231 protein-coding genes, 1 tRNA gene and 4 pseudogenes (2 of these 236 only partly in view) are annotated in these 230,686 nt (G+C 45.4%); 112 read left to right on the forward strand and 124 right to left on the reverse strand.

All coding sequences use genetic code 11. The features are described 5' to 3' along the window. Positions 1–163: the 3' end of a sensor histidine kinase gene (locus ACYZ97_RS10625; RefSeq protein ID WP_473298733.1), read on the forward strand. 1,205 nt of this gene lie to the left of the window's left edge; only the last 163 of its 1,368 coding nucleotides appear in the window; its start codon lies beyond the left edge, outside the window; the stop codon is at positions 161–163. Positions 164–211: 48 nt separating this feature from the next. Next, complete coding sequence (locus ACYZ97_RS10630) at positions 212–838, forward strand: TetR/AcrR family transcriptional regulator (protein WP_473298735.1); 627 nt, start codon at positions 212–214, stop codon at positions 836–838. Between the two features lie 28 nt (positions 839–866). On the opposite strand, the gene hpt is transcribed toward ACYZ97_RS10630, so the two are convergent. Further along, entirely contained in the window at positions 867–1,403 is a 537-nt protein-coding gene (gene hpt, locus ACYZ97_RS10635) for a hypoxanthine phosphoribosyltransferase (RefSeq protein ID WP_473298737.1), read from the reverse strand. 199 nt (positions 1,404–1,602) lie between these two features. Between hpt and ftsE the strand changes: the two genes are divergently transcribed. From ftsE to ACYZ97_RS10655, 4 genes are all read left to right on the forward strand, one after another. After that, positions 1,603–2,262, forward strand: a complete 660-nt coding sequence (gene ftsE / locus ACYZ97_RS10640) for a cell division ATP-binding protein FtsE (protein WP_473298738.1) — start codon at positions 1,603–1,605, stop codon at positions 2,260–2,262. Continuing rightward, positions 2,255–3,226, forward strand: coding sequence for a cell division protein FtsX (locus ACYZ97_RS10645; protein ID WP_473298740.1), 972 nt, complete (start codon positions 2,255–2,257; stop codon positions 3,224–3,226). The genes ftsE and ACYZ97_RS10645 overlap by 8 nt, the downstream gene beginning before the upstream one ends. Next, positions 3,223–3,900, forward strand: a complete 678-nt coding sequence (locus ACYZ97_RS10650) for a YdcF family protein (protein ID WP_473298742.1) — start codon at positions 3,223–3,225, stop codon at positions 3,898–3,900. The genes ACYZ97_RS10645 and ACYZ97_RS10650 overlap by 4 nt, the downstream gene beginning before the upstream one ends. 105 nt (positions 3,901–4,005) lie before the next feature. Further along, a complete protein-coding gene (locus ACYZ97_RS10655; RefSeq protein ID WP_473298744.1) occupies positions 4,006–5,445 on the forward strand; it encodes an NAD-dependent succinate-semialdehyde dehydrogenase in 1,440 nt (479 codons plus the stop codon). Between the two features lie 156 nt (positions 5,446–5,601). Here the strand turns inward: ACYZ97_RS10655 and ybaK are convergent, their stop codons facing one another. From ybaK to ACYZ97_RS10705, 10 genes and pseudogenes are all read right to left on the reverse strand, one after another. Then, the gene (gene ybaK / locus ACYZ97_RS10660) at positions 5,602–6,075 is read right to left on the reverse strand and encodes a Cys-tRNA(Pro) deacylase (protein WP_473298746.1); all 474 of its coding nucleotides are present in this window, start codon (positions 6,073–6,075) and stop codon (positions 5,602–5,604) included. A gap of 23 nt (positions 6,076–6,098) precedes the next feature. Then, positions 6,099–8,081 (reverse strand): MacB family efflux pump subunit, encoded by a 1,983-nt coding sequence (locus ACYZ97_RS10665; protein WP_473298748.1) that lies wholly within the window; start codon positions 8,079–8,081, stop codon positions 6,099–6,101. Continuing rightward, the gene (locus ACYZ97_RS10670; protein WP_473298750.1) at positions 8,082–9,284 is read right to left on the reverse strand and encodes an efflux RND transporter periplasmic adaptor subunit; all 1,203 of its coding nucleotides are present in this window, start codon (positions 9,282–9,284) and stop codon (positions 8,082–8,084) included. Positions 9,285–9,288: 4 nt separating this feature from the next. Further along, positions 9,289–10,752, reverse strand: a complete 1,464-nt coding sequence (locus tag ACYZ97_RS10675) for an efflux transporter outer membrane subunit (protein WP_473298751.1) — start codon at positions 10,750–10,752, stop codon at positions 9,289–9,291. Between the two features lie 123 nt (positions 10,753–10,875). Beyond that, positions 10,876–11,676, reverse strand: coding sequence for an exodeoxyribonuclease III (locus tag ACYZ97_RS10680; RefSeq protein ID WP_473298753.1), 801 nt, complete (start codon positions 11,674–11,676; stop codon positions 10,876–10,878). 114 nt (positions 11,677–11,790) lie between these two features. Then, on the reverse strand, positions 11,791–12,378 hold the full coding sequence (locus ACYZ97_RS10685) for a LolA family protein (RefSeq protein ID WP_473300690.1): 588 nt from the start codon (positions 12,376–12,378) through the stop codon (positions 11,791–11,793). 150 nt (positions 12,379–12,528) lie between these two features. Further along, positions 12,529–14,904, reverse strand: coding sequence for an FtsK/SpoIIIE family DNA translocase (locus ACYZ97_RS10690; protein WP_473300691.1), 2,376 nt, complete (start codon positions 14,902–14,904; stop codon positions 12,529–12,531). 207 nt (positions 14,905–15,111) lie between these two features. Then, a complete protein-coding gene (locus ACYZ97_RS10695; protein WP_473300692.1) occupies positions 15,112–16,287 on the reverse strand; it encodes an ammonium transporter in 1,176 nt (391 codons plus the stop codon). A gap of 321 nt (positions 16,288–16,608) precedes the next feature. Further along, a pseudogene (locus tag ACYZ97_RS10700) lies at positions 16,609–16,953 on the reverse strand (P-II family nitrogen regulator). A 57-nt stretch (positions 16,954–17,010) separates the two neighbouring features. Beyond that, complete coding sequence (locus ACYZ97_RS10705; RefSeq protein WP_473298755.1) at positions 17,011–17,874, reverse strand: acyl-CoA thioesterase; 864 nt, start codon at positions 17,872–17,874, stop codon at positions 17,011–17,013. Between the two features lie 106 nt (positions 17,875–17,980). Here ACYZ97_RS10705 and ACYZ97_RS10710 point away from each other — a divergent pair, with 106 nt between their 5' ends. Next, positions 17,981–19,222: a ubiquinone biosynthesis hydroxylase gene (locus tag ACYZ97_RS10710; RefSeq protein WP_473300693.1), complete on the forward strand. Its 1,242-nt coding sequence runs from the start codon at positions 17,981–17,983 to the stop codon at positions 19,220–19,222. Positions 19,223–19,372: 150 nt separating this feature from the next. Here ACYZ97_RS10710 and ACYZ97_RS10715 read toward each other — a convergent pair whose 3' ends face one another. From ACYZ97_RS10715 to rimM, 11 genes are all read right to left on the reverse strand, one after another. Continuing rightward, entirely contained in the window at positions 19,373–19,510 is a 138-nt protein-coding gene (locus ACYZ97_RS10715) for a hypothetical protein (protein WP_473298757.1), read from the reverse strand. Between the two features lie 24 nt (positions 19,511–19,534). Further along, positions 19,535–20,461 carry a DUF3829 domain-containing protein gene (locus ACYZ97_RS10720; RefSeq protein WP_473298759.1) on the reverse strand — a complete coding sequence of 309 codons (927 nt, stop codon included), beginning with the start codon at positions 20,459–20,461 and terminating at the stop codon, positions 19,535–19,537. Positions 20,462–20,522: 61 nt separating this feature from the next. Continuing rightward, entirely contained in the window at positions 20,523–21,302 is a 780-nt protein-coding gene (locus tag ACYZ97_RS10725; RefSeq protein ID WP_473298761.1) for a succinate dehydrogenase iron-sulfur subunit, read from the reverse strand. Between the two features lie 14 nt (positions 21,303–21,316). Then, on the reverse strand, positions 21,317–23,161 hold the full coding sequence (gene sdhA / locus ACYZ97_RS10730) for a succinate dehydrogenase flavoprotein subunit (RefSeq protein ID WP_473298763.1): 1,845 nt from the start codon (positions 23,159–23,161) through the stop codon (positions 21,317–21,319). 3 nt (positions 23,162–23,164) lie between these two features. Continuing rightward, positions 23,165–23,551, reverse strand: a complete 387-nt coding sequence (gene sdhD / locus ACYZ97_RS10735) for a succinate dehydrogenase, hydrophobic membrane anchor protein (protein WP_473298765.1) — start codon at positions 23,549–23,551, stop codon at positions 23,165–23,167. Between the two features lie 10 nt (positions 23,552–23,561). Continuing rightward, entirely contained in the window at positions 23,562–23,963 is a 402-nt protein-coding gene (gene sdhC / locus ACYZ97_RS10740; protein ID WP_473298767.1) for a succinate dehydrogenase, cytochrome b556 subunit, read from the reverse strand. A gap of 396 nt (positions 23,964–24,359) precedes the next feature. Next, the gene (locus tag ACYZ97_RS10745) at positions 24,360–24,827 is read right to left on the reverse strand and encodes a GNAT family N-acetyltransferase (RefSeq protein ID WP_473298769.1); all 468 of its coding nucleotides are present in this window, start codon (positions 24,825–24,827) and stop codon (positions 24,360–24,362) included. Between the two features lie 146 nt (positions 24,828–24,973). Beyond that, the gene (gene leuC / locus ACYZ97_RS10750; RefSeq protein WP_473298771.1) at positions 24,974–26,383 is read right to left on the reverse strand and encodes a 3-isopropylmalate dehydratase large subunit; all 1,410 of its coding nucleotides are present in this window, start codon (positions 26,381–26,383) and stop codon (positions 24,974–24,976) included. A gap of 239 nt (positions 26,384–26,622) precedes the next feature. Further along, positions 26,623–27,075 (reverse strand): 50S ribosomal protein L19, encoded by a 453-nt coding sequence (rplS, locus tag ACYZ97_RS10755; protein ID WP_473298773.1) that lies wholly within the window; start codon positions 27,073–27,075, stop codon positions 26,623–26,625. A gap of 193 nt (positions 27,076–27,268) precedes the next feature. Next, complete coding sequence (gene trmD, locus ACYZ97_RS10760) at positions 27,269–27,976, reverse strand: tRNA (guanosine(37)-N1)-methyltransferase TrmD (protein WP_473298775.1); 708 nt, start codon at positions 27,974–27,976, stop codon at positions 27,269–27,271. Beyond that, positions 27,973–28,533, reverse strand: a complete 561-nt coding sequence (gene rimM / locus ACYZ97_RS10765) for a ribosome maturation factor RimM (protein ID WP_473298777.1) — start codon at positions 28,531–28,533, stop codon at positions 27,973–27,975. Before rimM ends, trmD begins: the two co-directional genes overlap by 4 nt. 143 nt (positions 28,534–28,676) lie before the next feature. Between rimM and ACYZ97_RS10770 the strand changes: the two genes are divergently transcribed. The 3 genes from ACYZ97_RS10770 to ACYZ97_RS10780 all read left to right on the forward strand — a co-directional run bounded on the left by ACYZ97_RS10770 (position 28,677) and on the right by ACYZ97_RS10780 (position 31,341). Beyond that, on the forward strand, positions 28,677–29,441 hold the full coding sequence (locus ACYZ97_RS10770) for a SapC family protein (protein WP_473298779.1): 765 nt from the start codon (positions 28,677–28,679) through the stop codon (positions 29,439–29,441). Positions 29,442–29,453: 12 nt separating this feature from the next. Beyond that, entirely contained in the window at positions 29,454–30,419 is a 966-nt protein-coding gene (locus tag ACYZ97_RS10775) for a tyrosine recombinase XerC (protein ID WP_473298780.1), read from the forward strand. A 61-nt stretch (positions 30,420–30,480) separates the two neighbouring features. After that, positions 30,481–31,341, forward strand: coding sequence for an arginase family protein (locus ACYZ97_RS10780; protein ID WP_473298782.1), 861 nt, complete (start codon positions 30,481–30,483; stop codon positions 31,339–31,341). Between the two features lie 16 nt (positions 31,342–31,357). On the opposite strand, the gene ACYZ97_RS10785 is transcribed toward ACYZ97_RS10780, so the two are convergent. After that, positions 31,358–31,639 carry a BolA family protein gene (locus ACYZ97_RS10785; RefSeq protein WP_473298784.1) on the reverse strand — a complete coding sequence of 94 codons (282 nt, stop codon included), beginning with the start codon at positions 31,637–31,639 and terminating at the stop codon, positions 31,358–31,360. Positions 31,640–31,812: 173 nt separating this feature from the next. On the opposite strand from ACYZ97_RS10785, the gene ACYZ97_RS10790 reads away from it, so the two are divergent. From ACYZ97_RS10790 to ACYZ97_RS10805, 4 genes are all read left to right on the forward strand, one after another. Continuing rightward, the gene (locus ACYZ97_RS10790; protein ID WP_473298785.1) at positions 31,813–32,427 is read left to right on the forward strand and encodes a J domain-containing protein; all 615 of its coding nucleotides are present in this window, start codon (positions 31,813–31,815) and stop codon (positions 32,425–32,427) included. 184 nt (positions 32,428–32,611) lie between these two features. Continuing rightward, the gene (gene cobS / locus ACYZ97_RS10795; RefSeq protein ID WP_473298787.1) at positions 32,612–33,586 is read left to right on the forward strand and encodes a cobaltochelatase subunit CobS; all 975 of its coding nucleotides are present in this window, start codon (positions 32,612–32,614) and stop codon (positions 33,584–33,586) included. 28 nt (positions 33,587–33,614) lie between these two features. Further along, positions 33,615–35,480 (forward strand): cobaltochelatase subunit CobT, encoded by a 1,866-nt coding sequence (gene cobT / locus ACYZ97_RS10800; protein ID WP_473298789.1) that lies wholly within the window; start codon positions 33,615–33,617, stop codon positions 35,478–35,480. Positions 35,481–35,557: 77 nt separating this feature from the next. After that, positions 35,558–36,022, forward strand: a complete 465-nt coding sequence (locus ACYZ97_RS10805) for a hypothetical protein (RefSeq protein WP_473298791.1) — start codon at positions 35,558–35,560, stop codon at positions 36,020–36,022. Between the two features lie 15 nt (positions 36,023–36,037). Here ACYZ97_RS10805 and ACYZ97_RS10810 read toward each other — a convergent pair whose 3' ends face one another. Further along, complete coding sequence (locus ACYZ97_RS10810; RefSeq protein WP_473298793.1) at positions 36,038–36,685, reverse strand: queuosine precursor transporter; 648 nt, start codon at positions 36,683–36,685, stop codon at positions 36,038–36,040. Between the two features lie 78 nt (positions 36,686–36,763). Beyond that, on the reverse strand, positions 36,764–37,060 hold the full coding sequence (gene rpmB / locus ACYZ97_RS10815) for a 50S ribosomal protein L28 (RefSeq protein WP_473298795.1): 297 nt from the start codon (positions 37,058–37,060) through the stop codon (positions 36,764–36,766). Between the two features lie 249 nt (positions 37,061–37,309). Between rpmB and ACYZ97_RS10820 the strand changes: the two genes are divergently transcribed. Further along, entirely contained in the window at positions 37,310–38,092 is a 783-nt protein-coding gene (locus ACYZ97_RS10820; protein ID WP_473298796.1) for an SURF1 family protein, read from the forward strand. A 322-nt stretch (positions 38,093–38,414) separates the two neighbouring features. Next, complete coding sequence (locus tag ACYZ97_RS10825) at positions 38,415–39,851, forward strand: GntP family permease (RefSeq protein ID WP_473298798.1); 1,437 nt, start codon at positions 38,415–38,417, stop codon at positions 39,849–39,851. Between the two features lie 43 nt (positions 39,852–39,894). Here the strand turns inward: ACYZ97_RS10825 and cysQ are convergent, their stop codons facing one another. From cysQ to ACYZ97_RS10850, 5 genes are all read right to left on the reverse strand, one after another. Next, on the reverse strand, positions 39,895–40,686 hold the full coding sequence (cysQ, locus tag ACYZ97_RS10830; protein WP_473298799.1) for a 3'(2'),5'-bisphosphate nucleotidase CysQ: 792 nt from the start codon (positions 40,684–40,686) through the stop codon (positions 39,895–39,897). Between the two features lie 143 nt (positions 40,687–40,829). Beyond that, positions 40,830–40,973, reverse strand: a complete 144-nt coding sequence (locus tag ACYZ97_RS10835; protein ID WP_473298801.1) for a DUF1127 domain-containing protein — start codon at positions 40,971–40,973, stop codon at positions 40,830–40,832. Positions 40,974–41,479: 506 nt separating this feature from the next. After that, positions 41,480–41,704: a sulfurtransferase TusA family protein gene (locus ACYZ97_RS10840; RefSeq protein ID WP_473298803.1), complete on the reverse strand. Its 225-nt coding sequence runs from the start codon at positions 41,702–41,704 to the stop codon at positions 41,480–41,482. Then, a complete protein-coding gene (locus ACYZ97_RS10845) occupies positions 41,697–42,836 on the reverse strand; it encodes a L,D-transpeptidase family protein (RefSeq protein WP_473298804.1) in 1,140 nt (379 codons plus the stop codon). The genes ACYZ97_RS10840 and ACYZ97_RS10845 overlap by 8 nt, the downstream gene beginning before the upstream one ends. A gap of 174 nt (positions 42,837–43,010) precedes the next feature. Then, entirely contained in the window at positions 43,011–43,925 is a 915-nt protein-coding gene (locus ACYZ97_RS10850) for a LysR family transcriptional regulator (protein WP_473298806.1), read from the reverse strand. A gap of 107 nt (positions 43,926–44,032) precedes the next feature. On the opposite strand from ACYZ97_RS10850, the gene ACYZ97_RS10855 reads away from it, so the two are divergent. Both ACYZ97_RS10855 and ACYZ97_RS10860 read left to right on the forward strand, forming a co-directional pair. Continuing rightward, positions 44,033–45,340 (forward strand): MFS transporter, encoded by a 1,308-nt coding sequence (locus ACYZ97_RS10855; RefSeq protein ID WP_473298807.1) that lies wholly within the window; start codon positions 44,033–44,035, stop codon positions 45,338–45,340. A 58-nt stretch (positions 45,341–45,398) separates the two neighbouring features. Next, the gene (locus ACYZ97_RS10860; RefSeq protein ID WP_473298808.1) at positions 45,399–46,472 is read left to right on the forward strand and encodes a tartrate dehydrogenase; all 1,074 of its coding nucleotides are present in this window, start codon (positions 45,399–45,401) and stop codon (positions 46,470–46,472) included. Between the two features lie 227 nt (positions 46,473–46,699). Here ACYZ97_RS10860 and ACYZ97_RS10865 read toward each other — a convergent pair. The 4 genes and pseudogenes from ACYZ97_RS10865 to ACYZ97_RS10880 all read right to left on the reverse strand — a co-directional run. After that, positions 46,700–47,314: pseudogene (locus ACYZ97_RS10865) on the reverse strand (L,D-transpeptidase family protein); the annotation flags it as partial. 226 nt (positions 47,315–47,540) lie between these two features. Further along, complete coding sequence (locus ACYZ97_RS10870) at positions 47,541–48,497, reverse strand: acetyl-CoA carboxylase carboxyltransferase subunit alpha (protein ID WP_473298810.1); 957 nt, start codon at positions 48,495–48,497, stop codon at positions 47,541–47,543. Between the two features lie 89 nt (positions 48,498–48,586). Next, positions 48,587–49,474: a site-specific tyrosine recombinase XerD gene (locus ACYZ97_RS10875; protein WP_473300694.1), complete on the reverse strand. Its 888-nt coding sequence runs from the start codon at positions 49,472–49,474 to the stop codon at positions 48,587–48,589. A gap of 26 nt (positions 49,475–49,500) precedes the next feature. After that, entirely contained in the window at positions 49,501–49,728 is a 228-nt protein-coding gene (locus ACYZ97_RS10880; RefSeq protein ID WP_473298812.1) for a hypothetical protein, read from the reverse strand. A gap of 105 nt (positions 49,729–49,833) precedes the next feature. On the opposite strand from ACYZ97_RS10880, the gene ACYZ97_RS10885 reads away from it, so the two are divergent. The 5 genes from ACYZ97_RS10885 (at position 49,834) to ACYZ97_RS10905 (ending at position 53,093) form a co-directional block, all read left to right on the forward strand. Next, positions 49,834–50,475, forward strand: a complete 642-nt coding sequence (locus ACYZ97_RS10885; RefSeq protein WP_473298814.1) for a shikimate kinase — start codon at positions 49,834–49,836, stop codon at positions 50,473–50,475. After that, the gene (gene aroB / locus ACYZ97_RS10890) at positions 50,472–51,584 is read left to right on the forward strand and encodes a 3-dehydroquinate synthase (RefSeq protein ID WP_473298816.1); all 1,113 of its coding nucleotides are present in this window, start codon (positions 50,472–50,474) and stop codon (positions 51,582–51,584) included. Before ACYZ97_RS10885 ends, aroB begins: the two co-directional genes overlap by 4 nt. Before the next feature lie 110 nt (positions 51,585–51,694). Further along, positions 51,695–51,937: a hypothetical protein gene (locus ACYZ97_RS10895; RefSeq protein WP_473298818.1), complete on the forward strand. Its 243-nt coding sequence runs from the start codon at positions 51,695–51,697 to the stop codon at positions 51,935–51,937. 146 nt (positions 51,938–52,083) lie between these two features. Further along, a tRNA-Arg gene (locus ACYZ97_RS10900) sits at positions 52,084–52,160 on the forward strand. A 30-nt stretch (positions 52,161–52,190) separates the two neighbouring features. Continuing rightward, on the forward strand, positions 52,191–53,093 hold the full coding sequence (locus tag ACYZ97_RS10905; RefSeq protein WP_473298819.1) for an ROK family protein: 903 nt from the start codon (positions 52,191–52,193) through the stop codon (positions 53,091–53,093). Between the two features lie 9 nt (positions 53,094–53,102). Here ACYZ97_RS10905 and mnhG read toward each other — a convergent pair whose 3' ends face one another. The 7 genes from mnhG to ACYZ97_RS10940 all read right to left on the reverse strand — a co-directional run bounded on the left by mnhG (position 53,103) and on the right by ACYZ97_RS10940 (position 59,800). After that, positions 53,103–53,528, reverse strand: a complete 426-nt coding sequence (gene mnhG, locus ACYZ97_RS10910; RefSeq protein ID WP_473298820.1) for a monovalent cation/H(+) antiporter subunit G — start codon at positions 53,526–53,528, stop codon at positions 53,103–53,105. Then, positions 53,525–53,806, reverse strand: coding sequence for a K+/H+ antiporter subunit F (locus tag ACYZ97_RS10915; RefSeq protein ID WP_473298822.1), 282 nt, complete (start codon positions 53,804–53,806; stop codon positions 53,525–53,527). Before ACYZ97_RS10915 ends, mnhG begins: the two co-directional genes overlap by 4 nt. After that, complete coding sequence (locus ACYZ97_RS10920) at positions 53,803–54,288, reverse strand: Na+/H+ antiporter subunit E (protein WP_473298824.1); 486 nt, start codon at positions 54,286–54,288, stop codon at positions 53,803–53,805. Before ACYZ97_RS10920 ends, ACYZ97_RS10915 begins: the two co-directional genes overlap by 4 nt. Beyond that, positions 54,285–55,928, reverse strand: coding sequence for a monovalent cation/H+ antiporter subunit D (locus tag ACYZ97_RS10925; protein ID WP_473300695.1), 1,644 nt, complete (start codon positions 55,926–55,928; stop codon positions 54,285–54,287). The genes ACYZ97_RS10920 and ACYZ97_RS10925 overlap by 4 nt, the downstream gene beginning before the upstream one ends. A gap of 2 nt (positions 55,929–55,930) precedes the next feature. Further along, a complete protein-coding gene (locus ACYZ97_RS10930) occupies positions 55,931–56,272 on the reverse strand; it encodes a Na+/H+ antiporter subunit C (RefSeq protein WP_473298826.1) in 342 nt (113 codons plus the stop codon). Then, positions 56,272–59,187, reverse strand: a complete 2,916-nt coding sequence (locus ACYZ97_RS10935; RefSeq protein WP_473298828.1) for a monovalent cation/H+ antiporter subunit A — start codon at positions 59,185–59,187, stop codon at positions 56,272–56,274. The genes ACYZ97_RS10930 and ACYZ97_RS10935 overlap by 1 nt, the downstream gene beginning before the upstream one ends. A 160-nt stretch (positions 59,188–59,347) precedes the next feature. Next, positions 59,348–59,800 (reverse strand): BA14K family protein, encoded by a 453-nt coding sequence (locus ACYZ97_RS10940; RefSeq protein ID WP_473298829.1) that lies wholly within the window; start codon positions 59,798–59,800, stop codon positions 59,348–59,350. 235 nt (positions 59,801–60,035) lie between these two features. Here ACYZ97_RS10940 and nspC point away from each other — a divergent pair, with 235 nt between their 5' ends. The 3 genes from nspC (at position 60,036) to ACYZ97_RS10955 (ending at position 62,859) form a co-directional block, all read left to right on the forward strand. Then, positions 60,036–61,133, forward strand: a complete 1,098-nt coding sequence (nspC, locus tag ACYZ97_RS10945; RefSeq protein ID WP_473298830.1) for a carboxynorspermidine decarboxylase — start codon at positions 60,036–60,038, stop codon at positions 61,131–61,133. Between the two features lie 58 nt (positions 61,134–61,191). Beyond that, positions 61,192–62,430 (forward strand): saccharopine dehydrogenase family protein, encoded by a 1,239-nt coding sequence (locus ACYZ97_RS10950; protein ID WP_473298832.1) that lies wholly within the window; start codon positions 61,192–61,194, stop codon positions 62,428–62,430. A 345-nt stretch (positions 62,431–62,775) separates the two neighbouring features. Continuing rightward, positions 62,776–62,859: a hypothetical protein gene (locus ACYZ97_RS10955; protein WP_473300696.1), complete on the forward strand. Its 84-nt coding sequence runs from the start codon at positions 62,776–62,778 to the stop codon at positions 62,857–62,859. 15 nt (positions 62,860–62,874) lie between these two features. Here the strand turns inward: ACYZ97_RS10955 and ACYZ97_RS10960 are convergent, their stop codons facing one another. The 11 genes from ACYZ97_RS10960 to ACYZ97_RS11010 all read right to left on the reverse strand — a co-directional run bounded on the left by ACYZ97_RS10960 (position 62,875) and on the right by ACYZ97_RS11010 (position 75,559). Continuing rightward, positions 62,875–63,156, reverse strand: coding sequence for a hypothetical protein (locus ACYZ97_RS10960; protein ID WP_473298834.1), 282 nt, complete (start codon positions 63,154–63,156; stop codon positions 62,875–62,877). A gap of 162 nt (positions 63,157–63,318) precedes the next feature. Further along, a complete protein-coding gene (lpdA, locus tag ACYZ97_RS10965) occupies positions 63,319–64,722 on the reverse strand; it encodes a dihydrolipoyl dehydrogenase (protein WP_473298836.1) in 1,404 nt (467 codons plus the stop codon). Positions 64,723–64,789: 67 nt separating this feature from the next. After that, on the reverse strand, positions 64,790–65,425 hold the full coding sequence (locus ACYZ97_RS10970; RefSeq protein WP_473298838.1) for a LysE family transporter: 636 nt from the start codon (positions 65,423–65,425) through the stop codon (positions 64,790–64,792). Positions 65,426–65,434: 9 nt separating this feature from the next. Further along, a complete protein-coding gene (locus tag ACYZ97_RS10975) occupies positions 65,435–65,830 on the reverse strand; it encodes an MAPEG family protein (RefSeq protein ID WP_473298840.1) in 396 nt (131 codons plus the stop codon). Between the two features lie 15 nt (positions 65,831–65,845). Beyond that, entirely contained in the window at positions 65,846–67,054 is a 1,209-nt protein-coding gene (gene odhB, locus ACYZ97_RS10980; RefSeq protein WP_473298842.1) for a 2-oxoglutarate dehydrogenase complex dihydrolipoyllysine-residue succinyltransferase, read from the reverse strand. 107 nt (positions 67,055–67,161) lie between these two features. Beyond that, positions 67,162–70,149, reverse strand: coding sequence for a 2-oxoglutarate dehydrogenase E1 component (locus tag ACYZ97_RS10985; protein WP_473298844.1), 2,988 nt, complete (start codon positions 70,147–70,149; stop codon positions 67,162–67,164). A 136-nt stretch (positions 70,150–70,285) separates the two neighbouring features. Next, positions 70,286–71,188: a succinate--CoA ligase subunit alpha gene (gene sucD, locus ACYZ97_RS10990; protein WP_473298846.1), complete on the reverse strand. Its 903-nt coding sequence runs from the start codon at positions 71,186–71,188 to the stop codon at positions 70,286–70,288. Between the two features lie 2 nt (positions 71,189–71,190). Next, positions 71,191–72,387 (reverse strand): ADP-forming succinate--CoA ligase subunit beta, encoded by a 1,197-nt coding sequence (gene sucC, locus ACYZ97_RS10995; RefSeq protein ID WP_473298848.1) that lies wholly within the window; start codon positions 72,385–72,387, stop codon positions 71,191–71,193. Positions 72,388–72,474: 87 nt separating this feature from the next. Beyond that, the gene (gene mdh, locus ACYZ97_RS11000) at positions 72,475–73,437 is read right to left on the reverse strand and encodes a malate dehydrogenase (protein WP_473298850.1); all 963 of its coding nucleotides are present in this window, start codon (positions 73,435–73,437) and stop codon (positions 72,475–72,477) included. Positions 73,438–73,750: 313 nt separating this feature from the next. Further along, complete coding sequence (gene zapE, locus ACYZ97_RS11005; protein ID WP_473298852.1) at positions 73,751–74,911, reverse strand: cell division protein ZapE; 1,161 nt, start codon at positions 74,909–74,911, stop codon at positions 73,751–73,753. Between the two features lie 117 nt (positions 74,912–75,028). Beyond that, positions 75,029–75,559, reverse strand: coding sequence for an AprI/Inh family metalloprotease inhibitor (locus ACYZ97_RS11010; RefSeq protein WP_473298854.1), 531 nt, complete (start codon positions 75,557–75,559; stop codon positions 75,029–75,031). 221 nt (positions 75,560–75,780) lie between these two features. Here ACYZ97_RS11010 and dapF point away from each other — a divergent pair, with 221 nt between their 5' ends. From dapF to ACYZ97_RS11040, 6 genes are all read left to right on the forward strand, one after another. Further along, complete coding sequence (gene dapF, locus ACYZ97_RS11015; protein WP_473298856.1) at positions 75,781–76,635, forward strand: diaminopimelate epimerase; 855 nt, start codon at positions 75,781–75,783, stop codon at positions 76,633–76,635. Then, positions 76,635–77,918: a tRNA (N(6)-L-threonylcarbamoyladenosine(37)-C(2))-methylthiotransferase MtaB gene (mtaB, locus tag ACYZ97_RS11020; RefSeq protein WP_473298858.1), complete on the forward strand. Its 1,284-nt coding sequence runs from the start codon at positions 76,635–76,637 to the stop codon at positions 77,916–77,918. The genes dapF and mtaB overlap by 1 nt, the downstream gene beginning before the upstream one ends. Positions 77,919–77,931: 13 nt before the next feature. After that, a complete protein-coding gene (gene ftsY / locus ACYZ97_RS11025; RefSeq protein ID WP_473298860.1) occupies positions 77,932–79,380 on the forward strand; it encodes a signal recognition particle-docking protein FtsY in 1,449 nt (482 codons plus the stop codon). Then, positions 79,377–80,042: a septation protein A gene (locus ACYZ97_RS11030; protein WP_473298862.1), complete on the forward strand. Its 666-nt coding sequence runs from the start codon at positions 79,377–79,379 to the stop codon at positions 80,040–80,042. Before ftsY ends, ACYZ97_RS11030 begins: the two co-directional genes overlap by 4 nt. A gap of 153 nt (positions 80,043–80,195) precedes the next feature. Then, positions 80,196–80,960, forward strand: a complete 765-nt coding sequence (gloB, locus tag ACYZ97_RS11035) for a hydroxyacylglutathione hydrolase (RefSeq protein WP_473298863.1) — start codon at positions 80,196–80,198, stop codon at positions 80,958–80,960. A 3-nt stretch (positions 80,961–80,963) separates the two neighbouring features. Further along, on the forward strand, positions 80,964–81,416 hold the full coding sequence (locus ACYZ97_RS11040; RefSeq protein WP_473298864.1) for a hypothetical protein: 453 nt from the start codon (positions 80,964–80,966) through the stop codon (positions 81,414–81,416). A 5-nt stretch (positions 81,417–81,421) separates the two neighbouring features. Here ACYZ97_RS11040 and ACYZ97_RS11045 read toward each other — a convergent pair whose 3' ends face one another. The 8 genes from ACYZ97_RS11045 to hemE all read right to left on the reverse strand — a co-directional run bounded on the left by ACYZ97_RS11045 (position 81,422) and on the right by hemE (position 90,105). Beyond that, positions 81,422–82,300, reverse strand: a complete 879-nt coding sequence (locus ACYZ97_RS11045) for a ParB/RepB/Spo0J family partition protein (RefSeq protein WP_473298865.1) — start codon at positions 82,298–82,300, stop codon at positions 81,422–81,424. Between the two features lie 30 nt (positions 82,301–82,330). Next, entirely contained in the window at positions 82,331–83,125 is a 795-nt protein-coding gene (locus ACYZ97_RS11050) for a ParA family protein (protein WP_473298867.1), read from the reverse strand. Positions 83,126–83,155: 30 nt separating this feature from the next. Next, on the reverse strand, positions 83,156–83,788 hold the full coding sequence (gene rsmG / locus ACYZ97_RS11055; protein ID WP_473298869.1) for a 16S rRNA (guanine(527)-N(7))-methyltransferase RsmG: 633 nt from the start codon (positions 83,786–83,788) through the stop codon (positions 83,156–83,158). 11 nt (positions 83,789–83,799) lie between these two features. Then, on the reverse strand, positions 83,800–85,671 hold the full coding sequence (mnmG, locus tag ACYZ97_RS11060; RefSeq protein WP_473298870.1) for a tRNA uridine-5-carboxymethylaminomethyl(34) synthesis enzyme MnmG: 1,872 nt from the start codon (positions 85,669–85,671) through the stop codon (positions 83,800–83,802). A gap of 99 nt (positions 85,672–85,770) precedes the next feature. Next, on the reverse strand, positions 85,771–87,078 hold the full coding sequence (gene mnmE / locus ACYZ97_RS11065) for a tRNA uridine-5-carboxymethylaminomethyl(34) synthesis GTPase MnmE (RefSeq protein ID WP_473298871.1): 1,308 nt from the start codon (positions 87,076–87,078) through the stop codon (positions 85,771–85,773). A 69-nt stretch (positions 87,079–87,147) separates the two neighbouring features. Next, complete coding sequence (rho, locus tag ACYZ97_RS11070) at positions 87,148–88,413, reverse strand: transcription termination factor Rho (protein ID WP_473298873.1); 1,266 nt, start codon at positions 88,411–88,413, stop codon at positions 87,148–87,150. 118 nt (positions 88,414–88,531) lie between these two features. Then, a complete protein-coding gene (gene hemJ / locus ACYZ97_RS11075; protein ID WP_473298875.1) occupies positions 88,532–89,056 on the reverse strand; it encodes a protoporphyrinogen oxidase HemJ in 525 nt (174 codons plus the stop codon). Positions 89,057–89,070: 14 nt separating this feature from the next. After that, positions 89,071–90,105, reverse strand: a complete 1,035-nt coding sequence (gene hemE / locus ACYZ97_RS11080; RefSeq protein ID WP_473298877.1) for a uroporphyrinogen decarboxylase — start codon at positions 90,103–90,105, stop codon at positions 89,071–89,073. Between the two features lie 539 nt (positions 90,106–90,644). On the opposite strand from hemE, the gene ACYZ97_RS11085 reads away from it, so the two are divergent. The 5 genes from ACYZ97_RS11085 to polA all read left to right on the forward strand — a co-directional run bounded on the left by ACYZ97_RS11085 (position 90,645) and on the right by polA (position 96,603). Then, on the forward strand, positions 90,645–91,238 hold the full coding sequence (locus tag ACYZ97_RS11085; RefSeq protein ID WP_473298878.1) for a Maf family nucleotide pyrophosphatase: 594 nt from the start codon (positions 90,645–90,647) through the stop codon (positions 91,236–91,238). After that, on the forward strand, positions 91,231–92,091 hold the full coding sequence (locus ACYZ97_RS11090) for a shikimate dehydrogenase (RefSeq protein WP_473298879.1): 861 nt from the start codon (positions 91,231–91,233) through the stop codon (positions 92,089–92,091). The genes ACYZ97_RS11085 and ACYZ97_RS11090 overlap by 8 nt, the downstream gene beginning before the upstream one ends. Then, complete coding sequence (gene coaE / locus ACYZ97_RS11095; RefSeq protein WP_473298881.1) at positions 92,088–92,681, forward strand: dephospho-CoA kinase; 594 nt, start codon at positions 92,088–92,090, stop codon at positions 92,679–92,681. The genes ACYZ97_RS11090 and coaE overlap by 4 nt, the downstream gene beginning before the upstream one ends. Then, positions 92,682–93,383, forward strand: coding sequence for a DNA polymerase III subunit epsilon (gene dnaQ, locus ACYZ97_RS11100; RefSeq protein ID WP_473298882.1), 702 nt, complete (start codon positions 92,682–92,684; stop codon positions 93,381–93,383). 286 nt (positions 93,384–93,669) lie between these two features. Then, positions 93,670–96,603, forward strand: a complete 2,934-nt coding sequence (gene polA / locus ACYZ97_RS11105; RefSeq protein ID WP_473298884.1) for a DNA polymerase I — start codon at positions 93,670–93,672, stop codon at positions 96,601–96,603. Between the two features lie 3 nt (positions 96,604–96,606). Here the strand turns inward: polA and ACYZ97_RS11110 are convergent, their stop codons facing one another. Beyond that, on the reverse strand, positions 96,607–97,170 hold the full coding sequence (locus ACYZ97_RS11110) for an HdeD family acid-resistance protein (protein WP_473298885.1): 564 nt from the start codon (positions 97,168–97,170) through the stop codon (positions 96,607–96,609). A 190-nt stretch (positions 97,171–97,360) separates the two neighbouring features. Between ACYZ97_RS11110 and cls the strand changes: the two genes are divergently transcribed. Continuing rightward, positions 97,361–98,818, forward strand: a complete 1,458-nt coding sequence (cls, locus tag ACYZ97_RS11115) for a cardiolipin synthase (RefSeq protein ID WP_473298886.1) — start codon at positions 97,361–97,363, stop codon at positions 98,816–98,818. On the opposite strand, the gene ACYZ97_RS11120 is transcribed toward cls, so the two are convergent. Then, complete coding sequence (locus ACYZ97_RS11120) at positions 98,766–99,650, reverse strand: endonuclease/exonuclease/phosphatase family protein (RefSeq protein ID WP_473300697.1); 885 nt, start codon at positions 99,648–99,650, stop codon at positions 98,766–98,768. The two genes, cls and ACYZ97_RS11120, sit on opposite strands and share 53 nt — an antisense overlap. Before the next feature lie 260 nt (positions 99,651–99,910). Between ACYZ97_RS11120 and ACYZ97_RS11125 the strand changes: the two genes are divergently transcribed. Continuing rightward, the gene (locus tag ACYZ97_RS11125; RefSeq protein WP_473300698.1) at positions 99,911–100,267 is read left to right on the forward strand and encodes a DUF2794 domain-containing protein; all 357 of its coding nucleotides are present in this window, start codon (positions 99,911–99,913) and stop codon (positions 100,265–100,267) included. Positions 100,268–100,356: 89 nt separating this feature from the next. On the opposite strand, the gene ACYZ97_RS11130 is transcribed toward ACYZ97_RS11125, so the two are convergent. The 3 genes from ACYZ97_RS11130 to ACYZ97_RS11140 all read right to left on the reverse strand — a co-directional run bounded on the left by ACYZ97_RS11130 (position 100,357) and on the right by ACYZ97_RS11140 (position 104,493). Next, complete coding sequence (locus ACYZ97_RS11130; RefSeq protein ID WP_473298887.1) at positions 100,357–101,112, reverse strand: Bax inhibitor-1/YccA family protein; 756 nt, start codon at positions 101,110–101,112, stop codon at positions 100,357–100,359. 154 nt (positions 101,113–101,266) lie between these two features. Beyond that, positions 101,267–103,810, reverse strand: a complete 2,544-nt coding sequence (locus ACYZ97_RS11135) for an ABC transporter permease (RefSeq protein ID WP_473298889.1) — start codon at positions 103,808–103,810, stop codon at positions 101,267–101,269. Then, positions 103,810–104,493 carry an ABC transporter ATP-binding protein gene (locus ACYZ97_RS11140; protein ID WP_473298890.1) on the reverse strand — a complete coding sequence of 228 codons (684 nt, stop codon included), beginning with the start codon at positions 104,491–104,493 and terminating at the stop codon, positions 103,810–103,812. The genes ACYZ97_RS11135 and ACYZ97_RS11140 overlap by 1 nt, the downstream gene beginning before the upstream one ends. A 73-nt stretch (positions 104,494–104,566) precedes the next feature. Here ACYZ97_RS11140 and ACYZ97_RS11145 point away from each other — a divergent pair, with 73 nt between their 5' ends. Beyond that, positions 104,567–105,250, forward strand: a complete 684-nt coding sequence (locus tag ACYZ97_RS11145) for an arylesterase (protein WP_473298892.1) — start codon at positions 104,567–104,569, stop codon at positions 105,248–105,250. On the opposite strand, the gene ACYZ97_RS11150 is transcribed toward ACYZ97_RS11145, so the two are convergent. Then, the gene (locus tag ACYZ97_RS11150; protein ID WP_473298894.1) at positions 105,251–105,844 is read right to left on the reverse strand and encodes a hypothetical protein; all 594 of its coding nucleotides are present in this window, start codon (positions 105,842–105,844) and stop codon (positions 105,251–105,253) included. Between the two features lie 132 nt (positions 105,845–105,976). On the opposite strand from ACYZ97_RS11150, the gene ACYZ97_RS11155 reads away from it, so the two are divergent. Together ACYZ97_RS11155 and ACYZ97_RS11160 are read left to right on the forward strand one after the other, a co-directional pair. Continuing rightward, a complete protein-coding gene (locus ACYZ97_RS11155; RefSeq protein ID WP_473298895.1) occupies positions 105,977–106,753 on the forward strand; it encodes a transporter substrate-binding domain-containing protein in 777 nt (258 codons plus the stop codon). 62 nt (positions 106,754–106,815) lie between these two features. Next, positions 106,816–107,445: a LysE family translocator gene (locus ACYZ97_RS11160; protein WP_473298896.1), complete on the forward strand. Its 630-nt coding sequence runs from the start codon at positions 106,816–106,818 to the stop codon at positions 107,443–107,445. A 32-nt stretch (positions 107,446–107,477) separates the two neighbouring features. On the opposite strand, the gene ACYZ97_RS11165 is transcribed toward ACYZ97_RS11160, so the two are convergent. The 9 genes from ACYZ97_RS11165 to ACYZ97_RS11205 form a co-directional block, all read right to left on the reverse strand. Further along, positions 107,478–110,921 carry an acyl-[ACP]--phospholipid O-acyltransferase gene (locus tag ACYZ97_RS11165; protein WP_473298897.1) on the reverse strand — a complete coding sequence of 1,148 codons (3,444 nt, stop codon included), beginning with the start codon at positions 110,919–110,921 and terminating at the stop codon, positions 107,478–107,480. Between the two features lie 495 nt (positions 110,922–111,416). Next, a complete protein-coding gene (locus ACYZ97_RS11170; RefSeq protein ID WP_473298898.1) occupies positions 111,417–112,115 on the reverse strand; it encodes a hypothetical protein in 699 nt (232 codons plus the stop codon). 199 nt (positions 112,116–112,314) lie between these two features. Next, positions 112,315–113,400: a M48 family metallopeptidase gene (locus tag ACYZ97_RS11175; protein WP_473298899.1), complete on the reverse strand. Its 1,086-nt coding sequence runs from the start codon at positions 113,398–113,400 to the stop codon at positions 112,315–112,317. Continuing rightward, positions 113,390–114,418 (reverse strand): YjgN family protein, encoded by a 1,029-nt coding sequence (locus ACYZ97_RS11180; RefSeq protein WP_473298900.1) that lies wholly within the window; start codon positions 114,416–114,418, stop codon positions 113,390–113,392. The genes ACYZ97_RS11175 and ACYZ97_RS11180 overlap by 11 nt, the downstream gene beginning before the upstream one ends. 85 nt (positions 114,419–114,503) lie before the next feature. Continuing rightward, the gene (gene lspA, locus ACYZ97_RS11185) at positions 114,504–115,004 is read right to left on the reverse strand and encodes a signal peptidase II (protein ID WP_473298901.1); all 501 of its coding nucleotides are present in this window, start codon (positions 115,002–115,004) and stop codon (positions 114,504–114,506) included. 2 nt (positions 115,005–115,006) lie between these two features. Next, a complete protein-coding gene (locus ACYZ97_RS11190) occupies positions 115,007–115,849 on the reverse strand; it encodes a TrmH family RNA methyltransferase (RefSeq protein ID WP_473298903.1) in 843 nt (280 codons plus the stop codon). Positions 115,850–115,852: 3 nt separating this feature from the next. After that, the gene (locus ACYZ97_RS11195) at positions 115,853–116,884 is read right to left on the reverse strand and encodes an RsmD family RNA methyltransferase (RefSeq protein ID WP_473298905.1); all 1,032 of its coding nucleotides are present in this window, start codon (positions 116,882–116,884) and stop codon (positions 115,853–115,855) included. 210 nt (positions 116,885–117,094) lie between these two features. Continuing rightward, positions 117,095–117,397, reverse strand: coding sequence for a lipopolysaccharide assembly protein LapA domain-containing protein (locus ACYZ97_RS11200; RefSeq protein ID WP_473298906.1), 303 nt, complete (start codon positions 117,395–117,397; stop codon positions 117,095–117,097). After that, on the reverse strand, positions 117,394–117,681 hold the full coding sequence (locus ACYZ97_RS11205) for an integration host factor subunit beta (protein WP_473298907.1): 288 nt from the start codon (positions 117,679–117,681) through the stop codon (positions 117,394–117,396). The genes ACYZ97_RS11200 and ACYZ97_RS11205 overlap by 4 nt, the downstream gene beginning before the upstream one ends. 235 nt (positions 117,682–117,916) lie before the next feature. On the opposite strand from ACYZ97_RS11205, the gene lptC reads away from it, so the two are divergent. The 3 genes and pseudogenes from lptC to lptB all read left to right on the forward strand — a co-directional run. Then, complete coding sequence (gene lptC, locus ACYZ97_RS11210; protein ID WP_473298908.1) at positions 117,917–118,606, forward strand: LPS export ABC transporter periplasmic protein LptC; 690 nt, start codon at positions 117,917–117,919, stop codon at positions 118,604–118,606. A 44-nt stretch (positions 118,607–118,650) separates the two neighbouring features. After that, the gene (locus ACYZ97_RS11215; protein WP_473298909.1) at positions 118,651–119,274 is read left to right on the forward strand and encodes an LptA/OstA family protein; all 624 of its coding nucleotides are present in this window, start codon (positions 118,651–118,653) and stop codon (positions 119,272–119,274) included. Between the two features lie 71 nt (positions 119,275–119,345). Continuing rightward, positions 119,346–120,077: pseudogene (gene lptB / locus ACYZ97_RS11220) on the forward strand (LPS export ABC transporter ATP-binding protein); the annotation flags it as partial. Here lptB and ACYZ97_RS11225 read toward each other — a convergent pair. Continuing rightward, entirely contained in the window at positions 120,062–120,700 is a 639-nt protein-coding gene (locus tag ACYZ97_RS11225) for a flavin reductase family protein (RefSeq protein WP_473298910.1), read from the reverse strand. The pseudogene lptB and the gene ACYZ97_RS11225 sit on opposite strands and share 16 nt — an antisense overlap. A gap of 195 nt (positions 120,701–120,895) precedes the next feature. Here ACYZ97_RS11225 and rpoN point away from each other — a divergent pair, with 195 nt between their 5' ends. The 4 genes from rpoN (at position 120,896) to ACYZ97_RS11245 (ending at position 124,330) form a co-directional block, all read left to right on the forward strand. After that, positions 120,896–122,368, forward strand: a complete 1,473-nt coding sequence (rpoN, locus tag ACYZ97_RS11230; protein ID WP_473298912.1) for an RNA polymerase factor sigma-54 — start codon at positions 120,896–120,898, stop codon at positions 122,366–122,368. A 167-nt stretch (positions 122,369–122,535) separates the two neighbouring features. Then, positions 122,536–123,123, forward strand: a complete 588-nt coding sequence (hpf, locus tag ACYZ97_RS11235) for a ribosome hibernation-promoting factor, HPF/YfiA family (protein WP_473298913.1) — start codon at positions 122,536–122,538, stop codon at positions 123,121–123,123. Positions 123,124–123,270: 147 nt separating this feature from the next. Then, a complete protein-coding gene (ptsN, locus tag ACYZ97_RS11240; RefSeq protein WP_473298914.1) occupies positions 123,271–123,735 on the forward strand; it encodes a PTS IIA-like nitrogen regulatory protein PtsN in 465 nt (154 codons plus the stop codon). Positions 123,736–123,829: 94 nt separating this feature from the next. After that, positions 123,830–124,330, forward strand: coding sequence for a hypothetical protein (locus ACYZ97_RS11245; RefSeq protein WP_473298915.1), 501 nt, complete (start codon positions 123,830–123,832; stop codon positions 124,328–124,330). Here the strand turns inward: ACYZ97_RS11245 and ACYZ97_RS11250 are convergent. Next, entirely contained in the window at positions 124,323–125,015 is a 693-nt protein-coding gene (locus ACYZ97_RS11250) for a fumarylacetoacetate hydrolase family protein (RefSeq protein ID WP_473298917.1), read from the reverse strand. The two genes, ACYZ97_RS11245 and ACYZ97_RS11250, sit on opposite strands and share 8 nt — an antisense overlap. Positions 125,016–125,197: 182 nt before the next feature. Here ACYZ97_RS11250 and ACYZ97_RS11255 point away from each other — a divergent pair, with 182 nt between their 5' ends. Further along, the gene (locus ACYZ97_RS11255; protein ID WP_473298919.1) at positions 125,198–125,743 is read left to right on the forward strand and encodes a hypothetical protein; all 546 of its coding nucleotides are present in this window, start codon (positions 125,198–125,200) and stop codon (positions 125,741–125,743) included. Positions 125,744–125,793: 50 nt separating this feature from the next. Here the strand turns inward: ACYZ97_RS11255 and ACYZ97_RS11260 are convergent, their stop codons facing one another. After that, positions 125,794–127,011, reverse strand: a complete 1,218-nt coding sequence (locus ACYZ97_RS11260) for an argininosuccinate synthase (RefSeq protein ID WP_473298921.1) — start codon at positions 127,009–127,011, stop codon at positions 125,794–125,796. A gap of 148 nt (positions 127,012–127,159) precedes the next feature. Here ACYZ97_RS11260 and ACYZ97_RS11265 point away from each other — a divergent pair, with 148 nt between their 5' ends. After that, positions 127,160–127,798: a LysE family translocator gene (locus ACYZ97_RS11265; protein WP_473298923.1), complete on the forward strand. Its 639-nt coding sequence runs from the start codon at positions 127,160–127,162 to the stop codon at positions 127,796–127,798. A gap of 43 nt (positions 127,799–127,841) precedes the next feature. Here ACYZ97_RS11265 and ACYZ97_RS11270 read toward each other — a convergent pair whose 3' ends face one another. From ACYZ97_RS11270 to ACYZ97_RS11290, 5 genes are all read right to left on the reverse strand, one after another. After that, positions 127,842–128,162, reverse strand: coding sequence for a DUF4282 domain-containing protein (locus tag ACYZ97_RS11270; protein ID WP_473298925.1), 321 nt, complete (start codon positions 128,160–128,162; stop codon positions 127,842–127,844). A gap of 157 nt (positions 128,163–128,319) precedes the next feature. Next, a complete protein-coding gene (locus ACYZ97_RS11275; protein WP_473298927.1) occupies positions 128,320–128,748 on the reverse strand; it encodes a hypothetical protein in 429 nt (142 codons plus the stop codon). 35 nt (positions 128,749–128,783) lie between these two features. After that, positions 128,784–130,016, reverse strand: a complete 1,233-nt coding sequence (rlmN, locus tag ACYZ97_RS11280; protein ID WP_473298928.1) for a dual-specificity RNA methyltransferase RlmN — start codon at positions 130,014–130,016, stop codon at positions 128,784–128,786. 152 nt (positions 130,017–130,168) lie between these two features. After that, a complete protein-coding gene (locus ACYZ97_RS11285; protein WP_473298930.1) occupies positions 130,169–130,669 on the reverse strand; it encodes an invasion associated locus B family protein in 501 nt (166 codons plus the stop codon). Between the two features lie 146 nt (positions 130,670–130,815). Then, positions 130,816–131,202 (reverse strand): YkvA family protein, encoded by a 387-nt coding sequence (locus tag ACYZ97_RS11290; RefSeq protein WP_473298932.1) that lies wholly within the window; start codon positions 131,200–131,202, stop codon positions 130,816–130,818. Between the two features lie 190 nt (positions 131,203–131,392). On the opposite strand from ACYZ97_RS11290, the gene ACYZ97_RS11295 reads away from it, so the two are divergent. Continuing rightward, positions 131,393–132,826 carry a DUF2931 family protein gene (locus ACYZ97_RS11295; RefSeq protein ID WP_473298934.1) on the forward strand — a complete coding sequence of 478 codons (1,434 nt, stop codon included), beginning with the start codon at positions 131,393–131,395 and terminating at the stop codon, positions 132,824–132,826. A 122-nt stretch (positions 132,827–132,948) separates the two neighbouring features. Then, positions 132,949–134,208 (forward strand): serine hydrolase, encoded by a 1,260-nt coding sequence (locus ACYZ97_RS11300; protein WP_473298936.1) that lies wholly within the window; start codon positions 132,949–132,951, stop codon positions 134,206–134,208. Here the strand turns inward: ACYZ97_RS11300 and ACYZ97_RS11305 are convergent. Then, entirely contained in the window at positions 134,201–134,716 is a 516-nt protein-coding gene (locus tag ACYZ97_RS11305; protein WP_473298938.1) for a hypothetical protein, read from the reverse strand. The genes ACYZ97_RS11300 and ACYZ97_RS11305 overlap by 8 nt on opposite strands. Positions 134,717–134,809: 93 nt before the next feature. Between ACYZ97_RS11305 and tenA the strand changes: the two genes are divergently transcribed. Next, on the forward strand, positions 134,810–135,484 hold the full coding sequence (gene tenA / locus ACYZ97_RS11310; protein ID WP_473298940.1) for a thiaminase II: 675 nt from the start codon (positions 134,810–134,812) through the stop codon (positions 135,482–135,484). 136 nt (positions 135,485–135,620) lie between these two features. Here the strand turns inward: tenA and ACYZ97_RS11315 are convergent, their stop codons facing one another. The 3 genes from ACYZ97_RS11315 to ACYZ97_RS11325 are packed head-to-tail and all read right to left on the reverse strand — an operon-like array spanning position 135,621 to position 138,337. Further along, complete coding sequence (locus tag ACYZ97_RS11315) at positions 135,621–136,373, reverse strand: M48 family metallopeptidase (RefSeq protein ID WP_473298942.1); 753 nt, start codon at positions 136,371–136,373, stop codon at positions 135,621–135,623. Between the two features lie 44 nt (positions 136,374–136,417). Then, on the reverse strand, positions 136,418–137,560 hold the full coding sequence (locus ACYZ97_RS11320; protein WP_473298944.1) for a benzoate/H(+) symporter BenE family transporter: 1,143 nt from the start codon (positions 137,558–137,560) through the stop codon (positions 136,418–136,420). Next, positions 137,561–138,337, reverse strand: coding sequence for an alpha/beta hydrolase (locus ACYZ97_RS11325; protein ID WP_473298946.1), 777 nt, complete (start codon positions 138,335–138,337; stop codon positions 137,561–137,563). Between the two features lie 256 nt (positions 138,338–138,593). Between ACYZ97_RS11325 and infC the strand changes: the two genes are divergently transcribed. The 4 genes from infC to ACYZ97_RS11345 all read left to right on the forward strand — a co-directional run bounded on the left by infC (position 138,594) and on the right by ACYZ97_RS11345 (position 141,207). After that, a complete protein-coding gene (infC, locus tag ACYZ97_RS11330; RefSeq protein WP_473300699.1) occupies positions 138,594–139,130 on the forward strand; it encodes a translation initiation factor IF-3 in 537 nt (178 codons plus the stop codon). Positions 139,131–139,247: 117 nt separating this feature from the next. After that, positions 139,248–139,454 (forward strand): DUF3885 domain-containing protein, encoded by a 207-nt coding sequence (locus tag ACYZ97_RS11335; protein ID WP_473298948.1) that lies wholly within the window; start codon positions 139,248–139,250, stop codon positions 139,452–139,454. 185 nt (positions 139,455–139,639) lie between these two features. Further along, positions 139,640–140,146 carry a hypothetical protein gene (locus tag ACYZ97_RS11340; RefSeq protein ID WP_473298950.1) on the forward strand — a complete coding sequence of 169 codons (507 nt, stop codon included), beginning with the start codon at positions 139,640–139,642 and terminating at the stop codon, positions 140,144–140,146. Positions 140,147–140,235: 89 nt separating this feature from the next. After that, entirely contained in the window at positions 140,236–141,207 is a 972-nt protein-coding gene (locus tag ACYZ97_RS11345) for a hypothetical protein (RefSeq protein ID WP_473298952.1), read from the forward strand. Between the two features lie 169 nt (positions 141,208–141,376). On the opposite strand, the gene ACYZ97_RS11350 is transcribed toward ACYZ97_RS11345, so the two are convergent. The 3 genes from ACYZ97_RS11350 to lepA are packed head-to-tail and all read right to left on the reverse strand — an operon-like array spanning position 141,377 to position 143,782. After that, complete coding sequence (locus ACYZ97_RS11350; protein ID WP_473298954.1) at positions 141,377–141,550, reverse strand: hypothetical protein; 174 nt, start codon at positions 141,548–141,550, stop codon at positions 141,377–141,379. A 4-nt stretch (positions 141,551–141,554) separates the two neighbouring features. Next, positions 141,555–141,977, reverse strand: coding sequence for a lysozyme inhibitor LprI family protein (locus tag ACYZ97_RS11355; RefSeq protein WP_473298956.1), 423 nt, complete (start codon positions 141,975–141,977; stop codon positions 141,555–141,557). Further along, the gene (gene lepA / locus ACYZ97_RS11360) at positions 141,977–143,782 is read right to left on the reverse strand and encodes a translation elongation factor 4 (RefSeq protein ID WP_473298958.1); all 1,806 of its coding nucleotides are present in this window, start codon (positions 143,780–143,782) and stop codon (positions 141,977–141,979) included. Before lepA ends, ACYZ97_RS11355 begins: the two co-directional genes overlap by 1 nt. Before the next feature lie 126 nt (positions 143,783–143,908). Here lepA and ACYZ97_RS11365 point away from each other — a divergent pair, with 126 nt between their 5' ends. The 3 genes from ACYZ97_RS11365 (at position 143,909) to ACYZ97_RS11375 (ending at position 146,908) form a co-directional block, all read left to right on the forward strand. After that, positions 143,909–144,520, forward strand: a complete 612-nt coding sequence (locus ACYZ97_RS11365; RefSeq protein WP_473298960.1) for a GntR family transcriptional regulator — start codon at positions 143,909–143,911, stop codon at positions 144,518–144,520. A gap of 214 nt (positions 144,521–144,734) precedes the next feature. Continuing rightward, positions 144,735–145,697 (forward strand): biotin synthase BioB, encoded by a 963-nt coding sequence (bioB, locus tag ACYZ97_RS11370; protein WP_473298962.1) that lies wholly within the window; start codon positions 144,735–144,737, stop codon positions 145,695–145,697. Next, positions 145,694–146,908: a porin gene (locus ACYZ97_RS11375; RefSeq protein ID WP_473298963.1), complete on the forward strand. Its 1,215-nt coding sequence runs from the start codon at positions 145,694–145,696 to the stop codon at positions 146,906–146,908. Before bioB ends, ACYZ97_RS11375 begins: the two co-directional genes overlap by 4 nt. Before the next feature lie 9 nt (positions 146,909–146,917). Here ACYZ97_RS11375 and ACYZ97_RS11380 read toward each other — a convergent pair whose 3' ends face one another. Beyond that, positions 146,918–147,556 (reverse strand): hypothetical protein, encoded by a 639-nt coding sequence (locus tag ACYZ97_RS11380; protein ID WP_473298965.1) that lies wholly within the window; start codon positions 147,554–147,556, stop codon positions 146,918–146,920. Between the two features lie 69 nt (positions 147,557–147,625). On the opposite strand from ACYZ97_RS11380, the gene ACYZ97_RS11385 reads away from it, so the two are divergent. The 3 genes from ACYZ97_RS11385 (at position 147,626) to ACYZ97_RS11395 (ending at position 149,646) form a co-directional block, all read left to right on the forward strand. Next, the gene (locus ACYZ97_RS11385) at positions 147,626–148,015 is read left to right on the forward strand and encodes a hypothetical protein (RefSeq protein WP_473298967.1); all 390 of its coding nucleotides are present in this window, start codon (positions 147,626–147,628) and stop codon (positions 148,013–148,015) included. Between the two features lie 97 nt (positions 148,016–148,112). After that, positions 148,113–149,123: a complex I NDUFA9 subunit family protein gene (locus ACYZ97_RS11390; protein WP_473298969.1), complete on the forward strand. Its 1,011-nt coding sequence runs from the start codon at positions 148,113–148,115 to the stop codon at positions 149,121–149,123. A 241-nt stretch (positions 149,124–149,364) separates the two neighbouring features. Further along, positions 149,365–149,646 (forward strand): hypothetical protein, encoded by a 282-nt coding sequence (locus tag ACYZ97_RS11395; protein WP_473298970.1) that lies wholly within the window; start codon positions 149,365–149,367, stop codon positions 149,644–149,646. Between the two features lie 234 nt (positions 149,647–149,880). On the opposite strand, the gene ACYZ97_RS11400 is transcribed toward ACYZ97_RS11395, so the two are convergent. From ACYZ97_RS11400 to ACYZ97_RS11435, 8 genes and pseudogenes are all read right to left on the reverse strand, one after another. Then, on the reverse strand, positions 149,881–150,777 hold the full coding sequence (locus ACYZ97_RS11400) for a hypothetical protein (protein ID WP_473298972.1): 897 nt from the start codon (positions 150,775–150,777) through the stop codon (positions 149,881–149,883). A 53-nt stretch (positions 150,778–150,830) separates the two neighbouring features. Then, positions 150,831–153,245 (reverse strand): phenylalanine--tRNA ligase subunit beta, encoded by a 2,415-nt coding sequence (pheT, locus tag ACYZ97_RS11405; RefSeq protein WP_473298974.1) that lies wholly within the window; start codon positions 153,243–153,245, stop codon positions 150,831–150,833. 26 nt (positions 153,246–153,271) lie between these two features. Beyond that, complete coding sequence (gene pheS, locus ACYZ97_RS11410) at positions 153,272–154,357, reverse strand: phenylalanine--tRNA ligase subunit alpha (protein WP_473298975.1); 1,086 nt, start codon at positions 154,355–154,357, stop codon at positions 153,272–153,274. Beyond that, positions 154,354–155,181, reverse strand: coding sequence for a BUD32 family EKC/KEOPS complex subunit (locus tag ACYZ97_RS11415; RefSeq protein ID WP_473298976.1), 828 nt, complete (start codon positions 155,179–155,181; stop codon positions 154,354–154,356). Before ACYZ97_RS11415 ends, pheS begins: the two co-directional genes overlap by 4 nt. Before the next feature lie 85 nt (positions 155,182–155,266). Beyond that, the gene (rplT, locus tag ACYZ97_RS11420; protein WP_473298977.1) at positions 155,267–155,668 is read right to left on the reverse strand and encodes a 50S ribosomal protein L20; all 402 of its coding nucleotides are present in this window, start codon (positions 155,666–155,668) and stop codon (positions 155,267–155,269) included. 27 nt (positions 155,669–155,695) lie between these two features. Further along, the gene (rpmI, locus tag ACYZ97_RS11425) at positions 155,696–155,902 is read right to left on the reverse strand and encodes a 50S ribosomal protein L35 (RefSeq protein ID WP_473298979.1); all 207 of its coding nucleotides are present in this window, start codon (positions 155,900–155,902) and stop codon (positions 155,696–155,698) included. A gap of 162 nt (positions 155,903–156,064) precedes the next feature. Next, positions 156,065–156,862 (reverse strand): bifunctional transcriptional activator/DNA repair enzyme AdaA, encoded by a 798-nt coding sequence (locus ACYZ97_RS11430; protein WP_473300700.1) that lies wholly within the window; start codon positions 156,860–156,862, stop codon positions 156,065–156,067. 96 nt (positions 156,863–156,958) lie between these two features. Next, positions 156,959–157,117 (reverse strand): annotated as a pseudogene (locus tag ACYZ97_RS11435) (Ada metal-binding domain-containing protein); the annotation flags it as partial. Between the two features lie 80 nt (positions 157,118–157,197). On the opposite strand from ACYZ97_RS11435, the gene ACYZ97_RS11440 reads away from it, so the two are divergent. Beyond that, a complete protein-coding gene (locus tag ACYZ97_RS11440; protein WP_473298981.1) occupies positions 157,198–157,635 on the forward strand; it encodes a VOC family protein in 438 nt (145 codons plus the stop codon). A gap of 155 nt (positions 157,636–157,790) precedes the next feature. On the opposite strand, the gene nth is transcribed toward ACYZ97_RS11440, so the two are convergent. Next, entirely contained in the window at positions 157,791–158,516 is a 726-nt protein-coding gene (nth, locus tag ACYZ97_RS11445; RefSeq protein ID WP_473298983.1) for an endonuclease III, read from the reverse strand. Positions 158,517–158,631: 115 nt separating this feature from the next. Between nth and ACYZ97_RS11450 the strand changes: the two genes are divergently transcribed. The 9 genes from ACYZ97_RS11450 (at position 158,632) to ACYZ97_RS11490 (ending at position 164,782) form a co-directional block, all read left to right on the forward strand. Beyond that, positions 158,632–159,057: an Hsp20 family protein gene (locus ACYZ97_RS11450; protein ID WP_473298985.1), complete on the forward strand. Its 426-nt coding sequence runs from the start codon at positions 158,632–158,634 to the stop codon at positions 159,055–159,057. Positions 159,058–159,094: 37 nt separating this feature from the next. After that, complete coding sequence (locus tag ACYZ97_RS11455) at positions 159,095–159,346, forward strand: BQ00720 family protein (RefSeq protein ID WP_473298986.1); 252 nt, start codon at positions 159,095–159,097, stop codon at positions 159,344–159,346. A 124-nt stretch (positions 159,347–159,470) separates the two neighbouring features. Next, positions 159,471–159,974, forward strand: coding sequence for a hypothetical protein (locus tag ACYZ97_RS11460; RefSeq protein ID WP_473298988.1), 504 nt, complete (start codon positions 159,471–159,473; stop codon positions 159,972–159,974). Between the two features lie 119 nt (positions 159,975–160,093). Continuing rightward, positions 160,094–160,582 (forward strand): hypothetical protein, encoded by a 489-nt coding sequence (locus ACYZ97_RS11465; protein ID WP_473298990.1) that lies wholly within the window; start codon positions 160,094–160,096, stop codon positions 160,580–160,582. Between the two features lie 70 nt (positions 160,583–160,652). After that, positions 160,653–161,159, forward strand: coding sequence for a hypothetical protein (locus ACYZ97_RS11470; protein WP_473298991.1), 507 nt, complete (start codon positions 160,653–160,655; stop codon positions 161,157–161,159). Positions 161,160–161,165: 6 nt separating this feature from the next. Further along, entirely contained in the window at positions 161,166–161,618 is a 453-nt protein-coding gene (locus ACYZ97_RS11475) for a hypothetical protein (protein WP_473298993.1), read from the forward strand. 7 nt (positions 161,619–161,625) lie between these two features. Next, entirely contained in the window at positions 161,626–163,008 is a 1,383-nt protein-coding gene (locus tag ACYZ97_RS11480) for a hypothetical protein (RefSeq protein ID WP_473298994.1), read from the forward strand. A gap of 78 nt (positions 163,009–163,086) precedes the next feature. Next, a complete protein-coding gene (locus tag ACYZ97_RS11485; protein ID WP_473298995.1) occupies positions 163,087–164,301 on the forward strand; it encodes a hypothetical protein in 1,215 nt (404 codons plus the stop codon). Between the two features lie 160 nt (positions 164,302–164,461). Next, positions 164,462–164,782: a YdcA family protein gene (locus ACYZ97_RS11490; protein WP_473298997.1), complete on the forward strand. Its 321-nt coding sequence runs from the start codon at positions 164,462–164,464 to the stop codon at positions 164,780–164,782. 52 nt (positions 164,783–164,834) lie between these two features. Here ACYZ97_RS11490 and ACYZ97_RS11495 read toward each other — a convergent pair whose 3' ends face one another. Further along, on the reverse strand, positions 164,835–165,335 hold the full coding sequence (locus ACYZ97_RS11495) for a hypothetical protein (protein ID WP_473298998.1): 501 nt from the start codon (positions 165,333–165,335) through the stop codon (positions 164,835–164,837). 131 nt (positions 165,336–165,466) lie between these two features. Next, positions 165,467–166,387 carry a DMT family transporter gene (locus ACYZ97_RS11500; protein WP_473298999.1) on the reverse strand — a complete coding sequence of 307 codons (921 nt, stop codon included), beginning with the start codon at positions 166,385–166,387 and terminating at the stop codon, positions 165,467–165,469. A gap of 161 nt (positions 166,388–166,548) precedes the next feature. Here ACYZ97_RS11500 and ACYZ97_RS11505 point away from each other — a divergent pair, with 161 nt between their 5' ends. Beyond that, positions 166,549–167,166, forward strand: coding sequence for a hypothetical protein (locus ACYZ97_RS11505; protein ID WP_473299001.1), 618 nt, complete (start codon positions 166,549–166,551; stop codon positions 167,164–167,166). A gap of 48 nt (positions 167,167–167,214) precedes the next feature. On the opposite strand, the gene ACYZ97_RS11510 is transcribed toward ACYZ97_RS11505, so the two are convergent. Then, entirely contained in the window at positions 167,215–167,802 is a 588-nt protein-coding gene (locus ACYZ97_RS11510; protein WP_473299002.1) for a transglycosylase SLT domain-containing protein, read from the reverse strand. A 214-nt stretch (positions 167,803–168,016) separates the two neighbouring features. Between ACYZ97_RS11510 and ACYZ97_RS11515 the strand changes: the two genes are divergently transcribed. After that, positions 168,017–170,161 (forward strand): autotransporter domain-containing protein, encoded by a 2,145-nt coding sequence (locus tag ACYZ97_RS11515; RefSeq protein ID WP_473299003.1) that lies wholly within the window; start codon positions 168,017–168,019, stop codon positions 170,159–170,161. 96 nt (positions 170,162–170,257) lie between these two features. Here ACYZ97_RS11515 and ACYZ97_RS11520 read toward each other — a convergent pair whose 3' ends face one another. Next, positions 170,258–171,463, reverse strand: coding sequence for a DNA recombination protein RmuC (locus ACYZ97_RS11520; protein WP_473299004.1), 1,206 nt, complete (start codon positions 171,461–171,463; stop codon positions 170,258–170,260). A 115-nt stretch (positions 171,464–171,578) separates the two neighbouring features. Between ACYZ97_RS11520 and def the strand changes: the two genes are divergently transcribed. Genes def through truA form a run of 3 tightly spaced genes read left to right on the forward strand, consistent with a single transcriptional unit; the run spans position 171,579 to position 173,780 of the window. After that, on the forward strand, positions 171,579–172,106 hold the full coding sequence (gene def / locus ACYZ97_RS11525) for a peptide deformylase (protein WP_473299005.1): 528 nt from the start codon (positions 171,579–171,581) through the stop codon (positions 172,104–172,106). Continuing rightward, the gene (gene fmt / locus ACYZ97_RS11530) at positions 172,106–173,035 is read left to right on the forward strand and encodes a methionyl-tRNA formyltransferase (protein ID WP_473299007.1); all 930 of its coding nucleotides are present in this window, start codon (positions 172,106–172,108) and stop codon (positions 173,033–173,035) included. The genes def and fmt overlap by 1 nt, the downstream gene beginning before the upstream one ends. Before the next feature lies 1 nt (position 173,036). After that, positions 173,037–173,780, forward strand: coding sequence for a tRNA pseudouridine(38-40) synthase TruA (truA, locus tag ACYZ97_RS11535; protein WP_473300701.1), 744 nt, complete (start codon positions 173,037–173,039; stop codon positions 173,778–173,780). Between the two features lie 3 nt (positions 173,781–173,783). Here the strand turns inward: truA and ACYZ97_RS11540 are convergent, their stop codons facing one another. Beyond that, entirely contained in the window at positions 173,784–174,371 is a 588-nt protein-coding gene (locus ACYZ97_RS11540) for a pyridoxamine 5'-phosphate oxidase family protein (RefSeq protein WP_473299008.1), read from the reverse strand. Positions 174,372–174,454: 83 nt separating this feature from the next. On the opposite strand from ACYZ97_RS11540, the gene ACYZ97_RS11545 reads away from it, so the two are divergent. Beyond that, positions 174,455–175,183, forward strand: a complete 729-nt coding sequence (locus ACYZ97_RS11545) for a TetR/AcrR family transcriptional regulator (RefSeq protein WP_473299010.1) — start codon at positions 174,455–174,457, stop codon at positions 175,181–175,183. Here the strand turns inward: ACYZ97_RS11545 and ACYZ97_RS11550 are convergent, their stop codons facing one another. Further along, positions 175,184–175,735 (reverse strand): hypothetical protein, encoded by a 552-nt coding sequence (locus ACYZ97_RS11550; RefSeq protein WP_473299011.1) that lies wholly within the window; start codon positions 175,733–175,735, stop codon positions 175,184–175,186. A gap of 174 nt (positions 175,736–175,909) precedes the next feature. Continuing rightward, positions 175,910–177,094: a phosphate regulon sensor histidine kinase PhoR gene (phoR, locus tag ACYZ97_RS11555; RefSeq protein ID WP_473299013.1), complete on the reverse strand. Its 1,185-nt coding sequence runs from the start codon at positions 177,092–177,094 to the stop codon at positions 175,910–175,912. Positions 177,095–177,233: 139 nt separating this feature from the next. On the opposite strand from phoR, the gene ppk2 reads away from it, so the two are divergent. From ppk2 to ACYZ97_RS11570, 3 genes are all read left to right on the forward strand, one after another. Beyond that, complete coding sequence (gene ppk2, locus ACYZ97_RS11560; protein ID WP_473299015.1) at positions 177,234–178,160, forward strand: polyphosphate kinase 2; 927 nt, start codon at positions 177,234–177,236, stop codon at positions 178,158–178,160. Between the two features lie 90 nt (positions 178,161–178,250). Next, complete coding sequence (locus tag ACYZ97_RS11565; protein ID WP_473299017.1) at positions 178,251–179,069, forward strand: transporter substrate-binding domain-containing protein; 819 nt, start codon at positions 178,251–178,253, stop codon at positions 179,067–179,069. Positions 179,070–179,139: 70 nt separating this feature from the next. Beyond that, entirely contained in the window at positions 179,140–179,724 is a 585-nt protein-coding gene (locus ACYZ97_RS11570) for a hypothetical protein (RefSeq protein WP_473299019.1), read from the forward strand. On the opposite strand, the gene ACYZ97_RS11575 is transcribed toward ACYZ97_RS11570, so the two are convergent. After that, positions 179,721–180,131, reverse strand: coding sequence for a tellurite resistance TerB family protein (locus ACYZ97_RS11575; RefSeq protein WP_473299021.1), 411 nt, complete (start codon positions 180,129–180,131; stop codon positions 179,721–179,723). The genes ACYZ97_RS11570 and ACYZ97_RS11575 overlap by 4 nt on opposite strands. A gap of 108 nt (positions 180,132–180,239) precedes the next feature. On the opposite strand from ACYZ97_RS11575, the gene ACYZ97_RS11580 reads away from it, so the two are divergent. The 4 genes from ACYZ97_RS11580 to ACYZ97_RS11595 all read left to right on the forward strand — a co-directional run bounded on the left by ACYZ97_RS11580 (position 180,240) and on the right by ACYZ97_RS11595 (position 185,177). Next, entirely contained in the window at positions 180,240–181,901 is a 1,662-nt protein-coding gene (locus ACYZ97_RS11580; protein ID WP_473299023.1) for a lysine--tRNA ligase, read from the forward strand. A 3-nt stretch (positions 181,902–181,904) separates the two neighbouring features. Continuing rightward, on the forward strand, positions 181,905–183,482 hold the full coding sequence (locus ACYZ97_RS11585; protein WP_473299024.1) for a peptide chain release factor 3: 1,578 nt from the start codon (positions 181,905–181,907) through the stop codon (positions 183,480–183,482). Between the two features lie 111 nt (positions 183,483–183,593). Next, a complete protein-coding gene (locus ACYZ97_RS11590; RefSeq protein WP_473299026.1) occupies positions 183,594–184,568 on the forward strand; it encodes a hypothetical protein in 975 nt (324 codons plus the stop codon). A gap of 114 nt (positions 184,569–184,682) precedes the next feature. Then, positions 184,683–185,177, forward strand: a complete 495-nt coding sequence (locus ACYZ97_RS11595; protein ID WP_473299027.1) for a GNAT family N-acetyltransferase — start codon at positions 184,683–184,685, stop codon at positions 185,175–185,177. 1 nt (position 185,178) lies between these two features. Here the strand turns inward: ACYZ97_RS11595 and ACYZ97_RS11600 are convergent, their stop codons facing one another. Beyond that, complete coding sequence (locus ACYZ97_RS11600; RefSeq protein WP_473299029.1) at positions 185,179–186,096, reverse strand: LysR family transcriptional regulator; 918 nt, start codon at positions 186,094–186,096, stop codon at positions 185,179–185,181. Between the two features lie 85 nt (positions 186,097–186,181). Between ACYZ97_RS11600 and ACYZ97_RS11605 the strand changes: the two genes are divergently transcribed. The 3 genes from ACYZ97_RS11605 (at position 186,182) to ACYZ97_RS11615 (ending at position 188,073) form a co-directional block, all read left to right on the forward strand. Continuing rightward, complete coding sequence (locus ACYZ97_RS11605) at positions 186,182–186,958, forward strand: NAD(P)H-dependent oxidoreductase (protein ID WP_473299030.1); 777 nt, start codon at positions 186,182–186,184, stop codon at positions 186,956–186,958. Between the two features lie 163 nt (positions 186,959–187,121). Then, the gene (gene thpR, locus ACYZ97_RS11610) at positions 187,122–187,676 is read left to right on the forward strand and encodes an RNA 2',3'-cyclic phosphodiesterase (protein WP_473299032.1); all 555 of its coding nucleotides are present in this window, start codon (positions 187,122–187,124) and stop codon (positions 187,674–187,676) included. A 61-nt stretch (positions 187,677–187,737) separates the two neighbouring features. Next, positions 187,738–188,073, forward strand: a complete 336-nt coding sequence (locus tag ACYZ97_RS11615) for a hypothetical protein (protein WP_473299034.1) — start codon at positions 187,738–187,740, stop codon at positions 188,071–188,073. Positions 188,074–188,134: 61 nt separating this feature from the next. Here ACYZ97_RS11615 and grpE read toward each other — a convergent pair whose 3' ends face one another. Then, positions 188,135–188,794, reverse strand: a complete 660-nt coding sequence (gene grpE, locus ACYZ97_RS11620; protein WP_473299036.1) for a nucleotide exchange factor GrpE — start codon at positions 188,792–188,794, stop codon at positions 188,135–188,137. Positions 188,795–189,044: 250 nt separating this feature from the next. Further along, entirely contained in the window at positions 189,045–190,106 is a 1,062-nt protein-coding gene (gene hrcA / locus ACYZ97_RS11625; RefSeq protein ID WP_473299037.1) for a heat-inducible transcriptional repressor HrcA, read from the reverse strand. Positions 190,107–190,225: 119 nt separating this feature from the next. On the opposite strand from hrcA, the gene rph reads away from it, so the two are divergent. The 6 genes from rph to ACYZ97_RS11655 all read left to right on the forward strand — a co-directional run bounded on the left by rph (position 190,226) and on the right by ACYZ97_RS11655 (position 195,478). Then, a complete protein-coding gene (rph, locus tag ACYZ97_RS11630; RefSeq protein ID WP_473299038.1) occupies positions 190,226–190,945 on the forward strand; it encodes a ribonuclease PH in 720 nt (239 codons plus the stop codon). Next, positions 190,942–191,589: an RdgB/HAM1 family non-canonical purine NTP pyrophosphatase gene (rdgB, locus tag ACYZ97_RS11635; protein ID WP_473299040.1), complete on the forward strand. Its 648-nt coding sequence runs from the start codon at positions 190,942–190,944 to the stop codon at positions 191,587–191,589. Before rph ends, rdgB begins: the two co-directional genes overlap by 4 nt. 4 nt (positions 191,590–191,593) lie before the next feature. Continuing rightward, positions 191,594–192,751, forward strand: a complete 1,158-nt coding sequence (gene hemW, locus ACYZ97_RS11640) for a radical SAM family heme chaperone HemW (RefSeq protein WP_473299042.1) — start codon at positions 191,594–191,596, stop codon at positions 192,749–192,751. 65 nt (positions 192,752–192,816) lie between these two features. Next, positions 192,817–193,722: an acetylglutamate kinase gene (gene argB, locus ACYZ97_RS11645; RefSeq protein WP_473299043.1), complete on the forward strand. Its 906-nt coding sequence runs from the start codon at positions 192,817–192,819 to the stop codon at positions 193,720–193,722. Between the two features lie 194 nt (positions 193,723–193,916). After that, the gene (locus ACYZ97_RS11650; RefSeq protein WP_473299045.1) at positions 193,917–194,564 is read left to right on the forward strand and encodes a pyrimidine 5'-nucleotidase; all 648 of its coding nucleotides are present in this window, start codon (positions 193,917–193,919) and stop codon (positions 194,562–194,564) included. 11 nt (positions 194,565–194,575) lie between these two features. Further along, positions 194,576–195,478 (forward strand): DMT family transporter, encoded by a 903-nt coding sequence (locus ACYZ97_RS11655; RefSeq protein WP_473299047.1) that lies wholly within the window; start codon positions 194,576–194,578, stop codon positions 195,476–195,478. Here ACYZ97_RS11655 and ACYZ97_RS11660 read toward each other — a convergent pair. Further along, complete coding sequence (locus tag ACYZ97_RS11660; RefSeq protein ID WP_473299049.1) at positions 195,456–196,295, reverse strand: LOG family protein; 840 nt, start codon at positions 196,293–196,295, stop codon at positions 195,456–195,458. The two genes, ACYZ97_RS11655 and ACYZ97_RS11660, sit on opposite strands and share 23 nt — an antisense overlap. Before the next feature lie 103 nt (positions 196,296–196,398). Between ACYZ97_RS11660 and dapD the strand changes: the two genes are divergently transcribed. Beyond that, positions 196,399–197,247, forward strand: a complete 849-nt coding sequence (gene dapD, locus ACYZ97_RS11665) for a 2,3,4,5-tetrahydropyridine-2,6-dicarboxylate N-succinyltransferase (RefSeq protein WP_473299051.1) — start codon at positions 196,399–196,401, stop codon at positions 197,245–197,247. A gap of 5 nt (positions 197,248–197,252) precedes the next feature. Beyond that, the gene (locus ACYZ97_RS11670) at positions 197,253–197,687 is read left to right on the forward strand and encodes a hypothetical protein (protein WP_473299052.1); all 435 of its coding nucleotides are present in this window, start codon (positions 197,253–197,255) and stop codon (positions 197,685–197,687) included. Here ACYZ97_RS11670 and ACYZ97_RS11675 read toward each other — a convergent pair. After that, positions 197,681–201,595 carry a translocation/assembly module TamB domain-containing protein gene (locus tag ACYZ97_RS11675; RefSeq protein ID WP_473299054.1) on the reverse strand — a complete coding sequence of 1,305 codons (3,915 nt, stop codon included), beginning with the start codon at positions 201,593–201,595 and terminating at the stop codon, positions 197,681–197,683. The genes ACYZ97_RS11670 and ACYZ97_RS11675 overlap by 7 nt on opposite strands. Beyond that, positions 201,596–203,554, reverse strand: coding sequence for an autotransporter assembly complex protein TamA (locus ACYZ97_RS11680; RefSeq protein WP_473299056.1), 1,959 nt, complete (start codon positions 203,552–203,554; stop codon positions 201,596–201,598). Positions 203,555–203,832: 278 nt separating this feature from the next. On the opposite strand from ACYZ97_RS11680, the gene ACYZ97_RS11685 reads away from it, so the two are divergent. Next, positions 203,833–205,368 carry a YifB family Mg chelatase-like AAA ATPase gene (locus tag ACYZ97_RS11685; RefSeq protein WP_473299057.1) on the forward strand — a complete coding sequence of 512 codons (1,536 nt, stop codon included), beginning with the start codon at positions 203,833–203,835 and terminating at the stop codon, positions 205,366–205,368. Here ACYZ97_RS11685 and ACYZ97_RS11690 read toward each other — a convergent pair. Continuing rightward, complete coding sequence (locus ACYZ97_RS11690; protein ID WP_473299059.1) at positions 205,365–206,354, reverse strand: aldo/keto reductase; 990 nt, start codon at positions 206,352–206,354, stop codon at positions 205,365–205,367. The genes ACYZ97_RS11685 and ACYZ97_RS11690 overlap by 4 nt on opposite strands. A gap of 250 nt (positions 206,355–206,604) precedes the next feature. On the opposite strand from ACYZ97_RS11690, the gene dnaK reads away from it, so the two are divergent. The 3 genes from dnaK to pmtA all read left to right on the forward strand — a co-directional run bounded on the left by dnaK (position 206,605) and on the right by pmtA (position 210,448). Further along, positions 206,605–208,512: a molecular chaperone DnaK gene (gene dnaK / locus ACYZ97_RS11695; protein WP_473299061.1), complete on the forward strand. Its 1,908-nt coding sequence runs from the start codon at positions 206,605–206,607 to the stop codon at positions 208,510–208,512. Positions 208,513–208,622: 110 nt separating this feature from the next. After that, on the forward strand, positions 208,623–209,771 hold the full coding sequence (dnaJ, locus tag ACYZ97_RS11700; RefSeq protein WP_473299063.1) for a molecular chaperone DnaJ: 1,149 nt from the start codon (positions 208,623–208,625) through the stop codon (positions 209,769–209,771). 77 nt (positions 209,772–209,848) lie between these two features. Further along, complete coding sequence (pmtA, locus tag ACYZ97_RS11705; protein ID WP_473299065.1) at positions 209,849–210,448, forward strand: phospholipid N-methyltransferase PmtA; 600 nt, start codon at positions 209,849–209,851, stop codon at positions 210,446–210,448. Positions 210,449–210,512: 64 nt separating this feature from the next. Here the strand turns inward: pmtA and dapE are convergent, their stop codons facing one another. Then, entirely contained in the window at positions 210,513–211,694 is a 1,182-nt protein-coding gene (dapE, locus tag ACYZ97_RS11710) for a succinyl-diaminopimelate desuccinylase (protein WP_473299067.1), read from the reverse strand. A gap of 104 nt (positions 211,695–211,798) precedes the next feature. Between dapE and ACYZ97_RS11715 the strand changes: the two genes are divergently transcribed. Both ACYZ97_RS11715 and ACYZ97_RS11720 read left to right on the forward strand, forming a co-directional pair. Then, positions 211,799–212,956 (forward strand): M20 aminoacylase family protein, encoded by a 1,158-nt coding sequence (locus tag ACYZ97_RS11715; protein ID WP_473299068.1) that lies wholly within the window; start codon positions 211,799–211,801, stop codon positions 212,954–212,956. Positions 212,957–213,047: 91 nt separating this feature from the next. After that, positions 213,048–213,785 carry a L,D-transpeptidase gene (locus ACYZ97_RS11720; RefSeq protein ID WP_473299070.1) on the forward strand — a complete coding sequence of 246 codons (738 nt, stop codon included), beginning with the start codon at positions 213,048–213,050 and terminating at the stop codon, positions 213,783–213,785. Between the two features lie 262 nt (positions 213,786–214,047). Here ACYZ97_RS11720 and ACYZ97_RS11725 read toward each other — a convergent pair whose 3' ends face one another. Further along, positions 214,048–214,440 carry a DUF930 domain-containing protein gene (locus ACYZ97_RS11725; RefSeq protein ID WP_473299072.1) on the reverse strand — a complete coding sequence of 131 codons (393 nt, stop codon included), beginning with the start codon at positions 214,438–214,440 and terminating at the stop codon, positions 214,048–214,050. A gap of 119 nt (positions 214,441–214,559) precedes the next feature. On the opposite strand from ACYZ97_RS11725, the gene ACYZ97_RS11730 reads away from it, so the two are divergent. Further along, on the forward strand, positions 214,560–214,796 hold the full coding sequence (locus ACYZ97_RS11730) for an Lrp/AsnC ligand binding domain-containing protein (RefSeq protein ID WP_473299074.1): 237 nt from the start codon (positions 214,560–214,562) through the stop codon (positions 214,794–214,796). Between the two features lie 20 nt (positions 214,797–214,816). Here ACYZ97_RS11730 and ACYZ97_RS11735 read toward each other — a convergent pair whose 3' ends face one another. The 4 genes from ACYZ97_RS11735 to ACYZ97_RS11750 all read right to left on the reverse strand — a co-directional run bounded on the left by ACYZ97_RS11735 (position 214,817) and on the right by ACYZ97_RS11750 (position 218,126). Continuing rightward, positions 214,817–215,428, reverse strand: coding sequence for an alpha-ketoglutarate-dependent dioxygenase AlkB (locus ACYZ97_RS11735; RefSeq protein ID WP_473299076.1), 612 nt, complete (start codon positions 215,426–215,428; stop codon positions 214,817–214,819). 64 nt (positions 215,429–215,492) lie between these two features. Further along, positions 215,493–215,954, reverse strand: coding sequence for a peptidoglycan-binding protein LysM (gene lysM / locus ACYZ97_RS11740; protein WP_473299078.1), 462 nt, complete (start codon positions 215,952–215,954; stop codon positions 215,493–215,495). A 62-nt stretch (positions 215,955–216,016) separates the two neighbouring features. After that, positions 216,017–216,448: an alternative ribosome rescue aminoacyl-tRNA hydrolase ArfB gene (gene arfB / locus ACYZ97_RS11745; protein ID WP_473299080.1), complete on the reverse strand. Its 432-nt coding sequence runs from the start codon at positions 216,446–216,448 to the stop codon at positions 216,017–216,019. A gap of 82 nt (positions 216,449–216,530) precedes the next feature. Continuing rightward, a complete protein-coding gene (locus ACYZ97_RS11750) occupies positions 216,531–218,126 on the reverse strand; it encodes a phosphoenolpyruvate carboxykinase (protein ID WP_473299082.1) in 1,596 nt (531 codons plus the stop codon). Positions 218,127–218,454: 328 nt separating this feature from the next. Here ACYZ97_RS11750 and ACYZ97_RS11755 point away from each other — a divergent pair, with 328 nt between their 5' ends. The 5 genes from ACYZ97_RS11755 (at position 218,455) to ACYZ97_RS11775 (ending at position 222,494) form a co-directional block, all read left to right on the forward strand. Then, positions 218,455–219,180: a response regulator transcription factor gene (locus ACYZ97_RS11755; RefSeq protein ID WP_473299084.1), complete on the forward strand. Its 726-nt coding sequence runs from the start codon at positions 218,455–218,457 to the stop codon at positions 219,178–219,180. Between the two features lie 168 nt (positions 219,181–219,348). After that, entirely contained in the window at positions 219,349–221,052 is a 1,704-nt protein-coding gene (locus ACYZ97_RS11760; protein ID WP_473300702.1) for a stimulus-sensing domain-containing protein, read from the forward strand. A 16-nt stretch (positions 221,053–221,068) separates the two neighbouring features. After that, a complete protein-coding gene (locus tag ACYZ97_RS11765; protein WP_473299085.1) occupies positions 221,069–221,521 on the forward strand; it encodes an HPr kinase/phosphorylase in 453 nt (150 codons plus the stop codon). 260 nt (positions 221,522–221,781) lie between these two features. After that, positions 221,782–222,192 (forward strand): PTS sugar transporter subunit IIA, encoded by a 411-nt coding sequence (locus ACYZ97_RS11770; protein ID WP_473299087.1) that lies wholly within the window; start codon positions 221,782–221,784, stop codon positions 222,190–222,192. Then, a complete protein-coding gene (locus ACYZ97_RS11775) occupies positions 222,192–222,494 on the forward strand; it encodes an HPr family phosphocarrier protein (RefSeq protein ID WP_473299089.1) in 303 nt (100 codons plus the stop codon). Before ACYZ97_RS11770 ends, ACYZ97_RS11775 begins: the two co-directional genes overlap by 1 nt. A 145-nt stretch (positions 222,495–222,639) precedes the next feature. Here ACYZ97_RS11775 and ACYZ97_RS11780 read toward each other — a convergent pair whose 3' ends face one another. Both ACYZ97_RS11780 and ACYZ97_RS11785 read right to left on the reverse strand, forming a co-directional pair. Beyond that, positions 222,640–223,653 carry a zinc-binding alcohol dehydrogenase family protein gene (locus ACYZ97_RS11780; RefSeq protein ID WP_473299090.1) on the reverse strand — a complete coding sequence of 338 codons (1,014 nt, stop codon included), beginning with the start codon at positions 223,651–223,653 and terminating at the stop codon, positions 222,640–222,642. 103 nt (positions 223,654–223,756) lie between these two features. Beyond that, the gene (locus ACYZ97_RS11785; protein ID WP_473299092.1) at positions 223,757–225,694 is read right to left on the reverse strand and encodes an ABC transporter ATP-binding protein; all 1,938 of its coding nucleotides are present in this window, start codon (positions 225,692–225,694) and stop codon (positions 223,757–223,759) included. A 278-nt stretch (positions 225,695–225,972) separates the two neighbouring features. On the opposite strand from ACYZ97_RS11785, the gene ahcY reads away from it, so the two are divergent. Further along, a complete protein-coding gene (gene ahcY, locus ACYZ97_RS11790) occupies positions 225,973–227,370 on the forward strand; it encodes an adenosylhomocysteinase (protein ID WP_473299094.1) in 1,398 nt (465 codons plus the stop codon). 28 nt (positions 227,371–227,398) lie between these two features. On the opposite strand, the gene ACYZ97_RS11795 is transcribed toward ahcY, so the two are convergent. After that, the gene (locus ACYZ97_RS11795) at positions 227,399–229,114 is read right to left on the reverse strand and encodes a lysozyme inhibitor LprI family protein (RefSeq protein ID WP_473299096.1); all 1,716 of its coding nucleotides are present in this window, start codon (positions 229,112–229,114) and stop codon (positions 227,399–227,401) included. A gap of 150 nt (positions 229,115–229,264) precedes the next feature. Here ACYZ97_RS11795 and ACYZ97_RS11800 point away from each other — a divergent pair, with 150 nt between their 5' ends. Beyond that, positions 229,265–230,686, forward strand: partial view of a PAS domain-containing sensor histidine kinase gene (locus ACYZ97_RS11800; RefSeq protein WP_473299098.1) — the 5' portion only. Its footprint extends 1,092 nt past the window's final position; the window shows 1,422 of its 2,514 coding nt (coding positions 1–1,422); its start codon is at positions 229,265–229,267; its stop codon lies off the right edge, out of view.

Here is a 230,686-nt window from a genome sequence, read left to right on the forward strand (position 1 = left end):
GGGCGGCCCGAAAGTTGAAAAACCACGGCGAAATGGCTTCGGTTCAAAACTAATAGAACGCCTTTTACCAGCCAGCTTTAGAGGTACAAGCCAACTTGACTATAACCCAACAGGCCTTTGTTATCGTCTGGTTGCCCCGATCCATAATGATGTCTTTCCATGAGAACAATATGCTTGCCGGCAAACGCTCCTAGTGATATGAACGTTGTTCATGAATGATTTATCCTTGACCAAAATTGAATCCAAACGTTTGCTACAACGTCAAAAGCTTGTTCTGCTTGCACAACAAGCCATTGCCGAAAATGGACTCCAGAATCTGAAAGCACGCGATCTTGCAAGTGCACTCGGTGTCTCAATTGGCAGCATATATAATCTCGTCAGCGATCTTGATGAAATCATTCTACTGGTAGCCTCTCATACGCTTGAGCGCCTTGAAGCCGCCATCATTAATAGCCTCAAAGGGCAGGATAAAAGCGCACCGCAAGACCGGCTTGTTCTGGTTGCCCAAACCTATCATCACTTTGCGCGTACAAACTACCATTTATGGGATAGTCTTTTTGATCCACGCTTCAACAATAAAGAAAATCTGCCACAATGGGTTACATCAGACCGGATGAGACCATTCAAATTTGTCGAGACACCTTTGGCAGAATTGATGGTCTCGGCCGACCATAACGACATTGCCCTTTTTGCACAGACTGTCTTTTCAGCCGTTCATGGCCTGATCCGCCTTGGTCTTGACAGTCGCGATGTCGGCGTCCGTGAAGATCAACTTGACGGGCAGATTGAAAAACTTATTCGACTAATTGTCATAGGTCTGCAAAACGACAATTTATAAAGTTTTGAGACTCAAAACCTCACCAATACTATTCCTTGATCACACCGACAAAAGGAAGCTGTCGAAAAGCGTGGGCAGCATCCATGCCATAGCCGACAACAAATTGATCCGGACATTTGAACCCGACAAAATCAGCTTCAATATCGGCTTGACGTTTCATCGGCTTATCCAACAATGCCGCGATAAAAATACGCTGTGCTCCGCGTTTGGCAATGAGATCACGGACAAATTTCAAGGTTTTTCCAGATTCCAGAATGTCATCAATCAACAGAACGTCCCGTCCTGAAATATCACTATCGACATCATGCAATAATTTGATATCGCCACTTGTCGTACCGGTACCATAGCTTGACACTGTAATGAACTCGACTGTCGAAACAACACCGGCCTCATGTAAAGCGCGGATCAGATCTGCTGCAAAAATAAAGGAACCCTTGAGAATAGGCAAAACCAGGAGATTATTAGGTTTAGCTTGCGCCACAGCTTGCGCAATGGCTTTATTGCGCTCGGCAATTTCTTCGGTTGAAAAAAGTACTTCAATATTTTTTCCATCAATCACCGGCATAACAACAATCCTGTTCTAATGAAGCAATACGCCGACAAATCAGCGAAATAATTGGCATTTTAACGTGGTTTTAATCATATTCATTAATAATTGGAAGAATGTGATAACGTTTTTTTAATGCCGGAACAACATTTTCAGTCATGAAAAAAACATGACGTTCCGACATAATAAAAAAATAGACATAACAGGTCAGAAACGCGTGATTCGATTTGAAAATGTAGGCTTGCGTTATGGCATGGGGCCGGAAGTGCTCCGTGACGTCAGTTTTTACATTCCGCCGGGCTCTTTTCAATTTCTGACAGGCCCATCGGGTGCCGGGAAAACGTCGCTATTACGATTGATGTTTTTGGCTATGCGCCCGACCCGCGGCCTCATCAATGTTTTTGAACAGGATACAGCCTTGCTGCGCGCGCATGATATGCCCGCATTGCGCCAGCGCATCGGTATTGTTTTTCAGGATTTCCGCCTATTGGACCACTTAACCACCTATGAGAATGTTTCCCTTCCTTTAAGAGTACGAGGCCGCGAAGAAGCAACTTACCGTCATGAAGTACAGGAACTTTTACACTGGGTAGGCCTAGGTGAACGAATGGATGTCCCGCCCCCAGTGCTGTCAGGCGGTGAAAAACAGCGTGCGGCCATTGCGCGTGCATTGATCGACCAACCAGAAATATTACTTGCCGACGAACCGACTGGCAATGTCGATCCGACACTGGCGCAGCGCCTTCTACGCCTATTTGTCGAATTGAACCGGCTCGGAACAGCTGTTGTCATTGCAACCCATGATATTGGCCTGATGGAACAAGTCGATGCAAGGCGTATGATTCTCAATAAAGGAAGGCTGCATATTTATGACTGACCTTCCCAAATCACGCAGCAAACGCCGACTGACAGCCAATCGCACCGATACACAAAACCCGATTGTACCGGCTGGCGATGTAACCGGCAAAGCGCTGACGATTGTTATTGCCATTATGACATTTCTAGCCTGTCTGGCGTTGGGCTCTGTCAATCTTGTACAAGAACAGGCAAAAAACTGGGAAAGCCAAATCTCACGTGAGGCTACTATTCAAATCCGGCCACAAGATGGTCTCGTTATGGATACGACACTCAAACAGGCAGCCGATCTGGTCAAGACATTTCCCGGCGTAAAGAACGCCGAAATCATTGATAAAGATGCGACATACCGCCTATTGGAACCATGGCTCGGCAGTGGTCTTGAATTGGATGATCTCCCCATACCACGCCTTGTTATCGTAACACTTGACGAACAACAAATGCCTGACTTTTCTACAATTTCTGCCGCTATTGCCAAGCAGATACCGGGAGCAAGTTTTGACGACCATCGCAACTGGGTTGACCGTCTTGTCACCATGGCACGCGCCAGTGTCCTCACAGGTCTTACCATATTTTTTCTGGTCTTAAGCGCTCTGACATTGACCGTCGTCTTTGCAACCCGCGGGGCACTGGCCGGTAATGCCCATATTGTCGAGGTTCTTCATTTCATCGGCGCACAATCCCGTTTCATTGCCCGCCAGTTCGATATCCATTTTTTTAAAACCGGTCTTAAAGGTGCATCGATTGGAGGACTTGCCGCCATCATCATATTTTTTATTTTTTCAATATGGTCATCGCGCAATATGGCAACGCCAGAAGCTGATCAGGCTGCTGCTCTTTTCGGCAATTTTTCTATCAACATGACAACCTACATCGAAATTGTTATTCTAACCGTCTGCGTTGGTATGCTAACCATGCTCACCAGCCGCCTGACCATTATCAGAATGCTACGCGATATTGATCGCCACCAGAGTGACCTATTTTGACTTCGCCACTTGAAAAACCACGCAATGATGCCGATGAGACACGCAAGCGTCGTTTGCGTACAATCCGCCGCTTGCGTTGGCGGCAACGTTTTTTCAAACATCTACCTCCGGTAACTTTGATATTATTAGTCATCATCGTTATTTTTGGCACAGGTTTTGTCTGGTTCAGCGAAAAAATCAATGCTTTCACGCCATCTGAAAAACCACAACCTGCCGATGCCATCGTTGTTCTGACAGGAGCCCAATCACGACTGGGTGTCGGTCTTGAACTTCTTGAAAACGGTATTGGCCGACGACTACTGGTCAGCGGTGTCAATCCTGCAACCAATGTACAGACCCTGATCCGCATTACAGGTGCTGACCCGACATTGTTTGCCTGCTGTGTTGACCTTGGCTATGAAGCAGATAGCACAATTGGCAATGCTGCCGAAGCAGCCCGATGGATCAACGAACACAATTATCACAAAGTCTACATTGTAACCAATGATTACCATATGTTGCGCAGTATGCGTGAATTTAAAAAAGTCATGCCCGATGTGACATTCCTGCCTTATGCGGTCAAGGCACCGACTAAACATGAAAACGGGTGGCTTTCAGGCATAAATGAATTGCGCCTGCTGCTGGATGAATATATCAAATTCATCGGTGCGGAAATACGCCGCTTTTTCATCTGAATAAATCTGCCTCTCACCCATTTCACACAGACGTGGGTTGAATGACAGTTGGATATGCCTATCATAAATTCAATGATCAAGGGATTTTTAAGTGAGGAAAGATTTATGACCAACTATCAATATCGCAATACCAAACTGCTAATCGAGAACCAATGGCGTGATGGTAAAAACGAGCCGATTGCCGTCATTGATCCGGCAACAGAGGAAATCATCAGCCATGTTGCCCACGCCAATTACGATGACATGGAAGAAATCGCCCAGTCTATCGCCCGTGGTTTTAAAATATGGAAAGAAGTCGTTCCCTTTGAGCGGATGAAAATCATGCGCAAAGCTGCCAACCTGTTACGGGAGCGGGCCGACGAAATTGCCTGGATCATGACACGTGAACAAGGGAAACCATTGGCGCAGGCGAAAACCGAAACAATAGGAGCCGCCGATACGATTGACTGGTTTGCCGAAGAAACCCGACGTGCCTATGGGTTAGTCATTCCATCGCGTAGCAGCAATGTAAGCCAGCAGGTCATTCGCCGTCCCGTTGGCCCTGTCGCTGCCTTTACACCTTGGAATTTCCCGATCAACCAGATCGTACGCAAATTGTCGGCAGCACTGGCCGCCGGTTGTTCGATTGTTATCAAAGCACCCGAAGAAACGCCTGCTTCTCCTGCAGCCATGATCCAGTGTTTCATCGATGCTGGCGTACCGGCCGGTGTCATTGCACTGATCTTCGGTAAACCGGCTGAAATTTCAGAATTTTTCATCCCCCATCCAGTCATTGAGAAAATTTCTTTCACCGGCTCGACCGCCGTTGGCAAACATCTGGCAGCACTGGCCGGCCAACATATGAAAAAATCCACGATGGAGTTAGGAGGCCACGCACCGGTACTTGTTTTTGACGATGCCGATATCGATCAAGCGGTAAACGTTGCAGCCGCAGCCAAGTTTCGTAATGCCGGTCAAGTCTGCGTAGCGCCAACGCGCTTTATCATTCATGACAAGGTCTATGACGAATATCTTGAAAAACTTGTTAAAGCCGCCAAAGCACTTAAAGTCGGCAATGGCCTTGACGCCACAACCGAAATGGGTCCGCTTGCCAATGAACGACGCATCCCTGCCATGGAGCGGATGATCTCCGAAGCCATATCCAAAGGTGCAAAATTAGAGACCGGCGGCAAGCGTATTGGCAATAAGGGCTATTTCTTCGAGCCGACTATTCTCACCAATGTGCCGACAAATGCCGAGATGATGAACGAAGAGCCCTTCGGCCCTGTTGCAATCGTCAACCGCTATAAAAACGATGATGACATGATCACAGAAGCCAATCGCTTACGTTATGGCTTAGCATCCTATGCCTTTACCAAGTCGGCAGCACGCGCCCATCGCCTGGCACAAGAAGTCGAAGCCGGTATGACCACCATCAACCATAATGGGCTTGCGCTTCAAGAAGTACCTTTTGGCGGCATCAAAGATTCAGGTTATGGCACCGAAGGCGGCCCCTATGCCATCGATCCCTATATGGATATTAAATTCGTAACGCTGGCCGTATAAAAGAAACGATCAAACTGGTTGATCCCAGCTTCATACAATCTGAAGCTGGGAATGATCACCGAAGATTTCCCGATCAATCGACATCATAGACAACCGTCAAAAAACTTTTAAAATCTTCTAACCGCGCAGGATTGTTATCACCATATCATAGCGCTTTCATCGTGAAAAATCGGCAATCAATGCCTTGAGGCTGTCAACCGCCTGTTGAGGCGCAAGATAGACCTGCAAACCGCGACCACCGCCATTGATATAGATATGATCAAAGAGCAAGGCACTTTCTTCAAATACTGTCGGGCATTGACGACGTTGACCAAATGGAGAAATTCCGCCAACCTTATAGCCGGTCAATTTTTCAGCTTCCTCGACCTTCATCATTTCGGCATGTTTGCCTTGAAATGCGGAAGCCAGTTTTTTCATATTGGCTTCTTGATCAGAAGGCAGGACCGCCACATGCGGCTTGCCATCCACCTTCACCATGAGTGTCTTGAACACTTGTGCCGGATCGGCACCAATTGCCTCTGCTGCTTGTATGCCAACACGATCGGCGTCCGGATCATATTGATAGGTTCTCAATTCAAAAGAAATATTATTCTTGATCAAAAAAACCGTTGCCGGTGTAGTCTTCGACATAACAATATCCTTGTCCTCCTCCCTCAATCCCTTGCCAATGCTGCAACCGGATCCAGTTTAGACGCATTGCGTGCCGGTAAAAAGCCAAATCCGATACCAATCAAGGTCGAGAATAGAAAAGCAATCAGAATAGACCCTGTCGAATACACCAACTTGAACGGTGCGCCGATAATCACAAAAAACCAACCAACCGAAAGACCAAACAGGATACCCAAAATTCCGCCAAGCAGACAAACCAGAACAGCCTCGATCAGAAACTGTTGCAATATATCACTCTGGCGCGCACCAACCGCCATTCTAACCCCAATTTCATTGATACGCTCCGACACTGTTACCAGCATGATATTCATCACGCCGATACCACCAACCATCAACGAGATCAACGCAATGGACGCAACCAACAATGTCAGAACATTGGTACTGGCGGTAACTTGCTCACGAAATTCTTCTGAATTGCGGATAAAGAAATCTTCAGAACCGTGGCGTGTTATCAAAAACTGTTTAACTGCCTTTTCTGCCAAACGAGAATCAACATTATCGGCAATCTTGAGTGTAATTGACCGCAATTGAGTATTGCCGAGAAAACGTGTTTGCACCGTTGTATAGGGCAGATAGAGCTGTAATGTATCCGCAGATGACGGGCCAAATTGCTGCAATTCAACAACGCCGACAATTCTTGCCGCCACTTTGCCGACCAGAACAACCTTACCGATAGGACTGTCAGTCGCATTGGGAAAAAGTGTTGTTACTGCCTGTTTTTCTACGACCAGGTCAAGTGCTCGTTGACGCACACTTCGCGCATCAAATAATTGCCCCTCAACCAGTTTAGCACCCTGCGCTTCAAAAAACTGGTCACTGACACCGGAAACAGATGCATTGGATTCAAGCGACCCATAACGCACCGTGCTGTTTGTAGATACTGTCGGCGTCACAGCGGCAGCATAAGGTTGCTGGCTTAATGCAACCGCATCGGAATCAACCAGTGTTGTCACTTTGCCCGAACGCATATCGGCAAAACTTTTGCCAGCATAAATATTGAGTGTATTAGTGCCAAGCGAGTTGATATTTTCCAATATCTGCTTTTGTGTCCCGTTACCCAGCGCCACCATAGAAACAACAGCCGCAATACCAATAATAACACCCAACATGGTCAAAAATGTACGCATCCGATGGGCATTCATTGACAAAATCGCCATACGGAAAGCTTCAACAAAGCGATCGATCACCGCACGCAACAATCCCACAGAAGCACCCAGTTGTGCATCGGCTGCACCCAAATCACTTTTACCTGTTTCTTTTTCACGCGGCTTATTGGCACGATCGCCAATAATCTCGCCATCGCTAATTTCAATAATACGTTCAGCACGCTCCGCCACACTCATATCATGGGTCACGATGATAATAGTGCGCCCTTCAGCATGGAGTTCTTCCAAAATCCGCAGCACTTCTTCACCGCTATGGCGATCAAGTGCACCGGTTGGCTCATCAGCCAGAATAACCTCGCCATCATTCATCAAGGCACGAGCAATAGAAACGCGTTGTTGCTGGCCACCCGATAATTGTCCCGGACGATGGTGGATACGTTCGCCCATCCCCAAACGGGTCAATAATTCACCGGCACGGCGCTTACGTTCTTCAGGCATCTGGCCGGAATAAATCGCTGGAATTTCAACATTTCCCAACGCCGTCAGTTCACCCAGCAAATGATAACGCTGGAAAATAAAACCAAAATGTTCACGACGCAGCTCGGACAATTGATCGGCGTCAAGTTTGGATGTTTCCTTGCCCGACACCCGATAGCTACCCGCTGTCGGCCGATCAAGGCAGCCTAGAATATTCATCAATGTCGATTTGCCTGAACCGGACGCACCGACAATCGCCACCATCTCTCCACGCTTGATATCAAGATCGATATGCTTCAAGACACTGACAAAGGTTTCGCCGGCAGGGAAATCACGCCGCACACCTTTCAACGCAATAACAATATCATCCCTTTTTGCCATCACTTAAAAAGGCCCCATACGGCGTTTCGAGCCTGAACCGGATGCCGATAACCCGTCACTTGATCCGGTAATCACCGTTTCATTTTCAAGAAGACCCTGTTTAACTTCGGCCATCACCTTGTTATCAAGGCCGATCTCGACATCACGGGCAACGGGCTTTCCATTTTCTAAAACATAGACAACCGCTTTTTTGCCTTGAACTTTTGAAAGTGCGCTCACCGGCACCAATAAGGCATCTTTGGCATGTCCGAGAATGATATGGACCTCTGCTGTCATATATGTTTTCAATGCATTGTCAGCATTATCAATATTGAATGTACCATTATAATAAATAGCCTGTGACGATGATGTGGATGTTGCACTGGCACTGGAATTGAAACTGATATCATTACGGATGGATTCAGGGGCCGGTTCAATCGTTTCAAGCTTGCCAACATAACGCCGGTCGGGATTACCGATCACATTGAAATAAAGTTCCTGTCCTTTATGGACATTGACAATATCGGCCTCCGAAATTTCAGCCCGCACCGTCATGACAGAAAGATCACCGAGAATGACAATCGTCGGTGCCGACTGCACGGCATTGACGTTCTGCCCTTCCTGTACGACTGTTGCCAAAACTGTACCATCCGAAGGCGCTGTCACACGCGTATAACCAAGATTGACCTGGGCTGTCTCGACATCGACCTCGGCCTGAATAATTTGTGCTTTCAACTGCTCGATCTGTGCAGTGACAACTTTCACCTGTGCATCCGCACTATCATAATCAGCTTTTGATACCGCATTGGATTTGATCATGGTTTGGCTGCGCACCAAATTCTGCTTTGCCAATATCTGCTGCGCCTGCAACTCATCAAGCCGGGCGCGATAATTAGCCAAAGCCGCCTGTTTGCTTTTTAAATCATTCTGCTGTGTTGTCGGATCAATTTCAGCCAGAAGATCACCCTGTTTAACAATCGAACCGGGCTGCACATGCATGGCAATAATACGGCCTGTTGCCCGTGCACCCACTGCCACCAACCGATGGGGTTTAACAATACCGGTCGCTAATACATTGACTTCCAGATCACCACGTTTAACCGGTGTCGTCATATAATTTGTCGCATTACCGGACGAGAATGCTCCACCCAGCCAGAAAAGCAGGCCCAATAAAACAACAAAGCCGACAAGAGAAATCAAAATATTTTTACGGACGAATGCGACCATCTTTCTATTCCTGCCTGACTGTTTTCAGATGGGGTCCGGTATAACCATCGACCACTTCCGCTTTACTTGTATCCACCACACCATCCCAGCCACCGCCTAGCGCCTTCATCAAGGCAATATAGTCATTGGTAATGGCAACACGGCTATCAATAGCCGACTGTTCAGCTGAATAATGGGAGCGCTCGGCATTGAGCAGCTCCAGGAAAGATGTATTACCACTCGTATAAAGCCTGCGTGAAAGCTCGAGCGCTTTGGCATAACTTGCAGCCGATTGTACCAGTTTACTCTGGCGCTGACGTTCCTTGCGTAAAGCAACAAGCGCATTTTCAACATCTTCCAATGCTGTCAACACACTGGCACGATAGGCAATAAAAGACTGGTCACGCTGGGCACGGGCCACAGCAACCGCCGCTTCACGCTGACCACCATTAAACAGCGGTATACTGATTCCCGGACCAAATGACCAATTGATATTGGATTCCCGTGCCAATTGACCAGCCTGTGAAGCTGCTCCGGCAATAGTACCTGTAAGGCTGACAGACGGGTAACGGGCCGCTTCACGCACACCGATCTGGGCTGTTGACTGCGCAAAACGACGCTCGGCAACACGTACATCGGGACGTGTCAACAAAATATCAGCAGGAATACCTGCCGGTATCGGCCATTGTGGTCGTGGAATCGGTGCTGTCTTTTTCATCACATCATTAAGTGCTGTAGGCGTACGACCTGTCAGAACCGATAAACGGTGTAACGTCGTTGCCAACTGGCTCTCCATCTGGGGAATGGAGGCTTCTGTACTGGCAGCCTGTCCCTCAGCGTTGGAAACGTCCAGTTGCGACACAGCGCCGGCAACAAATTTATCACGCGTCAACTGCGCTGTTTGGCGTTGAGCGGCAGCCGTCCGTCGGGTCAGTGCCAATTTTTGCTGCAAGCCACGCGCTTCGACATAATTGGATGCCACATCACCGATCAACGTGACAGTTGTTGCACGCAAATCTTCCCCTGCAGCATCAAGACCGTATTTGGCACCTTCAATAGCCCGCTGATTGGCACCAAACAGATCAATCTCCCAACGGGAATCAAAGCCGCCACGATACTGGCTTGTTTCCGGCCCGCCTCCTGAACGATTGCGGCTGCCTGAACCCGATGCATCAAGGCTCGGCAACAAAGTTCCCGTTTCCTGCCATAAAGAAGCGCGTGCCTCGCGCACTTTGGCCTTGGCGGTTGCGACATCATTATTGCCACGCATAGCCTCATCAACCAAACTATTGAGCAATGGATCATGAAGCTGACGCCACCAACCGGCAATCTCGGCGGGCTTTGGTGGTGTTTCTTTGGATGTCTGCCCCCATAAAGCCGGCGTAGAAACAGCCGGTTTTTTATAGTCCGGTCCGACAACACAGCCAGAAAGCAGAACAGGCAGACCAAAAGCGAAAAACCGCAGATATGACATTGCGTATTTTTCCATAAATTTGACGCCTCTTCACTCGGTTGACGATTGTCTATGACATAGAGCAGAGATGAAAGCTCGTGAAATTTTGTTCATAAATGAAAAGACATGAATACAGTATGAACCGGCAAAAAATCTATTTTATGAAAAATCCGCTTTTACCGGCACATGATCAGATGGCTTTTCCCAACCACGCGCTTCACTCAAAATCGCAATATCCTTCAAAGACGGCGCAATATTTTTTGACGACCAAATATGATCAAGACGGCGGCCGCGATTGGATATTTCCCAATCCTTAGCGCGATAGCTCCACCATGTATAGATTTTTTCCGGCTCCGGCATGAACTGACGCATCAGGTCAACCCAACCACCTTGTTGACGCAAGGCTTCAAGGCCCTGTGTCTCAACAGGTGTATGAGAAACAATTTTTAAGAGCTGCTTATGTGACCAGACATCATGTTCAAGTGGTGCAATATTAAGATCACCGACAAGAATAGAAGCATGCTTGTCATCATACTCGGCGCGCACATCTTCCATTTCCTTTAAAAAATCAAGCTTATGGCGGAATTTCGGATTGATATCAGGATCCGGTTCATCACCACCGGCAGGTACATAAAAATTATGGATACGGATATTTTTGCCCAACGCATCGACAACTGCAGAGACATGACGACAATCCGCTTTATCGCAAAATCTGATTTTATCAACACCATGAAGAGGCAGACGCGAAAGGATTGCCACACCATGATAGCCCTTCTGGCCGCTAATCGCCATATATTCATAACCCGCTGCCTTGAAAGCCTTGACTGGAAACTGGTCATCGGGACATTTGGTTTCTTGCAAACACAAAACATCCGGTTTTGCCATTTCCAAATATTTTAAAACAATTGGAAGGCGTAAACGAACTGAGTTGATATTCCATGTAGCAACAGAAAAAGACATTCTATAGGCTTTCAAATTGATAAGATCTGTCTGTTCTAACGCCAGCCTTCACAAAACAAAAGTCAGATCAGTCAGCTATTTCTGTTCTTCCCGAAGAAATAGGCCCAAAATTATTCACTGTCGTCTTTTCATGGCAATACGCTGATAGGGAATTGTAAACATACCATCAGCAAATTTAACACCGGTGCGTACATTCATGATCTGGACAGTCGTCTCCAGATTTTGTTTATCAACAACAGTCCATTGGCGCAGTTCATAGGTCTTATCATCAAAAATCATACGAATATTACCCGACCCCAATGTTTTATCCGCAATAATCAAAGTTACAGCACCCGGATCTTTTGTAACCGCCAACAACCGGCCGCCCGATAAATCAATCCTGTCATCCAGCAACATTTTCATCGGCGTTTGTGAAAGCTGATAAAGATCCCATGTATCAAGCTTGCGATTGTTGATAGCAATGGATTTGCCATCGGTAATGACGCGGATAGGACTTGGATTTTTATACTGGAACCGGATTTTACCCGGACGCTCGAGATAGAAGGTCCCTTCCGTCATGTCTCCTTTGGGTGAAAACTGGATAAAATCACCAGTCATTGTCTTGATCGAAGCAAAATGGTTAGCAATTCTTTGGGCATCAGCATCAACGATCTGGGCAGTCGCAGATGTCGTCATCATCAAGATGGAAATAGGGCAAGACATCACAAGCGCCAGCACACCGATTTTCAAATATTTCAACATTCGCCTATGCTTCTTTCATCATTCTAAAATCTATTGCTTCTTATCAGCCCATTAGGGCGCTACTATGTCATTCCTATTTTATCTAAGAGTGCTTGGCAGCTTGACAAGATATCAAAAGACACTTTCATCTTCAGGAACCAGAATTTCACGCTTACCTGCATGATTGGCCGGACTGATCAGACCTTCTTCTTCCATGCGTTCGACAATGGAAGCAGCACGGTTATAGCCGATACCAAGGCGACGCTGGATATAAGATGTCGAAACCTTGCGATCACGCAATACCACAGCAACGGCCTGATCATAAGGATCTTCCGAAGCTTCCATGGCAGCGTTATCAAGTCCTTCCTCTACCTCATCCTCTTCCTGCGTAATCGCTTCCAAATAATCAGGCGTGCCTTGTGCCTTCAAATGGGCGACAATATCCTCAACCTCGTCATCTCCGACAAAAGGCCCATGAACACGCTGGATACGACCGCCGCCCATCATGAACAGCATATCGCCCTGGCCTAAGAGCTGCTCCGCGCCCTGTTCGCCTAAAATTGTGCGGCTGTCGATTTTCGATGTCACAGAGAAAGAGATACGGGTCGGGAAATTAGCTTTAATCGTACCGGTAATCACATCAACCGATGGGCGCTGTGTCGCCATAACAACATGGATACCGGCAGCACGTGCCATTTGTGCCAAACGCTGAACCGCACCTTCAATATCCTTGCCGGCAACCATCATCAAATCGGCCATCTCATCAATAATGACAACAATATAAGGCAACGGCTCAAGATTGAAACTTTCAGTCTCAAAAATCGGTTCGCCGGTTTCACGATCAAAGCCGGTCTGCACAGTACGCGATAGATTTTCACCCTTGGCAAAAGCTTCTTTGACGCGACTGTTGAAACCATCAATGTTACGCACACCGATCTTGGCCATTTTACGATAGCGCTCTTCCATCTCGCGTACCGCCCATTTAAGCGCAACAACCGCTTTTTTAGGATCGGTCACAACCGGCGTCAAAAGATGTGGAATACCATCATAAACCGAAAGCTCGAGCATCTTCGGATCAACCATAATAAGACGACATTCCTGTGGTGTCATTTTATAAAGCAATGACAAGATCATTGTGTTAATCGCCACAGATTTACCCGAACCGGTCGTACCGGCAACCAGCAGATGCGGCATTTTTGCAAGGTCGGCAATCACCGGCTCGCCACCAATGGTCTTTCCCAAAGCAAGACCAAGCTTGGCCTTGGACTGGTTAAATTCACCGGCTTCCATAATTTCACGCAAATAAACCGTCTGGCGTGTAGGATTCGGCAATTCAATGCCGATAGCATTACGACCGGGAATAACGGCAACACGTGCCGATAAAGCACTCATCGAACGGGCAATATCATCGGCAAGGCCGATAATACGTGATGATTTGATCCCAGGAGCCGGCTCAAATTCATAAAGCGTAACTACGGGACCGGGTCGGACCTGTATCACTTCACCCTTTACGCCAAAATCATCCAGTACCGACCGCAAAAGATCGGCATTTTGTGCTAATACATCGTCTGAAAGTGCAGGGTCCCGTTCCATCACTTGTGGCGGCGTCAGATAATCAAGCAACGGAAGCTGGAAACCACCACGCGTATCAACCGCCGGACGACGACGGCGACGTTGCACCGGCTTATCTGCAACAGATATTTCCTCTTCATCCAATTCCGGCAGATGATTAACCGCATTCAAGCTCGCAAAACCCGGTTCAATGCGCAAATGAGCGCCATGATCAGGCATGATCAAATCATCCGACAAGGATTCTTTGGTTTTACGTATACCAAAAAGACGACGGATAAAGGCACCGGCGCTCAACACAAGATGCATGGTATAACCGCTGAAAGTAACAAAGAAGCCAGCACTTTCAACATCGTCATCGTCATCATCGATAATGGGAGTTTTCTGCTTGGAAGCACGTTTGGCAGGTTTCTGTTTTGTCCGCAAAGCACCTCCGGCCACAGCCAGAGACCATAAAGACAAAGGAGCCAAAACCAAGGCGGTTAGCGGAACACAAACCCATGTAGGCAAAGCAGATGTCAAAAAAGCGGCAAAACCCAACACCTTGTCGCCAATAACCCCACCCAGACCAATCGGCATCGGCCAATGTGCAAAAGGTGGAATCAACGCAATCAACCCGCTGAACATGACAACCGAGAAACACCAAAATAAAAGACGCATCATCAAACGCGAAATATTTTTATGGGCCATCAATAAAACAGCCCAGAAAAATGGCGGCAATAATGCAGCCAGACCGGCAAGGCCAAAAAACTGCATTGATAAATCAGCATAAACCGCACCGGGATAACCCAAAAGATTGGTGACCGGATTACCATTGGCATAAGAAAAAGAGGGATCAGCGACATTCCACGTGGCAAGCGCAATAGCGGCGGCAGCGACAAGCAATAAAAGACCGATACCGCAAAATGCACCAATCTGGCGGCTGAAAATAGCCAACAGACGCGGGCTTGAACCCGTGCCAGAAGATGAGAAATCATAAGACGGCGATGTTTGGCTCATGAATAGGTCGCTTTATGGATCGCATGAAAACAATTACTTTATTGTTTTCTAACAAAAGAGTCTTAACACCCCATTAACCATCAAGAAGTTGCTATGAAAAAGCCCGCATAAAGCGGGCTTTTTATATTTATAGCCGATACATCCAGTTTAATGGACAGTCTCGCCATGCAACGAGATATCCAACCCTTCAATTTCCTGCAATTTTGTCGGACGTAATCCAATAACCGCCTTGATCACATAAAGGATAATCGCTGTGACAACTGCCGAATAGATAATGGCTGCAATCAGACCATAAGCCTGATTCAATACAGAAACCTTGGCAAAAAGTTCATCATTATCAACCACAGCTGCCGTCGCAAAAGCACCGGTCAGCAATGCTCCGACAAGACCACCGACACCATGCACACCAAAGGCATCAAGTGAATCATCATAACCAAGCCACCGCTTGAAGAACACAGCACTGACATAACAGACAGGCCCCGCAATAATGCCGATAATCAAAGCTCCCATCGGCTCAACAAAGCCAGCAGCTGGCGTGATTGCAACAAGACCTGCGACAGCACCTGAAATAATACCGAGAACACTTGGCTTCTTCGAGACACCCCACTCCGCAACCATCCAGCCAAGCGCGGCGGCAGCGGTCGCTATCTGCGTATTGAGCATTGCCAAAGAGGCCCATTCATTCGCCGCACCAGCAGAACCAGCATTAAAGCCGAACCAGCCAATCCACAACAAGGCAGCACCAATAATGGATAATGTCAGATTATGGGGGGCCATATTGACTGTGCCATAACCCTCACGCTTACCAAGAATAAATACACAAACCAAGCCGGCAACACCAGCATTGACATGAATAACCGTGCCACCAGCAAAATCGAGTACGCCATGACCATCTGTTCCTAAAAATCCGCCACCCCAGACCCAATGACAAATCGGCGCATAAACAAGAAGAGACCAGAGCCCCATGAACCATAGCATCGCCGAAAATTTCATCCGTTCAGCAAATGCACCGGTAATCAGCGCTGGCGTGATAACTGCAAAAGCCATCTGGAAAGTAATCCAAAGATAGGTTGGATAAGTTCCATTCAAATCTCTGAAATCGATACCCTTTAAGAAAAAATGATCGAAATTGCCATAATAGGGATTATCGCCGCCAAAAGCCAAGGAATAGCCTACCGCATACCATAGAACACTGATCAGACAGCAAATAGCAAAAGACTGCATCATCGTTGTCAGCACATTTTTCTTGCGTACCATACCACCATAAAACAGAGCCAATCCCGGAATGGTCATCAACAGGACAAAAGCTGTCGATACCAGCATCCAAGCCGTATCCCCGCTATCAAGTACAGGGGCTGTTTCGGTCACAATCTGGGTTTCTTGCGCAAAAGCAGGTGTTACGCCAATCAAAGCGACAGCGCCCAAAATCATGGTTTGTATCGAAGGAAAAATAATTTTACTCTTAAACATTTAGACCTCTCCGTTGAAAAGGATGACGCCATGCGTCCTATCTCTTCAATTGAAAACAAGTTTCATGCCAACCCATCGAATGGCGGCTTTTTTCGCCTTTCAAAATAAATAAGCCAGCTATATTCTTATTTTTGCCTAAAATTTAATCAATTTGCACATATGAGCTTATTTTAATCAAAAGCGAGCTGCATCCATTTCACCGGTGCGTATGCGAATGGCTTTCTCGACCGGCATAACAAAAGTCTTGTCATCGCCAATCTGGCCTGTACGGGCGGCTTCTGCCATAATTTCAACGGTTTTATCGGCCTGCTCAGTTGCAACAACAACTTCGATCCTGATTTTGGGCAAAAAGCTCACGGCATATTCGGCACCCCGATAAATTTCCGTATGCCCTTTTTAACGGCCAAATCCTTTGGTTTCCGTAATCGTCGGCCCCTCAATACCCAAAGATGTGAGTGCTTCACGCACTTCATCCAACTTGAACGGCTTAATAACAGCCTTTCGGCATAAGCTTACCAACAAGCTTCATGCCAACTACACCAACAACAGTTAGAAGAGAAAGTACGAGAACCAGAACTAGTCCCCGATAATACGCATCAGCCCTTCTTGCGCAACAGAAGCAACCAAAGTGCCGTCACGCGTATAGATGAACCCACGGCTAAATCCCCTTGCACCGCTGGTACTGGGGCTTTCCAGTTCATAAAGAAGCCAATCATCCAATTTAAACGGACGATGGAACCACATAGCGTGATCAAGGCTTGCAGGTTGCACTTCGGGAGAAAAAACCGACTTACCATGCACAAAAAGTGATGTGTCCAATAATGTCATATCTGAAAGATAGGCCAGTATCGCTGCATTCAACACACGATTTTCAACAATGCTGCCATCAAGTCTGAACCAGCTTTTTTGATAAGGCTGTTTATTTTTACGCTGCAGATAGTTTTCCAGATCAACCGGCCTGATTAGAAAAGGACGGTGCAAATTCCAATAATGGCGCACCATTTCCGGTGCCTGATCCAGTGCATGATGTTCCGTATAGGCAATTTCTTCCGGTGGCGGCGTATCAGCCGGAAAGGGGCGCTCATAATCCAATCCATCCTCATCCACCTGAAAAGACGCGGAAAGTGTAAAAATAGGTTTATCCAGCTGGCTTGCAACCACGCGACGGGTCGAGAAACTGCGTCCATCACGCAAACGCTCAACCTCATAAATAATCGGATAATCAGGATTACCAGGCCGCATAAAATAAGCATGCAGCGAATGGACATAACGTCCTTCAACTGTTCTTTGCGCCGCAGTCAAGGCCTGTGCAATGACATGCCCACCAAAAACACGCTGCCATAGCGAATTCCCGCTTTGACCTTCATAGCGATTCTGGTCTATCATCTGCAGATCAAGGATAGAAAGAAGCTGCTCGACGGGTGTGGTTTTGGTATCCATGGTGGAACCTGTCTTTTAAAATTTCTTTATATTGTCAGGTGAACCAAGAAGCCGTAACAATGTCAAGAATGATCACGCTAAAGTGCGGAGATTTGAAAGGAAAATGATGGCTAAGTCCGTTCAGTTGAAAATATATGAATATGATCTTGTCATTGCCGGCGGTGCCTATGTCGGCCTGACTTTAGCTGTTGCTGTCAAACAAGCTGCACCCCAACTTGATATTCTTGTGATAGATGCCGCGCCAGAAAATGCATGGCGCCATGACCCACGCGCTTCAGCTATTGCCGCTGCCGCTATCCGCATGCTTGATCACCTCGACTGCTGGCAACCCGTTGTCGGTGATGCGCAGCCGATCAATGATATGATAATCACCGATTCACGCACCAGCGATCCTGTCCGTCCGGTTTTTTTAACCTTTGACGGCAAAGTGGGCGATGGTGAGCCCTTTGCCTATATGGTGGAAAATAAACATCTCAATGCTGCTTTGCGTAACAAGGCAGAAAAGCTGGGCATTACGATTATCGCAGCACGTAAGGTGACAGACTTCAATACATCCGATGAGAAAGTCGACATCACATTAGATGACGGGACACATTATAATGCCCGCCTATTGGTTGCCGCAGATGGTGTACGTTCAAGCCTGCGTGAGCGTGCTGGAATCAAGACACTCTATTGGCCTTATGGCCAGATGGGCATTGTGTGCACAGTTGAACACGAACGCCCCCATAATGGACGAGCCGAAGAACATTTCTTACCTTCCGGCCCTTTTGCCATTTTGCCTTTGAAAGGTAATCGTTCATCACTCGTATGGAATGAATTCGAACAAGATGCCAAACGGTTGATGGCTGCAGACGATATAGTCTTCGAAGCCGAGCTAGAAAGCCGCTTCGGTCATCATCTGGGCGCCTTGAAAGTAGTCGGCGATAAACGCGCTTTTCCTTTCGGACTCACGCTGGCACGCCAATTCGTCAAACCGCGTTTTGCACTGGCTGGTGATGCGGCTCATGGCATTCATCCGATTTCAGGACAGGGCCTCAATCTCGGATTCCGTGATGCGGCTGCCCTTGCACAAATTATTGTCGAAACAGAGCGCCTCGGCCTTGATATCGGCTCACTCGCCACCTTGGAAAAATATGAAAGCTGGCGTCGTTTCGAAACAGTACGCATGGGCGCAACCACGGATATATTGAACCGGATGTTCTCCAACGACATTGCCCCCTTACGTCTATTGCGCGATGTGGGATTGGGTCTTGTCGACCGTATGCCAAAACTCAAAAGCTATCTGATTGAAGAAGCCGCCGGCCTGACAAAAGGATCGCCCCGCCTATTACACGGCGAGGCCATCTAATTATTTCACCAATCAACCCGTGTTATTTTAACACCAAATATACCCGATGAAGTTGTCGTTACATTGCGTGTAAATGAGCACGATATCTTAATCACCAGATGCCAGACCTTTTATATGCTCGCAATATATTTATCTTAGAAAACACAGGGATCACGTTGGACAAAATAGGTCACGATCAGAAAAAAGAAGATAAAGATAGACAAGAGGAATGAATGCTAACGGAACAAGCTTGAAGTACCCAACATATTCATAGATCGACCAATGGCTATCACACCGTAAAATATTCATGTACATTTTCCGTTTGGTTTGCGCTCAGCAACCGTCACCATTCATAGCATTGATCGTCGCATTCATTTTGCCAACCAACGCTTTATAATAGCTGGCAGTCAAACGATCATTGACAGAACCATCAGAATTTATTGCATCACCCTTGCGGAAAACCGATAGAACTACACGCGCATCGGCAATATAACTATTAGCCTGACGTGGCACCATACAGAATTTAGGTAGATCTTTTTTGCTCCAATTGGCAGTCAATTCAGCCATTTTATTGATTTTTTCTTCAAAGACCGTCTGCAAATCTTTATCCTGCGGTTTAGCCATCAGGCTTTTAAAATCCTGAATACTTTCACGGCCATAATAAAGCAGACCGCTAATATAATAAGAGGTTGTATCAGACCTTGCATTCTCGAATTGTTGTTTGATTTCACGGGCTTCTTTTTCTTGCAGATAATCAGTAAAAGCAATGAGGGTCTTACCCAACTGTTCCATTTCCTCGCTATATTTCTGCTTCAATTCTCGCGCTTTTTTACCCTGATCAGCCAAATAACCCTTGCTCTCAATATAGCTTTTCAATTCTTTCGCTGTTGGTTCGGCTTGGCTTAATGCGCTAATAATCGCATCAACCTTATCTTCAAGCTCTAGTGCAGAACCCTGCTCATCTTTTGCTTCCTTAAAAAAACGAAGACCATCAATAACATTGTCTGGCGTTGAAAGAGAAACTGTGCTTGGCGGATTATTGCGGCCGATTTTTTCTAAATCATCAAGATCATTCGCAATCTCTGCAACGATACGTGCTGTCCCGCGATTATAGGCTGAGACATATGCATTATATTTTTCAATATTAGCCTGCTCCTCGAGCTGTTGCGGCGAAGGCTGATTTTTATTCGAGTCATCATTACAACCAACGAGCACAAAAAGACTAACAAGACTTGATAGGATAAAAACCAGTTTTTGCATGGAACCTCCAATAAAAAATGCCGGAACATGTCCGGCATTTTGTATTAATCAATAACTGACATTAAACGTGCCGTTCAACCATCAACTTCTTGATCTCGGCAATGGCCTTGGCCGGATTCAAGCCTTTAGGACAAGTCTGCGCACAATTCATAATGGTATGGCAACGATACAGGCGGAAAGGATCTTCCAGATTATCAAGACGCTCACCCTTGGCTTCATCACGTGAATCAGCAATCCAACGATAGGCCTGAAGCAAAACAGCGGGACCAAGATAACGGTCGCCATTCCACCAATAACTCGGGCAAGATGTCTGGCAGCAGGCACAGAGGATACATTCATAAAGACCATCAAGCTTCAAACGGTCATCATGACTTTGCAACCATTCCTTCTGCGGTTCCGGCGAAACTGTCTGCAACCATGGCTCGATAGAACGATGCTGGGCGTAAAAACGATTAAGATCGGGCACCAGATCCTTGACCACCGGCATAGATGGCAAAGGATAAACCTTAATAGGATGCTTGACCTCATCCATACCCTTGATACAGGCCAATGTATTGGAACCGTCAATATTCATGGCACAAGAGCCGCAAATACCTTCACGACAAGAACGACGAATCGTCAAAGTCGGATCAATATGATTCTTGATATAGAGAAGGCCGTCAAGAATCATCGGGCCGCATTCATCCCGATCGACAAAATAGGTATCAAGACGCGGGTTTTCACCATCATCTGGCGACCAACGATAAATATGAAACTCTGTCAGGCGAGTTGCGCCTTGCGGCTTCGGCCATGTCTTGCCGGGTTTAACCTGCGAGTTTCTGGGAAGGGACATTTGAACCATTTGAAAGTCTCCCCTTAGTAAACGCGCTTCTTAGGCGCAATTTTTTTAGGATCAATGCCGCCGTCTTCCAATTTTGTCAGCGGATCAACATGGACACCACGATAGCTTAATTTCACTTTACCGTCGCCAGAAAGATGGGAAAGCGTATGCTTGCGCCAATTCTTGTCATCACGATCAGGATAATCCTCACGTGCATGCGCACCACGGCTTTCCTTGCGTGCTTCTGCCGAATAAACGGTAGTGATCGCATTGGCCATCAAGTTTTCAAGTTCCAGCGTTTCCATCAGATCCGAATTCCAGATCAAGGAGCGATCTGATACTTTGATATCCGGTAATTCTTTCCAAATTTCAGAAATACGCTTGCAACCTTGCTGCAACGATTCTTCCGTTCTGAAAACAGCCGCATCTTCTTGCATGGCACGTTGCATTTTTTCACGTAATACTGCCGTTGGCGTCTGCCCTTCGGCATAACGTATACGATCAAAACGATCCATGATCTTATCGACCGCCGCCTCATTGATTTCAGGAATAGGTGCCTTACGATCAATCACTTCGCCGGCACGAATTGCTGCTGCACGACCAAAAACAACTAGATCGATCAATGAATTGGAGCCTAGACGATTAGCGCCATGAACAGACGCACAGCCGGCTTCACCCACGGCCATCAGACCGGGCTGGACACGATCAGGGTCCTTAGCCGTCGGATTCAAGACCTCACCCCAATAATTAGTCGGAATACCGCCCATATTATAATGGACTGTAGGCAGAACCGGAATCGGGTCCTTGGTAACATCAACACCGGCAAAAATACGTGCCGATTCAGAAATACCTGGCAACCGCTCATGCAGAATAGCAGGATCGATATGGCTCAAAACAAGATGGATATGATCTTTTTTAGGACCAACACCACGACCTTCACGAATTTCGATCGTCATACAGCGCGACACAACATCACGTGACGCCAAATCCTTGAAGGATGGCGCATAACGCTCCATGAAACGTTCGCCTTCCGAATTGATCAAATAACCGCCTTCACCACGCGCACCTTCTGTAATCAGACAGCCCGAACCATAAATACCGGTCGGGTGAAACTGAACAAATTCCATATCCTGCAACGGAAGACCAGCACGTGCAACCATGCCGCCACCATCACCGGTGCAGGTATGGGCCGAAGTTGCCGAGAAATAGGAACGACCATAACCGCCGGTTGCCAAAACAACCATCTTGGCTGAAAAGCGATGAATTGTACCATCATCAAGATTCCACGCGACAACACCGGTACACACACCGTCCGTCATGATAAGATCAAGCGCATAATATTCGATGAAAAACTGCGCATTATGCTTCAGGCTTTGACCATAAAGCGTATGCAGAATAGCGTGACCTGTGCGGTCAGCTGCCGCACAAGTACGCTGCACAGGCGGGCCTTCGCCATATTCTGTAGTATGACCGCCAAAGGGGCGCTGATAAATTTTACCTTCTTCAGTACGCGAAAAAGGTACACCATAATGTTCAAGCTCATAAACAGCCTGTGGTGCCTGACGCACCATAAACTCTTGTGCATCTGTATCACCCAGCCAATCGGAACCCTTGACCGTATCATAAAGATGCCATTGCCAGCTATCAGGCCCCATATTGCATAATGAAGCAGCAATCCCGCCCTGAGCGGCCACTGTGTGGGAACGGGTTGGAAAAACCTTAGTGATACAGGCGGTTTTCAAACCCTGTTCAGCCATACCGAGGGTTGCACGCAAACCGGAACCACCAGCACCAATCACCACAACATCGAATTTATGATCGATAAAGCGATAGGGCTGTTTACCGGCAGATGCAGACTTTGTTTTTGTTGCTGTGGCCATCAGTCAGCCTCCCAATGCAATTTTAATCAGGGCAAAAAGCAGAGCACCGCCCATAAGATAACAAAAGAAAATATTAAGCGTGACCATGAAAACACGCAGCCCCTCATTAGGGATATAATCTTCGATTATGACCTGCATGCCCAATTTCATGTGATAAATACCGGAAATGATCATCAGCGCAAAAACAAGCGCAATAACCGGATTAGCCAAGGCCGCATGAACTGTTGCATAATCCTTGCCGACAAATCCGACAATCAACACAATAAAAAAGATGAAAAGCGGAATATTGGCAAAAGCCGTTACACGCTGCATCCAGAAATGATGGGTTCCACTCTTGGCCGAACCAAGACCGCGTACTTTAGCTAAAGGCGGTCTGAAATCTTTTTTCATGGCACCCTCCTTAACGGACCATATAGCCGACGATCCAAATAAGAAGCGCCACTAAAATAGAAATAAATACAGTCGCCCATGCCGTTTTCGTTGCCACATGCTTTTCAAGTAGACATGTTTTAGTATCCCAGAAAAGATGGCGCACACCGCCAACCAAATGGTGAACGAGACCGAGCGTATAAAGAAAAAGAATGCAACGACCAATAAATGATCCATAAATAGTATTAACAGTATTGAATGCCTCTTCACCACATGCAGCAGCGACCAACCACACCAATAAAAAAACAGTGCCGAAATAAAGCGCGCCACCGGAAATACGGTGAGCAATCGACATCGCCATGGTGATCGGCCAGCGATAAATCTGGACATGGGGGGAAAGCGGACGCGATGACGTTGTTGTCTGATCTTTCATGAACGTTCCTGACCTATCTATATCGCAGGGCCTATTCCATCCCCACAAAACCCCCGATTTCATCTTGCATAAGACAAACCGGTTCAACGAAAAGGCATTGGAATGATATCCTCCCCAATGCGGTTTTGCCGAAAGTTTGAGACCGCGGATTCAAGGTCACACGCAAAAACAAACGGGTGCCAAACAATTCTTCAACTGCAAGGCTCGTTATTGTTCTAATGCGGATTTTAATCCACGTCAAAGCCACAGACACATTTTGAGCGATCAAATCTCAATGATTTGATCGTTTTTTTTATAATTTTAAAGTTTAATCGATTGAATTAAATATGATTAAAAAAATCAAGATTTTACACTGCATATTGAAACGCATAAAATAGGCGAATCGCAAAGACAAGATTATTCAAAACGGATTACAAAACTTGTCCAATCGGCCTTACCTGCAATCTGCTCATAAAGCTTTTTACCATCTTCCGGCAAACGCGGCGCATTGAGGACCAACTTTGTCCAACCACGTTCTTCAGCCTTATCCGACAACACATCAATCATCGCCTTAGCAATACCCTTACCCTGATAAGCATGATGAACGTGAATATGATCAACCTGACCGGCACGCAAACCCGATACAGGTTCAGGCAGATCATAAAAAATAACAAAACCGACCAACTCATTATCAAGATGAGCGCCAATCACTTCAGCCGTTCGATCCTGCAACAATTGTTCAGCATAAAATTCATCGGGCCGGCGTGGCGCACCACGCTTCAAAGCCTGTGCATAAGTTGCCAGCAAAGGAGCCAAAACACGAGCATCTTTCAAACGCAGAAGGCTGATTTCAATTGCAGGTTCTGTGCTTTGTGTCGAAGCCATAATACGGGTCTCCCTTTTAAAATTACCACTTTAACAGTGATGAAACCAAAAACAACGCAAAACGCCTGTTTTTCTTTTTTCTATTTAAAGCGGCAAAGTAGCCGCGTAAAGAATTCAATTGGCACTGCGACCTTACAACACAATATTTATTGCCAATCACGCACATCAACAAAATGCCCAGCAATCGCAGCTGCTGCCGCCATTGCTGGTGATACCAGATGCGTACGCCCCTTATACCCCTGACGTCCCTCAAAATTACGATTGGACGTTGACGCACAACGTTCACCCGGTTCCAGCCTATCCTCATTCATTGCAAGACACATCGAACAACCCGGTTCCCGCCAGTCAAAACCAGCTTCAATAAAGACTTTATCAAGTCCTTCAGCTTCAGCCTGTTCCTTGACAAGGCCGGATCCCGGTACAACCATAGCTGAAACATGGGAGGCAACCTTCTTGCCTTTGGCAATCGCAGCTGCCGCACGCATATCTTCGATACGGCTATTGGTACAAGAACCAATAAAAACACGATCGACCTTAATATCGATAATCTTGGTTCCTGCTGTCAAACCCATATATTCCAACGCACGTTTTTTCGAAGCGCGTTTGGTTTCATCTTCAATTTTTTCCGGATCCGGTACAGCACCAGTAATAGCAACAACGTCCTCCGGCGATGAACCCCATGTCACCGTCGGAGCCAAACTCGATGCATCAATCTTGATAATCTTGTCAAAATGAGCACCCTCATCGCTTTTCAATGTTTTCCAATATTGGATTGCCTGTTCCAACAGTGCACCTTTAGGCGCACGCGGACGGCTTTTAATATAATCGAATGTCACTTCATCCGGCGCAATCAATCCGGCACGCGCACCACCTTCAATCGTCATATTGCAAATCGTCATACGACCTTCCATGGAGAGGGAACGGATTGCTTCACCGGCAAATTCAATAACATGACCTGTTCCGCCTGCCGTACCAATCTCGCCGATAATCGCCAAGACCAGATCCTTCGCGGTGACACCTTCGCCCAACTTGCCATCAACCTGCACCAGCATATTCTTAGACTTCTTCTGGATCAAAGTCTGTGTCGCCAAAACATGCTCGACTTCGGATGTCCCGATACCATGCGCCAAAGCACCAAAAGCACCGTGAGTTGACGTATGACTATCTCCGCAAACAATTGTCATGCCGGGAAGCGTAAAGCCCTGTTCCGGCCCTATAACATGGACAATACCCTGACGTTTGTCATTCTCGTTAAAATATTCGACCCCGAATTCCTTGGTATTGACGGCAAGCGCCTCAACCTGGATACGGCTTTCCTCGTTCGTGATTCCTTTATGACGCTCAGGCGAAGTCGAAATATTATGATCGACCACAGCCAACGTTCTTTCAGGATGACGTACTTTACGATGTGCCATACGCAAGCCTTCAAAAGCCTGTGGGCTTGTCACTTCATGTACAAGATGACGATCAATATAGAGAAGACAGGTGCCATCTTCCTGACGATCGACAATATGGTCATCAAAAATCTTGTCATAGAGTGTACGCGCGGCGCTCATCCCAGTTTCCTCAAATATTTTATGATATCTAATACATATTGCGTTTTATAAGATTCACACAACCTGTATTAAAGTTTGGTTTATTGCGCATATAACTCCAAAAACCACTTCTGGCTTTCGATATACGCCACAGTCATGTTTTAGAACGATTTTAAAAGACTGCAAACAATTTTTTCGGCAAATAAAAAAGGCGGCACACAGGTTTACCTGGGCCGCCCTTAATATCAATCAAGAAATTTCTATTCTTCTTTAGCTTCAGGAACCGGTGCGGCAACAGTCTCGGCAGTTACAGTCTCGGCCTTGCCAGTTGTCGGAACAGCAACTTTTTTACGGTTGTCTTTTTTCTCCGAAATACGGGCAGCCTTACCAGTAAGACCACGAAGATAATAAAGCTTGGCGCGACGAACCTTACCGCGACGCACAACTTCAACACCTTCAACCAATGGCGAATAGATCGGGAATACACGTTCAACACCTTCACCGTAAGAAATCTTACGGACAGTGAAGGTTTCATTCAAACCACCACCGGAACGGGCAATGCAAACACCTTCATAAGCCTGTACACGGGTACGCGTTCCTTCAGTCACACGTACCGATACACGAACTGTATCACCGGGCTGGAAATCCGGCAATGTACGCTTAGCTTCAATTTTTGCCATCTGTTCAGCATTAAGCTGCGCAATAATATTCATTTTATCAATCCTTCATGTTCTTCTCGAACAGTCAGAGCGCTCTACACTTGCAAGGTCAAATCTCTTGTTCGACCCGCTATGCCCGTAAGCAGGAGCGTATTCACAGTCCATTGGTTTTCCGGATACAGAAGTCTTCCTTCTGAAAACGTTGTCCGCCAATACACGATCATGTTTATTGAATCAAGCTTTAGCTTCAAGACTCTTTTGATTTATTAGCATTTTTACAATACTGCGCCCATAAATCAGGACGTCTTTCACGCGTCAATTGCTCAGCCTGCGCCTTGCGCCATGCTTCAATGGCCTGATGATTGCCCGATGTCAGCACTTCCGGAATCGGTATATCTTCAAAGACTGCCGGTCTTGTATAATGGGGGTATTCCAAAAGACCGGCCTCAAAACTTTCATTCTCACCCGAAAGCGCATTACCCATCACACCGGGCAATAATCGCACAATCGCATCAAGTATCACGAGAGCCGCTATTTCACCGCCTGACAAAATATAATCGCCAATCGAGATTTCAATGAGATTACGGGTTTGAATGACACGCTCATCAACACCTTCAAAGCGCCCGCAAATCAAGCTTACACCTTGACCTGCCGCAAGTGTACGCGCCATCTCTTGATCAAAAGGACGCCCCCGTGGACTCATCAAAAACCGCGGGCAACCGTCATCGACCGCATCAATGGCAGCAGCCAGCACATCCGGCTTCATCACCATACCTGCACCGCCCCCTGCCGGCGTATCATCGACGTTATGGTGACGGTCATGAGCAAAATCACGAATTTGAACAGTCTCAAGTGACCAAATATTTTTCTCTAGCGCCCTCCCAGCCATGGACTGGCCCAAAGAGCCCGGGAACATTTCAGGATAAAGCGTCAAAACACGGGCATGAAAACTCATATCATACCGCTTTCTTCTTGATCCTTACCGGTTTCATCATCCAGATCAACCAATCCTGCTGCTGTTTTATCCATTGTCATGAAACCTGCCTGCACATCAATATGCGGAACAGCGGCCTTTGTAAAAGGAATGAATACAGGCTTTTTACCCTTGATTTTAATCTCCAATAAATCACCCGCGCCAAAATTAAAAAAACCCGAAACAACAGCAAAATCGGCACCGGCTTCATCACGCACAATAAGACCTATCAAATCAGTTTGATAAAACTCTTCTTCCTCAAGATCATCCGGCAACTGGTCACGCTCTATAAAAAGCGGCAACCCATTCAACAATTCAGCATCGTTTCGCGTTGTAATATTCTTAAAGCGAACAACCAGCATATCTTTTTGTGGACGTATATTTTCAATCTGGAACACGCGGCTCCTGTCATCATAAAGCGCACCATATTGTCCCAAAGACATTGGATCATCAGTAAAGGATTTAACCCTGACCTCACCCTTGATTCCGTGCGCTGCACCAATAACCGCCATCTGAACCGGATTTTTCAACTTGCCCATAATTTGCCATCTGCCTCTGCCAATATCTCGCTTGTAAAATAAAAACCTGCCAAGAGAAACAAGATAAATCCAATTTTAATAAGCTGCTGCCATAAACAATAACAATAGTTCAAAACAACAAACATTAAGATGGAGATCCGGTCATGCCCAAAACAATGTTGATTTATGACGAGATTGTTCCGCTATCACGCGAAGAACATAAAGATCTAAAGTATGCACCAGCCACAGATATGCTCTTTGCTGCAGATACACATTTCTGTCCGCTTGCTGGAACCGAAATGCCATCTGCGTCCCAATATTATCCGATTTTATTCATGGGTGATCAAAAAGCTGCCGAAACGGGAACTTTGAATGTTGTTGCCATTCTCGGTCTGACCAATCATAAAAACGATTTTATTGACGATAAAGGAAAATGGCTAGAGAATATCTATATTCCAGCCTTTATCCGCTGTTACCCATTTATATCCGGGCCCGGATCTGATGGACACAAATATACGCTTTTTGTTGATAAAAAATCAGCAACCTTAACGACAAAAAAAGGCATACCGCTTTTTAATGAGGACGGTAGCAACAGCAAAGCGTTAAATGACCATATCCAATTCAATGCTTCTTTCTCGGATGAACTTGAATTTACAAAAGAATTCATGTGGCTGCTGACAAAATACAATTTGCTTACACTGCAAAGCTTTACGATTAATCATCCTTCGGGCGAGAAAAAAACCCTATACGATTTCTGGACTATTGACGAAAATAAATTTGGGCTTCTGGAAGGCAATGCACTGGCAGAATTTCATGAAAAGGGGTTTCTTGCCTGGATATTCGCGCAGTTAAATTCATTAAATTTACTGCCATCACTCTTTAACCTGCATCTGGAAAAACATGGGCGTCCCGATTCAACTATAAATTAATAAGACGGTTTTATGAATCACTCCATGCATGACGATGAAACCAACCATTTGCTGCTTCCCGCAAGCGCCGATATCATAGAAGCACGCCGTCTATGGCTTCAATCACTTGGTGCTGTACGGCGATTGTCAATGTTGACTGTAGACGCCTATGAACGTGACACAAGACAGTTCTTCACTTTTCTGGCAGAGCATCTTGGTCATGCACCTACCCTCAAAAATTTGTCGGCCCTAAAGGTTGGAGATTTACGCGCCTATCTCGCTTTTCGCCGCAATCAGGGACTGGAAGCACGCTCGTTAGGGCGTGCATTGGCCGGTTTACGTTCCTTCTTTAATTATTTAAGCAGGCAGGGACTTGCCGATATTGCCGCTGCCAAAGTCATCCGTACACCACGCCAGCCCAAATCATTACCAAAACCATTAAGCATTGATCATGCCCGCCAACTTGTCGACTATAAAACACAAATTCATGATGAACCTTGGATTGCAGCCCGTGATGCTGCCATATTGACATTACTATATGGCTGTGGCCTGCGTATATCAGAAGCACTGGCGCTGACACCCAAAAGTTTTTCCGACAGCAACAAAAATGCGCTCCATGTTACCGGTAAAGGCAATAAAACCCGTCTGGTGCCACTTATTCCCGTCGTTCATGAAGCGGTTGAAAACTATCTTTCACTTTGCCCTTTTGTACTTTCACCCGAACAGCCGATGTTTCGTGGAGTACGAGGCGCGCCGGTTCAGCCCGCGATCATCCAACGTGCTGTTCGGCAATTACGCGGCAGTCTAGGATTACCAGAAAGTGTAACACCTCATGCATTGCGTCATTCCTTCGCCACCCATCTTCTTTCCCGCGGTGGTGATCTGCGTACCATCCAGGAACTGTTGGGACATGCCAGCCTTTCAACCACCCAGATTTATACCGGCGTTGACAGTGAACGGTTGATGGAAATCTATCAAAAAGCGCATCCACGCGCCTGAATAAATATCTTGCAATCCACACCATTGGCCCTGATATATTTTGATTATCAAGGAGCTGTTCATGAGTAAAACCATCCGCATCGTTTTTCCGCAATGGCAGGGCGGCAATAACCCGCTTTATCGGTTGGGGTCCGAACTTTTGAACTGGCTGGCACCAAAAAACGATGGGCCGACCATCCATATTCCGGTACCGGAAGCGGATACACCATTGCAAGTCGAGAATGGCATAACGGGTCGCCATCAGATTGTTGAACAATTACAAGCCACCTATCAGGCGATTGAAGATCAACAGCCCGACCGGATTGTGGTGTTTGGCGGTGACTGTCTGGTTGATCTGGCGCCTTTTTCCTATCTCGCACATAAATACGGTGATGATTTCGGCATTCTCTGGATCGATGCCCATCCCGATGTCATGACGCCGCAACAATATGCCAATTCACATGCCCATGTGCTGGGTGCCTTGATGGGGTATGGCGATACTGATCTGACACGTGATATCAAACGGCCTGTCCCTCATAACAAGGTGATGATTGCCGGTATCCATAGCCCCAATGATTATGAAGCCGGTTTTTTAGCACGACATCATATCCGTACATTGTCGCCAGAAGCCTTGCGTACCGACCCCGCACCGGTCCTCGACTGGATCAAAGAACAAAAAATCAAACATCTGGCCATTCATTTTGATCTCGATGTGCTTGATCACCATAAATTCCGCGCTTTGCTAATGGCTGAACCCGATATTAACCCGCATCAATATGACGGCATCGCTGAAGGGCGATTAACCATGCAAGAGGTAATCGACCTGCTGGCCCAAGTCGACAAAGCAACCGATATTGTCGGCCTTGGGATTGCCGAACACCTGCCATGGGATGCGTTGAACTTGCAGAATATGCTGAGAAAAATACCCTTGCTCAACGATTGAGGGAAAACAGGAAAAATCAGCGGCCCTTGGCCTCGATCGCCAACGCATGGACCGACCCGCTTAATTCATGGTGCAAAACATGATTGATCGCACGGTGAATATCAACACGTTTCATGCCGTCAAAATCGGCCGATGTAATCTTAACGCGAAAATGCGTTTCACCCAAACCATCAAAGGATTGTCCATCATCATGATGATGACCGGCATGTAAATGGCTCTCATTGATTACCTGTAATTCGACAGGTGAAAAAGCGGCCTGAAGTTTTTTTTCAATACTTTCTTGAACAGAACTAGACATTTAACCCTTTTCATCCCATATGAAACCGTAGATTAAACGAACTTTAAGACGTATAATCTGGATTACAACTGTGGAAAGAAAATCCTTCCCTGTCAATTCGGTATTGTCGATTCGATTAATTATTTAAATGTCAATTCTTGTAAAAACCTTTTGTTTTGCGTAAAGCGAGAGCCATGGCTACCTCATCCAAATATTTCGACTCAATCCGCATCAGCGCCAATAAAAAGAAAACGGCAGCGCCGCAGACCCGCGAATGTCAGTGGGAAGGCTGTGAAAAACCCGGCACCCATAAAGCTCCTGCCGGACGTGACAATGAAGGCCAATATTTGTTCTTCTGTATCGACCACGTCCGCGAATATAATAAAAATTTCAATTATTTTTCCGGTCTCAATAATGAGCAGATCGCAAAATTCCAAAAAGATGCCATCACCGGTCATCGCCCGACATGGTCAGCAGGCGTCAATGCAACCGCTAAGGCATCAAACCATTTTTCAACCATGCGTTCAGGCTCGGCCGCCTATCAAAACCGTGTACGAGATCCCTTCAATCTGTTTAATGAACGACGCGCGGCAGCACCGAAACAACGCAAACTGAAAACGCTTGAATCAAAAGCCTTTGTCACACTAGGGCTGGAGATTACTGCAACGTCCGATGATATCAAGGCAAAATACAAGGCATTGGTTAAAATGCACCATCCTGATGCCAATGGCGGCGACCGTTCATCCGAAGAACGCCTTCGTGAAGTGCTGCAAGCCTATAATCTGCTTAAATCAGCTGGTTTTTGCTAATATTTTTCAAAAGCTGACAAATAGTTGATGAAAAGCCATTGAAATTTATAGCCAACAGATTGATAAAAGGCACAACGTTCTTTCATCCACATGAATGATGCTATTTGCTTGCAACCATTCTGGCGGGCAGAATAAACACCAAGACCAATTGACAGCGTAAAAATATTTGCGCCTTGGAGGCATAATGAAACAAGATCATCTGGGCATCGAAAATATACCGGACATAACTGTCTCAGCCCGTGAAGTTTTCGGCATCGATACCGATATGCAGGTGCCGGCCTTTTCAAAAAACGATCCTTATGTGCCGGAACTTGATCCCGACTATCTTTTCGACCGTCAGACAACTTTGGCCATTCTTGCCGGTTTTGCCTATAACCGCCGCGTTATGGTATCTGGATACCACGGCACCGGTAAATCGACCCATATCGAACAGGTTGCCGCCCGCCTCAACTGGCCATGCGTACGCGTCAATCTCGACAGCCATGTCAGCCGTATCGATCTTGTCGGTAAAGATGCTATTGTCGTGAAAGACGGCATGCAAATTACCGAATTCAAGGATGGCATTCTACCATGGGCCTATCAGAATAATGTTGCACTGGTTTTTGACGAATATGATGCAGGCCGCCCCGATGTCATGTTTGTTATCCAACGTGTGCTGGAATCATCAGGCCGTTTAACGCTTCTTGATCAGAGCCGTGTAATCGCGCCCCATCCGGCTTTCCGTCTGTTTGCAACCGCCAATACCATTGGTCTAGGCGACACAACCGGTCTTTACCATGGCACCCAACAGATCAATCAGGCCCAAATGGACCGCTGGTCGATCGTGACAACACTCAACTATCTGCCTCATGATAATGAAGTTGACATCATTCTTGCCAAAGTCAAAAAACTAGACAAGGACACGGCCTCGAAAATGGTACGCGTTGCCGATATGACCCGTCAGGCCTTCATCAATGGTGATCTTTCCACCGTAATGAGTCCGCGTACGGTTATTACATGGGGCGAAAACGCACAGATTTTCAAAGATATCGGTTTTGCTTTCCGTCTGACCTTCCTCAATAAATGTGATGAATTGGAACGCCCGACAGTGGCCGAATTCTATCAGCGCGCTTTTGGTGAAGAACTACCGGAATCCGTTATCAATACGGTTTTTGCCTGAGTCGAATACAAAGGTGTGAGAACAAATAATGACCGCCGAGGCCGGAGATAACAGCCGAGAAAGATCACAAGGGCCGATTGATTCCGAGCCTTTCAAGCGGGCTGTCTCTATTTGTATGCGCGCCGTATCGGGTGTCCACGACCTTGAAGTCTCTTTTGGTAACGACCGACCCTCCATTGTCGGTGATCATGCCCGCCTACCTGATCTGCCGCGTCGTCCGACATCCCATGATGTTGCCATTACACGCGGTCTGGGTGATTCCATGTCATTGCGCCGGGCATGGCATGATGCACGTGTCCATGCCCGCTTGGCACCCCAAGGACCGGATGCCCGTGCCATTTATGATGCTGTAGAACAGGCCCGCGTCGAAGCGATTGGAACGCTCTCTATGGATGGCATGGCGCAAAATCTTGATGTCATGCTGGCCGATAAATATTCACGCGCCAATTATGGTGCCATTACTTCTCAAGAAGAAGCGCCTTTACAAGAGGCTTTGGCCCTCATGGTGCGTGAGAAGATAACCGGTCGCAAGCCACCCGAACAGGCAGGACAGGTTGTCGAGCTCTGGCGCCAATGGATCGAAGAAAAAGCCGGCAAGACACTTGATGAACTCGCTAAAAATCTTGATGATCAGGATGCTTTTGCCCGACTGGTGCGCCAAATGTTGTCATCCATGCAAATGGCCGATGATCTGAATGATAACAGTATCGAACAGGATGCACCGACAGAAGACGAGCAAATCGACCCCGACGAAGAAAACGATAACCAGCCGGAAGAGCAAGAAGGTTCCGATAGTTCCGATAGCGAAGCATCCGAAGAGGCAGGAGATGATGTCGAGGACGGCGATATGGAAGCCGCAGACAGCGCCGATGATCAAGGCGAAGAAGGCGAAGAAATTGAATCGGAACAACAACCCGGCGAGACCCACCTGCCACCGCAGCCTTTCTCTGACCTTGAACATCTAGGCGACTATAAAGTCTTTACCCGCGAATTCGATGAGACCGTAGAGGCCGGCGAACTGTGCGATGATACGGAACTCGAAAAATTGCGTAGTTTCCTTGATAAACAATTGGCCAATCTGCAAGGAGTGGTCGGACGTCTTGCCAACCGTCTGCAACGTCGGTTAATGGCACAACAAAACCGCTCATGGGACTTTGACCTCGAAGAAGGCTATCTTGATACTGCACGCCTGCCACGTATCGTTATTGATCCGACCCAGCCACTTTCTTTCAAAATGGAACGCGATACAGATTTTCGCGATACAGTTGTCACCCTTGTTATTGATAATTCCGGTTCCATGCGCGGACGCCCGATTACGGTTGCAGCAACGTGTGTCGATATTCTAGCACGCACATTGGAGCGCTGTGGTGTCAAGGTCGAGATATTAGGTTTTACCACCAAAGCATGGAAAGGCGGCCAATCACGTGAAGCGTGGCTCAACCGTGGCAAACCGGCTACGCCCGGTCGCCTTAACGATTTACGCCATATCATCTATAAAGCCGCCGATACACCATGGCGCCGTGCCCGTAAAAATCTTGGCCTGATGATGCGTGAAGGTCTGTTGAAAGAAAATATTGATGGCGAGGCACTGGTCTGGGCACACCAGCGTCTGCTTGGACGACGCGAACACCGGCGCATACTGATGATGATATCCGATGGAGCGCCGGTCGATGATTCAACGCTATCGGTCAATCCCGGCAATTATCTGGAAAAGCATTTACGTGCCGTCATCGAAGAGATCGAAACACGTTCACCCATTGAGCTTATTGCCATCGGCATCGGCCATGATGTTACCCGCTACTATCGTCGTGCTGTCACAATTGTAGACGCCGAAGAATTAGCCGGAGCCCTGACCGAACAGCTCGCAAGCCTTTTTGACGAAAAGAAAAAATAAGACCACGCATCCGGCTCTTTTTCCAATCACAGCAAACTATCTGTGTTTTATTATCCTTAACTCGAAAGCTTTTTATAATGAAACCATCCATATTTTTGCTTGCATGTCTAATCGGCCTGTCATCCCCTCAAATTCTAACCGCCAAACCTGTCGCTAAAAAAAGCGATCTGGCAGCTGTCATGACCGCTTTTGACCGCGCTTGCCTGCAAACAGCACCCAGTTTCGCCAATGCCAAAAAAGTTGCCGCTCAATACGGCATAAAAGAACTATTTCCTTTGGGAAATGGTTATCTCGGCATGGATAAAGACGAAAATTTGAGTATTCAAATTAAACCGAATGTCGAATGCGCATTTGGTAGCAATACACTCGGTGGCAAAGAAGTCTTGACCGCTTTTGTTGCAACAATTGCCGCAAAGGCACAAGCCATGCCGCAACCGCTACCGACAAAAACACCATTCACCGCGCTCATTGATGGAAAGTCCTATATTTTTCATCTGGATCGCCAAGGCGGCGAAACCTTTGTCATGCTACGGCAAAAATAATAAACCAAATAAGGCTTATTTGCCGGATGGCGCATAAACTGAAGGCATGAAAATGCTAAGAAAAGCGCGATAAGGTAGCAACATAAAGAGTGCCATGGCAATTTTAACCCAGAAATCGCCAAATGCCCATGAAAACCATATTGGCACTTGCAATCCCAATAGGCTGGCCATGTTCAATTTTGAACCATCCTCATAGCCGGTCCACACATCGATAAAAGCAAAATGGACGCTGAAAGCAATGGCAAAAAAGACCAACGTATCAAGCACAGATCCACAAAAAGCCGCTGCCAAAGGTGCTTTCCACCATGTCTTACGCCGTAATGGCCCGAACACTGCAATATCAAGAAGCTGTGCCATCAAAAAAGCGGCCCCCGAAGCAACGGCAATACGCGGCGGAGCAAAAAGACATGAAACAACAAGACCCGTTATAAAACCGGCATAGACAACCCGTCTCGCCGCTTGCGGACCATATCGCCGATTGGTCAAATCGTTGATCAGAAAAGCAAACGGATAAATAAACGCGCCATAAGTCAAAAGATGCTCAAGACCGAACCAATGAAAAGGAAATTGCACCAGAACATTGGAAGCTGTCACGGCCACACACATCGAGGCAATGGCCAATATAAGATAACGCTTATCGGAAGAATTTTGTATGATTGTCATTTTTTTAACCTGGGTAATGGAACCAGAAAAAAGGCCGGTTTAGAACTGGCCTTTCAACATAAAATCAAAATTGCCCGATTAGGCAGCAGCTTTTTCAGCCTGCTTCTTCACAACCTGACGCTTCAGCAGACGGGCACGCTGTGACAGTTCCTTATCGTCAGCCTTGACGAGAAATGCATCCAGACCGCCACGATGCTCAACTGTGCGCAAAGCATGGGCCGATACACGCAGACGGTAGCTCTGTTCCAGAGCTTCTGAAATCAGCGTAACATTGCAAAGATTCGGCAGAAAGCGACGACGCGTTTTATTATTCGCGTGGCTGACATTGTTGCCATATTGGACCGTTTTGCCGGTCAGTTCGCAAGCGCGTGACATTTATTTCACCTTTACTCTACTCTACCGGATAGACACGCTTTTCAATATCCAAGCGCATATCAAGACCGGATGATCATTGGAAATTTGTGTCTCTCATAGGGGGGTTGTTGAAAAAGGTCAAGAGTTTTCAACCCGACGACAAGTCGAAAAAGTAAACAAAAGCGCTTTTTTTCAAAAAAATCCATGTTAAAAAGAACAAGTATCGAACCTTTCAAACCGGCCATATGCCATTTAGCACGGACAACAATCATGGCAAAGACGCGTCGCTCTTCTTTTAAGCTTTTTTCATTTGGGCTTTTATGCCTTTTCTTTTTTGTTCTTTTTAGCGGGCTGGGCATCTGGCAGGTTGAACGGCTCGGCTGGAAACTTGATCTTATCCAGAAAGCCGATACACGCGTACATATGCAACCGGTTGAAGCGCCCGGCCAAAACCAATGGTCGCAAGTCAATTATGACAATTATGAATATCTTCCTGTGACTATTTCCGGCCACTATCTCAATGAAAAAGAAGTATTGGTTAGCGCTATCGCAGAAAATCAGCCGGGCTATTGGCTGATGGTTGCCTTTGCCCGTAATGACGGTACCACTGTTTTTGTCAATCGCGGCTTTATACCTATGCAGGCAAATGACAATACCCAAAAATCGAAATTGGATACCCACCCTATTAAAGGCGAAACAATTGTTACAGGACTATTGCGAATGGGCGAGGGCAAAGGGTTCTTTCCACGTAAGAACAATCCTGAAAACAATACGTGGTATACACGTAATATCGAACAAATGGATGCTAAAACAGGTCTTCATGGTTCAGCTCCCTACTTTATTGATGCAGCCGCTCAAAACTTTATCAATGCAGCCGATCAAAGTGACGAGAACTATCCTATTGGCGGACTGACAAATGTCAAATTTACCAATAACCATCTCAGCTATGCCATTACATGGTTTTCATTAGCCATAGGCGTTTTGGCGGCCACTTTCTTTCTTTTTTATGATGAACGCAAAAAACGTAATACGCCTGAACCCGATGATGACTAGAGCCGAAAATATCAAGATATCGATAATTGGGTTTTTGCTATTTTAATGTAGGCGCTTTTGATTTCAAAAACCTGCTTGTTGGGGTAAATTCTGCACGTTTCCGATAAAATCAGACGCAATAAAATCCATCATGCCACCTTCAAGACATGAATATATCAAAATTGGGCTTGGCAAAAGCTATCAAGATAACGTACAGCTACATCATGGAGGACTTTCGTTTCTAGTGCATATCATTGATCGGTAAGATTAATATCCAATACCGCTATTCTCTGCATGAAGCGAAATAAAGCGAAGCTAAAACTCGCTGAGTAGGGAGATAAAAATGGATTTAATGCTATTATATAAATTCTTTGTCGTACTAGGTGCATTACTTTTCCTGATGGTGATGGCCTATAAAGGACACAGCATCATCTTGATGGCACCAATAGCAGCCATGGGCGCGGTTTGTCTTATTGCCCCACATGATCTTGCGCCGATGTTCAGCGGCGTTTTTATGGAAAACATGGTTGTTTTTGTTAAAAACTATTTCCCTGTTTTTCTTCTTGGTGCCGTTTATGGAAAGTTGATCGAGCTGTCAGGATTTTCCAAATCCATTGTCGAAGCGGTCATCCGTTGGATCGGCCAGACACAGGCTGTGCTTGTTATCGTCATTGTTTGCGCCTTACTGACCTATGGCGGTGTATCGCTCTTTGTTGTTGCTTTTGCCGTCTATCCATTTGCTGCCGAACTTTTCCGTGCCAATGGCATTCCTAAAAGAATCATTCCCGGCGTTTTGGCGCTTGGCGCTTTGTCCTTTACCATGGACGCCTTTCCCGGCACACCACAAATCCAGAATATCATCCCAAGCGGTACTTTCGGTACAACCAGCTGGGCGGCACCGCTTCTTGGTATCAGTGGATCTATCTTTATCTTTGTTGTCGGACTACTTTATTTGAATTGGCGTGTACGCAGTGCCGTTAAAAATGGCGAAACTTATGATTCAGGCCAAACACTCCATAATGAACCTGCAGCTATTGACCATAGTGAAATGCCCAATCCCTGGCTTGCATTTTCTGCACTTGTATTGATCGGGGTAGCCAATTTTATCCTGACCTTTCTCATCCAGAAAATTTATATGGACGCTGATGGAAAGCTTATACCGCATGTGCTTGACAAAAACGAATTGCCCGGATTGAAAGCAACAATGGAAATATCTCCATTGATTGCAATCTGGGCCGTAGAAGGCGCCCTGTTGATCGGCATCCTGTTTATTATACTAACCTCATGGAAAACAATCCGGAATAAAATAGCCGAAGGCAGCAAAGCCGCTGTTGGCGGCGCAATGCTGGCAGGCCTGAACACAGCATCCGAATATGGTTTTGGTGCCGTTATTGCAGCCCTGCCCGGCTTCGTTGTGGTACGCGATGCATTAGGGGCTGTTCCCGATGTTCTGGTTAATTCAGCTGTCAGCGTCACTGCATTGGCCGGTATAACCGGTTCGGCATCCGGTGGTATGAGTATCGCCCTTGCTGCCCTTGGCGATCATTTCAAAACCGCTGCAGAAGCCGCAGGCATCCCGATGGAAGTAATGCATCGTGTTGTTGCCATGGCTTCCGGCGGTATGGATACACTGCCCCATAATGGTGCCGTTATCACGGTTCTTGCCGTATGCGGACTAACGCACAGACAATCCTATAAAGACATATTTGCGATTACCGTGTTGAAGACACTGACTGTCTTTGTTGTCATCGGTCTCTATTACACAACCGGTATGGTCTAGGCTCAGAATCTAGACATCGTAAAACACAATCAATAAAGGGGTCCTACATCTTTAGGGCCCCTTTGCCATATGCGATAAAAAAATTCTGACGAAAGTCCTGTTCTTTGCGGCCATAAAGCAATGGCTTACCATCAAGACCGACAACCGCTCCGCCCGCAGCATGGATAAGTGCATCACCTGCGGCCGTATCCCATTCCATGCAATGTTCAAATCGTGGATAGAAATCGGCATCACCTTGTGCCACCCGACAAAACTTAATGGCTGACCCCATAGGCTGACAAAACGCTGAAGATTGCGTTTTAATCCATGCGTCGGTCTCTTTCGAGCGATGCGAACGACTGGTAACAATAACCGGCTTTTCACCTGCAGCCCGACAAAAAATACTTTGCCAGTTATCACATTGGCCATCTGGTTTAATCGATGCCTTATAGGCACCTGCTTTTGAACCCACATAAATTTCATTCAATGCAGGCAAGGCAATCACGCCGATAACGGGTCTTTGTCCTTTTATCAAAGCAATATTGACTGAGAATTCGTCATTCCTGGCTACAAATTCACGCGTACCATCCAACGGATCAATCAGAAAAAAACAACCTGCAGATATATCGGGGCAAAAACCGCATGCTATCTGTTCTTCGGCAACAATTGCAACATCGCCTAAGGATTGTTTCAATCGTACAGTAATTATTAATTCTGCCTCTCTGTCCGCTTCTGTAACAGGTGACAAATCAGCTTTTTGATACACTGTGATGGTTTGGGCATAATGTTGGCGGATAATATCCGCAGCCTTCAAGGCTGCATCGACCATAGCCGCCATAAAATGCTTTTCATCCATAGGCCAAGAACCTGCCTGTATTCATTCTAAAACAAATGGTAGCAAGCATTATTAGATATATGCACACAAACCAATAAATAAAAACACCCGCTATCATAAGATAACGGGCGTATTCAAAGCAAAAGCTTTTAAATTCTATTCGATTAACGAACAGCTTTACGGGCAATCGAAGAGATCTCTGCACGATTAATGCCAAGATCATTCAATTCATGGGCCGACAAACGGCTCAATTCATTGACAGTTGTACGATAACGACGCCAGTTATTAAAAGAACGGATGATATTCATAACACTCACCTAGACAGTTTGTTTAATTCGTTGGGTCCTATATAGGCTTGAACAAACAAAATGAGCAGTGTGAAGTTTGCATAGCTGATGTGCAATATTTAAGCGATTTGCCTTAAAATGAGTCATATTTTGTTAATAATTTGCCACAATCTGCCTTAATTGGAGCAAATTACAAACTCATCCAACATACCAAAAAAGAATATCCGACCTCAAAGACAGGTTCATTTCATAAAAAAAAGCCGGACGATTGTCCGGCTTAAAGTTTGAAGGTTAAAAAACCTCCAGAGGGGAACACTTGCAGCGCAAATGGGAGGAGAAGCGCCAGCAAGTGGTATTAATATGGATAAGCTTTGTAGCTATTGCAACCCCTTCGCCTCGTAAATGAGAAAAAACATACAAAATTAGTGGTATTATAACGTAGCTGTGACCTTTTTGCCGCAATTAGATCTTTTGAAAGTAGAAAATCAGACCTTTACCGGCAGTCATAGAAGTTCATTCAAAATGAATCAAAGCCAAACCGTGAAATAAAGACGATTTTCTTTTTTTATCGTCTGAAAGACAAATCCACGCGTCCGGCAAAAATGGGCCAAATCGATTTCAGCCAAAGGATCATCTGAAATAACAGTCAAAATGGCCGGTGCAGTCATAGCGTTTAATCGCTTTTTCATTTTCAATAAAGGCAGCGGACAGCGTAATCCGGTCAGATCATAAACTTCCGGCGTCTCAACCACCAAAAATCTTCCAAAGCGATTTTTTAGTCGGCTTTTCACTCTGACCAGTATCAACGGCCCCCTCGGCCGCCGATGGTGGACTACTAGGAATAGGAGTTACAGATGTTGTCTGTGTATCAGGTAAAGATGATTTCACAGCAGCCGATTGGATATCAGGCGCATTTTCTCTCTCGGCCGATGATGGCGACAAAGACGGCGGCTCACGTGAAACCTTTTGACCTGCAGCCCGTTTGCGGCTCCAATCAGCAACCAAACGTGCTTCTTCTACACTGACAATAGAAGGAGCAGGCGGCTTAGACTTTTTATTCAAAGCACTAGCAAATGTATCATCATATTTTTTCTGATATTCACTATAGGCAGCCGTCAACTCCGTCGAACTTGCAGGCGGACACGCACCTGCCGGAGTCATATTTCCGACACGATTAAAAACATAGCGTTTTTCACATACATCGACTTGCGGCGGTTTCTTTGTGACTTCAAAAATATCATAGCCTTCTTTTAGCATTTTCCAGAAAGCAAAATTGGGATCATTCTTATAACGGGCCATATTGGCGGCTGTCATACGAAAAGGAAAAGCCTGTATTTGGAACTCGCGCTGGCCACCCTTGAATGAATCACGACCAAAAGCATAAATCTGCGCAACATTCTCATCGCTCATCGAATAACAACCCGACGATGAGCAGGCACCATGAACCATAAGATGTTGGCCGGTGCGGCCATTAACACGGTCATAAGCGTTTGGAAAACCGATATTAAAAGAAAGATAATAGCTGGAATTGGGATTCATCTGTGCCGGCGTTACCTTATAGAAACCTTCCGGCGCCTGTCGATCGCCTTCCATGAATTTAGGCCCCAACTTACCGGACCATTTACAAATATCATAAGAAGCAATGAGATCATATTTACCGGTACGCTGTTCCTTCCAGACCTCCAAGATGCCTTCTTCTTTAAATATCCGCACCAAAATGGGCGAATACTTATCCATATTCTTGGCTTTCATCTTTTCGATAATTTTAGCCGGAAGAGGCTGTGTTGCCTTACCAACCTGAGGCAAAGTGACCGAATCCTGACAGGCTGTCAGCACACTGGCCGAGATAAGTACAGAAAATAGAAGGGCAGTTTTGAATTTCATACCATTATCCCGTATTGACCCTGAAGCACATTGCAGCTTGTTATCTCAAACAACATACTTTTATTCTTTTCCCTACATGCCTGCATTTGAAGGCATATTCCAGCCCAAATCACATCAAGCCAACCCGAAAAATATACCATAAACTTATTAAAAAATTATGGTTTTATTTTAACATTATGCCTGCTGCATATAAAAAGAGATATTATCCTGCAACACTGTCAGAAAATGATCGCGCGTCTCATCACGTGTATGACGTAAATAAGCCGCTGCCAAAGGCAAATATCCTGTTATTGCCATAGAACGGATATCCAAATTGATAAAATGGACACCTTCAACACCCAGTTTTGCTGTCCAACGCGGCACAATCGAAAGACCTATGCCTGCAGCAACAAGATTGATAATGGTCTGTTTCTCATCCGCGATCTGGGCAATATTGGCAATAATACCAGCCTGGGCAAAAAGCTTCATTGTCATATCATGACTATGAGGCCGCGAGCGACGGTCCGGCACAATCATCGGCTCACCGGCGAGATCACCCAATTGCAGAGATTCCCTTCGTGCCAAAGGATGACTTGACGGTACTGCTAAAATAGCGCTCTCGTTAAACAACTTGATAAATTGCAGCTTTTTATTGGGATATTCCGGCGGGCGGACAAAAACGATATCTAACCGACCCGATAAAAGCCGCGGCAAAAGACGCACGGTTTTATCCTCATAAAGGCGGATTGATATATCAGGATAACAAGCATGGAAATGCTGCAACAGCATCGGCATCAATCCGACTGCTGCACTATCAATCACACCAACTTGCAATTCTCGCTTTCCACGACCTTGAAACTGGGCAAAATGGGCATAGATACTTTCAACCTCCGAAACCAAATGGCCCCCATGACGAAGAAGATAGGTGCCTTCTTCAGTCAACATCACATTACGGGTTGTACGAATAAACAAACGCGTATTGAGAGATTCTTCCAATAAACGGATATGCCGTGACAAAGTAGCCGGTAAAATATTGAGTTTCTGTGCAGCACGTCCAAAATGCAGCTCTTCGCATATAGCAAGGAAACTACGCAATTGCTGGATATCCATAATACAACTCTATTATTCAAAATAATTATATAATTCCTGTATCGTTGTTTTCACAAAGGTTCCAGTTTTTTCTGTCAGCATCGTTGAAGCATGCAGGGAGGACGGACATGCCGGAGACACATCCACACCAACGCCATGATCTTGGTAAAAAGGTTATTATAAAAGTTGCATGGCGCATTGTGCCCTTCATCATGCTTCTCTATTTCATCGCTTTTCTTGATCGCGTAAATATCGGCTTCGCCTCTTTAGAAATGAACAAGGATATCGGGCTTTCCAATACAGTCTATGGTTTAGGTGCCGGCATATTCTTTCTTGGCTATTTTCTTTTTGAAGTGCCATCCAATCTTATTTTGAACAAGGTCGGTGCCCGTATCTGGATTGCTCGTGTCATGATCACATGGGGGCTTGTTTCAGGAGCCATGACATTTGTTAAGGGACCCATCAGTTTTTATATTTTACGTTTTTTATTGGGCGCTGCAGAAGCCGGTTTTTTCCCCGGCATTATCCTTTATCTCAGTTTCTGGTTTCCCACCCGCTCACGTGCGGCTATGACAGCACTCTTCATGGCTGCTGCTCCTCTTTCTACGGCGTTAGGCTCACCGATTTCCGGTGCCTTAATGCAGTTGCACGGTCTTGGCGGCTATGCAGGCTGGCAATGGATGTTCATTCTGGAAGCCTTGCCTGCGGTTATTTTAGGCGTCATCGTGCTATTTTACATGACCGACAAGCCTGAAAAAGCCAAATGGCTCAAAGCAGACGAACAAAAATGGCTGATCGAAACCATGGCCGCCGAACAACAGGCTAAAAAGGGCGCTGCCAAACACAGTATCCTGTCAGGACTGGCCGATATCCGTGTTCTGGCCTTGGCTATTGTTTATTTCGGTACGTCTGCAGGGCTCTATACCCTTGGTATTTGGGCGCCACAGATCATTAAAACAACAGGATTGAATTCATTGCAGATCGGATTCGCCAATGCTGTACCGGCTGTTTTTGCTGTGCTTGCCATGGTTTTCTGGGCCCGTCATTCAGACCGTACCAATGAACGTACTTTCCATGTCGTTATCGCCTGCCTTGTTGCCGCAGTCGGCCTGACGCTTGCCGCAACGGTTTCATCGGTTATCGGTATTATTTTTACACTGACAATCGTCAATATTGGTGTTTCATGTTCAAAACCACCCATGTGGAGCATGCCAACCGTTTTCCTATCCGGCCCTGCCGCCGCAGCCGGTATCGCAACCATCAACTCAATTGGCAATCTGGGCGGATTTTTCGGACCAACCATGATCGGTTGGATCAAGGATCTGACAGGCAGTTTTTCAGGCGGACTCTATTTTGTAGCCAGCCTGCTGGTTCTCTCGAGTGTCCTGACTGTTATTCTTGCCAGAACAGCGCCAAAAACCGAAGGACAAGATTAAATTGTAATCACCACGTCATTTCACCTTTATTTAAATTATCTGCATAACGGAGTTCATCATGCGTCAACATAAAATTGCTGCCATCCCTGCCGATGGCATCGGCCCCGAAGTTATTGATGCCGGCATCACAGTTCTCAGGGCCTTGGAAAAAAAACTCGGCGACCTTTCCTTTCAAATCGATATGTTTGACTGGGGGTCCGACTATTATCGCAAGCATGGCGTCATGATGCCGGCCAACGGTCTTGAGCAACTCAAACCTTATGATGCCATTTATTTTGGCGCGGTCGGCGCTCCTGATATTCCCGACCATATCACCTTGTGGGGGCTGCGCCTTCCAATTTGCCAAGGCTTTGATCAATATGCCAATGTCCGTCCAACCAAAATCCTTCCCGGCATTACACCAACCTTACGCAATTGCGGTCCCGGTGATCTCGATTGGGTTATTGTACGTGAAAATTCCGAAGGCGAATATTCCGGCAATGGCGGACGTACCCATAAAGGATTGCCTGAAGAGGTTGGCACAGAAGTTTCAATTTTTACCCGCGTTGGCGTCACCCGTATCATGCGTTACGCTTTTCGTATGGCCCAATCGCGCCCCCGCAAACTCTTGACCGTTGTCACGAAATCTAACGCCCAACGTTTCGGCATGGTCATGTGGGATGAAATTGCCGAAGAAGTCTCAAAAGAATTTCCCGATGTCACCTGGGACAAAATGCTTGTCGATGCGATGACTGTACGCATGACCCGCAATCCCGAAAGCCTTGACACCATCGTAGCAACCAACCTGCACGCCGATATTCTATCCGATCTTGCCGGTGCTCTTGCCGGCAGCCTCGGCGTTGCTCCGACAGGTAATATTGATCCCGAGCGCCGTTTCCCGTCAATGTTTGAACCGATCCACGGTTCTGCATTCGATATTACCGGTAAAGGCATTGCCAATCCGGTTGCCTCTTTCTGGACAGCCGCCCAGATGCTGGAGCATCTCGGTGAAATGGATGCTGCCAAGCGCCTGATGAAAGCTGTTGAAACCGTTACGGCAAAAGGCATTATAACGCCTGATGTCGGTGGAACGGCAACCACCCAACAAGTAACCAATACCATGCTTGATGCCATTGCGGGTGACAATACCTAAAACAAAAAAGCCGCCATACTGTATGGCGGCTTTTTTATCTTTTATTATTGCGCAAGATTTAAAAATCCATTGGTTGCCATCAAAGGCCGATCCGGCGGATTGGCTAATGCACTGACATAATCCATCATATAATGATGATTATAATGAACGTCCAAAGTGTCAATCAGTCCATCATCGCCTTTCTGGCAAAACGCCTTACGGCTTTCCTGATTATCAGCCAATCCCACAACATAATCCTTCGCGCATGTTTCAATACGCGGCGGCTGCTTTGTAATCTCAAAAACATCATAACCGATTTTAAGCTTTGTCCAAAACGGCATATTGGCATCCATGGCATAACGCGCCATATTCTCACCACTCATCCGAAACGGAAAGGCATGAAAAGAAAAAGCTTTTTGTCCACCTGTAAAGGCTTCGCGTGCAAAGGCATAAATCTGCTCAATGCCACGATCGGTCATGGCATAACACCCGACAGAAAGACAATTGCCATGGACCATCAGATAGGATCCATCACGCCCGTTAGCCCGATCATAGGCATTTGGAAAACCAATATTAAAAGCCAAATGATAATTGGATTTAGGATGCATCTGCCCATAAGCAACCGTATAAAAGCCCTCTGGCGTCTGCAAATCACCTTGACGATATTTCGGTCCCAACTTGCCTGACCATTTACAGATTTCATACACAGCAATTCGCTGATAGCGACCATTACGATCTTCTTTCCAGACTTCAAGAACCCCCTCTTCCTTGAAAGCACGTATATAGATAGGTGCTGCCGGATCAACATTGAGCTGCTGCATTTTTTTAATCAGATTATCGGGAAGAGGCAACGCATCCTTCATCGGCTCAGCCATAGCAAAGCTGATAGCGGTCAAAACCACAAACAAAGTAATGGCCAACGATAAAACGAGGCGAATTATTCGCATGACAAACATGGATGCACCCATCAAAATATGATGCCATACGACATCGACTATCATCACCTATCTATGATTATAGTCGATTTTCGCCTTAACAAAGGCAACGCCAGCCAAAAGATGGCGCAATGGTAAAAAGAGAATTAACGAATCAACTGAGATTGCGACCAATCTGCAGATATTTTTCCCGACGTTCCCGCTTGAGATCGGCCCCGCTTTTACCGACAAGACCTTTCAAGGCCGCATCAATAATATTGCCAGCGGCATCAATCGTTGCCTCGGCACCTCGGTGTGCACCACCTAGCGGTTCAGGGATAATACCATCAATAATCTTCAGTTCATAAAGATCCTGCGCCGTAATACGCATATTGGAAGCCGCATCCTTGGCGCGTGTTGCATCACGCCACAAAATAGAAGCTGCACCTTCAGGTGAAATCACCGAATAAATAGCATGTTCAAGCATATAAACACGATTGGCGGCCGCAATAGCAATCGCACCACCCGAACCACCTTCGCCAATTACAACAGAAACAACAGGCACTTGCAAATTGAGTGTTTCAGCTGTGGAGCGGGCAATAGCTTCAGCCTGACCGCGTTCTTCCGCGCTTACGCCGGGATAGGCTCCGGCCGTATCCACCAAAGTAATCAATGGCAGTTTGAACCGTTCGGCCATTTCCATAATACGCACTGCCTTACGATAGCCTTCAGGGCGGGCAGAACCAAAATTATGCTTCAGACGTGATTTGGTATCATTGCCTTTTTCCTGACCTATATAGGCAATCGACTCACCATTAAAACGAGCAAATCCCGCTTCAATGGCTGCATCATTGCCAAATTTCCGGTCACCAGCCAAAGGTGTCATATCTGTAAATAGACGGGCCGCATAATCAACAAAATGCGGACGATCCGGATGGCGAGCAACCTGTGCCTTCTGCCACGGCGTCAGTTTCTTGTATAAATCACGTAAAGCTGTCTCGGCACGCTTTTCCAAGCGATGAATTTCTTCCGTCGAATCAACGCTGCCTTTTTCCTTGGCAAGCTTTTTCAACTCAAAAATCTGACCTTCCAAATCAGCGACAGGCTTTTCAAAATCGAGATAATTATACATTGGCCCAACTTTTTTCTGACAGTTTGTACTGTTGTATTATTTAAAACCGTCTTTTTCATGACGACATGTTCTCTTTACAGCCGATCGCTTCAATCGGCAAGCGGATGATGTTGATTTACCAAGCGATAAAGCTTTTCATCCATAACATGGGTGTAAATCTGCGTTGTCGCAATGTCGGCGTGGCCCAATAATTGCTGTACACTGCGCAAATCCGCGCCATGCTGCAAAAGATGGCTAGCGAAGGCATGGCGCAAAACATGCGGCGATATCTGGTCCTCAGACAGCCCAACACGCTGCGCCAGACTTTTAAGATCCCGACCGACAAGCTGACGCGCAACATGGCCACTTGTTGCATTAGCTGGAAATAAAAAAGATGAAGCAGCATATTTTGACTTGTCACGCCAGGTAAGCCAATACTCAAGCGCCATACGTGCTTTGGCCGAATAAGGTACCAGACGCTCTTTCGAACCTTTGCCCTTGACCATCAAAAAAGGTTCTGAACGACGTGCTGCCTTTTCAGGCAAGCCAACAAGCTCGCTAATCCGCAAACCTGTTGCATAAAGCAGTTCAAGCATCACATGTAGACGCAATGTACGTACAGCCTCGAGTGATCCGGCAGGGGCCGCACGCCAATCATGTTCAGCCTGTTCCAAAAGCATTGTCACCTGCGCTTCACTCATAATTTTGGGCAAAGGCATATGTTTTTTCGGAGCATCGAGCTTTATTGTCGGATTATCATCGCGCAATCCTTCGGCATAAAGAAATTGATAGAATTGCCGGATTGTTGAAAGGCGACGCGCCTGTGATGTAGCCGCAAAACCTTCAATCCCCATATCGGCCATAGCATTTTGAAGATGAGCCGGAGAGGCTTTATTCAAATTGGTCCCCTGAGCACGAAGCATTTCGTCCAACCAATCAAGGTCGCGCTGATAAGCCTCAAGCGTATTGGCTGAAGCACCACGTTCGGCACTCATCATTTCCAGAAACTGATCAATCAACCTATTCAAGGCGCACCCGTTTCATCTGTATCTTCAACCGGCGCAGTCACAGCCGGATTAGAACTGGAATTATCCTGATAAGGCCAGTCGCGCGGCTTAATCGCTGTTGAAGGAATATCAATACTCAATTCGGCTGTTACCGGCCTGACCCATGCAACAAGGCCAACCATGGCTCCATAGATCAGAGAGACAAGAACAACAATAAAGATAATAAGACGGGTCAAAGTTGGCATTTTATAGACAGCTGTTTTCAAATTTTACGATTTTTCATCCAATATCATGCCCGATAAAGATTAACAGCTATTGACTCGCAGCCAGATAAATGTCGAAACGGAATAATGAAGCAAACCGATTTTAAAACAGCGCCACTCGCCAGAACCGCCCATCGTATCCGTAGCGGCCTCAACGGCCAATCATTGGCGCTTGTCGGCCTCATGGGCGCTGGAAAGTCAACTATTGGCAAACGCATTGCCACCATTCTCGATATGCCCTTTTTCGATGCTGATATAGAAATTGAAAAAGCGGCTCAAATGACCATTACAGAAATTTTCGAGCGTTATGGCGAAAGCGAGTTCCGTGATCTTGAGCGTCGCGTCATTGTACGACTAATGCAAGAAGGGCCAATGGTGCTTGCAACCGGCGGCGGTGCCTATATGAACGAGGAAACCCGCACAACCATCGGACAAAAAGCCATTGCTGTCTGGCTGAATGCCGAACTTGATGTACTGGTTGCCCGGGTTCTGCGACGTAATACAAGGCCGCTTTTGCATAATAAAGACCCGAAAGTCGTCTTGCAAAAACTGATCGATGAACGCTATCCAATTTATGCCCTTGCCGATATTAATGTTAAAAGCCACGATAAACGCCGTGATGTTATTGCCCGCGATGTCGTGCGCCACATTGATCGTTATCTCAATGAAAACAACCGCTATACCGATGATATCAAACCATCGGCTATCAAAAAGGCCAGACGTAAATGAACACCAGAACCGTCCATGTGAAACTTGCCGAACGAAGCTATGATATTTTAATCGGCGACAATATTATCCAACATGCCGGCCAATCCATTACAACTTTGATGAAAGGGGTGCGCATCGCTGTTGTCAGCGATAAAAATGTTGCCCATACCCATCTCGCAACGCTTACCCAAAGTCTGGCACAGCACAATATCGATGTTGTCCCCATCATTGTCGAACCAGGCGAGAAATCAAAATCTTTTCCGGTACTACAAAATGTTGTCGAAGCCATCCTTGATGCACGACTTGAGCGCGGCGATGCTGTAATAGCACTAGGGGGCGGTGTTATCGGCGATCTAACCGGCTTTGCTGCCGGTATTGTACGCCGTGGCATGAATTTCATTCAAATACCAACATCTCTTCTGGCACAAGTCGATTCTTCTGTCGGCGGTAAAACCGGTATCAATACCCGTCATGGTAAAAATCTGGTCGGCCTATTCTATCAACCTCGTCTGGTTATTGCCGATACTGCTGTCCTGAATACTTTATCCGCACGTGAATTTCGTGCCGGCTATGCAGAGGTTGCCAAATACGGCCTGATCAACCAACCGGATTTTTTCACCTGGCTTGAAAAGAACTGGCAGCAAATTTTTACCGGCGGTGACAGTCGTGTTGAAGCCATTGCGCGCTCCTGTCAATCAAAAGCCGATGTTGTCGCCCGCGATGAACGCGAAGGCGGCGAACGCGCTTTGCTTAACCTCGGCCATACATTCGGCCATGCACTGGAAACAGCAACCGGCTATGATTCTGCTCGTCTTGTTCATGGTGAAGCTGTCAGTATCGGCATGGTGCTTGCCTATGAATTTTCAGCCCACATGAATCTGGCAAGCCCTGATGCGGCCCACCGTGTCAGCGGCCATTTAAAGGCTGTCGGTCTTCCAACACGATTACAGGATGTACCCGGCGGTCTGCCGGATGCCAAAAAGCTAATGGAATATATCGTGCAAGATAAAAAGGTCTCACGTGGTGCACTGACCTTTATTCTCGCTCACGACATCGGCAAATCTTTTATTGCAAAAGATGTACCACATGAAGAAGTTAAAAAGTTTTTAGCTATCAAGCTTTCTGTATAACCATATCTATGATGACGATCTTTTGAAGATAAACTTCAAAATTCTTATAGGCAAAACTCCGAATTCTTTCTATGAATCGAGGCATCCATTCAATCAAAAGGATCATATCCATGAAAAAACTTCTTGCAGCATTTGTTATCTCCGGCCTTTTTGCTTCTTCCGCTTTTGCCGCCAGCGTTGGCGTAGATAGTAAAGGCGGTGTTTCCGTCAAAGCCGGTGGCGTCAAAGCTGATAATAAAAAAGGCGGCTCCGTCGGTGTAAAAACCAATAAAGGCAGCGCCAGTGTTGGCAGCGACGGCGCGTCCGTCAAAACCAAAAAAGGTGGCGTTGGTGTCGGCGTCAAGGTGAAATAATTTCTTCATCTCTAACGTTATAAAAAAGACCTGTATCGCATGACGGTACAGGTCTTTTATTTTGTTACACGCCTTAAAAATATAAAGCTAAAGATTGATCGCCCGTGTCATATTCTTTATGGATACAAAAGATAAATCTTTTACATGTCCACGTAGCTCAGTAGGATAGAGCGCAGGATTCCTAATCCTGAGGTCACAGGTTCGATTCCTGTCGTGGACACCACCAATCGCTTAGACAACATAAAGCGGAGAATTGAGCTTGATATATTGTGCTGATATTGGTGGATCTTTCATAAAGTTTGCGACATCACCGGAACCGGGGGAAATAGGCGACATTGCTATCCGCCCGACCCCTTTTGATAATTTCGATGTTTTTTGCCAGACATTACAAGAGTTAATAGCCATCCATAGCGGCAATCCTAAAATACCGCTTTCATTGTCTCTGGCCGGCATTATCGATACCCAAAACAATATAATGCGATGCGCCAATATTGCCTGCCTCAATGGTCGCCACCCAAATGAATTGGCAGAAAGAATAAACCAACCACTCATCATTACTAATGATGCCGATTGCTTTACATTGGCTGAAGCCCGCCGGACAAAAGGATTCTCTACCATATTCGGCATTATTTTAGGCAGTGGCGTGGGTGGCGGTCTGGTCATTAATGGAAAACTGATACAAGGCAAAAACGGCTATACCGGCGAATGGGGCCATGGTCCGATCTTGCATAGCGATAGCAAAACCGAAATTCCTGCCTTTGCCTGCGGCTGCGGACAAATTGGCTGTATCGATACAATTGGCGGCGCACGTGGATTGGAACGTATCCATCTGGCTCTCCACCATCATGAACTTTCAAGCCATGATATTATCATGCAATGGCAACAACAAAATCAGGCAGCCTGCACAACTATCAAGCATTATATCAATCTTCTTGCTGGCCCTTTGGCTATGGTTATCAATACCATAGGCGCCGATTATGTGCCCGTCGGCGGAGGTCTTTCCAATGTTTCAAAACTGATCGCTGCATTGGATGAAGCCATGCGAAAACGCTTATTGGCACCGCTCAAAAAACCATTATTGGTACAGAGCTTTTATCGCGAAAATGCCGGTCTGATCGGTGCATCCTATCGCGGATTTGAAAATATAATGACCTGATGGAAATTGCTATTTTTTTGTCTTAGCCCGACTTTTTTTAACCACGACCTTCTCTATTGTAGCCGTCTCAATCGAAATATCTTCAGGACGGTTCGGTAATTTCTCACGCGAAATTCTGCGCCAATCCTCACTCTGATCACGATGAATGGCCGCACGTGAAAGCAACATCAATGTCACGGGTGTTGTCACAACTAGAAAAATCGTCAGCAGCAACTCATGTAAAACCAAACGATGTTCGATAAGCGATGAATAGATCATTGAAGCGATAATAATACCGCCGATACCCCAACTTGTCCCAAGCGTAGGCATATGCAAACGCTCATAAAAGGTCTTCACCCTAACCAGACCGATTGCACCGATCAACGTCAGGCCAGCACCCCAAAGCAGAAAAAAGACAATGATAATAGCGAGCCAAAGCGGAATATCCTCATTCATTCAATCACCTCGCCACGCATCAGAAATTTTGCCAGTGCCACGCTTGAAACAAAACCCAACATGCCGATAACAAGCGCCGCCTCAAAATAAACAGTTGTACCCGACCGCATACTGAATGTTAAAAATAACATCATGGTCGAGGCATAAAGCGCATCCAGCCCGACAATACGGTCTTGGGCCCGTGGCCCGCGGGCCAACCGCCAGAACGCACAAAACATTGCCAGACAAAGCAAAATTTGCGCAAAAGAAATTCCTAGAAAAAGAATGGCAATACTCATTCAAAGGCCTCCAGCAACAATGCTTCATAACGAGTTTTAATCAGATTTTGCCAATAGGCTTCATCTTCAAGATCCAGAACATGCAAAAGAAGTTCGCTATTCTTGCTATTATAAGAAACCCATGCCGTCCCCGGCGTTGCCGTTAACACGCAAGCAAGCACGGCAAGACCTGTATGATTTTTCAAATCCAATGAAATGATTATAAAACCGGGCTTACCCTTACCACGTCTGCCAAAAAGAATGATTTTAGCAACCGCCAAATTGGATGTTGTAATATCGACCAGAATACGCAGAAACAATAAAATGATCGAGGCCCAATTTTTCACAACCACTTTTTCCGGCGCAAGCAATGTCATGATTTGGCCGCCAACAAACGCCACCAATGCACCAATAAGAAATTGCCCCAAGGTAAAACCGCTCAAAACCAGCCACATCAATACAATTGATGCCGATAACAAAGGATAGGGAAACAGTTTCCTCATTTCCCAATCCTTCCTTGCTGCGGAGAGGCCTTCACAGGCATACCACTATTTTTCTCGAAAACAGCGTTGATATAATATTGTGGTTTATGCAGCACCTGAGCCGTATTATCCATATAACCGGCAATCGGTCCGGCCAAAATTGTCAGCAACAAACAAAGACTTAATAGACCGGCAATCGGAGCAAATTCAATCAATTGTACCCGAGGCACCTTGTTTTCGATTGATGCCCAGAATGTACGGATACCTGTACGGGTCATCGCAATTAACGAAGCAAAACCGGAAAGAATGATAAAGGTCATAAAAATCCAGTCGCGTATTGAAGGCACATAACCATCAGCTTGCAAACCTTCAGGATTAAACACACCGGTAATCATCATGACTTTGGCAATGAAGCCGGAAAAAGGCGGCATTCCGATAATAAGAATGGCGCATATACCAAAACACGCTCCCAATATTGCAAGCGTTGCCGGAATATAAGTTCCAACCTCGTCTTCTTCCTCTTCCTCATCATCACCATAGACTTCCATTGTTACAGCCAAAACATTGGCCGCCGTATCCTGACTACGCTCGACAAGTTCGATCAGCAGAAAAAAAGCTGCCAAAGCCAATGTAGATGATAAAATATAGAATAAAACACCTGCTGTCAGTGAAGCATTGCCGGTACCAATTGCAGCTAAGACCGTACCAGAAGAAACCAACACACAATAGGCGGCCAAACGACCCAAAGCCTGACTAGCAAGAACGCCGATAAAAGCGAAAATCAAAGTAGCCAAACCACCATAGAACAAAAACTGGTTGGCAAAAAAACTCAATACCCCGCTATCACTATAGGATAGCAACATAGAGAACCGTAAAAGAACATAAATACCGACTTTACTCAAAATAGCAAACATGGCTGCAACCGGCGCAACAGCCGAACTATATGTTGGTGTAAGCCAAAAATTGAGCGGCCACATGCCGGCCTTAACCAAAAATGCAATACCCAATATTGCAATACCGGCTTCCAGTACAATCATATTTTCACGCGGTATCTTGGCAATTTGCGCAGCCAAATCAGCCATATTAAGCGTACCCGCTACACCATAGATTATTGCTGCACCAATCAAAAAAAATGAAGAGGCAATCAGGTTGATCACAACATAATGCAACCCCGCACGGACTCGCGCCTGCCCACTTCCATGTAATGCCAAGGCGTATGAAGCTGTCAACATCACTTCAAAAAAAACAAAAAGATTAAAAATATCCCCCGTCAGAAAAGCCCCGTTAACACCGACCAGAATAAACTGCATAAAAGACTGAAAATGTGGTCCGGCCTTATGCCAATGAGCCTGCGCAAAAATAAGCGCTGCCAATGCCAGTACAGAACTCAAAAACACCATGATCGCTGAAAGCTGATCCAAAACCAAAACAATGCCAAAAGGAGCCGGCCAATTACCCAACCGATAGACATCACTTGAAGGGAAAACTTCATAAGCACGCGCAAGCAAAAATATGGATACCAATAGCAATAGAACAGCCGAACCAATACCAGCAATCGACTTGATACGCCGATTACGCTCATCAATGAACAGCAAAGCTGCACCAACAGCCAAAGGCAATAAAATCGGTACAATAATTAAATGTTGCAGCGTCATCCCCAGCATCAGTTCGGTTCTCTCCCGTCAACATGGTCAGAGCCGTTAATGCCGCGCGAAACAAGCATAATAACGAGAAATAGCGCCGTCGTGGCAAAACCAATAACAATAGCTGTCAAAACCAGGGCCTGTGGCAAAGGATCGGCATAATTACCTGGATTAATTGGCCCCGAAGGATCGACGATCGGAGCAGCATTGGTACGCGGACGACTCATCGAAAAAATAAACAGATTAACCGCATAAGAAATCAACGATAGGCCGATGATAACCTGGAATGTACGTGGGCGTAGCACGAGCCAAATACCGGAAGCCGCCAAAATACCAATACTGATTGCCAATACAGCTTCCATCAATTCGGCTCCTCTTTACTTTTATCAATGCGATAACGGCGGATTGACTGGTGAGCAATCGCGATCAGCATCAAAACCGTTGCACCAACAACGAGGGAAAATACGCCAAGATCAAACAAGAGAGCCGATGCTGTCGGTACTTTGCCGATCAATGGCACAGACATATATTGAAAAAAGGACGTAAGAAACGGATAACCGAATATCCATGAACTGGCACCGGTTACCAAAGCAATCAACAGACCAAAGCCTATCCAGCGCAGCGGCAGCACTGTCAAATGGCTTTCAACCCAACGTGTACCAGACGCCAAATATTGTAAGATAAAGCCAATTGCCAATGTCACACCACCAGCAAATCCACCACCAGGATAGTCATGACCACGCATAAAAAGATAGACAGCAAAAGCAATGATCGACGGAAAAAGCCAATGCATAATAACTTTTGGAATAATCAGATAATCTGAAAGTGTATCACCAACTTCACGATCCGGCTGAGCCTCGTCAAATGCCGTTTGTATGCGTTGTTGTTCCGGCGGTGCGATACTTTCTGCTGCCGGTCTGAAACGACGCAACAATGCATAAACCGTCAAGGCCACAATGCCAAGCACTGTTATTTCACCCATCGTATCAAAACCACGAAAGTCAACAAGCAACACATTGACAACATTACGCCCACCTGCATCCGAATAGGAATGGGTCAAGAAGTAATCCGCAATGGTTACCCCCTGCTGGCGTGTCATAATACAATAGGAAAGCCAGGCCAAGCCACCGCCGCCAACCAGCGCGAGCAAGAGATCGCGACCGCGCCGAAATTTAGCAGAAATAGTTGCCGGCATCGGATCCGGATTTTCCCAACGCTTTGGTAACCAACGCAATCCCAACAGCAACAGCACGGTTGTCATTACTTCGACGACCAATTGTGTAACCGCCAAATCAGGTGCGGAAAGCCATAAAAACGTAGCACATGTCATAAGACCGGCACCACCAAGCAGGACAAGTGAAGCCAGACGGTGGAACTTGGCCTGCCATGCAACTGTAATCGCACATAAGCAACCAATTACCCAAATAAAGAGGAAAGGTAGATCAAGCGGGAAAAGCGGCAACGGACCAACACCGATTGGTGCATAAAATGCAACAATAGCAACAACAAGAATCACAGCAAGAATAACCCAACGTATCTGGACCTGCAAACGGCGGGTACTCAGAACACTTTCAGCCCAACGCGCCCATTTCCATGAGATGGTAACCAATACACGTTCGAAAATACGCTGTCCTTTTAGATGACGGAAGAAAGGCGGGCCTTCATCACAGGATTTAAAATATTTACGTGCAATCATATAAAGTAGAATGCCGCCAACCAACGCAATCAAACTCATCAACATGGGCCGCGCCGATTCATCCCATCCATGCCAAATGGCAAGGCTATAATGGGGTGCCGTTCCCAAAACCGCAACAACCGCATTATGGAGAATAAGACCAACGCTCCACGTCGGGAAAATACCAATAAGAAGGCATAAAAATACAAGAAATTCTATTGGCAACCGCATAAAATGCGGCGGCTCATGAGGCGTTTTAGGAAGGTCCTGAGGCTTGGATCCAAAGAAAACACCATGAATGAAACGAACGGAATAAGTCACACTGAAAAGACTTGCCAATGTTGCGATATAGGGCGTTGCCCAATCAAGCCATGATTCCATATGAGTTTCGATTGCCTCGGCAAAAAACATCTCCTTGGAAAGAAAACCATTGAGCAACGGCACACCTGCCATAGCGGCACTGGCGACTAATGCCAATGTACCGGTAAACGGCATAGTACGAAAAAGTCCTGAAAGCTTGCGCATATCACGGGTACCGGTTTCATGATCGATAATACCTGCCGCCATAAAAAGCGAAGCTTTGAAAGTTGCATGATTGGCCATATGGAAAATTGCTGCAACACAAGCAAGCGGACTACCAAGACTGAGCAATGTTGTAATCAGACCAAGATGGCTAATTGTCGAATAGGCCAATAGACCTTTTAGGTCTTGTTGGAACATCGCAAAATAGGCACCCAACAACATAGTTATAAGACCGGCAAAACCGACAATATAAAACCATGCTTCTGTACCGGCCAGTACCGGCCAGAGACGCACCATTAAAAAAACACCCGCCTTCACCATGGTCGCCGAATGGAGATAGGCGGAAACCGGCGTCGGTGCGGCCATGGCATTGGGCAACCAAAAATGAAACGGAAACTGCGCACTTTTAGTCAAGGCACCAAGAAGAATACAACAAAGGGCCGGCAGATAAAGCGGGCTGGTTTTGATAAGATGGCCAGATTTCAGGACAACATCAAGGTCGTAACTGCCAACGATATGACCAATCAATATCACCCCGACAAGCAGCGCAAAGCCACCAAAACCTGTCACTGTCAATGCCATACGGGCACCATCGCGGCCAGAAGCATTGTGGTACCAATAACCAATCAATAAAAATGAAAAAATACTGGTCAATTCCCAGAAGATAACCATCAGCACGAGATTGCCGGATAGAACAACCCCCAACATGGATCCCATAAAGGCCAGAAAAAATGAAAAGAACCGTGGTACCGGATCAGCTGGATCCATATAATAACGGGCATAAACCACAACCAATAAGCCAATGCCTGTAATCAGCAAAGCAAAAAGCCATGACAGCCCATCCATACGCAAAGTAAAATTCAATCCCCATTGCGGCAACCATGCAATATCCATGACAAGTTTGCCATTGGCACTGATGTTGGGGAATAACATAACCGTAAAGAGTAAGCCGAAAAGAGCTATCGAACCAGCAAACCATGCTTCATTATTTTTAGCTGTTGAGCGAAAAAAGCCGATAATCGCACTCCCTATAAAAGGTAGTACGATCAAGAGGATCAACATAGCTCCTTGTGATGTCATATCCCTCTCATCTCGTCACACAAATACCAGCACACCATACCGCTTATAGCGACATGATTTTTCATAATGGACGAACAACAATATAATGAACAAGCCCTTTCAAAAACTTAATAAAGATGAAATAGGCAAAAAAATGTTTTTATTGCTATTTTATATAAAATTATCGATTAGACGGCTTGAAATAACGCGAATAGCATTGCTGGCGCGCACCCTCAAAAGGCTGATAGCTGTTATCAGTACTGTTATAAGATTTATAACGTGACCGACAGCTATCAATATGGGCCTGTGACCACTCCGGCTTGATCTCTTTTGGCGTTTTGACAGTTTTTGCCTTTTTTATATTGACCGCCTTTTGAGCAGCATCAGGATCAAAGGCAGCTTGCGGATACCACCAGCCATCCTTGGCCTTTTTATAACCCGGACGATGATGACGATAACCCTTATAACCATTAAGTTCGCCCTGCCGGTTCATATTTTCACCAAAGCCGATATCAGCCTGCGCCATCATCAAAGCAGGACTATGCCCTATATTATCAGCAGCATAAAGCGGCATCATACAGCAACCCATCAGACCAGAACCACCAATAACCATACGTAAAAGAAAAGATTTCATTCCGTTTGTCATTCCTTCACCGGTTAACCGCTTCACAAGACTTTAACATGACACGTTTCATAAGATTGTCGATAAAAATTCATGTTATTCTTAAATAACCACATACGAACCGAAATAGATATGGAGAGCCGCTTTTTTTCCGTCAAGGCCTCAAAACAAATTTGCCCTTAAGGACAACCTTTTCTATATATTCTTTTCTGGCACAACAACAGCCTACCGATTGCAGGATAATATTATGCTCAAAACCCCATATTACCTTATTGATAAATCTTTGCTTTTAAAAAATATGGAGAAAATTGCCACCCTACGCCATCAATCGGGTGCCAAGGCGCTGCTAGCATTGAAATGTTTCGCTACATGGGGCGTTTTCAATTTCATGGCCGACTATATGGACGGCACGACATCATCATCACTTTATGAATTACGGCTAGGCAAAGAAAATTTCGGTCATGAAACCCATGCCTATTCGGTTGCCTGGAGCGATGACGATATGGAAGAAGCTGTCCAATATGCCGACAAGATGATCTTCAATTCATTCAACCAGCTTACCCGTTTTGACAATACGACAAAAAATATTATCCGGGGCCTTCGACTTAATCCCGGGATCAGTTCTTCAAGTTTTGATCTAGCCGATCCGGCACGGCCCTATTCACGGCTCGGCGAGCATGACAAAGAAAAAATCGAAGCAATACTGGATAAAATCAGCGGCTTCATGATCCATAATAATTGCGAAAATAGCGACTTTGACCGTTTTAATGCCATGCTTGCAAATATAGAAGAAAATTTCGGCTCACTCTTCAAACATGTTGACTGGATCAGTCTCGGTGGTGGTATCCATTTCACCGGCGATGACTACCCGTTACAAAAACTGGCAGACCGATTAAAACGTTTTTCCGATACATATGGAGTACAGGTCTATCTTGAACCCGGAGAAGCCTCGATCACCAAAAGCACAACGCTGGAAGTCACCGTACTAGATACACTGCATAATGGCAAAAACCTTGCCATTGTTGATAGTTCGATTGAAGCACATATGCTTGATTTGCTGATCTATCGCGAAACAGCAAAAATTCTACCAAATGAAGGCGAGCATGAAATCATGATTTGCGGAAAATCCTGTCTAGCCGGCGATATTTTCGGTACATTCCGTTTTCCACAACCGTTAAAAATCGGCGATCGATTATCCATTCAAGACGCGGCTGGCTATACAATGGTCAAAAAAAACTGGTTCAACGGTGTCAAAATGCCAGCTATTGCTATTAAAGAATTAAATGGAGAGACTCGTATTCAGCGTGATTTCGGTTATAAAGACTATATGGAAAGCCTATCCTGAGTGTCACTCAATTAAGACACCATGCAATGAAACAGTATGATAAGGAGACAAACCGGGAATGAAAAAGAATATCCTGATTATTGGTGCAGGCGGTGTTGCGCAGGTTGTAGCCCACAAATGTGCCCAACATAATGATATTCTCGGTTCTCTCCATATCGCTTCCCGAACACTGCATAAATGTGAAGCCATTGTTGCTTCGGTCAAAGAAAAAAATGCTATGAAGGTCAAGGGGCCTTTTGGTACCCATCATCTAGACGCGATGAATATCAAGGCAACGGCCGATCTCATTCGCAAGCATAATATCCAAATCGTCATCAATGTCGGTTCGGCCTTTCTCAATATGTCGGTTTTATCGGCCTGTATTGAAACAGGCGCGGCCTATATCGATACGGCAATCCATGAAGATCCACTCAAAATTTGCGAAACGCCACCATGGTACGGCAATTATGAATGGCCCCGCCGTGAAGAATGCGAAGAAGCCGGCGTCACCGCAATTCTTGGTGCCGGCTTTGACCCCGGTGTTGTCAATGCCTATGCCGCCCTTGCCCGCGATGACTATTTCGATAAAATGAACGAAATTGATATTATCGACATCAATGCGGGTGATCACGGCCGCTGGTTTGCTACCAATTTTGATCCTGAAATTAATTTCCGTGAATTTACCGGACAGGTCTGGTCATGGCAGAATAATAAATGGACCAGCAACAAAATGTTCGAGATTGGCAAAGAGTATGATTTGCCGATCGTCGGCAAACGGGTCGCCTATATGACCGGTCATGATGAAATCCATTCCATGTCGAAAAATCTTGATGTACCGAATATACGTTTCTGGATGGGCTTCGGCGAACGTTATATTAATGTCTTTACCGTTTTAAAAAATCTCGGTCTTTTATCAGAACAACCGGTAAAAACTGCTGAAGGACAATCAATTGTACCGCTGAAAGTCGTCAAGGCCGTATTACCAGACCCCTCTTCACTGGCACCCGATTATAAAGGCAAAACATGCATCGGTGACCTGATCAAAGGAGAGAAAAACGGTAAAGCGCGTGAAATTTTTATCTATAATATTGCCGACCATGAAGAGGCCTATGCCGAAACCGGCGCACAAGGTATTTCCTATACGGCGGGTGTACCGGCAGTCGCAGCCGCCTTACTTGTCGCCAATGGAAAATGGGATGTCAAAACCATGGCGAATATTGAAGAACTACCACCAAAGCCTTTCCTTGGCCTGCTTGATAAAATGGGACTTACGAGCTGTATTCGCGAAGACGGCAAGGATAAAATGCTTGAGTTCTAATTTTATCATCACGGTCTTTATGGTCTTCTTTTTTCTGACGGGTATTACAGAAGCTCGTCAGAAAAAAGAAACCCGCAATGGATACTGTATCACACACAATCTCTACGAGAGATACCAGAACCAGAACAACAAGATATTGCCAAAACCAGATATAAAAAAATATTTTAATGCCAATAACCTTGATTCAGCCTTTACCCTTATATCACAAATCACACCATGGGTGTTCAAAGTTACCGATTTTGCTGAGTTCGAGTGCACTCTATTTAGTGGTCAAAAATTCTAAAAAACCAGTCCGCAATGCTCGTATGGCCGAACGGCCCAACCATTGATTGAAACTTTATTGCTGTGGGCGCGGCCCATCTGCCCGGTCCAAAAGGCATTATTGAACGCCTATGCCAAATGGGATATCAAATAATACGGGTGCCATAAGGCACCCATTTATAATCAAGCTTTTTTAGCAATCAAGTTACGCGCAAGACCAATAAGAGCTGTCAACGCAAGACCGCCGCCGCCACCTGCCATAACTTGCTCAAGCAAGCCTGTTGTCAAAGATGCACCACCACCACTTGTCAATAGATTGATAAGCTGGCCGATCGTCAAGCCGCCAATACCACCGATAATTGAATTACCTATGCTGCCAAGGTCGATTTTCTTTAATGAACCGGCAACATTACCACCAACGACACCAGAAACAATTTGTGTAACAAGAGGGACCAGAAATTCCATAATGCTTCTCCTTTGCATTTTGCGGCGATTTATTACCTGCCGTTAGAAAGCTAAATTGGGCGGTCAGCAAAAAAGACAAGAGAAAAAGTTAAAATAAAAAATTGTCATATCCATAAAAAAGCCGCCCTCAAAAGGGCGGCTTTTAGAATGATTTTATAATAATCACATGTGTAGCGGCTTGGCAAAAGTAGCAAGACCCGCTTCACGGACAGCCTCCGACATCGTCGGATGGGCGTGACAGGTACGGCCAATATCTTCCGAAGAACCGCCAAACTCCATCAACACCGCAATTTCATGAATCATTTCACCGGCACCAAAACCGAGAATATGACCGCCCAAAACCTTATCCGTCTTTGCACAAGCCAGAATTTTAACAAATCCATCCGTATGCAACATGGCTCGGGCACGACCATTGGCCATAAAAGGAAACTTGCCAACCTTATATTCAATACCGGCCGCTTTCAGTTCTTCTTCCGTCTTACCGACAGAGGCAACTTCCGGCTGTGTATAAACAACACTTGGAATAACATCGAAATTAACATGGCCTTTCTGACCGGCAAGAATTTCAGCCAAAGCAAATCCTTCATCTTCAGCCTTATGTGCCAACATCGGCCCCTTGACCACATCACCAATAGCATAAATGCCCGCAACATTAGTCTGCCAATGATCATTAATATCAACACGACCACGTTCATCAAGCTTGACGCCGGCTTCTACAAGGCCAAGCCCGTCTGTATAAGGACGCCGACCAGTCGCGACCAATACAATATCAGCTTCTAATGTTTCAGCAGCACCGCCCTTAACCGGCTCAAATGTTACCTTGGCACCACCCGCCGACTTTTCAATACCGGTGACCTTGGCACCAAGTTTATACTCGATACCCTGCTTCTCCATCAATTTCTGGAAGTTCTTCGATACTTCACCATCCATCGGGCCAAGTACCTTATCGAGGAATTCAACAACCGTGACTTTTGCACCCAAACGACTCCAGACCGAACCAAGTTCCGAACCGATAACACCGGCACCGACAACAACCATTTTGGCCGGTACTTTTTCCAATGCAATTGCACCTGTCGATGAAACAATGACCTTTTCGTCAATATCGACATTCAAACCCGGAACACCAGCAATATCGGAGCCGGTTGCAATGACAATGTTCTTGGTTTCCAGAACCTGCGTACCGTCCTTGCCATTAACTTCTACCTTGCCCGTACCCAAAACCTTGGCTGCGCCGGTAAAAGTATCAATTTTATTTTTCTTCATCAAAAAGGCAACGCCCTGTGTATTGGCGTCTACAGTCACCTGTTTATGCTTCATCAAACCGGCCATGTCGAGCTTGGGTTTGGAAACCGAAACACCCAATGCTTCAAAACCATGATTGGCTTCAGCAAAAATTTCCGATGCATGTAAAAGCGCCTTAGACGGAATACAACCGACATTAAGGCAGGTACCACCCAAAGTTTCACGCTTTTCAACAATCGCTGTTTTCAAACCCAATTGTGCGGCCTTGATTGCACAAACATAACCTCCAGGACCTGCGCCAATTACCACTACATCATATGCCATTTTATTTCCTTTCATGCCGTTACCACGGCTTATCAATAATTAAGGCCGAAACAGCCCTGATTGAAAATCAAGATGCTTTCTGAAACATCAAACGTATGCCCAAAACGATAAAAACTGTGCCACAAATCCGATCAATCCATTTGGATGCACGTGAAAAAAATTGTCGCATGACCGGTGTTGTCATAAATAAACTGACAGCGCTAAACCATAAAATAATAAAAGCGGCCATCGTGAAAGCCAAACCAATCTTGCCATGCATGCTTACTGTCGGCGGCAACAATGTCGAGAAAAAAGATAAAAAGACAAATACCGCCTTGGGATTGAGCATATTAACGGCAAAACCAAGCATAAAAGCCTTTTTGTTCGACTGAATGGATAATACTTTCTGCTCATCGGCAATGGTAAAAGCTGTCCCTTTTGAGCGTAATGCACTCAATCCCAAATAAAGCAGATAAGCGACGCCAGCCCATTTGATCATATTAAACAACCATAATGAATGGGCGATAATAATCCCAAGGCCTAAAATCGTATAGGTAGCATGAACAAGAATGGCAGCACCTATACCACAAGATGTAATAATCGCATTTTTTCGACCGACCAAAATCGATTGACGCAGGACCATGGCAAAATCAGCCCCCGGCATAATAACACCGAATGCGAAAACAAGAAAAAACGGGCCATAGACAGAGAGATAATAAGCCATTGCCTAACCTCAGATAAAAAAAGAAACGGCCATGATAAAAAGCCCAAAAAGAGACACAAGCCAAATGAATGAGCGTATATAGGGAATACCCGCAAGATAAAGCGGCAAATAGACAATCCGTGCCAGTATCCAGACCCAACCACCAATAACTGCAACCATGATATTGGCTGGCTGGAAAGACAATGCCAACATCAAAGCAAGAAAAGCGGGATAGGTTTCACGAAAATTACAGCTGGCACGTTCAGCACGACCGGCTAACACCGATTGTGGGTTTCTGTTTTCATCACGTGGGCCGGCATTCCATGCTCTTCCCAGTTCCTTTGTTACAAAATAGGCTTGTAAAAAAATATGCACCAACAGCAAAATGACACTGAAGGTCAATAAAGCTGTCGGTGCATTCATCATGCTTGAAACCTTTTATCAGAGATCAAGAACAAGACGTTCGGGATCTTCCAAACTTTCCTTGACGCGGACAAGGAAAGTAACAGCTTCCTGACCGTCAACAATACGATGGTCATAAGAAAGCGCAAGATACATCATAGGACGGATAACAATCTGGCCACCAACAACCATAGCGCGTTCCTTGATTGAATGCATACCAAGAATACCCGATTGCGGTGCATTCAGGATCGGCGTTGACATCAATGAACCGTAAACACCGCCATTGGTAATAGTAAATGTACCACCCTGCATATCGGCAACAGCCAATTTACCATCACGCGCCAAACGACCCAAACGACCAATCTCTTTTTCAATTTCAGCGATTGACATCTGATCGGCATCACGCACCACCGGCACAACAAGGCCTTTATCAGTACCAACAGCAATGCCGGCATTGACATAATTCTTATAAACAAGATCGGTACCGTCAATTTCGGCATTCACAGCCGGAATTTCTTTCAAAGCATGGCAGACAGCTTTGGTAAAGAAACCCATAAATCCAAGTTTGACGCCATGTTTTTTCTCGAACACATCTTTATATCTCTTACGCAGATCCATCACTGCGCTCATATCCACCTCGTTAAAGGTTGTAAGCATGGCTGCAGTATTTTGCGCGTCTTTCAAACGACGGGCAATCGTCTGGCGTAATTTAGTCATGCGGACACGCTCTTCACGCGCTGCATCCTGTACAGAAGAAGGCGCGCGCGATGCACTTGATGCAGCTGCCGATGTCGTTCCCTTGGCAAGCGCATCAAGCACATCACCCTTTAAGACCTGACCACGTTTACCGGAGCCGTCAACCTGATCATTGGTAAGGTTGTTTTCAGCCATCAGCTTGGCAGCCGATGGCGCTGGCTGCATTGTACCAGCTGCAGCTGACTCAGCTGGTGCAGGAGCCGAAGCAGCCGCAGGTGCGGCGGGTTTAGGAACAGAAGGGGCTGCACCAGCTGCACCTTCTTCAACCATTGCCAAAAGGGCATTTAGTTCAACTGTATCACCTTCTTTAGCAACAATTTCAGCCAATTTACCGGCAACAGGTGAAGGAACCTCGACTGTAACCTTATCGGTTTCAAGCTCGACCAGCGGTTCATCCATGGCAACCGCATCACCCGGCTGCTTGAACCATTTGCCGATGGTCGCCTCAGTAACAGATTCCCCAAGAGTAGGAACACGAATTTCAGTAGCCATAATCTTCTTCCATTGGTCAGACTGTTAGAACTTTTGCAAAGACTGTTTTCACCGCCTTTACGTGAATTTACATATGAATTTTGCGGCCTTTAAACCGCAAAACCATTTTAATTGCCAAGCGCATCCTCCAAAAACGCTGCCAATTGTTCAAGATGCTTGGACATCAAACCCGTTGCAGGCGATGCCGATGCCGGACGGCCAGCATAACGTGCACGCGGATATTGCGCCTTGATATGGGCCAAAACCCATTCAAGGAAAGGCTCAATAAACGACCAGGCACCCATATTTTTAGGCTCTTCCTGACACCAGACAATTTCTGCCTGCAAGAAACGCGACAAAACATTGACAAGCGCCTTGGCCGGGAATGGATAAAGCTGCTCAACACGCAACAGATAAATATCATCAATACCGCGTTTCTCGCGTTCTTCATAAAGATCATAATAGACCTTACCCGAACACAGAACGACACGGCGGATTTTATTATCCTTTTGCAATTTGATCGGCTGATCTTTGAGATATTGTGCATCATCAAGAAGCAGACGATGGAATGTTGTATCCGCACCCATTTCTGCCAGTGTCGATACAGCACGCTTATGACGCAAAAGCGATTTTGGTGTCATCAAGATCAAAGGTTTGCGGAAATCGCGTTTGATCTGACGCCGCAAAATATGAAAATAATTGGCTGGTGTCGTACAATTAGCCACCTGCATATTATCTTCCGCACAAAGCTGCAGATAACGTTCAAGACGTGCAGAAGAATGCTCTGGTCCCTGACCTTCAAAGCCATGTGGCAGAAGACAGACAAGACCTGACATTCTCAACCATTTGCGTTCAGCTGATGAAATGAACTGGTCAAAAACCACCTGTGCGCCGTTGGCAAAATCACCGAATTGGGCTTCCCACAAAGTCAAACCACGCGGTTCGGCCATCGAGTAACCATATTCAAAACCAAGAACGGCTTCTTCCGACAACATCGAATTGATCGGTTCATAAATTGCCTGACCCTTCTGGATATTGTTAAGCGGAATATAGCGATTCTCGTTTTCCTGATCATAAAGTACCGAATGACGCTGCGAAAAAGTACCGCGTTCGACATCCTCACCCGATAGGCGGATCGGATTGCCTTCTGCAACCAATGAACCAAAAGCTAAAGCTTCACCGGTTGCCCAATCAATACCTTCACCGCTTTCAATCATCTTAGCTCGATTATCGAGGAACCGCTGAATCGTTTTATGGACTTGAAAACCTTCAGGCACCTCAACCAGCTTCTGACCGATTTCCTTCAAGGTCTTGATTGCGACACCAGTTGCCCCGCGGCGCTGTTCATCAGCATTATCCGCTGTACGCAAACCGGCCCATGAACCATCAAGCCAATCAGCTTTATTAGGCTTATAGGATGAACCCGCCTCAAACTCAGCTTCGAGCTTATCATGCCAGGCTTTCTTCTGGGCATCGATTTCTTCAGCGCTCAAAAGACCTTCCTTGATCAACTGTTCGCCATAAAGCTCCATTGTGGTCTTATGACCACGGATTGCCTTATACATTAACGGCTGAGTGAATGACGGTTCATCACCCTCATTATGGCCGAAACGACGATAACAGAACATGTCAATGACAACAGGCTTATGGAAAATCTGACGGAATTCGGTTGCCACCTTGGCAACAAAAACGACAGCTTCCGGATCATCCCCATTAACGTGGAAAATCGGCGCATCAATCATTTTTGCCACATCCGACGGATAAGGCGAAGAACGAGAAAAACGCGGATTAGTCGTAAAGCCGATCTGGTTATTGATAATAACGTGGATAGAACCGGCAACACGATATCCCTTAAGGCCCGAAAGACCCAATGTTTCTTGGATAACGCCCTGTCCGGCAAAAGCCGCATCACCATGAATCAACAATGGCAATATCTTGGCACGTTCGGAAAGGGGAATAAGATCTGTCCGTGTCGGGCCAACGAGCTGGTCCTGCTTGGCACGGGCCTTACCGACAACCACAGGATCAACAATTTCAAGATGCGATGGATTAGGCAGAAGCGACAAATGAACTTCATTGCCATCAAACTCACGATCCGACGAAGTACCAAGATGGTATTTCACATCACCGGAACCCTCAACATCATCAGGCTTATAGGAGCCACCCTTGAACTCATGAAAAATTGCCCGATGCGGCTTGGACAGAACCTGGGAAAGCACATTAAGGCGGCCACGATGGGCCATGCCGAATATAATTTCCTTAACACCCAACGCACCACCGCGTTTAATGATTTGTTCAAGCGCCGGAATCAACGCTTCGCCACCATCAAGGCCGAAACGTTTCGTACCCTTATATTTGAGATCAAGAAATTTCTCGAAACCTTCAGCTTCGACAAGCTTATGCATAATCGCCTTTTTGCCTTCCGGCGTAAATTCAATATGCTTATCCGGCCCTTCAATACGTTCCTGGATCCATGATTTTTGAGCCGGATCGGAAATATGCATAAATTCAACACCGATAGTCGAACAATAGGTGCGATTCAAAATTTCCAGCATTTGAGGAATAGTTGCGTATTCCAGCCCCAAAACATTATCGATAAAAATTTTGCGGTCATAATCTGCCGGCGTAAAACCGTAAGTTTCCGGCGATAATTCATTATAATCTTCAGGCTTCTCAGCCAATTGCAACGGATCAAGTTTGGCATGTAGATGGCCGCGCATACGGAAAGCACGTATCATCATAATGGCACGCACCGAATCACGGGTTGCCTGCACCATATCCTGCTCATTAATCGACTGACCGGCTGCCTGTGCCTTATCCTTCAGCTTGGATTCCATATGCTTTTCAACTTGTGGCCAATCGCCATCTAAAACCGAAACCAACTCGCCGCTTTCTTTCAAAGGCCAATTATCACGCGCCCATGAAGCACCTTCTGCAGCTTTAAGAACATCTTCCTTGTTTTCATGAAGACTTTCAAAAAACTCACGCCATTGCGGATCAACATTCGCCGGATTTTTCTCATATTCCGCATAAAGCTGATCAATATAATCCGCATTACCGCCATAGAGAAATGACGTTTGTTCGAAAAGATCGTTCACCTGATCCTGTCTTGCCATTGTCGTTGCCGGAACGTTCTGTCCCGTCTCCTTAAAATTAGCGGCTGGTTGAGCACGCTTGAAAACGTATGAAGAGGTTTGAGACCTCCGCTGAAAACAGCCCGCACCCTTTAAAGCTGCGGGCCATTTATATTTTTTAGCCCTTCAGAACTTCGACCAATGTCTTGCCAAGCTGCGCTGGAGAAGGCGAAACACGAATGCCTGCGGCTTCCATAGCAGCAATCTTGTCTTCGGCACCGCCCTTACCGCCGGAAATCACTGCACCAGCATGACCCATGGTACGTCCAGGAGGCGCTGTACGACCGGCAATAAAGCCAACCATCGGCTTTTTGCGACCCTTTTTAGCTTCATCCTTGATGAACTGGGCAGCATCCTCTTCTGCAGAACCACCAATTTCACCGATCATAACGATCGACTTGGTTTCGTCATCAGCCAAGAACATTTCCAGAATATCGATAAATTCTGTGCCCTTAACCGGATCACCACCAATACCGACAGCTGTTGTCTGTCCCAAACCTTCATTTGAAGTCTGGAATACAGCTTCATAGGTCAATGTACCGGAACGCGACACAACACCGACAGAGCCCTTCTTGAAGATCGAGCCCGGCATAATGCCAATCTTGCATTCATTCGGCGTAAGAACACCGGGACAGTTCGGCCCGATCAAACGAGACTTGGATTTGTCCAGTTTGGCTTTGACCTTAACCATATCGACAACAGGAATACCTTCCGTGATACAGACAATCAGACCGATCTCAGCTTCAATCGCTTCAATAATCGCTGCAGCGGCCCCTGCTGGTGGCACATAGATAACAGAAGCATCAGCACCAGTCTTTTCTTTGCCTTCAGCAACAGTAGAAAAAATCGGCAAATTCTCGCCGTTTGATCCTTGCCAAGTTTCGCCGCCCTTTTTAGGGTGGATACCGCCAACCATCTGTGTACCGTGATAGGCAAGCGCCTGTTCGGTGTGGAAAGTACCAGTCTTACCGGTCAAACCCTGAACCAGAACCTTGGTGTCTTTATTAATGAGAATCGACATATTTAGGCTCCCTTCACCGCTGCGACAATTTTCTGGGCGGCATCATCAAGATCATCCGCAGAAATCACATTGAGGCCGCTTTCGTTGATGATTGCCTTGCCTTTTTCAACATTGGTGCCTTCAAGACGAACAACAAGAGGCACTTTCAAACCGACTTCCTTAACAGCAGCAATCACACCTTCAGCGATCACATCACAACGCATGATGCCGCCGAAAATATTGACCAAGATGCCTTTGACATGGGGGTCAGCGGTAATAATCTTAAATGCAGCTGTAACCTTTTCCTTGGTTGCACCACCACCAACATCAAGGAAATTTGCAGGCTCTGCACCATAAAGCTTGATGATATCCATCGTTGCCATAGCAAGACCGGCACCATTGACCATACAACCGATATTGCCATCAAGGGCAACATAGGCAAGGTCATGCTTGGAAGCTTCAATTTCCTTAGGATCTTCTTCCGAAGTATCACGCAGCTCGACAATATCGGGATGACGGAACAACGCATTATTATCAAAAGATACTTTCGAATCGAGAACACGCAGATGTCCGTCTTTCATGATGATAAGCGGATTGATTTCCAGAAGGCTCATATCCTTTTCAACAAAGGCTTTATAGAGAATCGGGAAAAGCTTCAAACCATCTTCGCGTGCAGCATCTTTTAATTCCAAAGCATCGCAAAGCTTCTTGGCATCGGCATCTGTCACACCCTTATCAGGATTGATTGCAACCGTTACAATCTTATCCGGTGTTTCTTCAGCAACAGTTTCAATATCCATACCGCCTTCGGTCGAAACAACAAAAGCAACTTCACCGACTGTACGGTCAACCAGAATAGAAAGGTAAAGTTCACGCTCAATATCCGCACCATCTTCGATGTAAAGACGATTGACCTGCTTGCCATGAGGACCTGTCTGCTTGGTGACCAATGTCTTGCCAAGCATTTCTTTAACATTGGCGACAACTTCCTCAACCGATTTGGCCAGACGGACACCGCCTTTGGCATCGGGACCAAGTTCCTTGAACTTGCCCTTGCCGCGACCACCGGCATGAATCTGGCTTTTAACCACATAAAGCGGTCCAGGCAGTTTCTTGGCCCATTCTTCAGCCTGCTCAACAGAATAAACAGCAACACCATTGGCAATTGGCGCACCATATTCATGAAGCAGACGTTTAGCCTGATATTCATGGATATTCATAAACATTCTTCCTTATATAGTAGAGGTCGCCGGACAATCCGGCGACAGAAAAAATAGCCGCCCAATCAATATGGGCAGGGGATGGCGTTATTTCAAATTAGGCGCAATGCCGACGCAGGCTTCGCACAAACCCTTAACCGCACCGACAGATTTTTCGAATTCGGCTTTTTCATCCTTGTTAAGATCAATCTCAATAACGCGTTCAACGCCATTGGCACCGATTACAACCGGTACACCGACATACATATCCTTAACGCCGTACTGACCGGAAAGATGAGCAGCCATCGGCATAACGCGTTTTTTATCCTTCAGATAAGCTTCAGCCATCGCAACAGCAGATGAAGCCGGCGCATAATAAGCAGAACCTGTTTTTAAAAGGCCGACAATTTCTGCACCGCCATCACGCGTACGCTGAATGATCTGGTCAAGCTTAGCCTGTGTTGTCCAACCCATCTTAACAAGATCAGGCAATGGAATACCGGCAACTGTCGAATAGCGTGCCAAAGGCACCATCGAATCACCATGGCCGCCAAGCACAAAAGCGGTAACATCTTCTACAGACACCTTGAATTCTTCAGCCAAAAAATAACGGAAGCGTGCAGAATCAAGAACACCGGCCATACCGACAACCTTATTGGCAGGCAAACCAGAAAATTTCTGCAAAGCCCAAACCATCGCATCCAGCGGATTGGTGATGCAAATTACAAAAGCATCCGGCGCATATTTCGCAATGCCGGCACCAACCTGTTCCATCACCTTCAAATTGATACCCAGAAGGTCATCACGGCTCATACCGGGTTTACGCGGTACACCGGCAGTAACGATAATAACATTGGCGCCCTTGATGGCGGCATAGTCATTAGCACCGGTAAAATGAGCATCAAATCCATCAACTGGCGATGATTCGGCAATATCCAACCCTTTGCCCTGCGGTGTACCTTCGGCAATATCGAAAAGAACAACATCACCAAGTTCCTTCAAGCCGATCATATGGGCCAATGTGCCGCCGATCATACCTGAACCGATAAGAGCAATTTTATTACGTGCCATTTTGGTTTTCCTCACGCTGAGCCCGGGTACTTAACCTCTAAAGCGCCTTCCCGGACTAAATAGACCAACTTGCCTCAATATAAGCGCCCCGAAGGCAATATTGCGACAACCTAAAAAGCCCCGCCAAACATAGATTTCCATCTCGAGAGACAAAAATATAAATTTGACGCTCATCGGTCGATAAGATGAATCGAAAAAAAACACAACACAATTATGCATTACCTTTAAATTCAATCGTTTAGATTGAATAACGTTTACGTTAACGTAAATATATATCACTAATTTAGGTCTCTTTGCCGTATTTTTTTCACAATCAGACGGTTTTTGCTGCCTGACGCGGGTCACCTTTGGCCCAAATTTGCAAATATTCTTCACTTTGCATTTCAAAAAGACGTGATACCGTACGATCAAACTCAAAAGTTTCTGTTGTTTTAGCCCGCCCCCGATAAAGTTTATCCGGTGTTGCGGCAGCAGACGCAAAAAGCCGTACATGATGATCATAAAGCGTATCAATAAGCAGGATAAAGCGCTTGGTCTCGTTACGATGTTCATCATCCATCAAAGGAATATTATCAATAAAAACTGTCCGATAACGCGAGACCAGCGCCATATAATCACGAGCGGCATAGGGCTTGGCACATAAATCCACATAATCAAATCGCGCAACGTCATCAGCCATTCGCGGCACAGGCAAGCGGTGACCACGCACCGTAATTTCATCCTGCTGTTCATTCCTGCCATCAAGAACCTCGGCCCAGGATGCATCAATTTTTGCCGCTGTATCATCATTAAGCGGACAAACATAAACGGGTTTACGATCGGTTTTTTCCAATCGGTAATCCGTTTTGGCATCCAGACAGAATACCTCGACATGCTCTTTCAATATTTTGATAAACGGCAAAAAAAGCTGACGGTTCAGCCCGTTGGTATAAAGATCGTCCGGTGCCACATTGGATGTTGCCACCAACACAACCCCCTCATTGAAAAGCGCCGTAAAAAGCCGGGACAAAATCATTGCATCAGCAATATCGGTAACCGTAAACTCATCGAAACAAAGAATTTTTGATTGTGCTGCCAATGCCTTTGCAACTGGTGGAATTGGATCATTTTCCTTGGTCTCACCTCGATCCAATGCCTGTCGATGACGGGTGATTCGGTCATGCGCATCAGCCATGAAATCATTAAAATGGGCACGCCGCTTATTATCGCCGGGCAAAGCATTATAGAATAAATCCATCAACATGGTTTTACCGCGACCAACCTCCCCGTAAACATAAAGCCCCTTAACAGTTGAACCTTGATCCTTACGCTTGCCAAAAAGCCAGCCAAGTGCCGAACTCTTATTACCAAGCGGACGTTCGCCAATTGTTTTTATCAACCGATCAAAATGTGCGATCAATTCGACCTGTGCAGGATCAAAGTCTATTTCACCACGCGACACAAGCGCATCATAATATTGGCGGACTGAACTCATTTTTATTCCTCATATCATGATGACATAATCATCACCGGCACCGGATGCCAACACTTTTACAAAACAAAAAAGCCGGTGACAATCATCACCGGCCTGATCATTGGATAAGTACCTCTATCAACGCGATAATGTAACCGCCTGACCACTTGATGTCTGGCCGGAAAAGCTACCCTGACCGCCCGAATAAAGCGTTGCGACCGAATTCCCAGTACTATCATAGAAACTCAACTGCTTACCGCTAACTGCCCATGATTTAACATCGGCAAAAGCTGCCGGGCAATGCAATGGGCCAGCACGATAACCTTGGCCGAATTTGGTTTGCGGCGTTGCAATCTGACAGCTCATACCACCAATATTGGCACGCCATACGCCAGCAACACTGGCTGCAGTAAGATCAGCCGCATCGGCTGGCGGCTCAAGACTTGCCACCTGTGTCGATCCATCTGTACCGGGTGCCTGCGGGTAACCGCCCGGAGGCGGTAGATCGCTTTGCGTTACTGTGCCATAACCACCTGGCATTACAATCTGCGCTGGCTGCCCACTGGCATCACCAAATCGCGATGTCGAACAACCAGCAAGAAGAAAAGCGCAACCTGCAATGGCCGCCAATCCGAGTTTTACCTTTTTATCGGTTATTAAAAACTTCATTTTAAAAATACTCCATCGCGACAAGGCTATTTCAGCACGATCTTTTAGCCTTTATTATGCCATAAAACGGCATCTTTATGAAATTTTCTTAAACAAATAAAAATTTGGTATAATTGCGGCTTATCAGCAACAGGTAACAAAACAGACTGACCCTTATCGTTTGACTGGAAATTTCGTGTCTTTTGCTTCATATAGAATTCTTAAGATTAAAAAGAAGAGCCATGAACGATACAATATACTTCACCAAAATGAATGGCCTAGGCAATGAAATCATTGTCGCGGATATGCGTGGGCGTACCGATTCTATCCCGCCAAAGGCTGCGATAGCGCTTAATACAACACAAGATACCGCCTATGACCAGATCATGGCCGTTTATGACGGCACAGATGAAGAAGACTATCGCATCGACATACTAAACAGTGACGGCTCTTTGGCCGAAGCTTGCGGCAATGGTACCCGCTGCGTTGTCGAATGGCTTTATGCACAAAATAGCAAAGACCATTTCATCTTTGCAACCAAAGGCGGACGGGTCGAAGCTTGGCGTCACGATATCTCATCCATCTGTGTTGATATGGGTAAGCCTCGTTTTGATTGGTACAACATTCCTGTTTCACGTGAAATCATCGACACAAACCACGTAAATCTGGGTGTTGAAGACTTGCCCGATGCCTGCCTTGTCTCAATGGGCAATCCACATGCAATCTTTTTCATACAGGAGGATATCTGGTCAAAGCCCTTGGAAAAGTTGGGACCTGCCCTCGAAAATCATCCGCTATTTCCAAAACGCGCCAATATTTCCTTTGCCAATATAATTGATAAAGAAACAATCCATGTTCGCACATGGGAACGTGGAGCAGGGCTGACCCGCGCCTGTGGTACAGCCGCCTGCGCAACTGCTGTTGCCGCCAACCGCCGCGCATTGACCAGACGTAAGACAGCCCTGACATTACCTGGTGGTATTTTACAGATTGAATGGCGCAATGATGACCATGTCCTGATGAGCGGGCCGGCAGAATTTGAATTCACCGGTACGTTCAACCGTCAAACCGGTGCATATCAACGGGACCAAAAGTAATGGCAACTGAAATTGTCACTTTCGGCTGTCGTCTCAATGCCTATGAATCGGAAGTCATGCGCAAAGAAAGCAAAGCTGCCGGACTGGAAGGATTGGAAAATGGCGCCTTCATTTTCAATACATGCGCCGTAACGGCAGAAGCCGTACGCCAAGCCAAACAGGCAATCCGCAAGGCTCGGCGTGAAAACCCTGATGCCCGTATTATCGTTACCGGTTGTGCAGCACAAACCCAGGCCGTGGACTTTGCCACCATGGATGAAGTCGATCTGGTTCTTGGCAATGAAGAAAAGCTACACGCGCATTCCTATCGTCAGCTTCCCGATTTCGGCGTTAATTCTTATGAAAAGCTACGCGTCAACGATATTATGGAAGTAACCGTAAATGCCCCTCATATGGTTGATTCAATCGAAGGACGGGCGCGGGCTTTTGTACAGGTTCAAAATGGGTGCGATCACCGTTGCACCTTTTGTATTATTCCTTACGGCCGTGGGCCATCACGTTCTGTCCCAATGGGTGCGGTTGTCGAGCAAATAAAACATCTCAATGCCAATGGTTATCAGGAAATCGTATTAACCGGTGTCGATCTGACGTCTTATGGTCCTGATCTACCGGGTAAAGCATGCCTTGGCAAACTGGTAAAAACCATTTTAAAAAATGTACCTGACCTTGCACGACTACGTCTCTCGTCCATTGATTCAATTGAAGCGGATGAAGAGCTGCTTGAACAATTAATGTATGAAAAACGCATCATGCCGCACCTGCATCTATCCTTGCAAGCAGGTGACAACATGATTCTCAAACGAATGAAACGGCGCCATTTACGTGAACAATCTATAGAATTTTGCCAAAAATTGCGCGAAAAACGCCCCGATATAGTCTATGGCGCCGATCTAATTGCCGGTTTTCCAACAGAAACCGATTCGATGTTTGAAAACAGCCTGAAACTTGTCGAAGAATGCGGTCTGACCCATCTACATGTTTTCCCCTATAGCCCGCGTGAAGGAACACCGGCGGCTAAAATGCCGCCTGTTGATGGCTCCGTCATTAAAGAGCGCGCCCGTATTTTGCGTGAAGCCGGTGAAAAAGCCTATTTGAAACATCTGAAAAAGTTACAAGGTAGCGATCAGATGGTATTGATCGAACGAGATAATATCGGACGCACAGAAGACTATACTCTGGTTGATGTGAAAGGCGGTATTTCCAGTACTCTTGTCAAAACTACCATCATCGGTCATGACAAAACAAAACTCATTGCGCAGATGCACAATATCCGCGCCGCCTGATCAGGAAAAATAAATGGCAAAAGGTTTATTCAAACGTGTCTTTTCTTTCGGCCAAAAACCGGCTGAAAATATATCATCCGATATGGTTGAAAAACCATCCGGTGAAACCACACAAACTGCAGGTCTGACACCTTTTGAAGCCTATATGGCCGGACAACAGTCAAAAGAACCGGTTACGGATAAAGATCAACCGGATGCCGAACAGATACAAACAGTAGAAGATACTATTCAGCCAGAGCCAGAGCCAGAGCCAGAGCCAGAGCCAGAGCCAGAGCCAGAGCCAGAGCCAGAGCCAGAGCCAGAGCCAGAGAAATCGATATCGGCTTCTGCCCAAGTGCAAGCGAAAAAAACTGTCGCCCCTCAAAAAGCAAAAACATCAAAACCGGCAACGCCTGAACCATCTGTGACAACACAGGAACCTGTCAAACCGACAAAAGAAATAAAGACACCTGTCGCAAAGAAAGTAACAGTTGCCGATAAAATTGAAGAAAAGAAAGAGATTATCTCCGAACCGGTCAAGGCAGCACCTAAAAAAACATGGTTCGAACGGCTTAAGGCAGGTCTATTCCGTTCATCCCAACAGCTCGGTGATTCCATCGGCTCGATCTTTACCAAACGTAAGCTTGACGAAGATACGTTGCAGGATCTTGAAGATGTACTCATTCAAGCCGATTTAGGACTGGAAACTGCCATACGTATTACCGATACGTTGGCATCAACCCGTTATGGCAAGGATATTTCTACCGATGAAGTGCGCACGATCATGGCACAAGAAATCAAAAAGGTTCTTGAGCCCGTGGCTATGCCGTTGGAACTTGATCTATCACACAAACCCCATGTCATTCTGGTGGTCGGCGTTAACGGAACCGGTAAAACAACAACGATAGGCAAACTGGCAGCCAAGCTTACGGCCGGCGGATTGAAAGTCATGCTTGCAGCAGGTGACACTTTCCGTGCAGCCGCCATTGAACAGCTGCATATTTGGGGCAAACGCACAAACAGCCCCGTTGTCTCGTCACAACTTGGCAGCGATGCCGCCTCTCTTGCCTATGAAGCTTATGAAAAGGCACGTGAAGCGGGTAGTGATGTCCTCATCATCGATACAGCCGGAAGATTGCAAAACAAAGCCGAGCTGATGGAAGAACTGGCAAAGATCGTCCGTGTACTTGGCAAGCATGACCCTGAAGCCCCGCACACTGTCTTGCAAACGCTGGATGCTACAACCGGCCAAAATGCGCTTTCACAGGTCGAAATTTTCCGCAATATTGCCGGTGTCAATGGTCTGATTATGACTAAACTCGATGGCACAGCCCGCGGCGGTATTCTAGTTGCAATTGCTGCAAAACATAAATTACCAGTCTATTTTATCGGCGTCGGCGAAGATATTGATGATCTCGAACCCTTCAAGGCTGATGATTTTGCAGAAGCCATTGCCGGAAAACATGATGGAGAAGGCATATGAAACCATCTATATTTGAACCAGAGCCCGACAATGCCAAAGCCGTCAAAGACATGCATATGTCACCAACATTGAAACTTATTCTTGAAATGGGCCCTTTGGTTGTTTTTTTCTTTGCCAATTATAAAGGTGAATGGCTTCTGCAAAATATCTCGTTTTTCAAAAGCTTTGATAAACCGATCTTTCCAGCCACCGCTATTTTTATGATAGCAATTGTTGCAGCCTTGGCCGCATCATGGATCATTGCCCGCAAAATACCGATCATGCCTTTGGTGTCGGGTATTTTTGTACTTTTTTTCGGCGCTCTGACATTATGGCTCCATAATGATACTTTTATTAAAATGAAGCCGACCATCATCAATACGCTTTTTGGACTTATTCTGTTTGGTGGGCTGGCCTTTAAAAAACCCCTGCTTGGCTATGTACTGGATTCTGCTTTTCAACTTGATGCCAAAGGCTGGCACAAGCTGACTTTCCGCTGGGCGTGTTTTTTCATTTTTCTGGCTATTCTCAACGAAATAGTCTGGCGTAACTTTTCAGACGATTTCTGGACAAGTTTCAAAGTATTCGGCACCATGCCCATCACGATCATTTTCATGATCGGACAAATGCCATTAATCATGAAACATGCAACAGAACCGCTCAACGGTAAAAAACTGGATTGATCCAATCAAACCGGTATTGCCCATTTTGATAGATGAACGAAAGTGACAGGATGCAAATTCAAGAATTAATGGTGAGTATCTTTCTATAGCGCAAAATGTTGCGGCCATAATAACCAATGCACAAATATAAAGATATCCAAAAGGAACCTATTGATGCTGCAGATTGAACAGTTCATGTGCCGCACAGATAATTTCGCAGTTCTATTGCATGATGAAGAAAGCGGTAAAACCGCTGCCATCGATGCACCTTCAGCGCGCTCCATCATAAACAAACTCGAAGAAAAAGGCTGGTCGCTCGATTTGCTGCTAATCACCCACCACCATCTCGATCATACAGAAGCCATCAAAGAACTGAAAACAAAATATAGCTGTCACGTGATCGGACCAGGGGCAGAAGCCGACAAGATTGCCAATCTTGATAAAATGGTCAAGGATGGTGACAACATTACTTTTGCGGGTTGCCAAATTGAGATTATAGCCACCCCCGGTCACACATTGGGTGAGGTTTCCTATTATTGGCCAAACATTAAAACCGTCTTTACCGGTGATACTCTTTTCTCGCTAGGCTGTGGACGTATCTTTGAAGGCACACCGCAAATGATGTTTGATAGCCTTGCAAAATTGGCAGCGCTGCCTGATGATACGAAAATCTATTGCGGGCATGAATATAGCGAAAGCAATGCACAATTTGCCCTTTCAATCGATCCTGATAATATGGAACTTCAAAAACGCGCCGATGAAATTAAAAAATTACGTGCCAATCGTCTGCCAACACTGCCCGTCTCAATAGCGCAAGAAAAAGCAACCAACCCGTTTTTACGCGCCCATGCACCATCAATCCGTCAAAAATTGAAATTAGAGAATGCTACAGATCTTGATGTTTTTACCCAAATACGTCGTTTAAAGGATAATTTCTAAACCATGAAATATTTGCTTGTTTTCATCATCTTACTTCTAGCTCCCGTCTATGCGCAGGCAGACAATTTTGCCATTCCAGCGCCTGTGACCAATCCAAAAGAAGTTGCCGATTATCCATTAACTGAAGCTGTGCTGACAAAGCTTGAAAAAATTCAGCAGGCAATCAACAACCTTCCGGATGAACCGGATGCACCGGGAACCGGTAATGATGACCGTTTGACCGATATGGTTAAAACAATTGAAGGCAAACCACTGCTTGCAAAAACAATCCGCGACAACAAAATGGAAATCCGAGACTATGTTCTGGCTTCTATGGCCATTACAGCTTCTTTTGCTGCATCAATTGCCGATGGCGACGAAGACCAGATTTTTGATGAAAGTCAGGCTGTCTCAAAAGCAAATCTTGCTTTTGCAAAAAAATATGCCGATCGTATCCGTACCCTTCTGGGAGGATAAAATTATCAACTCTGCAAACGGCGGCAAATATCGTCCAATTGTTCAAGCGATGCATAATGGATCTTGATATCACCGCCCTTTTTGCCATGCTTGATTGCCACTTTCATACCAATAACATCACCTAAGAGTTTTTCCAGCGCCTTTGTATCGGCGTCCTTCTGTGCCGGTGTGCGTTTAACAGATTTATTCGATACCTTCTGGTTGGCCAAAGCCTCTGCCTGACGCACAGACAAACCATCGCGAATAATTTGTTCAGCCAAAGCCAATGGATCATCAACCGTAATCAAACAGCGTGCATGACCAGCTGATAGCTGACTATCATTGAGCATTTGTTGAACCTTGGCAGGGAGTTTAAGCAAACGCAGTGTATTTGCAACATGACTACGACTTTTACCGATAACCTGCGCCAAATCAGCCTGGGTATAATCATGATCATCAATCAGCTGCTGATAGCCCATACCCTCTTCGATAGGATTGAGATCGGAACGCTGAACATTTTCAATAATTGCCAATTCTAACGCTGTACGATCATCAACATCACGTACAATAACAGGAACTTCTGTCAAATTGGCACGCTGCGCTGCCCGCCAACGTCGTTCACCGGCAATCAGCTCAAACCGATTAGGATGATCGGGAGAAGGCCGCACAACCACTGGCTGAACAATACCATGTTCACGAATGGATTGCGCTAGATCATCAAGCTCAACCTCGGTAAACTGCCGCCGTGGATTACGCGGATTACGGGCAATAAACTCGATAGGAACATAACGTTCTGATTGTAAAGAGGGAGGCGGCGTTTTCTTATTATCAAGGCCCAGATCAACATCACCGATCAAAGCAGCCAAACCGCGGCCCAGTCTTTTTTTTGATTGATCTTCACTCATATTTTTCTCTTTTAAATCAGTAACTTAAAATCAAGCAGCGCGCAAACGCCGTTCTCGCTGGATCACCTCGGATGCCAATTGCAAATAAGCTTGGGAACCCGTGCATTTCAAATCATAAAGCAAAGCCGGTTTACCGAAAGAAGGCGCTTCTGATACGCGGACATTACGTGGAATAACCGTTCGATAGACTTTATCACCCATGAAAGCGCGAACATCTTCAACAACCTGATTGGAAAGATTGTTGCGCCCATCATACATCGTCAATACGATTCCCTGAATTTCCAAAGCCGGATTGAGACTGCCACGCACTTGTTTGACTGTTTCAAGCAATTGGCTCAAACCTTCCAGCGCTAGAAACTCACATTGCAATGGCACCAATACTGAATCAGCCGATCCCATAGCATTCAATGTCAAAAGATTGAGTGAAGGCGGACAGTCAATCAGCACATAACTGAATTTGCTTTGTACTTTTTCATCATGCCGAAGCGCTTTACGCAAACGCTGTATACGATCCTGTGCAGGCGCAATTTCCATTTCAACACCCAACAGATCAAGCGTTGAAGGCACAAGATAAAGATTGGGAACAGCCGTCTGTACCGCAGCATCAACCACTGAAATACCATCAACCAAAACATCATAGGAAGAAACCGGACGATTATTGCGATCAATACCCAAACCGGTCGAAGCATTACCTTGCGGATCAATATCCAGAACAAGCACTGTCTCACCAATAGCCGCAAGTGCTGTGGCAAGATTGATGGCTGTTGTTGTTTTGCCAACACCGCCTTTTTGATTGGCGATAGCTATAATGCGTGTGCCGTTCATTCAATGTACCTTTTCGATTTTGCCAATATTTTAATGGATTGGCTGTAAATCGGTAATTTCTAATAATACAGAATTCCTGTCGATCTGACTGCTATGTTTTACCAGACTAAATTGCCAATTGGCACGGGCTTCATCAATTTCCAACAGATAATCACGACCTTTTTGCAAGATTGCGATTGTTTCATGATCAAACCACGGAAAAACCAAGCTAAATAAAGTATCAAGTGAAGCCAAAGCACGGGCTGAAATGGCTTGGGGCTTGGCAATTATCTGATAACAATCTTCTATACGGTTAGCATATATATCGGCAGGTAAATCCAACTCTGCAACAACGGTACGCAAAAATGCTGCCTTTTTATGATTGCTTTCAACAAGCGCAATCCGGCCTGAGCCCTTTTGTTTAAGGCATATTGCCGTTACAAGACCTGGAAAACCACCGCCTGAGCCAATATCAAGCCAAGAATCTGCAGTTTCTGCATATTTAAAGACCTGAACACTATCAACAATATGCCGAATCCATAATTCATCCAGCGTTGAATTGGCAATAAGATTGATATGCGGCTGCCATTTTCTCACCAATGCCTCATAAGCACAAAGCTTATCGATTGTTTCACGTGAAACTGTAGGAAAAACAGTTTTAAGAAAATCGATTTTATCTTTCATGGATAAAATCCTTAAGCCACCGATTTTTCATAACGATGCAAACGTTGGATATGGGTAATAATCAAAGATAACGCAGCCGGCGTCATGCCATCAATACGTTGGGCCTCAGCAATCGTTTTCGGTGCACGCTGCAATATTTTAGCTTTCAATTCATTTGATAAGCCAGAAATGACATTGAAATCCAGATCCTCAGGTATATGTAATTTTTCATCCCGTTCTAACTGGGCAATATCACGTTGCTGACGATCCAGATAAACAGCGTATTGTGCTTCAATCTCTATGGCTTCAACTGTTGATGCATCAAATGCATTAAACTGCGGCCAGATTTCGGCCAAACGCATCAAAGACATATCCGGATAGGATAAAAGATCATAGGCTGAACGGCGTACACCATCACGATTGACTGAAAGCCCATGTTCGGCCGCTTCATTAGGCGTCAGCTGCAAAGATTGTGTCAGTGTTCTCAAACCATCCAGCTTCTTACGTCGTTCTTCATAGACATTCTGTCTTTCCTGTCCGACAAGACCAAGTGTCTGCGCCATAGGTGTCAAACGTTCATCGGCATTATCGGCTCGTAATGAAAGACGAAATTCGGCACGCGATGTAAACATACGATAAGGTTCACTGACACCACGCGACACAAGATCATCAATCATTACACCAATATAGGCTTGAGTTCGCTGAAAAATAACAGGCTCCTGACCGGCAGCTTTACGAGCCGCATTCAAACCAGCAACCAATCCTTGTGCACCAGCTTCTTCATAACCTGTTGTCCCATTGATCTGACCGGCCAGAAAAAGTCCGCGCATTTTACGTAATTCCAATGAACGATCTAGTTGGCGCGGATCAACATAATCATATTCAATCGCATAACCGGGTTGCAAAACCTGGACATTTTTAAGACCTTCAATCGTCGCCAATAATGCATATTGTGCATCTTCCGGCAGTGATGTTGAAATACCATTGGGATAAATTGTATCGTCATCCAATCCCTCCGGCTCCAAAAATATCTGATGTCCATCACGATCACCAAATTTGACAATTTTGTCTTCAATAGATGGACAATATCGTGGCCCAATACCTTCAATCGCACCAGAATACATAGCTGAACGATGAAGATTCTGTCTAATGACCTCATGAGTTTTTTCATTCGTACGGGTAATCGCACAATCAATCTGTGGCTGCTCTATTTTATTCGTCAATAACGAAAACGGAATTGGATTTTCATCGGCATTTTGTTTCGGCAAACGGTCCCAATCAATGGACCGGCGACTAAGCCGTGCCGGTGTACCCGTTTTTAAACGGCCAAAAACAATATTCAAAGCCGTTAAGCGCTGACCCAATAATAATGACGGTTCTTCCCCCATTCTACCCGCGGGCCATGTCTTTTCCCCAATATGAATAAGACCACGTAAAAAAGTACCTGTTGTCAATACAACAGCCTTTGCTATCAATTTTCCGGTTTTTGCTAAAACAGCACCATCAATCTGCTGATCCGTAACAACCAAATCAATCACTTCATCTTCAATGACATCAAGATTGGATTGATTACTAATCAACCTTTGCATGGCTGTTTTATAAAGTTTGCGATCAGCCTGCGTACGTGGACCACGTACTGCCGGTCCTTTACGTCGATTTAAAAGACGAAACTGAATACCTGCCTGATCGGCAGCAACACCCATGAGTCCATCCAATGCATCAATTTCACGAACCAGATGTCCTTTACCCAATCCACCAATAGCAGGATTACAAGACATGGTACCAATTGTATTGAAATGATGAGTTACAAGAGCTGTTTTTGCGCCAAGGCGGGCTGAAGCCGCAGCAGCTTCACAACCTGCATGTCCTCCGCCGACAACGATAACATCATATATTTGGCTCATTCATTCTATCCAGATTGAATTTTCAGGTTAATCGTTTCACGTGAAACGTATATTTTTCTTGTGCGCGGTCATACCATAAGAATTGTTTCACGTGAATCATTATTTGCCGATGCAAAATTGTGAAAATATCACATCCAGAATATCTTCAATATCAATATCGCCTGTAATGCGACCAAGAGAATCAGAAGCCCGGCGTAAATGTTCAGCTCGAAGTTCAATATCAAGATGTTGTCCATCAATCGCGCTTTTAAGCTCGTTGACTGTTTCACGTAATAAATCACGTTGTCTTTGACGGATTGGTATCAGCTCGCTGATTGTTTCACTAAATGACAAACAAAAAGCTTCAAGTTTTTGCATAAAAACGTCGAAACCTTTTCCTGTTTTGGCAGAGAGTTGAATCGGCCAACGGTTTTTATCACCTGTAATAACATCGCTTTTATTACCGATATGCCAAATATTTTTAACCGCAATTGTCAAATCTACCGTTTGTGGATTTTCCATATCATCAACAAGTAGAACCAGATCGGCATTTTCTAATCGTTCATAAGCCTTCGCAATACCAATTTTTTCTATAGCAGCTTCTGTTTGTCGCAAACCAGCCGTATCATGAATAAGCACTGGTAGACCTGCAATAACAATACGTGCTTCCAATATATCTCGTGTTGTTCCAGCTTCATCACTTACAATCGCAACATCACGATTAGCTAACATATTGATTATACTAGATTTTCCAGCATTTGGCGCACCTGCAATAACAATATTGAGACCATCTCTCAACACACCTGCTTTATCTGCTGCAGCAATATGTTTATCAATCTCATCACTTAATAATCCCATATCAATCCAGATTTGATCAGATACAGAACCTGGCACATCCGCTTCATCACTAAAATCAAGCTCAGCCTCGATTAAAGCTCGTGCCTCAATCATACGGCGACGCCATGATCTATAAAGATTTGCCAATTTTCCACTAGCGCCCATCATAGCAAGGCGTCGTTGGCTTTCTGTTTCTGCTTCAATAAGATCAGCCAAACCTTCAGCTTCGGTTAAATCAATCTTTCCATTAGCAAAAGCACGCCGCGAAAATTCACCCGCCTGTGCCATACGACAATGATCAAACGTTGATAAAGCAGTAAGAAAACGTTGAACAACAGCTTTACCGCCATGAATATGAAATTCTGCACAATCTTCACCGGTAAAACTTTTTGGTGCTTTAAAAAAAACACTTAATCCATGATCAAGCAATTCGCCATTTTGATCACAAAATTTGGAAAATCGCATTATATGGGGTGTATTAACAGCACCGCTTATTTTTTCAAGAATATGGCATGTTTGTGGACCAGAAAGGCGAATAACAGCCACACCTGAAGGAAGCAAACCGGAAGAAAGAGCAAAAATTGTATCCATAAAAAATCCAAAAGCGGCATATCTTGAAAAAGATATACCGCTTTTTCTATTTTAAAAACAACAAACCGATCAGGTATTCATTGAATCAAAAAATTCACCATTGGTTTTGGTTTGTTTCAATTTATCAATCAGGAATTCGATTGCATCTGTTGTACCCATTGGAGCCAAAATACGACGTAACACAAAGATTTTTTGCAAATCCTGACGTTCAACAAGAAGATCTTCCTTACGTGTACCAGATTTAAGAATATCCATTGCTGGGAAGATACGCTTATCAGCAACCTTACGATCAAGTACAATTTCCGAATTGCCGGTACCTTTAAATTCTTCAAAGATTACTTCATCCATACGGCTACCTGTATCAATAAGTGCTGTAGCAATGATAGTCAATGAACCGCCTTCTTCAATATTACGCGCAGCACCAAAAAACCGTTTTGGCCGTTGTAGGGCATTGGCATCAACACCACCTGTCAAAACTTTACCAGATGAAGGCACAACCGTATTATAAGCACGGCCTAAACGAGTAATTGAATCAAGCAAAATCACAACGTCACGGCCATGTTCAACAAGGCGTTTAGCTTTTTCAATAACCATTTCTGCAACAGCAACGTGACGTGAAGCAGGTTCGTCAAATGTTGATGAAACAACTTCACCTTTAACTGATCGCTGCATATCCGTTACTTCTTCAGGACGTTCATCAATCAAAAGAACAATAAGATAACATTCAGGATGATTAGCCGTAATTGAATGGGCAATATTCTGCAATAAAACAGTTTTACCAGTTCTTGGTGGTGCAACAATCAAACCTCGTTGGCCTTTACCTAAAGGCGAAACAAGATCAATAACACGAGCCGACATATCTTTTCCTGTCGGATCTTCAAGTTCCATACGCAACCGTTCATCCGGATAAAGCGGTGTCAAATTATCAAAATGAATTTTATGACGAATCTTTTCTGGATCTTCAAAATTAATCGTATTGATTTTAAGAAGAGCAAAATAACGTTCGCCTTCTTTCGGACCACGAATGGGTCCTTCAACAGTATCACCTGTTTTCAATGAAAAACGACGAATTTGTGATGGCGAAAGATAGATATCATCAGGACCAGGAAGATAATTTGCGTCTGCTGAACGCAAGAAACCAAAACCATCCATTAAAACTTCAACAACACCCTCGCCGATAATTTCTACATCTTGAAGTGCCAATTTTTTCAATATGGCAAACATCAATTCCTGTTTGCGCATCAAAGAAGCATTTTCAACTTCCAATGTTTCCGCAAAAGAGACAAGCTCAACCGGGGTTTTACTTTTCAGTTCCTGAAGTTTCATTTCCTGCATAAAAAGCTCATTTTAAAAAGGGAAAATATCATCTTATGATCTGAAAATATTCAGAACAATGACAAATAGAGGTGAGAATGCCTTCTATACACGCCACTTTAATAAAGCGCAAGAAAAATCAAAATGGCTGAACAATAACCATAATAACTGCAATAACCATCAAGATGGTTGGCACTTCATTGAGAATACGCCATGTTTTTTCACTAAATTGATTACGATCTTCTGCAAAATGCCGTGTTCCTCGTGAAAGAACACCATGAAAAGCTGAAAGCAAAACAACAGCCAATAATTTCAAATGCAACCATCCGCCTTTAAATTGATAGACTTCCCAAGCCATCCAAAGACCAGTAATCCATGTAACAACCATTGCAGGATTAATAATTGCGCGAAGCAAGCGTCGTTCCATAATTTTAAAAGTTTTGGATTGGATTGAATCTTTTTCAGCCCGGCAATGATAAACAAAAAGACGTGGCAGATAAAACATACCGGCCATCCAGCAGATAACAGCGATAACATGAAGTGCTTTTATCCAAAGAACAATATTGGAATATTCTTCAAGATTCACGTGAAACATCACCCATAAAACAGCAACAACAATGACAACAGAAATAATGGCCCGTGTCCAAATTTTTGCTGTTGTCATAGGTTTGTGTTCCATCATGTTCCTCTACGCACAAGATCAATCATTTTTACAACATTTTCAATCGGCGTTGATGGCAATATGCCGTGTCCAAGATTAAATATCAATGATCCTTGTCCCAATGTTGTTAAAATATTGCGGATACCATTTTCTAATGCTTCACCACCTGTCAATAAACGCAAAGGATCTAGATTTCCTTGAACAGGTGTTGTTTTTTGTAATTCTTTGGCAAAAGAGAAAGGAACAGACCAATCAAGACCAATAGCTGTAACACCTGTCTTTACAGCATAATCACGATAAAGTATGCCAGCACCTTTTGGAAATCCAATAATAGGATGATCAGGATAAACCGATTTTATTTTATCAACCATATATTTCACTGGTTTGATACAGTAGGCTTCAAAAGATATTTCATCAAGTACACCAGCCCATGAATCGAATATCTGGACTGTATCAGCACCTGCTTTAATTTGATGGATTAGATAATCGGCAGAAATATCAGCCAATATCATGAGTAAATCATTCATGGCTTTTGGATTTTGATATCCGAAAAGACGTGCCGGTGCTTGATCTGGTGTACCATGACCGGCAATCATATAAGTTGCAACAGTCCATGGTGCGCCACAAAACCCGATTAGTGTTACATCATCGGGCAAATTCTGATGCAACATTTGTAAAGTTTCAAAAGATGGAGATAATTTTGAAAGGGCATCATGATTTCGAAGTTTAATAATATCTTTTGCTTCAATTGGTGTCATCAGAGGGCCACGGCCTTCTTCAAAACGTAAATCACGACCTAATGCATGGGGTATAACGAGAATATCTGAAAAAAGAATAGAAGCATCAAATCCAAAACGACGGATTGGTTGCATTGTCACTTCATAAGCTAATTTTGGATTGTAACAAAGATCAAGAAAACTTCCTGCTTGTTTTCGTGTTTCACGATATTCCGGTAAATAGCGCCCTGCTTGACGCATCATCCAGATGGGTGGTGGTGTATTGATATGACCGTCGAGTACATTCAGAAGCTTTTTTTTCTTTAAATTTTTCATGATGCTTTCCGGTTTATCTTTAAATAAATGTTTTAAAGAAGGCTTTTGATTCTTAGAGTCTGTGTTTAACGTGAATTATAAAAAACACAAAACTTTTCCAGTATTATCTTTTCTATTTGTAAAAATGGAATAACGTTTTCCCTTTATGTGGAAAATCCATTTGTAAAAAGTATTTTCTTTAGAGTTTTCTGGACTTTTATAGAAATTTTGAAATGTGGATAATATGGGAAAAAATTATGAATAATTTTAAGTTATATCCATTTTTTCCAAAGTGTGGATATTGTTATCCACCGTATGAATGCCTGTGTATAAATAAACGTGATTCAACGCTGTTTATACACAGCTAGAATTCATCAACAGAATAGCTCACAAATTTCCACAATGGATATTAAAAAGCGGGAATAAAATTAAAAAAATGCTTTGAAAATAACGTTGGATATGGAATCGCCTATCTGATTCTATTTCATTGCTTGCAGCGCGTTTGCACTTTCAATATTCATAATAGATGAAATAATATCCGGTTATGGAAGGGCTGACCATTGATTGACCGTCTAATCCTTGCCTCGAAAAGTCCCTATCGATCTGCATTGCTTAAAAATGCCGGATTGATATTTACAACAAAAAGCGCATCTATTGATGAACGTTCAATAGAAAATGGTCTTAAAAATAAAAAACCTATTATTATTGCTCAGGTTCTTTCAGAAGAAAAAGCTCGCAATGTTTCATTTGAAGAACATGATGCTCTTGTTATAGGTTGTGATCAGACATTGGATCTCGATGGTAAGGTTTTACATAAGTCACCAACACTTGAAGATGCACGACAAAAATTAGCCCATTTATCAGGCAAAAGCCATTTTTTGCACAGTGGCATCGCATTGGCTAAAAATGGTGAAATTATTTGGAGCGATGTTGTTTCGGCCCAATTGACCATGCGTTCTCTTTCTATGGATTATATAGGTCGTTATCTTAATCGCAATGGTGAAACTGTTCTTGATAGTGTTGGCGCTTATCAGATTGAAGGTAATGGCATTCAACTTTTTGAAAAAATTGAAGGTGATCATTTTACGATTATCGGACTGCCGCTTTTAAGCTTATTGGCCCAATTGCGACATATGGGGGTGATTGATGGCTGATAAGATGCAAAATAAACCTTGTGCTTTTGTAACCGGTTATCCGATCAAACATTCCCGCTCGCCACTTATTCATCGTCATTGGCTGGAAATATATAAAATTGATGGTCAATATGATCCGATAGAAATTACGCTGCAAGATTTTGTCGATTTCATAACCAATTTAAAACAACATGGTTTTTGTGGTGGCAATGTGACACTTCCGCATAAGGAAGAAGCTTTCAGACTGGCTGATTTAAAAGATAATATTGCAACTTCTATCGGAGCAGCCAATACATTATGGTTTGAACAAGGACGCCTTTGTGCATCCAATACCGATGCTTATGGTTTTACGGCTAATCTTGATATGCAAGCGGCAGGATGGGATGGTGGAACAGCACTTGTTCTCGGTGCCGGCGGCGCAGCACGTGCAATTATTTATGCCTTGCAACAAAGATCTTTTGAACGGATCATTGTGTTAAACAGGACAAAAAGCCGTGCTGATGATTTAGCGAATCATTTTGGGATGCCGGTTATGGCTGGTGACTGGGCGTCACTGAATGATCATATCACTGAAGTCGATTTTATCGTCAATACGACATCTCTTGGTATGGAAAGTCATATCAGTAAAGCTGGTGATGCGCTGTTTGTTGATTTTGATAGGGCCAAAACAGATATATTGGTAACCGATATTGTCTATACACCTTTGATAACACCTTTTTTGCAACAGGCACAAAAAGCAGGCCTTAGAACTGTCGATGGTCTTGGCATGTTGCTTCATCAAGCTGTTCCTGGGTTTGAACGTTGGTTTGGTATCCGCCCGCAAGTCACACCTCAATTACGTGATCTTATTTTACGCGATATGGGTGAGATATGATTATTCTTGGATTGACCGGGTCGATCGGTATGGGAAAATCGACTGTAGCCGGTTTTTTCAAAGAAGCCGGCATTCCGGTTTACAGTGCTGATCAAACAGTACATCAACTTTATAGTCAGCCTAATATCTGCCAAATATTGGAAGAAACTTTTCCCGGCAGTACAAAAAACGGCAATATTGATCGTCAGAAATTGTCACAAATTGTTTTAAATCAGCCTGAACTTTTAAAAAAACTGGAATCAATTATTCATCCATTAGTTCGTCAACAGGAAAAAGTTTTTATTGAAAAAGCGCGTCAACAAAAGGCTGATCTTGTTGTTATGGATATTCCACTCCTTTTCGAGACCGGAAATCAGCAGCGCTTTGATAAAATATTGGTTGTTAGTGCCCCTTATGAAATACAGCGTGAACGTGTTTTAGCGCGCGATAATATGAGCGCAGAAAAATTTCAGGCCATTCTTGATAAACAGATGCCGGATGAAAATAAGAAAAAAGTGGCGGATTTCGTTATTGATACGTCAAAAGGACTGGAAGTAACGCGTCAAGATGTGCAAACTGTCATTGATTATTTGATAAATCAGGCTGAATAGATGCGCGAAATCATTTTTGATACTGAAACGACAGGTTTGCAAAAAGACAGTGATCGGATTGTTGAAATCGGTTGTGTAGAAATGATTGACCGCTATCTGACGGGAAATAACTATCATGTCTATTTAAATCCGCAGGGTGTTATTATTCCGGATGAAGTTGTTGCTGTGCACGGCTTAACCAATGAAAGACTGAAAGATGAGCCGACTTTTGAAGAAATCGTTGATGATTTTTTAAAGTTTATCGATGGGGCCAAATTGGTTGCTCACAATGCTATGTTCGATCTTGGCTTTATCAATGCTGAATTAGAACGTTGTGGGCGTGAAACAATTAGTGTCGATCGGGTTATTGATACTTTGGCTTTGGCGCGACGCAAACATCCGATGGGCCCTAATAGTCTTGATGCATTGTGCAAACGTTATGGCATAGAAAACGGTCATCGTGTTCTCCACGGTGCTTTGCTTGATTCGGAAATTCTTGCTGATGTCTATATCGAACTTATTGGTGGCAAGCAGGGTGCGTTGGGATTAACCGGTCGTGACAATATCAATAACACCGATCAGAATGCATCGGATGTTATTCTGCCATCAAAACGCTCTATACCGCTTGCCTCCCGTTTATCCGATGAAGAAAAACAGGCCCATCAGGCGATGGTTGAAAAAATGGGAGAAAAAGCCCTTTGGGCTAAATTCGCTGTTTCGTAAAAGACTTAAAAAATTAAGGCCGTTGTGGTGAGGGGATCCACAACGGCCTATCACTGCACTCATAGTGACAACCCGGAGAGGGGGGGTAGGCTGCCACATTCCGGGTCGGCGGGGACTGAGCCGAAAGCCGGAAAATCGACTATACTATCGATACCTTCTAAATAGACATGGTAAAAGTGGCAATTCAAGGGCAGATTTATTACTCTTTTGTAACGAAGCTGTGAGTTTTTTGTTTTAACAGCATAAAAAATGCCCAATTATGGACATTTGTGACATAGATACTCAAATGAAAAAAGACGATCATCTCTTTCTTATTGACGGCTCGGGTTATATTTTTCGTGCCTATCATGCCCTACCGCCTTTGACTCGTAAAAGCGATGGTTTGCCGGTAGGAGCCGTTGCCGGTTTCTGCAATATGCTTTGGAAGCTTCTTTGCGATGCGCGTAATACCGCCGTTGGTGTTGTACCGACGCATTTTGCCGTTATTTTTGATTATTCATCTAAGACTTTTCGTAAAGATATATATCCAGAATATAAGGCCAATCGTACAGCGCCACCGGAAGACCTTATCCCGCAGTTTTCATTGATTCGTCAGGCAACTCGTGCTTTCAACCTGCCTTGTATTGAAATGGAAGGTTATGAAGCGGATGATCTGATTGCAACTTATGCCGATATGGCTGCAAAAGTCGGAGCAACAACAACAATTGTGTCTTCCGACAAGGATTTGATGCAACTCGTTAATGCCCAAGTCTTGATGTATGACGGGATGAAGGATCGTGAGATTGGTATTGAAGAGGTTATTGAAAAATGGGGGGTTCCACCTGAAAAAATGATTGATTTACAATCATTGACCGGTGATTCGACGGATAATGTTCCTGGTATTCCGGGAATTGGCCCTAAAACAGCTGCGCAATTGTTGGAAGAATTCGGTACATTGGATAATCTTTTAGCCCATGCTCATGATATCAAACAACAAAAACGGCGTGAAAATATCATTGAATATGCCGATCAAACCAAAATTTCTCGTCAGCTTGTAACCTTGAAAAAAGATGTACCGATTACAGTCGGTCTTGATAATTTTGTTTTGGAGCCGCAAGACGGCCCCAAACTTATCGGCTTTTTGAAAGCGATGGAATTTAATACGTTGACACGACGTGTAGCTGAAGCAACCGATTGTGATGCAAGTGCTATTGAGGCGTCTTTTGTCGAAACAGATTGGAATAAAGATAGCCATGGGCCGGATATGGATCAAGCGGCTACAGCACAGGCATCCTTATCATTTTCTCATAAGACAGATTCGCCGACAACGCCGGCAATGGATGATAAGGCATCTTTGGCGCAAAAACGTCTTGAAGAAATAAGTTCTCTTCCGGTTGATCGCGGGCAGTATCGGACAATTACAGATCCCGCTATTTTGGCTGAATGGCTACAACGTGCCAAAATACAAGGCTTTTTTGCTTTTGATACGGAAACAACATCACTCGATCCGATGCAGGCTGAACTTGTTGGATTTTCAATTGCCCTTTCACCCAATGAAGCAGCCTATATACCGCTTAACCATATATCCGGCAGCGATGATTTATTAGGTGGTGGACGGGTGGTGGATCAGATGGATCCCCAACAGGCGCTTAAAATTCTCAAACCGATTCTTACAGATGACAGCGTATTAAAAATTGCACAAAATATGAAATATGACTGGCTGGTGATGAAAAATCATGGCGTCGTCATTACCACTTTCGATGATACAATGCTGCTTTCTTATGTCTGTGATGCAGGTACCTCTACGCATGGTATGGATGCATTATCCGAGCGTTGGCTTGATCATAAGCCGATTGCTTATAAGGAAGTAACCGGTACGGGCCGTCAGGCAGTTTCTTTTGCTGAGGTTGATATTGCGCAAGCTACCGAATATGCAGCTGAAGATGCCGATATTACATTGCGTTTATGGCATATATTGAAAGCACAGCTTGCCGCCAAGGGTCTTGTTCATGTTTATGAACGTCTGGAGCGTCCCCTTGTGTCTGTGCTCGCTTTGATGGAAGAACGCGGCATATTGGTAGATCGACAGATTTTATCCCGCCTTTCTGGTGAATTGGCACAATCGGCGGCTGTGCTTGAAGATGAAATTTATCAATTGGCTGGCGAAAAATTCAATATTGGTTCACCCAAGCAGTTGGGCGATATTCTTTTTGGAAAAATGGGCTTGCCTGGTGGATCGAAAACCAAAACCGGTCAATGGTCGACATCGGCACAGGTATTGGAGGATTTGGCAGCAACCGGTCATGATCTGCCACGTAAAATTGTCGATTGGCGCCAGCTAACCAAATTGAAATCGACCTATACGGATGCCCTCCCCGGTTATATTCTGCCTAAAACCGGCCGTGTTCATACCAATTATTCTATGGCTGCCACGACAACGGGGCGTTTATCTTCATCAGAACCTAATTTACAGAATATTCCGGTGCGTACCGTTGAGGGACGTAAAATTCGTACTGCTTTTATTGCCGGACCCGGTAATAGTCTTCTTTCAGCCGATTACAGCCAGATTGAATTACGCGTTCTTGCTCATGTTGCCGATATTGGAGCGCTTAAACAGGCTTTTGCCGATGGATTGGATATTCATGCCATGACGGCTTCGGAAATGTTCAATGTACCAATTAAGGATATGCCGTCTGAAGTGCGTCGACGTGCTAAAGCGATCAATTTCGGGATTATTTATGGTATTTCGGCATTCGGCCTGGCCAATCAGCTTGGTATTTCACGTGAGGAGGCGGGCCAATATATCCGTACCTATTTCGAGCGTTTTCCCGGTATCAAGGATTATATGGAAAGTACCAAGGCTTTTGTACGTGATCATGGTTATGTCGAAACAATTTTTGGCCGTCGTTCCCATTATCCTGAAATTCGTTCATCCAATCCGCAAATTCGCGCCTTTAATGAGCGTGCGGCAATCAATGCTCCGATTCAAGGATCTGCTGCCGATATTATCCGTCGTGCCATGATCAAGATGGATCAGGCGCTCATTGATAATAATTTGGCTGCAAAAATGTTGCTTCAGGTGCATGATGAATTAATTTTTGAATTGCCGGTTGGTGAAGTTGAGAGAACGACGAAGGTGGTTAAGAATATTATGGAAAATGCGCCTTTTCCTGCTTTGGTTTTGTCGGTTCCTTTGCAGGTTGATGCGCGGGCTGCCAAAAACTGGGATGAAGCGCATTAATAGTTAGCGTAAAAGGCGCAGACCTAAACCGACGGCGATCAGGCTCCATCCTTGTATAATCAGGTCAATAGCCAGAAAAAGGCCTAAAATCCATAAGCTGTTGGCTGGCCATCCTGTTGTAATAATGAGACCGGCAAGAGTGGTAATAATACCCGCTGCAACAATCCAGCCCCAGCCGGATATACCATGATTTTGAAAACCAACAAGGATGCGTGTGGTACCGGCAATAATCAGCATAAAACCGAGTAGAAATGTAAAAATGGTTGCTGCCATAATTGGTTGGATAAGACAGATAATGCCGCCAATAGTATAAAGAAGACCACCGATTAGCCAGAAAAAGAAACGGCCCCATTCTTGTACGCCGAAGGCATGGGCCATATGGATTAGACCACCGGCTAGCATCATTATGCCGATATAGACAGTAACGGCTGTAGTTGCCATAGGTAGGGCAATTGATGCGATGATACCGATAAGCAATAAAATGGCACCAAAAAAAATAAACCAAATCCATTTGGCCGCTAGTTTTGCTTTGAGCGATGTAAGATTTAGATTATCGACATTCGGCATTTTTGATCCTTTCTATCCGATAGGCATTCATTATTATATCTATATTCCGGTCAAATCAGGCTTTTCAGCGGCAGGATATCTGTCAAATATAATGATATATATGTGATATATAGCGATTTTGAATTTAGAAAAATCATCAAGCCTTTTAAAAGACAGGCCAAAATAATAATTACATCTATATAAGAGAGCTATGTGGAATCTTTTTGAACTTTATTGGCCGCATATTCTGGCAACGCTTTCCATCCTGATGGGTTTGGCTGCGGCAATTCATGCAACCATGACTAAACGGGAGGTGCGTGCAGCTATCGGATGGGTTGGCGTTATCATTTTATCGCCGATCTTGGGTGCGGTAATTTATGGTCTTTTTGGTATTAACCGAGTACGGCGCCGCTCTATTTTGTTACAGCGCCATACCAAGGATATCGAGCATCTGTGTCTTGCCGATTATGATATCATAGAAGATCGCATTGAAGAAAAAATGGGCCGTCTTGCCGTGTCGATGTATCGTCTTGGCAACCATGTCAGCCGTTGTCAATTGACATCGGGAAATCATATTACATTGCTTGAAAATGGTGATGAGGCCTACAAGGCTATGTTGGCAGCAATTGATGCAGCTCGTAGGAGCATTATTCTTGAAAGTTATATATTCGGCCATGATGATATAGGTTTGCGTTTTGTCGATAGTCTGGCAAAAGCGCAAGAACGCGGCGTTGAAATACGTATATTGATTGATGCGGTCGGCGCCCGTTATTCCATACCGTCTATTATCTGGGTGTTGCGCAATCGCGGAATTAATGCCCGTCTTTTCAATGGTAAATTGATTAATGGATTGAAGCTGCCTTATGCGAATTTGCGTACCCACCGTAAAATTCTGGTTGTTGACGGTCAGGTTGCTTTTACCGGTGGTATGAATATCCGTTCCGGTTTTGTGACAGCAATTGTCGGCGATAATGTTTCTTATGATACGCATTTTCGTGTTGAGGGGCCGGTTGTTGCCGATCTTTTCCGTGTTGCTGCTGAAGATTGGGCTTTTACGACATCGGAAAAGCTTCAAGAAGCTGCCTTTGCCATTCAGCCGCCATTATTAAAGCCTGATGAAGGTGTGGCTATACGGGTTGTGTCGTCAGGACCGGACAAAACCATTGAGACCAACCAAAAAATGTTGATGGGTGCTTTTTCTCTGGCTCAAAATCATATTCGTATCATGACACCTTATTTATTGCCGGATCGTGAACTGGTCAGTGCTATTGTTACGGCGGCGCGCCGTGGTGTAAAAGTTGATATTGTGGTGCCTTCTAATAATAATTTGAAACTTGTTGATCGCGCTATGCAGGCCCAGTTTGATCAGCTGTTGGGCGATCATTGCCGTATTTGGCGCGCCAAGGGTAATTTTGACCATTCAAAGCTGATTACCATTGATGGTTTGTGGTCTTATGTCGGTTCATCCAATCTTGATGCACGGTCTTTACGATTGAATTTTGAAGTGGATTTGGAGATTTTTGATGCCGGATTTGCTTCTGCTATTGAAGCGCGGATAGAAGCACGTTTGAAAAATGCGATAGTGGTTGATATGCAGCAGTTGAAAAAACGCCCCTTTATTTCGCGTCTTGTTGATCGGATAATATGGCTCGGTTCGCCTTATCTTTAATGGCAGCAACAGCATTTTTCAGATCAATTCGTGCCTTGATAGGCAGATGGTCGGAAGCAATCCGCGACAAAGGGGTTGTATGGCATTGGATGGCGGCGACCAATTCCTGCGGATAGGCAAAGACCCGATCAAGCGCCAAGACGGGAAAGCGTGAAGGAAAACTCGGAACGGTTCCCGATGTAACATCAAAATAGGGTACAAGATTGCTGAGGGATGAGCCTTTGCCAATGCGCCATTCATTTAGATCGCCGATCATGATGGTTGGCATATGGTCACTTTTTTCAATCAAGGATAAAATAGTCTTTGCCTGTTGGTTGCGTGAATGACGCAATAGCCCGAAATGTGCTGCAATGACACGGATAGGGCCGGCAGTAAATTCAAGTTCTGCAATTAGCGCACCGCGAGGTTCGATGCCGGGCAATTTGATCTGGTGGACGTTTTTGACCTGCCCGTTACGGATAAAAAGTGCATTGCCATGCCAGCCAAGACCATGAGGTGACATCGTATTGATCGGTACCGCCTCCAGTCCGGTTTCAGCTTTTAAATGGTTGAGATCAATCAGGCCGATGCGTTCTCCAAAGCGCCGGTCCGCTTCTTGCAGGGCGAGAATATCGGCATTTATTTCACTGATAACACGGACAATGCGTTGGGGATCAAACTGATTGTCTGTGCCAACGCATTTATGGATATTATAGGAAGCGACAAGCAGATCACCGCCTTGGCGGTCTTGGGCTAAAGGGCGGTGCCCTTTGCGGTTGCGTATGGCTTTAAGCAGATTTTCTGGACTGATATGGGCCCTGACCTGTTCGCCATGTTTTTTTATGCGGCTTATCAATGAGATAGCTCCACTTTGTGCTGATGCGGCTGTGGGATATATAGGCCACCAATCTGCAACTTCTATTTTGCAATATTGCTTATTTTGACCATGGAACTCAAGCCCTATCGCTAAGTTGTGATGACAGAGGGATATACAGCTATCGGTTCTTTTATAGTGCCTTATTGATTTAATTTTCGTTCTGGTATGAAATGATCAAAACCATATGGATATCATGTGTCGGGAAAGAAGGCGCAATGGATAAAGGCAATAGCGACATGCCTGTGACAATTGTCACATCTTCAAACGCGCAACCATCGGTAAAAACAGCAGTGCCGATCGCATTTAACCGGCAGGAGTTAGATATGATTCTGCGTTATTATGGTTATATGGTGGCAAGCGGTGAATGGCGTGATTACGCAATTGACCATTTGGGTGACCGTGCGGTTTTTTCAATTTTTCGTCGGGCTAGTGAAATGCCGCTTTATCGGATTGAGAAAAATCCTAAATTGGCACAACGTCAAGGAGCCTATAGTATTATTTCAGCCGCTGGTATTATTCTAAAACGCGGTCATGAACTGCGTCAGGTCTTGCGTATTTTTGACAAGGCCTTGCTGAAAATTGTCAGGAATTAAGTTATGCCTGATTATCTAATTATTTTGTTGGATGTAATATAAAAAACCCCGCTGAAAAGCGGGGTCTTTGAATTATCTGTTTATTCCTATCAGTTGCGGTTCGAACCGAGGAAACGCAACAGGAAGAGGAACAGGTTGATGAAATCAAGATAGAGTTCCAAAGCGCCAAGAACAGCTTTTTGACCAATGCGCTGGCTTGAATCTGTTTCCAGATACATTTCCTTGATTTTTTGTGTATCATAGGCGGTCAGGCCGGCAAAAACGACAACACCGATAAGAGAAATTGCAAAACTTAGACCGCTGGATTGCATGAAAAGATTAACCAGCGAAGCAATGATAATCCCGAAAAGACCGATAATAAGGAATGAACCCATCGCTGTCAGATCGCGCTTTGTTGTATAGCCATAAAGAGACAGGCTACCAAAAGCGGCGGCTGTAATGAAGAACACCTGAATGATGCTTTCATGGGTATAGACTAGAAAGATCGACGAGAGTGATAATCCGACGAGACCGGCATAAACGATAAAGATAGCACGGGCAGTCGATACACTCAGACTCGAAACTTTAATGCTTAAAAAGATGACGGCGGCCAAAGGTGCAAACATAATCACCCATCTTAGAGGAGTATTATAAATTGCATTACCCAGAGCGGTTACACCGAGAATATTACCATTGGGATCTGTTACAACCGATAGATTGAAAATTGCATAGGCTGCAATACCGGTAATAACCAGACCGATGGCCATAAGATTGTAGACGCCCAGCATATAGCTGCGCAGTCCCTGATCGATGCTCGCATCAAGACGGTCAACCGTCGAGGAGCGGAGATTTCTATAGTCTTGCATAAGTTACCTCTTGCACGTGTTCCGTCGGGTGTCAGGCAGAAAAAGATATTTCTTTTTCCTGTTTCCCAGGCGCCGCTGTCGGAACCCCAGCATGCCTTTTCTTATTATGGGGATTTTTTTGGCGAAAACAAGTCTTTCTATCAAGTATGAAAGATTACAATTCTTTAAGGTAATCTGCGGGTTTTGTACTCAAAATCCGCCATGTGCCTATCAACGACAGTCCGACAGATAGAATAAGTGCAATAATCAGCATCGTTACACCGGTTATTGGTAAAATGGTGGCATGGGTCAGATCCATTTTATAGCGGGCGATTGACCAACCGGCTGCACTGCCTGCCAAAAAGGCGAATAAAGCGGTGATAATACCTAGAATTGCATATTCATAGATAAATGCACGGATCAATGTCCAGCGTGTTGCACCTAGAGTTTTAAGTACAACCGCATCATGGGTACGGCCTTGATTGCCAGCTGCAAGCGCACCGGCAAGAACTAGTATGGAAGCGATTAGTGCAATGGAAGCGCTGGCACGGATAGCAACGCCGATCTGGTCGACAATTTCACGTGCGGAAGTGATGATATCGCGTACGGAAATGACGGTAACGGATGGAAAGAGTTTGCCGATTTCGCGCATGAATGTTGCATCATCCAGTTGTGTTTTGTGACCGGTTTTGAACGTGGCTATCCATACATGTGGTGCACCTTGCAAGGCATCAGGTGAAAAGATCATGACAAAATTCATGTTGAAGTTATCCCAGTCAACATTGCGTAGGCTGGTGATTGTAGCTGTAATTTCATGGCCAAGAATATTGACAGTGATTGTATCTCCGATTTTTAGGCCAAGTTCTTGCGCTTCCTGACGGGAAAATGAAACTTGCGGCTGATTTGTATTTTCTGTCCACCATTGACCTTCTGCAATGATCGAACCGGTAGGTAGTTCTTGTGCATAGGTGACATTGCGATCGCCGCGTAAGACCCATTCGCCATCGGGGTGGATTTTAGCTTTGGTCGCATCAATGCCATTGAGTTTTGTAATTCGTGCACGCAAAGACGGCACGATATTGATGCTACTATCGGGATATTTATCTTGTAAAAAAGCTTTGAAACGATTGCCATCATGGCGGGCAATATCGGTAAAAAAGAAATTGGGTGCTTTTTGCGGCACTGAATCTGCAAGCTGGCTGCGTAAATTGCCATCAATTGTTGCCAAGGCCATTAGCAGTGTCAAACCAAGGCCGAGTGCTAGAACAATGGCTGATGTCAGATTGCCTTTACGATAGATATTGCCAATGGCAAGGCGCAAGGCTGTTGAATGTATTTTGCCTATGCATTGTGCACCATATTGGATACAGGTTGCAACAATACGCAATATGATAAAAACACAGGCAACGCTGCTAAGAAAGATCAAGGCCATGCGTTTGTCATAGGCGGTCAAAACTGCAAAACCTGCTGTTGCAGCAAGAAATAGAAGAGCTGCTAGCTTATAACGACGTGGTGTTTGGTTATTGCGGGGTTCAAAATCGTTGCGCAGTAAGGTTGTTACCGGAATATTTTGTGCCCGCCCTAAGGGGACAAGTGCAAAAGCTAACGTTGTCAGGATGGCAAAGATAAGCCCCCAGATTAATGCCATCGGATAGATCGAGGCATGTCCAACAATTGGTAAATAACGTCCGAGTATAACGGCTGTACTAAAGGGCATAAGGGCGGCCAGAACAAGCCCGATCAAGGTAGCAATGGAGGCCATGATCAGGATTTGTGCCAGATAGATTTGCACGACAAAATCGCCGGAAGCACCCAAGGATTTAAAAATGGCAATGACACTTTTTTTGCGTTCAAGATGAGCACGGACCGCATTGGCAACACCGACACCGCCGACGATTAGTGATGTCAGGCCAACAAGGGTGAGAAATTGTGAGAACCGTTCGATATTTTTGGTTAGGCTTGGTGTTGCATCCAGTCGCGTACGCCCGTTCCAGCGCGCTTCAGGAAAATCTTTTTCCGCTTTTTCTTTCAAGGCAGAAAGGCCGCGATTATCCAGTCTTGGGATGGCAATTTTATAGACATAGGCAAAAAGGCTTCCCGGTTGCAACAGACCGGTTTGGGCCATAAGTTTTTTGGCAAAAAATATTCGTGGACCAAGCTGGAAACCTTCGGATAACAGGTCGGGTTCGTTGATGATGACGCCTCGAATTTGCAAGGGCAATGTACCGATCATGATCGGATCACCGACTTTGAGTTGCAGTCGATCAAGCAGAAGCTGGCTGACAAATGCGCCAGGCAGGCCATTTTTTTCATTTAATAATGAGGGGTCGTAGGCTGGTTTGGTTTCCAAAGTGCCATAGAGTGGATAGTGTTTATCAATAGCCTTGATTTCGACCATGGTCTGATCACCGTTATCTTGACGTTTGGCCATGGAACGCATCCAGATACTGGTTGCAACCTTGCCTTGCTTTTCAAGAAAAGCGAGTTCCTGCGTATTGGCAGGACGTTGGGTGATCGAAAAGCGGATATCGCCGGCCAGCAACATCTGGCCTTGTTTGGATAATTCACCATTAATCATGGTGGAAACGCCGTTGACGCCGCCGATAGCTGTAACGCCTAATGCAATACAGGCAATAAAAATATAAAAGCCTTTAAGTCCGCTGCGCATTTCGCGTAAGGCAAAACGCAATGCCAATGTGAAAGATTGTGCCTTTGTCATCAATCCGGCTGTCCGTTTTCAATTTCGCCGCCACGCACCTTGATCTGGCGGTTACAGCGTTGGGCAAGTTGCGGATCATGGGTCACAAGAACCAATGTAAGTTTGCGCGCAGCAGCACGTTCAAACAGCATATCGGCAACACGACTGCCGGTTTCCTGATCAAGGTTGCCGGTCGGTTCATCGGCAATCAATATATGTGGGTTAGCGGCCAAAGCACGGGCAATAGCGACACGCTGTTGCTCCCCACCTGAAAGCTGCGAGGGATAATGGTCAAGACGATGGCCGAGGCCGACAGCCTGTAATTCTTCATGGGCTCTTTCAAAAGCGTCTTTGTTACCCTGTAATTCCAAAGGGACCGCGGTGTTTTCCAAGGCTGTCATATTGGGTATGAGGTGGAAGCTTTGAAAAACAATGCCGACATGACGGCCGCGAAATACGGCAGCCTGATCTTCATCCATTTGGTCAATGCGTTGATTGGCAATGGTCAGCATGCCGGAATCAATTTTTTCCAAGCCGGCAAGCACCATCAGCAATGTTGATTTGCCTGATCCAGAGGGGCCGACAATACCGACGGTTTCACCGTCATGGATATCAAGCGACATATTTTTAAGCACATGGACGCGTGCAGCACCTTGGCCTAATGTCAGGTTGATATTTTTCATGATTACGAGTGGTTTTGTCACAAATATCCCTTAAATAAGATGTAGTTTGCGGTTTGATACAGGTCGATGTCTATTAAAACAAAGTGATAAATATATGGTACGCATAATAATAAAAACGATAATCGGACCTTTTCTGGGCCTGTTTTTTTTACAGCCTCTTATGGCGCAGGAAAGCGGTTTGGATGAACCGGTAGCGTCACAGACGGTTTTTAAGATCGTTGGCTTTGGTGATAGTCTTATGGCCGGTTACATGCTGGATGGCAACCAGTCTTTTACGGCAAAGCTGGAAGAAGCGTTACGTGCTAAAAATTATACTGTTGCTCTTACCAATGCGGGCGTTTCTGGCGATACGTCTACCGGTGGACGCGATCGGATTGACTGGTCTGTGCCGGATGATACCAATTTGGTCATTCTTGAATTGGGTGCCAATGATATGTTGCGCGGTATAGCGCCTGATCTAACCCGTAAAAATTTACATTTCATGCTGACCCGTTTGAAACAACGCGGCATATCCGTTATTTTGGTTGGTATGTTGAGTGCGCCTAATTATGGCGCGGATTATGCGAAAAAATTCAATCCCATTTATGGCGAATTGGCACAGGAATTTGATGTTCCGCTCTATCCGTTTTTTCTGGAAGGTGTAGCCGGACATGCCGATTTGCAGTTGCAGGATGGCATGCATCCCAATGCCGATGGCGTTGACCGGATGGTCGAAAACTTTATGCCGATGATGGAAAAAGAGCTGGCACGTTTAGATATAAAACCTGTAAGCGAATAATCAGAATTTTGTATCCATGGCATCAAGATCGGTTAATGTGCGCAATGTCTCATGCAGGACTGATATATGCTTTTTATTAAAGCCAAGTCCATAAAGCTTGATGCCGGCATAACGCATAACCATTTTGAGCAATCGTTTCTGCAGTTGACGCGGGTCATGGCCCATACGTGCGGTCGAGATGACGGCAATCCTTTTTTGGGTAATCGAATAGGCACCGAAAACAAAAGGGCCGTTATAATTTTCAGCGTAAAGATCTTTGGCGGTTATCCCGATAATAAGCGTATGGGCTGAAAGGGATAGATCAGGATAAAATGCTTCTATTTCATCAATGGCGCTATGGGCCTGATATTGTTCTTTGAACTTGTCATAAAAGCGCGTGTTGAGAAACGGTTTTGCCTCTATTATTTTGACATTGATATCAAGCCGCTCTTTTATATCGCGGCCAAGTTGCTCGAGGATTGATTGAAGAGCGCTGTTATCAGGCAATAGGATAATTTGCGCATTGGCCGGTGCTTGCGGCTTTTCTTGATGTAAAAGCACGATAACAAGAATAATAATAATGGGCGCAATGGCAAACCAGATCATGGTTGTCATCGTTAGCGTCAATAAGTCTTATGATCAAGATTGCCTTTTTCAGCTTTGTGCTTGGGGCATCCGCTTTACAAGTGCGTTAAAGTTATGATCTATGATGGTTTATTGATCAAATTCAAAAAAACGGAGGCTTTCTTGAAAAAACTTTTTTCTTTTCTTCTTGTCGGTGCGGCTTTTTGTTCTTCGGCACAGGCGGCTGAAACATCGACTCTTGATAAAGTTATGGAAAGCAAAGTGCTGCGTGTCTGTACGACCGGTGATTATAAGCCCTATACTTTTTTGAAAGAGGATGGCTCCTATGAGGGCATTGATATTTCAATGGCAGATCTTTTGGCTGAAAGTCTCGGTGCAAAAGCTGAATTTGTCAAAACATCATGGAAAGAAATGATGCCGGATTTTTTGGCCGGCAAATGTGATATTGCCATGGGCGGTGTTTCGGTTTCATTGGCCCGCCAGAAAGTGGCGGCTTTTACAATTCCGCTTGATGTTGATGGTAAAGTACCGTTTGTGCGTTGTGATGATGTCGAGAAATATCAGACAATCGAACAACTTAATAATGAGAATGTTCGCGCCATTGAACCGGCCGGCGGTACCAATGAGGCTTTTGTTCGCCAGCATATGCCGAAAGCGAAGCTTGAGCTTTTTCATGACAATACGATCATTTTCAAAAATCTGGTTGAGAACAAGGCCGATGTGATGATTACTGAAGCTTCGGAAGCGCTTTATCAGAAGAAATTCTATCCATCGCTTTGTGTTGTCAATCCTGACAAGCAGCTCAATTTTGCCGAGAAAGGCTATATGGTTTCGCGCGGTGATGTTGCGTTTAAAAACTATGTCGATCAATGGCTGCATATTGCCAAGAATAATGGCGATTATAACAAGATCACGGCCGAATGGCTGGGCGCCAAATAGTAGTGTGAATTTTGATATTATAAAGGCCGCTTTCAAGTGGCCTTTTTTAAAGGGAGGATGGCATGCCGGAACTTCATAATCTGATTGCCTTTTCGGCCATTGCCCTTGGCATGGTTTTAACGCCGGGGCCGAATATGGTTTATCTTATATCGCGGTCTATCTGTCAGGGACCGGTTGCAGGGTTGATATCGCTTTCAGGCGTTGCAATGGGTTTTGTTTTTTATATGCTTTGTGCGGCATTGGGCATTACGACTTTGTTGATGATGGTTCCTTTTGCCTATGATGCATTGCGAATCGCCGGGGCACTTTATCTGCTTTATCTGGCCTGGCAGGCCCTTAAACCGGGCGGTTATTCGCCGTTCAAAGTTAGAGTCTTATCACCTGACAGCAATCGTAAATTATTCTGGATGGGCTTTATTACCAATCTTTTAAATCCTAAAATAGCGGTCATGTATTTGTCATTGCTGCCGCAGTTTATTTCACCCGAGCACGGCTCTGTTCTCGGTCAGTCAATGATATTGGGTTTTGTTCAGATTATTATTAGCGTTTCTGTCAATGCAGTGATTGCTTTGGGTGCGGGATCGATTGCTGTATTTCTTGCCAAACGCCCGATTTGGGCGAATATACAGCGTTATTTCATGGGGGCGGTTTTATTTGGTTTGGCTGGTAAATTATTGCTGGATAAAAAATAAGGGCATCTTTTAATGCCCTTATTATGGATAATTCATGCATTGCTTTCGGCCAATATTTTCAAGGCCGGGTAGTCGATCTTGCCGGTACCGAGAAGCGGCAATTTTGCGGTCATAAATGTGCTTGGGACCGATAGTTCCGGTACACCATTGGCACGGGCATATTGAAGCAGTTCGGCGCGGTTGACGACCTTGTCTTCTGCAATCAGTACCAGCTTTTCGCCTTTGCGTGCATCAAAAACCGAGACGACACCCAACGCTATATCGGGCCAGACTTGTGTTGCCATGGCTTCGACGCTTGAAAGAGACACCATTTCACCGCCGATTTTGGCAAAGCGCTTGGCACGGCCTAGAATGGTGACAAAGCCCTCATGATCAATAGCAACAATATCACCGGTGTCATGCCAGCCATCTTCGGGTGCTTCTATCTGGCCGGGGTTTTCTGTACGCAGATAACCGGCCATGACGTTGGGGCCTTTGACAAAAAGACGGCCGCCTTCTTCAACGCCTTCGACCTTTTCCAGTCGATAGCTGATTGAGGGCAGCAATTTGCCGACACTGCCGATCTTGTTATACATCGGCGTATTGAGGGCAAGAACAGGTGCGGTTTCCGTAACGCCATAGCCTTCTAGAATACGGATGCCGAATTTATTCATCATCAATTCACGGGTTGAGGCTTTCACAGCTTCGGCACCGGCAAAACAATAACGGATCGAGCGCAGGTCATAAGGATGGGCATTCCGTGCATAGCCGTTTAAAAATGTATCGGTACCGAAAATGATAGTGGCGTTGGACGCATAAATGGCTTCCGGTACAACACGGTAATGGAGTGGAGAAGGATAGAAATAAACGGGTACACCGTGGACAAGCGGTAGAATGGTTGCGGCTGTCAGACCGAAGGAATGGAACATCGGCAACACATTGAAAAGCTTGTCGCTGGTGTTGAAATCAATGCGTGCAGCAGCCTGTGCAACATTGGCCAATATATTGGCATGGCTGAGCACGACACCTTTGGGGGTGCCTTCCGAGCCGGAGGTAAAGAGAATGGCACCGGGCTGATCGGCATGCTGCCTTTTGATGATGCATTTTGTTTTCATCATGAAGCCGCTGATTGTATCGAAAAGAGAGATATCTTTTTTCAAGGTATCTAGATAGATGAAACGGATTCCTTTTTGAGCAAGTTGATCGGCGACATCTTGTAACTTCATTTGTCTTAGAAAAGCGCGGGCGGTGATGATTGTTTTGATTTGGGCGGCTGTTGTTGCTGCATCCAGATTGGCAAAACCAGCCGAGAAATTGAGCATAGCCGGTGTTTTACCTGCCGATTGCAGAGCAAAAACAGAGGCTGCCGTCATATTGGAATTGGGCAGCATAATGCCGACATTCTGGTCATTTTGCATTTGGGTATCGAATTTTTTGGCTAGAATACGGATGGTTGTCAGCAACAGGCCGTAATTCATGGCACCATTCAATGGATCTTCAATAGCGGATGCACGCATACCGAAGCTTTTGCCAGCTTTGATAAGTTCTTCGATGATAGTACCGGTTTTGGGTGATGTCGCAAAAACTAGATCGGACATGATTGTATAGAGTTCGTTACCCGCAGCTTGACGACGAGTGCGGCTTTTCAGCTTTTCATCAAGCTTTAGATCGACGGGTTCTGTAATGGTGACACGTACTTTTGGGAAAAGCTGACGATGTGTCTGGATATCATTGAGTCTTGAAAAATAAGTGCGTTCCAGACCGTCAATCTTGATTGGCATAACTTTGGAACCGGTCTTGTCGGCAACCATAGCGGCTCCGTCATAGACTTTCATCAAGGCACCGGTGACAGTAATGCGGCCTTCAGGAAAAATTACCAGTGGTGCGCCATCCTGTACGGTACGGATCAGACGGCGGGCAGCCAATGGGTTGGTCGGGTCCATTGGAAAAGCATTGATATATTTAAGGAACGGGCGCACCCACCAGCGTTTGGCAACCTGAGTATGAACTGCAAAAGCAGGTGTTTTCAAGCTTGTGGTTTCGCATACAGCCAGTGCCAGTAAACCATCAAGAAACGAGACGTGGTTGAGGGCCAAAATGGGCGTTTCACCGGCTTTTTCAAAATTTTCCATACCTTTAACTTCAAGGCGGAAGAAAGCCCGGAAAAGAATAGAGATAAAATCGCGAAAAGGATTGGTCGGTAAGAATTTCAACATGATGATAGCAGCGATAATCGAAGTGGCACCTAAACCCCATACAATGGCGCTTAAACCGATATTTAATGTTTGCAAACCGGCAACAGCAAAGCTGCCAATGGCCATAATGGCAGAGTTCAATATATTATTGGCCGCAATGATACGGGCGCGGTTTTCATGATGTGCCCAGGCTTGCAGGGCAGCAAAGCCCGGTACAATCAAAAAGGCACCTGACATGGCGGCCAGTGCTAGATCGATAGTCAGGTGGGTCATACCGGGAATGGCAAGAAAGTCTGCAAAGTTGTTAATTGGTGTGGTGACGGCAAAGTTTTGGATAACAAAGCCGAGATCGATGCAGATAAATCCGCAAATCAATGTGCCGACAACCGATTGCAATAATACGATGCGTCCGGCTGAAAGCCATGCGGCGATGACCGAGCCGAGAGCGACAGAAACGGCAAAGATTGTTAGGAAAAAGGTAAAGCCATGATGATATTCGCCAAGGAGTTTTGTCAATGAAGGCATTACAGACAAAAGAATCGCACCGATAAACCAGAACCAAGATATCATTAATGCAACGATCATCAGGCGCTTTTCTTGTGTTAGTTCGTGTATAAGGACATAGGTGGCGCGAATAATATTGCGGTTGACAACAAGATCGGGTTTAGCCGGGGCTGTGGACGGAATGAAACGGCTGGCACTCCACGAGGCAATAGCAAAGATAACCATAAGCAACGCTGGTAGGATCTGTGGACCGGCATGGAGGCCATAGGTCAGACCAGCCAGAATTGTTCCGCCGAGAATGGCGATAAAAGTGGCGGCTTCAACCCAGGCATTAGCGCGCGGTAGTTGCGTATTGTCGATATGATCAGGCAGAAGGGCATATTTGACAGGGCCGAAAAGAGCAGAGCCGATGCCGAATAGAAATAGTGTAAACATCATGAGCGGTACGGATGAAAGCAGCAATGCGAGTGCGCCGAAAAGAGCAGCAAAAATTTCGGCAAATTTAAGCAAACGTGCTAATTTTGCTTTGTCAAAACGGTCTGCAAGTTGACCACCGGTAGCTGAAAGGAGCAGAAACGGAACAGCAAAGACGGCACTGGTCAGGGTGATCATGCTTTGGGCGTGTTCGGGTGCGGTAAAAACTGCGAGAATGAGGAATACAAGCGTATTCTTGAAAAAATTATCATTAAAAGCTGCAAAAAACTGTGCCCAAAAGAGGGGTGCAAAGCGTCTTGAATGCATTAATGTGGTTTTTGATTCGTCTGATCCGGTGTGTGGATAAGCGTTTGAGGCTTTCATATTATGATTCCGCTTGGTCATTTCAATCTCTTATCTGTTATAAAATGAACGATGTTCAAATTTCTATAAACAGAAGAAATACAATAATCAATAAAAAAATGAACGATGTTCAAATTTATGCTTTTATCCCGTTTTATAATAAAGATCGGGATAAGTTCAATTTTCATGAAATTGCAAAATTTTGGATATTGATTTGCTTATCATATGGGGTTCCCGCATGTTGTAATCATTGAAAATCATTATTTGCCGATAAACAATGAGGATACCCATAGATCGTGCCACTTGGCGAAGTTTACAAAAAGATCTTTAATAAAAAACATTGAGATATTTTCTAATATTTCCTGACATATGAATGGTGATAAACATATGGATCCTGAGTTTGGAGATGTTGTCTTCAATTAAAAGCAAGTTTACGCATAGATTATATTACAATTACAAAAAACCACCGCTTCTATTATAAAAGCGGTGGTTGGCTGGTAGGATATGTCAATCGGTTCAGGATGTGGGTATCATGAGGAAAACATCCATTTTATGGTTTTTCCGGTCCACACTGACCCCTTCTCCGATTTTTGCGCCAAGGCGTAGACAATAGCGTAGCAACGGTGGCAGCTTGGAATAGGCATCACGTGGCTTAATGGCTTCAGCAGGCATGATATCCATTGTTACACCGGCTTTGACAGTAACCCGTTCCTGCGGAGCGGCCAGATAATTGTGATGGAGATAAGATAGGGCCAATGCATGTGCCGCAGGATACTGGCCATCAAAGGAAATGCAACCGACAACATAGTCAACTTGTGTGCGGCGGCAATACTCACTGATTGCTTGCCAGATCAATCCTTGTGCACGGTGCCGATTGGCTGTTTCCATAATAGTGAAGGGACCAATTTCGGCAAAACATTTATCAGGATGGGCAGCGAGAAGCCCTTCATAGTCGAACTTTGAATGGCGTCCAAAGGATGTTTGGCTGGTTGTATCATCACTACGGATAAGATGACAGAATGCCGACAAGCGATTTTGTACTTTGTCCAGAATAACAATATAGCCGCTTGCATCAGCATTGAAATTGATGCCTTCATCTTTGAAAATTTTGCGGCTTTTTTCTGCGCTAAGGAAAAGAGCCTGCAAATTACCCATCATTGCCAGCACCGGATTGAATTCCGTCTGGTTGAGATGTTTGATTGATTGCATGGTCATCTTGGTACTCCTTGAATCATTTGGTTCAATAGGCCGAAAGATTTTGTTTGCCCTATTGAATGATGAAACAAATAGAGGCAGCTTGTTGCAGCACAATGACCAAATCGTGATTTTTTCGTGGCAAAGCGTTTTTGTTCACGCCTTGATGATGTCATGCTTAATGAATGATTAAGAAAAGGGTTCCCAGAAAAAGATAATTTTATGGATTTTCTTTAAGTTTTTCGATTTCTGTTTTGATTGCAGTGATACGGGCATCGTCACTAGGATGACTGTCAAAGACAGATGCTGTCTCTTCACTCGATTTATGATTGGCTTGTTGTTTGATTAAGGTAAAAAATCGTAACAGAGCCGACGGATCCATACCGGTTTTATGCATTAAATTGACACCATAAAGATCGGCTTCGGCTTCGGCTGCTCTTGAATAGGAAAGAGAAAGAATGACATTGCCTTCAAGCAGAATATGTTCAAGCACTTCGCCAACATCACCGGTAATCAGCATGATCAGTCCGGCTGTACCGGTTGCACGATAAATCTGGCGTAATGAGTGTTGTTGTTCGACATGGCCGATTTCATGGGCCAGAACACCAAGAATCATATCGTCATCATTATCGGCCAGCTTGATAAGTTGGTCGGTGACAATGATACTACCATCCGGTAGCGCGAAAGCATTGGGCCCGATATAGGCGGGCGCATCGCGAAAATAGAGTTTGAAGCCATTTTTGCCGCGTGGTGAAGCTGCGGCCAGCGTATCAAAACGCATTTTTATTTTGTTTTGTTTATCTTGATCGAGTTTTGTTTGATTTAATATGGTTTTATCAATGGTCTGCAGGCTTGATTGGCCCATGAGATCAACAACCTGGCTTGGTGTCATCCATATGGCAAGACTGACAATAATAGGTAAGGCGGTGCGATAAATACCGTAAAAAAGCCCAATTGCAACCAGCATGAAGATAAAAAGACGAGGTCTAAAAGTTTCAAATTTAGCAATCAGGCTAGAACTTTTGTGGCCAATCTCTTTAAGTATTTTGTCGATACCGTCATTATCTTTGCTCGAGAAGCAGGTACCATCGGCAAAAGAAAGTTTTCGTTCGATATTGCCGATACGTTGCGAGATAGTAATCGTCGGTAATTGACCGCAGCTAAGAATTTTCCCCGTTTCATCACGTATTTCAAGTGATCGGCCTTGTCTGACAAGATAAGCCGTACGTGACTGATTGGTTTGGCCGATAAACCATTCGCCTTTAATGGGATGGTTTATCGGTGTAGGTTTTTGATCAAAAACCAAAATCAAAACCTTCCAGATCAAGATATTCAGCTGCGACCGGTGTGGAGCTTTCTTCAATAGATGAAACAATCTCGCCAAGAGGTTCGGTAAACATGATAGCTGTATTGGTCCAGATATAACGTGCAGTACGTATCGAACACCATGGGCGCATCAGGCCTAGCGTGCAAATAGTCACAATCGCATTGGAAAACAAAATCCAGACATAACGTATTGGATGAATAGTCGATTGTATTGGATGCTTGCCGTCAAAACGTGTCATGGACCAAGCAATATTGCGCACGCAAATGGCATAACTTGTCCAAGCAATAAAAACGCTGGCATAAGCAATTAATAAAAAGAATGAACTAAAGAATTCCATATGAAGATTATAACTGAAGAATGCCATCATGAAAAATAGTACTATGAAAATAACTGTAATCATGACTGGTATTATCCAGGCACGGTATATTTTACTTAAATTAATATCGGTTATGAAAGGCCGATTACCGTAACGCATATTATTACCGATATATTCATTACGCCAATAATCGGCTACCGGAATCATGAGGCCCAGTGTTACCGAGGAGACAATTGGACCAAGAAGAAAGGCTTTATAAGCTCCGCTTATGGTGCCGACAAAATTGAAACGCACATTGCGGTAGCTGGTAACACGTGCATTGAACCGTAAAGAGCGGTGCATGAACATGGGTAATAAAATAATAATGAGCAGATAGACCAAAAGAAATAGGACGGGATGGATAAACTGAGTGACCGGTATCAGCAAGAAAAGTCCCAATGCGATAATACGACCGATAAAAATCTGCATACCCCTTGCATGATAACCAAAACCTGTACTATTCAGTAAGGTATGGCCTTGGAAAAATTGCCGACGCCGGACTTTGGCCCATGCAGAATAGATTCCCAAGGTTAAAATGGTGAGCAGGATATTGACAATCCAGATGCCGAAATATTCTTTTGCTGTGCCGGTGAATTCGAGTTTTTGGTATGTTTTATTATCGTTGTCAGTTACGTTGTTCACGCGGCTTGTTCCTTGTCTCGGGCTATCTTCAAAGGTTCTAATCAATATAAATTTATCGGGAAATACGCAGATTTAATTGTACAAGTCAATTTGATGGCGTGTTTTGGCGGCTTTTATTGTGATCGATGTTGAAGATCTCTCCAACTATAATCAAAATAGCACCAATACTGATGAAGGCATCGGCCAGATTGAAGACAGCAAAAGAAAAAATATCTTCAATATGGAAATAAATGTAATCAATGACGTAATTGAATCGTATGCGATCAATGAGATTGCCAATAGCACCACTGGCAATTAATAAAAATCCGCAACTGACCAACCAGCGAGATTTCGGATTTTTGATCCATAACCAGAAGACAAAGATAATGACCAGTGTCGTTATGATAATAAGGGCCAGATCATTGAAACCGGATAGCATGGAAAAGGCAATGCCGGGATTTCGTGCATGCAATAATGATAACCAAGGTAATAGTGGAATGTCTTCTCCCAGATACATTGTCTGCTCGACAATATATTTGATCAGCTGATCTAATCCGATAAAAATAACGAGGAAAAAACCGTTTAGAAGAATGCGTTGTCTATTCATGGTTATTCTTCTCGCGGATCAAGGATTAATGCGTGACGGCGCATTTCGTAAAGCATGACGGCAGTAGAAATGGCAAGATTGAGTGAATCAGCGCGTCCTGCCTGCGGAATTCGGGTCAAGGCATCGCATATCTGCGCCAGTTGATCGCTCAACCCCTGTTGTTCATTGCCCATCAATAGACAGAGCGGTTTTGTTTTATAATCGATCGTGCGATAATCGACTGCACCTTTCAGATGGGTGCCGACAAGCAGCCCCTTAAAGTTTTTACGCCAGTCGCAAAAATCATTCTCGCTGGCCTTATAAAGGGGCAGCGCAAAAATTGATCCCATCGTGGCTCGCACTGTTTCCAATGAATAGGGGTCTGTTGTTTCGCCGATCAGGATGATTCCTTTGGCACCAACGGCATCGCCAGTACGGATAATGGTGCCGAGATTGCCGGGGTCGCGCACACGGTCAAGCGCAATATAGACATCACCTTGTTGCGGTGAGAGTGTTTTTAGCCGATTCCATTGTTGTTCGAAGACGCCGACAACCATTTGTGGATTATCACGTCTTGTAACGGCTTCCATAACTTTTTGCGAGGCTTCAATGACAAGGCCGCCGGTCGCAACCGTACGGGCCGCTGTTTTTTCGATAAGCGAATTACCCAGCCCGCTTTTGGCAAAAAGCAGGGTGCGTATTTGCCAGCCCAGATCCAGCGCATCAATAATTAGCTTTAGTCCTTCAGCCATAAAAATGCCTTCGCGATCACGATGTTTTTTCAGACTGAGCGCTTTCAGATCCTTGATGATCGGATTAGCGGCTGAGGTGATTTCCTTAACCTGTCCGGTGCGATGTTGTTGCATAGTTTACAAGGTCCAACGGCTAAAAAGTGAGGTTGATAATGTTCTTTTGGCGGTTTCTTCGCGTAAAATCAATTCACCTGATTCAAGCAGTCCGCCCATACCGGTCATTTCATCACGCATCAATTCGTGAATGGCAAAAAAGGATGAACGGATCGAATAGGCGGTTAATACCATGGCTAGCGGTTTATCGGATAAAATTGCCCGGCAACCGGCAACCATAGCGGGTAGATGATCAAAAAGTTGCCAGACTTCGCCGGCTGGCCCGCGTCCATAAGCGGGCGGGTCAAGCAATATGAGGTCATATGTTTTACCGCGACGCGCTTCACGTTGGACAAATTTCATCGCATCTTCACAGATCCAGCGGATGGGTTTGTCATTGAGTTTGGCCAATTCCTGATTTTCCCGTGCCCAGAGAATTGCTTTTTTCGAGGCATCGACATGGGTCACTTCAGCACCGGCACGCGCAGCAATCAATGACGCCAAACCGGTATAGCCGAAAAGATTGAGAACTTTGATCGGTCGATTCGCGTCAATAATTAGTTTTTCCATAAAGGCCCAATGGGCATCCTGCTCTGGAAAAACGCCAACATGGCGAAAGGAGGTAAAGCGTCCCCAAAAGGGTAGGCCATGCCATTGCATCGGCCATGTTTCGCCTAAAGGTGTTTTTGGAAAATGCCAGCGTCCCAGTCCTTCCTCATCGGTATTGCCGGTAAAGATAGCATCGACATTGTCCCAGTCCCGTTGTGTTAGGGCTGGTTGCCAAAGGGCTTGTCCCTCAGGACGGATAATACGGTAATTGCCGTAACGTTCGAGTTTTCGTCCGTTGCCACTGTCAATCAAAGCATAATCAGGGCTTGCACCGGTTTCCAGAATAAGCGGTAGGCGCTCGTGCGGTCTGGCGCCTTGCAGGCGGAGTTGGAAAGATAATTGTGGTACTGGGGCCGGTTTCTTCTCAGGGCGCGGTTTTCTTGTGCCTTTGCCATGATGATCGGCTGTATTTGGGGGCCGGTTGTTTTTCTTGAAAGATTGTTTCACGAATCGGGTTTCTTTGTTGATTTTGCGGTTTCGCTATAAAGCATAATTTGAAAAAGGGAAAAATGAAATGAGAACATTGTCATAATTAAATTATTCACGTCACCTCAACTGCAATATCGGCATAAAAGATTTCAACATTGATATGATAAATATAATGCCCGATTACGGTTATTTTTCTATTGGAAATTTTTTCGCTATCTGATTCGGTATTTAATGGATGATCAGATTGGTTTGTGTTGTTTTGGTCTGTTGCAAGGCCTGTTGTGTTTCATGCAAGGCTTTGCGGTATTTGCGTTGGTTTAGCCAAGTGGTGATAGAGCCTATGATGATACCAATGGCAAGAGCGGCAAAAAGCCAGACAAAAAAGGGCGCTGTAAAAGTCAGGCTTTTATCGTAATTTGTAAACGGATTGAGTGTCAGGGCAACCATTTCACGATTGGCGACAATAAACATGATCAAAATGATCGCCACTGGCACCAGAATAATCAGGCTTACAATCCGTTTAAGGCTCATTTGTTCTCGCTGTTCAGGCGGTTGCGCAATTCCTTGCCGGTTTTAAAAAACGGGATCCATTTTTCATCGACCGATACCTGTTCGCCGGTACGTGGGTTGCGGCCGCTGCGGGCGGGACGGTTCTTGATAGAAAAAGTGCCAAAGCCGCGCAATTCAACACGATTGCCATCAGAGAGCGCCGCTGAAATTTCATCAAATACCGAATTGACGATATTTTCAATATCACGCTGAAAAAGATGCGGATTGCGGGTGGCAATGATTTGTACGAGCTCGGATTTAATCAAAACAACCTCCATGACCATAAATAAAGATATGGTATTTTCACATTATGTTATCTTAATCTTATTGACCGTCAAGATCGTCTCGTCAATCTCTAGTTTTTAAAAAAACGTCAAAGTGTTTTTTGATAAAAATCAATAATTGAGAAAAAATGTGTTTTCGTTTGTGAAAAAACACCATATTGAAGAAGAAAGGGATAATTTTCATATCGTATGGATAAACAACCGGTTTGGATCGTGAATGGCGCTTGCCCCGCAATATAGAGAATATGATGATCGTTTAAAAAACACATCATCGGATGGTATTTTTTCAGCATCACATAAATCGGATGCTATGTTTAATGCTGCTCGTCTGCATTCACATCGCGTACGAGTTATGAAAAAAGTCTTGCCGGTTCTTGCTGTGCTGATTGCTGTTGTTTTTTCATGGTATACTTTTTTTGCAACACCCTCTTTTGATGATCTGCTGATTGTAAATGGCCAGAATGAGGATGGTCGTCTGACAATGATTGAACCGAAGCTTGAAGGTTATACCAGCAGTAACCGTCCCTATTCGATGAGGGCAGCAAAAGCTATTCAGGATCCTTCACAAAGCGGCATTATCGAATTGAGAAATATTGATGCTGAATTGCCATTGGGCAATCGTGGTCAGGCCAAAGTTGATGCCAAAGGCGGTATTTATGACAATATCAACGGTCGCCTTAACCTGAACGAGCCTTTTACAGTGACAACGAATGACGGTATGGTTGCCAAATTCCAGTCTGCCGATGTCAATCTTGCAACCAGCCAGTTGAGTTCATCAAAGCCTGTCGATATTAAGCGGGATGGGCAGCATCTTAAGGCGAATGGCATGCAGGTCCGTAATAACGGGCAAGTTCTATTTTTTCATGGCGGTGTCAATCTTCTCATTGACAATACGCCTCCGGAGTAAGAAAAACAATCAGCGTATAGACGCTTTGATTTAGAGGATTTGGAATGACCGGACTTTTTGCCCGCAAAATCTGCGGTTCGTTGTTGAAGCATAGTTTTTTGGGTATTGGTGCGGCAGCATTTTTAGCGTTTATGCCATGGGGTGCTGCTTATGGCCAGCAAACTAATTTTGGCATCAATCTTTCTGGCGGCAAGGAGCCGGTGGAGCTTAATGCCGATAATCTTGAAATGCGTGACAAAGAAGGCATTGCTATTTTTACCGGCAATGTATCGCTGGTTCAAGGCGACCGTGTTTTGCGCACAGCCAAGTTGGTCGTCCATTATGCCAAGGCGCCAAGTGGCGATCAGGCGGCACAACCGGCAGGTACACAGGCAGGTGGTTTGGGTTCGACCGGTGTTGAGCGGATGGAAGCTTCCGGCAAGGTCTATATCAAGACTGCAACACAGGTTGCGACCGGTGATCAGGGAGTGTTCGAAGCTAAGACAAACGTTATGGTTTTGACAGGCGGTCGTGTCATCTTGACTGATGGGGATAATGTTGCCACCGGTTGTAAATTGACGGCCCATATGGATACAGGAAAAGCTTATCTCGAAAGCTGTAAGGGCAGCAGTCAGAAGGGACGTGTTTCGATTATTATGAAGAATAACGAGCAGGGTGGGAATCAGTAAGTCTGATGAGCGAAATGCAAATATCATATGAAAATCTGATTTTCGGTGAGGGGGGATCCGCCGGTGTCGATCAAAGGCTGAAAGGTACGTTGGTTGCTCGTAATCTGAGTAAGACTTACCGTGGCCGACGGGTTGTCAATGATGTCTCTTTTGGCGTGCGTGCTGGCGAGGCTGTCGGTATTCTTGGTCCCAATGGTGCCGGTAAGACTACTTGTTTTTATATGGTGACTGGTTTGGTGCCAGTGGATGAGGGATCAATCGAGATCGATGGTTTTAATGTCACCGACATGCCGATGTATCGTCGTTCGCGATTGGGTATTGGCTATTTGCCGCAGGAAGCTTCTATATTTCGTGGACTTTCGGTTGAAGATAATATCAAGGCTGTTCTTGAGGTTGTCGAAAAAAGCCGGAGCAAGCGCGAAGAAGAACTCAATGCCTTGATGGAAGAATTCAAGATTGTTCATTTGCGTAAGTCACCGGCTATTTCACTTTCCGGTGGTGAAAGACGCCGTCTTGAAATTGCTCGTGCTTTGGCGTCACGACCTAATTTTATGCTTTTAGATGAACCATTTGCCGGCATTGATCCGATTGCAATTGCCGATATCCAGCAATTGGTGCGTCATCTGACTAAGCGCGGTATCGGTGTTTTGATTACCGACCATAATGTGCGTGAGACGCTTGGCTTGGTAGATCGTGCATATATTATTCATGCCGGTCGGGTGCTAACGCATGGCCAGCCTGATGATATTGTCGCCAATAGCGATGTCCGTCGTCTCTATCTTGGTGATCAATTCTCTTTGTGATCTTGGAAGCTTTTAAAATCGATCCGATCTATATTGAATAGATCGGTTGGTTTTAGATAGGTACCGCGTCCATGCATACGGCCGATCAGTTCTAAGCGTGGTGTATCGACATAACCTTTTTCGCTATCAATTATATAGATGTCATCAATATAGATAGCGATAACCTTGCCGATTACCAGATATTGGTTCTCGCCGGTTTCCATGGTTGCATGGTCAATACATTCGAAAGAAACCGGTGATTGGGCGATTTGCGGAACTTTGATGTGTTGTGAAGGGCGTGTTGTTAGATTGGCAGCGGCCAGCTCATCAAAACCGTGAGGGGCCTCCATAGCGGTTATATTCATTTGCTGGGCAAGACTGAAAGGTACGAGGTTTACAACAAACTCTTTCGTTTGAAGAATGTTGGCTGCAGTGTCCTTTATGATGCGGTCGGATGGTTTCATGACGCTAAAGACGGCCAATGGCGGATTATTGCCCATAATATTGAAAAAGCTGAAAGGAGCCGCATTGATATGGCCATTGGCATCACAACTCGTGACCCAAGCGATAGGACGCGGTGTTATAGTTGCGGTAAGCAGTTTATAGATGATATTTTCTGGATAGTCGTTGATATGATAATGCATATGCCGATGTTCCTTGATTGGTCCAGCTATTTGGCATGAAAAGGCAATAAAATGGAAGAGAGTAAACCTATGGATAGAAAAACGGGTTTTGATGTGATGTTTGTCTTTGAACTCTTTGTTGTCCAATCAGGTTTTATTTGCGTATAATCGTAGCTGTTTTTACATTTATTTTTATTTTAAGGAGATAGCATCTGGATGGCTTTATCGCCCCGAGTTGATTTACGTCAGACGCAATTTCTAGCGATGACACCAAAATTGCTCCAGTCGATGAAGCTGTTGCAGATGTCGGTTATAGAGCTTGAAGCCTACATTTCCGAGGAGCTTGAAAAAAATCCGTTGTTGGAGCAAGCTTCCGATATGGAAAAAATAGAAAATTTTGAAGATTTTCCATCTTTTGATTCTTCATATATTGATCATTTTTCACAGGAAGAAATTCCTGATGCCGAAAAAATAGCCGATACATTTGATGCTTCGATAGAAAATATTTATCCCGATGATTCTGGAGACCGATTTTATGAACCTGTTTCAACGCGGTTAAGCGGGTCGGATACAAATGATTTCGATTTTTTGCAAAATATTGCCCAGACGAAAACATTGAAAGATCATATACGCGAACAGATTGCCTTTGCTTTTGAAAGTGAAGCTGAGCGGTTTGTCGCCATGCAGATTGCCGATCTGATTGAGGATAATGGCTATTTTACCGATGATTTGGACGCGTTGGCAACGCGACTTGGATGGCCGTTATCGAAACTTGAAACCATTCTGGATACGATGAAGGATTTTGATCCGGCAGGTCTTTTTGCATGTGATCTTTGTGAATGTCTGTCCTTGCAATTACGCCGCAAGGATAGGCTTGATCCGGCGATGAAAGTTTTATTGAATCATTTGCCGGCATTGGCTAAGCGGGATTTTATTTATCTTAAACAGCAATGTGGTGTCGGTGAAGATGATCTGCTTGATATGCTTGATGAAATAAGGGCACTTGATCCTAAGCCGGGTATGGCCTTTTCAGTAAGTGGCAGCAATATTATTGTGCCGGAAGTTCTGATTACAGATGATGGTTATGGCGGTTTTCATATCGAGGTTAATAGTGATGTTTTGCCGCGTTTGGTTGTCAATAATTGCTATAGTGCCCGCCTTGCCAAGGATGGTGAGGAAAAAGCTTTTATGAGTAATTGTTTGAAAAATGCGAATTGGCTTATACATGCACTTGATCAACGTGCAAGAACGCTGCTCAAGGTTAGTCAGGAAATTGTTAGGGTACAGGAAAATTTTTTGCGTCATGGCATTGCGCATCTTAAACCTTTGACGCTGGCAAGCCTTGCCGAGGCTGTTAATATGCATGAATCAACCATGTCGCGCGTCACTGCTAATAAATTTATTTCGACACCGCGTGGAACATTTGCTATGCGCCATTTTTTCTCAGCGGCATTGCAGGATAATGACGGGGGCGAAGCACATGCGGCTGAAGCTGTGCGTTTTCGTATCCGGCAGCTGATTGATGGAGAAGGCGTTGATAATATATTATCGGATGATGCTTTGGTCTCGATTTTGAAAGGTGAGGGAATTGATATTGCACGCAGAACGGTTGCTAAATATCGTGAAGCTATGAATATTGCTTCTTCAATTTCCCGACGTCGTGAAAAAAAGCTTCGGCAAGGCGGATGATGGTCTTAGGCATTATTTAAAATTGAGTTTCTTGGTTGACTTTGGCCTGTTACGTGAATAGAAGCCCCGAGACTAATAGGTTTTAATAAAAATAGCGCTTTCAGTTTGCGCCGGCTCAAAGATTTGTTTAAGCTGCTGAGGTAACGGAATATAAACGAGGTTTACAAATGACGCTCCGCATTTCAGGCAAGCATATGGATATTGGCGATGCCTTTCGGGCTCGTATTGAAGAGCGCATTAATGATGCGGTCTCCAAATATTTTGATGGTAGTACGACCGGCCATGTAACGGTTACCAAATCTGGTTCGCGTTATTCGGCTGATTGTGTTCTGCATTTGAGTACTGGTGCGATTTTACAGACAACAGGCAATGGACAGGATCCGCAGCTTGCTTTTGATGCGGCTGCTGAACGGATAGAAACACGTTTGCGTCGTTATAAGCGCCGTTTGAAATCACGTCATGGCAATATCGGTGAAAGTGCTGCCTTTTCTGAGTTTGCTTATCATATTATGGAGCCGGTTCCGGATGCGGATGAAGATCTGCCGGAAGATTATGCGCCGACTATTGTGGCAGAAACGTCGGTTGCGTTGCGTGCCATGTCGGTCGCTGATGCGGTTGTTGAGCTTGATTTGATGGATAATCCGGTTCTGTTGTTCCGCAATGTAGGCAATAACACGATCAACATCGTCTATCGTCGTGCTGATGGTAATATTGGATGGATTGATCCATCGAATGTAAAAAATACATCTACATAGGCTAAAAAAACACCGATCATTATTGGATTTTATTATTTTCACCGTATTTATTTATCGGATGAATATAGAAGGCCATACAACATAAACTGTCTTGTCGATATTCTTGATATAGAATGGGGCAAGGCCTAGTTGGAGGAAGCAAGAACAATGGATTTTAGCGATTTGATTGCGCCCAATGCCATTATTCCAGCCCTGAAAGCGACATCGAAAAAACAGATTTTGCAAATTTTGGCTGAAAAAGCAGCTGAATTGACCGGTCTGAATGAACGCGATGTCTTTGATACAATTATCGCACGTGAAAAACTCGGTTCTACGGGTGTCGGTAATGGTATAGCTATTCCGCATGGCAAGTTGACAACGATTGATCGCATTGTCGGGGTTTTTGCTCGTCTTGAAAATCCGGTTGATTTTGAAGCACTCGATGACCAGCCGGTTGATCTTGTTTTCTTGTTATTGGCTCCTGAAAATGCCGGTGCTGACCATCTTAAGGCTCTTTCACGGATTGCCCGTATTTTTCGTGATGGGGATATGGTGCAAAAACTGCGCAACACCCATGAAGCTCAGGCGCTTTATTCCTTTTTGACTGAACATCCCGCTTCGGATGCGGCTTAACGGCGCAAGTTACGCATAAAGATTGCTTCTTCGTATGGTCAAGTTGTATAAGCAACCATTATAAATATGATAGGGGATTCCCTAAGGTTGGAACATGGTTGCCACGATGCAGGATGATAAACGCTATACGCTATCTGCGGGTAGCCCAGCGCCGTTGATTTTTTTAGTTCTTTTTGTTGTTTTTATTTATGGCGCACTTTTTATCGGCCTTATCAGCCTGTCGCGCTGGTTGATTGATGAATTTCAGTTGGATTTTTTTCGTTCAAAAGGCGAAATGGGTGATTATCTGTTTTTTGCTTTGATTTTATTTGGCTGGTTTGCGCTCGCTTTTATCAGTTCTGCTATCCCTTATTATATTCTTCGGGCGCGTCACCGCTATATGTTGGCAGCTAAAACGGCCAATATTATTGTTTTCGCCTTTTTCCATATTTTTACTTTTCCATTGATTCTATGGCCTTCTGTTCGTCGCCGTTCACCGACCTTGCGCAAAAGACACATGGAAAAATTGAAGAAAATGGCCAAGGGCCCGATTATGGAAGAACGTCGTGAAGAACGCCGTATGTTGACCACACGGCGTCATCAGGCCGTCAGATAACGGTTACATGTAAATCATTGAGACCATCAATATGGGCAACAAGGTGGTCGCCTTTCTGGACGGGGCCGACACCTGCCGGTGTTCCGGTCATGATAATATCTCCGGCTTTAAGTTCGAATAGTTTCGATAGATAGGAAATCATATCCGGTATTTTCCAGATCATCTGGTTAAGATTACCGCTTTGGCGAACGGTTCCATTGATACTCAGGCTGATGGTGCCATTTTCCATGGATTGGGTTTTTGTTGCCTCGGTAAGAGGTGAACAGGGTGCAGAATATTCAAATGCCTTGGCGATTTCCCATGGTCGTCCGGCTTTTTTCATTTCTGCTTGTAAGTCACGACGTGTCATATCAAGGCCGATGGCATAGCCGAAAATACAGTTGATAGCTTGTTGCGGTGTTATGACTTTGCCGCCGTTTTTAAGTGCAACCACCAGTTCAACCTCGTGATGGACATCCTTTGTGGCTGGCGGATAAGGAAATTGTCCGTTTGTAATTAGATTATCCGGATTTTTCTGAAAGAAGAAAGGCGGTTCTTTACTGGGATCATGCCCCATTTCAATCGCATGATCGGCATAATTGCGTCCAACACAATAAATACGATGAACAGGAAAAAGATTTTTACTGCCTTGGATTGGTAGAGAAGCAATGTGTTGCGGTCTAAAAATATAAGAAGAATCGGTCATTTTGTCTCCGCGAAAAGTAATAAAATAACTATAGATTTGTTTTTTAATCTGTCGAATCGCATTACTGTGATTGGATTTGCTTGTTTGCGAATGAATGCTATAGTGTTTTCTTTTTCAATATAAGGTTTAAAAAAATTCTTGATTATATTCTTTCTATAAGGAGTGAAAACACTTCGCTCGGTATGCTTTTAATCGCTATGCTTTTGGGTGCATTCCTTGCTTATTTCAGCACTTTGAATCGCAAAACCCTACCACGCATTCCCTATATTTGCTGCTTTTCTTTGATATTTTGTCTCTATGTTATTTTGACCTATCTCAATGAATTGCTGTTGCATGCAATTTTTGATGATGAATTGAATATTTATCGTCTGGTTTTGGAACTGATTCCAATCTTTCTTTTTGGTTTTTTCTTTATGAAGGTGTCTGTTGCACGTGCATACGATGGCTTTGATAGTAAGAAAGCAGCATGGTTATTAATTGTACCGCTTGCCAATCTTGGTCTTTTCACTGTGACGGTTGATGAAGATCCTGATACCGAGCCTTTGCAACGCGATCCCATAAATTGCCCCGCTTTTATACAAGGCGCATCAGGCCTTATTATCGCGACTATTATTGCAATGCTCAGTTTTACAATTGGTGTGATAGCAATTAGCTTGCCGCATCAAAGGCAACTGGAAAACCGTATTTATAAAGAGCAGCTATTGCCATCTCAATATCGTAATTTTTAAGATGTACAAAGCTCCGTTTACATGGTTTCAACGGAGCCTTATATCGATTTTTAACGGTCGCGGACGGCCAGTGTACGTAGGCGTAGGGCGTTCAATTTGATGAAACCTGCCGCATCCTTCTGGTCATAGGCACCTTGGTCATCTTCAAAGGTGACCAGTTTGTCAGAATAGAGTGATTTGTCGCTCTGGCGACCTTCGACAATGACATTACCCTTATAGAGTTTCAGTGTCACTTCGCCCTCTACATTTTCCTGAGAAAGATCAATGGCAGCCTGCAGCATCTTGCGTTCAGGCGAGAACCAGAAGCCATAATAGATGAGTTCGGCATAACGTGGCATCAATTCATCTTTCAAATGGGCAGCACCTCGATCCAAGGTGATGGATTCTATGGCGCGATGGGCTGTGAGCAGAATTGTACCACCCGGTGTTTCGTAAATGCCGCGTGATTTCATGCCGACAAAACGGTTTTCAACTAGATCAAGACGGCCGATGCCGTTGTCACGGCCATAATCATTCAAGGTTTTTAAAAGTGTTGCCGGTGACATGGCTTTGCCATTGATTGAAACCGCATCGCCCTTTTTAAAGCCGATGGTGATAATGGTTGCCTTGTCTGGTGCGGCTTCCGGCGAGACTGTGCGCATATGAACATATTCAGGCGCCGGAACGGCTGGATCTTCCAGCACTTTGCCTTCGGATGAGGAATGCAGCAGATTGGCATCGACAGAAAAAGGTGCTTCGCCTTGTTTGTCCTTGGCAACCGGAATCTGGTGATCTTGGGCGAATTGGATGAGGTCTGTTCGGCTTTTGAACTGCCAGTCACGCCATGGTGCAATAATTTTGATATCGGGATTGAGGGCATAGGCCGATAGTTCAAAACGTACCTGATCATTACCCTTGCCGGTAGCTCCATGTGCAATGGCATCGGCACCGGTTTCTTTTGCAATTTCGATGAGACGTTTGGAAATCAGCGGACGGGCAATGGATGTACCAAGTAGGTAGACACCTTCATAAACGGCATTGGCACGAAACATCGGAAAGACAAAATCGCGGACAAATTCTTCGCGCAGGTCTTCGATATAGATTTCTTTGATACCGAGCATTTCGGCTTTTTTGCGTGCCGGCTCCAGTTCTTCGCCCTGACCGAGATCGGCGGTAAATGTAACGACTTCGGCACCCAGTTCTGTTTGCAGCCACTTCAGGATGATAGACGTATCCAATCCGCCCGAATAAGCCAGAACAACTTTTTTGACATCTTTCCATTTTTGCATGATTCAGCCCAATCTTTATGAGTTTTTACCCTTTTAGCAGTTGTGCCAATGCTTGCAAGAGTGCATTGACGGATTCTCCATTGCCAGCTGAAAAAAGACGATGTAATGCGGATAAGAGGCTTTTATATGACAAGTGACGGAGTCGGACATGGATTTTATACCTGATTGGCATATATTTTTACAATTTACCGGCGCTTCAATTATTCTTACTCTTATACCTGGACCGGATATGGCTCTTTTTGTTGGCCGGTCGATTGCACAGGGAAAAAGTGCGGGCTTTGCCGCCATCGCCGGTTGTTGTAGCGGTATATTCATGCAGGTTATCGCTGTTTCTATTGGTCTTTCAGCTTTGGTTACGGCTTCGCCTCTTGCCTTTTTTATATTGAAAATTGCCGGTTCGCTTTACTTGCTTTGGCTGGCTTTTCAGGCGATTTATCATGGGTCCAGTTTTAATTTGGCCGGAGGTGTCCGTAAGGTTAGTTTGAAGCGTCATTATCTTGATGGTTTGAGTGTCAACTTACTTAACCCCAAAGTTTTGCTTTTTAACCTGACCTTTCTGCCGCAATTCGTTGTTGCCAACGACCCACATGCTGCTGGTAAGATTATTTTCTTGGGCTTGAGTTTTATTCCGATCTCATTGCCTTTTACGGTTGCAATGGTTTTTGCTGCAAACCGGTTTGCTGCCATGTTAAAATCGAGTCCACGTATTATCCGTTTACTTGATTGGTTGATGGCGGGTGTTTTTACCGCTTTTGCTTTAAGATTGTTGTTGGCACAGGCAAAATAAAAAACGCCCGCAAGCGGGCGTCTTTTTAACTTTTGGAAGAATTTTATTTTTCACTGATTTTTTTCAGATATTCATTGCTCTTGAAAGCAAGAATGGTCATTTCAACGCTCATACGCAGGATGAACCAATAGACCAAAGCGCCAAGGGGCGATGCAATGATAAGTGTCAAACCATGGGAAATATTGCCTGTCAATAATGCAATAATGCCACCGAGGAAGCCTAAAACGCAAACAAGAGCGATAACAATCATCAATACCCAGTAGAAAAGGGTAATAGCTTTTGGTGTGATAAATTTATCAAGGTGAAGAACGGTGTTGGCGAGGCCTTTTTTGTCCTGTAAATGTTGGTTGAAACTATCTTGCATGAATTTCTCCTGAATTATGTGCTTACATGGAATATCTCCCCGCATAGGCACCGGAGATTTTCAGGTCGGGTTTAGCAACCATAGGGTCAAGAAAATAGCTAAGATTTTGTTTTTCCACATCAAAGCCAATTAATACGACACTGTTTTATGATGATGCTTAAAATGAGGTCGTATTAAGGGAAAGGCGGTTGAAGCGGCGCGGTGTAACCAGCCAATAAATAAAACCGGATCCGGCTGCTGCAATAAGGTTGATGATCATGCCGCCCGGTTCCGGAGCATAATGGCCGACGTGCAAGGTGCCTGTATAGATAAGAGCTGCCACCAAGGCACCGATAATATAATAAGATGCATTATAGATGTGTTTCCATTCACCAATAATGATGATGAGAAGGAAGACGCCGGCAACGATATAGAAAAGTGGCGGCAGTGCATAAAGCGGATTATCGGGTGAAAGCAGTGCATCTAGATTGTAGAGGTGGGGATTGGTAAGAAGGGTCAGGATGATCTGCACGATCATATAGGTGGCTTCGGCAAAAACGCAGCCAACAATGACCCAAGCAAAATGGAAGGTTGAAATTCTATTCATTCTATCACCATTAAAAAAATCTGTTCGTTTATAGATCAGTCGCCATGACCAGCAATCATCATGGCTTCAAGTTTTAGTCGCTCTGATTTGCGCAGGCGTTCCGATTCTGATTTTAGCTGTCCACATGCAGCAAGAATATCACGTCCGCGTGGTGTACGGATCGGCGAGGCATAGCCAGCCTGGTTGACTGCATCAGCGAAACGCTCGATCTGCTCCCAATCAGAACATTGATAGTTGGCCCCCGGCCACGGATTAAACGGAATAAGATTTATTTTGGCAGGAATACCTTTCAATAGCTGTACCAGCCGTTTGGCATCATCAAGACTGTCATTGATATCTTTGAGCATGACATATTCAAAGGTGATGCGGCGGGCATTGGAAAGACCAGGATAATCACGGCAAGCCTGCATCAGTTCTTCCAGTGGATATTTTTTATTGATCGGGACCAGAAGGTCTCGTAATTCATTGCGTACAGCATGTAATGAAATTGCCAGCATGACGCCGATTTCTTCACCAGTACGGTAGATTTCGGGTACGACACCCGATGTAGAAAGGGTGATACGGCGTTTGGATAATGATAGCCCTTCACCATCAGATGCGATGATCAGAGCTTTCTTGACCGCATCAAAATTGTAGAGCGGTTCGCCCATACCCATCATGACAATATTGGTAATCTTGCGACCTTCTGCAGGAACAATGGCACCATCGGGTGTATTCTTGTCAGGGAAATCACCAAGTCGATCACGTGCGACCAGCAACTGTGCTAATATTTCTTCCGATGTAAGATTGCGGACAAGCTTTTGGGTGCCTGTATGGCAGAAGGTACAAGTCAGCGTGCAGCCAACCTGGGAAGAAATGCATAATGTGCCGCGCCCTTCTTCCGGAATATAGACGGTTTCAATTTCGACAGGGCGTCCGGCACCGCGGGCGGGGAATCGTAAAAGCCATTTGCGCGTACCATCATTGGAAACCTGTTCTTCGACAATTTCCGGACGGGCAATGTTGCAATGTTGATCAAGAATCGCACGCAGTTCTTTGGAAATATTGAACATATCGGCAAAGTCTGAGACACCACGTACATAGAGCCAGTGCCAGAGCTGGCTAACCCGCATGCGTGTCTGGCGTGCAGGCACCCCAATTTTTTCCAGTGCTTGTGCCATTTCTTCTCGGGTTAAACCGATAAGCGATATTTTTTCCGACTGTGCAGCCACAGCAGGTTTTAATGTTTCACGGGCGCCAATCGGCTTCAAGTCGTAGGATATGCTCATATGATACTAAAATGGCTTTTGTTTTTGGCTTTTAAGCGTTGGTGGATCAAGTGGTTCACCTGATACGCCAAGCTTTCTAGCATAAATTGATGGCGCCGTCACGGCGCCATTGATAATATTTGAGGCGGCAGAATTTGAAATTTCTGGCCGACTTATTTGCAGCTTTGAGCCATATTGAGTGCAGCCGTCACGCCTTTAAGCGAATAGCTGTAGGATGTATTGGTGCCGCGTTGTGAAACAGCCTTAATGGTCATATTGCTACCGCTCTTCATAGCTGCAACCAATTGGGTTTCCAGTGTCGGACCACTCAGCCATGCGGAATTGTCCTTGGTAAACATTTCAAAATTCTTGCCATCAACAGTCACGATAACCTTGGAATTGGCTTTTAGGGGATAACCGGCCATGAACTGCGGCTCAAAACCGTTATTGGCGGCACGTTTGCTGAGCAGAAAGAAATTGTCGCCATGGTTCACGCTTGAAGGGGCAGATGTAAGTGGTGCGGAAAGTGCATAACAGACAGTCTTACCGCCCATCTGATAGGAATAGGTCGCCCAGGCATCAAACTCTTTCAATTTCTTGGGGCTTTGTGCATTGGCAATGCCAATCATGCTCAAAGTAATAAGAGAAGTGGCAATAATCTTCTTTGCGAACATTGTTTTATGACTCACTTTTTAAAATTTCGACAATCAAGAACATTATTCAATGTTGAATAGATTCCTATAATTAATGTTATGACTATGGCAGGTTTGTGGTTACTAAAAGGTGAAGTGTCCGTTAAAATATTGGCAAATCTTCTTTATCATAATATCTCATTATCTTTTGTCTGATCAAGCATTTCACGAGCAGCTGTTAGATGGGTGTCGTTAATATAGGTGCGGACACTGGCAATCGCAATCGTCAGCACGGCAATATCATCGCTAAAACCGATGAGAGCAAGCATATCCGGCACAACATCAAAAGGCATGACAAAATAAGCGAGGGCAGCAAGTAGAATGCCACGCACGCGTGCTGGTGTTTGCGGGTCAAATGCACAAAAATAAGCGGCAATCAGATCTTCCATAAAGGGAATTTGGTTTGCCGCTTTTTTTAAAACAGCAAAGAATTTATCTTTGATCTGTGATTCTCGTTTATGATGGGTTTTTGCATTGCCCGGATCAAGAATGATATCAAGCGTGGTTTTATCCATTGATAAACTCCAATAAGGCTCCTGCCCGATTATAGATAGGTATGGAGGCTTTTTGCTGCAAGTTGCTTGAAATTAATGACGGTGCGCCATTGGGAATGGTATTTTATGAATTGGTGCTGGTAGATTGGATGATTGTACTTAGCGGTTAAAATGTTTTAAACAAATCAAGCAAATGAAGATTGGCTTAATCATGTTGAAAATTATTAATTTGGCCGTATTTTTTATCAGCATATTGGGATTTGCCAACCATGCTTTGGCTGGGAAAAATTATAAAATAACTGTTGATGCCGGTTATCCTGCCTATACACCTATGGCTTATGACCGAATTTATTTTCTTGATGATCGTGATAACGATCAGTTCCCAATAGGCGCGTCATTTGCCAGCGGGAGTAAATGGAGCCAAGGTAGCCAGGTCAGTGTTTTTAATACTGTACCGCTTCCTAAAAAGATTTTCGTACTTTGGTTTTCTGTGTTGGAAAATCAGTTTTGGGAAGGTCAGTATTCGTTGCCGGCCCATGATTTTACCAAATATGATGATTATGTAACCGTTTCCCCTTTTGTCTATCAGCGCCAGCTTTTTTCATGGCGAGAGAAGTTTACTGCAACCACTTCATGGACGGTCAATGTAACACCTGGCGGCATGGTGGTTATCTGGGTTACTGGAGGTAACAGCACAGAGAAATATGTGTTGGCGCGTTTTCAGGCCAAACGCATTGATTATGATTGGGATAAATTCATTCATCGGTTTTATGGCCCGCTTGAAAATTTTAACTATCCCGATCGCCAAAAATTTATAGAAGAATGGAAAAGACATGCACAAAAGGCGATAAAGCAGCCATTACCATCAAAGCCGATAGAGCTTTCCCACTTTGAACGTTATTTTGATACGTATCGTTGGCAATTGAAACTGAATGATGCCTATGAATTAAAAGACTTTGAAGTGCGCACCATTAATGGTGAACGTTATATCGTTCATCATGGTACGGATCAGAAAAGATTAAAAGCACGGGCTATTCCTTATTTGCTTGATATGTTGGTGGTTAACAAGAAGACAGGAAAATTGGAACGATTTACAGTCGAAATAGGCCATTTTATGAGAAATGGCTACAAGCCTGAGGATTGGGAAGAGATCATCAATGTATTCCGTAAGATGGGGCCTGATCATCTCATTAATATTGAAATCATGATTGATTCTGAAAAAGATATGCTGGATGTTTTGCTTGATAATGGCACAAAACGTATCATGCTTAAGCAAGTAACCGCTGAAAAAAATCCTCCTTATAGCGATTTTGATCCCGTCTTATGTCCTCATGACGATCCTGCAAAACAGTTGACCGAAAAAGATATTTCGTCAAATCCTGATGATAGTTTTATGTTTACGCTTAAAAATGATGATACTCCGGTTTCTAATTTTCCTTATCGGATGCTGCGGGCAGATGGTTATTACTATTACGGGCGTACAAAATCTAATGGTGATACGGCGCGTATCCGCAATCTTGTTCATGGAAAACGGCTGAAGGTTGATGTTTATGAAGATGAGCGTGAAGGTTGCTATACGAAAGAAAATTTTCCTAAGGATTATGATATATACCATCCTTATGATGTACCGAAAAAGAACTTCTAGTTTTTGGGATTGCTGTTGTTGATCAATATTTACTTTTTGTTAAGGCTTCGGATGATGGGGTTCTTAACATTTGTCGGTATTTGCGGCATGGTTTCAAACATAAGCAATGATCGGGGTGTTTGATGGTTTGTTTTTTCCGTCGTTTCAAAGCGTTTATTTTTATGGCGCTGGTTGTTATTTTTATAGGATCGACCCAAGCCGGAGCCCAGCAGTCGATCCCGATTAATCTGGCGGATTTTCCAGCTATTGTTATGGATGGTCGTACCGGTAAGGTACTTTTCCAAAATCGTGCTGATGAGATACGCGCACCTGCATCCATTACCAAATTGATGGCATTATATCTTACATTTGATGCACTGGAGTCGGGCCGGATCAACTGGAATACACGCCTGCCGGTTTCTGCCAATGCTGCTAAACAGCCAAGAATGAAGCTGGGTGTACCGGCCGGATCAACCATCACTGTACGCGAGGCGGTCAATGCCATGATCGTGGTTAGTGCCAATGATGCGACTGTGATTATGGCTGAATATCTGGCCGGCAGTGACGAGGCATTTGCGCGTATGATGACAATGAAAGCCCGAAGCCTCGGCCTGCGCAATACAACTTATAAAAACTCCAATGGTTTGACCGAGGCCGGTCATGTATCGACGGCGCGCGATATCGCACGTTTATCCATCGCCATGCGGGACCAGTTTCCGCAATATTATAAACTCTTTTCGATGCGCTCTTTTAATTATCAGGGTAAAATTATCAAAGGTCATAATCGCGTATTGGAACGTATAAACGGTGCGGACGGGTTGAAGACCGGTTATACAAGGGTTGCGGGTTTTACGATTACAACTACAGTCAATCGGGGTGGGCGACATCTTGTCGTGGTCGTTTTGGGCGGCAAGAGCGCCAACCAACGCGATGATATTGTTGTTGCGCTTGTTAATCGGTATCTGGATAAAGCCAGCCGTTTTTCAACCAAGAAGGTTTTTTCCAAATGGAGTGTGGCACAATCGGTATGGCGCGGCCAATCTGTGCCTGCCCTCGTTTCATCAGGGCCACATCCAGTGGCTGCAGTACCGGATTCGGTGCCTTTGGCTTATGCCGGTACAAAAGCTGCAATTGCCGCCAATGATGTTTTAAAGCATGGTTTTGTTGCACAGGTTGCAGCGTTACCTGATGATTTATCAGCCAATAATTTTATGAAACAGGTTTTGGCTGATTTGGGCCGTAATACATTGGCACAGAAGGCCTATGTCGAAAAAGGCTCATTGGAAGGTACGACGGTTTATCGCGTTCGTTTTGGGCAGTTTGATAACGACCGTGATGCCAATGCTGCTTGTGCTTATATCAAGAAAAAGACCTATGATTGTTTTGTTACCGAAATCAGATAGACAATAGTTGTTTGATACGGTCTTTTTGTGGGTGTTTTTCAACTAGATCTTTTGGTAGCCAGATAAAGCCGACGCCTAATATACTCAGGATGATATGGTTTTCTATATTGAGATGTATCTTCTGTTTTAACGGTTTGATTGTTTTGCTATCGCCCAATTCGATCGTCATAAAATTTTCGTCCAGAATGAGGCGATAGCCCTGATAGAGGATGGGCTGGTTGTTATACATGTGGTTGGTCATGCGGCGTGCCGTATTGATGATGATGAGCAAGCACGTTAAATAACCGATAACAAAAGAAAGGCAGATTGTCAGGCTGCTGATCTGGTATTGGGTTTCCAGATAATAGAGTAGAAAAATCAAAACCAGACCGATACTGATTCCAAGTAGTATAAAATTCCACGGATACCATTTACCGCCATAGACAGGGCGCAATAAGAGCGCCGAAACTTTTTTGAAAAGTCTTTTATTGAGCGGCGGTACGTCAATTATGATGGAATCATGACTCATTTTCAAAATGATCCTTGTAAAAGCTGGAGATGTATAGATAAATTTTACATTGCGCAATGATCTGTTATTGATGGGCATAGAGGAGAAATGGTTGTGAGCATTGATTTTGATAGCGGGCTTTTTGGTCTTTTGCGTAAAAATGCAGGTGCCATATGGGATTGTTATATCAATCATGAATTTGTTCGTCAGCTTGGTGCCAGTACATTGCCGATAACCTGTTTTCAACGGTTTTTGCGTCAGGATTATCTTTTCTTACTGCATTTTTCACGCTCTTATGCATTGCTTGCTGCCAAATCGACCCGTCTTGATGATATCCGCGATGCCTTGGCCGGTTTGCAGGCGATTGCCGATGAGATGCCGTTGCATGTACGATATTGTGCGCAATGGGGTATTGATGAAAAAAAACTATTGGCTGAAGAAGAGGCGCCAGCCACAATTGCCTATACGCGTTATGTCATGGATATCGGCTTGAGCGGTGACCGTCTTGATTTGTTGGCGGCTTTGATGCCTTGTGTTGCTGGTTATGCTGAAATCGGTCTCAAATTGGCGTCATCCTCTGATACGGTTTGGAGCGATAATCCTTATGCTGACTGGATCAGAACCTATGAAGGAGAAGATTATCAGAGAGGCGTTGTTGCCGGTATCGATATGCTCAACCGTTTAGGAGATGAGATCGGATATGAAAAGCGCTTTACGCATTTGAGCAGAATTTTTAATATGGCAACAAAGCTTGAAGCGGGTTTTTGGCAGATGGGGCTTGAAGCCTAGAGCTTAGTTTTCATCCAGAAAACTTATTTTGCAAAGTCGAGAGGATTGGGAGCAATCGACAGTTGTTGTCGTATATAATCTATAATTGTTATGGGATTGGATTATGCGTTTGGTGCGCATCCATGATTATTCTTATCTATCGAAATTCAATGGCATGTAGTGCTTGGCCATTCCGCTTGAGCCATGCACGACAACGTTTGGTATCAGGGCACAGTTTTGTACATAAGGCCCAGAAATCATGGCTATGGTTCATTTCAATCAGATGGGCAACCTCATGGGCAACGAGATAATCAACAATAGGTCGAGGTGCCATAATAATACGCCATGAAAATGATAATTGCCCATCTGCCGAACATGATCCCCAGCGGCTTTTGGTATCTTTAAAACGGATCGATATAGGCATGCGGCCAACGGTTTCAGCGTGTTTGGCAATCATGGGGCGGATTGTTGTTTCAGCCAGTTTTTTTAGATAGTCAGATAACCGGCGCGGCAGATGTTCGATGGCGCCATGAACAATAATTTTCGGTGTATCCCCTTTTTCGATTTCTATAGTACCGCGTCCTGGCCGATGTACGATCAAATGGGGGACGCCAAGAAGCGGTATTTTTGTACCAGCACGTAACATTGTGCCATTAATCGGGGGTGGCAGTTTGGCAAGGCGGGATTCGATCCAGCCACGATGGCGATCCAAAAAATCATAGACATCATTAGGATCTGTATGGAGCGGAATGGTGACACAAATTGCTTTTCCGCCTGCCGATATACGCAAAGTCAGGCGTGTAGCGCGCGGATGTATCGTGACTTTAAGCGGTAATTTCCGGTCGCTTAATTGATATTCATCGTTGAAAGCAACGGGAGTTGATGCTGGTTTGAAAAGATTGCGAAGCATAGCTGATTATAGCTGATTCGGGAGCCGGTTTTGCAGACTAATTTTCAACGGCGTAGAATTTTTTCGCCGCCATAGACAATCAACCCTGCAATAAGTGCCCAGAAAGGTGCGCCAATACCAAAGAAAATGAGGCCTGACGCAGTTGTTGCGAATGTGACAATGGCCGCAAAACGATGACTTTCAATACTTAATGCGATTGTCATGGCATTACTAAAAGCACTGATGAGTGCCAATCCTGCAATCAATGCGATTAGCGCAATGGGAAGGGCGGCAAAAATAGCGACAAAAGAAGCGCCGAAAAGAGCAAAAATAATATAGGACAAACCATAGAATGGGCCGGTCATCCAGCGTTTTTCCTTGTCCGGATGGGCATCGTGATTTGTACAAATAGCCGCGGAAATAGCGGCCATATTGGTGGGGGCAGCACAGAAAAAAGCTGAAATAACAGTTACGATACCGGTGACAGAAAGACAGGCTTTTGTCGGTGCCTCATAACCATAGGCTTTTAAAACGGCAAAGCCGGGTAGATTTTGCGATGCCATGGTAATGAGATAGAGTGGCAGTGCAAGGCCAAAAAGCGCTTTGATATCAAAGGTTGGTATAACCAGTGACAGGCTTGATATTTCAAGCGGAGGCAAGTGGCCAATACGTGATGTGAAAAAGGCATAAAAAAATCCGGCGATAAGAATATAGATAACAGCCATAGCGGGCTGTAAAAGCCGTAAGATAAAAAAGAGGGCAACGAGCGGTAGGACAAAAGCTGGATCAAGTCCGGCCTGTCGTGCGGCCTCGATAATAAAATGTAAAAGCACGCCTGCCAGCATGGCTGAAGAAATAGAAGCAGGAATACGTGCAATGGCAAGTGAAACCGGTTTGACGAGTGCTGTGATAATAATCGCGAGACCGGTTAGTATGAAGGCGCCGACGGTTTCATTCATATTAAAGCCGGATGTTGCGGCAATAAGGGCTAACCCCGGTGTCGACCATGCGGTAACAAGCGGAATACGATAGCGCCACGACAGATAAAAGGTTGAAGCGGCAATTGCGATACAAATAGCCGTAACCCAACTGGCGATCTGCGCACTATCGGCCCCGACAGAATGTCCGGCCGCGATAATGAGTGATAATGTACCGCCAAAGCCGACAATGGCACCGACAAGACCTGAAGCAACAACCGAAAAGCGCATTTATCTTGTTTTCTCAAGCAAAAGGCTGATTGCCTTTTCAAGAAAGGCCAGATCTTGTGGCCGTGAGAGACGATGGTCGCCATCGCGAATCAGGCTTAATGTGACATCGTTGAATGGCAGATGCTGCATAAGCTCGAGTGTATGTTGATAGGGAACATCATCGTCCTGCATACCTTGAATAATATGGATCGGACAAGCGGGGTCAATCAAACCTTGCATAACAAGATTTTGACGGCCATCTTCGATAAGCTTACGTGTAAAGGGAGTAGGTTCTGGTGCATAGGGAGACGGAACTTCAAAAAAGCCTTTTGTCTGCAGATCATTCTTTTGATTTTGTGTGAGGGCTGGTTCAATCAGATCATGGGTAAAATCAGGCGCCGGTGCCAGTAGCACCATGCCGGCAAGTGTAATTTTCTTCTTGGCCAGCTCTTGTGCCATGCGCAATGCCATCCATCCGCCCATGGAAGAACCAACGAGGATTTGCGGTCCCTCACAATACAGTTCGAAAGCCTTCAGGCTTTCTGAAAGCCAGCGCGAGATAGAGCCATCAAAGAAATCACCGCCTGATTCGCCATGACCGGAATAATCGAAACGCAAACAGGCATGACCGTGCAGTGCTGCAATTTCATCAATTTTTTCAGCTTTTGAACCAAGCATATCGGAGCGATACCCGCTCAACCAGACAAATCCGGGTGATTTTTGTCCGCGACGTGCACGTACAGCAATAGGTGCGCCATCATGTTCAAAGAATTCTTTCTGTGGGGTCGTTAAATCCATAATCTCTCCCTTGATTAATTGGTTTTGTTATAGCGATATTCGGTTATGAAGGCAAAGCGTACCATTCATTATTATTCTAGGTGTCAATATATTGTATAACATCCTATAAAAACATGATTGAACGCTATGTATTTCATAGATGAACCATGCTATTGACAAGGCCTGTCAGATTGATACATGGACTGGCAGAGCCTGATGTTTTTTACGCTTTGTAGAATTCGTTCAAAAATTTTAACAATTTGAGGAGAATACGACCATTCGCCGTCCGTTTAAAGCCGCACCCGTCGTTAAAGACGGGCCCCGTTCCAATGAAGATATTCGTGTTCCAAATGTCCAACTGATTGATGACGAAGGACATAATCACGGAATTATTTCCACCGTAGAAGCGATGGCTATGGCTGCCGATGCCGGTCTTGATCTTGTCGAGATTGTGCCCAATGCCGAACCGCCGGTCTGCAAGATTATTGATCTGGGTAAGTTGAAATACCAGAATCAGAAGAAAGCCTCCGAAGCGCGTAAGAAGCAGAAGGTCGTCGAGATCAAGGAAATCAAGATGCGCCCGAATATCGACATCCATGATTATGGTGTGAAGATGAAGGCTGTTGCGCGTTTTCTGGAAGACGGTGACAAGGTCAAGCTGACATTGCGGTTCCGTGGTCGTGAAATGGCACATATGGAACTGGGCATGAAACTTTTGCAGCGTGTCAAGGATGATACAGTCGAGATTGCCAAAGTTGAGGCCGAGCCCAAGCTTGAAGGCCGTCAGATGATGATGGTTATTGCACCGAAATAGGTGTATGCATGACAAATAAAAAGCACTGCCGATCAGATGATCGTGCAGTGCTTTTTATTATATAGATATCGAGTCTAAACGATAGATTTTCAGATGACAGATAATGCTTACAAATGAATGCTTGAAACGATGGGGCTTGAAGAAATTCCTTATGCGTTTTTCTATTATTTTGATGAGAAACGTCGATTGCTTGTTCATGCCTATGATGATCGTGGCATGGATATGGTGGCGATGAATAAAGATGTTTTACGGCCGCTTTATCAAGATTATAATGCCTGGTTACTTGATTATGACCGGCAAAAAATAAATTCTGTTTTCATGTAAATGCTTTTATTTTTTAAAATAGTGCGTTTAAAAAAGTACATTATGATTTTAACCGTTTATTGAAAGACGGTTACATATTATAATTTCTTAAACCGAACATTCAGACCTATAACAGGCATAGTGTTGAAGATAGGAAGCAAGTGCGTATCTTTATTATTTTTTTGTTATTCTTTCTATCAGCGAGCATGGGTAATGCCGTTGATAAAAGCTATCACAAAGTTGCCGGTGCGCCGGTTTTTTTGATCCTTCCTGCAGGCTATGAACCAGCAGATGGCTTTGACGGTTTTTTTAATCTTCAAACCTCAGGTGCGATTACGGCAGTTAAATTGCCTGACAATCTTGGTGTTGGGGGTAAGGCATTATTGACGAATGCAGAGCGCTTTAAAGAAATCATGTCCCAGAAAAATTTTCGGGTATTGGCGCATTATGACATCAAGACCGATCAGGGTTATGATATGCGCATCTATTATGGCAAGCAAACAGGTGATGATCTTATTTATGATAAATGGGCGGGCGTATCATTTAATGAGAAGGGTGGTTTTGTAGTCACCGTTCAGGCCATGGAAGGTAAGGGCTTGCCGGAAAAAATTATCATGGCCTTATTCAAGACGGCCCAGTTCAAGCAGGACAATAGCGACCATGGCAAATTGCCGATAGACCATACAATGGATACATTTCAGCGTACAGAATAGCCAATCGGGGTGGTTTATTGTTTTACATATATGGCCAATATAGCCTATTTTAATAATCCTGATGTGCCATAAAAACGGGAAGAATTTCTATGATAAAAAAATTTGGTTTGGTTTTTTTAGGCCTGTTTTTAGGTTTGGTCAGTTTGACATATGCTGATGTTTTTCAAAAAGTACCGGGTTTAGGAATCTACCTATCGGTGCCGAAAGGTTATGAATTGAGCCCTGATTTTTCAGGATTCATGAATGAAGAGACCGGTGGTTCTATCGTGATTGTGCAATTTCCACCAGAATCAAAATCACAAATTCAGTCTGTCTTCATGGATGAAAATCGTATGAAAGCTGAAATGCAAAAACAGCGATTTACGATTGATAAATTTGATGACATCAAAACAGATCAGGGTGTGGCGATACGGGTTTATGCTGGTAGCCAACAGGGAAATGGTTTGGAATATGATAAATGGGTAGGGATTTCCTTTACTGAAACCGGTGTTTTTTTAATGACAGTCCAGTCACCTGAGGGGAGTGGACTAAGTACTGAAAATGTTATGAAGATATTTAAATCGGCAAAATTCAGTGGCGAGATAAGCGCTGAAGAAAAGATAGCAACCTTGCCATTCTCGTTTGAGGTTGCTGCGCCTTTTGTGTTTTATGATTCGATGATGGGGAACACGGCCATTTTGCGTCCCGCGGATGATCCTGAGCTTGGTGAGGATAAGCCTGCAATTATGATCATGCAGGATATCAATTCTTGGGAAGGCAAAACGGCAGAAACAGCTGAAAAAGAGTTTCTAGCTTCGATTTCCAAAAGTTTTCATATACGTGAGACGATTGAACAGAAGCCGATAGACTTTGCCGGTTATTCAGGGCGATATCTACGTGTTGTTGGTGAAACAGATAAAGGTACACTGCAGGATTTTATTCTTTATAGTGCTATGAATAAAGAAGGCCGTCCTATTTATTTAACCGCTAAAGCCGCTAAGGGCGAGATAACGCCCTATCTTGACGCCATTGAAAAGATAGCTGCATCGGTTAAATTTCGCAGTATCAATAATCATCAATAGGACAACGCTAAGAAATTTTAGATTATTGCGGCTTCATTCGACTTTATAAAGTCATAGAATTCGCAATTCTTGCCCTTGAAAGCGACCCATGTGCGCTGCTCGATAAGGAGCAATCTTCTTGATTCTTGTGCCGCCGGCTTTTGTCCTGAAGCTGCGTGTATAACCCGTTTCAGGCAATATTGAGCTGCTTGTCGGAACGCTGCATAAAATCGGTGGCGCACTTGCCCTGCACTTCAATTGTGCCATCGGCATGTTTTGCAAAACAGGCATCATCTTGTGGATTGGCCAGCGTTATATTTAATCTAGCCAAAAGACCGAAGATGGTAAAAAGCATCAATCGCATATAATTACATGCCTTTGCAGGGCGCCAAATCAACGACACAATAGGATTTGAGATCATTGATCCGGTGATCGACAATATCGGCGCGACACATATAATAATATAAGGCTTGTCCACTGCGTTTATAAAAATCACCTTGGAAAGGCAGGCAGGAATGATCGCGATAGTCAAGCCAGATACGTTGCTCTTCAAGAAGCTGCTGCCTGGCCTGTTTGCTGATTTTATCGTTGCGCGCAAATTGCCGGTTGATGATTTTCCATACCCGATTGAGTTCGCTATCAAGTCTTTCGAGATAGTCTATGCCGCAATTCTGCCATTCTGCATAGTTGCCGGAAGAGTATTTATCAATACAGGCATCATATTGGTTGTCAGCCAGCGCCGAGAATGTGCCCAGCATGAAGAGGCTGATAGTAAGCGCGAACTTGTGCATTAGTCATCCATTTTCAGTGCGTGGATAAAGGCCTCCTGTGGGATTTCCACCTTGCCGAACTGGCGCATACGCTTTTTGCCTTCTTTTTGCTTCTCAAGCAGTTTGCGCTTACGTGTCGCATCACCGCCATAACATTTGGCGGTTACGTCCTTACGCAGGGCGCGAATGGTTTCGCGGGCAATGATCTTACCGCCAATGGCAGCCTGAATCGGAATCTGGAACATGTGCTGGGGAATCAGATCTTTGAGCTTTTCGCACATAGAGCGACCGCGTTTTTCTGCTGCTGTTCGGTGGACGAGAACTGAAAGTGCATCTACCGGCTCACCATTGACGAGGATCGACATTTTCACAAGATCGCCCTCGCGATAATCGGTAATCTGGTAATCGAAAGACGCATAGCCTTTGGAAATTGACTTTAGACGGTCATAGAAGTCGAAGACAACTTCGTTCAAGGGTAGATCATAGGTGACCATAGCGCGGGTGCCGATATAGGAAAGATCGACTTGAATGCCGCGACGCTCCTGACAGAGCTTTAAAATATTGCCGAGATATTCATCCGGCGTCATGATAGAAGCGCGAATCCATGGTTCTTCAATTGAAGTGATCTTGACGATATCGGGCATATCGGCAGGATTATGTAGCTCAACTACAGAGCCATCCATCATGTTCATGCGATAGACAACAGAGGGTGCCGTGGCGATAAGGTCGAGATTGAATTCGCGTTCCAGACGTTCCTGAATGATTTCAAGATGGAGGAGTCCGAGAAAGCCGCAACGGAATCCGAAGCCCAAAGCGGCAGATGTTTCCATTTCGAATGAGAAACTGGCATCATTCAAACGCAGTTTGCCCATAGCAGCACGCAAGTCTTCAAAATCGGCGGCATCTACGGGAAAAAGACCACAGAACACAACTGGCTGTGCTGGTTTGAAACCGGGTAATGCGGCATCACAGGGACGGCGTTCTTCGGTAATTGTATCGCCGACGCGTGTATCGGCAACTTCCTTGATCGAGGCAGTGATAAAACCGAGTTCGCCCGGACCCAGTTCATCCACTTGTATCATTTTCGGCGTAAAAACACCGGTACGTTCGACCGGATATTTGGCACCGGTTCCCATCATGCGGATGGTCTGGCCCTTTTTCAAGACACCGTCAATCACACGTACCAATACGATAACGCCGAGATAGGCATCATACCAGCTATCGACCAGCATGGCTTTGAGGGGTTTGGCAATATCGCCTTCTTTGGGCGGCGGCAATTTCTCGACAATTGCTTCCAATACCAGATCGACACCGAGGCCGGTCTTGGCAGAAATTTCGACAGCATCCGATGCATCAATGCCAATGACTTCTTCAATCTGTTCCTTGACACGGGGCACATCGGCTGCAGGCAAATCGACTTTGTTCAAGACGACGACAATTTCATGATTATTGTCGATAGCCTGATAGACATTGGCCAAGGTTTGCGCCTCAACACCTTGAGATGCATCAACGACAAGCAGTGAACCTTCGCAAGCCGAGAGCGAGCGTGAAACTTCATAGGCAAAATCGACATGTCCGGGTGTATCAATCAAATTCAACACATAGGTTTCGCCATTTTTGGCCTTATAGTGCAATCGCACTGTTTGCGCTTTAATGGTGATGCCGCGCTCGCGCTCGATATCCATCGAATCGAGGACCTGATCCTTCATTTCACGTGTATCAAGCCCGCCGGTCATTTGGATGAGTCGGTCGGCCAAAGTGGATTTGCCGTGGTCGATATGGGCCACGATGGAAAAATTGCGAATATGGTCGAGCTTTGTTGTCATGACAGCCCTTTATCAGCAAGCGGGCAAAAGAAAAAGCATAATTGTTTCTTCAAGGCATGCTTTTATCATTTTTATGGCTATATTACGGGTTGCCTGATCTTAAATTTATATATTATCTATAAATCTATGACAGATACACGTGACACCATTGCCGATACAATTGCCAAAGCATTGGCAGAACGCATTATCCGCGGCCATATTGCCCCCGGTGAAAAGCTGCGCCAAGACCATATTGCCGAAGAATTTAAAACCAGCCATGTACCGGTGCGCGAGGCGTTCCGGCGTTTGGAAGCACAGGGGCTTGCGTTGGGCGAACCGCGCCGCGGGGTGCGGGTATCTTCTTTTTCACGAGCCGAGATGAAAGAAGTGGCTGAAATGCGGGCTGCACTGGAATCATTGGCTTTGCGTCATGCCGCCCCCAATATCACACCGGCTATTTTGCGCGAGGCTGAAAAATGGACGCAGCAAAGTGAGGCCGCTGTCGATGCCGAAGCATGGGAATATGCCAACTGGCAGTTTCACCGCACAATTCTGGAGCCTTGCCATATGCCTCGTCTGTTACAGACAATCGAGGATCTGCACAGTGCCAGCGCCCGTTTTCTTTTTTCCGGTTGGCGGGCAGAGTGGGAAGCACCGACCGATCGTGATCATCGGGCGGTATTGGAAGCCTTGCGCAAGGACCATAGTGATTTAGCCGCGTCAATTTTGGCCCGCCATGTGCAATGGAATCGTCACTGACGCGACATCATTATAAAATTATCTATAAAATATCAGAAAAAAATATAAATATGTAATATATTATATTTTAATGTTTTTTTTGATTATTTTGTTTTTATTTAGCTTTTTACTCGCTCTTCCTAAGCTGTCAGATTGTTTTCTCTTGTCTTTTTTAGTTAGTTATGGATTCTATTATCAATAATTATATAAAATTATAGATAAATTGAGGAAAGACATGTCGGATTTATCATTGCGTTATGATTGGACAATCGAAGAGATCGAGGAAATCTACGGGTTGCCGTTGCTTGAGCTGATTGCGCAAGCCAATTTCGTCCATCGCCATTATCATCGTGATGAAGAAATTCAGAAAGCCAGCCTGTTGTCGATTAAGACCGGTGGTTGTCCGGAAAATTGTGCCTATTGCTCTCAATCTGCCCATCATAGCGAGGTGGACTTGACGCGTGACAAGCTGACAGATCCTGAGAAAGTTATCGATATAGCCCGTCAGGCAAAGGCGGCCGGTGCCAGCCGTCTGTGTATGGGGGCGGCATGGCGTCAGGTCAAGGATGGCAGAGAATTCGATGCGGTGATCGAAATGGTCAAGGGTGTGCGGGCGCAAGGGATGGAAGCCTGTGTCACATTGGGTATGATGAAGCCGCATCAGGCTAAACGACTGAAAGAGGCGGGTTTGACAGCCTATAACCATAATCTTGATACGAGCCCGGAATTTTACGATCGTATCATCACCACGCGCCAGTATAGCGACCGTCTGGAAACACTTAAAGTCGTGCGTGATGAAGGAATTGAAATCTGTTGCGGCGGCATTATCGGTCTGGGTGAATCGATCCGCGATCGCGCATCCATGCTGCAGGTCCTGGCCACGATGGACCCGCATCCCGAAAGCGTGCCGATCAATGCGCTGGTTGCCGTACCCGGAACGCCGCTTGCCCATCGCAAACCCGTCGATGCGCTTGAACATATACGTATGATTGCTACGACGCGCATTGTCATGCCCGAATCGACGGTCAGATTGTCGGCAGGCCGCTCATTGCTTAATCGCGAGGCCCAGATTTTATGTTTTCTGGCGGGTGCCAATTCGCTTTTTTATGGTGATACATTGTTGACGACCCCCAATAGGGAAACCCATGATGATATCGAGCTTATGCAGTCTCTGGCGCCATTAAGTTTGTCACTATGAAGCACTATTGGGCCATTATAGCCGTATGGACGATGATGAGTTTTGCCCTGATTGGCGGCTCTGCTGCGGGGCAGCCGCTTACAGTTTCAAGTGCGGATGACGGCGATGACCGGTTAGAGTCCTGTCTCGCCTATGGGGCGGGATATTTCCGTATTCCCGGCAGTGATAATTGTATGAAAATCGGTGGTTACATGCGGATGTCAATCGGGGCAGGCGATCAGGTCTATGCCCAGAGGCAGGATCAAAAACGCTTGAAAACCTATGATACGCTGACCCGTGCCGATCTGCAGTTTACCCTGCGCAATACATCCGAGATCAGCGATATCGTGACGCATATGACCTTCCGTTCGCAGCGCCTTTATGTCCATGATGTGATCAATAACAGTCTTCGCTATGGCTATATCCGTATTGGCGGTCTTGAGGTGGGTACGGGGGATTCCGATTTCTGGCGTTGGAGCGGTTATATCGGCAAGGTCTATTATGATGATATGCGTAATCCCGCCATGTATAAACAGACCAATTATATACGTTACATTCATGATCTCAGTGACCGTTTTTCGTTATTGCTGGCGCTGGAACAGGGAAAACATATGCAGGCCTATGATGTTGCCTATGCGTTTTCGGACAACCGTTTGGCCTCTTCACCCAATAGGGCTGATATAAAGCGGGTCAGAACGGCCAGCCAGATCAATTCATGGCGGCCCAATATGGTGGGCGGTTTCAAATGGCAGCAACAGAAAGGCGAGTTGAGCGGCGTTATTGCGTTTGATTCGGTGATTGAGGGATGGTCTTTCAAAGTCCGCTATAACCGGACGTTAGGCGACAAATTGTCATTATTTACCATAGCAGCATGGAAAACGGCGGATGATTATTATGCGTTTGACAGGATCAATGATTATGGCAAAAAGCTTTATTACCGTCTGGCACGTAGTCAATATGGCGACTGGGGCGGGAACTGGGCCTTATGGGGCGGTGGCGAGATCAAACTCAATGAGCGTCTTTCATTGACCAGCCAGCTCAATGTCGATGAGGACAAGACATTGGCAGCATCATTTGATGCTTTTTACCGCCCCCATCCTGATTTTCTCATTAATCCTCAATTGTCGCTGGTCCAGTGGAATGGCGACAAGAAGTGGGATGAAAACAGCCGTCTCTCATTGCAAGGAGAGACGGCGATACAATGGGTTGTGCGTATCCAGAAAAGCTTTTGATGGTAATCTTCAATAAGAAGAGAGGTCATTTGCCATCGAACATTTATTGTCTTTCTCCGCGCGGATGTTTTTCAATTCATCGCGTGTATAGGGCGTATCTTCTTTCACGACCCGGGCATAAACCTGCTCGTTTTGCGTTTGATTGCGTATTGACGTCGTCTGGCCGTTTTTATCGGTTTGCTCAAATTCGGCCAGTATGGCCCTGGCATTATTGGCATCATTATCGTTTATTTCAGCGCTGAGCAACGTATTGCCGTGTTCGACAGCATCGGAGAGCGCCTGTGCATCATTTTCGTCAACGCCGGCTTTTTTCATGGTTTCACCCATATTGCCGACGAGAGAGCCAAAGAGCGTCCCGATGATTGCTCCTCCGCCTATGGCCGCGACCATGCCTAATATTGTAATACCGGCAAAGGACGGAATCATCAGTGCCGCCACGCCGCCCAGAATACCCAAGACCAGACCGGTTGCCGCCCCTTTGGTCATACCGCGTGTTTTATCATGTTGTGATAGATGGCGGGAGACCTCCTTGATATTGGATTGTGTAATCATGGATATGTTGTTCTTGTTAAACCCGTTGGCAACCAATGCATCAAAAGCGCGTTCGGCTTCGCTGCGTTGGTTGAAAAGTGCGTTGACGATTTGCATGGCTTTTCCTTTCCTGCATTATTTGTATAATAAGGTATGAAAGGCGTGTTTGTTCCGACAGGCTGAGATATGACAGGCAAAAAAGACGATAGTGAAAGCTTTAAAGAAGTTCATCTGCAACCTTGGGGCAAGGCTATAGAGCAGACGGATAGAGATTATTGCGAAGATAATTTTAATGAAATAAGACGCAATGTCATATGGAAAACGATGATGGCAATCCCAAGTGGTGGTCTTGGCAGTATTCTCCTGTTTTTTATTGAATATTCAACGGCACGCTGGGTTCTGTTTCATATTATTTATATTTTCGGTGGCGGTTTTGTGCTTGGAGTGCTGATTGACTTTTTGATTTCCAATCATATTGCCTATCTGATTGGCTATATCATTGTCCTTCTTTCGCTTGTTCCGCTTTGGGGAAGGCATAAAGCAGGTATTAAAAGCGACAAATTGTCTGATCAATAATCATTGACTTTGATCTGAAACGCTTGCCTTTACGCTAAAAAAAGTTAAACCATGAGATATATTTCGACGTAAATCCATTTCCTGTCAGGAGTTAGTCATGCAACTTAGCACCGATCTTTATCAACACCCCAAACTGGTAACGGTTTTCGGCGGATCTGGATTTGTCGGCCGCCATGTTGTGGAAGCTTTGACAAAGCGTGGGTTTCGGGTGCGTATTGCAATTCGCCGTCCGGAACAGGCCTATTATATGTTACAGATCGGCGAGGTCGGTCAGACACAAATGTTAAAAACCAATGTGCGCAACCGTGAATCGGTGGCACGGGCATTGATAGATGCCGATGCGGTGGTTTATCTTCCTGGTACATTGATTGGCAATGGTAAGAATACATTCGAGAATGTTCATGTTGTTGGCGCCAGAAATGTTGCTGAACTGGCAAAAAGTGCAGGCCTGCCGCTGATCCATATGTCATCGCTTCATGCCAATGCACAATCTTCGGTTGCTTATATGAAGACCAAGGCCGAAGGCGAAAAAGCGGTCATGGCCGCTCATAAGGATGCTATTATTATGCGTCCTTCGATTATTTTCGGTCCTGAAGACGGTTTCTTTAATAAATTTGCTGATATGGCGCGTATGTCATGGTTCCTGCCGATGTTCGGTGGTGGAAAGACAAAGCTGCAGCCCGTCTATGTCGGTGATGTGGCTGAATTTATTGTTCGTGCTGTTGAAGGCAAGATTGCTATTGGCAAGGTCTATGAGCTGGGCGGCAGCGAGGTCATTACTTTCCGTCATGCTATGGAAGAAATGCTGAAAACTATCCAACGTGAAAAAGCTTTGTGCTCGATGCCTTTTGCATTGGGTGCTTTTATGGGTAGTATTTTTGGTCTGTTGGGCAAATTGCCGCTTGTGCCGACTATGACGACGGCCGGTCAGGTCAATATGCTGCGTTATGATAGTGTTGTGTCGGTCGACGCCGAAGCTGAAGGACGCACATTGAGCGGTGTCGGTATCAAGCCGCAGGCTATGGAAGCGGTTCTGCCTTCTTATTTGTGGCGCTATCGTCCACATGGCCAGTTTGCCAAAAATGTGACCCCGGATTGGAGCCGTTAATTCTATTACTTAACTATTTTGGGTGATGATTATGCGGTGTCGATTCTGATTGGCCAAAGTTCTTGCCTTTATATAAAGGCAAGGCTTCGTTTCTGTTGATGCAGATTTATTTTATGCCGCTATAAGATCCAATACTAATAGCCATGATGAAAAATATCGCCAAAATCCTTTGTCACAAAGTTTTCAATACATTTTATTGTAACTCATGATATGAATCGACAGTTCGTTTGAGGATAACACCATGAAAAAACTTCTTTCTGTAATGATTCTATCAGGTTTTGCATTATCAACCGTTGCCTGTACCCAGCAGGAACAAAGTGTTGCCAAATGGGGAGCCGGTGGTGCGGCAGTCGGTGCTTTGGGCGGGGCTGTACTTGGTCAAGGCTCGCGTGCTGTTCTGGCCGGAGCGGCTATCGGTGCTGTTGCTGGTGGTCTTATCGGTTATTCGCGTACAAAAAATGGTGTCCGTTATTGCCATTATCGCAATAGCAGAGGGCAGACATACGAAGCACGATGCCGTTAATTTCTTGATTCATATATTATTACTTTAGGTTGGCGGGATTATAGTCCCGCCATTTTTTGAAAATTCTAGCGTACAGAATTTAAACCTGCAAAAAGCGGTATAACACAAGCCATAATAACAATTGCAGTGATTGTAATGAGTGTCATTTCTTTCTCCATTCAGATGGGTTTATGGTTAAGAAATGCTTAATGGGTAATTTAGTTCCGTATTTAAATTTGAATATACGATAGGACTTTAGCGTTTCCAGTTATAGAATTGCATACACCATAAAGCAAAACACAGGCATGCCGTTGGGATAGCCGGAGCAATTACAATGGTATGAGGTATGCTTTGAATGAGGATGCTTAAATCGGCATAGCCGGATGGCATCGCTTGTATCCAATAACCCAGTATGAGGATCTTGATCAATGCAATTATGCCGAAAAGGGGCAGTGTAACGGTTTTTAAATCAAGTTGTTTATGGCGATAGATGGCACATCCGATAAATAGGGCACTGATGCTGAAAACCAGAAAATCGTGTGTATTATAGACCGCCAATTGTTGCATCGGCTGGTTTTGCGTTATGTCATGACTGTCATATATACTGGCTTTGATGAAATAGAGAGTGAGATTGGCTTGGGTCAGCTGCAAAAGTAATAATGGTAAAAATGCAAGAACCATAAGTGCAATATATATTATGATCAGTTTGCCAATGGTGATGCTACCAAAATCAATAGCAGTGCTGGTTTTTTTGATATCAAAAAGACGCCGGGCCAAAAATCCGATTATGAGGGTCGCGATTAATGACTGGTTGATATAGCTGGTATTAAAAATATTTGATAGAAAAGCATCATCTTTAAAATAATATGCGACAACCATACAGCCAATAGCGATCATAAGCATACCGAAGCCGAGTGCGGATATATGGATTTTTTTGTATATTGCCAATGAAATGGCTGCACACAATCCTATCCACATGCTAGCAGGGCCGCCTAAAACTAGGGCAAGATAACTATAGACCAGTGCAAGGTTGAAAGTATTGATGGGTTCTCTTGTTGTCAGGATAATGCTGGTCACGTTCGGCAATATTATGACTAGAATGCCACCAATCGCAATGAAGAAAAAGGTACCAATAACCCGTAATACTATCATTGGCCCTCTCCTATAAAATCAATGCCGGCTTTTACGCGTGAGAACATTAATTTTTACCCACGTAATATAGCACCTGTCGATTTGGTAACATTGTCGATCACCTTGGTACTTAATGCTTCAAAGTCCTCATCTGTCAAAGTGCGTTCTACCGGCTGGATGGTGACTTCAATAGCAACCGATTTTTTATCTTCGCCAAGACTTGGTCCTTCAAACAGATCGAAGACATCGACCGACCGGATCAGTTTTTTATCGGCGCCGGCAGCTGCACGGATAATAGCAGCGGCGGTGACGGATTTATCGACCACAAAAGCAAAATCGCGTTTGACCATCTGCAAGGACGAAAGATTGAGTGCTCCTTTGCTTTTGGCTGTCTTTTTACGTGGCTCGGGAATAACATCAAGATAGACTTCGAAGCCGCATAAAGGACCAGCAACATCCATCACATCCAGTGTATCGGGATGTAATTCACCGAATGCACCAAGGATGACCTTGGGGCCAAGTTTGATCACACCGGAACGGCCCGGATGATACCAATCCGGTGCACCTGTTTCGATCTGTACTTTGGATGTATCCATGCCACAGGCTTCCAGAATGCTCAAAGCATCGGCTTTGGCATCAAAAACATCAACGGCTTTGGCTGTGCCCGACCAGAAGCGTCCGGCACCTTCAAGCTTTGCAGTGCCACGGCGTATACCACTGGCAACACGGCGTTGCTGTTCGGGCGCGTCTCCTTCATAAGTACCGGAAACTTCGAATATGGCGAGATCATTGAAACCGCGATCAATATTGCGGCTGGCCGCTGTAATCAGTCCCGGCAACAAGGATGGGCGCATATCCGACATATCGGCTGCGATTGGATTGGCCAATTTCAGCGATTCCTGACCACCGCCGAAAAGCTTGGCCAGTTTTTCTGAAATAAAGGACCATGTGACGGCTTCCAGCATGCCGCGTGAGGCAAGTGCGCGTTTGGCCGCGCGGGTGCGGATCTGGATTGTTGTCAATATCTGGGTGTTGACAGCATTGATTTTACTCAATGGTTGCGGGGTAATTTCATGAACGCCATGAATGCGCATCACCTCTTCGACCAGATCGGCTTTACCGTCAATATCGGGCCGCCAAGATGGTACGATGACTTTTGCCGTATCGCCCGAGGTATCGACCTTGAAACCGAGCTTTGTCAAAATGGCAACGGCATCTTTATTGGCGATATCCAGACTGGTTAACCGCTTGATCTCGCTAAATGGAAAATCAATGACTTTAGCCGGTACCGGTTGATAGCCAACGGTTTTTGACTGTGAGGGCTGGCCACCACAAAGTTGCATGACAATTTCGCTGGCAATAGCAAGGCCTGGCAACATGAATTCAGGATCTACACCACGTTCCAAGCGATAGCGTGCGTCGGAAATAATGCCAAGGGTACGGCCCGAATAAGCAATATTCTGGGGATCCCACAGTGCCGATTCGATGATGACATTTTTGGTGTTTTCATCACAGCCGGTTGCATTTCCACCCATAATGCCGCCAATGGATTCAACACCGTTTTCGTCTGCAATGATGCAGTTCTTGTCATTGAATTCATATTCTTTGCCATTGAGTGCCAGTAGCTTTTCGCCTTGATGCGCGCGCCGTACAGTCAGTTTTCCTTTTACTTTGTCAGCATCAAAAACATGTAAAGGCCGACCAAGATCGAAAGTAATGTAGTTGGTCATATCGACCAGTGCATTGATTGGTCGCAGACCGATAGCTGTCAGACGTTGTTGCATCCATTTGGGTGCGGGGCCATTTTTGACATTTCGGATTTCGCGCCAGGAAAAACCCAGACAAAGTGGTTTGGTATCGTCAAAATCCAGATCAACGTCAATGGAGGGTTCGCCTTCACCATCAATCAATGGTATGTTGAGCGCCTTCAATGTACCAAGACCGGCAGCAGCCAGATCACGTGCAATGCCACGGATACCGGTACAGTCTGGCCGGTTCGGTGTTAGGCCGATATCAATAATTGGATCATTCATACCGGCATATTGGGCAAAAGCTGTGCCAATTGGCGCATCATCAGGCAGATCAATAATGCCGTTATGCTCGTTGGAAAGTTCAAGTTCGCGCTCCGAGCACATCATGCCGAAGCTTTCAACGCCACGTATGTTACCAACAGAAAGCGTAACATCGATGCCGGGTACATAGGCGCCGGGAGGAGCAAAAACACCGACCAGTCCGGCGCGCGCATTGGGCGCACCACAGACAACCTGAAGCGGATCGCCATTGCCGGTATCCACTTTCAATACTTGTAGCTTATCGGCGTCTGGATGTTTTTCGGCGCTCAGTATTCGGGCGATGGTAAAGGCATTTAATGAAGAACGGTCATCGACATCATCAACTTCGAGGCCGATGGCTGTCAGCTTGTTGACGATTTCTTCGAGGCTTGCTTGTGTATCAAGATGGTCCTTCAACCAGGATAATGTCAATTTCATTGCTTTGTCCTTTTATACCGGTTGACTTAGGAATGGCTGAGGCCGCCGAACAGGGTCGGCATATCCAGCGGGCGGAAACCGTAATGCTCGATCCAGCGGATATCGGCATTGAAGAAATCACGTAAGTCCGGCATGCCGTATTTCAGCATGGCAATACGATCGATTCCCATACCCCATGCAAATCCCTGATATTCATCGGGATCAAGACCACCGGATCGTAACACATTGGGATGAACCATGCCGCAGCCGAGAATTTCCAACCAGTCATTGCCCTCGCCGATTTTGACTTCATTGCCAGAGCGGTCGCATTGGATATCGACTTCCATACTTGGTTCGGTAAACGGAAAGAAAGAGGGGCGGAAACGCATTTTGACGGATGGCACCTCGAAAAATGCCTTGCAGAACTCTTCCAGCACCCACATCATATTGGCAATGGTTGCATTTTTATCGACAACCAGTCCTTCTACCTGATGAAACATCGGTGAATGAGTGGCGTCTGAATCCATGCGATAGGTCTTGCCGGGTATAACAATACGGATCGGCGGCTTTTGTGCTTCCATTGTGCGGATCTGTACGGGTGATGTATGCGTACGCAGTACTTTTCGTTCGCCATTTTTATCAGGTTGTAAAAAGAATGTATCATGCATTTCACGCGCCGGATGACCTTCGGGAAAATTGAGGGCAGTGAAATTATAATAGTCGGTTTCAATATCGGGGCCTTCTGCAATGGCAAAACCCATATCGGCAAAAATAGCGGTGATTTCATCAATCACCTGACTGATTGGATGGATGCGGCCGCATTCAGCGGGGGAAAGGCGTACCGGCAATGTGATATCAACGGTTTCGTTAGCCAGTCTTTTGGCTGTTTCTGCGCGTTTTAAGGTTTCACGCCGTTCATTCAGTAGGGTATTGACGCGATTTTTAAGACCATTGATGGCTGGACCGGCAGCTTGACGTTCTTCGGCACTCATTGCACCAAGACTTTTCAGCATTTCCGAAATCGTGCCTTTTTTACCCAAGGCACTGATGCGTATAGCTTCAAGTGCTTCCAATTGATCGGCCGCTGCAATGGATGCAGTGATTTCGGTTTCCAATGTATCTAAATTGCTCATTTTTCTGCCTGCTTGTTGAGGTGAAGGTCAAGAAACTCCATGGCGCTTAACATGCGTTGGCCGTCAGCGCCAAGATAAATTCGCTTTAATAAGCGCAAAGGTTTGATAAAGACTGAAAAAAAACGCACAATTTTGCGCAAATCCTGCATGGTCTGGTTATCGACCTGTTCGGCCCATGCCTGAAAGGCAAGATCGGGTGTCCGGATTTTATCACGCGCTTGCGCACTGATCTGGAAAAAAAGCAGCCATGCATCGCGTGCTTGTGCTGTTGCAAGCGGCATAACAGCCTCCGGCTCTTCTTCAAAATCGAAAAATCCGATTTTGTCACCGTCCATAAACATATCACGTGGATGCGGTCGGCCATGGACTAGCCCTGCATGGTGGGCTTTGCCTAATGCATAAGCGCAGGCAACAAGCAGTGCATCATGTTTTTGAGGATCTGTTTTTTTGAGTGCATTGAGTGTCTTTTGTAACGTCTCACCGACATCGCCGATCATCAGATTAACCCCTTGGGCGGCAATGATGTGTGGAGCCGGAATATCTGCCTGATGAAAAGCTTTTATTTTGCGGATCTCTTGTTCATTCATTTCATGTGGCTTGCGATGAGGTGAGGCCCGCATGAAAGGACTGGGCAAAAGGGGAGATAGTAGGGTGTGAAGCCTTTTTCCCCAAGGAGTCTTTTCAATGCCCTGTCGTTTTATCCAGACTGTTTTGCCTTGGCGTTCGGTCGCAAAGATGCGCTTATGCGGGCGTGATTGCAAAAGGAGCAAATCATCGGCATTGGTTTTTGCAGCAGGGATAAGATCGTCGTTTTTGTCAGACATCTCTTTGCTCGTTAATAACGAAAAACCCGCACCAATCTTTTGGCGCGGGTTCCACGATTCTTTTTAAAGCTTGTGGGGCGCCAGATTACTTGACTGCGCCTTCAAAAGCGTTTGGTGTTGTATTTTTAAGATATTCCAGAGCCTTTTTGGCACTGGCAACCAGAGCCGAGAAAGCTGCCGGTTCATGGATGGCAAGATCGGAAAGAACCTTACGGTCAACTTCAATCCCGGCCTTGGCCAGTCCGTCAATGAAACGGCCATAGGTCAGGCCTTCGTTACGAACAGCAGCATTGATACGCTGGATCCACAAAGCACGGAATGTGCGTTTGCGATTCTTGCGATCGCGATAGGCATATTGCTTGGAGCGGTCAACTGCTGCTTTGGCTGTACGAATTGTACTTTTACGGCGACCGTAGAAACCTTCGGCCTGTTTCAAAACTTTTTTATGTTTGGCGTGGGCTGTTACACCGCGTTTTACACGTGCCATGATATGATCTCCTTAAGGACGAATGTTTTATTTAAGGCCGTTCGGCAAATAATTCTGGATGACTTTCTTGCCATCAGGTTCAGCAAGAACCATCGTGCCACGTGCATCACGGATGAATTTATTGGAACGTTTGATCATGCCATGGCGTTTGCCTGCGGCAGCCGCCTTGACTTTGCCGGTTGCGGTAATCTTGAACCGCTTTTTGGCAGAAGATTTGGTCTTCATCTTGGGCATTTTGCTACTCCTTGTAAGTCGCTGTTAAGCAGCGATTGTTTTGATCTTTGATGATCAGACTGACCAAAGTCCGATCAAGCATACAAACCGCCACGGCATGCCCTGCCGGTCGGCTCGAACGGCTTCTATAGTCCAGCTTTTTACATAAGGCAAGGAAATGATTCAGGAAAAAAAGCGTTTTTCATGGCGCAGAAGCCAGTCTTTACGCCATAAGCCGCCAGCATAGCCTGTCAATGAGCCATCAGAGCCGATAACGCGGTGACAGGGAATAATAATCGCAATCTGATTTTGACCATTGGCGCGTGCAACGGCACGCATGGCAGTAGGATGGTCGATCATGCGGGCCAATTCGGCATAAGATTTGGTTGTGCCCGGTGCAATCATCCGCAAGGCTTCCCATACACGCGATGTAAAGGGTGAACCATGGATGGCCAACGGCGTTTCAAAACGGCAATCACGTCCTTCATAATAGGCGGTCAGTTCGTTTTCGATCTGGTCGATAATTCTCGTGCGACCGTATGTCACGTAGGATTGCGTCAATTTTTGTAGCTTTTGCAATTCGTTTGACAAACTTTTGCGATCAAAGAATTTGAGAAGATGCAGTTTATGATGATCAGAAATAGCCAACATTTGGCCGATTGGAGTTTCCAGCCACGCGGCTGTGAGCAACGCTCGCCCTTTAAGGGCCTCGGGTGGTGTACCAATCAGCTTGTTGATGGCCTCACGAAAGCCGCTACCCGAATCATAGCCTGCTTCCAGTTGTGCCTCAATTACAGAAGCGCCTTGTGCCAGTGCATTCAATCCGAGACTTTTGCGGCGCAGACGGGCCAGATCGAGAAAAGTAATGCCGATTGTCCGCTTGAAGATGCGCCTCACAGTCGAGGGGTCAAATCCGAGCTTGATAATATCGGTTTCAGACCAAATATGGTCGGGTCTTTTTTCAAGATGCTGCATCAGCATTTGGTACACTGGGCTACTATTGGTTCCGGTACTCAAGGGTTTGCATATTTTGCAAGGCCGATAACCTTGTTCAAGGCAAGCACCAGCGGTTTCGCAGAAAAAGACATTTTCACGTTTGGGCTTTTTGGCTGTGCACGAAAGGCGGCAGAAAATATTGGTTGTTTTGACACAAACATAAATATGGTTGTCAAATGACCGATCTTTTGCCAGTAGTGCATTATATAATTGGTCAAAATCATTAAATAGTATATTCATAGTGGATAATCTAGGTGATTTTAATTTATTTTGCGCTAAAAATCGGGCAATTATTTTTTAAAAGATAATAAGGAGATACTATGCAACAGCGTTTATCCTTCATAACACTTGGGGTTGATGACATACAGAAGTCATATGAGTTTTATGCCCATGGATTGGGGTGGCAGCCTGCGCCTTCTCCTCTTCCTCAATTAGTCATGTTTCAATTGGGAGGCATTGCTTTAGCTCTTTGCTGTTGGAAGATGTTGACAATTGAAACAACGTTGGATGCTGTTGTCAAACCGTATAATATCGGGTTTCGTGGTATGTCATTGGGATATACGGTTTCAAGTAAAGAAACGGTACATGAAGTCTTGCTTAAGGCCGAACGAGCCGGTGCTACAATTATCAAGACACCGCAGCAGGCTTTTTGGGGTGGTTATCACGGTTATTTTGCGGATATGGATGGCCATTTATGGGAAGTGAATTGGAGTCCGTTTGATGAAGTAACGGAAGATGGCAAGTTCATTATCACTTAATGATTTAGCCAAGAATCATGAAGCTGAAAATAGTGGTTCTTGATGGCAATGTCATGAAAAAGCGTTTTGCTTCTACCAATAGTGTGCGCGACAAAGTGGATGTCGCGCTATTTTAATAATAAAAGTGATTTTGTACTGACCTGAGGTTTGAGAAATTAAATTGGCAGTGGAGCACCATTACCTTTAATTTCGATAAGCGGTGCAGGAATGGCATTTGTCTTGATGGCAGCATTGCAGATATCAGCAATGATACAGGCGTCGCAATCGGGCTTGCGTGCTTTGCAAATATAGCGGCCATGTAGAATCAGCCAGTGATGGGCATGGTCCATATAGTCGGGCGGGATAATTTTTACGAGCTTGGCTTCGACTTCTTCAGGTGTTTTACCCGGCGCCAGTCCCAGCCGGTTGCCAATACGTAAAATATGGGTATCGACCGCCATGGTCGGTTGGTGGAAGGCAACATTCAAAATGACATTGGCTGTTTTACGGCCCACGCCGGGCAGTGCCATTAATGCCTCTCGTGTATTGGGCACTTCGCCATTATATTGCTCGGTCAGAATTTTTGACAAGGTATAGACATTCTTGGCTTTAGCACGCCATAGGCCGATAGTGCGGATATAATGGGCGATTTTCTGTTCTCCAAGGTCCACCATTTTTTGAGCTGTATCGGCAATTTCGAATAGTGGTCTTGTGGCTTTGTTGACCCCGGCATCTGTTGCTTGTGCTGATAGCACAACGGCAACCAGAAGAGTGAAAGGATTTTGATATTCAAGATCGCTTTGCGGATTGGGCCGTTGTACTTTTAAACGTCGGAAAATTTCAGCAATTTCGTCTTTTGTATAGAGTGTACCATTTATTTTGCGTTGTTTGGTCTGCCCCATCTTTCCTTGCTCCTTGTCTTGAAGTCGCCATTAAGGCTTGCCATATTATTACAGTCAAGAAAATGCCTTTTTGGGTTTTCTTGTAATTTTGGGTTGCTTTAAAGGACTATGGGGCATGACACGCATCGCACCTTTTTCAAATCCGCTGCTTTTGGGGTTTGATACGATGGAAAAGACAATTGAACGCCTGACCAAGGCAGGGGATGGTTATCCGCCTTATAATATCGAACGGCTTCATTTGGACGATGAAAATGATCGGCTTAGAATTACATTGGCTGTCGCTGGGTTTTCGTTAGATGAATTGGATGTGACTGTTGAAGCTAATCAACTTGTTATTCACGGACGCCAAATTGATGTGGATGAACGTGAATATCTCTATCGCGGTATTGCTTCCCGTCAATTCCAGCGTGTTTTTATGTTGGCCGATGGTATGAAGGTTGTTGGTGCCGATCTGAAAAACGGGTTGCTTTCTGTTGATCTTGAACGTCCTGAGCCAGAAAGAATTGTTCGTAAAATCAAGATTAGCGCTCTTGAAGAATAATCGTTCATGACTGATATGATGAGAAGGGAGAGATGCCATGAAAGCGCAAAATGATTTTCCAACGCAAAGTGAGCTGGCCCTGATGGGTAAAGGTGAGGTTTGTTATATCCGCAAAATCAGTTCGGATGATTTGTCGGAACGTTTTCCAGATTTACCGCTTATTGCATCTGGTATCGAATTATGGGCGCTGTTTGGCGCTGCGGGTGAACCTATTATTCTTTCTGATGTACGCTCGGCTGCTTTGGCATCGGCGCACGAGCATGAGTTGCAGACGTTGCCGCTGCATTGATGGGATGCGATGACCGCTGATAAGGCATGCGGCAATTTATATCAGTTCTTTATGACGCATTTGCTTGTAATGGCCGTGTGAATAAGTTAGAAATATCTATCTCCTAGTATATAAGGATCAACAGTTGACAGATATGGATCCTGACTTTCCCCATATTGTTGGGAAGAAAAAAGGTAATTGCGTTGAAGTTTTTTTGATTTTTGCGCTTTTAGGTGCCTTATATCTGTCGTGTTGTGAGCTTTATATATTTAAATTGCTTGCCGAGCGATTTAATAATCCGCGCTTTGTAACTATTAATATTGAACCTTATGTCAGTAATACAATAGCTTTTAGTAAGTACTATTTATATAATCTTGTTCTTGCAGGGATTGTTGCTTTGTTGCCTGCGGCTTACCAAAAAACGGTTGGTAATCTCTGTTTTGCTCCAATGCTTTCCTTTTCTATTGCCGCATTGATGATTGCAGCTCTTGTTATGTCAATTTATCTTAATTTGGCGCGTGTCAATCTACCGATACAGCACATTGTATTTTATATTATTGCACCACCGGTATTGTGTGTTTTTGTTCCATTGTGGCTGAGTTATATGTCGCTGCGGCTCTTATGGATATTACGCAAAGTATCTGTATAAACGCTTGGTAGCTGGAATGCACTTGTTTTATACACAAGACGATTTTGGTTTTTTCTTAAAATGATCTATGAAAACGCATATGCTTATTTTGAGATAAAATGACGATATGGCGATGATCAATGTCTGATGATAACAAAACAGCATTTCCTTATCCGATACGGGGTTTAGGAATTATTGCTATCTTTTTATGCGTTGGTCCACCGGTCCAGACAATTGTCCAACGTTTCATGGCGCATCAATGGATAGGTGGTAGTAATCTTCTTGTTGAGATAACAGACCTTTTTGTTGCGTCATGGTCTTCGGTTCTGGCAGGGTATTCCTATAATATGCCGGCACCATTTATTGCCGGTTGTTTTTGTGCGCTGGTCACGGCCAAGGGGCTTGGTATCGGTCTTCAAAATGCGATTTTACGTTCTATTGTTGCAAGTATATTTGCGGATTTGTTGATTAATGGATTTGTGATGTTTTTGGGCGGTATAATGACAAGCGATTTGTTGTTTTTACAGCTGACAGGTGCTGTGATACAGGCTATTTTCTTTGGTTGGATCAGCTGGATTATCGCAACAGGCTTCCGGCTTGATAAGCCGGTTGAGGAAATGAAGCGATGATCTGGGTCGAGCTAACTCCAAATTTCTGCTTTATGCTGGTTTAATGCATATAAATTTTTAGAAGGGCAATATGTACCGTAAGCATAAGATACAAACCGGTATGAATACAGCTGTGAAGGATTCAGGCCGCCGACCGTTTGGGCGCATTATTTTCATCTTTATATCATTTAGTATTTTTGTTGCTTCGATTTGTTCTTTATTCGTGTTTGCTTATGGTGTTTTTATTGATACTGAAATTGATTTGGTCACCAATTTTCTGTCGGCATGGCTAGGACATTTTATTTTAGGTGCTTTTGTTGGCATTTTTATTGCAGTGCGTTGTTTGCGTAAGCCGCCGTCTTTATTTTATACGATTGTTCAGGCGGTGTGGGTATGGTGCTTTTTTGCTTTTTGTATTGTCTATGCCATGACCTATCAGATGACGACCATGTTTGGTCAAATACTGCCAGATTTCAAGAATATTTATAATATGTCGAAGATTTTGGTTATGAATGAATTTGGTATATTTATGCTGGCTGCATGGCTTGTTTCGGCTGTCATGACATGGGTAATTTTAAGATTTGCTCGGATAATATGAGGTTTTATGGCCAAGACAGGTAATATCGTAAAACGGACATTCCTAGTCGCGCTGGTTAGTTTTGTAATCAGTGCGCCTTTTTATGTTTTGGCCACCTATCTGGTATCGGCATTTAATCAGATTGGTCAGATAAGTTGGGAAACGCTGCCGTTGGTTTTTAGATATTTCATTGCTAGATTTTCTCTGGAAGCCTGTTTGACAGCCCATAATGTTTATTTTTTGCAGGCCTTTGTTATTGCACTGTTTCTTGCATTTTTAGCGCTGAGAAATAGAGCCTTGCGGGTCTTGCCAACAATGCTTCTGGTTTTTATAATTCTGGCTGCCTGTTTTATTTTTAAAAGTTTGATGGTGTCAAAAATACCATCATTGGCCGTTTTTCTTTATTATGCACCGATCTGGCTGGTCTGTGCTCTTTTGATATGGTTCGGGCTGGCTATTTTCAGATTAAACAGGTCTTGATCATTTCATGGATGTTGGGATTGGCGGGCAGTATAATAGGAGTCGTTTCTGGTTAGCGCGTCTGGCTCAGGCCGTTTTGATTCTGCTCATTATAGTACAATTATTATCACCTTTTTTTTCATTGGTTTATCTTACTATATCCGGCTGGGGAAAAACGCTGGGTCTTGGCTATAGCGCTATTTTTTTGGCTGGATTGCAGTTTTATCCGCGATCTTTTTTTATCGGTCTTTTGATTGCGTTGATCTGGGCCCTACGTAGTGCCAGTTGGGGAAGCTTGTCTTGGCGGTTTTGCCTGATAAGCGCGTTGGTTGCAGCCTTTATGGCCGAGACATTTTTGCGTATGTTAACAGCGGCTAGATTTTTTATAGATTTTCAGTTTTTTTCAGTCGATTATAGTTTGTCTATCGTCGCCTATATTGTGACAGCTTTTATCTTGCGCGCTATTATCGGCTGGACAGGACTTCATCGTCGTTATCGCGTTGGAGAGCGTCGACGTCTTTATGATGCGCTTTTTGCTGCAATATTCTTGGGGCTTGTAGGCCCGTTTTTGTGTGTGTTGTGGATTCAATATTGGTATTGGAATGAAGAGACCGTTATAGCCTATGCACGTGGTGAAATCGTTTCAGTCCGATCAGACATTTTTATTGTTTTTTTTACCTGCATAAGCCTCGCTGTTATTCGGCGATTGCGTCATGATGGCAAGATGTCTCTTTCCTTTTTGCTTGTCATCATGTTGCTGGTTTTCAATTTTTATTATTGTTTTGTATGGCTTGTGGGGACAAGTGGATTTTCGTTTGGTTATGTCGGCATTTATAATGCTTTTATATTTGTTTTTACATTGATTGCCGGCGGATTTTTATATCTTGGTGGCATACCTTATATAAAGACTCATTATCAAAGTATCTTGGTGCCTAAAATCACATTTCACAATGCCAGCCGGTTTTGGTTTGCTGGTTTCATTTTGGTGGTAAGCGTGATTATAACCACGCCGCTATGTCTATGGGGCGAAGTTTATTTTCAAACTATTTTTTTCGGATTGCCGGGGCAATCGGTGGTTTTGTATCTTTTGCCACAAGTACTGTGGCAAGCATTGTTTTTTGCCGTTTTCTGCGCGCTTTATGCCATGTTGCATGGTGCCCTTGATTATCGCGGCATGTGTTATATGGCACTGTTGTCGACATTATTTGGGTGTATATTTTTGCCATGGCCGCTTTTTGAGGGACTGGGGAATTTACATGAAATCATAATACGCCCATTTGTGACTTATCTTATCGCGGCGGCGATTGATTGGTATATATTGTCGCTTTGTCGTCAGGTCGATAAACAGAATATTCCTGATTATGCTTCAGATGCGGTTTGTGATCATAATCATTGCGGCTATCGTGAATGATGATTGATTGATTGCACCTGCAAACGCACAATGCTAGGTTTGCGGTACTTCTATTGGCATGTAAACGGATATAGATAAATGCGCTTTGATGTTTCTACTTTTTTGTCCATGTTATGTCTGTTTAATATGGGTTTATTGCCACTCTATGCGCAGACACCGCCACCAGCAGTCACGGCTGTAGAAACCCAGATGGACGTGCCATCTAGCGCGGTTGCGACAACAGAAGCCGAGCATGCATCAGCGGCATTGGATGAGAATAGTACAGAGCCACCACAAAACCAGCCAATGCAGTTTTCACTCGTTAATAATGGCGGCAATTGTCTAACCTGTGAATGGATTGAAGCTAGTGGTGATATTATGTCGGATACGCCAGCGGCTTTTCTTGCTTTTTTACAGACAGAACATTTGGATGATGGGGCTTCGGCTATGACGATTGCCTTCCATTCTGCTGGCGGTGACTTGTTGGCGGCGATAGCCTTGGGGCGTGAAATACGAAGTCGTGGTTTTTCAACATCGGTGGCACAGACCGTTGCTAATGGTGATCTTCCAGAAAGTGAATATAAAGATATGCGTCCGGGCAAATGTGTGGATGCTTGTATTTTTGCATTTTTGGGTGGGCGGGCCCGTTATGTCGGGGATAGTGAACTTGTTCTTCGTACGTATAGACCGCCGCTGGATGAAGCTGGCACAACATCTGGACTTGAAGTTGCTGTGCGTCGTCAGCAACTGGTTGATATTGCTTATCTTGATGCTTATGCAGACGAGATGAATTTTGATTCTGCACTAATGTTTGTTGATTGGCAAAATGCTGATTCTCATATTTTCACACAGGATGAAATTGCTAAGCTACGGCTGGATTTCGATCCGGATCTATTCGGCCCGTGGCAGATAGAGCCTTATAAGAATGGTGTTGTGGCAACGACTCGCAGTCATGACGGGAAGAATACAGCCATGCTTTATTGTGACAAGCGCCAACAATTCTATTTTCGGTTAAAAGGCCCGGCAAGAGCCGACAAAGAGATGTATCAAACATTTCTTAATAGGAAGGGCAAAATTGTTTTTCTTGGTGATGAAATCAATATGACGGCTGCTAATCTTGATATTGAAAAGGGGCAGCTGGATTTCAGGTTGAAGTTGAAAAAACATCCATTGCCTAAAAAGATAAATGATCGTCCGGCAATTTATGTCAAGAATAGTGACAGCATAATGCAGGCTATTTTTAATCTTCGTTTTTCAGATATTGAAACAATGCAGACGGCAGCCAAGACCGCTTTCCGTAATTGTCTGCATTAAAGCACGATGGGGATTTGATATAGATCAGCTATGCTGTTTGTACACGATGATCAAAAAGCGGATACAAGCAAAAAATATATAGGACATGCTTTTAGGCGGTCTCCATGTGTTCAATCTTGCGCTTTTCGATTGGGATAATGGGATGTTGCATGGAGGTAATGTGGGGCGTTTTTTATTGCAAATTGGGATGATCGCCATCCTTATAACTTTTGCAACATCTGTCTTTGCACGGAATACACCCTGTAGTGGCAAAAAAGGGGGAATTTCCCATTGTCAGGGTGATGTTTTTGTCTGCAATGATGGATCGGTCAGCCAAAGTAAACGCTCATGTCAGGCCTATTTTGGGGCTGAAATATCTCGAATGCCAAGTCGTGCGGTTGGTTCTGATTGTGCGTGTCGTGACGGGCGTTATTGTATTGGTCCGCGTGGCGGCCATTATTGCTATACAGATTCCGGTCGTAAAAGTTATTTGCCGCGTTGAATAAAAAAGATCCGGCTGACGCCGGATCAAAGACTGGAGGAAAAACGCCGGATTATTCCGGTTTAGGTGGTTTAACGCCATCCGCTTCAGGATGGGGCCCCTTATGGTGTGAGAAGGCGGTCATGCGTTCAATTTGTTTGGCATCAAGGATCTTGCGCAATTTTGCAGCGGCCTCTTTGAATGTTTTGGCTTTTTCAGCTCTGGCAATTGCATGATCTGCCATGGGTTCTCCATAAAGCAGGGTTTTGTTTTTTGCATCTGTTTCAGCCGGTGGTGGTGGTGCCATCATATCCATAAGGCTTGATGTATATTTGCGCCAGCTATCAAGCTGGTCACTGCGGATGCCGATTGCAGTTTCCATAGCTGCCAGTTTTTGTGCCATGTGCATATGGGGCTCACCTTTATGCATCATTGGGCCGCCATGTGGACCTTTGGGACCGGGATGGGCAGGCGCGCCTTTATGTGGTGGGTGATCAATTGGCGGCTTTGCATAGGACATAACGGGAAAAACCATAGAACTAGCAATAAGGCTTGAGAGAAGAACTTTTTTCATGATGCATACTCCACATCGTTGTTGATGGGCTGATAGTCTGGTTTAATCGCGGCAGGAATGGGGAGAAAATTCGTTTGAATTGCGATTTTTAATTAAATTTTGGTCATGTTAGACATTAGATAGCGCTGGTTTCAACGACGGATTTTGGACACATCACTTTTAGGGATATGGGCCTCAACCACTTTTTTACGATGGAAGATGAATAAACCGGCCCCTACAATGATGAAACCACCGATGAGAACCATATGATCCGGATAATGTTTGAAAACAAGAATATCGAAAATGATACCCCATAGCAGCAATGTATATTGTAAGGGGGCAAGAACAGAGGCCGGTGCCATTTTCAAGGCGCGCGAAATCAGCAAATGAGCGATACAGGATACAATTCCCAAAAGCAGAAGATAAAGCCATTGTAGTGGTGTTGGCATGGCCCAGTGGCCGATAATCATATAAGCACCAATGAGTAGAGCAATAACTGTTTGCCAGGTGACAAGAACGGTATCACTTGTAGAACGTAGTGTACGTCCCAAAATCCAGACCATTGTAAAGCTTAAACTGCCACCAAGCGCAAAGAGCGAGTGAATTGAAAATACACCCGATGACGGACGCATGGCAATAATAACGCCCATAAAGCCGATCAAGATAGCCAACCAGCGCCGCCAGCCGATTCGTTCACCAAGAAAAAAATGTGAAAAGGCGGTGATATAGATTGGAATTGCCATATAGAAAGTAATTACATCGGTTAGCAATAGATATTGAACAGCCGCATAAAATAGTCCCGTATCACCGGCCGCAAAAAGCCCGCGTAAAAGGATAAGCCATGGGTTTTGTGGTTTAACAATGTCACTTGGCTTAACTTGGGTCAACATAGGACCTAGTACGATAAAAGCACCGATTGAACGGATGAGCAGAAGATGGGCCACGGTAAAACTGGTCATAAGCCATTTGCCCATGGCATCATTGGCAGAAAACATGAATTGGGCACACAGCATAATGATAATGCCGGTGATAATACTGTTTTGAGAAAAAGATAAAGGCCGTTTGAATGCCATTTTACAACGTCCTTGCCGACAGTTATGTTTAGCATCCTTGTCAGTTCAGTTCGTTATCGTCAATGATAATTTTTGCTAATAAATCAGTGGCTCTTTTTATATGTTCGATTTATATATTCGGAGGCTGATATGGGCGCGTTACGATTAATTGAAGGTTGGATATGGTAGACAAAAAGCTGGAAGAAACTCATTTTATCGATGCGGTAAAATTGCCCAAGGATCGCAAATCGCTTGAAGCGCTGGTCAGTGCGGCTAACGAGAATATCACAATATGGGAAGGCGGTTTTTTTATCCCGGCAGCTTTTGTTGCATTGGGTCTTTCGCTCTTGGGATTAGCCTATCAGAATCTGCTTATCGGACGAATGTTGACAGTCGCCATCTTGGGCGGGCTGGCACTTTTTCTATTTTTCATTTTCCTACGCACCATGCTGCGTCGGCAGGTGCCATTTTTTGTCATCACACCGGACGGCCTTGAGACAAGTGTTTTTAAAACACCGGTACCATGGCGTGGCATTGAAGACTTCCAGATCAATTCCTCAAAGACCAATGCGATGAATATTGCAGTGGGTATGGAGTTTGTCATTACGCCCCGTTTTTTGCCGGAAGAAAATGAAACAAGCCGAGGCGGTTCCTATTATGACAAGGAAAAGAGAAAGCTGATGATATCAGGCTTCAATTTTCGTCTTGATACCAATCGTGACCGGTTGATCGACCAGATTGAGACCTATCGCACGGCGGCTCTTGCACGGCATAAATTGCAGATGAAAGACTTCAAATAAGCGGGATGTTTACCATGCATCCGTTTTGGTCAAGCGGATGCGATTAAATTAACGCCGTCCGCAAGCACGTAATTGCTGATCATATCGACGGGCCATCTGGTCGGTGCGTTTTGCGCCTTGAAGTGCGATGCTGCTGGCATTGCCGCCATTGTGTGCATAGGCACCATGTCCCATATAATAATTGAGATAGAGTGCATAGGCATTATTAGGATTGACGCCATTGCGCCGTACACTTTCACGATGGTACCAGCCGATAAAGTCTGCGGCATCGCTGAAGCTGCCGCGTCGTGCGCTATTATTGCCGGTTGCTTTTTTATAATGTTCCCATGTGCCGTTCAGCGCTTGTGAATAGCCATAGGCCGTTGATTGACGCTTCCACGGAATGAAGCCGAACAATTTTTTGCGCGGTGGTTTGGCATTATGACGGAAGCCAGATTCGGTATACATGGTTGCTAGAATAATCGGCATGGGAATACCGTATTTGTATTCGGCTTTTTTAGCCGATTTTTCCCAATTATTGAAAAACCCATCCTTCTGGTCAAGGACAGCACAAGCATTATTGATGCGGCTTGGCGCTTTACCTGCGCAACCGCTCAATAGTACCGCCAGCGCGACGAGAAACAAAATGCGCTTCATAACAGATACCTCTGGTTTTGAACTTTCAGGATAGAGCGCTCGGGTTAATGAAAACTTAATTGGCCTATTAACCATATGACGCGAAATATGCTGAAAAGTGCAAAAAACTGTTTGGTCGGAATCAATTGGCAACACTTTGTTTAACCTTTCGCGACAAGCATGGAGGCAAGGTTAAAAAACCAGATAAAATTTGAAACAAGTTAGGTGCCATGTGATGAAACGGGGTTTTTCGCTTAAAGCAAAAAAGTTGCAATGGTTGGGTGCGGTGTCCTTCATTGTTGTCGGCGGACTGTTGGTCTCTATACCGACGCCGTCTTATGCGCAGTTATTATATCTGGGCGGTGGCAATGGTGGTAATGGCGTGGCATCGGGCGCAGGTGTGAATGGCAGTGGTGGCTTGATTGACCATATAATTCCACCAACACCAAATACGGGTCAAAATGAAGTAAAGCCCGTAACACCGCATGAAGGACTTGAATATAACGTTGTACGCGGCACCGATGCCGAAGATACAAATGGTGGCCGTGGCGGTGATGTTACTGTCAAGACCAGCAAAAGCTTGACGATTGAGAAACTTATCCTGGAAGCGGGTGATGGCGGTGCTGCCGATAATGGCGCAACACCAACGGCAGGTAAAGGCGGATATGGCGGTGCGGTTACATTTGATTCCGCAACATATGATATCACTATCAAGGACGAGCTTTCTATTAAAAGCGGCTTAAAAGGCAATAATGGTCAGGGTGGGCAAGGCGGTGTTGCAACGTTCAAGGCAAAAAATCTGATTGTTGATCGCGATGCCAATGTAAACTTGGTTATTGATAAACGCGACGGTGAATTGGGTTTCAATACAAAACGGATTGATGCCAGTCAGGGAAATTTGACCATTAATATCAATAATACAACCCAATGGGATAGTACGAATAGTACAGGGGTTGCCTTGGGTGATGTTGTGTTAGGGATGGGACATGAACTGCAAATCAATGGCAATGGTGCCTATAGTTTGAGTGGATTGACAATTGGCGGGATAGGTCAGAATTCCTTGACACCTGCCAAGTTTCGTTCCGATGGTAATGTCAATTTTTCCGGTAAACAGCTGAGTTTTTACCTGCCGGAAGATAGCATAAACGGTACAACTCTGTTGGATAATACAATTTCGGGTAATACGATTACAATTGATAATGTCAATGTTTCGTTGGGACTTGCCGGTCAGGATCTGAAAGCATTGAAAGTCGGTGATACGGTCCACCTTATCGAAGGCAATGTCAGCGGGTCGGCAGCTCAGTCATCGACAAGTGTCAATTATGGTGCCAAACATTGGAATTTCGGTATCAAGACAGAAAATGGCGATCTCAATGCGACATTGGGAGATACTTATTTTGATACGAACAACTCCGGTGCGATTGCAACAGATAGATATGGTGCTGTTACGATTGATCGAGCTATGGGCAAGGCCTATTTCCAGAGCAATGCGGCAGCATTGAACAGTTTGAATTTCGGTGCCGATCAGGTCGCGATGATTTCTGATTATGTTTTGCCGATGAATGTCAAGAAAATCGCCGATCCGGTTGAAGGTGTTGCCTTTATACAGGGCAGCGGTTTCAAACAGAGGATTGATACCGGCAGTCATATTGATAATGATGGTTATCATCTTATGGGTGGCGCAGGTATCCGTTATCATCAAGATGCCGGTAATCTACTTGCCACGGTTTTTATCGAACATGGTGACGGAGATTATGATTCCTATAATGGCGGCATCCATGGCAAGGGTGATGTCAGCTATACAGGCGCTGGTATTTATCTCAAACAGAGTTGGGACAATGGCTGGTTTGTAGACGGTACATTGCGTATGGGCAAGGTTGAACGCGATTTTTCCAGTCATGATATGGTTGATGGCTCGTTTGGTGACAAGAAATCCGATTATTATGGTTTCCATCTTGGCGGTGGTAAAGCGGTTTCATTATCCGATCAGGACCAGCTTATCCTGAATGGCCGTTTGATGATGACTCGGATCGAGGATGAAACTATTCATACCCGCGCCGGTGAAAAGCTTGCATTTGATGAGGCAACATCATTACGTACGCATGTAGGTGCGCGTTATGAACGTTTGATGACATCGCAGGCAAAGCTCTATGCCGGTGTGGCATGGGAGCAAGAATATGATGGTGAAACTGGCGGCAAGCTTGATGGCTATAAGATAGACGCCCCTGATTTTTCAGGCGCCAGTGCAGTATTCGAAGTCGGTGCAAAATTTGAACAGAAACCAGGTGAAGCAGGTTGGGTCGCCAATGTCGGATTGAATGGTGTGGCTGGTACGCGTGATGCGGTTTCTGGTAAAGCCGGCCTTGGCTATCGTTGGTAGAGTATGATCTTAATTCCTATCAACGAGGCATAACCTATAGCAGATTACTGAAAAGTGAGAACTAGGTGCAGACAAGGCGGATGATAAGATAAATACTCAATGCATGTCGTTTGAATCCGACAAAACACGGTATGTATGAGGGGGGTTATCTTGTTGTTCGCCATTATCGGCTGATTGGAGTTCAAGACTTTCAATGCGCGCACTGCGTCTTGTGATCTTGGATGATGAGATCAATATATCGTCGATATCCTTGTCGGCCTGTTTGAAATGGGTTTGCAGTTTACGTACCCGTTCATCGAGTCGGCCAATATCTTCCATCAATTTGGTAACTTCCGATTGGATAAGATGTGCCTGTTCACGCATCCGCGCATCTTTCATAATGGCCTGGACAACCTGTATCGATAACATCAGCAGGGATGGAGAGACAATGATGACGCGCGCGCGCAATGCTTTTTGTACAAGAGCTTCAAAATCTTCATGAATTGTAGCAAAAATCGATTCAGATGGCACAAAAAGAAAGGCATTGTCCTGTGTTTCTCCGGCAATCAGATATTTTTCTGAAATGGCCTTGATATGGATGTCCATATCGTTGCGGAACTGTTTTTCAGCGACCAGTTTGATTTCTGGGCTGGTTGCCTCGCGCATGGCATTCCATGCTTCGAGTGGAAATTTGGCGTCAATCACCAGTGAGGGTGCTTTATTGGGCATAAAGACAAGGCAATCCGGTCTTGTGCCGTTGGAAAGCGTTGCCTGAAAGGAATAGGCATTATGCGGCAGGGCGTCGGCAATAATTGCTTCCATACGGCCTTGCCCGAAAGCGCCGCGGGTTTGTTTATTGGCCAGAACATTTTGCAATTGCACGACCTGTCCGGCCAATGATTGGATATTGTTTTGCGCTGTATCGATAACGGCAAGACGTTCTTGCAGCCGGGCCAGATTTTCATGGGTCGATTTGGTCTGCTGGTTGATGGTTTGACCAAGATTGCCGGTCATGGTCGTCAATTGCTCTCGGATGGACTGGTTGAGTTCGGCCTGTCGTTTGCCGAATATTTCCGCCATGGTCTGCATACGGCCTTGCATTTCAGCCTGTGTTTGCAACAGTGCATTCATATGCAGTTCGCTGTCGCGTGCCCGCTCAGCAGCACGTGCTTCCAACAGTAAGCGGCGTTGGTTGGTCCGGCTGATAGAGATGAGCAGAACAATGACGGCTATGGTCAAAAGGCCGAGCAAAAACAAGGTCAGGCTAATTGGCACACCAAAAAGAGTAAAAAGAGCTGTATCGGATAAAGACGAATCGTTCATGGTGATAATTTATCCGTTTTTTGTTTTGAAAGCGATCTATTTGCATTCCATGCGGGTAATTGACCTCATGCGAGGGATTGATTAGAGCTTGCATAGAAAGTTTCAGGAGCTCAAAATGTCGATCAAGCCTATTGTTATTTTGCCCGATACTGTTTTGCGTGAGGTATCAAAGCCTGTTGACGATGTGAATGATGCCATTCTCAAATTGGCCGATGATATGCTGGAAACCATGTATGATGCACCGGGTATAGGCCTTGCAGCCATCCAGATTGCTGTGCCGCTGCGGCTTCTGGTGATTGATGTTGCCGGTAAGGATGAAGAACCCGCACCCCATGTTTTTATCAATCCCGAAATTTTATGGACATCGGACGAGCGGAATGTCTATGAGGAAGGATGCTTGTCTATTCCTGAATATTATGCCGAGGTAGAACGGCCAAAACGGTTGCGGGTCGGCTATATCGACCGGAATGGTAAGCAGGCTGAAATCGAAGCCGATAATTTGATGGCAACCTGCTTGCAGCATGAAATCGATCACCTCAACGGTGTTTTGTTTATTGATCATATTTCCAAGCTGAAACGTGATATGGTTATTCGTAAATTTAAGAAACTATCCAAGGAAAAAGCCAACCAGGGGATTTTATAATGGCATTGCGGCTGGCTTTTATGGGGACTCCCGATTTTTCGGTGCCGGTATTGCAGGCGCTCCATGATGCCGGTCATGAAATTGTTGCTGTCTACAGTCAGCCGCCCCGTCCCGCCGGTCGTCGTGGCTTGGAATTGACCCCCTCACCGGTTCATCAATGTGCGCAGGCTCTTGGTATCGAGGTACGTACCCCGAAAAGCCTGAAAGGGGAGGACGAGCAGGTGCAATTCAATGCACTCGGCTTGGATGCGGCTGTTGTTGTCGCTTATGGATTGTTGCTGCCTAAAGCCATTCTCGAGGCACCTAGATATGGTTGTTATAATGGCCATGCCTCTTTGTTGCCGCGCTGGCGTGGAGCGGCACCGATACAGCGGGCAATTATGGCTGGTGATAATGAAACCGGCATGATGATCATGAAAATGGATGAGGGACTTGATACCGGTCCGGTCGCAATGACACGAAAAGTTGCTATTGCCGCGGATATGACGGCAGGCCAATTGCATGATGAATTGTCACAAGTTGGCGCTAGTTTGATGGTCGAAGCGATGGCGGCCTTGGAAAAGGGCACGCTTGTTCTGACACCGCAGGCAACAGAAGGTTTAACCTATGCGGCTAAGATTTCCAAAGACGAGACGCGGATTGACTGGTATGAGTCAGCCGCTATTGTACAAAAGAAAATATGTGGTCTTGCACCTTTTCCCGGTTCTTGGTGTGAAATGGAAATTGGCGGCAAGCGTGAACGTGTAAAATTGTTAGGCGCTTGTTTGGCGACAGGTGAAAGTCTTGGGGTTGGGTATATTGAGGCCGACCAGCTTGAGATTTCTTGTGGTGAAGGGCGTATACGCATTACAAAGGCACAGCGTGCCGGCGGCAAGCCGCTTGCAGTGCAGGATTTTATCCGTGGTGCAGCAGTCAGTGCGGTTTATTGAGATGGCACGTTATAAGCTGACAATTGAATATGATGGCACGCCTTATGCCGGATGGCAGCGTCAGGACGGTCATCATAGTGTGCAGGCGGCTATCGAACAGGCTGTTTTTAAGTTTACGGCCGAAACCATCAGTATGACAACGGCAGGGCGTACCGATGCCGGTGTACATGCCCTTGGACAGGTTGCCCATATTGATCTTGCAAAGGTTTGGCGTACCGATACGGTGCGTGATGCCATCAATGCACATCTTATGGCTGCGGGTGAAACTGTGACTATTCTATCGGCCGAGGCTGTTGATAATCATTTTAATGCACGGTTTTCAGCTATCAAGCGTCATTATCTCTATCGTATTCTCAATCGCCGTACACCTTCGGCACTGGATGCTTTGCGTGTATGGTGGGTTCCTAAGACGCTTGATGAGGCGGCTATGCATGAGGCGGCTCAAAGGCTTTTGGGGCAGCATGATTTTACCACTTTTCGTGCTACACAATGTCAGGCTAAAAGTCCGGTACGTTCACTTGATCGGCTGGATGTGACGCGCAAGGGTGATCATATAGAAATACGTGCAAGCGCTCCATCCTTTTTGCATAATCAGATACGCTCCTTTGCTGGCAGTTTGATGGAAGTCGGAACAGGACGCTGGAGTGCGGATGATCTGGAAGATGCCTTAAAGGCGAAAGATCGTTCCCGTTGCGGACAGGTTGCCCCGCCGCACGGGCTTTATCTGCTCAAGGTTGACTATTGATTTCTAGAAAACATTGTCACTATCCTTGATGATTGTCATACGGGGAATTCTGGCTGAACAATTACCATAGGCTTGTTCGACATGGACATAAATAAAGGCTTGGGCCCGTTCCCAAACCGATTGCAGTTTGGGTGCAGTTGTGATGACTTCTGCTATTCCATTGACGCGCGCCCGACGCTGTTTTTGAAAATCGATAAATAACATACCGATATGCGGATTGGTCAATATATTTCCAAGACTATTATATAAGCCGTTTCCCTTAAAATCTGGAAAGACAATTGTTTTTTCATCCAGCACCATACAGGCCGGTAAAGGTGTGCCATCTGATGAATAGTCACGGCCACGGAAGTTGGCATCGCAATGACCGTCTTTGCTTGCCGTAGCAATAAAAAAGAATGGCTGCATGTGGATGAAATGTGCAAGACCGCGTGGTATTGTCGGCCGCAGCATATTGGATAATGTAGCTTCATTCCATTGATAAGAAGATGGCAATCGTCTACGCATTTCCAATTCGCCATTGTTGCCTGTTACGGGATCAGGGACAGTAATCAGGGTTTGGAAAAAATCTTTTTTATCGTTGCTTATCTTCATGGTTCTTGACCTATTTGATTTGATTCTATAAAAAATAACGAACGTTCGTTAATTAGTCAAACCTTTATGGAAGAGATACCTTTATGACCAAGATTACGAAAGAGGGGATTATAGGAATAGCAGCTGAATTATTTGCGGCACGTGGATTTCATGGCACGTCGATTCAAGATATTGCACAGTCGGTGGGCCTTCAAAAAGGGTCGATATATAGTCATTTTGCTGGCAAGGAAGATATAGCTGTAGCCGCTTTAAAGCAGACATTGGATCATTGGATGGAGGCCTGTCAGATAAGTGGAGACTGGAAAACAGATTTTGAACAGGCCATTCGTTCTTTTGCTGACCTTTTAAAACAGCGCGGACGCTGTATAGGTTTGCAATTTCTTTATGATCTGGACGCTGAAACAGATGGTATCCATGTAGCTTCCTTTTTTAAGACAATCAAGAATACGCTTAAGCAATTGCTTCATGACGGATTGCCGGATGCGGATATTGAGCCGTTTGTCGAAGATATTTTGGCGCTTATTGAAGGGGCGACATTATGGACAATTATCAATAAGGAAACTATTGCTCTTGATCGTGCTGTCGAAGCTATTGTGAACAAGCTTGACAGGATGATATGCGAGACGGTGTTGTCTGATTACAATGGGCAAACTGAAATAATAAAATTATACAAGCGTGTTACTGGCCATAATGCGCCTGAAAGCATAGCAGAGTTTAAACTGGCACAACAACTGGCAAAAGCAGAGGCCGATATTATTGCTCTACGCGGTGCGTTGGCGGGCCAGATAGAAGCGGAAAGCTGTTTCCGCTGATCACTGATCGAAATGATATGTCTCGTAAGCCTGATAATCGGCAACCGCTTGTTTGAAAGCGGCATTGTCGATGATTTTGTCGACTTCTTCCGCTCTGAAGCCGCGATGGATCAGATTGCGGTAGACTGTTTCGGCATAACGCCCTTGGCTTGAGACGGCTGCCGGTATAGTGGCATTGGAAGCCCTGCGGCTATTGGCGCTCTCATCCAGAGTTTCCTGCAATTCTTTGAATTCATGAAATGGAATCGGCATGCCATTAATCCGGAGTGAAGGAATCTTCTGTGACATCGGGCGATATCCTTCAAGTCTGCCTTTGGAACGGAAATAGCTACAATCATCCAGAACGCGGATGGATTCCAGTGGTTTGCGGGCGCGCCGGTTGGCATTGAGTGCATCGGCAGCAGAGCATTCCGATAAGGCATAACTATATAGAAGTTTGGTTTCCTGTGCCTTTTTTATCTGCATTTCTGGTGAAAGTGGTTTGGAAGCGCAAGCTGTGAGTATTATCAATGTACATAAAATGATAAAATTCTTTTGGGTATTGAAGAACATAATGCCATGCGCCTTTCAAGAAATATGCCGACAGATATGCGTCTCTAGCATTTTTTAAAAAAATGGATAGTGCTTTTGAAGTAAAAACAGACTTTAAATAAATAATAAAATTTATTGTGTGAATTATATTACATTTATAGATATTTTATTTAGATGATAATCGCAAAATAGGATCTATCTCGCCAAAGGAAATCTAATAATAAATTTGGATCCCTTGCCTATTGTTGATTGGATATCCAAACGCCCTTTGTGATGGGTAAGTATATGTTTGACAATGGCAAGTCCTAGTCCTGTGCCTTTGTGTTTTTTGCTCATATCGGTATTGACGCGATAAAAGCGTTCGGTCAGACGCGGAATATGTTCCGCCTCAATTCCCGGCCCGTAATCACAGACGCTGACTTCAATCTGTTGGTCGATCATGCGGGTAGAAATATCGACTTTGCCACCATTCTGGCCATATTTACAGGCATTTTCGACCAGGTTTTGGAACAGTTGGAATAATTCGTCATTATTGCCCTCGAAGGTTGGCAGGTTATCGGCCGCCTCAAAGATGATTTTTACATCAAGCTTGCGTGCCAATGGCTCTAGCCCGCCAATGACTTGCCTGATCATGTGGTTGATATCGAGGGTCTGGATTTCTGTGAGACCGCTTCGTGATTCAAGCCGCGATAGTGAAAGTAGATCGTCAATCAGACGTGACATACGTTCAGCTTGTTCCTGCATAATGGGCAAAAAAGCATCATGGGACTTGGGGTCATGGCGAGCGGGTCCCAATAAGGTTTCGATAAAACCGCGTAATGATGTGAGGGGAGTACGCAATTCATGGGATGCATTGGCGATAAAATCGGAACGCATTTTTTCCAGACGGCGGATTTCAGTACGTTCACTGAAAATGACCATAAGATGGTTGTCACCAAGAGGAATCATGGCAACGTTGAAAGCGCGTTCAAGGTTACCTTTCTCTATATAGTCTACGGTCAGTGTCTGCATAGTTTGACGTAGCATTTTGATTGCTTCTTTTAATTCAGGTGCACGCCATCGCAGGCCGAAAGGCAGACCGGCCTCAAGGCCGGAAAAGGTTTTGTGTGCTGTTTTATTGGCAAACTGGATATTGTTTGTACTATCAAGAACCAGGAGCGCATCGGGAAGCAGATCCGCTATCGTCCAATCAAGGCCGGCCGGTGCAATGGCCGCGATCTGGTTGTTGTCGGTTGTTGATGTGGCCGTGGAGATGGCTTGCTGCCTGCTGGTGTGACGCAATTTTCGATGAGCAAAAAATATAATAGTGAAACATAGGGTCACCCATAGGCAGGCGACCATTCGATCAGCCCAGAAAATTATAAAAATACTCGAAAGCACGCTTGCCCCATATAGATAGAAAAACGCAAGACGGTTTGGGTTTTCTTGGTCTAACATCAATCTTTCTTAATTTATTGGGGCTGCGGCATAAAATCCAATTTTCATTGTGTCTATTATATTTTAGCATGGTTGAATCGAAATGAGGAGACCTACTTTGGCCCAGAAAACTAAAAAAAGTGAACCTAAAAAGACTGACAAAAAGAGCGAAGCTGGTATTCCTCTTGTTTTGAGTGGTAAAAAGCGCTTGTATAATATTGATGATCCGGTCTTGCCGGATTGGATAGAAAAAAACGCCATTAGTTCAGGCGGCTATCCTTATCCCAAGCGGATGCCGCGCAAAGAATATGAAGCGACATTGATCCGGTTGCAGATCGAACTTGTTAAATTGCAGACATGGATGCAGGAGACCGGGGAACGGGTCATTGCCTTGTTTGAAGGGCGAGATGCTGCTGGTAAGGGCGGTACTATTTTTACGCTGCGCCAATATATGAATCCTCGTACGGCCCGCAATGTAGCTCTGCCCAAGCCCGATGAAACTGAAAGTGGACAATGGTATTTCCAGCGATATGTGCGTCATTTCCCGACTTGCGGTGAATTTGTTACCTTTGACCGTTCATGGTATAATCGCTCCGGTGTCGAAACGGTAATGCAGTTTGCTTCACCAGCCGATGTTGAGACTTTTTTATCGGAAGCGCCGACTTTTGAACGGTTGATTGTCTCGGATGGTATCCGTTTTTTTAAATTCTGGCTCGATATTGGTCAGGAAATGCAGCTCAAACGGTTTCATGATCGCCGTCATAGTCCGCTCAAACATTGGAAATTTTCGAAAATGGATGAAGCCGGTGTGACAATGTGGGACTCTTATAGTAATGCTGCGCGTCGTATGATTGAACGTACGCATGCTGCTATGGCACCGTGGACGGTTGTCCGCTCCAATGATAAAAGACGTGCCCGTTTGGCGGTTATCCGTCGTGTTCTGCTGTCTATTCCCTATGCTGATCGTGATATTGAGGCAATTGGACCGGAAGATGAAAATGTCATTGGCACGGGGCCTGATTTTCTTTAAAACTAGTGGCATTGATGTGTTAAAGTCGGCTGGTTATTGATGAAATATAATGGGATGATAGCTTTGAAAGGCTTGGTTACAGGCGTTTTTATGGCTGTATCTCTGGGCGGGGCTTCGGCCCAGTCCAGCGGGGCCGATTCCATCAACATACCGAAATTTTTTGATGCCGGCGAGCGGCTTGAAAAGCCGGCATTGGACGGAATAACCCGATTGCGTTTTGTAACAACGGTCGATTTTCCGCCATTCAACTTTATTGATCAGACGGGACATTTAAACGGTTATAATATTGATCTGATCCGGGCAATTTGTGATGTGCTTGACCTTCAGCAGGTCTGCCAGATCGAGGCGGTACCTTGGGATGAATTGGACGCGCGCCTTAAAAACAAAGAAGCTGATGCGATTGTGACTGGTTTTGCCCATACACTGGGGACAGATCAGGATTTTTCTTTTTCATTGTCTTATTTGCGTTTTCCGGCTCGTTTTATGGTTCTGAAAAACAGCAATTTGGCCGAGCCGATGCAAAAGGCTGTGAAGGGAATACATGTCGGCGTTGTGAAAAATACGGTCCATGAAAAATTGCTGGACGTTATGTTTCCAGATGCCAAAGTTGTGCCATTCGATGATGAGGCTAGTCTTTATCTGGCTTTGAAAGATAAGAAAATTCAAGCCGCTTTTGGTGATGGCATGGCTTTTTCCCTTTATATAAACAGCGAGTCATCCGAACAATGTTGTCAATTTGCCGGTCGTTATTATATGGCACCTGAATATCTTGGTCGTGGCATGCAGATTGCGGTTTCTAAAGATAATGACCGCCTTGTCAAAGCCTTCAATTTTGCTTTGAAACAGCTGGAACGCGATGGTAAATTGGGTGAACTCTATTTACGCTATTTTCCTGTCGGTTTTTATTGAGGATGGCAGTTTGTCTTCTTTTGCGGTTATGTGTAGAATATAACATGTAAAGCAAAGGGGAGGCTGTCAGATGTTACCTGTCATCCCAGTTTATCTTTATACGGCGATTGCGGCAGCGCAACAGATCGCGCACAGGCGTGCCAAGTCACTTGACGGTGATTCATCTTCCGATGATCTGGTTGAAACTTTCAATGCGGTGAGTGCGTCTATGTCGGCTCAGGCCGGTGCAGCGGCCCGCGAGGCAGGCCCACGCTCGAAACCGTTCGAACGGCGTATGGATGAACAGGCCATTGAGGATGAGGAAGAGCGGCTTTTGGCATTAGTGGCCGGTAAATTCGGCGTTGAATACAAAACCGGCTTGTCAATTTGTGAAATTGCCCGCCAGCTTAAACAGGTTCTGTTTGGTGGCACTCAGACTTTTGATATTATAGCGATTGAAAAAGAATTGGGCTTTAATTTGATTGGTGTGACTTTGGCTGATTTTCTGGATGCCATTATTAATCCAGACAGTGAAGCAGGCACACGTGTCAGCCTTGGCTTTGCGCATTTTATGGCAGAGCAGAATGCAACACACCAACGGGCTTTATTGAATTATCCAGATGCTAGTGATGAAGAACTGGGACTCTACTCCCCCTTCAAAAGAGATGATTCCTAACTTTTTCGAAAGCGGATGCGAGCCGAGCGTTCAATGGCAGCAACGGTCAAATCATCAAGCTCCCAATAATCACGTAGAAGCTGCAGGAACAACAATTCTTCCTGTTTGACATCCAGATCACTGGCTGCGACTTCAACCGCCATGGCATAAGCGGTTTCGCGCAGCTTTTCCGGTAAGGCGGCATGGGCGATATCAAGAATTTGCTCGATGCCGTCACTGGCTTCAAGATAATTATAGCAATTAGCGGCCAATGCATCGAGGCGGTCGAAGTCAAAGCCGCGAAAGACAGGATAATGCGAAACAATTTCGGCAATGGAACGCAATTCTTGCTCGCTCATTTGTGCATCCGCTGCCGATGTTGTCACCATAATATAGATGAGTGCTTCTTGCGGGGTGAGTTTTTCCATTGTTTTAGGCCTTTTTTTGCTATTTTCAGGGCCTTCCGGTTGACGAAATGCCGTAACATCCATAGAGCATTTGCGGATGTAATAAAAGTATGAATCAGGATGAAATGAATGACGTCTGACCATTTTAGCGCTCTGAACCTGACGCCCGATCTGATTGCCGCTGCGGCACAATCAAAGGCATGGCCGTTTGAAGAAGCCCAGAAAATTGTTAAACGTTATGAAAAATCGGGCTATCCTGAGGCTGTTTTGTTCGAAACCGGTTACGGTCCGTCCGGTCTACCGCATATTGGTACATTTGGCGAGGTGGCGCGTACAACGATGGTGCGCCATGCCTTTCATGTCTTGACCGAAAATAAGATTAAAACCCGCCTTATCTGTTTTTCCGACGATATGGACGGATTACGTAAAGTGCCTGATAATGTGCCCAATAAGGATATGATGGAAAGCCATCTTGGTAAGCCGTTGTCACGTGTTCCGGATCCTTTTTCTAATGAGTATCCCTCATTCGGCCTTGCCAATAATGCGCGTTTGCGTGCGTTTCTTGATCGTTTCGGTTTTGATTATGAGTTTGTGTCGGCAACTGATTTCTATACATCTGGGCGTGCCGACGAGACATTGCTGAAAATGTTGAAAAACTACGACAAGGTCATGGATATTATTTTGCCGACCTTGGGCGAGGAACGCCGTGCGACCTATTCACCTTTTCTGCCGATCTCACCGGTATCGGGCAAGGTGTTGCAGGTGCCGATGATTGCTCGTAATATTGAAAAAGGCACGATCACCTATATCGAGCCTGACAGTGGTGAAGAAATCGAAACAATGGTTACGGGCGGCGCTGTTAAATGCCAATGGAAAGCCGATTGGGCGATGCGCTGGACAGCATTGGGCATTGATTATGAAATGGCAGGAAAAGATTTGATCGATTCCGTTACTTTGTCATCGAAGATTTGTAAGGCATTGGGAGGACGTGCGCCGGAAGGCTTTAATTATGAGCTTTTTCTGGACGATAAGGGACAGAAGATATCCAAATCCAAAGGCAATGGTCTGACTATTGATGAATGGTTGACCTATGCGCCGACAGAAAGCCTCGGGTTATATATGTATCAAAAGCCGAAGACGGCCAAACGGCTTTATTTTGATGTCATTCCCAAGGCGGTAGATGAATATTATACCTATCTTTCCGCCTATCCGCGTCAGGAATGGAAGGACCGGCTCAATAATCCTGTCTGGCATATGTTTAACGGCAATCCGCCGCAGATTGATTTGCCGGTCCCTTTTGCCTTGTTGCTTAATCTGGTTTCAGCTTCAAATGCCGAAAATAAAGATGTACTTTGGGGCTTTATCTCGCGTTATGCAGAAGGTGTGACGCCGCAAACTCATCCTGAGCTGGATCGGCTTGTCGGATATGCCATTGTCTATTTCAATGATTTTGTGAAGCCGAATAAAAAATTCCGTGCGCCTGATAATGTTGAAAAAAGCGTACTGAAAGCGATTGAGGAAAAGCTGGCAATGCTGCCTGCAAATGCCGATGGCAATATGATCCAGAATGCACTGCTTGATGTGGCACGTGTGACAGAGCGCTATCAGGACCATAACAAGAAAAGCCCTGAGGGCGGCCCGGGTGTCTCGGTTGCTTTTTTCCAGATGCTTTATGAAGTGCTGATCGGTCAGGAACGCGGCCCGCGCTTTGGTTCTTTTGTAGCACTTTACGGTATTCAGGAAACGCGCAATTTGATTGCAGATGCCCTGAGCCATAAGCTTGGAGCCTGATCGATGTCTGGCCCTCAGGAAGAAGTCAAAAGACGTCGTACTTTTGCAATCATTGCGCACCCTGATGCGGGTAAAACAACGCTGACCGAAAAATTATTGCTGTTTGGTGGTGCAATCCAATTGGCAGGTGAGGTCAAGGCCAAGAAAGACCGTATCCAGACGCGCTCCGATTGGATGAATATCGAGCGGGATCGTGGGATTTCGGTGGTTACTTCAGTGATGACCTTCGAATATAACGATCATATTTTTAATTTGCTTGATACGCCGGGGCATGAAGATTTTGCTGATGATACCTATCGTACCCTGACGGCTGTCGATAGCGCTATTATGGTGCTGGATGGTGCACGTGGTATCGAACCGCGAACCTTGAAGCTGTTCGAGGTTTGCCGTATGCGCGATATTCCGATTGTTACTTTCGTTAACAAGATGGATCGTGAAGCGCGTGATCCGTTGGAAATTTTAGACGAGATTGAAGAAAAACTGGCGTTGGATACAGCGCCGGTCAATTGGCCTATTGGTGCGGGTAAAAACTTCGCTGGTACTTATGATTTTTTAAATGAGACGGTGCGTCAGAAAGATGACGAACCGGATGCAAAAAAAGTCAATGGTGCTGAAGACGCCGCCAAATTGCTGCCGGAAAATCATCGTGCGGCTTTTATAGAAGGTGTGGAACTGGCCCGTGACGCCTGTAAGCGGCTGGATCTTAAATCTTTCCGTGAAGGCCATATGACACCGGTCTATTTTGGTTCGGCGTTACGCAATTTTGGTGTGCGTGATCTTATTAATGCGCTGGTGAGTTATGGCCCCAGCCCACGCGATCAAGTTGGTGATAGTCGTATTGTCCATGCGGATGAGCCGAAAATGACCGGTTTTGTCTTCAAGATTCAGGCCAATATGGATCCGAACCATCGCGATCGCATTGCGTTTTTACGTGTTTGTTCAGGCACATTGGCGCGTGGTATGAAGGCCAAGCTGGTGCGTACAGGTAAACCGATGAGCTTGTCGGCACCACAATTCTTCTTTGCCCGTTCGCGCCAGATTGCCGATGAAGCTTATGCTGGTGATGTGGTGGGTATTCCCAATCATGGTACGTTGCGTATTGGCGATACGCTGACCGAGGGTGAGGATATTCTCTTTAAAGGTGTGCCGAATTTTGCGCCGGAAATTTTGCGCCGCGTGCGTCTGGGCGATGCAATGAAAGCCAAGAAGCTCAAGGAAGCTTTGCAACAGATGGCTGAAGAAGGCGTGGTGCAATTATTTACGCCTGATGATGGCTCTCCGGCCATTGTCGGTGTGGTGGGTGCTTTGCAGATTGATGTGCTGACCGAGCGTTTGAAGGTTGAATATTCGCTTCCCGTCGGTTTTGAAGCGGCGCGATTTAGCATTTGCCGTTGGATATCAGCCGATGACAAGGCCGATCTGGAAAAGTTTATGGCCAGTCATCGGGCAGCTATTGCCCATGATTTGGATCATGACCCAGTTTTTTTGGCAGAAAATACATTTTCGCTAAATTATGAAGCCGAACGTGCGCCGAAGATCAAATTTGCGACATTCAAGGATTATCAGGTACGGGCGGGGTGATTCCTTGTCAACTTAAGGTGGCTATGATACAAAGCCTATGTTTTACTGATAATCGGATGTGCTATCCGAAAATGAATGACTCAGATAATAAGAAAACCAGAAGAATTGGATTTGGCTTCTTTCGAAGTATTACAAGCCCTTGGTGATCATTTAACAAACCTTGATGAACTCAATGAATGGTACGATAGGATGGCTCTCCATCTTTTTGCCGCTGATATCATTCATCCCATATACGGGCATGTGATTTCCATTCATTATAATGCGATGTGTGAGCTTAGTGATATGCTTTTTATACGTGAAGCCTATTGGCTGATTGGTGATCAGAACTATTTACAGGAACGGTTGGAGAAAAGGTTTGAATGGCTCACGACAAAAATAGCTGAAGCAGCAGAGCTTTATCCTAATATAGCAGATTCATTCCTGCGCTATCTAAAATATGGCAATTCTAGTCCACCTTTTGATAGGCTTATTCCCGTTTATTTTATTGAGCTGATGAACAATCGACCAGCTTATGTTGATCAATGTTTGCTGCGCGCTTTGATGGTCTATCAGGAAGAATATGATGGATATATGAAATATCCTGAATGGATTAAGATGCTAGATGACCCTTGTTATCTCGTTGCTGAAGCGGCAGCGGAACGTTTGGGGTCTATGGAGGATAGAGATAATCCACTATGGTGCGAGTTTTTTGAAATTATCCGCGAAAAGGAATTAGAGCGCCCCGGACTGATGGGAGCATTTTATGGGCCGTGTCACGAGATGGGTTATTTTCCTGCCTCAAAAGAAGAGTGTCGTGTATGTGCTGAATGGATGATGGATTTGCTTGAAAAGCGCCAAGTATCATGTGAACGAGACCATAAATCGCTCTGCATGGATATTAGTTTCTATATTACGGAAGTCTGTCAAGACATGCCCGATATGGTCGAACGCATGATGCAGAATGGTTTTATCATGATTGCGATTAAAACCGCCATCAACTATCAAGGCAAAATTGATGGGATGGAGCCGATTTTAAGTGCTTTAGCAGAAAATATCGACAAGGATATTCGTCAACTAGCGCAATCTCATTTGGAACAATATTATTGATGGATTCGGTATAAGACTTGACGCAGTGCTGCGTTGTGGTGCTGGACATGGTCGTAGTGTTTTTTTTGCGCTATGTAGTTGATCGAATGGTATATGAATAGAGTTGGAAGGCGCATGGTTTTTGTCAATAAAGCACTTTACGACAAGGCGGATATAGGACGCCGTATATTGGAAGAAACATCTGTTTTTTCTCAAGATAAGGCGCTGCGTGAAAAAGTTATCACCCATATGATGGAGCTTGGTACCTATTCTGCTGATCTGAATGGTATTATCAGCGGTTTTGCCAGTATCAGACAGACAGCCCCGACCGCATTTGAAATAGCAGTTATGGCTGTGTTGCCATCGGCACAACGTCAGGGTGTTGGACGTGCTTTACTTGGTAAGATAGAAGATAATCTGCGTGAGGCAGGTGCACGTTTTCTGATTGCCAAAATTCCATCCGAAGAAGGTTTTGGCGGGCACTTTTCTGCTGCGCGTGACTTTTTCCGTCAAAACGGATTTTCTGTTATTGATATTGTCAAAGGCTCGCTGTTTGGCGAAATGCCTAGTCTGTTTATGATCAAGACCGTTGCAGAAGCTAGCAATGCCGGTGAATATACCTGGTACTAAACTATAACCTTGTATTGCCTGACTGTTTTATCTCATTAATGATAAATTGTCTCAACCATTGATGGGCGGGATCACGGTGCAGGCGTTCATGCCAGAGCATGGCAATTTCAAAACCGCTGACTTCAAGCGGCGGGATGAATGTGGCCAGTGTGTCACACGAGGATACCAATCGTGCGGGTAAAACACCAACCAGATCGCTTGTTTCAATGATATGGCGGGCAACAAGAAAATGTGGCACTGAAAGCACGACCTTTCGTGTTCTACCAATGGTTTGAAGTGCTTCATCCGTTGCAGCATGGAAGCCCCCGCCGTTGGGTGAGACAATCACATGCTCTAAGCTACAAAAACCATCCAGCTTTGTTGCATTTTCAATTTGTGGATGATCTTTCCGCATAGTTAAAACATAATTTTCTTTCAAAAGTGTTTTGTGGCGCATATGAGGCGGGGCTTCCGGGCAGGTATGAAAAGCCATATCAATTTCACCTTGATCGGCAAGCCGTCCCAGTGTTTGCGGTTCGAGATTGCGTATGGCGAGGCGCGACATCGGTGCGGCTTTTCTCAAGGCATTGACGAGGGGTAGAAAAATGGTCGTTTCGCTATAGTCAGAGGCAGCGATATGCCATGTTTTTTGTGCTGTGGCGGGGTTGAATACCGGTTGGTTTGATATCACCTTATGCAGTGTTTCAAGCGCCTCTTTCAAAGGTGCGCGTAAAGCATCAGCCCGTGCTGTTGCTTGCATACCGCGCGGGCCGGGAAGCAGCAATGGATCATTGAATATATGTCGCAGTCTGGCAAGTTGGGCGCTGACTGAAGGCTGGGATAAGTTCAACTTTCTTGCTGCACGTGATACATTAAGCTCGCTCAACAACGTGTCCAATGTGACAAGCAAATTAAGATCGACAGTTTTGATATTTACCACAGCTATACCTATTATTTGGATAATCAATTTTAACTATACCATGGATGGGATTAGGTTTCATCTTATTTGATTGGAGATAAAATTGATGAAAACACTGATTATCTATGCCCACCCCGAACCGCGTTCGCTCAATGGGGCACTCAAGGATTTTATGGTACGGTATCTGGAAGAGCACGGCCATAAAGTTCAAGTTTCAGATCTTTATCAGATGGAATGGAAAACGACTCTGGATGCGCGTGATACAGGACTGGCATCACCCGATTCTGCGTTTGATGCTATGAAGGATTCGGAACGTGCTTTTAAAAATGGCACATTGAGTGATGATATTATTGCCGAGCAGCAAAAGCTTTTATGGGCGGATACGGTTATTTTCCAGTTTCCTCTTTGGTGGTTTGCCATGCCGGCGATTATGAAGGGCTGGATTGATCGGGTTTATGCCTATGGTTTCAGTTATGGTGTAGGTGATTACACACCAAGCCATTGGGGTGACCGTTATGGCGAAGGCAAGATGAGCGGCAAAAGAGCCATGCTGCTGGTGACAACCGGTGGCTGGGAATCTCATTTTAGCCCGCGCGGTATCAATGGTTCTATGGATGAGTTACTGTTTCCGATCCAGCACGGCTTGCTATTTTATCCGGGATTTAGTGTTATGCCGCCTTTTGTTGTTCATCGCACCGGTAAGATCGACAAAAAGCGATATGAGGATATTTGTACGGATTTACAATTGCGGCTTGATCGTTTTTGGATAGATGAGCCGATTGCTTATCGTAAACAGAATGATGGCGCCTATACGATACCCGATCTTGTTTTGAAGCCGCAATATAGCCCTGGGAAAACAGGTCTGTCGGTTCATCGTGAATAGTTCCTATATTATTTGGTATCATGGTATTGGGATAACGGCATTGATGTCTTGTCAGATTAGGGAATCGATGTTTCAATGAGCTAACAAGAATCACGAGGTGATATGCCCTTTTGGGCGCATGTCGTTATCCTGAAACCGGTTTCCATTTTTAGGAGACATGCGCATGCCACGTTTATTTGCCGCTTTGGAAATTCCCCATCAGGCTTCGCTGTCTCTTTCATTGTTAAGGGGCGGCTTGCCCGGTGCACGTTGGATTGATGCTGAAAATTATCATATAACCTTGCGTTTCTTTGGTAATATGGAAAACCATATTGCCGATGAATTGGTCTATGCACTTGATCGTGTTGAACGTCCACCTTTTGATCTATCCTTGAATGGAATTGATATTTTCGGTTCTAAAAAACCGCATTCGCTTTTTGCCCGGGTTGAACCATCGGATGCGCTCGACCAGCTGCAGAGCGAAATTGACCGTATTGCCAAACGATTGGGAATAACAACAGAGAAGACACGCTTTGTGCCACATGTCACGGTGGCAAGGTTACGGCAGGTGCGTTTGGACGATCTTCTGCCTTATCTTTCAACACGTGGTCATTTTTTATGTCCACCGTTTCACGTAAATCGTTTTGTATTGATGTCATCTAAGGAATCGGTTGGCGGTGGTCCATATGTCATTGAAGAAAGCTGGGCGTTAAGAGAAAAACAACCTCTGTTGGTTTAAAGTGTTTTAATATATACATATTCGTATATTGATTCGGCCTTGAATATGGTGAGGGATAACGATGAAAAAAATAGTTTTGGCGCTGGCATTTGTTGGCATGGGCGCAAGTTTTGGTTTATCAGCAAACGCTGCTGATTTGGTTGGTTACCCGAATGTGCCCGAGGCCTATTCAAAATGCACATTTAAAGTGATTGAAAAGAAAAAAGTTGAATTGAACCAGCTTTATTATAATCAACTGAAGCCGCAAAATACAAAAGTATCAAAGGATTGGGCGCAAAAGATTGTTGACGTACGTGCCAATCTTACCCGCTCAGGCCTGCCGGATGCACCTTGTGTTCAGCTTGACGAGGCATTGACAGCCATCAAGGCTGATCTCGGTCAAGTTGCAAACCATTAAATATAAGATTTAATAAAAAATCCGCTTCATGATGATGAGGCGGGTTTTTCTTTGCCCTGCTTTATACAGAAGGTTCGCCTTGCGGGTTTTCCGCTGTTTCTTTTGGGCCGCCTTTACTTACGCCTACCATGGCTGGACGTAGTACCCGATCGCCAATGACATATCCAGCCTGCACGACCTGTTGGACTGTATTATTAGGGACATCTGCATTAGGAATTTCAAACATCGCCTGATGGAAATTAGGATCGAATTTTTGTCCTTCCGGCTCGATTTTTTTAACGCCATGACGTTCCATCGCCGCCATCATGGCGCGTTCGGTCATCTCAACGCCTTCTGCCAAGGCTTTCAGACTTTCATCGGCTTCACGGGCATCGGCAGGGATTGCTTCCAGAGCACGGGCCAAATTGTCGGAAACCGATAGCATGTCACGAGCAAAATTGGCAATTGAGTAGGATTTTGCATCAGCCACATCTTTGGCTGTACGGCGCCGCAGATTTTCCATCTCGGCCGCTACACGCAATACCTGGTCTTTCAATTCTTCATTTTCGGCAGCAAGGGCTGCAACAGGATCAGCGCCTTCATCGGCTTTTTCGTCTTCGAATGCTTCGGCTGCAGCTTCTGCCTTGCGATTTTTCAGAAAATCATCAGCCGCCTTTTTTAATGCCTCGCGATCCGCCGGATTTTTAAGGTCGCGGTTTTCCAGATCATTTTCATCAGACATATGAGCATTCCATTTCTTTTTGGGATTTCTACAAATCTATTGTGATAGATTGCAGATCGATTTGTTTCTGCCACCGATATTGAGGTTTGGATATAAAAAATCAAGAGGTAAGAATAAAAACCTTTATGTCGCAAACAACAAGAAAGGTATCTGGTGCAAGTTTGTTTTCCACGGGTCTTTAATTTACTTCGGCAAGGATCGCTCATAAATCAAGGTTGAGGATGTAGGCTGTATGTAGAGGCAGCTCATTTTATCTCAAAAGTCTTGAAACAAGTTGGGCTGTATAGTCAACCATTGGCACGATGCGTGCATAATTCAATCGTGTCGGACCGATAACGCCAAGTGCGCCAATGACCCGTTGCTCGCTATCGCGATAAGGCGCGACAACCAGAGAAGAACCGGAAAGCGAAAATAGTTTGTTTTCTGATCCGATAAAAATGCGTACGCCTGATCCACCTTCGGCCAGATCCAGCAATTGCACCATGCTTTCACGGGTTTCCAGATCATCGAACAGGTGTTTCAAACGTGCGAGATCGTCTGAGGCCTTAATGTCTTCCAGTAGATTGCCTCGTCCGCGTACAATCAGCTGGGTTTTTTGATTTTGGCCCTCGCCGCCCCATATGGCTAGACCTGCATCGACCAATTGTTGTGAAAGTGCATCAAGTGCTGCGCGTGTTTCTTCGCGTAGCCGTGCAATTTCGAGTTTTGCTTCTGAAAGCGTACGACCTTGAATATGGGCATTAAGAAAATTGGTCGCCTCTGTCAGCTGCGACAATGTCACACCTTCGGGTAATTCAATAATGCGGTTTTCGACATCGCCATTCTGGCTGACTAGAACAGCTAAAGCACGTTTTGAATCGAGTCGGACAAATTCGATATGTTTCAATGTTCCTTCTGTTTTGGTAGCCAGTACCAGTCCGGCACCACGCGAGAGGCCTGATAAAATTTGGCTGGCCTCGGTCAAAAATTGCTCGACTGATTCTGCATGGCCCGCCTCACGTACTTGCGATTCGATGGATTGACGTTCGTCAGGCGGCAGATCGCCTACTTCCATAAAGGCATCGACAAAAAAGCGAAGGCCCGATTGGGTTGGCATCCGGCCTGCAGAGACATGGGGTGAATAGATCAACCCCAGATGTTCAAGGTCGCTCATGACATTGCGGATGGTTGCCGGTGATAGCGATTGCGGCAGCAATCGGGAAAGATTGCGCGAGCCGACGGGTTCGCCATCATTGAGGTAACTTTCAACAATAGAGCGAAAAATATCGCGTGAGCGCTCGTCAAGACTTTTCATGTCATCGGTTAGTGCCATGGCTCTATCCATTTAACGTTATAGAATATCTGTTGCGGAAGTTTTTCTTATATAGGTTTTGCCAAAGTGTGGTCAAATAGTCTAAAGAAAAGCTTGAAGATAAATCAAGTGAGGTTTTTATGCGTCCATCCAATCGTGCGGCCGACCAGATGCGGGAAGTGTCTTTTATCCGCAATGTTAATAAGCATGCTGAAGGCTCCTGCCTTGTTAAATTCGGTGACACCCATGTTTTATGCACAGCAAGTCTTGAAGAGCGTGTGCCGGGCTGGATGCGCAATAGCGGCAAGGGCTGGGTAACAGCCGAATATGGTATGTTGCCGCGCTCGACCGGTGATCGTATGCGCCGTGAAGCTTCTTCCGGCAAACAGGGTGGTCGTACTTTGGAAATCCAGCGTTTGATTTCGCGTTCATTGCGTGCAGTCGTGGATTTGCAGGCTTTGGGTGAAATGCAGATTACAATTGATTGTGATGTGATACAGGCTGATGGCGGTACGCGTACGGCTTCGATTACCGGCGCATGGATTGCACTTTATGATTGTCTGAGCTGGATGCAGTCTCGCCAGATGGTTTTGCGCGACAAGGTGTTGAAAGATCATGTAGCGGCTATTTCTTGCGGCATTTATCAGGGAACACCGGTTATTGATCTCGATTATGTGGAAGATTCCAACGCTGAAACGGATGCCAATTTTGTTATGACCGGCCGTGGCGGTATTGTTGAAATCCAGGGCACGGCCGAGGGTGAACCGTTTTCGGATGATGAATTCAATACGCTGAAAACGCTTGCCAAGAGTGGCATTGCCCAATTGGTAGAATTGCAGAAAAAGGCCGTTGCCGAATGAGAAAGCTTGAAGGCAAGAAGCTGGTTGTTGCTACCCATAATGCTGGAAAACTGAAAGAGATTGCCGATCTGATCGGGCCATTCGGTTTTGAAACACAATCGGCAGGCGGATTGGGCCTACCAGAACCGGAAGAAACGGGCACAACATTTGAAGAAAATGCCTATATCAAAGCTTTTGCGGCGGCTGCAGCTACGGGGCTTCCAGCATTGTCAGATGATTCTGGTATGGCGGCTGATGCATTGGATGGGGCACCGGGTGTCTATACCGCAGATTGGGCCATTCAGCCTGATGGCAAGCGTGATTTTATAAAGGCTATGCAAAAGGTTGAAGATGCCTTGCAAAAGGCAGGAGCTACAGATGAAAGCCAGCGTTCCGGCCGGTTTGTTTCGGTAATCTGCATTGCTTGGCCGGATGGTCATGCTGAATATTTTCGCGGTGAAATTAAAGGTACGTTGGTTTGGCCGCCACGTAGTGGTGATGGATTCGGTTTTGATCCGATGTTCAGGCCGGAAGGTTATGATAAGACCTTTGGTGAAATGACAGCCCAGGAAAAACATGGTTGGAAGCCGGGTGATAAAACGGCCCTTTCACATCGTGCGCGTGCTTTCAAGCTGTTTGCCGAGGCAATATTGGGCGTCCAATAAGGCCATGAACAAGACCGAAGCGTTTGGTGTTTATGTACATTGGCCCTTTTGTGCTGCCAAATGCCCCTATTGTGATTTTAATTCCCATGTCCGTCATGGGGGTGTTGATCAAAGCCTTTATACCAAGGCCTATGATCGTGAAATGGCGATGATGCGTCAACGTATAGGTGCGCGCCATGTTACCAGTATTTTTATTGGTGGCGGCACACCAAGTCTGATGGAACCGAAGACATTGGCGTCTGTTTTGGAAAGTATTGCCAAATATTGGACGATTGATAATCAGGCTGAAATCACCATGGAAGCCAATCCATCAAGTGTAGAGGCAGATCGTTTCAAGGCTTATCGTGCCGCCGGTGTCAACCGTTTGTCTTTGGGCGTGCAGGCATTGGATGATAACGAATTAAGACGGCTCGGGCGATTGCATGATGTCGCTCAAGCCCGCTATGCTATCGGTCTTGCCCGCGAAATTTTTCCGAGGCTTTCGTTTGATTTGATTTATGCACGCCCTGACCAGAATTTGGATTCATGGGAAAAAGAGTTGCATCAGGCGATTGATCTGGCGGCAGATCATTTATCACTTTATCAATTGACAATTGAAGAAGGGACGATGTTTCAGCGGCTTTATGAGGCTGGAAAACTTAAAATGCCTGAGCCGGAACATGCTGCCGATCTTTATCAAATAACACAAGGAATAACGGCAAGCCGCGGCTTACCAGCCTATGAAATATCCAACCACGCAGTATCCGGTGCCGAGTCGCGCCATAATCTTCTTTATTGGCGTTATCAGCAATATGTTGGTATCGGACCCGGTGCCCATGGGCGGTTTGTCGAGGATGGTCATGAAAAGAGAACAGTAACGATCACTGAGAAATTACCGGAAAAGTGGCTTCAATTGGTGGAAGAAAATGGCCATGGCATTATTGAAGAAGAACACCTTAATCGTGATCAACAGGCCGATGAAATGTTGTTGATGGGATTACGGCTTTATGAAGGTTTTGATGTAACCCGCTATGAAGCATTGGCGAATCGTAGTCTGCCCTCACAAAAGATTGCTGAACTACAGGCTCATGGACTTATCGAACCGATAAGCAATCATCGTTTGCGTGCCACGGCTGAAGGACGTGTTCTGCTTGATCATATTATTAGAGAGCTGGCATCCTAAAAACCTGTTTCCAAGAGATCATTGATCGGTTAATACAGAAAAAACAAATTTTCGGAGAATGTCTTATGTCCGACGCTTTAGATGCTGCTGCCGAAGCTGCTGAAAAACAAGCAGCCCTTCTTTCTTCTGCGCTTCCCTATATGCAGAAATATGAAAACAAGACGGTTGTCGTTAAATATGGTGGTCATGCCATGGGTGATCCGGAGCTTGGCCGCGCCTTTGCCCGTGATATTGCGCTTTTGAAGCAATCCGGCATCAACCCGATTGTCGTTCATGGCGGTGGTCCGCAGATTGCCAATATGTTGAAAAAAATCGGTCTTGAATCAAAATTTGAAGGTGGCCTTCGGGTCACCGATGAAAAGACGGTCGAAATTGTCGAGATGGTGCTGGCCGGTTCCATCAATAAGGAAATTGTTGCGATGATCAATGCCGAAGGCGAATGGGCAATTGGTCTGTGCGGCAAGGATGGCAATATGGTCTTTGCCGAAAAGGCAAAAAAGACCGTGATTGACCCTGATTCCAATATCGAGCGCGTTCTGGATCTGGGCTTTGTCGGGGAGCCGGTAGAAGTTGATCGTACGCTTCTTGATTTACTTGCACGTTCGGAAATGATTCCGGTGCTGGCGCCTGTCGCCCCCGGTCGTGACGGCCATACATATAATATCAATGCCGATACATTTGCCGGTGCAATTGCTGGTGCGCTAAATGCCAAGCGTTTATTGTTCCTGACCGATGTTCCGGGTGTGCTGGACAAGGACGGTAAGCTGTTTAAAGAACTGACTGTCAATCAGGCGCGTGATCTGATCAGGGACGGGACAATTTCTGGTGGTATGATTCCTAAGGTTGAAACCTGTATCGAGGCGATCCAGCGCGGTGTAGAAGGTGTGGTTATCCTTAATGGCAAGACAGCCCATTCGGTGCTTTTAGAATTGTTCACCGAGCGTGGTGCCGGTACATTGATTGTGCCGTAAATATCCATGTCATGCATCATATTTATGATGAGGATGGTTCTGTTGGTAGGCCTTGTGGGTGTTACGTCTGCCTGTGTGCCGTTGGCGCTTAATTTTTATGGTGGCTCCTTTATTGATAGGCTCTGTTCCCAGAGATGAATTCTTATTATGTGACTTTCCTGGTTTTCTTTGAATGAAGAGTATGAATTTTCGTGGTGCTCCAGCAAAAATTAAATAATATCAATACATGGATATTCGATCTTGATGATACGCTTTATCCGCGTGAGAGCGGATTATGGACACAGATCAGCGATCTGATCAGCGCCTATATTAAAAATAGCCTTGGTATCGATGATGGAACAGTAGATGATTTGCGTATATATTTCCGTCAGGAATATGGCGGTGCTCTGCAGGGATTGATGGCTGAATATAAGGTTGATCCAGCAGATTTTTTACAAAAAGTGCATGATATCGACTATTCCGCGCTCAAGCCGGATCCGGCATTGAAATCCATTATGGAAAAGCTTCAAGGATATAAATATCTCTTTACCAATGGTGACCGGCCCCATGCTGAACGTGCATTGGAAAGGATGGCCTTGACCGGTATATTTAACGATATTTATGATATTACCGCAGCCGATCTTATCCCCAAGCCCAAGATTGAAACCTATGAGAAATTTTTGCAAAAATATGACATAGAGCCGGGCTGTGCGATCATGTTCGAGGATTCATTGATGAATTTGCAAAGCTGTAAACAGGTCGGCATGCATACTGTGCTGATTGGACCGCATATAGAGCCATTGCCAGATTATATTGATGCGCAGGCGGATTGTCTGATAGCCTTTTTTGACCGTTATTTGTGATTGTAATACAGATGTCGGGCACTGAGACACGCAAATTCATTTTTTTTACTGTTCAGGAATGGGCCTTGATCGGCATTACGATTATTTGGGGCAGTACTTTTCTGATTATCCATTTGGGTATGCGAGAGGCCGGACCGCTGGCTTTTGTGACCGTACGTTTTATGGTCGGAGGTTCTATTTTAGCGCTTGTATTTTTCAAGTTGTTAAAAGGGCTGACCCTGCGTGAATTCTGGACGGGGAGTCTGATCGGACTTTTTCTGTGTTTGGCTTTTTCATTGCAAAGTTTTGGGCTTAAAACCATTACCAGCAGTCATTCGGCTTTTATTACGGCGCTCTATGTGCCGATGGTGCCGATTTTGCAATGGGCTTTGTTAAGAAAACGACCGCGCTTGATGAGTTGGGTCGGGGCTTTGTCTGCTTTTATTGGTTTGATATTACTTTCAGGTCCCGATGCGATGCATTTTTCTTTTTCGCAAGGTGAAATATCGACGGTTCTTGCCGCTGTATCGGTTGCGGTTTTTATTATTCTGATCAGTCTTTTTGCCAATGGTACGGATAGCCGTCGCATCACGGTGGTACAGCTTTTTATGGGCGGTGTTTTTTCACTCTTGTTTATGCCGATAACCGGTGAGGAAATACCGGCCTTTTCATGGGGCTGGATTTTGGCGGCGGTCACATTGGGGGTCATGAGTGCGGTGATCCAGCTGGCGATGAACTGGGCGCAAAAATCTGTCTCACCCACACGTGCTACCATTATCTATGCCTGTGAGCCAGTTTGGGGCGGTATATTCGGCCGTATAGCCGGTGATCGTCTGGCGCCGATGGCGTTTGTTGGTGCCGCTTTTATTTGGGCAGGTATTCTATTGGCTGAATTGCGCCTTAAAAAAACCGTTAAAGCTGATAGAATTCCTTGATCGCATTCCAGCCTTCGGTTGCACTGTCAACAAAAGTCAATAGCTCGACATCGGATGGAGAGATGGTGCCCTGTTCGGCAAGATAGGGGATGTTGAGGACATTATTCCAGAACTCCTTGCCGAACATCAAAACGGGAACGCGGTGCATACGGCCGGTCTGGATCAATGTCAGTGCTTCAAATAATTCATCCATAGTACCGAAACCGCCAGGAAAGATTGCCAAGGCGCGGGCGCGGGTTAAAAAATGCATTTTGCGCATGGCGAAATAATGGAAATTAAAGCAAAGCTCCGGCGTAACATATTGATTTGGGGCCTGTTCATGCGGCAATACGATGTTGAGTCCGATACTGGGTGCGCCGACATCGGCTGCGCCACGGTTTCCTGCTTCCATTACGCCCGGGCCACCGCCGGTTACAATAACAAAATCGCGGTGATAGGTAGTGGCAGAATATTCAGAGCATAATTTTGCAAATTCGCGTGCCTCTGTATAGTAGCGCGATGCGGCTTCAAGATTTTTCTTCTGTTGTTCGTTTTTGGCTGCCCATGCGTCTTGTCCGGGTTCAGGAATACGGGCGCCGCCAAAAAGGACAACGGTTGAATGGATGCCTCGTTCTGTCAGACCAATTTCCGGCTTTGTCAGTTCTAGCCCAATACGGATCGAGCGTAATTCATGGCGTGTCAAAAAGTCCTGATCGGTATAGGCGAGGCGATAGGCCGGCGAACGGGTTTGCAGTGTATCCGGTACTTCATGCAGATGGCCGGCATCTTCGTGTGAATGGGGAAAAGGTGACCAGCCATTTTGTTCTTCACGTGACATATACGTTACCTTTCCATTCAATATGATTGACCGCTTCCGATTCATGGTTTAGGTCAAAAATATAAAGCCTTGACCCTTTAGACTTGCTTAACGGAGAGATAAGATGGCCGATCGTACACAATTGGAAAACATCATTGAAAAAGCGTTTGATGAACGTGAGCATGTCAATGTTTCGACCAAAGGCGAAGTCCGTGACGCTGTGGAGACAGCTCTTGACCTGCTTGATAAGGGTGAACTGCGTGTGGCTGAACGTCAAGCCAATGGTGTGTGGCATGTCAATCAATGGCTAAAAAAGGCTGTGCTACTTTCTTTCCGGTTGAATGCTATGGGGTTGATTTCCGGTGGGCCGGATGGTTCAAGCTGGTGGGACAAGGTGCCGTCGAAATTTGACGGTTGGGGTGCCGGTCATTTTGAAAAGGCAGCGTTTCGCGCTGTGCCCAATGCGGTGGTACGCCATTCAGCCTTTATTGCGCCCAGTGTTGTTTTGATGCCGTCTTTTGTCAATCTTGGCGCCTATGTTGATGAAGGCACCATGGTTGATACATGGGCAACGGTCGGGTCTTGTGCGCAGATCGGCAAACATGTGCATTTATCCGGCGGCGTTGGTATCGGCGGTGTGTTGGAGCCATTACAGGCCGGCCCGACCATTATTGAGGATAATTGCTTTATCGGAGCACGTTCAGAAGTGGTTGAAGGTTGTATTATCCGCGAAGGTGCCGTATTGGGCATGGGTGTCTATATCGGCAAATCAACCAAAATTGTCGATCGTGCGACCGGTGAAATCACTTATGGCGAAGTGCCTCCCTATTCGGTTGTTGTTGCCGGTACCATGCCGGGCAAGCCATTCCCAAATGGTCAGGAAGGCCCCAGCCTTTATTGTGCGGTGATCGTTAAGCGTGTTGATGAAAAGACCCGTTCTAAAACCTCAATCAATGATCTTTTGAGAGATTAATTCTGATGTCGGATAGTGAACATGAATATAAGAATCATGACAAAAAGGCGCTGCTTGCTTTTTTCATTTGTGTGATTGTCTGTGGGCTTGTTGGCGTTGTTGCCGTTTCTATCGTTAGTGGTGAGTTACTCGACATACAATCTTTTTTTGCTTTTACTGCGACCTTTGGCGTATGTGGTCTGCTGATAGCTGTACCTGTTGCCATCAAGGTTCTTGAGAGCGGTTATGCCAGTTTTACTTATCATCTGGTGACTGCGGTCATTGCTCTTTATCTTCTTCTTTTAATATTTTTTGTTTATAAGGAACTTGATTTCACTCTCGGTCAGTACTTTTTTAGCGGTATAAAACTGCTTATTGTTTTTTTTCCTATAGCTTTCATTAATTGGTTGCTCTGCGATTTTATGGGGACATACGTTTCTAAAAACAGGGCTGATCAATAGTCTTTTTCATAGAAGACACCGACACTGGAATCTCCTTCTGCGCCAAGTGATCCTTTAGCTTTGGTATTTTTGGATATATCGAGATTGACCGTGCCTTTGGTGTTGCCGCCGGATCCGGCTTCTACACCGAGATAGATGTTGTCGCGGATATAACGGCCTGCCCGCACACCGGTATTGCCTTGGGCATCGGTAATGACATCAAGATCGTCAAGGCCGGTATTGGCGCGAAGTGCACCCAGCAGCGAATTATTGGTGACACCGGCAAGCTCTGCTGCTGCCGAAGCCAATTGCGCAACCTGGAAAGCAGAAAGCTCGCCAATAGAACGGTTGAAGATAAGTTGGGCCAAGACTTCATCCTGAGGCAATTCGGGTTGTGATGCAAAGTCGATCTTGAGATCTTGTACTGTACCGGAAACTGTAACGGTTACAACAATATCCTGCCCTTCGGTACGAGCGACGAAATAGAGATCGGGATTCATGTTTCCGCTCATGGTGACACGGCCTTCGTCAAATGTCAGGCGTTGCGATAGAATATCAAAACGGCCACGCAACATATTGAAAGCACCGATAGGGCGAATATTGGTAACAGGGCCGACCAGTCCGAGATTGCCACCTAATTCTACATCCAGTCCACGACCGCGGACAAATATCTGGTTGGGGGCGCGGATACGCATTTTAAGTTGTGGCACGCTTGGCCGCGCAGTAGGAACCGGTGCGCTATTTTTTGCAATATCAATGCGTGCTCGTTCCAGTGTTGTTGCAACAGGCGGTGTCATATTTTTATGATCAACATCGAATTGGGATGCGCCGCCAAAAGTGCTGGGTACTGTGATTTCAGCATGTTCAATGGTAATATCACCGCCAATGACCGGATCATGTAACAAAGCACCGCTGACAGAAACCTGTCCATTAACAGTGGCGATTACCATTTTACCATCGGCATAGCGGAAGTGGTCGAGATTGACATGAATATCGGCCGGGAAATTCTGTGCTGCATCTGTTGAGACGTAACCGCTGGCTGAAAGTCCTCCACCGGCTGATGATTGCGCCTGGATTGAATCAATGGCAATCCTGTCACCTTGCAGACTTCCGGTGACATTAATGCCTTTGAGATGAAGATTGCTTTCTGCATCAATGAAAGAGCCATTGGCGACATTGAAAGAACCACCAAGGCGTGGATTGGTAATGGAGCCTTGCACAGTAGCATTCAGATTCAATGTGCCTGTCGCTTGCGCACCGCGCTCGGCCAGAATCTTGTTGGCAAGGCCGAGCGGGGCTGAACCGTCAATTTTCAGATCGAGGCCGTTGCCGGAAAGCGGAAGGGCACCATGCGCATTGATATTAAGATTCTGCGGCCCATTGGCGCTAAAGTTTTCAAGCGCGAGCCGGTTATTGGCGAATGTGCCGTTACCTTTCAGGCTGAGCGGCGCAAGACCATTATCGGCAAGCGTTTTGGCGCTTAAAGACTGACCGGTCAGGCTGAAACTGGCTGAAGGATTTTGTATATTACCGGTGATATGGGCGGTACCATTGATGGCGCCACCAAGATTCTGGTTTGCAACGAAGCCGTTGGCGAGGGTGACCGGCAGATTACGCAGATTGACATTTACATCAAGATTGCCATTGCCCATCGGTACATGCCCTGCCGCATTGATATCCAGACCACCGCCAGCGATATCGGCATTGAAATCGAGCATATTATTCTTGGTGGATCCTTGTGCATCGAGATTGATGGTTGGAACATTTTTTTCACGTAACAGGGCGCTGGAAAGATCACGTCCTTGAAAGTTGAAAGAAAGGTCGGGACTGGTTTTGTGACCATTAATGTTGATACCGCCGGAAAGGGTGCCGCTCAGACCCAATTCTGGTTTAACAAGGTTAGCGAGAGAGAGTGGCAGGCGTTGCATATTGATTTCAATGCCGAGGTCATCGGCAATGACACCGTCGGCTTTGATATGACCGTCATTGACATTAAGGTAGAATGACGAGACAGTGATGCCGGTTTGTGAAAGACGCAAGGCAAACGGATTATTGGCTTGAACCGCAACGTCCTGACCCTTAATATTGAGCGTGTTGAATTGCGCATTCCATTCCTTGTTTTCAAGCGGCGTCAATGCACCGGAAAGACTGGCGGCAATATTATTTTGCAGATTGGCATTGATATCGAAATTTGTATCATTGCCTTGAGTAATAGCCTTGGCTTGCAATTGGTGAATAATATAGCCTGCGGTTGCTATTGTCTTGGCATTTACATTGCCGTCAGCCTGTAACTTTCCAAAAAGATCATGCAATACCAGATTGGTATCAAGCGATTCTATATCGATAAGGGCGGTACCTTTATTGCCGATATGTACATTTTGGGCGCGCGCGACAATATTGGCTTCTTGCTTGCCGCCATTGTCTGCAAGTGCGATATTCGCCTTGATTGTACCTTTACCCTGAAGCAATGCCAGAGCCGTGAGACTTTCAATGTCGGGTGCATCAATATGCAGCGCACCGTTGATAAGTGCATTTCTACTTTGGCGCAGGTTACCGGCAACTTTGATGTTGCCCAGTGATAATTGCAGTTCTTTCAACTGTCGTCCGGTCTGATCATCGGAAAAATTGGCATTGAGATTGAGAATTTCATGATTGAACTTTCCATTGACCAGTATTTGGCCGGCAAGTTCCATGAAGGATGCATCGGGACGGTTGATCGTGGTGCTGAGGGTGGCCGTGGTGTCTTCAAGTTTGCGGCCGGAAATAACGGCGCTATCAATTTCGGCTTTGGCATCAATGTTTATGATGTTGTTCTGGTTGCGTGCCGTGAGCGTGGTATGAAGACCGCCTTGGGCCAGATCATGTAACTTGGCCATATCGGCGACATCGGCAGTGGCTTTCAGATCAAAAGCGCCGTTTCCGAGATTGTACTGGCCGACAGCTTGCAATTGTGCGCCGGCATTGACTGATAGACTGTCGATAAAGAAAATCTGCCCATCAGAGGTCTTTTTTAAGGCGCCTATAAGATCGAGTGTTGTCTCCTCACCCAGAAAAGGGCCAATGTTGGATGGCATGATGCGTGCAATCGGGCCTTTGAGTGATGTATTAAGCGCAACAGCTTTATCTTGTGAGGCCAGCTTAATTTTACCGTCAAGCACGCGGGCATGGTCGGCATCAAGTGTGATGTCGGCATTCAGATCTGTCCAGCTGCCTTGTCCTTTAATATTGAAGTCAAGAGCAGGACGTCCTTCAAATTGTGCCAGATTGGCGACAATGCCGTTTTGTGGCTCTTGGATATGGATGGTGATATTGTTGTTGCCGACGGTCTCTTTCAGGTTGATATCGGCGTAAACTGTACCAGCGGCATCCAATCTTTTGAGTTCGATTTTCGTCGATAGAGCCTTGGACTTGAATGTAAGATTGCCGATAGCCGATAATTCGGCTGATTGGCCGATAATGCTTTCGCCTAGGCGGATCACCGGAACATCAAGATTTTTCAGGTCAATGGCAACGGGCAATTGTGGCGGATAAGAAAAACCTTCCGATGGTTCTTTTGTTTTTTTCTGTTCATTGGCAGAAAGTGGTTTGCGTAAGAGATTGATAGTATCGGCATGGAGACGCGCGATATTGACGTTTTTGCCTATCAGGCCAAAGCGGTTCAAATCAAGATTGATATTGTCGAGTTTGAGCCAGATACCGTCACGATCGGCGATGGTAATTTCACGGATATGGGTTTCGCCCCATAATGCACCTTCGACATTGGAAATGCTTATCTTCATATCGGGTGAAGAAATGATATTCTCAATTTTTGTTAAAATCCATGACTTGGTTTTATCCGGTGCGGTATTCAATGCGCTTTGAACATAGACTAATGCCCCGATGATGAGGATAATCAAAGTACCAAGCAGAATGAGCAGTTTCTTTTTCATTTAGAATGCCTGTCCAATACCAATATAGAAACCAAGGTCCGGATCACCCTTGTCGCGGTCAAGCGGTAGGGCAAGATCAAGGCGCATAGGTCCAAGACCTGTTTTGTAACGCAAGCCTACACCGGCGCCGACTTTGGTATTTTCAGCAAAGTCGGGTGTGGATTCTTCACCGACGACACCGGCATCGACAAAGCCGACAAAGCCGATTGTGTCAGTGATCATGGTTCGCATTTCTACTGAACCTTCAGTCAAGGATTTGCCGCCCACGACATTGCCGTTCTTTTTCCGAATGCCGATATTACGGTAGCCATAACCACGAACCGATCCGCCACCACCGGCAAAAAACAGCATATTGGATGGAATTTCTTTTGCATCGGCGCCGGTGATCGAGCCAAGTTTTGCGCGGGCTGCCAGTACATATTTCTCGCTTTTGTCGAGCGCATAATAGGTGCGTCCTTCAATGGTCGCTTTGCCGATGAAATTGCCATACTGGATTTCATAGAGCGGCTGTAGCATCAACTCGCCATAATAGCCGTTTTTAGCGTCGGCCTTGTTGTCACGGCTGTCATAGATAAGTCCGCCTTGCAGGCCGACTGTGGTAAAGTCGCGATTGCCGAAATAATTATCTTCGGTTTTTGTTTGGGCGGCGTTGAAATAGATATTGCCTGATAACTCGTCGGTAAAGATATGGGTAAGGCCCATTTGGCCATAAGCGCCGGTTGCGGTATAATTGTCGAGTACCTCACGTTCGCCTTTTAGCGAGGCTACAAAATTTGTGTCGGGTGTAATGACACCAGGGCGTGTAAAAGTGGTGCCGAGCAAATAACTGAAGTTTTTCGGATTGTAGGAATCGTCTTGTGAGCCGCCAACACCGCTAATTTTGGCATCAAACCGCAGTTTTTCCGCATGGCCGAAAAGGTTGCGGTGCATCCAATAGGCTTCCATGCCGGCGCCATCAAGGGTTGAGTAGCTGCCACCAACCCCAAAACGGCGGGGGGGACGTTCTTGGACAATCAGATTAAGAGGTAAAGAGCCGTCAGGATTTATTTTTTCAGCTTCGCGAATATTGGCAGAGCGGAAAACTTCAAGCTTTGCTAAACGTTTATTGGCTTTGCTAAGATCGTCAGGGTCATATTCATCCCCCTCATGGATACCTGTCATCCATGCGACATAGGCTGAATCCATACGTTGTTTCTTGGAAACATTTTTGACTGTCAATGGGCCATAATGCGCTTTTTGACCGGGTTCGACTTCGATATCGGCATCAACTGTATGGGTAGCATGATCGGCGACGACTTTGCGGTTTTTGACTTCTGCCTTGGCGTAGCCTTGCTGACGCCAGCCTTCGACGGCCAGTTGTCCAGCTTTCAATATGTTGCCGGATGTCGCGACATCACCACTCACAAATCCCTGATTTTGCGGCAAGGGTACTTTATCTTTTTTATTGGTTGGTGGTGGAGCAAGTTCGTGAATGTCGGCGCGGTTGAATTGATATTGTGGCCCTGGATCAATGGTGATGACAATTGTAGAGTGTTCCGGCAGAGAAGTGTCGGCGGCAAGATCAGCAGCCTCATAACCATTGACGGTGATGGAAATAATACCGCCATAGCGTCCTTCGGCATAAAGTGATGCTAGAATTTTCTTATAGTCACCGCGTGCCTTGGCCAATAGTCCAGCAGAACCAGAAGCCGGTTTTTTATGATCGGCGACCAGCGAGGATGCGGCTTTGACAGTTTTGATGCCGTTTTTATCCGCACCGGGTGCGGCAACAATATCGATCGTATAATATTTGGGTTCGCCGATGACATCGGCAGTTTGATCTTGTTTCTTACCCCACAGATGGACACCAAAAAGTGAAAATGCTTGTGCAGGTTGGGGCATGGAAAATGCGAGGGCAATACAGGAAACGGCCGCAAGCGCTGCCTTTTTTATTTCCCGATTGTTTGTTTTTTTACGCATCCAGATGGGAACCCGTTACTCGTACTCGTATAATCAGCTCTTGCTATAGCGACTTTATGGCATCAATAAAACAAGTGACTTCATTATAACCAAAACTTCTTAGACAGTGTCACATCGCTGTTACATTCGCTATCAATTATTCTAGATTGTTTTTGTCAATGAAATGTTAAATCTGACGCCGAGTGATGATATAAAATCATTTTGTTCACCTATTGTTCTTGCATTTAAAAAAGCTTTATGGCAGTTTTGCAAACGATAAAGAGAGCGGGAGATCATCAATGGTTGCGCATATAACCACGGTAGCATTTCAAGGAATCGAGGCTGTGCCCGTTGATGTGCAGGTTATGATTGCACCGGGAAAAATGGGGATGAGTATCGTCGGTTTGGCCGATAAGGCGGTTGCGGAAAGTCGTGAGCGGGTGCAGGCCGCATTGCATGCTTCAGGTCTTTCGATGCCGGTTAAGAAGGTGACTGTTAATCTTGCACCTGCCGATTTACCTAAGGAAGGTTCGCATTACGATTTACCGATCGCTGTCGGCTTATTGGTGGGTATGGGTATTTTGCCCGCCGATTTGGCTGAAAAATATGTTGTTATGGGCGAGTTGTCTCTGGATGGTTCGATTGCACCGGTTAATGGTGTTTTACCTGCTGCGATGGGTGCCGTAGCGCTTGGTAAAGGATTAATCTGTCCTTGTTCTCGTGGCGGTGAAGCCGCTTGGGCCGGTGATGATCTGGACATACTCGCACCCGTCAGCATGCTTGCGCTGGTTAATCATTTCAAAGGTAGTCAGGTGATGCGCCGTCCTGAGCCTGCGCAATATATCATGCAGGATAATCTACCTGATTTCGCCGACATCAAAGGCCAGCAGGCCGCCAAACGCGCGCTTGAAGTGGCGGCTGCCGGTGGACATAATCTTCTATTTGTTGGTCCGCCGGGCGCTGGTAAGTCAATGTTAGCCGAGCGTTTGCCATCGATTTTACCGCCTCTGGATGCGCATGAATTGCTGGATGTATCACGTATTGCTTCAATTGCTGGCGAGATAACAGGTAAGGCTTTTTCTATGCATCGTCCGTTTCGTGCACCCCATCATTCAGCTTCAATGGCGGCTATGGTCGGTGGCGGTCATAAGGCAAGGCCGGGCGAGGTATCTTTGGCGCATAACGGTGTTCTGTTTTTGGATGAATTCCCCGAATTTTCACCGCAGGTGCTCGATTCATTACGTCAGCCATTGGAAAGTGGTGAATGTGTTGTGGCGCGGGCCAACCATCATGTCAACTATCCTGCCCGTATCCAGTTGGTGGCGGCGATGAACCCGTGTCGTTGTGGCATGGCTGGTGAACCAGGTCATACATGTGCGCGTGGTCCACGGTGTCAGGCAGATTATCAGGCGCGTATCTCCGGTCCTCTGCTTGATCGTATTGATTTGCGCATTGAAGTTCCGGCTTTGAGTGCAAATGATTTGATGACGCCCTCATCATCCGAGCCAAGCCGTGTTGTGGCACAGCGTGTTGCAGCGGCGCGTGAAAGACAGAAGCAGAGATTTTTGGCGCTTGGTATGGAGCATGTGCGCACTAACAGCCAATGTCCGGCGGCTATTATTGAGAAAATAGCCGAACCGGATACAGCCGGTCTTGCTTTGCTGCGCCAATTGAGTGAAAAAATGCAATTATCGGCACGTGCCTATCATCGGGTTTTAAAAGTTGCACGAACCATAGCCGATCTTGATGCTGCGTCAAAAATTGGCCGTAAACATCTCGCTGAAGCCCTGTCTTACCGTTTGGGCAATGAGCGATTGGCAGCAATAGCGTGTTAGCCGTTCAATACTTTTGATTGGCGCTCATTATAACGCTCGCCGATAATATTGTGTTGTGCCAATATATTGGCAATATGAGCTAGATCATCATCCGAAAATTGGATATTGGCAGCGGCGAGATTATCTTCAAGGTGCTCTATTTTACGCGAGCCGGGAATGGCGACCAATGATGGGCGTTGATGCAACACCCATGCCAGAGCTAATTGTGCCGTTGTTATATTTTTAGTGTCAGCCATGCGCTTTAAATCATCAACAAGGTTTTGGTTGTGGGCAATGGCCTCTTCGCTAAAGCGCGGCAACAAACGGCGATTGTCATTTTTATCCATTTGTTCGATGCTGAATTTTCCGGTTAAAAATCCACGTCCGAGGGGGCTGAAAGCAACAAAGCCGATACCTAATTCATCACAAGTTGCAAGAATGTCGACTTCCGGGTTACGTGTCCAAAGCGAATATTCGCTTTGCAGGGCGCTAATCGCATGGACCTTGTGGGCGCGCCGAATAGTGGAGGCAGATGCTTCGGAAAGTCCAAGATGGAGTACCTTTCCCTGGGTGACCAGATCGGCCATTGCGCCGACAGTGTCTTCAATTGGCACATTGGGATCCACACGGTGTTGATAGAGCAGATCAATATAATCGGTTTGCAATCGTTTTAATGAGCCTTCAACGGCTTCACGAATGTGCTCGGGGCGGCTGTTGAGACCGTCACCGCGTTTGGGTTTGCCATTTTTGATGAGGATATCATAGCCGAATTTGGTTGCAATTTTTATTTTATTGCGAAAAGGCCTGACGGCTTCACCTACCAGAACTTCATTTTCAAAGGGACCATACATTTCAGCCGTATCAAAGAGTGTTATGCCTTTTTTATAGGCATGATGAATGGTCTTGATCGCAGTTTGCCGGTCAGCATGGCCGTAGCTATGCGTGAAGCCCATGCAGCCGAGGCCGAGAGTTGAGACCTCCAATTGCCCGAGTGTGCGCTGTTGCATATTTTTACCTTTGATCTTGTAGGCGTATATGGATGATAGAGGTGTCAAGGGCGTTATTTAAAGTAAAAAATGGGTGAGAGCGATAATTCATTGTCATAATCCCTTGCACCTGCCGATATGCGCCCTTATATACGCCAAAGAAAAGTTCGAAACAGGTTTTTTACAAGCCGGTCTCGGGCTTTAAAAGTGTAAGGAGCCGTTATCAGGAATGCTCGGTAGAGGTCCTTGCGGCTTGCTAAAGGAGAGTAGAATGGCAAAAGTTATCGGTATTGACTTGGGAACGACCAATTCCTGCGTTGCTGTCATGGATGGCAAAAGCGCGAAGGTTATTGAAAATGCGGAAGGTGCACGTACGACTCCGTCGATTGTCGCTTTTTCCGATGGTGGTGAGCGCCTTATCGGGCAGCCAGCCAAGCGTCAGGCTGTTACCAATCCAGAAGGTACGATTTTTGCGGTCAAGCGTTTGATCGGTCGTCGTTTTGATGATCCGATGGTTGCCAAGGATAAAAAGCTTGTCCCGTATGATATTGTCAAAGGTGACAATGGTGATGCATGGGTAGAAGTAGAAGGCAAGAAATATTCGCCGTCACAAATTTCAGCTATGACATTGCAGAAAATGAAAGAAACGGCAGAAGCCTATCTTGGTGAAAAGGTTGAACAGGCCGTTATCACTGTTCCGGCCTATTTTAATGATGCTCAACGTCAGGCGACCAAAGATGCCGGTAAAATTGCCGGTCTTGAAGTTTTGCGTATTATCAACGAGCCAACAGCGGCTGCCCTTGCCTATGGTTTGGATAAAAAAGATGGCAAAACGATTGCCGTTTACGATCTTGGCGGCGGTACATTCGACGTTTCAGTTCTTGAAATCGGTGATGGTGTTTTTGAAGTAAAATCGACCAATGGTGACACATTCCTGGGCGGTGAAGACTTTGATATGCGTCTGGTCGAATATCTGGCCGATGAATTCAAGAAAGAACAAGGTATTGATCTAAAGAATGACAAACTTGCCCTGCAGCGTCTTAAAGAGGCTGCCGAAAAGGCCAAGATTGAGTTGTCTTCTGCTCAGCAGACTGAAATCAACCTGCCTTTTATCACGGCTGACCAGTCAGGTCCTAAGCACTTGGCTATGAAATTGACCCGTGCAAAATTTGAAAGTCTGGTTGATGATTTCGTCCAGCGTACAATCGCGCCTTGTAAGGCTGCTTTGAAAGATGCCGGTTTGAGTGCGGCTGAAATTGATGAAGTGGTTCTTGTCGGCGGTATGACCCGTATGCCGAAAATTCAGGAAACCGTGAAGAGCTTCTTTGGTAAGGAACCGCACAAGGGTGTTAACCCTGATGAAGTTGTTGCCATGGGCGCAGCTATTCAGGGCGGTGTGCTTCAGGGTGATGTCAAGGATGTGTTGTTGCTTGATGTGACACCATTGTCACTGGGTATTGAAACATTGGGCGGCGTGTTTACACGGTTGATCGAACGCAATACGACTATTCCGACCAAGAAATCGCAGACTTTCTCGACTGCTGATGACAACCAGTCGGCTGTGACGATCCGCGTTTTCCAAGGTGAGCGTGAAATGGCGGCTGACAATAAGATGCTTGGCCAGTTCGATCTGGTCGGTATTCCACCTGCACCGCGCGGTGTACCGCAGATCGAGGTGACATTCGATATTGATGCGAATGGTATTGTCAATGTTTCGGCCAAGGATAAAGGCACAGGCAAGGAACATCAGATCCGTATTCAGGCTTCTGGCGGTCTTTCGGATGCCGATATCGAAAAAATGGTCAAGGATGCGGAAGCCAATGCCGAGGATGACAAGAAGCGTCGTGAAGGTGTAGAAGCTAAAAATCAGGCTGAAGCCCTGATCCATTCGACCGAAAAGTCCTTGTCTGAATATGGTGATAAGGTTTCAGGGGATGACAAGTCGGCCATTGAAAATGCTGTCAGCGATCTGAAGGCGGCCATTGAAAGCGATGATGCAGCCGATATCAAGGCCAAGACGGAAAAGCTGGCTGAAGTATCTATGAAATTGGGTCAGGCTATGTATGAGGCCAGTCAGGCTGAAGCAGAAGCTGATGCCGCAAAAGATGCCGCAGCTGATGCTAAGGATGATGATGTTGTTGACGCCGATTATGAAGAAATCGACGACAGCAAGAAATAAGTCCGGGCTGAACCTGATGTAAAAGATGTGGCAAAAGCCCGGCAGTGTGGAAACAGTCTGTCGGGCTTTGCTTTTAGATGTAAACCAGTTTCAATGTTGAAGGGTTAGTGATGAAGGTCGATTATTACGAAGTGCTTGGCGTGACGCGTGAATGCGATGAAAAAACGCTTAAGTCTGCATTTCGCAAACTTGCCATGCAGTATCATCCCGATCGCAATCCGGATAATAAAGAGGCCGAACATAAATTCAAGGAAATCGGCGAAGCTTATGAAGTTTTGAAAGACCCGCAAAAGCGCGCCGCTTATGACCGTTTTGGCCATGCAGCCTTTGAAAACGGCGGTGGTGGCGGCAATCCTTTTGGTGGTGGTTTCGCTGCGGGTGGTTTTGCTGATATTTTTGAGGATATTTTCGGCGAAATGATGGGTGGCGGACGTCGCCGTCGTTCTGATGGGCGTGAGCGTGGCGCCGATTTAAGTTATAATATGGAAGTCAGCCTCGAAGAGGCTTACCATGGTAAAACCGCGCAAATCCGTGTGCCGACATCTATAAAATGTGAGGCTTGTGAAGGCTCGGGTGCCAAAAAGGGTAGCAAACCGACGACATGCGGAACTTGTCAGGGCTCTGGTCGTGTTCGCGCATCACAAGGTTTCTTCTCGGTTGAACGACCTTGCCCGACCTGCCATGGTCGTGGCGAAATTATTTCCGATCCATGTTCTAAATGTCTGGGGCAAGGCCGGATTGAGGAAGAACGCTCGCTTTCCGTTAATATTCCGGCTGGTATTGAAGATGGTACACGTATCCGTCTGGCCGGTGAAGGTGAGGCCGGTACGCGTGGAGGTCCCACAGGCGATCTATATATCTTCCTTTCTGTGCATCCGCATGAATTCTTTCAGCGTGACGGTGCCGATCTTTATTGTCGTGTGCCGATTTCAATGACAACAGCTGCCTTGGGTGGTCAATTCGAGGTTTCTACGCTTGATGGTACCAAGACCCGTGTCAAAGTGCCGGAAGGTACCCAGAACGGCAAACAATTCCGTCTCAAGGGTAAGGGTATGCCAGTTCTACGCCAGCAGGCGACCGGTGATCTTTATATACAGGTTTCCATTGAGACACCGCAGAAACTCAGCAAAAAACAGCGTACTTTGCTGGAGGAATTTGCAAAAATTTCCAATGAAGCGGAAAATTCGCCGCAGTCTCATGGCTTTTTCTCGCGTATGAAGGATTTTTTTGATTCTGTTGGTTCGCATAACACAAAATAGACAATCTTTTATTGTAGTTATGCATAGGCGGATGAACACGTTATGTGCTATCCTTCTATTTTGTTCGGGAGGAACAAATGGTCAATGGACTGAAAAAGAGGCTTGCCAATAAGTTTGGCGAAGAGCTTAGATTCATCAAAGGCATGATGGACGGTCCTAAAAAAGTAGGCGCGATTTTGCCGACATCATCGGTCACCTCTAAACGTATGGCCAGTGTTGTTGATCCGCATTCAGGACTTCCGGTATTGGAATTGGGGCCGGGAACTGGTGTTATTACCAAGGCTATTCTGGCCCGCGGGGTCAAACCTAAAAATCTTTATTGCGTTGAATATAGTGAAGATTTCGCTGCCCATCTCAGGGTCAAGTTTCCAGATGTCAATATTATTTGCGGAGATGCTTTCAATCTGGATATCACATTGGGTGATATGTGTGATGCGACCTTCGATTGTGTGGTTTGTGCCATTCCATTGACCTTGATACCGGTGCCGCAGCGTGTGGAATTGATTGAGGATCTGCTTTATCGCATTCCTGAAGGACGGCCTATTATCCAGATTACTTATGGTCCAAAATCTCCGGTTCCGCCACATAAGGGTAATTATACCGTCGAGCATTATGATTTTGTTATGCGTAATGTACCACCGGCACGCTTATGGATTTATCGTCGGCCGATTAACTGACGGAAAAAGGTATGCAGCTCATCTATTGCTGTAAAGATTCCATGGCCTTGTTATATGTAAAAAGTCAGGCTTTAAAGAAATCCTCGATAAAGCGTTCATAGATAAGGGTCAATTTTTCCAGATCGTCGATAGATGTATGTTCATCAATCTGATGCATGCTGTGTCCGACAAGGCCGAATTCCACAACAGGGCAATAATCTTTGATAAAACGGGCATCCGATGTACCACCCGAAGTTGAAAGTTCTGCTTTTTTGCCTGTAACGGTCTTAATGGCCTGATTCAGTGTTTCAACCAACCGGTCATTTTTTGTCAGAAAGACACCACCCGGACTCGTGACCCATTCAAGTGTCATTATAACAGGGGTATCACGTTTTTTATTGATGGCTTGATGCGCCATTTGCAACCGCTGTTCAATTTCTTCTTGTAGGCTTTCTTTTGTCCAGCAATCATTATAGCGGATGTTAAACCGCAAAATGGCCTTTTCCGGAATGACATTGACACTCGTATTATGTGTATCAATGGCTGTGATTTCGAGATTGCTAGGCTGGAAATCATTTGTGCCGTTATCAAGCGGCTGGGCTAATAATGCATTGGCAAAACCAAGCAGTGGCCGTATCGGGTTATCGGCACGGTCTGGATAGGCAACATGACCTTGTCGACCATGAACCGTCAAGATGCCGGAAAGTGAACCGCGCCGACCGATCTTGATCATATCACCAATTGCATTGGGATTGGTTGGTTCGCCGACAATGGATGCATCCCATTTTTCGCCTTTGTTTTTAGCCCATTCCAGTAATTTGACGGTGCCGTTAATTGCGGGGCCTTCTTCATCGCCGGTAATGAGCATGGAAACAGAGCCGTTGATTTCACCGCGGGCCTTGATGCGTGCCAAGGCTGCGATAAAGGCAGCAATACCGCCTTTCATATCAACAGCACCGCGGCCATATATCAAACTATCTTCAACGGTGCCGGAAAAAGGCGGGTGTGACCAAGCGTTGACATCACCTGTCGGGACAACATCGGTATGACCGGCAAACATCAGATGCGGTCCCTCATGGCCCATCCGGGCATAGAGATTTTCAATGTCGGGCGTTGCTTTGTCTTTAAAGACGGGCCGGTCGACTTCAAACCCCAAGGGTTTCAGCCATGTTTCTAGCTGTGCCAGAGCACCGCCTTCCGCTGGTGTCACAGAGGGACAGCGGATGAGTTCGGCAAGAATTTTTACGGGGTTGGTCAATGTATCCATAAAATGGTTGTAACGGGTTTTGGCTTTTAAGAAAATACTATTCGTGTGGTCGGCTATATATGCTAACAATGATTTTTATCGGGAAGTTTGAACGGGATGATTATATGCAGAAGATTCGCGATCATATAGACGGATTTATAGATGAAATGATTGCGTTGCGGCGTGATTTTCATATGCATCCCGAATTGTCCCGTCAGGAATTCCGTACGAGTGCCATTGTCGCCGACCTTTTGGAAAAATGGGGATATGAAGTAACCCGTAATGTTGGTGGCACTGGTGTTGTCGGACGTTTGAAAGCGGGGCATGCTAAGACGAGTATTGGTATTCGTGCCGATATGGATGCATTGCCGATTGATGAGGAAACAAATCTGTCTTATGCCAGTAAAAACCCGGGTGTTATGCATGCTTGCGGCCATGATGGGCATACAACTATGCTTTTGGCAGCTGCCCGCTACATGGCTGAGACAAAGAATTTCAATGGTATATTTCAGGTTATTTTTCAGCCGGCTGAAGAAGGTTTTGGCGGTGCGCGGTTGATGGTTGAAGATGGATTGTTCGATCGTTTTCCGGTCGACCATGTCTTTGGTCTTCATAATTGGCCGGGTATACCGGTTGGTCAAATTGCAATCAGTGACGGGCCGATGATGGCGGCTGTAGATACAGTTAATGTAACGATTCAGGGTAAAGGGGCGCATGGTGCGTCGCCAGAAGCAAGTATTGATCCTATTGTCGCCGCTTCTTCTATTGTTATGGCTTTACAATCGGTTGTCAGCCGCAATGTTTCGCCCATGCAGACGGCAGTTGTAACAGTCGGTTCCTTCCAGAGCGGTTCAGCCTCCAACATTATTCCGGATAAGGCTGAGCTAAAACTTTCAATCCGGTCTTTTTCAAAAGATGTGGGTCAGATGATGGAAGAGCGGATTAAAACCATTGTCCATCAGCAGGCACTATCCTTCGGAGCTTCCGGTACGGTTGAATATCTGCGTGATACACCTGCGGTTATCAATCATGTGGATGAAAAACAGATTGCAACAGAGGTTGCCCAGCAAATATTAGGGCAAGACAAGGTTGATGCGCATTATCCGCCGGTCATGATCAGTGAGGATTTTTCAGTGATGTTGGAAAATTGTCCGGGAAGTTTTCTGTTTCTAGGGAATGGAGACAGTGCTGGTCTGCATAGTCCGTTCTATAATTTTAATGATAGCGCATTGATTGTTGGCGCGACTTATTGGGCGGCTTTGGCCAAAAAATATCTTTCTTAGGTTCTGATTCTAGGTTGTTGCTTGATTATTTTAAGATTTGAGCAATCATAAAAGGGGATAATGGCATCTGTTTTATGCTGGGTGCTAGATCATGGTCAAAACTGTTTTTCATTTATCTCGTCGTCAATTTTTGATGAAATCTGTTCTGGGCGCCGGTGCGGCTACCCTTATGCCTGCTGTTTTGTCCGGCTGTATGAGCGACGGACTTATGTCGGTCGGTCAGGGTGGTGTTGATCCAACAACAACGGCAACTATACCACGGCCTAAAATTGGTGTTGATGCTAACTTTACCGCGCCGGAAAAAATGTATGCAGCGGTTACCGAAGGCCCGTATCAGTTACAGGCTATTCCTTATGATAGGCTACCGAAGCAGTTCATACGCCAGATCGTGCCGAATCCTACGAATGAAGCTGCGGGAACGATTGTTATCCATGTGAAGGATCATTTTTTATATTATATCCAGCCGGATGGTGATGCATTGCGGTATGGCGTGGGGGTCGGTAAGGCCGGTTTTGAATGGTCTGGGCGGGCACAGGTCGCGATGAAGCGCGAATGGCCGCGTTGGACACCGCCACCTGAAATGATTGGCCGTCAGCCGGAACTGGTCAAATATAAAAATGGCATGGAACCGGGGGCCATGAATCCACTTGGTGCGCGGGCTCTCTATATTTATCAAAATGGTCGTGATACCGGCTATCGCATTCATGGTTCGCCAGAATGGTGGTCGATTGGACAGTCGATGTCGTCGGGTTGTATCCGACTGATGAATCAGGACATTATCGATCTTTATAACCGTGTTCCTGTCGGCACACCGATTGTTGTAGCATAAGGATTGCTGGAAAATCCCTATCAATGCTTTTTATAAGTATTTGGACGCCCGACAAATCAAGCGGGGGCAATTATGTCGGGCGTCCTGAACCTTGCCGTTTATTGGCTTGGTATCATGAAAACGATACAGATGGGAATTTGTTCCATATTGTTGTCTGTTTTTTTAAAAAATAATATAAAAATATTCTATCATATTGTTATTATTATATTATTTCATAAAATTTTGTTTGCAACCTGTTGTATGGGGCAGATTGTAGATTGGTTTATGGAACGAGGTAGTGTTTGTCCCAATGGCTGCGGGGAATGAGATTACCAATTTGATAGGAAAATGATTTCACGGTCATATGGTCATCATCCAAGCGACATTCGAATGAAAGATGATACCATTTACCTTTTGCACGAACGGCCGCACCTTTGGCCTTGATATGGTTTTTGCCCATTTGTGGGTCGCTATAAGCATATGCCAGAACCTTGTCGGCAGCTATTTTTGTGTCATGGCTGAGGCGGTCCATGGCTTCAATATCGCATCTTTGTTCAAGGCGTGTCTGTGGATCAAGGGCGCGTAGCTGTTTTTCTTCGATGTGGTTCATGGAGAAGGCGGATGAATACAGCAAAAAACTGAATAATCCGGTTATGATCAATTTAAAAGTTTTCATCGGACTCTTTTTTAATTTTTGCGTATTTTGCCGTGGTTTTTTGGCAATGGCAAGAAAGGAAGTTGATTTCGGCATCAATTCCATGTTTTGTGAATGAAATAGTTCGATGGAGAATGAAGATGAAGCCGGTTTTTGTACAATTGCAATGCGCCCCGGGCACTGCCTATAAGGTAGCGGATACACTTTATGCACGCGAAATTGTGTCCGAACTCTATTCAACCAGTGGCGAGTTTGAATTATTGGCCAAAATTTATATTGAAGAAGGTCAGGACATTGGCAAATTCATCAATGATAATATTCTGGATATTCCTGGCATTACCCGTTCGTTGACAACGCTGACCTTTACAGCATTCTAGCTTGTTTTATCAGGGTGTTTTTAAATCGTATATACACGCCGCAAGGTTAGGTTGATACGGCCCGGCTTTTTAAGCAATGTGGATGTGCCCGCATATATGCGGTCAACACCATGATAGGCAAGGCGTGCTTTGCCGCCAAAGACGATGATATCGCCGCTGTTTAAACGTAGGGATTGTGTTTTGTCACTTCGGTTTGTGCCGCCCATACGGAATAGACAGCTATCACCCAAAGAGATAGAAATGACGGGTGCATCAAGCGCTTTTTCGTCTTTATCCTGATGCAGTCCCATTTTTGCATCGGGTTCATAAAAATTGATCAGGCATGCATCGGGCGGCATTTGGTAATGGCTTAAATTGTTCCAGAGCTTGAGCAGTGGATCAGGAATTGGCGGCCAATTTTTACCGGTTAAGGGATGGGTCGGTTGATAGCGATAACCATTTTGTTTGTCTGTCACCCAGCCCAGTTTGCCACAATTGGTTTGCCGCACGCTCATAGCTTTGCCGGTTTTGGGCATAAGAGGTGTATATAATGGTGCTTGGGCAACAATATCACGGATGTTTTCAAGCAAATTCTGTTGAGCGTAACGGAGTAAATATTCCGGATAATAGTGGAAGCCGTTGAAGTCGATCATAACAGAAACAATAAAGCGGCGGAAGACCCGCCGCAAGTAAGGAATTTGGTTTGTATATGATGGATCAGCTATCCGCCAAGGATGGTATGCGTAGTGACTGGCCGGGATAGATTTTGTCAGGGGATGACAACATCGGGCGATTGGCTTCAAAAATAATTTTGTTTTTATCGCCGTGGCTTGAACCATAAATATTTTCGGCAATTTTCCAAAGAGTATCGCCTTTCTTTACTTCATAGAAGCGTGTTTGGGGTGTGTTCGTTGATTTTGCATCAGTAATTTTCAGATTATCGGTGTTGACGGTACTGATGCCCAATGTGTTACCGACAGCCATAACTGCTTTTTCAAAAGTTTCTTGATCTTTGATTTCACCCGATAATATGGCTTTGTCGCCATTAATCGAGATTTCGACTTTGTCAGTGTCGAGTTTGTAATTGTTTAAAGCAGATTTGATATTGACGGCCTCGGGTACTGCTTCGCCTTGGGTCAACTTGCTGCCTGCAGATTTTAAAAAACTAAATAGTCCCATAATGTGCTCCTTTGCCTGTTGTCTAAAAACAGATAGAGCAATCTGGAAGATTTCAAGAGCTGTTATTGATCGTTGATACGACCACGTAGTTTTTTAATGTTTGAACGATCCGTTTTTGCCTTTAGACGCCGCTCAATCGAGCCTTTGGTTGGCCGTGTTTTTTTTCGTGGTAATGGAGGCGGTTCAGCTGCTTTTTTAATAAGGTTGACCAGTCGTTCGAGTGCGTCGGCCCGATTTCTTTCTTGTGTGCGAAAGCGACTAGCTTCAATGACAATTTCACCCTGTTTGGTTGCCCGCTGTCCGGCCAGTTTTATCAGACGTATATATACATCTTCTGGTAATCCTGCATTGATTGCAAAAAAGCGCAATTGTACGGCTGATGCAACTTTATTGACATTTTGTCCCCCTGGACCGCTGGCGCGAATAAATGTTTCTTCCCAATGATCGGGCGAGATAAAAATAGAACGGGTGATCCAGATATGTTGTTCCTTCATAGACAGTGTTATAGTTGATTATATAGAAAACAAAAGACCCGGCATTGACCGGGTCTTTTTAATTATCAAAGTGTTGGAACAATCAGACGTTTGGCGCAGCGTTTTTAACATCTGCATCGACATGATCGAGGAATTTTTCAAAATTCTTCACAAACATGCCAGCAAGTTTTTTGGCTTGAGCGTCATAGGCTGTTTTGTCGGCCCATGTTGAACGCGGATCAAGAATGGCTGTATCGACATTATGAACAGCGGTTGGCACTTCAAAGCCGAAATTGTCATCGTGTCGGAAAGAGACACTCTTGAGGGAACCATCGAGAGCCGCAGTCAGAAGGGCACGCGTTGCTTTGATCGGCATACGTTTGCCGATACCATAGGCACCACCGGTCCAGCCGGTATTAACCAGCCAGCAGTCTACCTTGTGTTCTGCAATCAATTTGCGCAAAAGGTTGCCATATTCTGATGGATGGCGCGGCATGAATGGAGCGCCGAAGCAGGTCGAGAAGGTTGCTTCTGGTTCGGTTACGCCTTTTTCGGTACCGGCAACCTTGGCAGTATAGCCTGAAAGGAAGTGATACATAGCCTGTGCCGGGGTCAGCTTGGCGATGGGCGGCATAACGCCGAAAGCATCAGCTGTCAGCATGATAATATTTTTAGGTTGGCCACCTTTGCCGTTCGGGCTGGCATTGGGAATGAAGTCGAGCGGATAAGCGCAGCGGGTATTTTCTGTGAGCGAGCCATCATCAAAATCAGGCTGGCGCAGATCGTTCATGACAACGTTTTCCAGAACGGAACCGAAGCGCTGTGTGGTTGCGTAGATTTCCGGTTCGGCTTCTGCCGATAGACGGATTGCCTTGGCATAGCAGCCACCTTCAAAGTTGAAAATGCCGTCTTTGCCCCAACCGTGCTCGTCATCCCCGATTAAAGTACGGGTTGCATCGGCTGAAAGTGTTGTTTTACCGGTACCGGAAAGGCCGAAGAAAATCGCGGTGTCACCGTTTTTGCCTTCATTGGCCGAGCAATGCATTGGCATAACGCCTTTGGCAGGAAGAAGATAGTTCAATGCAGTAAAGACCGATTTTTTCATTTCACCGGCATAGGATGTGCCGCCGATCAAGACGACCATATTGGTGAAGTCACAGGCAATAACGGTTTCAGTGCGGCAGCCATGACGTTTTGGATCTGCCTTGAAGGACGGCAGATTAATGATGGTCATTTGTGGAACATAGTCTTTTAGTGTATCCAGTTCAGGACGGATAAGCAGATTGCGGATGAAAAGCGCATGCCATGCATATTCGCTAACTACGCGGGCGCGAATGGAATTGGCTGCATCGGCACCGCCGACCAGATCCTCGACAAATAGATCCTTGCCCTTGGCATGTTCGATAAAGTCGGCTTTGAGAATATCGAACTGTTCCTGTGTCATGGGCTTGTTATTATCCCACCACACATGTGGTTCGGTTTCTTTTGTGCAGACGATAAATTTATCCTGCGGCGAACGGCCGGTATGCTGACCGGTATAGGCAACCAGCGCACCCTGAGCGGTAATCTTGGCTTCATTGCGGCGGATTGCTTCTTCATAGAGTAGGGCTGGTGTAAGATTATACTGGACAGTGCCCAGATCTTTAAGCCCGAATGTTGTTAGAGAGGCTTTAGGGTTGAAAATGCCGATCTCTTTCATGGTATCTCCGCATAGTATTTTGGTTGAACATGAAGCCTGTAAACAGACAAGGTTCCTCTCAAAAGCAGAAAATAATAATTATTTCAAACTTTTAATCGATTTAAAAAAAATTTAAATTTTTTAAAATGTGTATAACTGGCACTTAAAGCCATATGGGAAGCTGGTTTTTCTAGGTGTTTTAGAAAAAATTTTGATGTAAAATCAAAGAGATTAGCATCGACGCCACAATTTGTACTCAATTTGTCCTACAAAAAGCAAAGAAATGCATTAACAATGATGCAATGTCGGTGATAAGCACCACCACTGTTTAAAGAGAAAGTTACTTGCCATGAAAGATGTCGCGACAACCACCCAGACGATCGCACTCGTTGATGATGACCGTAATATTCTGACTTCTGTATCTATTGCTTTGGAAGCGGAAGGTTATAAGGTCGAGACTTACACCGATGGTGCGTCTGCATTGGAGGGGTTATCCGCGCGTGCGCCTAATCTTGCTATTTTCGATATCAAGATGCCGCGTATGGATGGCATGGAGCTGTTGCGCCGGTTGCGTCAGAAATCTGATTTGCCTGTTATTTTCCTGACCTCCAAGGATGATGAAATTGACGAATTATTCGGCCTTAAAATGGGTGCGGATGATTTTATTACCAAACCCTTTTCACAACGTCTGCTGATCGAGCGTGTGCGTGCGGTTTTGCGCCGTGCGGCCGCGCGCGGTGAATCGGCAGGGAAAACGCTGGCTACGGCTTCATCATCGCTTGAACGCGGACATTTGGTAATGGATCAGGAGCGCCATACCTGTACATGGAAAGGCGAGCCGGTAACTTTGACGGTTACTGAGTTTCTTATTTTACATGCATTGGCCCAGCGTCCGGGCGTCGTGAAAAGCCGTGATGCATTGATGGATGCTGCCTATGATGATCAGGTCTATGTTGATGACCGCACGATTGATAGCCACATCAAACGGCTGCGTAAAAAATTCAAACAGGTTGATGACGATTTTGAAATGATTGAGACACTTTACGGTGTCGGGTATCGTTTCCGCGAGGCGTGATGATTTAAACGTGTGATTGGGGTGGTTCTCAGGAGGATCGTCTATTATTCGCCGTTCTATTGATAGGTTCCAAGCTGTATGGGCGTACATATTGAAGAGGCAGACCATAAGCCCGAGGCGAAACTGGTCGTTTCATCGCTTCGGAAGCGGTCGCGTATCCGTCGTCTTATGACACGCGTCCACCGTATTTTCGAACAGCTTTTCTTTTCCAGTCTGACCCGACGTATTGTTATTCTTAATCTGGCAGCGTTAGGCGTATTGGTTGTCGGCATTATGTATCTCAACCAGTTTCGTGATGGTTTGATTGATGCCAAGATTGAAAGTTTGCGTACCCAGGGTAAGATTATTGCCGGTGCCATTGCAGCTTCGGCAACAGCCAATACCAATTCAATCCTGATTGATCCGGAAAAGCTGATGGAATTACAGGCGGGTGAGAGTGTTACACCCAAAGCGGATTCAACGGATAATTGGGATTTTCCGATTGATCCGGAGCGTGTAGCTCCCCTATTGCGTCGTATCATTTCACCGGAGACAACACGTGCGCGTATTTTTGATCGTGATGCCAATCTGTTATTGGATTCAAGGCTTCTTTATTCAAGCGGACAGGTTTTAAGTTATAATTTGCCACCAATTGCCGAGGATCAACCTAGTTGGTTAGAGTGGTTTCATATCTGGCTTTCCAACAAAATTTACGGCATGGATTATCATCTTGATGGTGACCAGCTTGGTGGAACCGGTGCGGTTTATCCGGAAGTGGTCAAAGCAATGAGCGGTATACCGGCAACAGCACAGCGACGTAACAAACGTAGTGAGTTGGTTGTTTCGGTTGCTGTGCCGATCCAGCGTTATCATGCGGTGGTGGGCGTTTTGCTTTTATCGACTGTCGGTTCTGATATTGATAATATCGTACGTGCTGAACGGATGGCGATCTTCAAGGTTTTTGCGGTTGTCGGTGCTGTTCTACTTATCTTGTCTCTATTTTTGGCATCAACTATTGCCAGCCCTTTACGCAAATTGGCTGCGGCGGCTGATCGTGTTCGTCATGTCGCCAACCAGCGTGTTGAGATTCCAGATTTTTCCGATCGTCAGGATGAAGTTGGCAATCTGTCGGCTTCTATTCGTGATATGACCAGTTCGCTTTATGCGCGTATTGATGCGATTGAGCGTTTTGCCGCGGATGTCAGTCATGAACTTAAAAATCCGTTGACATCTTTGCGCAGTGCTGTCGAGACATTGCCACTTGCTAAAACGGATGAAGCTAAAAAACGTTTATTCGAGATTGTCCAGCATGATGTACGGCGCCTTGATCGTCTGATTACCGATATTTCCGATGCATCGCGCCTTGATGCTGAACTGGCACGCGAAATAGAAGACCGCGTTGATTTATCCAGTCTGCTGGATAATCTGGTGCGGGCGGCGCGAGAAGTGCGTCGTAATGATATTGCGGCAACAATTGATCTTGATATAGCGTCGCTTTCGGGGGATCGTCATTACATTGTGGCTGGTCATGATCTGCGTTTGGGACAGGTTATTTCCAATCTGGTAGAGAATGCCCGTTCGTTTATTCCTGAAAAAGATGGCAAGATCCGTATCCATATGCAGCAGAAACACCATCAGGTTGAAATCATTGTCGAGGATAATGGCCCCGGGATTAGTGCGGAAAATATCGAACGTATTTTTGAGCGTTTTTATACAGATCGTCCGGGGACCGAGGGATTTGGCAATAATTCGGGACTTGGTCTTTCTATCAGCCGGCAGATTATTGAAGCACATGGCGGGACTTTGAATGCTGAAAACATAAGCGATCCTACCGATAAGGATCATATTTTAGGCGCCCGTTTTATTATTCATTTGCCGGCGGTTAAAGGCTGACGGTTGAGGATGTGTCATGGAAACACAACATGCCAATTGTTTGAAACTGGAAGATTGCGGTTTATTGATTGTTGGAGATTCCGGTAGCGGCAAATCAGCTATTACGTTGGCTTTGATTGAACGTGCCCGCCAAAATGGCCGTCAGGCAGTATTGGTCAGTGATGATTATACGCAAATTACGCGTGAGGGCGATTATCTGATTGCACGGTCACCACAAAATCTATGTGGTGGTATTGAAATTATCGGAGCAGGCCTTTTTAAGCTGCCGGTAATTGAATATGCGACATTGAGCCATGTTGTCCGGCTTGGCAAGGATTATGAGCGGTTTCCTTCTGATCCGTTATATTCCTGTTGTGGGGTGGATTTACCTATGCGTCGTCTTGCGGCGCTTGGTATCTGGGATGCTGTTGTTATATGTCAGGCAATAGAGGCCTTTCTTTTTGGCTCAATATGGCAGCCGCGGCGCTAATCGTATTTTTTAATGTGTATTGGTACTTTTTTTGGGTGAAATGAAGATTTTGCTTGCACTCGGCAGAGAGATTGCCAAGATGGGTATCTGTCTCAAAAGGGTAGTATATGCGAGATCGCCTTGTGATTATAGTTGGGCGATTTGCAGTATTAAGGTGGAGTCTTGCATTTGTTTCAACCCGCGTGTAAGCCATGGCACCCGATAGATCAGATTTGTAGGTATCAAACTTTGTACAGCTTTTCCGGTAAAGGTGTAGACAAATGATCGGCTTGGTTCTGGTTACCCACGGCCGTTTGGCTGAAGAGTTTCTCCATGCTGTTGAGCATGTTGTCGGTCCGCAACAGAATTTTGCGACTGTCTGTATTGGTCCTGATGATGATATGGATCAGCGGCGTGATGATATTGTCAAGGCCGTCAGTGCTGTTGATCAAGGACACGGTGTGATTATTCTAACCGATATGTTTGGGGGAACACCTTCCAATATGGCAATTTCTGTCATGCGTGAGGGCGAGGTTGAAGTAATCGCAGGTGTCAATTTGCCAATGCTGATCAAGTTGACCAGTGTGCGTCAATGTTGTGATATGTCGTTGGTTGATGCTTTACGAGCTGCCCGTGAGGCAGGCCGTAAATACATCAATGTCCCCAGTATGATCCTGACGGATGATGATTAATGGCTGACGCGAGTATCAATGATGAAGGCTGCGGTTTCTCTCGCACGCTTAATATCTGTAACAAGCGTGGTTTGCATGCGCGCGCTTCAGCCAAATTTGTCCAGACGGTTGATGCTTTTGATGCCATTGTCGAAGTTGAAAAAGATGGCGCGGTCGTTGGCGGAACTTCAATTATGGGATTGATGATGTTGGCCGCTTCTCCTGGTTGTTCCATCAATGTTTCTGCCCGGGGGGCGCAGGCCGTTGAAGTGCTGGACGCCTTGGAAAAATTGGTCAATGATCGCTTCGGCGAAGAGTGCTGAACGGTTTTTACAGGTATTTTTTACTTGTAATATCCTTCCGATATGTATCCAGCGGTAATGTCAGCATAAAATTGTGCGCACATATACGTATATGCACGTCACCATCATCCTTATGAATTATGACATTGCTGTCCGGCTGTTTATATTAGAAACCTTCCAGTACGATTTTGCCGATGGTTTTTCCGGTTTCAATCATCTGGTGGGCTTTACGTAAATTTTCTGCATTGATTGGTGCTAGACTTTTTGTCAGTGTCGGCTTGATTGTGCCCTCATCGACAAGCTTGGCAAGGATAGCGAGAATCTCACCCTGTCGGGCTATATCGGATGTTGTATAGAGCGAACGGGTAAACATGGATTCCCAATGGAGTGCTATACTTTTGGCTTTAAAGGGCACAATATCGAATTGCTGTGGCCCATCAATGAGTCCGATATGGCCTTGTGGCGCAATAATATCAGCATATTGCAAACGATTGCCGCCAGAATTGGCCGTTGAAAATATATAGGCAACCTTGGCAAATCCTATTTCTTCAAGCTGTGATGCCAAGGTTTTGCTATGGTCGATGACATGATGGGCGCCCATTTTCAACGCCCAGTCTTTGGTCTCTGGCCGTGACGCTGTGGCAATAATAACCGCGTCACTAAAGTGGCGTGCCAGCTGAATGGCAATCGAACCGATGCCGCCTGCGCCGGGAACCATCAGCAGAGCATTCTTGCCGTCATGGACCGGTTTTTTGATATTCATGCGTTCAAACAGCATCTCGTAGCTGGTGAGCGTGGTCAGCGGAAGGGACGCTGCTGTTTTGAAGTCGACGCTTTCAGGTTTGTGCGCAACGATACGATAGTCGATAGCCTGCATCTGTGCATTGGAACCATCACGATGGATAGAGCCTGCATAAAAGACTTCATCACCTTTTTTGAAACCTTGAACATTCTTGCCCATGTCGATGACAACGCCTGCGGCATCAAAACCCAGAATGCGGGGTGCATGATCAGTTGGTTCGGCGCTTGTGCGTGTTTTGACATCAATCGGATTGACGCTGACAGCCTTGATGTTGATGAGCAAATCCTCATCGCTCATCACTGGATCTTTGACATCGATATCCTGAAGACATTCGCTATTGTCGACCGGTAGGCATTGATAGTAACCGACAGCTTTCATAAAGATTGACTCCCGTTTGTATTCACCACTGTCAAACTCTAGGCGTTAATGGACAATCTGCCAAGAGATAAGTGATGTCTTAGCGATTGCCCAGATATGGAATCTAGCGTTGTACCGTTTTGGTTTTCTTGCGAATGGGGGCTTTTTTCACCGGCTTTTCGGCCATTTTTTGAGTAGGCTTATGGGCTGGCTTTTCCTTATTTGCCGTAGCCTTGGATTGTTTTTTGGGCGGATTTTCGTCGAGTGTAGTTTCAATTTCTGAATCATTGAAACTGTCAGAATGGGCATGGCGAAACTGTATATCATGCAGTTTTTTATAAAGCCCGCCTTCAATTTTTAACAACTCGCTCTGTCGGCCTTTCTCGACAATACCACCATGCTGCATGACGACAATCTGGTCGGCACGGGCAATGGTTGAAAGACGGTGGGCGATCACAACGGTTGTACGTCCCTTGGTCAATCTGTTCAAGGCTTCTTGAATCAGGGCTTCAGATTCAGAATCCAGAGCACTGGTAGCTTCATCGAGGATCAGGATATCGCTGTTGCGCAACATGGCACGGGCGATAGCAATACGTTGTTTTTGACCGCCCGATAACCTATTACCGTTTTCACCGACATCTGTGTCGTAGCCATCCGGTAGATTCATAATGAAATCATGAGCATTGGCTGATTTGGCAGCTTCAATGATCTCTTCTTCGCTGGCATCGGTACGGCCAAGGCCGATATTATGCTTGACTGAGCCTTGAAAAAGAAAAGTATCCTGCCCGACATAGGACATGCGTTGGCGCAGTGAAGCAAATGTGGCGTATTTGATGTCCTGTCCGTTAACGTAGATTTTCCCACCAACAGGATCATAAAGGCGCATCATCAGATTGATCATGGTCGATTTTCCTGACCCTGAAGGACCGACAAGGGCTGTCATTTTGCCGCTGGGGATTGATAGGTTGATATTGTGGAGTACGTCATGATTGTCGACATAGGAAAAACGTACATCTTCAAATATAATTTCCCCTTTGCCTTCCGGAAGGTCTTTCGCATCCGCTTCTTCATACATGGTCAAGGGATGATCGAGCACATCAAACATCATGCGTACGCCGACCAGTTGTGTCTCAAGTTTAATGCGGCTGTTGGCAAGGCGCTTGGCAGGTTCGTAAGCCAGAATCATGGCCGTGATGAATGTCATCAAATCGCCGGGGGTTCCGTTCTTTTCAAGCACGATATAACCGCTAATGCCGACAACGATAGCAATAGAAATTCCGGCCATTGTTTCCATGACAGGATTGGTTGCTGCTTGTAACTTTGAAATGGTGTTGGCGCGATTTTCGACATCCTTGACGGCCTTGTTCATACGCGAGGACATTTGCGACTCTAGTCCGAAGGCCTTGACGACGCGGATACCGGTAGAGGTTTCTTGTACAACCTGGATGATTTCGGTGTAGGATTTCAATTCCTTGCCCATCAATTTCTTGACTTTTTTCAGGACATTACGAACCAGAAAAAATGTCAATGGACCGACAATAAAGGCGAGGATTGTCAACCAGGGGTTTTTCCAGATCATCAAGGCGACAAGCGAGATGACTGAAATCACATCGCGCACATAGGTGGTTACCACCATGTCGATCATGGATCGTGCCGATTGTGCGCTGCTGGTAACACGCATCAGCAGATCAGAAGCGGCATTGCTTTGGAAAAATGACACACCCTGACTAACCAGCTTATCATAGATTTTACGCTGTTGTAATGAGATGATGCTATTGCCGGCGCGGCTGAGATAGACTGTCTGGAAATAGCTGGCAACACCCTTGGTAATGAAAATAGCTGCAATGCCTACTGCGACAAGAAGGACTTTATGCAGGTCTTTCAGGACAACAAGATTATTAACCATGTGGCTCATGATCCATGCGCTGGCTGATGTCATCAGGGCGATGACGACCATGGCCACAATGGCTTTTGCATAAAGGGGTGCATGTTTTTTAAAATTTTCCTTGAACAGGCGTTTGATAAGTTGCTTGTCCTGTTCTGACAGCTGTGTTTTAGCCATGAATATCTTTGATCCTTAAAGTATCATAAGTGGCATTTTTCTATCGCGAAAGTGCGACAGTGACAAGGCTTGATGTCGTATTTGTCTGCTCTTTATATGGAAAAAGTGGTTTTGCTTCGATTGTTTTTACGAATTAGCTTTTATTAATTGGAATAAAGCAGTGATTGCCATGATATGGAACAAAATTTTGATATATAAAGATTTCTTTATGTCTGCATTGCGCTTGATGCGGTGACATGTTAAACCGCGGCAAAGAAAATCATGGAAGGAAGATGCACATGGCGGCTCAAGATTATATTGTCAAGGATATCGCCCTTGCCGATTTCGGACGCAAGGAATTGGATATTGCAGAAACAGAAATGCCGGGTTTAATGGCCTGCCGTGAAGAGTTTGGTCCTTCACAGCCATTGCGCGGCGCCCGTATTTCCGGTTCGCTCCATATGACAATTCAGACGGCTGTCCTGATCGAGACTTTGAAAGCGATCGGTGCGGATTTGCGTTGGGCATCATGTAATATTTTCTCGACACAGGATCATGCCGCAGCAGCTATTGCTGCAACCGGTACGCCGGTTTTTGCCGTCAAGGGTGAGACACTGGAAGAGTATTGGAGCTATACAGATGCAATTTTCCAGTGGCCGGATGGCGAACCGTCCAATATGATTCTTGATGATGGTGGCGATGCCACGATGTATATTCTGCTTGGTGCACGCGCTGAAGCTGGAGAAGATGTGCTTTCCAAGCCAGAATCGGAAGAAGAGGAAGTCCTCTTTGCCCAGATCAAGAAACGTATGGCGGCAACGCCGGGTTTCTTTAAACGCCAGCGTGATGCAATCAAGGGTGTGACAGAAGAAACCACAACAGGAGTCAACCGTTTGTATCAGCTGAGCAAAAAAGGTCAGCTGCCTTTCCCGGCGATCAATGTCAATGATAGTGTGACAAAGTCGAAATTCGATAATAAATATGGCTGTAAGGAATCGTTGGTTGACGGTATCCGTCGCGGCACCGATGTGATGATGGCCGGTAAGACCGCTGTCGTCTGTGGTTATGGTGATGTGGGCAAAGGTTCGGCCGCTTCGCTTTCAGGTGCCGGTGCGCGTGTGAAGGTAACGGAAGTCGATCCAATCTGTGCGCTTCAGGCCGCCATGGATGGCTATGAAGTGGTAACATTGGAAGAAGCGGCGCCAACGGCCGATATTATTATTACTACAACCGGTAATAAGGATGTTGTCCGTATCGAACATATGCGTGCGGCCAAGGATATGGCGATTATCGGCAATATCGGCCACTTTGATAATGAAATTCAGGTTGCCAGCCTGAAAAATCTGCAATGGACCAATATCAAGCCACAGGTTGATATGATCACGTTCCCTGATGGTAAACGCATTATTCTGCTTTCTGAAGGCCGTTTGCTCAATCTTGGTAATGCTACCGGTCATCCCTCATTTGTCATGTCGGCCTCTTTCACCAATCAGACCTTGGCGCAAATTGAACTGTTTTGCCGTGGTAATCAGTATAAGAATGATGTTTATGTATTGCCCAAGCATCTGGATGAAAAAGTAGCGCGTTTGCACCTTAACCGTCTTGGTGTCAAACTGACTGAACTTTCCAAAGAGCAGGCCGATTATATTGGTGTTAGCCCACAGGGTCCTTATAAGGCCGAGCATTACCGCTACTAAAAAACAAAGGCCGGAAATCCGGCCTTTTTTATTTGATGGGCTTGATGTCGGTGCGGTAGATCACCGGCCAGTCATCGCTATTAACGCGATCGCATTGCGGATTCACGGCTACACTGGCAAGGCGGAATGTGGAACCGTCATAGGCATATTGATAATGGGCATTGTAACAATCCGGTCTGTAGTCCTTTAGCTCCCAATATTGATCCAAAATATAGCCATTCTGATGGATAAAAAAACTGTCATTTAAAATCAGTCCCCAGTTGGCTTTGTTATCCAATACTGCCGGTTCTGATTTCCGGTTTTTGCCCACTTGGTAAATTTCGTAATTATTGGTGAATTCGCTACCATAACAGACAGCACGAAATGCTTGTCCATTCGCACCATGAAAGCTGCGGTCGTAACTACCATCATCCGGACAAAAACCTTTTTTCGTCGGAATATCTTTTGGTCGCGGCTCTTTCTGTTTGTCAAAGGTTAGGTAGACCGGCTTAATTATCGGTAAGGGTGGAATCTTGTCGTCATACATGTCATGGACATAAAATTGGGTATCATTATAGAAAAGGTTGAACGCATCAAGGTTGAGGGTCAGCTGCTTTTTGCCTTCAAGGCCGAAATGCAATGCGCGATTTTTGGTAAGTGCGGCGATAAAAGCCTGACTGTCTTTGGACGACACAGTCGCATCAAAACTATAGTCGCGATTGATATTATAGCTTCTATCAACATTAAGATGAAAGTTTTGCTGCGTCTCGTCTCCACCGGTTATTTTATAATTGATCTCACCCTTGCCCTGAGGGATGGACTTATCCGATAAAACAATGCGGATATCGGGGGGTGCGGGATTGTTATATTGCCAGCGGATACGGATATAGCCGATTCTATCATAATCGTTTTCGGCTGTCGGGTTGCCAACGGCCGTACAGCTAAAGGCCTGATCGCAGCCAATGATCCAATCGTCTTTTTCCTGATAGGCATCGGGTTTATAATAGGTGCCGCAGTCAGAGGTCGCGCAATACTGCGCCAGCTGGTTTTGCCGGTCTTGCGTCAATTTGGCGAGACATGCTTCACGAAATTGTGCGTTTTCCTGTTTATTCATATTGGAAAATTCATATTGGCAGGCCTTTTCCTTGAAGTTGATCCAGTCTTTTTGTTCACCGCGGATAAGTTCTGACGGACTGTCGAAATCCTTAAAGCCGCCATCGTCATAGTTGTCTTGACTGTCTTTGATCCGCGGCATCATTTTGCGCCAGGCAAGGTTGAGCAATTGGTCGGCATGCTGATAGTCGGCATAGAGAATCGTATCGGGATAACCTTGCCACAATGTCATACGAACCTGTGTTAGATCATCAATGCGGTCAGTGATGATCGTCGCACGGCAAAGTGGCCCTTCCAAAACTTGTCCCTGCCGGCCAGCGTAACCGAGTTCGAAAGGCCGACAGGCACCCTCTTTGAAGGCAATCCATGCTCGCTGTTCGGCATGCAGCTTTTGGCGAAATTGCGCTGGTAGCGGTTTATCCCCTTCTGAGTTAATTAAGCGCCAGAGATTATTAAGGATTCTATCAAGCGTTTTCTCATAATCAGCACCGCATATCTGCCAATCATAATTGGTGCCGTTTACGGCTTTTTCCATGCAGTTATCATAGGTTTCACTCGCTTCACTCGTTTCATCAAAACCGGTATTAACGTAATCGGCCATTGCGACAGCCGAAGTGGTGAGCCAGAATAAGAGAACTAGAAAAAAGCGCATGATAGATATCCAAGGAGGCGATCATCTCTTATTAAAAGCTTTTGATGACTTTGTCATGCGTGATGGAAAGATTTCGTTTGCAGCGTGTAGCATGGTAACTTGCAATGATTCGGCGCAGTGAAGCGCTGTCAGTATAAACGGAAATTCGACGTGCAACAAAAACGCGCCCAATCACGTATGGAAAGTTTTTTCGTGCCGCTTGGACAGGTCTTGTTTTTTGGTTTTGTTGGTTTTGTTTTGATGGGGTCATCGCCACTTTTGGCGCAGTCTTTCAGTCGATCAACAGGTGACGTTACCGGAATTCAATTTTTATACCTTGGCTTTGCGTTTGGCATTGGTCTTATCATTACATGCTTTTTGGCTGCGCTGATCAATTATACCCGGTTAAGAAAAGCGCGGATGCAGATAGAATCCTATCAAGCGGATATCAGCTTTTATCGTGATCATTCTTTTGATGCTTTTTTGCGTATTAAAGATCAATGCGTTTTATTGTGGGATGATCCGCAGGAATCACCGCGTATATTTGGCCGATTGTTTGGTGGGGCAATATCGCGGCTTGATGATTTGGAAAATTGGCTGGCGCCGCAGACGTGGCAGAATTTGCAGACGCCGCTTGGGCAATTATTGGCGAATGGTAACGCTTTTGAATGTCTGGGCGCGACAGTTCAGGAAGAGTTTATCGCTTTGCGTGGTATCATATTTTCTGGCCATGCTATGCTCGAGATTGACGTATTAAGCGATAGCTTTGTCGATCTTGCGCAACATCGACATCGCGGTGATATACTTGAAAACAAGCTGGATGAATGGCGCAGCTTCCTTACGGCTCTACCCGCACCATTTTGGGTTTATGATGAAAATGGCGCTATTATATGGGGTAATGAAGCTTACCGGCAGCTTGTTGGTCCAATGGCTGAAAGTGCCTCTTTACCAGAATTGCTCAATCAGGAAACATTGGAAAAAATACAGACGTCCGGCGATATATTCGAAGGTGAAATATCTACCAATCTTAATGGGGAGCGGTATCGTTTTCAATTGTACTATCGTAAATACAATAATCGCGCACTTGCTTTTGCCAAGGATATAAGTGAGCAAAATGAATTGCGTAGCGCCTTGAATCAGCTTGCTGCCGGCCATAGCGAAACGCTTGATCTTTTATCTTCGGCAGTCGCTGTTTTTAATACCGATATGAAGTTGAAATTTTTCAACCAGTCCTTTGTTTCTCTTTGGCCGCTTGATCGTGCTTTTCTTGAAACAGCGCCATCCCATGCACTGGTGCTTGATCGTTTACGTGAAAACGGACAGATTGCCGAACAACCCAATTGGCGGCAATGGCAGGAAGAATTATTTTCTGTCTATCGCAGTGTCGAGACAGTCCAACATATATGGAATTTGCCCGATGGCCGGACTTTACGGGTTTTGGCTCATCCCCAGCCGCAGGGCGGCGTTACATGGCTGTTTGAAAATCTGACAGAAAAGCTTGATCTGGAAGCGCGTTACAATACGCTGATCAAGATGCAGGGTGAAACACTTGACCATTTATCGGAAGGGGTTGTGGTGTTTGGAGCCGATGGC

The organism is Bartonella sp. bp_1 (assembly GCF_055808085.1).

What these genes read in the sequence shown, in the direction of transcription:
- nth (WP_473298983.1), bottom strand. Translation starts at nt 158,516, where the DNA reads ATGGGGCAGACCAAACAACGCAAAATAAATGGTACACTCTATACAAAA.
- ACYZ97_RS10850 (WP_473298806.1), bottom strand. Translation starts at nt 43,925, where the DNA reads ATGGATATCCAGCAATTGCGTAGTTTCCTTGCTATATGCGAAGAGCTG.
- ACYZ97_RS11260 (WP_473298921.1), bottom strand. Translation starts at nt 127,011, where the DNA reads ATGCAAAAATGGAAAGATGTCAAAAAAGTTGTTCTGGCTTATTCGGGC.
- ACYZ97_RS11795 (WP_473299096.1), bottom strand. Translation starts at nt 229,114, where the DNA reads ATGCGCTTTTTTCTAGTTCTCTTATTCTGGCTCACCACTTCGGCTGTC.
- ACYZ97_RS11215 (WP_473298909.1), top strand. Translation starts at nt 118,651, where the DNA reads ATGACCGGACTTTTTGCCCGCAAAATCTGCGGTTCGTTGTTGAAGCAT.
- ACYZ97_RS11470 (WP_473298991.1), top strand. Translation starts at nt 160,653, where the DNA reads ATGTACCGTAAGCATAAGATACAAACCGGTATGAATACAGCTGTGAAG.
- ACYZ97_RS10915 (WP_473298822.1), bottom strand. Translation starts at nt 53,806, where the DNA reads ATGAGTATTGCCATTCTTTTTCTAGGAATTTCTTTTGCGCAAATTTTG.
- ACYZ97_RS10630 (WP_473298735.1), top strand. Translation starts at nt 212, where the DNA reads ATGAATGATTTATCCTTGACCAAAATTGAATCCAAACGTTTGCTACAA.
- ACYZ97_RS11130 (WP_473298887.1), bottom strand. Translation starts at nt 101,112, where the DNA reads ATGCAAGACTATAGAAATCTCCGCTCCTCGACGGTTGACCGTCTTGAT.
- ACYZ97_RS11615 (WP_473299034.1), top strand. Translation starts at nt 187,738, where the DNA reads ATGAAAAAAATAGTTTTGGCGCTGGCATTTGTTGGCATGGGCGCAAGT.
- ACYZ97_RS11430 (WP_473300700.1), bottom strand. Translation starts at nt 156,862, where the DNA reads ATGCTGATGCAGCATCTTGAAAAAAGACCCGACCATATTTGGTCTGAA.
- ACYZ97_RS11305 (WP_473298938.1), bottom strand. Translation starts at nt 134,716, where the DNA reads ATGAGTCATGATTCCATCATAATTGACGTACCGCCGCTCAATAAAAGA.
- ACYZ97_RS11775 (WP_473299089.1), top strand. Translation starts at nt 222,192, where the DNA reads ATGGCTGACGCGAGTATCAATGATGAAGGCTGCGGTTTCTCTCGCACG.
- lspA (WP_473298901.1), bottom strand. Translation starts at nt 115,004, where the DNA reads ATGAATAGACAACGCATTCTTCTAAACGGTTTTTTCCTCGTTATTTTT.
- ACYZ97_RS11520 (WP_473299004.1), bottom strand. Translation starts at nt 171,463, where the DNA reads ATGAACGATTCGTCTTTATCCGATACAGCTCTTTTTACTCTTTTTGGT.
- ACYZ97_RS11735 (WP_473299076.1), bottom strand. Translation starts at nt 215,428, where the DNA reads ATGATCGACTTCAACGGCTTCCACTATTATCCGGAATATTTACTCCGT.
- lepA (WP_473298958.1), bottom strand. Translation starts at nt 143,782, where the DNA reads ATGACAACAAAGCTCGACCATATTCGCAATTTTTCCATCGTGGCCCAT.
- ACYZ97_RS11315 (WP_473298942.1), bottom strand. Translation starts at nt 136,373, where the DNA reads ATGCTTCGCAATCTTTTCAAACCAGCATCAACTCCCGTTGCTTTCAAC.
- ACYZ97_RS11450 (WP_473298985.1), top strand. Translation starts at nt 158,632, where the DNA reads ATGACACGCATCGCACCTTTTTCAAATCCGCTGCTTTTGGGGTTTGAT.
- hpt (WP_473298737.1), bottom strand. Translation starts at nt 1,403, where the DNA reads ATGCCGGTGATTGATGGAAAAAATATTGAAGTACTTTTTTCAACCGAA.
- mtaB (WP_473298858.1), top strand. Translation starts at nt 76,635, where the DNA reads ATGGCAACTGAAATTGTCACTTTCGGCTGTCGTCTCAATGCCTATGAA.
- ACYZ97_RS11375 (WP_473298963.1), top strand. Translation starts at nt 145,694, where the DNA reads ATGAAGCACTATTGGGCCATTATAGCCGTATGGACGATGATGAGTTTT.
- rimM (WP_473298777.1), bottom strand. Translation starts at nt 28,533, where the DNA reads ATGGGCAAGTTGAAAAATCCGGTTCAGATGGCGGTTATTGGTGCAGCG.
- ACYZ97_RS10810 (WP_473298793.1), bottom strand. Translation starts at nt 36,685, where the DNA reads ATGACAATCATACAAAATTCTTCCGATAAGCGTTATCTTATATTGGCC.
- hrcA (WP_473299037.1), bottom strand. Translation starts at nt 190,106, where the DNA reads ATGGCACTAACCGATGACATGAAAAGTCTTGACGAGCGCTCACGCGAT.
- ACYZ97_RS11190 (WP_473298903.1), bottom strand. Translation starts at nt 115,849, where the DNA reads ATGCAACAACATCGCACCGGACAGGTTAAGGAAATCACCTCAGCCGCT.
- ahcY (WP_473299094.1), top strand. Translation starts at nt 225,973, where the DNA reads ATGGCGGCTCAAGATTATATTGTCAAGGATATCGCCCTTGCCGATTTC.
- ppk2 (WP_473299015.1), top strand. Translation starts at nt 177,234, where the DNA reads ATGAGGAGACCTACTTTGGCCCAGAAAACTAAAAAAAGTGAACCTAAA.
- ACYZ97_RS10745 (WP_473298769.1), bottom strand. Translation starts at nt 24,827, where the DNA reads ATGGCTTCGACACAAAGCACAGAACCTGCAATTGAAATCAGCCTTCTG.
- ACYZ97_RS10770 (WP_473298779.1), top strand. Translation starts at nt 28,677, where the DNA reads ATGCCCAAAACAATGTTGATTTATGACGAGATTGTTCCGCTATCACGC.
- ACYZ97_RS10720 (WP_473298759.1), bottom strand. Translation starts at nt 20,461, where the DNA reads ATGCAAAAACTGGTTTTTATCCTATCAAGTCTTGTTAGTCTTTTTGTG.
- ACYZ97_RS11595 (WP_473299027.1), top strand. Translation starts at nt 184,683, where the DNA reads ATGGTTTTTGTCAATAAAGCACTTTACGACAAGGCGGATATAGGACGC.
- ftsY (WP_473298860.1), top strand. Translation starts at nt 77,932, where the DNA reads ATGGCAAAAGGTTTATTCAAACGTGTCTTTTCTTTCGGCCAAAAACCG.
- ACYZ97_RS11320 (WP_473298944.1), bottom strand. Translation starts at nt 137,560, where the DNA reads ATGCGCTTTTCGGTTGTTGCTTCAGGTCTTGTCGGTGCCATTGTCGGC.
- ACYZ97_RS10845 (WP_473298804.1), bottom strand. Translation starts at nt 42,836, where the DNA reads ATGAAATTCAAAACTGCCCTTCTATTTTCTGTACTTATCTCGGCCAGT.
- ACYZ97_RS11125 (WP_473300698.1), top strand. Translation starts at nt 99,911, where the DNA reads ATGCCTGTGACAATTGTCACATCTTCAAACGCGCAACCATCGGTAAAA.
- hemE (WP_473298877.1), bottom strand. Translation starts at nt 90,105, where the DNA reads ATGAAAAATTTAAAGAAAAAAAAGCTTCTGAATGTACTCGACGGTCAT.
- ACYZ97_RS10855 (WP_473298807.1), top strand. Translation starts at nt 44,033, where the DNA reads ATGCCGGAGACACATCCACACCAACGCCATGATCTTGGTAAAAAGGTT.
- ACYZ97_RS11690 (WP_473299059.1), bottom strand. Translation starts at nt 206,354, where the DNA reads ATGCAACAGCGCACACTCGGGCAATTGGAGGTCTCAACTCTCGGCCTC.
- ACYZ97_RS11350 (WP_473298954.1), bottom strand. Translation starts at nt 141,550, where the DNA reads ATGCGATTGATGCTTTTTACCATCTTCGGTCTTTTGGCTAGATTAAAT.
- ACYZ97_RS10705 (WP_473298755.1), bottom strand. Translation starts at nt 17,874, where the DNA reads ATGGATACCAAAACCACACCCGTCGAGCAGCTTCTTTCTATCCTTGAT.
- ACYZ97_RS10715 (WP_473298757.1), bottom strand. Translation starts at nt 19,510, where the DNA reads ATGAATATTTTACGGTGTGATAGCCATTGGTCGATCTATGAATATGTT.
- ACYZ97_RS11715 (WP_473299068.1), top strand. Translation starts at nt 211,799, where the DNA reads ATGCAGAAGATTCGCGATCATATAGACGGATTTATAGATGAAATGATT.
- ACYZ97_RS10930 (WP_473298826.1), bottom strand. Translation starts at nt 56,272, where the DNA reads ATGGAAGCTGTATTGGCAATCAGTATTGGTATTTTGGCGGCTTCCGGT.
- ACYZ97_RS11485 (WP_473298995.1), top strand. Translation starts at nt 163,087, where the DNA reads ATGCGCTTTGATGTTTCTACTTTTTTGTCCATGTTATGTCTGTTTAAT.
- odhB (WP_473298842.1), bottom strand. Translation starts at nt 67,054, where the DNA reads ATGGCTACTGAAATTCGTGTTCCTACTCTTGGGGAATCTGTTACTGAG.
- cobS (WP_473298787.1), top strand. Translation starts at nt 32,612, where the DNA reads ATGAAACAAGATCATCTGGGCATCGAAAATATACCGGACATAACTGTC.
- ACYZ97_RS11495 (WP_473298998.1), bottom strand. Translation starts at nt 165,335, where the DNA reads ATGAAAAAAGTTCTTCTCTCAAGCCTTATTGCTAGTTCTATGGTTTTT.
- ACYZ97_RS11465 (WP_473298990.1), top strand. Translation starts at nt 160,094, where the DNA reads ATGTCTGATGATAACAAAACAGCATTTCCTTATCCGATACGGGGTTTA.
- ACYZ97_RS10680 (WP_473298753.1), bottom strand. Translation starts at nt 11,676, where the DNA reads ATGTCTTTTTCTGTTGCTACATGGAATATCAACTCAGTTCGTTTACGC.
- mdh (WP_473298850.1), bottom strand. Translation starts at nt 73,437, where the DNA reads ATGGCACGTAATAAAATTGCTCTTATCGGTTCAGGTATGATCGGCGGC.
- ACYZ97_RS11395 (WP_473298970.1), top strand. Translation starts at nt 149,365, where the DNA reads ATGAAAAAACTTCTTTCTGTAATGATTCTATCAGGTTTTGCATTATCA.
- dnaK (WP_473299061.1), top strand. Translation starts at nt 206,605, where the DNA reads ATGGCAAAAGTTATCGGTATTGACTTGGGAACGACCAATTCCTGCGTT.
- ACYZ97_RS11335 (WP_473298948.1), top strand. Translation starts at nt 139,248, where the DNA reads ATGCTTGAAACGATGGGGCTTGAAGAAATTCCTTATGCGTTTTTCTAT.
- aroB (WP_473298816.1), top strand. Translation starts at nt 50,472, where the DNA reads ATGAACACCAGAACCGTCCATGTGAAACTTGCCGAACGAAGCTATGAT.
- ACYZ97_RS11255 (WP_473298919.1), top strand. Translation starts at nt 125,198, where the DNA reads ATGCTTTTAATCGCTATGCTTTTGGGTGCATTCCTTGCTTATTTCAGC.
- ACYZ97_RS10710 (WP_473300693.1), top strand. Translation starts at nt 17,981, where the DNA reads ATGGCTAAGTCCGTTCAGTTGAAAATATATGAATATGATCTTGTCATT.
- ACYZ97_RS11480 (WP_473298994.1), top strand. Translation starts at nt 161,626, where the DNA reads ATGGATGTTGGGATTGGCGGGCAGTATAATAGGAGTCGTTTCTGGTTA.
- rplS (WP_473298773.1), bottom strand. Translation starts at nt 27,075, where the DNA reads ATGAATATTATTGCGCAGCTTAATGCTGAACAGATGGCAAAAATTGAA.
- ACYZ97_RS11165 (WP_473298897.1), bottom strand. Translation starts at nt 110,921, where the DNA reads ATGAAAGCCTCAAACGCTTATCCACACACCGGATCAGACGAATCAAAA.
- ACYZ97_RS10970 (WP_473298838.1), bottom strand. Translation starts at nt 65,425, where the DNA reads ATGGCTTATTATCTCTCTGTCTATGGCCCGTTTTTTCTTGTTTTCGCA.
- ACYZ97_RS11515 (WP_473299003.1), top strand. Translation starts at nt 168,017, where the DNA reads ATGAAACGGGGTTTTTCGCTTAAAGCAAAAAAGTTGCAATGGTTGGGT.
- ACYZ97_RS11720 (WP_473299070.1), top strand. Translation starts at nt 213,048, where the DNA reads ATGGTCAAAACTGTTTTTCATTTATCTCGTCGTCAATTTTTGATGAAA.
- thpR (WP_473299032.1), top strand. Translation starts at nt 187,122, where the DNA reads ATGCCACGTTTATTTGCCGCTTTGGAAATTCCCCATCAGGCTTCGCTG.
- ACYZ97_RS11510 (WP_473299002.1), bottom strand. Translation starts at nt 167,802, where the DNA reads ATGAAGCGCATTTTGTTTCTCGTCGCGCTGGCGGTACTATTGAGCGGT.
- ACYZ97_RS10920 (WP_473298824.1), bottom strand. Translation starts at nt 54,288, where the DNA reads ATGAGGAAACTGTTTCCCTATCCTTTGTTATCGGCATCAATTGTATTG.
- ACYZ97_RS11580 (WP_473299023.1), top strand. Translation starts at nt 180,240, where the DNA reads ATGACGTCTGACCATTTTAGCGCTCTGAACCTGACGCCCGATCTGATT.
- ACYZ97_RS11160 (WP_473298896.1), top strand. Translation starts at nt 106,816, where the DNA reads ATGCCGGAACTTCATAATCTGATTGCCTTTTCGGCCATTGCCCTTGGC.
- sdhD (WP_473298765.1), bottom strand. Translation starts at nt 23,551, where the DNA reads ATGAAAAAAGATTTCAGACCGCCTTTAGCTAAAGTACGCGGTCTTGGT.
- ACYZ97_RS10695 (WP_473300692.1), bottom strand. Translation starts at nt 16,287, where the DNA reads ATGCTGGTATCGACAGCTTTTGTCCTGTTGATGACCATTCCGGGATTG.
- ACYZ97_RS11550 (WP_473299011.1), bottom strand. Translation starts at nt 175,735, where the DNA reads ATGTTCTTCAATACCCAAAAGAATTTTATCATTTTATGTACATTGATA.
- ACYZ97_RS10985 (WP_473298844.1), bottom strand. Translation starts at nt 70,149, where the DNA reads ATGGCAAGACAGGATCAGGTGAACGATCTTTTCGAACAAACGTCATTT.
- ACYZ97_RS11605 (WP_473299030.1), top strand. Translation starts at nt 186,182, where the DNA reads ATGAAAACACTGATTATCTATGCCCACCCCGAACCGCGTTCGCTCAAT.
- ACYZ97_RS11040 (WP_473298864.1), top strand. Translation starts at nt 80,964, where the DNA reads ATGAAATATTTGCTTGTTTTCATCATCTTACTTCTAGCTCCCGTCTAT.
- bioB (WP_473298962.1), top strand. Translation starts at nt 144,735, where the DNA reads ATGTCGGATTTATCATTGCGTTATGATTGGACAATCGAAGAGATCGAG.
- ACYZ97_RS11270 (WP_473298925.1), bottom strand. Translation starts at nt 128,162, where the DNA reads ATGCAAGATAGTTTCAACCAACATTTACAGGACAAAAAAGGCCTCGCC.
- ACYZ97_RS11685 (WP_473299057.1), top strand. Translation starts at nt 203,833, where the DNA reads ATGGTTGCGCATATAACCACGGTAGCATTTCAAGGAATCGAGGCTGTG.
- ACYZ97_RS10675 (WP_473298751.1), bottom strand. Translation starts at nt 10,752, where the DNA reads ATGGAAAAATACGCAATGTCATATCTGCGGTTTTTCGCTTTTGGTCTG.
- mnmG (WP_473298870.1), bottom strand. Translation starts at nt 85,671, where the DNA reads ATGAGCCAAATATATGATGTTATCGTTGTCGGCGGAGGACATGCAGGT.
- sucD (WP_473298846.1), bottom strand. Translation starts at nt 71,188, where the DNA reads ATGTCGATTCTCATTAATAAAGACACCAAGGTTCTGGTTCAGGGTTTG.
- ACYZ97_RS10835 (WP_473298801.1), bottom strand. Translation starts at nt 40,973, where the DNA reads ATGAATATCATCCGTTCTTTTAATAACTGGCGTCGTTATCGTACAACT.
- ACYZ97_RS11755 (WP_473299084.1), top strand. Translation starts at nt 218,455, where the DNA reads ATGAAAGATGTCGCGACAACCACCCAGACGATCGCACTCGTTGATGAT.
- ACYZ97_RS11090 (WP_473298879.1), top strand. Translation starts at nt 91,231, where the DNA reads ATGGCTGATAAGATGCAAAATAAACCTTGTGCTTTTGTAACCGGTTAT.
- ACYZ97_RS10725 (WP_473298761.1), bottom strand. Translation starts at nt 21,302, where the DNA reads ATGGTTCAAATGTCCCTTCCCAGAAACTCGCAGGTTAAACCCGGCAAG.
- sucC (WP_473298848.1), bottom strand. Translation starts at nt 72,387, where the DNA reads ATGAATATCCATGAATATCAGGCTAAACGTCTGCTTCATGAATATGGT.
- dapF (WP_473298856.1), top strand. Translation starts at nt 75,781, where the DNA reads ATGAACGATACAATATACTTCACCAAAATGAATGGCCTAGGCAATGAA.
- ACYZ97_RS11680 (WP_473299056.1), bottom strand. Translation starts at nt 203,554, where the DNA reads ATGCGTAAAAAAACAAACAATCGGGAAATAAAAAAGGCAGCGCTTGCG.
- ACYZ97_RS10655 (WP_473298744.1), top strand. Translation starts at nt 4,006, where the DNA reads ATGACCAACTATCAATATCGCAATACCAAACTGCTAATCGAGAACCAA.
- ACYZ97_RS10775 (WP_473298780.1), top strand. Translation starts at nt 29,454, where the DNA reads ATGAATCACTCCATGCATGACGATGAAACCAACCATTTGCTGCTTCCC.
- ACYZ97_RS11295 (WP_473298934.1), top strand. Translation starts at nt 131,393, where the DNA reads ATGTTGAAAATTATTAATTTGGCCGTATTTTTTATCAGCATATTGGGA.
- ACYZ97_RS11415 (WP_473298976.1), bottom strand. Translation starts at nt 155,181, where the DNA reads ATGTCTGACAAAAACGACGATCTTATCCCTGCTGCAAAAACCAATGCC.
- ACYZ97_RS11575 (WP_473299021.1), bottom strand. Translation starts at nt 180,131, where the DNA reads ATGGAAAAACTCACCCCGCAAGAAGCACTCATCTATATTATGGTGACA.
- ACYZ97_RS11135 (WP_473298889.1), bottom strand. Translation starts at nt 103,810, where the DNA reads ATGACAAAGGCACAATCTTTCACATTGGCATTGCGTTTTGCCTTACGC.
- fmt (WP_473299007.1), top strand. Translation starts at nt 172,106, where the DNA reads ATGGCATTGCGGCTGGCTTTTATGGGGACTCCCGATTTTTCGGTGCCG.
- ACYZ97_RS10885 (WP_473298814.1), top strand. Translation starts at nt 49,834, where the DNA reads ATGAAGCAAACCGATTTTAAAACAGCGCCACTCGCCAGAACCGCCCAT.
- ACYZ97_RS11340 (WP_473298950.1), top strand. Translation starts at nt 139,640, where the DNA reads ATGGGTAATGCCGTTGATAAAAGCTATCACAAAGTTGCCGGTGCGCCG.
- ACYZ97_RS11670 (WP_473299052.1), top strand. Translation starts at nt 197,253, where the DNA reads ATGTCGGATAGTGAACATGAATATAAGAATCATGACAAAAAGGCGCTG.
- ACYZ97_RS11750 (WP_473299082.1), bottom strand. Translation starts at nt 218,126, where the DNA reads ATGAAAGAGATCGGCATTTTCAACCCTAAAGCCTCTCTAACAACATTC.
- ACYZ97_RS11045 (WP_473298865.1), bottom strand. Translation starts at nt 82,300, where the DNA reads ATGAGTGAAGATCAATCAAAAAAAAGACTGGGCCGCGGTTTGGCTGCT.
- nspC (WP_473298830.1), top strand. Translation starts at nt 60,036, where the DNA reads ATGCTCAAAACCCCATATTACCTTATTGATAAATCTTTGCTTTTAAAA.
- ACYZ97_RS11285 (WP_473298930.1), bottom strand. Translation starts at nt 130,669, where the DNA reads ATGTTCGCAAAGAAGATTATTGCCACTTCTCTTATTACTTTGAGCATG.
- ACYZ97_RS10880 (WP_473298812.1), bottom strand. Translation starts at nt 49,728, where the DNA reads ATGCCAACTTTGACCCGTCTTATTATCTTTATTGTTGTTCTTGTCTCT.
- ACYZ97_RS11345 (WP_473298952.1), top strand. Translation starts at nt 140,236, where the DNA reads ATGATAAAAAAATTTGGTTTGGTTTTTTTAGGCCTGTTTTTAGGTTTG.
- rpmI (WP_473298979.1), bottom strand. Translation starts at nt 155,902, where the DNA reads ATGCCCAAGATGAAGACCAAATCTTCTGCCAAAAAGCGGTTCAAGATT.
- ACYZ97_RS10950 (WP_473298832.1), top strand. Translation starts at nt 61,192, where the DNA reads ATGAAAAAGAATATCCTGATTATTGGTGCAGGCGGTGTTGCGCAGGTT.
- ACYZ97_RS10820 (WP_473298796.1), top strand. Translation starts at nt 37,310, where the DNA reads ATGGCAAAGACGCGTCGCTCTTCTTTTAAGCTTTTTTCATTTGGGCTT.
- ACYZ97_RS11760 (WP_473300702.1), top strand. Translation starts at nt 219,349, where the DNA reads ATGACACGCGTCCACCGTATTTTCGAACAGCTTTTCTTTTCCAGTCTG.
- ACYZ97_RS11275 (WP_473298927.1), bottom strand. Translation starts at nt 128,748, where the DNA reads ATGAATAGAATTTCAACCTTCCATTTTGCTTGGGTCATTGTTGGCTGC.
- ACYZ97_RS11475 (WP_473298993.1), top strand. Translation starts at nt 161,166, where the DNA reads ATGGCCAAGACAGGTAATATCGTAAAACGGACATTCCTAGTCGCGCTG.
- ACYZ97_RS11585 (WP_473299024.1), top strand. Translation starts at nt 181,905, where the DNA reads ATGTCTGGCCCTCAGGAAGAAGTCAAAAGACGTCGTACTTTTGCAATC.
- coaE (WP_473298881.1), top strand. Translation starts at nt 92,088, where the DNA reads ATGATTATTCTTGGATTGACCGGGTCGATCGGTATGGGAAAATCGACT.
- ACYZ97_RS10940 (WP_473298829.1), bottom strand. Translation starts at nt 59,800, where the DNA reads ATGAAATCTTTTCTTTTACGTATGGTTATTGGTGGTTCTGGTCTGATG.
- rlmN (WP_473298928.1), bottom strand. Translation starts at nt 130,016, where the DNA reads ATGAGCATATCCTACGACTTGAAGCCGATTGGCGCCCGTGAAACATTA.
- ptsN (WP_473298914.1), top strand. Translation starts at nt 123,271, where the DNA reads ATGGATTTTAGCGATTTGATTGCGCCCAATGCCATTATTCCAGCCCTG.
- gloB (WP_473298863.1), top strand. Translation starts at nt 80,196, where the DNA reads ATGCTGCAGATTGAACAGTTCATGTGCCGCACAGATAATTTCGCAGTT.
- ACYZ97_RS11380 (WP_473298965.1), bottom strand. Translation starts at nt 147,556, where the DNA reads ATGCAAATCGTCAACGCACTTTTCAACCAACGCAGCGAAGCCGAACGC.
- ACYZ97_RS11780 (WP_473299090.1), bottom strand. Translation starts at nt 223,653, where the DNA reads ATGAAAGCTGTCGGTTACTATCAATGCCTACCGGTCGACAATAGCGAA.
- ACYZ97_RS11725 (WP_473299072.1), bottom strand. Translation starts at nt 214,440, where the DNA reads ATGAAAACTTTTAAATTGATCATAACCGGATTATTCAGTTTTTTGCTG.
- ACYZ97_RS11300 (WP_473298936.1), top strand. Translation starts at nt 132,949, where the DNA reads ATGGTTTGTTTTTTCCGTCGTTTCAAAGCGTTTATTTTTATGGCGCTG.
- rplT (WP_473298977.1), bottom strand. Translation starts at nt 155,668, where the DNA reads ATGGCACGTGTAAAACGCGGTGTAACAGCCCACGCCAAACATAAAAAA.
- ACYZ97_RS11110 (WP_473298885.1), bottom strand. Translation starts at nt 97,170, where the DNA reads ATGCCGAATGTCGATAATCTAAATCTTACATCGCTCAAAGCAAAACTA.
- dnaQ (WP_473298882.1), top strand. Translation starts at nt 92,682, where the DNA reads ATGCGCGAAATCATTTTTGATACTGAAACGACAGGTTTGCAAAAAGAC.
- ACYZ97_RS11675 (WP_473299054.1), bottom strand. Translation starts at nt 201,595, where the DNA reads ATGAAAAAGAAACTGCTCATTCTGCTTGGTACTTTGATTATCCTCATC.
- ACYZ97_RS11440 (WP_473298981.1), top strand. Translation starts at nt 157,198, where the DNA reads ATGCAACAGCGTTTATCCTTCATAACACTTGGGGTTGATGACATACAG.
- ACYZ97_RS10780 (WP_473298782.1), top strand. Translation starts at nt 30,481, where the DNA reads ATGAGTAAAACCATCCGCATCGTTTTTCCGCAATGGCAGGGCGGCAAT.
- ACYZ97_RS11385 (WP_473298967.1), top strand. Translation starts at nt 147,626, where the DNA reads ATGACAGGCAAAAAAGACGATAGTGAAAGCTTTAAAGAAGTTCATCTG.
- ACYZ97_RS11770 (WP_473299087.1), top strand. Translation starts at nt 221,782, where the DNA reads ATGATCGGCTTGGTTCTGGTTACCCACGGCCGTTTGGCTGAAGAGTTT.
- ACYZ97_RS11570 (WP_473299019.1), top strand. Translation starts at nt 179,140, where the DNA reads ATGTTACCTGTCATCCCAGTTTATCTTTATACGGCGATTGCGGCAGCG.
- cobT (WP_473298789.1), top strand. Translation starts at nt 33,615, where the DNA reads ATGACCGCCGAGGCCGGAGATAACAGCCGAGAAAGATCACAAGGGCCG.
- ACYZ97_RS10805 (WP_473298791.1), top strand. Translation starts at nt 35,558, where the DNA reads ATGAAACCATCCATATTTTTGCTTGCATGTCTAATCGGCCTGTCATCC.
- dapE (WP_473299067.1), bottom strand. Translation starts at nt 211,694, where the DNA reads ATGGATACATTGACCAACCCCGTAAAAATTCTTGCCGAACTCATCCGC.
- ACYZ97_RS11225 (WP_473298910.1), bottom strand. Translation starts at nt 120,700, where the DNA reads ATGCATTATCATATCAACGACTATCCAGAAAATATCATCTATAAACTG.
- ybaK (WP_473298746.1), bottom strand. Translation starts at nt 6,075, where the DNA reads ATGTCGAAGACTACACCGGCAACGGTTTTTTTGATCAAGAATAATATT.
- ACYZ97_RS11365 (WP_473298960.1), top strand. Translation starts at nt 143,909, where the DNA reads ATGACAGATACACGTGACACCATTGCCGATACAATTGCCAAAGCATTG.
- hemW (WP_473299042.1), top strand. Translation starts at nt 191,594, where the DNA reads ATGAACAAGACCGAAGCGTTTGGTGTTTATGTACATTGGCCCTTTTGT.
- ACYZ97_RS11765 (WP_473299085.1), top strand. Translation starts at nt 221,069, where the DNA reads ATGGAAACACAACATGCCAATTGTTTGAAACTGGAAGATTGCGGTTTA.
- ACYZ97_RS11170 (WP_473298898.1), bottom strand. Translation starts at nt 112,115, where the DNA reads ATGACCATGCAATCAATCAAACATCTCAACCAGACGGAATTCAATCCG.
- ACYZ97_RS10960 (WP_473298834.1), bottom strand. Translation starts at nt 63,156, where the DNA reads ATGGAATTTCTGGTCCCTCTTGTTACACAAATTGTTTCTGGTGTCGTT.
- ACYZ97_RS10935 (WP_473298828.1), bottom strand. Translation starts at nt 59,187, where the DNA reads ATGACATCACAAGGAGCTATGTTGATCCTCTTGATCGTACTACCTTTT.
- def (WP_473299005.1), top strand. Translation starts at nt 171,579, where the DNA reads ATGTCGATCAAGCCTATTGTTATTTTGCCCGATACTGTTTTGCGTGAG.
- truA (WP_473300701.1), top strand. Translation starts at nt 173,037, where the DNA reads ATGGCACGTTATAAGCTGACAATTGAATATGATGGCACGCCTTATGCC.
- ACYZ97_RS10645 (WP_473298740.1), top strand. Translation starts at nt 2,255, where the DNA reads ATGACTGACCTTCCCAAATCACGCAGCAAACGCCGACTGACAGCCAAT.
- ACYZ97_RS11500 (WP_473298999.1), bottom strand. Translation starts at nt 166,387, where the DNA reads ATGGCATTCAAACGGCCTTTATCTTTTTCTCAAAACAGTATTATCACC.
- pmtA (WP_473299065.1), top strand. Translation starts at nt 209,849, where the DNA reads ATGGTCAATGGACTGAAAAAGAGGCTTGCCAATAAGTTTGGCGAAGAG.
- rho (WP_473298873.1), bottom strand. Translation starts at nt 88,413, where the DNA reads ATGCAGGAAATGAAACTTCAGGAACTGAAAAGTAAAACCCCGGTTGAG.
- hemJ (WP_473298875.1), bottom strand. Translation starts at nt 89,056, where the DNA reads ATGACAACAGCAAAAATTTGGACACGGGCCATTATTTCTGTTGTCATT.
- lysM (WP_473299078.1), bottom strand. Translation starts at nt 215,954, where the DNA reads ATGGGACTATTTAGTTTTTTAAAATCTGCAGGCAGCAAGTTGACCCAA.
- ACYZ97_RS11505 (WP_473299001.1), top strand. Translation starts at nt 166,549, where the DNA reads ATGGTAGACAAAAAGCTGGAAGAAACTCATTTTATCGATGCGGTAAAA.
- ACYZ97_RS11660 (WP_473299049.1), bottom strand. Translation starts at nt 196,295, where the DNA reads ATGTCACGTGAAGAACAAAATGGCTGGTCACCTTTTCCCCATTCACAC.
- leuC (WP_473298771.1), bottom strand. Translation starts at nt 26,383, where the DNA reads ATGAGCGCCGCGCGTACACTCTATGACAAGATTTTTGATGACCATATT.
- zapE (WP_473298852.1), bottom strand. Translation starts at nt 74,911, where the DNA reads ATGAGTTCAGTCCGCCAATATTATGATGCGCTTGTGTCGCGTGGTGAA.
- ACYZ97_RS10975 (WP_473298840.1), bottom strand. Translation starts at nt 65,830, where the DNA reads ATGATGAATGCACCGACAGCTTTATTGACCTTCAGTGTCATTTTGCTG.
- ACYZ97_RS11390 (WP_473298969.1), top strand. Translation starts at nt 148,113, where the DNA reads ATGCAACTTAGCACCGATCTTTATCAACACCCCAAACTGGTAACGGTT.
- ACYZ97_RS10785 (WP_473298784.1), bottom strand. Translation starts at nt 31,639, where the DNA reads ATGTCTAGTTCTGTTCAAGAAAGTATTGAAAAAAAACTTCAGGCCGCT.
- ACYZ97_RS11355 (WP_473298956.1), bottom strand. Translation starts at nt 141,977, where the DNA reads ATGCACAAGTTCGCGCTTACTATCAGCCTCTTCATGCTGGGCACATTC.
- mnmE (WP_473298871.1), bottom strand. Translation starts at nt 87,078, where the DNA reads ATGGATACAATTTTTGCTCTTTCTTCCGGTTTGCTTCCTTCAGGTGTG.
- ACYZ97_RS11565 (WP_473299017.1), top strand. Translation starts at nt 178,251, where the DNA reads ATGGCTGTATCTCTGGGCGGGGCTTCGGCCCAGTCCAGCGGGGCCGAT.
- ACYZ97_RS11325 (WP_473298946.1), bottom strand. Translation starts at nt 138,337, where the DNA reads ATGGATTTAACGACCCCACAGAAAGAATTCTTTGAACATGATGGCGCA.
- ACYZ97_RS11730 (WP_473299074.1), top strand. Translation starts at nt 214,560, where the DNA reads ATGAAGCCGGTTTTTGTACAATTGCAATGCGCCCCGGGCACTGCCTAT.
- ACYZ97_RS11150 (WP_473298894.1), bottom strand. Translation starts at nt 105,844, where the DNA reads ATGACAACCATGATCTGGTTTGCCATTGCGCCCATTATTATTATTCTT.
- cls (WP_473298886.1), top strand. Translation starts at nt 97,361, where the DNA reads ATGTGGAATCTTTTTGAACTTTATTGGCCGCATATTCTGGCAACGCTT.
- ACYZ97_RS10685 (WP_473300690.1), bottom strand. Translation starts at nt 12,378, where the DNA reads ATGTCTTGCCCTATTTCCATCTTGATGATGACGACATCTGCGACTGCC.
- ACYZ97_RS10825 (WP_473298798.1), top strand. Translation starts at nt 38,415, where the DNA reads ATGGATTTAATGCTATTATATAAATTCTTTGTCGTACTAGGTGCATTA.
- ACYZ97_RS10895 (WP_473298818.1), top strand. Translation starts at nt 51,695, where the DNA reads ATGAAAAAACTTCTTGCAGCATTTGTTATCTCCGGCCTTTTTGCTTCT.
- rsmG (WP_473298869.1), bottom strand. Translation starts at nt 83,788, where the DNA reads ATGAAAGATAAAATCGATTTTCTTAAAACTGTTTTTCCTACAGTTTCA.
- ACYZ97_RS11145 (WP_473298892.1), top strand. Translation starts at nt 104,567, where the DNA reads ATGGTACGCATAATAATAAAAACGATAATCGGACCTTTTCTGGGCCTG.
- ACYZ97_RS11010 (WP_473298854.1), bottom strand. Translation starts at nt 75,559, where the DNA reads ATGAAGTTTTTAATAACCGATAAAAAGGTAAAACTCGGATTGGCGGCC.
- lpdA (WP_473298836.1), bottom strand. Translation starts at nt 64,722, where the DNA reads ATGGCATATGATGTAGTGGTAATTGGCGCAGGTCCTGGAGGTTATGTT.
- ACYZ97_RS11250 (WP_473298917.1), bottom strand. Translation starts at nt 125,015, where the DNA reads ATGACCGATTCTTCTTATATTTTTAGACCGCAACACATTGCTTCTCTA.
- ACYZ97_RS11030 (WP_473298862.1), top strand. Translation starts at nt 79,377, where the DNA reads ATGAAACCATCTATATTTGAACCAGAGCCCGACAATGCCAAAGCCGTC.
- ACYZ97_RS11545 (WP_473299010.1), top strand. Translation starts at nt 174,455, where the DNA reads ATGACCAAGATTACGAAAGAGGGGATTATAGGAATAGCAGCTGAATTA.
- sdhA (WP_473298763.1), bottom strand. Translation starts at nt 23,161, where the DNA reads ATGGCCACAGCAACAAAAACAAAGTCTGCATCTGCCGGTAAACAGCCC.
- arfB (WP_473299080.1), bottom strand. Translation starts at nt 216,448, where the DNA reads ATGAAGGAACAACATATCTGGATCACCCGTTCTATTTTTATCTCGCCC.
- ACYZ97_RS11050 (WP_473298867.1), bottom strand. Translation starts at nt 83,125, where the DNA reads ATGAACGGCACACGCATTATAGCTATCGCCAATCAAAAAGGCGGTGTT.
- ACYZ97_RS11265 (WP_473298923.1), top strand. Translation starts at nt 127,160, where the DNA reads ATGGATTTTATACCTGATTGGCATATATTTTTACAATTTACCGGCGCT.
- dapD (WP_473299051.1), top strand. Translation starts at nt 196,399, where the DNA reads ATGGCCGATCGTACACAATTGGAAAACATCATTGAAAAAGCGTTTGAT.
- rph (WP_473299038.1), top strand. Translation starts at nt 190,226, where the DNA reads ATGCGTCCATCCAATCGTGCGGCCGACCAGATGCGGGAAGTGTCTTTT.
- ACYZ97_RS11400 (WP_473298972.1), bottom strand. Translation starts at nt 150,777, where the DNA reads ATGATAGTATTACGGGTTATTGGTACCTTTTTCTTCATTGCGATTGGT.
- cysQ (WP_473298799.1), bottom strand. Translation starts at nt 40,686, where the DNA reads ATGGATGAAAAGCATTTTATGGCGGCTATGGTCGATGCAGCCTTGAAG.
- argB (WP_473299043.1), top strand. Translation starts at nt 192,817, where the DNA reads ATGTCCGACGCTTTAGATGCTGCTGCCGAAGCTGCTGAAAAACAAGCA.
- mnhG (WP_473298820.1), bottom strand. Translation starts at nt 53,528, where the DNA reads ATGAATGAGGATATTCCGCTTTGGCTCGCTATTATCATTGTCTTTTTT.
- pheS (WP_473298975.1), bottom strand. Translation starts at nt 154,357, where the DNA reads ATGAGCAATTTAGATACATTGGAAACCGAAATCACTGCATCCATTGCA.
- ACYZ97_RS10875 (WP_473300694.1), bottom strand. Translation starts at nt 49,474, where the DNA reads ATGATGAGTGCCGAACGTGGTGCTTCAGCCAATACGCTTGAGGCTTAT.
- trmD (WP_473298775.1), bottom strand. Translation starts at nt 27,976, where the DNA reads ATGAGTTTTCATGCCCGTGTTTTGACGCTTTATCCTGAAATGTTCCCG.
- pheT (WP_473298974.1), bottom strand. Translation starts at nt 153,245, where the DNA reads ATGAAATTGACATTATCCTGGTTGAAGGACCATCTTGATACACAAGCA.
- dnaJ (WP_473299063.1), top strand. Translation starts at nt 208,623, where the DNA reads ATGAAGGTCGATTATTACGAAGTGCTTGGCGTGACGCGTGAATGCGAT.
- rpoN (WP_473298912.1), top strand. Translation starts at nt 120,896, where the DNA reads ATGGCTTTATCGCCCCGAGTTGATTTACGTCAGACGCAATTTCTAGCG.
- ACYZ97_RS11245 (WP_473298915.1), top strand. Translation starts at nt 123,830, where the DNA reads ATGGTTGCCACGATGCAGGATGATAAACGCTATACGCTATCTGCGGGT.
- ACYZ97_RS10670 (WP_473298750.1), bottom strand. Translation starts at nt 9,284, where the DNA reads ATGGTCGCATTCGTCCGTAAAAATATTTTGATTTCTCTTGTCGGCTTT.
- ACYZ97_RS11290 (WP_473298932.1), bottom strand. Translation starts at nt 131,202, where the DNA reads ATGGATAAAACCACGCTTGATATCATTCTTGATCCGGGCAATGCAAAA.
- lptC (WP_473298908.1), top strand. Translation starts at nt 117,917, where the DNA reads ATGGCGCTTGCCCCGCAATATAGAGAATATGATGATCGTTTAAAAAAC.
- ACYZ97_RS11455 (WP_473298986.1), top strand. Translation starts at nt 159,095, where the DNA reads ATGAAAGCGCAAAATGATTTTCCAACGCAAAGTGAGCTGGCCCTGATG.
- ACYZ97_RS11785 (WP_473299092.1), bottom strand. Translation starts at nt 225,694, where the DNA reads ATGGCTAAAACACAGCTGTCAGAACAGGACAAGCAACTTATCAAACGC.
- ACYZ97_RS11540 (WP_473299008.1), bottom strand. Translation starts at nt 174,371, where the DNA reads ATGAAGATAAGCAACGATAAAAAAGATTTTTTCCAAACCCTGATTACT.
- rdgB (WP_473299040.1), top strand. Translation starts at nt 190,942, where the DNA reads ATGAGAAAGCTTGAAGGCAAGAAGCTGGTTGTTGCTACCCATAATGCT.
- grpE (WP_473299036.1), bottom strand. Translation starts at nt 188,794, where the DNA reads ATGTCTGATGAAAATGATCTGGAAAACCGCGACCTTAAAAATCCGGCG.
- rpmB (WP_473298795.1), bottom strand. Translation starts at nt 37,060, where the DNA reads ATGTCACGCGCTTGCGAACTGACCGGCAAAACGGTCCAATATGGCAAC.
- ACYZ97_RS10790 (WP_473298785.1), top strand. Translation starts at nt 31,813, where the DNA reads ATGGCTACCTCATCCAAATATTTCGACTCAATCCGCATCAGCGCCAAT.
- polA (WP_473298884.1), top strand. Translation starts at nt 93,670, where the DNA reads ATGAAAAAAGACGATCATCTCTTTCTTATTGACGGCTCGGGTTATATT.
- hpf (WP_473298913.1), top strand. Translation starts at nt 122,536, where the DNA reads ATGACGCTCCGCATTTCAGGCAAGCATATGGATATTGGCGATGCCTTT.
- ACYZ97_RS10860 (WP_473298808.1), top strand. Translation starts at nt 45,399, where the DNA reads ATGCGTCAACATAAAATTGCTGCCATCCCTGCCGATGGCATCGGCCCC.
- ACYZ97_RS11200 (WP_473298906.1), bottom strand. Translation starts at nt 117,397, where the DNA reads ATGAGCCTTAAACGGATTGTAAGCCTGATTATTCTGGTGCCAGTGGCG.
- ACYZ97_RS11655 (WP_473299047.1), top strand. Translation starts at nt 194,576, where the DNA reads ATGTCGGGCACTGAGACACGCAAATTCATTTTTTTTACTGTTCAGGAA.
- ACYZ97_RS10870 (WP_473298810.1), bottom strand. Translation starts at nt 48,497, where the DNA reads ATGTATAATTATCTCGATTTTGAAAAGCCTGTCGCTGATTTGGAAGGT.
- sdhC (WP_473298767.1), bottom strand. Translation starts at nt 23,963, where the DNA reads ATGAAAGATCAGACAACAACGTCATCGCGTCCGCTTTCCCCCCATGTC.